The organism is Acinetobacter sp. V89_4 (assembly GCF_029967875.1).
GTDB classification, from domain to species: domain Bacteria; phylum Pseudomonadota; class Gammaproteobacteria; order Pseudomonadales; family Moraxellaceae; genus Acinetobacter; species Acinetobacter oleivorans.
The window spans coordinates 1-172,523 of sequence record NZ_JASCAI010000017.1 but is presented as its reverse complement, the minus strand read 5'-3'; the positions used below and the strand labels follow the sequence as shown (position 1 = coordinate 172,523).

Genomic DNA, 172,523 nt, shown 5'->3' with positions numbered 1-172,523 from the left:
CCCGGTTACCGCCGTGAAAGGGCGATGTCCTAGGCCTCTAGACGATAGGGACGTTTCAGAGGTGGGCGTATATTAGGTCGATTTAATAAAAGTGTCAAATAGTTTTCTGAAGAAATATTAAAAAAAACAGTCAACCGATTAAAAATAACTCTAATTGTAGAAAATATATACATTTATCCTTCATTTTTCTGAAAAGGCTCAATAATTGCCTTTATAACAGACGGATGTTGTAGATAACCTAAAATCTCATGCGGCTGGTTGGCAAAGGTATAAATCTTCTGATTAATAATTGGAGGATCAAAATTAAATGGCGCCTCACATAGTGGAAATGCAGTTAGAAAATCGTCTTGAGAGTAAAAATTAAACCAATCACCGTGAATACATGATGGCCTAACAATTGGAATCGGAAGCTTACTTTGAATTACGCGAAAAGATAAAGGAGAAGCTAACGTTATAAATCGTTTAATTGAGAACCGATATGCAGGATTTGAAAGAAGGTTAAAGGCAATAACCGAGCCGAGAGAGTGCGCAACGACAATATAATCTTCATTTTCTCGCATTTTCTTTAAAATCCGTTCATTTACTTCCTCCATAAATTCAGGATTAGATAAGTACATATAAGTCTCAATCAGAAACTGTTGTATCAAGCTCTCATGTAATTTAGGGAAGTTATTTAACAGAACAACCAACTCTTTGAGTAGGCGGTCTTTTACGAGCTGAGAGGTCAGATAGATTCGTTCTGAAAAGCTTTTTTCAGCGGAGTCAGTTGCTGGTAGCAATAAAGGAACAAATGGAGTGTGCTCTTTAGTAGGGGGATTATGGGGATGTAAATGAATGGGTAAATAATTATTTAAAAATGACTTAGGTAATAACGTGTTGAGGTCTAATTGATTGCTTAATCGATATTTAGTCATTAGGTCGCCATAAAATGGCATATGAATATGAAGATCGCGCACGTTAACTTTGCAAGGCATTTGTTTTAGGCCAAGCTTAAATACTTTTAGCCAATGCTCTTTTAAGCGATGAGCAGTGTAATTCTGTTGATTCATCCCGTGGATAAATATAATTTTCATTCTATACAAGGAATTGTTTTTAATATAAATTTTAATCTACAACGGTACGTTATATAAAGCCAGTATGTAGGCAAAAAAAAGTGTAGCTTTTTGCTACACTTTAATTCATTCAAAGCGAATTAGGCTTTATTGCGGTAAAAAATAAAATAGCTGACATAACATAAAGCTGTAAAAATAAGACAGCCCACAAAACCAGCACGCATTTCAGGGTCTGCAGCCATACTTAAGCAAGTAATAAAGCAGAAAATAAAACCTAAAATTGGAACGATAGGGAATAATGGAGCGGCATATTGTAAGTCTTTAACCGTTTGGCCAGATTTGTACCATTGGCGGCGGAAATTGAACTGACTTAAACAAATGCTCATCCAGACAATAACCATGGTAAAAGCAGCTACACCGAGTAGATTCTTAAAAATAGTCTCTGGTGCAAATTGCTCTGATAACAAACCAGGAATTGCTCCAAACATTGTTACAACTAGAGCAACAATAGGTGTTCCACTTCTTGAAAGTTTAGAAAATACGCTAGGTAATAATTTTTGTTCCGACAGTGACCACATCATACGTGAAGCAGCATAAAGTCCTGAGTTTGCTGCTGAAAGCAGAGCTGTAATAATTACAAATCGAATAATATCATCCGCATATGGAATGCCAATATAATTAAATACAGTAACAAATGGACTGCTACTTACGCTTTCACCGCCTAAACCTGCAAGCTGGAAGGGAAGCAAAGCGCTAATAACAATAATGGTACCGACAAAGAAAATAAGAAGACGCCAAATCGCGGCATTAATTGCTTTGGGTACATTCTGAGCTGGATCTTTGGTTTCACCTGCTGCTACGCCAATTAACTCTGTGCCTGAGAAAGCAAAGTTAACAATCAGCATGGTGGTGAAAATAGGAATTAAACCATGTGGGAACCAGCCTTGCGCTGTAAGGTTACTAAATAGCGGTGCAGTTTGGCTGCCATGAAAAGGAATTAAACCAAAAATTGCTAGCAGGCCAAGCACAATAAAAGCAATCACGGTAATGACTTTAACAAGAGCGAGCCAAAACTCAGACTCAGCAAAAATGCGAGTTGAACTAATATTTAAGCCAAAAATAGTGATTGCAAAAACAATTGTCCAGATCCACATTGAAATATGTGGGAACCATTCCTGCATGAGTAATGCCGCAGCTGTGAACTCAGTTCCAAGCGTTGCAGTCCAGGTCAGCCAGTACATCCAAGAAATCATATAGCCAGTACTAGGACTAATATATTTTTTGGCATAAGCACCAAAAGAGCCTGAAACAGGCATGTGTACAGCAAGCTCTCCTAGGCAAAGCATGACCATGTAAGCGATCGCGCCACCAAGTATATAGGCAATAATTGCGCCAATAGCTCCAGTTTGTGAAATGACTTCCCCTGAACCTAAAAAGAGACCAGTTCCGATAGCTCCGCCTAGTGATAACATCACAAGATGGCGAGTACTCATGGCTCTTTTTAAAGGTGCAGTACTGTTCTGATGCTGATGAGCATCTAGTTGATTGTCAGATGGCTGCATATTACACATTGAGAGAATTAAGAAAGACGCTATTTTAGATAAAATAGACAAATGTGCAATCTAGAAAGAGATAAAGAATAAACAGTAAGGTGACGATAGAGTCTTTTTATAATTTTTAAAGCAGAATATGGCGTCCCTACGGGGATTCGAACCCCGGTTACCGCCGTGAAAGGGCGATGTCCTAGGCCTCTAGACGATAGGGACTTGATGAGGCAAACACAAAGGAGCGTGGTGGAGTCAAGCGGGATCGAACCGCTGACCTCTACAATGCCATTGTAGCGCTCTACCAACTGAGCTATGACCCCAGTTTGTGTGAGCGCAATATTAGGGGGGATGCGCTCACACGTCAACAAAAAAATGAATTAAGCTTCGCTAGTTGCTTCATTTTTAGGCAATTTTAGGCTCTCATTGAGTTTTTCCCAATTTTTAACTTCTTTCTTGCTTGGTCCACCCACAACTTCTAAGGCACGGCGTAAACGAGCAAAAGTTAAATCAGGTCCAAGGGTCACCATCGACTGCATTACAGGTGTTGAACTAGTTGAACCTGCAATTGCGATAAAGAACGCTGGCATGAAATCGCGTAATTTAATCTCCATCTGGTTCGCAAGATCCATTAGGGTTTGGCTAACAGTGTCGTTATTCCAAGTAAACTGGCCTTCAAGACGCCAAATTGCAAATTGCAGACTTTGACGAACCTGTTCTTGAGTCAATTTTTTGCTTTCAAACATTTCAGCAGTAATTTGTGGCATATGGTTAAAATAGAAACCAGCCCAATTCACAGCTTCTGAAAGTAAATTAATACGTGGTTGAATGGCAGCTGCAATATCTTCTAAAGTGCTGCGATCACTTTTCCATGTTAATAAACGGTCTAATAATTGGCCAGGAGTTAAACCTTTGATCCATTGACCATTTAACCAATTCAGTTTTTCAACATCGAAAATTGGTCCACCTAGTGAAACACGTTGAATATCAAAGCTATCCATCATGTCTTGTAGCGTAAATACTTCACGCTCATCTGGCATTGACCAGCCCATACGGCCTAAATAGTTTAATAAGGCTTCTGGTAAAACGCCGATATCGCGGTAGTAGTTAATTGATGTCGGGTTCTTACGTTTAGATAATTTTGATTTATCTGGGTTACGCAACAATGGCATGTGACAAAGTGTCGGCATTTCCCAACCAAAATATTGGTAAAGCAACTGATGTTTCGGTGCAGATGGAAGCCATTCTTCACCACGTAATACATGAGTGATTTCCATTAAATGGTCATCTACAACATTCGCTAAATGATAAGTCGGTAACCCATCATTTTTAAGAAGAACTTGCATGTCGACTTGTGCCCAAGGAATTTCAACTTCCCCGCGTAATAAGTCATTAAATTTACAAATACCTTCTTCAGGTACTTTCATACGGATGACGTGGGGTTGACCAGCTTCTAAGCGACGCGTCACTTCTTCTTGAGAAAGTTTTAACCCGCGACCATCATATTTTGGTGTTTCACCGCGTGCTTGTTGTTCAGCACGCATCTGGTCTAGTTCTTCAGCAGTAGCGAAACAATAAAAAGCATGACCTTTTTCAACAAGTTCTAATGCGTATTGCTTATAAATTCCCATACGTTCAGATTGGCGATACGGTGCATGAGGACCACCTACATCTGGACCTTCAGACCAATTTAGACCTAACCAACGCAATGAATCCAAAATCATTTTTTCAGATTCTGGTGTAGAGCGAAGTTGGTCTGTATCTTCAATTCTTAAAATGAATTCTCCGCCATGTTGTTTCGCAAAACACATGTTAAATAAAGCGATGTAAGCGGTGCCGACATGAGGAAAACCGGTAGGAGAAGGTGCAATACGAGTACGAACTTTCATAGGTAATGGGTCAAAATAAAAATTGAAACTATTATAACGAAAAAGCCCAGTATTCTGACGTTTTATTTAACGTCAGTCTGGGCTAAAACTGAAACGAAGAGGGGGTATTTCAGATTTTAAGAAGCATGCGGCTGGAAGATTGCCTGAACAAAACGTGAAAAACGTTCGTGTTGTGCGGCAAGAAAATTTTGAGTCGGTGTAACGCGAATAGTATTAAGTACTTTAAGCTCATCATCTGAAGAAGGTAATACAATAGGATTACGTTTCTGTTGATCTAAAGCTTTTTCAATAAGCGAAGTCTGCTTATCTGACCCAGTCTTATTTGGGGTATCTTTAAGTACTGCTGCTGCAGAAAATTGTGATGCTAAACCCAGCACCAAACTTAAGCTTAACGCTTTTCCATAATGAATTTTCATTATTAATCATCCCCTCTGTTCATTACATTTCAACTATTTTTTGAGTTTAACGAAATGTAAAATTACGGTAATGCTACGATTTAAACATAAATCTTAATAAAAAAGTGGAACTGTGTCACACTTTTTACAAAAATTATCTATATTTTAATCTGGTCGACCCCAATGTAGGTCATATGTATCCTTTACGCTTCATTATTTAACAAATTAATGTGTAGATAAAGTGAAGGCCCTCATTAAGTTGTAAGAATAATTACAAAAAATTTCAAAAATGAAATGATTTAGGCATCTTAAGCTATATATTTTAAAGAGATTAATAAAAAATATATTAATATAAGTAATTGATTGTAAATTATAAAATTAAAAATATAGTAAAACTAAAACCAATGATGGATTTTGTAAATGAAAAAAATATCAATAATGGCTGTAGCAGTGTACTTGGGAATAGCAACAGCAGCTCAGGCAGCTACTTCTTTTTTAAATGTTTCTTATGATCCGACCCGAGAATTTTATCAAGAATATAATCAGGCTTTTGGGAAGTTCTGGAAACAGCGTACAGGTCAGGATGTTGAGTTTAAACAGTCGCATGGTGGGTCTGGTAAACAAGCTCGGGCAGTAGCTACGGGCCTTGAAGCCGACGTTGTAACGTTAGCGTTAGCGAATGATATTGATGAGATTGTGAAAGCAGGTTTTATCCAACCGAATTGGCAAAAAGAATTTCCGAATAATTCTGCACCTTATACTTCGACTGTTGTATTCCTCGTGCGAAAAGGTAATCCAAAAAATATACGTGACTGGAATGACTTAACAAAACCTGGTGTGGAAATTATCACTCCTAATCCTAAAACAGGGGGCGCACCGCGTTGGATTTATTTGTCGGCATGGGGGTATGCCTTAAAACAACCGGGCGGAAATGATGCCAAAGCTCGTGAATTAGTTAAAAAACTTTACCACAATGTAAAAGTACTTGATTCGGGAGCACGTGGTTCGCTAACAACATTTGCTGAGCGTGGAATTGGTGACGTTTTATTATCATGGGAAAACGAAGCTTTATTGGCGACGAAAGGACCTGATAAAGATAAATATGAGATCGTTTACCCATCAATTTCAATTTTGGCAGAGCCTTCCGTCGCAATTGTAGATAAAACCGTAGATAAAGATGGCAACCGAACATTAGCAAAAGGCTATTTGAACTTTTTATATTCACCGTTAGGGCAAGAGTTGGCGGCTAAACATTATTTCCGACCACGCAATGCGCAAGTGGCTGCTAAATATGCAGCACAATTCCCAAAAATTAAATTATTTACAATTAATGATGTTTTTGGTGGCTGGGCTAAAGCTCAAAAAACTCACTTTGCAAATGGGGCTATCTTCGATCAAATTTACGATGGGAAGCAATAATTAATTAAGTTTTTTTAGAGCCGCTTATTTAATAACTGAGCGGCTCTTTGTATTTTTTTAGATTAATTTAAAAATTACCTAATCTTTTTACTAAGGTATTGATAAAGATATTAATGTAGTGGTCTATATCATCTTTGAAAATCATATATTGTAAAGCTAGCCCATAACTTAATGATACGAGCTCTATAACAATAGAATCATAGTCATCAGGTTCAGTTATCTCCGTTAAAGAAAAGAATTGCTTCATAATCTTCGTTACTTCTTGTTGATGAGTTTTCCAAACCTTTTGATACTCCTCGGCGAAGGTAATATCACGTGCAGCAAATAGCTGTAATTCTATTGATATTTTAAGCCATTCATCGTTTGTAAAAAAAGCGGTCAGCCATTGACGTAATGAATCAATGAGTTGCTCCGTATTTGAAGGGGCATTGGTAAAGATTTCTTGTAGCTGTAAATTTTCTTTAGCGAATTGAAGCTGCATTAGCTCAAGTAAAAACTCTTCTTTATTGTTGAAATTCGAATAAAAGGCACCTTGAGTATAACCTGCCTGTTTAGAAAGATTCCTGATTGATACCGCGTTATAACCAAATTCAGAAATGAGAGCAAACCCAGCGTCAATGAGATGTTGTCGAGTTTGTATCTGTTTTTCATTGCGAGAAAGAGTCATAAGAGTCAGATAAATAATAATTGAGATATCACTTGATATCTTAATTTCTATAAGATATTTTTGCTACTCATTTATTTCAAATATCAACTGATATTTGACTGTGCGACAATAAAGGCGCTATATGTCTCAAGTCTCTAAACGTATTGTAGTTATCAATGGTCATCCATCCGATACTAGTTTTAATTATGCATTAGCTCACAACTATGTAGAGCAGGCAAAAACATTAGGTATTCATGTAGATCTGATAGAAATTGCCAAGTTGGGTTTTGAACCTAATTTAAAATATGGTTATGAGAAACGAATGGAATTGGAACCTGATTTAATGAATGCGCTGGAAAAAATTCAGGCTGCGGATCATTTGGTATGGTTCTTTCCAGTATGGTGGGGAGGACTTCCGGCTATCGCTAAAGGTTTTATTGACCGACTCTTTTTACCTAATCTTGTCTTTAGTTATCGAGAAAACAGCAATCGTGTTATTGGTCATTTACAGTCAAAAACAGCACGACTGATTACGACTTTAGATCAGCCGGGTTGGTTTTATCGTTGGTATTATGGTGAGCCAAGTACTCGACAACTAAAAAAAGCGACTTTGCAATTTTGTGGGGTTAGTAAAGTCAAAGTTAATTATGTTGGAACAGTGCGGGGCGCAAGTTTAGCCCAAAGGCAAAAATGGTTAAATCAAATCGGTAAATATGCCAAAAAAGATTGCCAACTCATCTCGTCCTAAGGTAAATCTGCGGGAGTTTTTAATAAAATAAGCGTAAAGGAAAAGAGAATTTTTTAAATAAAGAATTTAATAAAAAAGTTTTATTAATTCGTATTTAACTCTAGAAAATTATTCTTACTTTCTTATTTTGCTTAAAAAGTGCTAACAAAACGGTTTTATCTATGAAAAATTAATATTTTCCTACAAAAAGCCGTTTGGCGTTGGTCATAAACAAGGTGATAATGTGCAGTTACATTTTTACGCAATGATTTAACACCTATGTCGCATATTTCTGTCTTACTTTTTGAGACCGTTGAGAGCTTATTGGCAGATCGCACAACAGGGGTGTATATCGATGCAACCTTCGGAAGAGGTGGGCATACACGTTTATTGCTCTCTAAACTTGATGAAAATGCACGAGTGTATGCATTTGATAAAGACCCTCAAGCACTGGAAGTTGCTGCTGCTTTGGCACAAGAAGATCCAAGATTTACGATCATTCATGCGAGTTTTGCTGATATCAAAGAGAAGATGCAGGAAATTGGCGTGATGAGTGTTGATGGCATTATGGCTGATCTGGGAGTGTCATCTCCTCAACTTGATCAGGCAGAACGTGGTTTTAGTTTCATGCAAGATGGTCCGTTAGATATGCGAATGGATAATTCTAAGGGTTTAACTGCGGCCGAGTGGTTACTTGAAATTGAAGAAGAACAATTAGCAAATATTATTTATCAATATGGTGAAGAGCGTTATAGTCGACGTATTGCTAAAGCCATTAAAAATGCTGGAAAACTAGATACAACTGCTCAATTGGCGGAGCTTGTAAAAACAGCCCATCCAAAATGGGAAAAACATAAACATCCAGCGACACGTACATTTCAGGCTATTCGTATTGCTATTAATAAAGAGCTCGAAGATATTGAAGTGTTTTTGCCGCAAGCTGTAGACTTACTCAAACCGGAAGGACGTTTGTCTGTTATTAGTTTCCATTCTCTTGAAGACCGACTGATTAAGCAGTTTATTCAAAAAGAATCTACGTTAGCAGAAGATTTCGGTTGGGGAATGCCAGAGCAGCGGGTAGATACAAGAAGATTAAAGAAAATTTCACGGGTTCGTGCGAGTGAAGAAGAAGTAAAAGCGAACCCTCGATCACGTAGTGCATGGCTTCGGGTTGCTGAACGCTTGGAAGAAAAAGGCGCGTAATGAAAAGCAGTGATGAAATCGCAACCACAGAAAACAAAGTGGTGAAAAAAGTTGTGGTGTATACAGTCTTGGTGGCACTTGTTTTTATAAGTGCCATGATGGTGGTATTTCAAGTATTTGAATATCGTCATGATTATAGAGAGCTTAGCTCTTATATGCGTGAACGTGATGATCTCAATGCTGAATGGGGGCGTTTGCTCATTGAGCAACAAACCTTTGGTGCAACGGCACAGATTGGTACACGTGCTGTAACTCAGCTACGGATGTTTTCTCCACCGGCTGCAGAAACGGTGGTAATTTCTTTACCAATGACCTCAGAGCAAAATAAGTAAGGCCTTGCTGTATGGTAGATAAGCGAACAAAACAAACACGGAAAAAACAGCAGTCTATTTCGGAAAAACCAACTCTTGCCTTTGATATGTGGCGGTTTTATCTGCTCTGGGCAGTAGTGTTACTCTGTTTTGTTGTTTTAATTGCACGTGCATTTTATGTACAGGTAATTAATAAGGATTTTTTACAAAACAAGGCCAATGCCAATATTTTGCGTACTGAGCGTGTGGAAGCTATGCGTGGAGTGATTAGTGATCGCCATGGTGTGCCTTTGGCAATTAGTACACCGATCATGAAAATCGTAATGGATCCGCGTGATTATTTCGATACAAAGCATTTATATGACCAAATTACAGCGGAATTAAAGAAAGATCCGAACAATCGTAAATTAAAACGACAATTACCCGATAAAAACTTGAATCTTGATGAGTTGGCGGATGTCGTTGGTTTAGACCGTGCCGATCTTAAAAAGCAGATGAATGCACGACCGCGTTCTCGTTATCTGGTTTTGAAAAAAGAAATACCGCCGCAACAGGCAGACCTTATTACGAAAGGTAACTTTCAAGGCGTGTATGCCGAGAAAACCTATAAGCGTTATTATCCTCAACCACAGCCAAATGCCCAGATTATTGGTTTAACCAACAGTGAAGGCCAAGGGATTGAAGGCTTGGAAATGCAGCTCAATAAACAGCTGTCAGGTGTGGATGGTGAGCAAAAAATTATTCGTGATAAGCGCGGAAACCGCTTAAAGGTTTCAGAGGTTATCCGTGAGGGTGAACCAGGCGAAAATATCACTTTAAGTATCGACTCTCGTTTGCAATACATTATGTATAGAGAGCTGACCGCAGCTGGTGTTGCAAATAATGCCCGTTCGGCAACGGCAATTGCTGTAGATGTTAAGACTGGTGAAATTCTGGCAATGACCAGTTGGCCGTCATATAACCCGAATGATAAAAATGGTTTGTCTAATAAAGATGCCATGCGTAACCGCGGTGCAATTGATATGTTCGAACCGGGTTCAACCATGAAGCCATTTACAATTTCTTCTGCATTAGAAACTGGGCAATATACGCCTAACACGATTGTAAATACTTCTCCAGGTTCAATGCGTTTAGGTTGGCATACGATTCGTGATACCCATAACTATGGTGCTTTAACTGTTAGTGGCGTCATTATTAAATCTTCAAACGTGGGTTCTGCAAAAATTGCATTGTCACTTCCAAAAGAAACACTACCAAGCTTCTTTAATCGTGCCGGTTTTGGTAAACGCTCGGCTGTGAAGTTTCCGGGGGAAAGTTCAGGTTTAGTGCTTCCAGTGAGTAAATTGAACTCTTCTCAAATTGGTACTATGGCTTATGGTTATGGCCTAAACGCAACTATTCTTCAGTTGGCGCAAGGCTATGCAATGCTTGCAAATCATGGCGTAAAAATGCCTCTAAGTTTGCATAAGCTCGATCAAGCACCTAAAGGTGAGCAAGTTCTTGCTCCAAAAATTGCTGATCAGGTTTTGCTTATGCTAGAGCAGGTTACGATGCCTGGTGGTACGGCAAAGCAAGCTAATATTCCGGGTTATCGTGTTGGTGGTAAAACAGGTACGGCTCATAAACTTCGTGCAGACCGTAAAGGTTATTCAAATAACGAATACCGTGCTTTATTTGCGGGTGTTGCGCCAATTAGTGACCCACGTTTAGCTGTTATTGTCGTTGTTGAAAACCCACAAGGTCGCTATTACGGTGGTTTGGTTGCGGCCCCTGTTTTTGCACGCATTATGCAAGAATCATTACGTTTAATGAATGTACCGCTTGATAAGCCCCTTGATACTTCAGTAAATCCTATTCGCAGGTAAGCTATGTCTGTTTCTTTTCAAGAAATTAATCCAGTCGAGATTAATGCACAGTGGTCTCAGCAGCCTTTTCATGGCTTTAGTCTAGACAGCCGTAAGGTTGAGTCAGGCCAAATTTTTATTGCTTTGACCAGTTATAGCCAACCGGAAAAAACACGTGCTTTTGCAGAGTCGGCTTTAGCCAATGGCGCACTTGCGATCATTAGCGAGACTGAGCTGGGTGTGGCAAATGAATGGGTATGCCCTGATGTACGTCAGCGCATGGGCGAATGGCAAGAGCGTTATTTGCAACATATTGACCCTGTTACACCAGCGCGTATCGTTGCAGTAACAGGCACAAATGGTAAAACGACAATTTCACGTTTAGTTGCTGAATTAATTAGTTCACAACAACAGCGCTGTGCGGTGATGGGCACAACTGGTAATGGTATTTTGCCTGATCTGACGCCATCAACTCATACTACGCTCGATGCTTTACAACTACAAAATGCATTGCATGATTATGCTAAACAGGGTGCAACTTTCGCTTCTTTGGAAGCAAGTTCACATGGTTTAGAGCAAGGCCGTTTAAATGGTTGTGCGATTGAAATTGCTGTTTATAGTAATTTGAGTCGTGACCATCTGGATTATCATGGCACTTTAGAAGCCTATGCAGAAGCAAAGGCTCTCTTATTCCGTTTTAATTCTTTAAAAGTAGCTGTTATTAATCTTGATGATGAACATGCTGCTCTTATGATAAATGCAGCAAAACAAAATCCTGCTCAGCCAAAGATTCTGACGTATTCACTTACTCAAAATAAAGCTGATTATTATATTAGTGACTTAAGTTACTCTTTGGCAGGGGCGACTTTTAATTTAGTCAGCTCACAAGGTTCTTTTGCTGTTCAAAGTCCATTATTGGGGCATTTCAATGTTGAAAACCTGATTGCAGCGCTTATTGCTGCTGAGCAAGCAGGTTTTGATTTAGACGCTTTAGTCGCTTTTGTTCCCAAACTCATTGGTGCGCCGGGGCGAATGCAGGTCATTCGTGATGGCGAACGTTTATTTGTTGTGGATTATGCACACACACCTGATGCTTTAATTCAGGTGCTTAAAACTTTAAAACGTCATGTATCTAATCAGCTTTGGGCCGTATTTGGGTGTGGTGGAGATCGTGACCGCGGTAAACGTCCACTCATGACTCAAGCAGCTTTGGATGGAGCGAATCCGATTATTCTGACTTCGGATAATCCAAGAACTGAAGACCCTGAACAAATTTTTGCTGATATGAAGCAAGGAATTGATTTCTCTGGGCATCGTATGCAGGAAATTCATGATCGCCGTGAAGCAATTAAATTTGTTGCACAGCAAGCTCAAGCTGGTGATATTGTGGTTATTGCTGGTAAAGGTCATGAAAATTATCAAGAAATTAATGGTGTGCGCCACTGGTTTGATGATGTTGTCGAAGTACAATCAGCAATTGCTGCGCAACACCATACTGTAGACGCTGCTTACCCTGCACAATAGGATTATTTATGCATACTTCAACCACCAGTACCGTGCCTTTGGAACCGTGGACAGCTCAACAATTACAACAGGCAACGCAGGGCTATTGGCATAAAGACCAGATCCCTCAAACTGAAATTAAACGTATTTTGACGGACTCTCGTCATGCAGAAACTGGGGATGCCTTTTTAGCACTTAAAGGTGAGCGTTTTGATGCACACGACTTTGTAACTCAGGTTGCTGCGAATGGTTGTCAAATCGCGATTGTTGAACGTCCTTTAGATGTAGAAATTGCACAGTTAGTTGTTGCCGATACTCGCTTGGCTTTGGGGCAACTCGGCGCTTATCGCCGTGAGCAAAATACACAATTAAAAGTGATTGCTTTAACAGGCAGTAGCGGTAAAACCACAACTAAAGAAATGTTGGGAAGTATATTATCGCGCTTAGCTCCGACATTAATCACACGTGGTAATTTAAATAATGACCTTGGTGTACCCATGATGTTGCTAGAGCTTCGTAAGGAACATCAATATGCGGTGATGGAGTTGGGTGCAAGCCATCAAGGTGAAATTGACTACACTTCTAAATTAGTTCGGCCTCATGTTGCAGGCATTTTAAATATTGGTACAGCTCATCTGGGCGAATTTGGTGGGCGTGAAGGTATTTGCCGAGCTAAATCGGAAATTTATCGTCATATTTTACCAAATGGCGTTGCAATCGTACCGAAACAAGATGATTTCAGTGCTGAGATTCTTGAGGCAGCAAAAGCGCATCGTATTTCTACATTTGGTGTAGGTGGCGATGTTTATGCAACAGATATTGAATTATTACCTCAATCAACAAATTTTACGCTACATACGCCGCAAGGCGTCAGTGCCGTTAAACTCCCTTTTGCAGGTGAGCATAATGTTCAGAATGCGACCGCAGCTGTAGCCTTTGCTTTAGCAATTGGTATTGGACTAGAAGATATTGTCCAAGGCTTGGAGCAAGCTCAGGGAGCTAAAGGTCGTCTTAACTTTATTCAAAAGTCACCTTACTTATTTATTGATGATACCTATAATGCCAATCCGACTTCTATGCGCGCTGCTGCACAAGTGTTGTTGCAGCAACAAGGCATAAAAGTGATGGTCATGGGGGATATTGGTGAGTTAGGTGATAGCAGTTGGCAAGAACACCACGATTTAGGTCGTGATCTTGCTGAGCTTCATTTAGATCATATTATTGCAGTTGGGCAGTTTGCTCCAGCCGCTCTCGAGGGTGCACACTCTCATTCCAATAAAGTGAAAGCATTTCAGTCACAAGCTGAGGCGCTTCCATTTCTAATCAATCTAATCCAAACACATCAACCACAGTCCATGAGTTTCCTGTTTAAAGGTTCTCGCTTTACTCATATGGAAACGTTGATGGCTGATTTGATGGAGAAACTTTAAATGCTGTTATGGTTGTTTGAACAACTTGCGGGCTATCACAGTTCGTTTCAGGTCGTTCGTTATTTAACATTACGTTCTTTACTCAGTGTATTAACTTCACTGACCATTGGTTTGGTCCTCGGGCCGATCATGATTCGTAAATTACAAGCGTTAAAATACGGTCAGGCAGTAAGTTCATTTGCTCCTGAAAATCATGCTAAAAAGATGGGTACACCAACCATGGGCGGGATTTTAATTCTGCTTTCAATTGGTATTAGTACTTTACTCTGGGCTGATTTATCTAACCCTTATGTTTGGATTGTGCTTGGTGTAATGGTTGTGTTCGGTGCTGTGGGCTGGGCAGATGACTGGATTAAAATCCGCTATAAAGACAATGCTGGTTTACCTGCCCGTAAGAAGTTTTTCTGGACTTCTGTTGCATCGCTTGGGGCCGGTATTGCTTTATATTTAATTGCAACCCAACAGTCGAATGCTGAACATACTGCAAACATGCTGGATTTATTGATTCCATTCTTTAAGAATCTTTCAATTCCACTCTCTATGGTTCCTTTAGGCTTGGCATTTATTGTATTTACCTATCTGGTTATTAATGGTGCCTCTAACGCCGTTAACTTAACTGATGGTTTAGATGGTTTGGCAATCATGCCTGTTGTAATGGTAGCTACGGGCTTAGGCGTATTTGCTTACTTGTCAGGTGATATTCGTTTTGCTAACTATTTGCATATTCCATATGTGAAATATACATCTGAGCTTGTTGTAATCTGTTCTGCCATGATTGGTGCGGGTTTAGCATTTCTTTGGTATAACGCACACCCTGCTCAAATCTTTATGGGTGATGTTGGTGCTTTAGCTTTAGGCGCGATGCTTGGAACAATTGCTGTTATGGTGCGCCAAGAAATCGTATTTGCGATTATGGGTGGTGTATTTGTAATGGAGGCTGTATCTGTCTTCTTGCAAATTGGATCGCTGCGGATGCGTAATAAACGTGTGTTCTTAATGGCGCCGCTACATCATCACTATGAAAAGCAGGGCTGGAAAGAAACCCAAGTTGTGATTCGTTTTTGGATTATTACAATTATATTAGTAGTTTTAGGTCTAATGACTTTAAAATTGCGATAGATCTTATTTTAGTGTCAATATAAAGCCAGTTCTACTGGCTTTTTTTATTGGAGAGATGAATGACAAAAGTTGCTGGTCTAGACCAATTATCTGTAATTAATCAGAAAGTAGTTGGAGAGGGCGAAGTATTACCTCAAGTTGTGCTTAAAGATGGAAGTCAGGTGCAAACAGGAACTGTCGCTACAATGCTGCATAATATTGAATTATATAATGCAGGCCAAAGAGGCCAGATTGAGGAAGAATTAAAGATTGCTATTCCAACTTTAGTCAAAGTGGGTCTATTTGATTTATTTCAGGTAGATGAATGGATTAAGGGAACAAATGCAGGGCGTACATTTGTGGGAATGCATGCAAAGACTTATTTACAACATAAAGAACAAGAGAATAATTAAAAGTGACTAAGCAAATTTTAATGTGTCCTGTGTGTCGTCAGTCTCTCGATTTAAATGAAAAAACTTGGCGATGTGGACAAGGGCATAGTTATGATGTCGCTAAACAAGGTTATGTGAACTTACATGTTGTGCAGCATAAACATAGTAAGAACCCTGGAGATACACCAGAGTCAGTCGATGCACGAAGAGCTTTTTTACAAGGTGGTTATTATCAGCCTTTACAACATGCTGTAGTCGCTTTATTAAAACAATTAGGTGTAAAAACCGTACTTGATATTGGGTGTGGTGAAGGTTACTACACCAGTGCTATGCAGCAAGTGGTTGAGCAATGTGTTGGTGTTGATATTGCAAAAAATGCGGTACAGCGTGCAGCAAAGCTTAATACTGAGGTGACTTGGGTTGTGGGAACGGGTGCGACTTTGCCTGTGCTTGATCAAAGCATGGATGCATGTACCAGTTTGTTTAGCCCAATTCCACAAGTAGAAATTGCTCGAGTTTTAAAAGATGATGGGTATTTAATTGTTGTCACTCCTGCATCTGAGCATTTATATGCAATGCGTGAAGCTTTATTTGAACAGGTTAACCCTCATACACCAGAGAAGTTTGTGGAGCAGTTGCAAGATTTGTTTGAGCTCAAACAAGAGCAAATTATTAATGCCCCTTTTGTGCTTGACCAACAGGCTTTAAAAAATCTGATTGCTATGACGCCGTATGCATATAAAGCGTCTCCTGAGCGTCGTTTGCAGTTAGAGCAGCAGTCGCAATTAGAGGTAACGGCATCTTTTCAAATTTATGTCTTTCAGAAACGTAATAAAAACAGCTAGCTAACAGTCTATTTTTAAAAGTGTAAAAAAAGAAGCCATCTGATGATTTATTTTTAAGAGCGCAAAAAAAAGCCATCTGATGATGGCTTCTTTTTTGCTATTCAATCTGATTAATCAGATTTTCTAGTTCATCTTTCTCACGCTTCGGCGCTGCTCCCTGTGAAGGCTTCATAGCAGGAGGTGCCGCTTTTGATGGAATAACAATTTCCTCACCTGGTAAATCGGAAAAGTCATTGTCATTGCTTAGTTTTGGTTGTGGCGGTGCTGGGCGATATAGCGGGCGTGCTAATGGTGGAGCTGCACGATAAGTTTTCTTATCGCCTACTTCAGTAACAGTTTGTTGTTTGTCACGTGAAATAGGACCTTGAGCATCTTTATCTAAACGAACCCAAGATGCTGGCGTACCTTGCAATGCTTGACCCATAAAGTTAATCCAGATCGGTAATGCAGCAATACCACCATACTCACGTCGACCTAATGTTGTCGGTTGGTCAAATCCAACCCACGTTACAGTCACTAACTTGCCGTTAAAGCCTGCAAACCATGCATCTTTTGCATCGTTGGTTGTACCTGTTTTACCACCTAAATCACTACGGCCAATTTTAAGTGCAGCACGGCCTGTACCATGCTCAATTACATCACGTAAAATATTCGCCATATCGTAAGCAGAGCTTGATTTTAAAATACGTTGAGCTTGGCGATATTCACTATTCGCTTTATCAGTTTGTTTAAGATTAAGTTGCTTAGCTGCTTTTTCTTTCTGCTCTACGTCTTTGTTAGTAACCTCAATCACTTCATCATCTGTTGTCGTAGCTTTCTGCTCGTCATCAGTTGTGTCAGGCGCGTTAATACATGGAATACATGCATATTCTGGCTTAGCTTGATAAATCACTTTGCCGTATGCATCTTCAATACGCTGAATAAAGTGTGGTTGAACGCGATAACCACCATTTGCAAAAGTTGCATATCCAGTTGCCATTTGAATTGGTAATACTTGAGGTGTACCTAGAGCAATGGTGTAGTTACGTGGAATTTGATCTTCTTGTAAACCAAAATCCATGAATAACTGGCGAGTACGTTCAATTCCCACAGTTTGTAAAAGGCGTACTGACACGGTATTACGAGACAAATACAAAGCACGACGTAATGGAATCATTCCTAAATAACGACCGTCTGAGTTTCTCGGTGTCCACTTACCAATTGTGATAGGACTATCATTCACCATGCTGTATGGCGTCATACCGCGTTCAAGTGCTAATGCATAGACAAACGGTTTGATCGTTGAACCAGGTTGGCGCCAGCCTTGTAAGGCACGGTTAAATTTCGATTGATAGAAGTTATAACCACCTACAATTGCTTCAATTGAACCATCATTCGGGTTAATCGCAATAAGTTGACCTTGAACTTTTGGAACCTGAACTAAAGACCATGCCGTTTTTGCATCATTTGGACGTAAGCGAACAATATCTTTAACTTGAACAATTTGAGATGCACGTGAAGGAGCACCACCTACACTATTCGCATTGCGATAGGGGCGAGCCCATGACATACCTGACCACTGTACAGTAACAGTCGTGCCATCTTGCATGAGTGCGTCAAAAGAGCTGCTATTTATCTTGGTAACTTGTGCCGGGTAGGTATTGGCATATGCTCTAAATTCATTTAATGGTTTATCGTGTGCTTCCGCACCACGCCAGCCATGACGACGGTCGTAAGCTTCAAGACCATCTTGTACAGATTTCTCTGCAATCGCTTGGCGTTTAGCATTGATGGTTGTATAGACTTTATAGCCAGAATCAATTGCTTGTTCACCAAAATGCTTTACAAGCTCTGAACGAACCATTTCGCCTGCATACGGGTGAATATTATTTAAATCCCGATTGGGCATGTTTAAGTTGATCGGTTCAGCTACAGCTTTTTGATATTCTCCTTGAGAGATATAACCCAGCTGTAACATACGGCCTAAAATCCAGTTACGACGTTCAAGTGCACGTTCAGGATTAACTACAGGATTATATTTAGAAGGTGCTTTTGGCAAACCTGCAATCATTGCCATTTGAGCAATACTAAGCTCATTAATACTTTTGTTGTAATAAATTTTGGCTGCTGCTGCGATACCGTAGGCATTTTTTCCTAAGAAGATTTTATTCACATACAGACTGAGAATTTCTTCTTTAGATAAGTTTTGCTCAATTTTTCGAGCTAAAAAGATCTCGGTTATTTTACGTTTTAAGGTTCTTTCTGGACTTAAATAATAGTTCTTTGCAACCTGCATGGTAATAGTTGAACCACCGGTTTGCACATCAGAACCAGTTACACTTTCACTTAAAGCACGCCCTAAACCTTTAAAACTGATCCCACTATGTTCAAAGAAAGAAGAATCTTCTGCTGCTAAAAATGCATGAATAAAAGCAGGAGGAATTTGTTTGTATTCAACTGGAATAGAAAGCTTACCACCATACTCGGCAATCAGTTGATTATCTGAGGTATAGACCTGTAGCGGTTTTAAAAGCGGAGCTTTTTTTAGTGAACTCATTTCAGGGAGCGATGGGGCGATATAGAGATACATGCCATAAAAGCCCATCGGAAGTGAGACTAAGATAATAATAATGATCAAAAAAATTGGACGCACGAAGCCCAAACTGGATAGCTTTTTCATGATAAGTAAGCTTTAATAAGATCGAATACAAACTAATTGTGGTCAGTATAGCCTTTAGACATGCGGATTGTTAGATGAGATATTGTATCCGTGTAAAAATAAAGACCTAGATTATTGGTTTGTAATTTTTTTTGGGGATAAAAAAATAATAGGACAATAGTGTGCTCAGGTTATATCGTAAACCGAATAAGGGGTTAATGGGTGTCGATATTAGTTCGACTTCTGTTAAGTTGTTAGAGCTCTCTGTTAAGAACGGTAAATATTGGGTGGAAAGCTATGCTTTGATGCCTTTACCCGAGAACAGTGTAGTTGAAAAAAATATCTTGAATCCAGAGGCAGTTGCAGAAGCTTTGGAACGGGCGATGAATTTAGCAAATCCCCAAACCAGTAACGCTGCAATTGCTGTTCCAACATCGACGGTTATTCATAAAACCATCGAAATGGATGCAGATATGAATGATGATGAACGAGAAGTTCAGATTCGTTTAGATGCGGAGCAGTATATACCGTTCCCTTTGGATGAAGTGAGTCTTGATTTTGAGGTTCTACCGGATCGACTGCCTAATCCAAACCGTGTAAATGTACTTCTAGTTGCAACAAGAACAGAAAATGTTGAAACACGAGTAGAAGTGCTGGAGCTGGTGGATCTAACGCCTAAGCTTGCTGATGTCGAAAGTTATGCTGTCGAGCGTGCTTTTAGTGTATTCGCTGATAGTTTACCCATGGGTGCCAATACCATTGGTATTTTAGATATCGGCCATACCATGACTACATTATCGGTTATGCAAAGTGGCAAAATCATTTATACCCGTGAACAAGTCTTCGGCGGCAAGCAGCTTACTCTGGAAATTCAGAGCCGTTATGGTTTGTCATTGGAAGAAGCGGGACGAGCTAAAAAAGAACGCTCTTTACCAGATGACTATGACATCGAAGTTTTAGAGCCATTTTTAGATGCCGTTGTGCAGCAAGCAGCCAGATCTCTACAATTTTTCTTTTCTTCATCACAGTTCAATGAAATAGACCATATTTTACTAGCGGGTGGGAATGCCAACATTCCTGGGCTTGCCAAATTGTTGCAGCAAAAACTTGGTTACCGTGTAACCATTGCCAATCCGTTTTTACAAATGGGTTTTTCTCCTCAAGTCGATATTCAAAAACTTGAAAATGATGCTTCATCATTAATGGTGGCATGTGGTTTGGCTTTAAGGAGTTTTGATTAATGGCAACAATTAATTTACTTCCTTGGCGTGATGGGCTTAGGGAACAGCGCAAAAAACAATTTATTATTTTCTGTTTTGGGGTCGTTGTGCTGGGGATTACCACTGTATCTTCTGGGTGGTTTTATTTAAATCAAAAATTAGATGATCAAGAACAAGCTAATCAACTCATTACTAGTACAAACCAGAGTCTAGATCAACAGCTTAAAACCTTAAATGGCTTGCAAGAACAGCGTGATGCCATTATCGAACGTATGAAACTTATTCAGGGGTTGCAAAGTCAACGTCCTGTTGTTGTGCGTTTGGTGGATGAATTGGTACGGGTGACTCCGGCAGCGATGTATTTGACTAAATTTAGCAGAACTGGAGATAAATTTACCATTGAAGGTAAAGCAGAAAGTCCAAATACGGTCGCGGAGTTATTACGTAATCTCGAAGCATCACCATGGTATCGCAATGCTTTTATGAACTCTTTCTTGGCGACCGAAGAGAAAAAAGATAAGACGGCGAGTTCACTGCTTCCTAGAGTAGAAGATAGTTATGGCAGTTTTGTTGTGACTGTTGATTTAGGAGAAATGGGGGGGACTACAACAGATGATACCGCGAATACGTCTGTAAGTGCGGATAAGGGGGCGGTTAAATGAGTCCGGATGAACTTCATGAGTTGTCGTTAGAACAAGCTCCATCTAAGAAAAAGCAGATCACTTTAGAAAAATTTCTTCAGCAATTTAACACACTAGATATGAACAGTTACGGTAGCTGGCCATTATCTGTGAAAATTACGTGCTGGATTTTTATTTTCTTTGCTGTGTTGGCTTTAGGATACTTTGTTGTTATTCAGCCAAAGCTTCAAGCAATTGATAATGCGCAGGCACAAGAAAGTAATTTGTTGAATGAGTTTCACGAAAAGGATTCAAAATTACGTAACTTGCAGCAATATCAACTTCAACTTCAAGAGATGCAAGCAAACTTTAATCAGCAGTTAGAGCAACTCCCAAAAGAAACCGAGATTCCAAGCTTGGTTGAGGACATTAACTTAACTGGTGTGAGCTCTGGTCTGAAGTTTAAAAATATTCGTTTAGAAGATGAAGTGAAGCAGGAAATCTTTATTGAACAGCCTATTACGATGGAAGCAACTGGCGATTATCACGCTTTTGGTGCTTTTGTTAGTAGTATTGCGGCATTACCACGTATTGTGACGATGCATGACTTTGTTGTAGAAGCTGCACCTGTTAAAGATAGTAAGTCAGATATTCCTGTACTTAATTATTCTATTAAAGCAAAAACTTATCGCTATATGGGCGCCGTAGAAAATGCTGAAAATCCGGAAAACAACGTTTCGGCTTCAGTAGCACCTGTTTCCTCTACTGCTAATACACAGTCGAAATAGGAGCATTACAATGAAACTTAAACAAATTTCTTTTTCTATTTTGGCATGTTTGGTTTTAGTTGGATGTGATTCTAGAATCGATGCTGTAAATCAGCAAATGGCAAATATACGTAATCAGCCACCACAACCGATAGATCCAGCACCTGTTTTCACGCCTGTGCCACAATTTAACTATGCGGCTCATCAGCTAAAGAGTCCATTTTTACCAAGCTCACTTGCTGCTGAGCTCAAAATTATGGCAGGAAAACAGGTATATCCGAATTTCTCACGTGCACCTCAGCCTCTAGAAAGTTATGCATTAGAATCCTTAAACATGAAAGGAAGCATACGTAATAACCGTGGGCAAGTATTGGCTCTTATCCAATCACCCGATCAGCAAATTGAACGGGTACAGGTGGGGAACTATATCGGGATGAACCAAGGGCGTATTACTCATATTGGTCCAACCCAGATTGATCTGGTAGAGATTGTCCCTGATGGGCGCGAAGGCTATGTGGAGAGACCAAGAACCTTAGTGTTAATTGGACCCGCACCCTAAAAATTTAGGGAATAACAAAGAAAAAGTATTTTTAAAGATTATTTAATTGGGGATGGTCAGACAATGAATCACGTATTCCGTCAGTTTTCTATGGGGGCTGTAGCCATTGCACTTATGCAGGTTGCCTCTGCACAGGTCAGCATGACTAATATTGTACCAACGCAAATTGCAGGTCAGGGTACAGAAATTCGAGTTATGTTTAATGGTTTGCCACCACAACCACAGGCATATCAACTTGAAAATCCTTCACGTTTGATTTTGGATTTTAATAAAGCTCAGCAGACTTTAACACAGTCAAAAGTGGCAATTGGTACAAATGAAGCAAGCTCAGTTGATGTAAGTTCTGATGATCAGCGCTCACGTTTAACTGTAAATTTAAAAGAGGCAGGTGCGTTTACAACGCGCATTGAAGGCAATACTTTTATTCTAAAGATTAATTCAGCTCAAGCAGCTATTAAGCCTTTACCAACTACTACAGTACAGCCGCAAGGTGTCTCAAATATTGGCTTTCAGCGCGGTGGTCAAGGTGAAGGATTAATTGTTATTGATTTATTGGGAAGTAATACCCCTGTTGATGTTCAGCAACAAGGTAGCAAAGTCGTAGTGAGAACTCTGGGCTCTAAAATTCCTACCCATTTGGCTAAACGTTTAAATGTGAACGATTTTGCAACTCCTGTTTCTACCATTGAATCTTATAACGAAAAAGGCAATGGTGTTATTACGATCCAATCTACTGGTAGCTATGAATATATGGCTTATCAAGCGGAAAATAAACTCACCATTAGCTTAAAGCGTCCTCAGGATAAAAACGTAACTTCTTTATATAAGACACCTAATTACTCTGGTAATAAGCTTTCTCTTGATTTCCAAGATATTGAAGTCCGTCGTGTTTTACAATTACTTGCCGATTTTACTGGCATTAATATGGTAGCCGCCGATAGTGTTCAGGGTAATATTACTTTGCGCTTGAAAGATGTTCCGTGGGATCAGGCACTTGATATTATTTTAAAGACTAAAAATCTGGATAAACGCAGAAATGGTAACGTTATTTGGATTGCGCCTGTTGCAGAATTGATTAAGGCTGAAGAAGAAGAAGCAAAAGCTGTCGCACAGAGTGTCAAACTGGCTCCCTTGCAAACTGAGTATATTCAACTTAAATATGCACAAGCACATGATATTATGGGTTTAATTACTCAAGGTTCAAATAATGGCAATGGTTTGCAGCATACTTCAGGTGGAGGTACTTCAACTTCAACTAACTTAAATACGGGTGTTGATAGTTTAGGAAATAACGTAGGAAGTTTATTGAGTCCACGTGGAACAATTACTCAAGATGATCGCACCAATACTTTAATTATTAATGATACAGCTCAGTCGATTGATCAAATTCGTAAAATGATTGATTTACTGGATGTACAAGTTAAGCAGGTCATGGTTGAGGCACGTATTGTTAGAGCATCTACTTCTTTTACCAAAGAGCTTGGCGTTAAGTGGGGGATCCTATCTCAAGGAATTACCAATAATAATAACTTGCTGGTTGGTGGTAGTGAAACAACTTTATGGAATTTACGAGAACCCAAAAAAGATGAGACTACGGGAGGATATAAATACACGATTGAACGTCCAGATAACTTAAATGTCGATTTAGGGGTAACCAATCCGGCTGGAAGTATTGCCTTTGGTTTAATTAGTATGTCTGATTTTATGCTTGATCTTGAACTTTCAGCTTTACAAGCCGATGGCTATGGTGAGGTTATTTCTACGCCTAAAGTGATGACTGCAGATAAACAACCTGCAAAAGTTGCAACAGGTCAGCAGGTCCCTTATCAATCTACAACGAACTCTGCTGCAGGCTCAACTGCCACAACCTCATTTAAAGATGCGCTGTTAAGCTTAAACGTGACACCAAGTATTACACCTGACGGTAAGATCCAAATGAAATTAGATATTTCGAAAGATTCTGTTGCTGGCGCTGCTCCTAATGGTGAGTTAATTTTAAATAAAAATCAGATTAACACCAATGTGCTGGTTAATAACGGTGAAACAGTCATTTTAGGGGGGGTGTTTGAGCAGACTACAATTAACTCACAAACCAAGGTTCCTTTCTTTGGTGATATTCCCGTACTTGGGCATTTATTCAGAAAAGATGTGAAATCTGATGATAAACAAGAATTACTGATTTTCGTTACGCCACGAATTGTTAATGACACTTTGGTGAGAAATCATTAATATATTTTTTAATGAAAGCAATTGAAATAGGTGGCGCCTTGCCAAGCAAAGCGTTTGAAACCCTGCCAAATATTTATTTGGTGGGGCCCATGGGGGCAGGAAAAACAACCGTTGGACGTCATTTAGCCGAAATATTAGGGCGTGAATTTTTAGATAGTGATCATGAAATTGAACGCAAAACAGGGGCTACTATTCCTTGGATTTTTGAAAAAGAAGGGGAATTCGGATTTCGTGCTCGTGAAACCATAGTGTTGAATGAGTTAACTTCCCGTAAGGCTTTGGTTTTAGCAACAGGCGGTGGTGCGATTACTCAAGCACCCAATCGTGAGTTTCTTAAGCAGCGTGGTATAGTGGTTTATCTTTACACTCCTGTGGAATTACAATTACAACGAACTTATCGCGATAAAAACAGACCTCTATTACAAGTTGAAAACCCTGAACAAAAATTGCGAGATTTGTTAAAAATACGTGATCCTTTATATCGTGAAGTTGCTCATTACACGATTGAAACTAATCAGGGTGCTGCACGCGATCTTGCTCAAAAGATTCTGCAACTTATTTTGTCTAACACGCTAAAATAGCCAAACTTACTCGTGGTTTAATAAACTCATGCAAACTTTACATGTTGAATTAGGCGAACGCCGTTATCCTATTTTTATTGGCAGTCAACTTGATCCTAAACAGTTGCTTGAACCTTATATTCATGGTCAACAGGTCATGATTGTGAGTAACGAAACGGTCGCACCTTTATATTTATCTCACTATCAAGAAGCATTACAAAGTTTGGGTAAAACTGTAGCTACATGTATTTTGCCCGATGGTGAAAAATATAAAGATATTCAGCATTTAAATTTAATTTTTGATGCACTTCTTGAAGCTGGTTTTAACCGAGATTGTACGGTTTTAGCTTTGGGCGGTGGTGTTATTGGTGATATGGCTGGCTTTGCATCGGCGTGTTTTCAGCGCGGTGTTTATTTTGTTCAGGTTCCAACTACGCTTCTTTCACAAGTAGATTCAAGTGTGGGTGGTAAAACTGGTATTAATCACCCACTGGGTAAAAACATGCTTGGCGCATTTCAGCAACCTCAAGTTGTTTTGGCTGATATGGCTCAACTCAACACCTTACCAGATCGAGAATTGTCTGCTGGATTATCAGAAGTCATTAAATATGCCTTGTTAGGTGACGCTGATTTTCTTGTTTGGTTAGAGCAAAATATGAATGGGTTGATTGGGCGAGATGCTGTCCTTTTGGCAGAAGCTGTTTATCGTTCATGCGCTCATAAAGCCCGTATTGTTGCAAACGATGAAAAAGAGCAAGGCGAAAGAGCCTTACTCAACTTAGGTCATACGTTTGGTCATGCTATTGAATCTTATCTGGGTTATGGAACTTGGTTGCATGGCGAAGCAGTAGCTACTGGCATGGTTATGGCAGCTGATTTATCACAACGTTTAGGCTGGATTTCAAGTGATGATGTAGAGCGTACAAAAAAAATTATTCAACGCGCTAATTTGCCGATATCATGTCCAAAAATTCCATTGGATGAATTCCTTGGATATATGGCACATGATAAAAAAGTCCTCAATGGTCAATTACGTTTAGTGTTGTTAAAGCAACTTGGACAAGCGGTAATTACTAAAGACTTTGATGTTGAATTCATGAAACAAGCTATTTTGGCAAATCAACACGGATAATAAATTAAGGTAACACATGACTGTATCACGTACACTTTGGCAGAATGTTCAACAATATATCTGGTTGGTGGGTGGTATCGTCTGCTTGTTTCTGGCTTTTCTTTTCTGGGTAATGACGGATAGCAAGAAGCTTGTAGAAGTTGAAAAAGCTGCCGATTCAGAAGCACCTGTGCAAATTCAGCCAGAAAAAGTAGCAACAACGGCTAACTTAGGGGCTTTAGCTGATGAAGTTAGGCCTCTTGATTTAACGACTCGTACGGTTGCTTCTGGTCAGCATGAAGCAGAGTTTCGCGGTACAAAATTTATTAACGAAAACAAGAAACAGTGGACGCTTGAGCTATTCCGTGCATCTGATGAAGATATTATTAAAAACTTTTTAAAGAATCGTTCAGACCGAAATAAATTTATCTACTTCCGATTAAGTGGAGAGAAGCAATCTGAACAATATGTTTTGACATATGGTGTATTTAAGCGTTCTGAGGATGCAATTCATCAGTTAACGCAACTGAATCTTGATTTGCCTGAATCAGTTAAGCCACAACCACAACAATTTTCTACTTATGTGCCACTAGTTAATGACTTGGGCGCAGATGAAATGAAAGGTGGCATTAGCCAAACTTATGAAGTGCGTTTACGTCCAGCTGCATTGCCTAAAATTGATGAGTCTTTGCTCATGGGTGCAGGTGTAAACGGTGCGATAAGTACGCAGCCTAAAGTGGCTGCTCCAGCAACGAACTCTACAACTCGAACAACCATTATTCGCCGAGATGCTGAAGGAAATGTTGTGGATGTACACCAGTCGAATTCTGCAGATGCTTCTAAAAAGACTCAGCAAAATCGTGAAATTGAAGCTACTCCTAAAAATGCAACAAATGAGGGCACAAGAGGCAACTAAAGATAAGAATAATGTGCACAAATATAGTGCAATAACAAAATAGATATATAATTTTTGATCAAGTGTGGTGCATATTTGGTCATTTATTAAAATGATAGCCTGAATAAAACTGATCTATTTTTAATAAATATAAATACTTAAGCTCAAAAAATTATATTGGCATAGTTTTTGCTTTATTCTTGTGCTTATTAATGTACTGCTAACTATTTTGGCGCTCTAAAGAGTGAAGTCTATGCAGAGTCGTGGGGTCGAGCTGCTTTAAAAGAGTGCGAAATAAGTCAAAACATTTTTCTAGCAAAAACCAGTGTACGTAAAAATGGAACAGCGTATATTGGCTTATCAGCCCAAAATTTTTTTTTGCGAAACATTGAGCTAACTATCGTCCGTAGGCAATATCGCAGAAATAAGTTGTTTGTTTGACGCTCGAAAGAGCCTTATTGAAAGAAGGGTACGCTATGCACATGCCATCGCCTAATACTGTAGCTCCCGCTCAAGGTTTATATCAACCTGATGAGTTTAAGGATAACTGTGGTTTTGGACTGATTGCCCATATGAAGGGTGAATCAAGTCATCATCTTGTAGAAACCGCGATTCACAGTTTAAGTTGCATGACGCACCGTGGTGGTATTGCCGCAGATGGCAAGACGGGAGATGGTTGCGGCTTATTATTGGCGATGCCAAAGCAATTTTTCCGTGATGAAGCAAAAAAACTAAGCGATATTACACTTAGCGAAGTTTTTGCTGTAGGAACGGTATTTTTAAATGTCGATCCGGCATTAGCACAGCACTCTAAAAATATTTTAACTAAAGAAATTGAGGCTGATGGCTTACGCGTATTGGCTTGGCGTGTTGTCCCTACAAATAACGATGCACTAGGTGAAATTGCACTTCAGTCTTTACCTGCTTTTGAACAGGTCATTGTGAACTGTCCAATGGGTGTAACTGAAGTTGAGTTTAACCGTAAACTATTTTTGGCGCGTCGTCGTGCAGAACAACAATTACAAAATGATCCTTCATTCTATGTGACTACGCTTTGTTCGACAGTGATCAGCTATAAAGGCTTGATGATGCCGGCTGCAATTGCTGAGTTCTATACAGATTTGGCAGACGAACGTTTAAAATCACATATCGTGGTGTTCCACCAACGTTTCTCGACCAACACTTTACCGCGTTGGCCTTTGGCGCAGCCATTCCGTTACCTTGCGCATAATGGTGAAATCAACACTATTACAGCAAACCGTAACTGGGCATTGGCACGTACGCCTAAATTTGAAAACCCATTGTTACCAGGCCTAACTGAGCTTAACCCAATTGTGAACCGTACTGGTTCAGACTCTTCAAGCTTAGATAACATGCTTGAAATCTTGGTTGGTGGCGGTATGGATTTATTCCGTGCATTGCGTATGCTCGTGCCACCAGCGTGGCAGAACGTTGAAACTTTGGATGCAGACTTACGTGCATTCTATGAGTTCAACTCTAAGCATATGGAAGCTTGGGATGGTCCAGCAGGTTTAGTAATTCAAGATGGTCGTCATGCTATTTGTATGCTTGACCGTAATGGTTTACGCCCTGCACGTTGGGTTATTACCAAAAATGATTACATTACCTTGGCATCTGAAATTGGTGTGTGGGGTTATGAGCCTGAAGATGTTATTTCTAAAGGTCGCGTAGGCCCTGGTCAAATTTTAGTAGTTGATACTTTAACAGGTAAAGTACTTGATACTAAAGATGTTAGTACTCATTTGAAAAACATGCGTCCGTACCGTGAGTGGTTACGTGATCATGCAATTCGCCTCAATGCTAACCCTGAACTTGAAGAACAATTAGTTGATCAAGGTTTAACTGGTGATGCTTTAAAAGCAGCTCAAAAAATGTTTATGGTGACATTTGAAGAGCGCGACCAGTTGTTGCGTCCTATTGCTGAAAGTGGTCAGGAAGCTGTAGGTTCTATGGGTGATGATACGCCAATGGCTGTATTATCTCGTCAAGTACGCCATGTAACTGATTATTTCCGTCAACAATTTGCGCAAGTGACAAACCCGCCAATTGATCCGCTACGTGAATCGATTGTAATGTCGCTCGAAACTTGTTTAGGTCGTGAACAGAATGTCTTTGAGCAAGGTCCAGAGCACGCAGATCGAATCATTATTTCGAGCCCTGTTCTGTCTAACTCAAAAATGCAGCAAATCCGTAGTATCGATCGTACAGGCTATGCGTCTGTTGACATCAATTTGAACTATGCTGAAGAAGAAGGTTTGCAAGCTGCAATTACACGTATCTGTGAAGAAGCGGCGCAAGCGGTTCGTGATGGTAAAACTTTAATTGTTTTAACTGATAAAAATATTTGCCAAGGTTTCTTGCCTGCAAACGCAGCGCTTGCAACAGGTGCAGTACATCATTACCTCATTAAAACTGGTTTACGTACTGATGCAAACATCATGGTTGAAACTGGTTTTGCACGTGATCCGCATCAATTTGCGGTATTACTAGGTTTCGGTGCAACCGCTGTTTACCCATACCTTGCATATGACGTAATTAATGATTTGATTGCGAAAGGCGAGCTTTTAGGTGATCCAATCCATGCTCAAGCGAACTTCCGTAAAGGTATTGAGAAAGGCTTATTAAAAGTTCTTTCAAAAATGGGTATCTCTACCGTTGCTTCGTATCGTGGTGGTCAGCTATTTGAAGCAGTAGGTTTGTCATCTGAAGTTGTAGATCAGTGCTTCTTGGGTGTTCCAAGTCGTATTCAGGGTGCAACATTTGCTGATCTTGAAAAAGACCAGAAAAAATTAGCTGCTACAGCATGGTCAAATCGTAAACCAATTGATCAAGGTGGCCTGCTTAAATTCGTATTTGATAAAGAGTATCACGCGTTTAACCCAGATGTGATTAACTCATTACACAAAGCGGTTCGCTCTGGTAAATACGAACACTTTAAAGAATATGCTGAGCTGGTGAATAACCGTCCAGTAGCGACTATTCGTGACTTATTTAAGTTAAAAACGACGAACTCGATTCCAGTTGAGCAAGTTGAATCAGTTGAAGAGATCTTGCCTCGTTTTGACTCTGCAGGGATGTCTTTAGGTGCTCTTTCTCCAGAAGCGCATGAAGCAATTGCAATTGCGATGAACACGATTGGTGGTCGTTCAAACTCTGGTGAAGGTGGTGAAGATCCTGTTCGCTACGGCACAATTCGTAACTCGAAAATCAAACAGATCGCATCTGGTCGTTTTGGTGTAACGCCTGCGTATCTAACTTCTGCTGAAGTATTGCAAATTAAAGTTGCTCAAGGTGCAAAACCAGGTGAAGGCGGTCAGTTACCAGGCGGTAAAGTAAATGGTTTAATTGCACGTTTACGTTACTCAGTGCCGGGTGTAACACTGATTTCACCTCCACCGCACCACGATATTTACTCAATTGAAGATTTGTCTCAGTTAATTTTTGACTTGAAACAAGTTAACCCTCAAGCAATGGTTTCAGTAAAACTGGTATCTGAGCCGGGTGTAGGAACAATTGCAGCTGGTGTTGCGAAGGCATATGCAGACTTCATTACCATTTCTGGTTATGACGGTGGTACTGCTGCATCTCCACTTTCATCTATTCACCATGCGGGTTCTCCATGGGAGTTGGGTTTAAGTGAGGCGCATCAAGCTCTTCGTGTAAATGACTTACGTGGCAAAGTACGTGTACAAACTGATGGTGGCTTAAAAACTGGTCTTGATGTGATCAAGGCAGCAATTTTAGGTGCTGAGAGTTTTGGTTTCGGTTCAACACCAATGATTGCACTAGGTTGTAAATATCTACGTATTTGCCACCTAAACAACTGTGCGACTGGTGTTGCAACACAACAAGATCACTTACGTCAAGAGCACTACATTGGCGAACCAGAAATGCTCATCAATTTCTTCCACTTTATTGCGGAAGAAACACGTGAATGGTTGGCAGCATTAGGTGTGTCTTCATTGAAAGACTTAATCGGCCGTGTTGATTTACTCGAAGTATTACCGGGTGAAACTGAAAAACATGCTCATCTTGATTTAAGTGCATTGTTAACTTCTCATCCATCTGCTGACGGTAAAGCACAGTACTGTGAAGTACAGGGGAATGCACCATTTGATAAAGGTGTGTTAGCTGAGAAAATGGTTGCTGAAATGCTTCCTGCAATTGAATCAAGTGCAGGTGGTCAGTTCAACTTCAATGTTGTGAACTGTGACCGCTCGATCGGTGCTCGTGTGTCTGGTGAAATTGCTCGTCGCTATGGCAACCTAGGTATGGAAGTACATCCAGTAGTGATGAACTTAACTGGTACAGCTGGTCAGTCACTTGGTGTATGGAACGCGGGTGGTTTACACATCCGTCTTGAAGGTGATGCAAACGACTATGTGGGTAAAGGTATGGCAGGTGGTCGTATCTCAATTTTCCCACCAAAAGGTTCACCTTTCCAAACCCAAAACACAGCAATTATTGGTAATACCTGTTTGTATGGCGCAACTGGCGGTAAGCTTTTTGCAGCGGGTACAGCGGGTGAGCGTTTTGCAGTTCGTAACTCTGGTGCATTTGCTGTAATTGAAGGTGCTGGCGATCACTGCTGTGAATATATGACAGGTGGTGTTGTGACTGTACTTGGTAAAGTAGGCCATAACTTTGGCGCGGGCATGACTGGTGGTTTTGCTTATGTACTTGACCTGGACAATGACTTCGTAGATTACTACAACCACGAATTGATTGATTTAAATCGTATTTCAACAGAATCTATGGAAGATCATAAAGAGTTCTTGTTGCGTATTATCGATGAGCATATTAAAGAAACAGGTAGTGCCTGGGCTTATAAAATCCGCAATGAGTTCGATTTCTACAGCCGTAAATTCTGGCTTGTGAAACCAAAGGCTGCTAATTTACAAACGCTTTTGAAAACAACACAAGCTGATCCACAATAATTCCACGACTGCAACGACATAGGCAGGTGCGGACAACAGTGAAAACCGCGCCTACCCACGGAGAGAGACATGGCAGAACGCCTAAATAATGACTTTCAATTTCTGGATGTAGCACGCCAAGATCCAGAGAAAAAAGATATTACTGTCCGCAAAGCAGAATTTGTGGAAATTTATAAACCTTTTACATCGGAAACAGTTACTAATCAGACTCACCGTTGTTTAGGTTGTGGTAACCCATATTGCGAATGGAAATGTCCTGTACATAACTACATTCCAAATTGGTTAAAACTCATCGCTGAAGGCCAAATTTTCCAAGCTGCTGAGCTTTGTCATCAAACGAATACACTACCTGAGGTATGTGGTCGCGTATGCCCACAAGACCGTTTATGTGAAGGTGCTTGTACCTTAAATGATGGTTTTGGTGCAGTAACCATTGGTAATGCTGAAAAATATATCAACGATACAGCCTTTGCTTTGGGCTGGCGTCCAGATATGTCAGGCGTAAAATGGACTGACAAAAAAGTTGCTATTATTGGTGCGGGCCCTGCTGGTTTAGGCTGTGCAGATATTCTAGCTCGCGGTGGTGTTAAACCAGTTGTATTCGACAAGCGTCCTGAAATTGGTGGCTTACTTACATTTGGTATTCCAGAATTTAAAATGGAAAAAGATGTGATGAAACGCCGCCGTGAAATTTTCACAGGTATGGGCATCGAATTCCGTTTAAATACTGAAATTGGCACAGATGTAACCATTGATGAGTTACTTGCAGAATATGATGCGGTGTTCATGGGTATGGGAACTTATACCTACATGAAGGGTGGTTTCCCGGGTGAAGATCTTAATGGCGTTTATGATGCTCTTGATTTCCTAATCTCTAATGTGAACCGCTGCCAAGGTTGGGAAAAAGATCCAAGTGAGTACATCAGTTTAGATGGTAAAAAGGTGATTGTACTTGGTGGTGGTGATACAGCGATGGACTGTAACCGTACTTCATTACGTCAAGGCGCTCATGATGTAACGTGTGCATACCGTCGTGATGAAAGCAACATGCCGGGTTCTGCACGTGAAGTAAAAAATGCCTATGAAGAGGGTGTAAAATTCCTATTCAATCGTCAACCGATCGAAATCGTTGGTGAAAATGGCAAAGTGACAGGCGTAAAAGTAGTAACGACCCAAATGGGTGAACCAGATAGTCGTGGCCGTCGTAGTCCTGAACCTGTTCCAGGTTCTGAAGAAGTATTACCAGCTGATGCTGTTTTACTTGCATTTGGTTTCCGCCCAAGCCCAGCGGATTGGTTTGGTAACGCGAATATTAGTCTTGATGGTTCAGGTCGTGTTGTCGCAGCTGAAAAACAAGAATTCAAATTCCAGACATCAAACCCGAAAATCTTTGCTGGTGGTGATATGGTGCGTGGCTCAGACCTAGTTGTGACTGCGATTTGGGAAGGCCGTCAAGCTGCTGAAGGCATTTTGGATTACCTTGGTGTTTAATAAATTAATTTGTTAAAACACTCAATAAAAAAAAGCCTACTTCAAGTAGGCTTTTTTTTATTGTCTACCATTAGTCACTTTGATGTTTTTGGCAAATATAATAAGCTTTTTTGCCCTTTTTAGCTTTTTAAGCTCACGACATACTCAAAAGTTCCTTCTTCAATACAATAGGTGTTGAGTATGAACATCGCAGGTATGACGGCAGAAAAATCATATTTAAATCGTCGAAAAGCGTTGGGTATTACAGTGCGTCGTCTTGAATTTAATCCAAAGGCGATCAAGCGGCACTATTTTGCAAATTCACCCCTCATGTCTCATTTTTTAACTGCACTCTCATCAACGTTTCCGGTGGGTGAGCAATTTTTTGTAAATAGCGTACGTAATGTACGTGATAAAGTCTCAGACCCTCAATTACAAGCGCAAATTGCAGCTTTCATTGGACAGGAGGCTATGCATTCAAAAGCGCATGGCGAGTTTAATGAAGCTTGGCGCCGTGATGATTATAATCTGGACAGTTTTCAAAATTGGTTGAATGATCGGGATAAATATTTAAGAACGATTCCACCTAAGCTGCAATTAGCACTTACCTGTGCTTTTGAACATTTTACAGCTCTTCTTGGAGCATATGTTTTACAACATCCAGAGTTATTAAAAACATTAGATCAAGATGCGTTAAAACTTTGGGTATGGCATGCGATTGAAGAAATTGAACATCGCTCAGTCGCTTTCGATGTCTATCAACATGTATATGGAGATGACCGTATTCGTCGCTTACTCATGCGTAGCGTCACTACTGGGTTTGCGAGTCTGGCTTTTTATGGGACAACTCGTTTATTTTGGCAAGATAAATGGAATAGCTTACCTAAAATCGGAGGTAATTTGTTTGGGGCATATTTGCTGATAAAGATGCTTGTCCAATTGATGCCTGAATATTTCGCATATTACAAAAAAGATTTTCATCCTAGTCAAAAAGATTACGACAAGATGGTCGATTACTGGAAAAGTTCTTTAGCAGAAGAATATCAAATGGCAAGTTTTCAACAAGAAAAAGATCAAAGATTAAGTTAATAGAAAACCGGATTTAAAAATCCGGTTTTTAAAAATCAATAAAATAAAAGCAACACAATAATGCCAAATTCATCATACAATCGGGTAAAGAGGTCAAAAATATAAAGAAAAACTTGAGGATAATGTGACGATGAAAACGTTGAAACAATTAGCGATCGCAACAACACTTGCCAGCACCTTACTGTTTTCGGGATGTGGCTATAATACTCTACAAGTAAAAGATGAGGCTGTGACAGCAGCGTGGTCTGAAGTACAAAACCAATATCAACGTCGATCAGATTTGGTGCCAAACCTTGTCAATGTGGTAAAAGGTTATGCTAAACATGAAGAGCAAGTATTAACTGAAGTGACACAGGCTCGCTCGAATGTTGCGGGTTTAAAAGTTGATAAAGAAGTTTTAGAAGACCCAGCTTTACTTGAAAAATATCAACAGGCTCAAAGTCAATTAACAGGGGCATTATCTCGACTGATTGCTGTGTCTGAAAACTACCCGGATTTGAAAGCCAATACTCAATTCCAAGAATTACAAGTTCAGCTTGAGGGCACAGAAAACCGTATCGCAGTTGCACGTAATCGTTATATTACAACAGTGCAAGATTACAACGGATATGTACGCCAGTTCCCGCAAGCAGTGACCGCAAAAGTAATTGGTATGCATCCTAAAGCCAATTTCTCTGCAGAAGCTTCTGCACAACAGGCTCCAAAAGTTTCTTTTGATTAATTTAATAAATCAAAGGAGTGCTGTATGAGAAATATTATATTGCTTCAGTCTAAGCAAATTAAGGTCTTTATTGCGACCTTAATTTTGCTCTGTTGTGGTGTTCTTTTTCAGAATACGGCATGGAGTGAAAGTAATATTGCAACTGCTACTGATGAGACCGATGCAGTAGTAGTGGGCAAAATCATTCAAAAACAGCAAAATCAAGCCACTGCGTCTAAATCGAGTGAACAAGCTGCTTCAAGTGTTGCTGCCTCGCCTAAAGTCTCTAACGATATGGCAGACGGTGAGTCAATTCGTGGTTTGCCAACTTTAAATCAGCCTGTTATTGATCAAGCTAACATTTTAAGTGCGGCTGAGAAACAGCAGCTCGAGCAAAAAATTCTAAGTTTATACCAACAAGGCAAAGCGCAAATTGGTGTCGTTATTGTCCCAACTACGGGTCAAGAAGATATTTTTGATTATGCATTACGAGTGGGTGAGCAGTGGCAATTAGGATCATCTAAACGTGACAACGGATTACTCATTGCAGTTGCGGTAAATGATCGCCGTATACAAATTTTAACTGGATACGGCTTAGAAGGCGTATTGCCTGATATTGTGGCAAGTCGGATTATTCGAAACCAAATTACACCTTATTTTAAACAAGCCCAATATGCACAAGGTTTAAATGCAGGTCTTGATGAAATTGGAAGGATTCTAAATCTTGACCCAGAAGTCGCTCAGCAAGCTGCTCAAGATTTAAAAGAACGCCAACATCAAGCTGCGGAAGAGCAACAAGCCAAACAAACAACGCTGACAATGGCTTTATTTATTCTTGTTGCTGGAATTGTGGGTTCATTTATTGTAGGACGACCTCTTAGCGCATCTACTGCTGGTGTTGCTGCTGCGGTAGCAGGTTTTGTAAATGGCGCAGGTCTAGTGACTAGCTTATTACTTGGTTTTGGAATCTTCTTTTTACTCATTACTTCTATTGCCCAACTTATTTTACAGGCCATTCTGAGTGGTTCTGGCGGCGGTGGCCGTGGAGGAGGCTTCGGTGGTGGTGGCGGAGGCTATGGTGGTGGTGGAGGTCGTTTTGGCGGTGGAGGTGCTTCAGGCTCATGGTAACAACATCAGAAACAACACAAATTATTACTCAGCCCAAAATTGAGGAATCTGTAGAGCCAAGCCTAAAACGTTGGTTTAAACATTTATGTTATTTCCCAGCCAGTAGCCGTTACTTTTCAAAACAAGATAAGCAAATTATTGCCGATGCTGTACAGCGAGCAGAACATGGGCATGTTGGCGAGATACAGGTTGTAATTGAAGGCCATATTCCCTGTTCACAAGCTTATAGACAAAATACACGATTAAGAGCACAGCAGTTATTTGCAGAATTGGGCGTTTGGGATACTGCATTAAATAGCGGTGTATTGTTATACCTAAATTTATGTGAACGTACTGTAGAAGTTATATTTGACCGTGGTATTAGAAATGCGACTAGCGATCAGGTCTGGCAGCAGATTTGTGAGTCTATCGTTCAACAGCTTAAACAGAAAAAATATCAACAAGCTGTCGTGATGGGTGTGCAGCAAATTGGAGATGTATTGTCACATTTTTATGATGAAAACATGCCAGATCAATCCAATGAATTGGGAAATGCTCCAATTATTATTAATTAAGTTATTTTCTAAAAGTTCTATATCTCATAATTTTAAAATTTTATTTCTTAAGGGGATTGACAAAAAATGTCACCTATTTATTTATTTTTAAAGAGGATTTGTTCACAAAATAAATATAAAGTTTGATAAATTTTGTTTACTTTTTTTGATGTGTGATCTGTTATAACCAAAAGTTATGTGACGATTTTTGTCAGTTATTTACAGTGATTTTAGATTAAGTAAATTTTAAAATTAATATAAGTTTTTGTTTTATAAGTAAAATAAAAGTTGGCATGGTTGCTGCTATATAGTTGATAGCTGAAAAGGCTTATATAAAAACATACATACAATCTTTGGGGAAAAGGCTATGAATGCACAAAAAGGTTTTACATTAATTGAACTTATGATCGTGGTTGCGATTATTGGTATTTTGGCAGCGATTGCGATTCCTTCTTATCAAAATTATATTGCACGTTCACAAGTAACACGTGTTATGGGTGAAGCAGGTAACATGAAAACAGCAGTTGATAACTGTTTGTTGAATGGCAAGTTAACACTTGGTCAGGCTGGTAATCAGTGTCAATTGGATGCAACTGGTTCTAACCTTCAGACCGGTGATAAACAGGATGGTTCTACAGCAGTTGCTGCAGGTACAGGTGTAGCGCAGGTTACTTCACCATTAGTTACTGCAGCTGCTAACACAATTGTTGCTACATTTGGTAACGGTGCAGCGGGTGATTTACAGACAGCAGGCCAAAACACTCTAACTTGGACCCGTGCGGTTGATGGTACATGGTCTTGTGCTACAACTGTTTTATCAAAATATCGTCCAGCATCTTGTCCATAATTTGGAACTAGAAATAAACAAAACCAGCTATTAAGCTGGTTTTGTTTTTATAGCCTCAATTTTAAATCATGAAATATTTAAGGTTTATATGTCTAGTCGATTAAAATTTTTTTTGGTTCATTTTTCTTGTTCTTTGTTTAGTGCTCTATTATTACTTTTTTGGGTTTTTAAGGTATGGTATCCCTATCCATTAGCTCAGGCTTTAGGTGTTACTAATATTGTAATAATGATAGTGATAATAGATTTAATTATTGGGCCGATCTTATGTTTTATTATTTATAAAGTTGAAAAAAAAACATTGAGATTTGATTTATCAGTGATAATTTTTTTCCAAATTATCGCATTTTTATTTGGTTTTTATAACTTATCGCAAGGTAGACCTGTTTGGCTTGTATATAATCAAGGTAATATTGATTTGGTTCAAAGAGTTGAAATTATTAAGGATGATATGGGGAAGGCACTCCCTAAGTTTCAAAAAATACCTATGTTTGGACCTGAAATTGCTGCAGTCAAAACAATGAATCTTAATGAAATGAAGGTAAATAAAGAAAAGGCTAAAGCTATTTCATTTATTCAACAACCTGAAAAATATATTTTACTTAAAGATGAACATGTAAATATTAAAAAAAATATTCATAATATTAATGAATTATATAAAAAAAACCAAAAGAAAGAAATTAATGATTTACTTGTAAAATACCCCAACGTTCAAGGGTGGCTTCCTTTACGGGCTACAACACAGAATATGGTGGTATTAATGAATATTGATAAGGCTCAGATTATAGCAACAGTAGATTTAAAATTTTAGAAATGGCTCTAGATAATAATTAAATTTTAGTTAATGATTTTAGATTGGTTAACCATAACCAATCTAAAATCATATTCTTATGTGAAAACTGATTTTTTGTATTTTAAAGTTCTCTGGAAAATTCGGATGGAGGGCATTTAAGGCTTAATGCAATGTGACACTGGTAAATCAGGTATCAAAGGTAAAAAAGTTTAATTACACCATGCAGAAGATGGTACATGGACTTGTGAAACAACTGTTGATGGAAAATATGCTGCGAAGTCATATAGTGTTGTTACAACATTAAGTGCTGCGTCATAAATTGCTGTTCAAAAAATGCACTCAATTGACTGTGTTTTTATTGATTATTAGATATTTTCTTTTGTATCTTTTAGAACATAGGTGCTAATCCAAATTGGATGTATCGAAGTTTTATAAAATAAATACAATAGTAAAAAATTTTTAAGTTTATTGTGATATGAACAAGTTTCTAAATGGAACGGAAAGATATAAATGGAAGCAAATTCTTCCTACTCTCTTCCATGTATAATTCTTTCAAGTTTTAGCCTCTAACCTTTACTATGCAAGTATTCTTCCTATTCTTCGCTGCAATCCTGTTAGGTTTTGCATGGTTGTCTCCATTTCACTATAGCCCTTGGGTTATGTTTTCGAGTGAAGTGAGTACTTTTGGAGCTGGATTATGCGTATTAGCCGCTCTAATTCAGCAAAATATTAAAATTCCTAGAGCGCAACTATTGTTGCTGCCATTTACTTTAATTCCGGTAGTGCAGTGGGGTTTTGGTTTAGTTTTTGATCTGAGCACAGCCTTATTGAGTTCATTTTACTTGTTAGGTTTTTGGTTTATGATCTTGGCTGGTTATAACCTGTCTTTAGATCAACAAAAGCGAGATCAAATCTTTTCTGGTTTTAGCCTACTTGTAATTATTGTATCGCTTATTACTAGTTTCATTGCAATTTGCCAATGGTTGAATATCGAGTCTCATATTCCGTATGTACTTAAGTTGCTGGGTAATCGTCCTTACGGTAATTTTGGCCAACCTAATAATATGGCAACCTTTTTAATTATTGGATTATTAGGATGTTTGTATTTATATGAAAAGAATAAAGTAACAATCTGGTTGTTACTACCTTCAACACTCATTATTTTATTTACAGTTGCATTGAGTCAATCAAGAACTTCATGGATAGTTTTTCCATTTTTACTTATCTATTGGGCGATCAAGCAGTTTAGAAAGCAAAAAAGATTTGGATTTGTTCAAGGCTTCTTGTGGTGCTTAACATTTTTCTTAATTGCTGGATTCATCTTACCTTATATTACTCAATTCATTGAGTTCTCTACAAATACACAGATTACTGAAACAAGTACATTGGTTGCTCGTGCAGGTTCGGGGCATGAGCGTGTAGGCATGTGGATACAAATATTACATGCCATAGCACAGCAGCCATGGGCAGGGTATGGATGGAGTCAAACTAGTATTGCTGTAGTAGATAGTATTCAATATGGAACTGTACATGTATGGTTTAATAGTGCTCATAATGTACTGTTTGATTTAATTGTTTGGAATGGTATTCCATTAGCAGCTGTAATTATTGCTTACTTTGCGTGTTGGTTCCTTTGGTTAAATCAACAGGCTAAAGAAACCATCTCAATTATAGCGATTATGATGGTGTGTGCGGTGTTTATTCATGCCATGTTCGAGTTCCCACAGCGCTATGCTTATTTCTTGCTTACTTGTGGTTTCTTGCTCGGTATTGTTCAGGCGCAGATTCCAGTACTCAAGGGAGTTGTACTGAATAAGCAACTTTTTCGCTTAATATGGGTAGGCAGTTTACTGCTTATTATTGCGATTTTACGTGATTACAATGTGTATGTTCTAAATAGTAATTTACTGTATAAGAATAAAAAACCAAATGCAGAGTTCATGGGAAGCAGTAAAATTTTTGTTTTAACGCAGTTTGACGAGCGTTTAAAATGGATTGAACTTAATCCAAAAACTAAATTATCTGAAGCTGATCTAGTCCAGTGGGGAAACTCGGTAAAGAATAAAGCAACTCCATATAATTTACGTAAAAATGCAAAATTGCTGGCTTATAATGGAAAACCAGAGCAAGCAGAACAGCAATTATTAATTTTAAAGCATCTCTATAAGCAAAAAATAACGCTACCAGAGTTATTAAAAGAAAAGTAATAAAAAAATCCCCTTATATTCAAGGGGATTTTTTCATGAGAAATTACATCTGACTCTGGATGTAATTTTCAATACCAACGCTGCCAATAAGGTCAATTTGGGTATCTAACCAGTCCCAATATTCTTCTTCTTTTTCTAAAATTTCTTGAACAAGATCACGAGTCACATAGTCTTGTTCTGTTTCAGCGAGTGCAACTGCTTTTTGAATCGCTTCTATATTTTCTTTCACTTTACGAATGTCACATTGCAGAACTTCTTCTGTATGTTGACCAATATAAAGTTTGCCTAGGTGCTGAAGATTAGGTAGACCTTCCAAGAATAAAATACGTTCAATAATTTTGTCTGCATGCTTCATTTGACGAATGGATTCTTTATATTCAGCAGAGCCAAGCTGCTCAATTCCCCAATCATTAAACATGCGTGAATGCAAAAAGTATTGATTAATTGCAGTTAAATGATGATACAGCACTTGGTTGAGCTGATTAATGACATCACGATTGCCTTTCATTGTAGCTACTCCAAAACAATTTCTGCCTTAATTCAATTAAGGCAATCTATAAAACCATTCTAGTGAACAAACACTGATATGGCGAGTAATTTATAGAACAGCAAATGAAAATCGCAATCAAAAACAACACAATATTAGGAAAGGAGAGTTTCCAACCAAAAAAAACCGCTTGAATGAGGAACTATTAACGTTCCGCAAAAAGCGGTGGAGGAGCTAATAAATACTATTAAATTTTTATAAATCTTTTAGGCAGCTACAGAAATACGAGCAGCGATTTCTGCTAATTCTTCATTAATAATAGCACGTGCTTCTGGTGCACAGCGTCCACAGCAAGTACCAAGATCAAGCAAATCACGAATTTCGCGATAGCTTTCTGCGCCATTTTCAACAGCGTCTTTAATATCTTGATCGGTAATGCCACGACACAAGCAAACGTACATGGGAGTGATCCCCAAATATAAATGCGATAATTGATATTATTGATAATTATTATCGTTTGTCAATGAAATTCATTTAAAATCTCATTTATTATTATTGGGAATTTGGATAAAAAAAAGCCACCTGAGTGGAAATCTGAGTTATGGTCAGATTTTATACAAAGGTGGTTCATGATTTAGAGTTAAGAATTTAACAGAAAATATTCAATATATTTTTATATCTTATTGATTAATAACTACAATACCATCCATTTCAACTAAAGCACCTTTTGGTAAACTTGCTACACCAAGAGCTGCGCGTGCAGGATAGGGTTGCGCAAAATATTCACCCATAATTTGGTTTACAAGTTGGAAGTTTGATAAATCAGTTAGAAAAATATTGAGCTTGGCAATGTCTGCTAGAGAACCGCCGGCAGCTTCACAAACTGCTTTTAAATTATCAAATACACGGCGAATTTGAGCTTCAATACCTTCTACAAGTTCCATACTGTATGGGTCTAAACCAATTTGCCCTGAAAGATATAATGTATTATCTACTAAAATGGCTTGAGAGTATGTGCCGATAGCAGCAGGGGCATTTTCAGTATGAATTACTTGGCGGGACATTTGGTTCTCCTTGATTAAATCTCATTTCATCATAATCGATGATCGCTTTGGACAAAAGTATCATCGATTTAATTGATTAAGTGGATTTGGAAAGTTTGATTTTGTTAAAGAAACATAAATCTGACCAATAGCCCTTGTAAAGACTTAGCTTACTTTTGAAATTTCCATCTGTGGATTAGGCGCATCTAAACGTTCAATACGTGGAAAACCATAATGCATACGTAAGTCACGGATGACTTTTGCAATATGTTTACGGTTATTCACCACAATATTAACAAAAGTTCTTTGCTCATTTGAGTGAACCATTTCTACCCCTGCATTATTTTTACGACATTGATAGATCAGGTCAGATACCTGCTCATCATTCATTGCCATTTCTATAGCGAGGTAGGCTGTAAAACGAACATCGTCTACATCATCTGCTTTCCATTGAAGCGGCATGATATTTTCAGGATGTAGATGTTGTTCATGTAGCAAATTATGGCAACGGATACGATGCACAATTAACCCACGACGTGTTAAATGCCCTTGAATTGGGTCACCCAAAACTGGATTACAGCAATGCGCATATTTAACGTCGATACCTTCAGTACTTTGAATGAGTCGATCTGAATTTTCCACTTGTGGATGCTTGTCATGAGCAAATAAGTGATTAGCTACAAGTTGAGGTAGTAGGTCGCCAACTGCAATTTGTTCAAACAATGTATTTTTATTATCGATGTGGCGCCATTGAAGTAAATCTAACCAGTCGGCTTCAGAGAGATCGTTAATCGAACGGTTAAAGAGTTTTAGTGCTCGAGAAAGTGCTTGTGCACCGACTAAACGTTGTTCTTCAATGTCTTGATCTTTAAGGACGTGTTGTAATGCACGGCGAGCTTTTTGCGTATTAATAAAACTTAACCAGTCTGGATTTGGGGTTGCTAAAACATCCGTAATAACTTCAATAACCTGACCACTGATTAATGGTGTCGATAGTGGTTTAATCTCGCCATCTACTTTTGCACCAACGGCATGGTTACCTAAAAATAAACTGGCTGAATAAGCAAAATCAACTACGGTAGCACCTTGTGGTAATTCGTGGAGCTGACCATGTGGAGTGTAAACCCAAATTTTTTCTTGGTGTAAGTAATCTAATAAATCATTGAAGGTCGTTTTTGCACATTCTCCATCGATGAGCGTATTCAGATTTTGCATTGAAGCCTGAATAGCTGAACGACAAGTTTGCGGTGCATTTTCACCAAGCACTACCCCAAAACGGGCAGCTTTACGCATAAGCTCGGTTTGAATGGTAAGAGAGAGTGTAGTTTTTTCGCCTTTAAGTTTAATCAGTAAAGATTGGTTGCCACCCGGTAGCGGACGACGGATATGGTCCTGATATTGGATGACCTGAAAGTTTTCTCTTAAAGCATCAACTAGGCGGTCACAGTCGGCAATTGATTGTAAAACGATTTCAAAAGCATGGCTGTGGGTAAGCTCTTGTAAATCCATCTCATTTTTAACGAAATGGCGTAATAATTCGATATTGTTGTTTTTCTTTTTAATGCGGCCTTGAATATGATAATTATGAAGAAGTTCAGCGAGGTTTTGTTCCCAGATGCTTTGATATTTACATCGCTCTGGTTTGGTTAGACGTAGTGCGTTTTGCACGTTATCAAACATATCAAGATCAAGATTTTGATAACAAAGATTTTCTAGATTATCGCCCATTTCATTCATGCCGACTAATCTTGCCATTGGCACAAAGATATCAAGAGTTTCTTGAGCAATACGAGCGCGTTTATCTGGACGCAAAGCACCTAGAGTTGTCATATTATGATAGCGGTCAGCTAATTTAATAATAATGACACGTGGGTCCTGTAGGGTCGCTTGCAAGATTTTTCGGAATGAGGCGGCCTTATTATATTCTTTATCGCTTGACTGGCTAAGTTTGGTTACGCCGTCAACTAGCTCGGCAACTGTCAGGCCAAATTTTTCAGTAATATCTTCTTTTGTATATTGAGTATCTTCAATAACATCATGCAAAAGAGCTGCCATTAAGGTTTCAGCATCTAAACGCATGTTCGCAAGAATACAGCTCACAGCAATTGGATGCAGAATGTAGGGTTCACCACTTTTACGTGTGATGCCAGTATGCGCTAGATCGGCAAAATCACAGGCAGCAAGCACTTTCTCGACCTCACTTACCGATAAGTAAGGGTCGATAATCAATTTAAGCTGTTGCTTGGCTTGGCTGACCTCTTCGCCTGGCATAAATCACCCTTTTTCCTAATACTGAAAAACTAAATCTATCTACTTCTTAATGAAAAGCATATTGCGGAACTTGTCAATTTTTTCATTTGAAAAAGTGTATTTTTTTTTCAATGAAAATAATTGCTTTTTTCAATATCTTTAAATTCAAGACAAAGCCAAATAAAAAACCACCGCAGAAAAACGATGGTTTTTTTATGAAACAGAATTAATTAGAAAGAAAAACCTTCTAAATTCAAGCTGTTTGTAGAAAGAGCAAGATCAAGACTAGAAGTTTGATAATCTTGTTCACGTTGCTTAAGAATTTCTTTCGTAACGTGCCCTGCCGCGATTTCGCGCAAAGAAACTACAGTCGGTTTGTCGTTATCCCATTCTACAGTTGGCTCCATGCCTTGACGTGCCAATTGACGAGCACGTTTACTTGCAACGAGCACAAGCTCAAAACGGTTGTCTACATGATCTAAACAATCTTCAACGGTGACGCGTGCCATAAAAGTTCTCGTTTTGGAATGGTGAATTTGAACAGACTAAACAGTATAAAAGGCTTTCGATCTAGACTCAAGTTATTCCTGTTTTGGTTGAGGAGTAATCAAGTCTTGAATTAATGTTTGATAACGTTTCGCTTGCTGAGATAGCACTAGACGGTTTGCTGTAATCACAGCTTCAATCTCATGTAAGGCTTTATTAAAGTCATCATTAATAATGATGTAATCAAAGTTCGTATAATGCTGCATATCTTCAACTGCACAGCTTAAACGATGTTCAATGACTTCAACTGAGTCTGTACCGCGATTAGATAAACGCTGACGAAGGTCAAACTGTGTTGGTGGTAAAATAAATATTTGCTTGGATTCAGGAAAAAGTTTGCGTACTTGCTCTGCACCTTGCCAATCAATTTCAAGTAGAACATCGTGTCCTTGAGCTAACTGTTGTTTTACAGTTGCTTGAGAAGTGCCATAGTAATTACCAAATACTTCAGCGTATTCAATAAAACCGTCATGGTTGACTTGGTCTAGAAATTCATCTTTTGTAGTGAAGTGATAGTGAACACCATCTAATTCACCGGGACGTTGACCTCGGGTAGTATGTGAGACTGAAACATGTAAATTGCTCACACGGTCAAGCAGGGCTTTCACCAAAGATGTTTTGCCCGTTCCTGATGCAGCAGAAACGACAAACAATAGACCCGACATGATATTTTTCCTGATATGATAAAATATCTTCGCTATTGTAGTGTACCGTGCGTTTAAACTGAATAGTTTTAATTGCAAATATTCAAGAGAAATTCCCCTGTTTTATTAATTTTGAGGCTGTTATGGAAATTGTGTTAGCTAATCCGCGTGGTTTTTGTGCCGGTGTTGATCGAGCCATAGCAATCGTCAATCGGGCTTTAGAATGTTTTAACCCTCCTATTTATGTACGTCATGAGGTTGTACACAATAAATTTGTTGTTGATGACTTACGTCAAAGAGGGGCAGTTTTTGTTGATGAACTAGATCAGGTTCCGGATGACTCAATTGTAATTTTTAGTGCTCACGGTGTTTCAAAAGCTGTTCAACAAGAAGCAGAGCGTCGAGGTTTAAAAGTATTTGATGCAACTTGTCCTTTAGTTACCAAAGTTCATATTGAAGTGACTAAATATGCACGGGAAGGTACTGAAGCCATTTTAATTGGTCATGAAGGACACCCAGAAGTTGAAGGAACAATGGGTCAATATGATAAATTGAAAGGTGGTGACATTTATCTAGTTGAAGATGAAGCTGATGTTGCTGCGCTTGCTGTAAGACATCCTGAAAAACTTGCATTTGTAACTCAAACAACTTTATCTATTGATGATACGGCTAAAGTTATTGATGCTTTGCGTGCAAAATTCCCTCATATTCAGGGGCCGCGTAAAGATGATATTTGCTACGCTACTCAAAACAGACAAGATGCTGTACGTGACTTGGCGGAACAGTGTGATGTGGTTTTGGTTGTAGGCTCACCTAATTCATCAAATTCAAATCGTTTACGCGAGCTTGCAGAGCGTATGGGAAAGGCAGCTTATCTTGTAGATAATGCTGATCAGTTAGAACAGTCATGGTTCAATGAGACTTGCAAAATTGGTGTGACAGCGGGTGCTTCAGCACCAGAAATTCTAATTAAGCAAGTAATTCAACGTTTACAAGACTGGGGCGCGCAAGCACCTAAAGAATTAGATGGACGTGAAGAGAACATAACTTTTAGTCTTCCTAAAGAATTACGTATTCATGTGACTCAAGCATAAAGTGTGACTTGTTTAACATACTGATTTTAAAATAGTAAAACAGATAATTGTTGGTATGACAGTTATCTGTTTTTTTATACCCTTTATCTGCTTTGTATTTGTTTTGTAAATCTAAACCGTAAAATTTAAATAATAAATAAAAAATTCTTAAGTTTATTTGGGGTTCTGGGGATGAGGGGAATTATTCCGCAAGAAGGGTTCACCTTGGTTGAGCTTATGGTGACGATTATAGTAATGGCCATCATTGCGATGATGGCCGCACCGTCTATGTCGAATTTATTAGAAAGTAAACGACTAGATGAAAATCAACGAGACTTAATCAATACTTTGTCTGAATCAAAAAGCCAAGCAATACTTGGTCGACAAGATGTAATTATTAATCTGAATTCAACAGCTTCAAATACATCAACATCTTTTAATTGGAAAGCTGCAGCCAATAATGCTCTTGAGCTCAAAAATATTGCTGCTAATGGTACGCAGAGTTCACTAACAGCGACGACTTTAACTTTTAATGCGAATGGAGTTGTAAGTAATATCACCCAAGACACACTTTTATCTATTTGTAATTCAAAAATAAATACAAAGAAAATTCTTATTTTAACAAAGCTTGGCACATTAATTTTTAAAGCTGAGGAGACATGCTAATGCTGGGTGGCAAACAAAAAACTCAAGCCGGGGTGGGTTTATTAGAAGTGTTAGTCGCCTTAATTTTACTTGCAATAGGAGTTTTAGGATATGTTGCCTTGCAGGTTCGGGCTATAGACGCCTCTTCAGAAGCACTAAGTAAATCTCAAGCTATTATGATTATGAGAGGGTTAGCGGAAAATATTCGCGTAAATAGTTCTCAAGCTAGTCAATATCCTGCATTTGTTCGTAGTTATAGCAATTACTCCTCTACAACCATAACTCCCACGTTGTGTTTTAATGCCACTTGTACGCCTTCTCAACTTGCTCAATTTGATGCATATCAAGCAGCAAAAAATGCTGATCAACTTGGGATGAAAATCACAATGACAAATTGCCCTGGGGTTACAAGCACAATGACCCAGCAGAGGCAGTGTTTGTTTATTTTCTGGGGGAAAACTTCTCCAGTAATTACAACAAATGGGGGATTCACTACCGCGGATGTATCGAGTTGTATGAGTACCAATGGCGTTTATGCCAATAATTCAAATTGTTTAATGATGGAGGCATATTGATGGCTCACTCATTTTTTTCGGGGAAGCAACGAGGCTTTACATTAATTGAGCTTATGGTTGCATTGGTTTTAGGTCTGATTTTGGTGGCTGCAGCGACGCAATTATTTATTGGCGGACTTCTATCAAGTCACCTACAAAAAGCAAATGCTGAAATACAAGATAGCGGTATTTTCGGTCTGGAATATATTGCACGTGATATACGCCTTTTAAATTATGGAAATGTAATCAACCCGATATTAACTGATATCACCCCTTGGGGCGGTGTTGTATTAACTGGCTCAACAGCAACTAATAATGACAATGTCAATTTTGTACCTAATGTTGGAACAAATACTTATATTGCTGATGCCTTATTAAGTCGTGGTGCTGGGGATAGCGTAAGTACTGTTAGCAACTATTGGAAAGGCCTTTCAAATATACAGAATAGTTCAGACGCCGCTGTGCAGAGTGATCAGCTGACGATTCAATTTATTGCTCCTACCTCTATGACCAATTGTGAGGGTGTGAATGTACTTGCAGGAGATTTAATTGTAGAGCGTTATTTCTTACGTCTTGATAGTAATGGTGGTTCTCAACAAGATTATGCACTTGCATGTGATGCAAATACTCCCTCTGCTGCAGCCGCGGCTGCTCAACCTACCACTATTACTGGCTTGGGTGACGCCGGCCAAATCGTATTACCGCGTATTGATCATTTTCATGTGTTATTTGGTGCAAAAAATGCGGCTGGCAATTTTGCTTACTATACGATTCCCCAGTATCGAGCTGCTGCACAGGCTGCGCGAGATGCCACACCATCTGTGATGGCACCGCGAATTCTTTCAATACAAATATCTGTACTAGCCCGTTCCACGAATAATGCTCAAAACAGAGCAATAGATCCTGCTCAGTCTTTTCTTATGTTAGATCAAACAGTGCATGCTTCTGATAATACAACTCGATTCTTACGCCGTGTTTATAACGTAACAATTGCTCTACGTAATGCGATGGGGGAAAGTCTATGACCCATTTAATTCATCAAAGTAAATCTAAAGAAAAAGGGGCAACCCTTATAGTTGTGCTTATTATTTTGTTGGTTGTTATTTCTGTAGGTGTTTTAGCAATAAGAGTGGCTATTGTTTCTTTAAAAGTTGCTACGAATAGCCAAGTTAACCAATTAAATTTTCAATCATCTGATACGCCCTTGGAACTCATTGTGCAGATGAATCCTAATACACTGACTAATATTACTAATGTGATTGGTGCAGCGCTCAAAGAGCATGAAAGTAATCCGGGTGCAGAATACAACTTTTGTTACAAGCCTGTTTCTACATCTACAAATTTTGCTCAGACTCGAGGCGCAAGTTTACTTCGGGCAGGGAGTGCTAATAATGCAGTCGTCGAAGATGGCGGGGTAGCGGGTTTTTGTGATTTAACAAGTGACTATGGAAGTAATCGTCAAGCAGTCGTTACCCAAGTTGCTGTCAGTATTCCAACAGATGCTCTTAATGATATTCCAGGTTCAAATTTACCGCGGGGAACAAATACCTCCGAAGGTACGCAACTACCTAAAAGTATGCTGTCTACTCAACGTATTCGAGTGATTACAACTGCTTTTCTACCTGCCTATGCATCTACCTCAATAGAGACTTTACAAAGTGATTGTTTAAGTACGAGTTCAGCAAAAATTAGTGACAATTTTGATACTACATTAACAGCGAAGCAAACCTTAGCAGAGTGTTTGGCAAATCATAACGTACCTTTTAGCACTCAAGTTCAAGAATTTAACTATACCAATAAGCTCACTCAAATTGCGGCACCAGGTTCATAGCGGGGAATATCGTGAAACTAAAATTGAATAATTTTAAGCCAAATAATTTATGGTATGCCATCTGTTCGAGCTCGGTTGCTTTTACATGGCTAGTGACAAGTTCCGTTGCGCAGGCCAGTGATTTACAGATTTATGCTTCACCTACAGCTGGTAAAAAAACTATTGTAATGATGTTAGATACTTCAGGGAGTATGACATCTAATAGTTATAACGAAAATCGTTTGGCTATGCTTAAAAATGGTATGAATGCTTTTTTAGCCAGCAATAATCCTGTTTTAAATGATACTCGTGTGGGTTTAGGTAATTTCTCTGCAAATGGTGATAGTCGAAGTGGGCAAATTTTGGTGGCTGCTGCTCCTTTAGGAGATGCAAGTACTTTAAATACGGTAGGGTCTCAGCGTTATAAATTAAAACAGGCAGTTGCAAATTTATCTGCTGGTGGGTCAACACCTTCAGCACATGCTTATGCAGAAGCTGCTGCTTATTTGATGGGTACATCGACTTATTCAGAGACGAATTACCTTATTCGCAAAGATAGTTATATAAAACGTGTACGAAAATCTGATAATAGAACAGAATATACATATTGTACGAATTATCGCGATTCACAAATTGATACAGCAAATTTATGGCAACCTTGTCGCTCTAGTAGTTATTGGAGTAACTGGTCAACCTCTAATCCAGGTGTAGCCACGGCCACAGCCTATGATACTTCGTCTGATTCAAGCTATTCTTATACTTATTACTACACCACTTTTAATTATGCTATAGCAAACACTGATAGTGGTATTCCAAAATCAAAAACCAATGATACGACAAGCAATCCGAATATTGTTTTAGATAGAAATGCTTCTAACTTAAATGCCATTTACCAATCTCCTTTGCCGGCAGTGGCCAATCGTCAAAGTTGTGATGGGCAGGGCATTTACTTTTTATCAGATGGTGAGCCGAACAATACAACAGATACACGCTCGACAACAGTAATGTCGACGGCCCTAGGTAGCACTCTGGGAGCAAATTTCAGTTGCTCTGGGGGACTTTCTAATACTTCATCAGATTCTGGTTGGGCTTGTATGGGGGAGTTTGCTAAACGACTATTTGATAAAACAAAAAACCCTGCTGGAGTTTCTATTCAAACAGCATTTGTTGGTTTTGGTAGTGATTTTTCTAGCTTGAGTTCGGAAGATGTGAAAAATGCCTGTCGTCTAAGTTCAAGAACCCAATCTAACCGTAAAAGTGATGATAATTGTTCACCTAATCAACCAAACAATGCAGTTGCCTCTCCAGGATATGGAAACGGTGGTTTTTTTCCTACCCAAAGTGCTCAAGGGGTAACGAATAGCGTTATTGCGTTTATCAATAATTTAGATAAGGTCCCTTTAGAACCTTTAACAACAGGTGCAATTTCTGTTCCTTACGATGCTTTAAATCCTAAAAATTTACAAGAATATGGTTATTTACGTGCTTTGGAGCCTAACCCTGCCAATACGTATTTAACATGGAGAGGAAATCTAAAGAAATATCATGTTGTTTTATCAGGAACAAATGCTGGGGCTTTTGAAGCTAACACGGGTGGATTGGTTTACAACGCAAATGGTGCATTTAGAGCAGATACAAAAGATTACTGGAATAGCTCGAATTACAATGATGGCGGAAAAGTCTTTTTAGGTGGTTCGTATGCAAAAGTTCCTTTACCAATTGCTGGACAAAATGAAACACGTGATGAAGAAGGAAATATCACAAAATATTATTACGCAGTACAAACTAAAATCCGCAACTTATTTACTGATGTTTCCGCTGTTGCAGCGGATGGTAGCTTAACGAAAATATCGACTTCTGGAACTAATTTACTAAGAATTCCTGCTGCTCCTGCTACTGGAGCTAATCCTTTTGATAGCGCAAGTAATACAGCAAGTTATGTATTAGGAAAATTTGATGCCTCAACTGGACAAGATATTTTAAAAACTTTCCCTATTAGCTTGAAATTAAAAATATTAAATTATCTAGGTTACTCAACTGATATTAGCGCTACGACTTTACCTTCGTCATTAGTTACATCGAATGCACCATATTTATCGATGGGTGGTAGTATTCATTCTTTACCGGTACAGCTTACCTATAATGGAACATTAGATGAAAATGGGAATTTAACATCTGCGCGTGAACAATCCATTCTCTATGGAACGATGGAAGGTGGTCTGCATATTGTGGATGCCTCAACTGGTGTAGAACAAATGGCTTTCGTCCCTGCTGATATATTAAATGATCCAGTTGCATCAAGAGCTTTAGTTGTTGGGCAAAGTGATACTACAGCTCCTGCTCACGGTATGGATGGGGCTTGGGTATCTGATCCTGCATATAGTATTACTACAACGGGAAGCGGTAGTTCAGCAGTATCAAAAGTAACTGCAAAGCAAATGAATATTTATGGTGGCATGCGAATGGGGGGCAGCAGCTATTATGGCTTAAATGTCTTAAATCCTGCTTCACCTAAGCTTCTATTTAGAGTGGGAGCTGATCAAACTGATTATAGTCGTATGGGGCAGAGTTGGTCTAAACCTGTACTTGCAAATATACGTTATAACGGGGTTATTAAACGCGTCATGATTGTTGGTGGTGGCTATGACCAATGTTATGAAAACCCGAATATTACCTTGAGCAACTCTTGCTTTACGAATGGAAAAGCAAAAGGGAATGCTGTTTATATTATTGATGCTAAAACTGGGGAGCGCTTATGGTGGACTAGTGATACAGGCTCAAATATAGATAACTCTAATATGAAGCACAGTATTGTTAGTCGCATTAGTACTTTAGATCGAGATGCTGATGGTTTAGTCGACCATTTATATTTTGGCGATTTAGGTGGGCAAATTTTCCGTATCGATCTTAATAATAACCAGACAAAAACAAATTCAACTTATAGCAGTTTCGGTATTAGAGTTGTTCGATTAGCCAATTTAGCGACGAATGACTCAAATTATGATGCTTCGAACGATTATACAAATGGGAATGCACCACGGTTTTATGAACCGCCTACAGTCACTATACATGATTATGGTATCCGTACTTTTATTACTGTAGGTATTGCTTCAGGTGACCGCAGTACACCGTTAGATGTTTATCCACTTACGGGACGTGAGGGAATGTCACCTAGCTCGGCATTAAGCGGAAGACCTGTAAACAACGTCTATGGAATTATTGATAAAGACTTTATCAAAAAGAATTTGATGTCTTTAACTGATAGCCAACTTGAAACAAAAGATATTACTCGATCAGCTCTTAGAAAAAATCCACAAATTTTAAGATCTGGAGAAACACGAGTAGCCCAAATTTTCTTCCCAAACAGTGGGACGGGGCAAGGTGGTTGGTATCGCTCACTTTCTAGTATGAGCGATGGCACAGAGAAAGCTAATAATAGTTTCCGTATTAAAGGTGGACTAAAAGCTTTTGAAGAGCCTATGGCCGTTACGGGGACTTTAATTGTGCCTGTTTATGACCCGCAGGGAACAGGTATTGTAGCGGCAGACCCATGTTTACCACGGGTAGTAGGGGAAACGGACCAGCAGACTTACTGCCTACCATTTGGCGCCTGTCTTAACTCTGATGGATCAATTGATCAGAATAAAGAGAATGGCAATGGATTTAAAACACAAACGGGTAGTAACTGCCCAGCAGGGGCCTCTGAATGTAATATAAACGTCATAGGTGCAGGTATTCGTAGCGTAACATTTGTACCAACGGAGGATAACCCACCTGCGACAAATAGTTGTGGGAAATTAAAGCTGTCTGGTAATGAGCAAGGGACGGGACAGTGGCAATGTACGAGTCATTTAGTTCCTACGCGTTGGTATGAGCGTTATCGCTAGAAGGGATGACTTATGAATAAGTACTACATTTTACGGTTCAATCAGGGTTTTACCTTGATTGAGCTCATGGTTGTCATCGTGATTGTCGCTATTTTTGCTTCGATTGCTATCCCTTCATATCAAAGTTATAGCCGTAGAGCGACTGCTTCTGCTGCCAAAGGTGAAATTCTAAAATTGGCGGAACAATTGGAACAGCATAAATCCAAGAACTTTACCTATAGAGGATTTACGACCACATCTGTAACGTTGCCACAGGGTGGTTATACGATTGCAATTAGTGATGATACGACGACAGGAAATTTATTGACAAATGGTGCTGCAAATGGGCAAACATGGGTCATTAAAGCAACAACTACAGATCCAGGAAACATTAACTTTATTGCTAAAAATTCAGGTTTGCGTTGCCAAAGTTTAACAGCTACGGCTGTTGATAATGACTGTGGTGGGACAGTCACTTGCAATGTATGTGAAACAAATAGTGAGAATTGGCAATGAAGAATGGTTTTACTTTAATAGAAATCATGATTGTAGTAGCGATAATTGCAATTTTAGCAGCTATAGCGACACCTTCATATTTGGAATATTTACGTAAAGGGCATCGTACAGCTGTCCAATCTGAAATGATGAATATTGCCCAAACATTAGAATCAGAAAAAATGGTTCACAATCGTTACCCATCAAATGCGACCATTATTTCGATTTATGGCTCAAATGTAAGTCCTCAACAAGGCCAAGCCTTATATAACTTAGCTTTTGCCAACATAACTGATTCAAGCTGGGTGTTAACTGCTACGCCTATTGCTAATACTTCTCAAGCTGGTGATGGGATTATTTGTCTTAATGATCAAGGACAAAAATTTTGGGCAAAAGGTGCAGCGAATTGTGCGTTATCTGCCGCATCAAATTGGCTACAGTAATTTTGAATTCAAAACTGGGGACAACTCAAAAAATAATCTTTCTTTCAGGGCAAAAATCACGTAGAATGTCGCCCTCTATGAAAGGGGTTTGAAGTGTTGCCGGTGGTCGGCGCAGGGATAATCCGTAAGAATTATAAGGCTTTTATCATGGTTGTTATTCGTTTAGCACGTGGCGGCGCAAAAAAACGTCCATTCTATCAAATCGTTGTGACTGACAGCCGCAATGCACGTGATGGTCGTTTCATCGAGCGTATCGGTTTCTTTAACCCGACTGCACAAGGTCAAGCAGAAAAACTTCGTTTAGATGCAGACCGTTTTGCTCACTGGGTTTCTCAAGGTGCTCAACCTTCTGAACGTGTTGCTTCTTTAGCTGCTCAAGCTAAAAAAGCTACTGCATAATTTTTTGTAGTAGGTAGCCCATGACATCAACACAGAATGTTCCCGAAGATCGTATTCAGATTGGACAGTTACGTTCAGCTTATGGATTGAATGGGTGGCTCTGGGTGTATTCAAATACAGAACCTATGAGCAACATGTTTGACTACCTGCCTTGGTACATTGAGACCAAGGCCGGTTGGCAAACAATAGATGTAAAACGTTGGAAACCACATGGCAAAGGCCTAGTTGTTGCTTTGAAAGGTGTGAGTGATCGCACTGGAGCAGAAAACTTGGTTGGCGCTAATATCTGGATTGCTAAGTCTCAACTGCCAAAAGCAGATGTAGATGAGTACTACTGGTCAGATTTAAAAGGCTTAACAGTGTTTGGTCTTGATGATGAAGAGCAGGAAGTAAACTTAGGTAAAATTCATGAATTGTTTGAAACTGGAGCTAATGATGTGATGGTGGTACATGCTACCCCAGACAGCGTTGATTCAGAAGAGCGCATGATTCCTTGGCATAAAGATGTAGTACAACGTGTTGATCTTGAAGCTGGTCGTATTTACGTCAATTGGGGCGTAGATTATTAATCCTTTTAGGATTAATACAGCAGGAAAATAGAGGAGTCTGTGATGTTTTTTGCAGTCATTACGCTTTTTCCTGAAATGTTTGAAGCGATTACAGCCTACGGCATCAGCGGACGTGCGGCAAAACGAGATATCGTACAAGTTACTTGTATTAACCCTCGTGATTTTGCTGAGGGAAACTACAGAAGAGTGGATGAACGTCCATTTGGTGGTGGCCCTGGGATGGTGATGATGGCTGAGCCTTTGGCGAAAGCAATTGCGCATGCCAAACAGCTTGCCTCACAAGCAGGACATGTTCATGTTCCTGTGGTGTATATGTCTCCACAAGGCAAAACTTTAAATGAACAGGCAGTACAGCAGTTTGTTGATTACGACGGCTTAATTGTACTGTGTGGACGTTATGAGGGAGTGGATGAGCGTTTGATCCAGCATTATGTTGATCAGGAATGGTCAATTGGTGATTACGTTTTATCAGGTGGTGAACTGCCCGCTATGGTGTTACTTGACAGTATTATTCGCCGTTTGCCGAATGTAATGTCAGATGAACAATCAGCAGTACAAGATTCTTTTGTTGATGGTCTTTTAGATTGTCCACAATATACAAAGCCAGACCATTTTGAAGGGTTGGATGTACCGGAAGTTTTAAAATCTGGACATCACGGCAATATCGAAAAATGGCGCTTTTTGCAGCGTTATCAACGAACTTTAGAACGTCGACCAGAGTTGACCGAGAAAGTTGAGTTGAATAAGCAGCAGAAAAAATGGCTAAAAGATGCGCAAGAGAGCGGTGGTAATTCTTAACCATTATTCTCAGGAACGGAAGTTCTGCAAAAATACGAGAAGCAATGCTTCGAGTTAAAGCATGATTCTATTTAATGAATAGTTTTATGTATATTCTAAGGCTCTTTATAGACATTTTGTCGTAAAGGGAAAGATAAACGGGTTGATATGCGCTTTAGCCTCTATCCCCAGCGGAATTTCAGACCTCTTCTGACTCCGCACATATTGGAGATTCCCACAATGAGTGGTAAACATCCTTTAGTTCAAGCTGTTGAAAATGCACAGTTAAAATCTGATATCCCTGCTTTTGCTCCTGGTGACACTGTTATTGTCCAAGTTAAAGTAAAAGAAGGTGAGCGTGAACGTCTTCAGGCATTTGAAGGTGTTGTAATCGCTAAGAAAAACCGTGGTTTGAACTCTGCGTTCACAGTACGTAAAATTTCTAGCGGTGTTGGTGTTGAGCGTGTATTCCAAACTCACTCACCAGTTGTTGCTAAAATCGAAGTGAAACGTCGTGGTGACGTTCGTCGTGCTAAACTTTACTACCTCCGTGACTTGTCTGGTAAAGCTGCACGTATTCGTGAAAAATTACCAGCTCGTAAAGCGTAAGCTTATAGCGAGTAAAAAAATGCGCCTTTTGGCGCATTTTTTGTTTTAAAAAATTACAGTCCTTGAAGTTTCAAACGGTTTGCATGTTGACGGTAAACTGAGACCGGATCTGATGCAAAAATAGAACGTATTCCAAGTACTTGGTTCACTTCATCTAAATGATTCCAGTTGTAATCATCACGAATTGTTTTACCAAATTTGGCACTGCATCGAGAAACAAGTCCATCATTATCACCAAATGGATCGACCACTAAGCTACTGCCTGTAAGAGCAATATCAAATGGATCTAATGGATTGGTTAAGGCTTTATTTCCAGAGAAAGAATACATATAAATGCCTTTCTCTTGATATGCTCCCTCACCACAAGAAGTGGTTGGTATACCCATAGGGAATTGAGTATTAAACTGAGCTGAACCTTGAGTTGATAAGCTATGGGCGCCTGCTAAAGAGTCATGCGGATAGCTAGTCGGATCTAGACCTCCTGCCCAAGTAATCGCTGCTGAAAACCAATTTACTAACGTTGCCAGTCCAGACAGAGGAGTACCCTCAACGTTCAGAATGACATCTGCCATTGGTGATCCCTTATGAGGCGCACCAATCGTGGTAAGTGAGGCAACTTTTTCTGGCATGATACCGGCCACATAGCGAATTGTTGGACCCCCATGGCTATGACCGATTAAGTTGACTTTAGGTTTACCAGTAATGGCAATAATCTCTTCTACTTGCTGGGCAAGTTGTTCTCCACGAACTTCTGTTGAGTTAAATGGTGAGACCCTTGTAGCCCAGACATTTCCTCCATTGCGGGCAAGATCAGGAAGAATTTGGTACCAGTAATCGAGACCAAGCGTATCTGTTCCGATTCTGTTAAAACCCGCCATACCATGATTAAAAACCATTGGATATTTTGTTTGCGCGTAAGATGAATAAACGAACGAGCTTTTAACTTGTTCAGCATTTGTTGCATGGGCCGCTGAAATACTCAGTCCTGAGAGCATTGCAGCGCAGAAAAACATTAACTTCCTTTTCATTTTTTACTCACTATTTTTATTTTGTATGAAAAGCAGCTTCTTACTGCTAGTGAATGTTTAGCCAGTTCCCAAAAAGGAAAGGCTTAGTAATTAAATGGCAGCTCACCTCCCTGATCATGGACCGTTTCAAAAGTTCGAAGTCTTAGTTGTTCTTGTGATGAATTGAATTGTTGTTGGCGTAACTGTTGAATAGCTTGATTTTTGGCGCTATCACTCATGTTACTTTTAATAATTTCATCTCGACCATTGAGATAACTTGTGACCCTTTGTTGCCAAGCATTCCGCTCTGTATCTAAAGTTTCTAATCGTTGAGTCGCTTCGACTCCAACAAGTGCTGTACGCATCTGTCTAAGCTCTTCTGCTGAACCTTTACGAGCTTTAATTTGTTTGGTTAGGGTATGTAAATCATCAAGTTTAGAAAGTTCTTGCAGGTTTTGTTGCCAGTCTTCTGGAAGTTCTTCAAAACGTTCTTTAAGCTTTCGTGCTTTTTCAATTTCACTTAGAGAAGAATTTTCAAGTATCTGCATTCGATCTAGCGTATAGTTCTGATAGATATCTTCGCTCGAGAAAAGGCCTTCAATTTCAGAAGTCGAAAAGAAACGTTTTCTTATATCTTGAATTGAATTAAAGATCTTTTGAAAATAATTTTTATCTTGTTGTTTTGCAGAAGGTGTTTGGATTTGAGCAAGCTGTTCACGATATTTTAAATAGCGGGCCCATAAATCCATAATTTGTGAGCGGGCTGGCTCTAAATATTGTCCTTGAATGAATTTCCCAAAGTGATTTTTGATCTGTTCTAAATCGTTTTCGCCATATTGAGTAATAAAATATTCAAAGCAGTCGCGCGTTTGACTATTAACGACCAAATGTTGAGAACTATCAGTTTTTAACTGGCAGTTAACTTCGGTGTCTTGCTGACTTTTACTATGGTAAGCATCTTCATTTAACGATGAATGATCTGTGGGTTGAGCTGATGCTAAATTTTGAGCTGTATTTTCACTGACTTGGGCTGATGTGTTTTTTGAGTCAGGACTTAACCAATAGACACATGCAATGAGGCTCAAAATAAAAAATCCGAGCACGCACCACAATACCTTCTTCTGCATTCCGTGCATAAAGATATCTTCCTTAAGTTTTAATTTGTTGTTTTTTTACTCGATCATTAATGTGCCATAAAATAAGTGAAAAGGCACCTAAATATTGTGAAAATATCTTGTCGAATTTGCTAACATGTCGGCACTTTTTTCTAGCTTTGTGTTCCAGTAAAAATGACGACAAAAAATCAAAAAATTTCTCGTCGCCATATCAGTGGTGTATTTCTATTAAATAAACCATTAGGGCTCAGCTCAAATGCGGCTTTGCAAAAAGTGCGTTGGTTATATCGCGCCCAAAAAGCAGGTCATACTGGAGCTTTAGACCCATTGGCGACAGGTTTGCTCCCGATTTGTTTGGGAGAGGCTACCAAGTTCTCACATTATTTGCTGGACTCAACAAAGCGCTACCAAACTACTGTTCGCTTGGGGCAAACCACGACGACAGGTGATGTGGAAGGGGAGATTCTACAAGAACGCTCCGTTCCTGTTCTCAACCAAGAGCTTATTGAACAAACCTTAGAAAAATTTAGAGGTGATATTCAACAAGTTCCGCCGATGTATTCGGCTTTGAAAAAAGAAGGCAGACCATTATATGAGCTTGCCCGAAAAGGTATTGAAATTGAGCGTGAAGCCCGCCCAGTCACAATTTATGCTTTAGAGCTCATTGAATTTACCGAAAATAGTATCACTCTGGACGTCACTTGTTCTAAAGGAACATACATTCGTGTATTAGGTGAAGATATTGGTGAAGCACTTGGTTGTGGTGGGCATTTAACGATGCTAAACCGGACTCAAACAGGACATTTTGAGCTTATTCCGAGTTATACCATTGAATATCTGGAAAGCTTAACTGAAGAGCAAAGAGAAGCATTGTTACTACCAGTGTATGCGCCAATTGACCATTTCCTAAAAATTCAGGTGCCTGAAGGGCGTGAAAAATATTTTTGCAACGGTTTAGAAAGCAATATTGAGCATTCTGCAGAAGCAGAAGTTTTGGTTTTTTCGGGTGAGCGTTGTTTAGGCTTAGCTGAGATTACCGATAAAAAACGGTTGGTACCTAAGCGTATCTTAAATTTGTAGTAGATGTAGAGTATAGAGCATGGGCATGGAATGGGACGTTATCCTAAGTTTGATCTTTTTTGCGTTTACTGCGGGAGCAATTGATGCTGCTGTAGGTGGCGGTGGACTCATCCAGATTCCCGGGATCATGAGCACTTTTCCTAACATGTCGACTGCTACGGTAATTGGTACCAATAAAGTCTCATCCATTTTTGGTACTGCATCGGCTGCTTATACATTTGCTAAAAAAGTAAAATTGCAGTGGAAGCTTTTAGCAGTTATTGCCATTTGTGCTCTGATTAGCTCTTTTGCTGGGGCAGCTTGTCTATCGCTTATTCCTCAATCGGTATTACGTCCTTTCGTGTTCGTGATGTTGATTGTGATTGCCGTTTATACGCTAGTTAAAAAGAACTTCGGGCAGGTTCACACTGAGCAAAAAATTACCAATAAAATGCTGATTTTAGCTGCTATAGGTAGTTTGGCGATTGGTTTTTATGACGGTATTTTTGGGCCAGGTACAGGTAGTTTCTTTATTTTCTTCTTTATCCGTTTTTTACAAGTTGATTTCTTGCATGCTTCAGCTTTGTCAAAAATCGGTAACTTTATGACGAACTTAGCTGCTTTGAGTTTCCTCATTCCGACAGGTCACGCTATTTTGCATATCGGTTTAATGATGGCCGTTGCAAACGTGCTTGGTTCTGTTGTTGGGGTCCGTACCGCGCTTAAATACGGTAGTGGATTTGTCCGTATTATCTTTTTAATTTTGGTGAGTATCCTGATTTGCCGTTTGGGCTATCAAATGTTTGTTACGGGTTAAATAAGATTAAAAGTATGAGCTGTTCCTAAAATGCAGTTCATACTTTTATGTATCATTTAAAATTAGAAATATAAAAATCATTACAGAAGTTTACTAGAAAGAAAACTGTGTAAAAAATAGTCTCATTTTAAGCTACTTAAACATTATAAATTTCAACGTATGATAAACCTTGAAATAAAAAAGATTTTTTAGCTAAAAAATGAGGAAGAGAATGAATATTTTCGAAGCATTAAGAGAAAGCCATGAAAATCAACGTAACCTTTCTGAACAACTTATTCAGACACATGGTTTAACTGAAGAAAGAAAAGAACTATTTGATGCATTAAAAAATGAACTTTATGCCCATTCAGTTGCCGAAGACCGTTACCTCTATATTCCTTTAATGTTTGACGATGTCGGTTTAGATATTACGAGACATGCTTTATCTGAGCATCACGAAATGGATGAGTTGGTTGAGCAGCTCGAAAAAACCGATATGAGTAGCCCAAGCTGGTTAGCAACTGCCAAACAGTTGAGTGAAAAAGTTCATCATCATTTAAAAGAAGAAGAGCATAAATTTTTTCAACAGGCGGGAAAAATTCTTAAAGATAGTGAAAAAGAAACACTCGGTAATAAATATTTAAAGGAATATAAAAAGTATAAAAAGCAGCAATAGTATTTAACTATGCTACTTTTTTAGAACTTCTTAAAGTAACGCCGATTGATGCCAACATTACACAACCTAAAGCCACCCATTGCAGCATGCTGATTTCTTCGTGAAGTAATAAGAAACCCGTTAATGCTGCCAATGCTGGTGCTAAACTTGTTAGGGTGCCGTAAGTTAATTTAGTAAGTTGTTTGAGTGCCATTAAATCAAGTGCATATGGAATAGCCGTCGCTAAAATAGCAATAAGTAATGCTTTACCCCAATACTGTGTTTCAAGTAATGCAGGAGCATTATGCCAGATGCTAATCGGTAGTAAGGTTAGAGCAGATAATCCAATTCCAATGGTTAAAGCATGCATTCCTATATTTTGGGTCACAACTTTCTGACCAAAATAAATATAGAATGCCCAGCAAAGTCCAGCACCTAGCGCGCAGGCAGCACCGACATAGGAAAAGTGGTGCTGTGTTGGGTCTTGCCAAGGCACCATTAATGCAATACCTAACATCGCAAATGCCACCCAAATGTAGTCACTCTTTTGTTTAATGGAAAGTAGAGCTAGTCCTAATGGACCAATGAACTCTAAGCCAACTGCAATCCCTTGAGGTAACTTTCCAAGCGACGTATAGAATAAAATATTCATGAGACCCAAAGACGCGCAGTACATCAATAAATCACGCCATTTTAAATAGGGTAAGCGTGACCAGATTTTCCATGAGCGGAACATGATGGCGACAATAACCGTTGCAAAACTCAGCCTTAAAACTGTAACGGTAAGAGGGTCTAATATTGCAATGAGCTGTTTAGCAAATGAAGCACTGATTTGATATGAGACCATCGACAGAATCATATATAGCACAGCAATAATGGGAAGATTCTGCATGGAAATACCCTAGGGCCTCATCTAATATTATTTAAAACTAACAAGTATTAATTATAGCGAATGCCATGTTTTAACTCGTGGTTTTAGTCGATTTAACTTACTGTTTTTTCACGTTCCTGACGTGCTTTTTGAGTGGTTATGGTACAACCGACTGAAGCTGCAATAATTGTTGCAAGTGCCAACCATTGATTCCATAACAAATACTCACCTAAAAAGATAAAACCAGAAAGTGCAGCAACTGCGGGCTCTAGGCTCATCAATGTTCCGAAACTTAAAGGCGTTAAATTACGTAGGGCTAGCATTTCTAAAGAAAAGGGTAATGCACTGGCTAAAATTGCCAAACCAATAAAATAAAAAAGATAGGGGAGCTCTATAACTTGCCCTATTGAGCCTGAGAAAAAAGTAATGGGTAATAAGATGCATGCGCCCACACTCATTCCTAAACACACAGTGTGATTGCCTGATATACCTGACGGTTTCTGTCCAGCAATAATATAAAGTGCCCAACATGCGCCAGCACTAACCGCAAATAATACTCCGATCCAATCCAGACTATGAGCCTGATTGAAAGGGAATAGTAAAATGAGACCAACAATCGCTAAACTGACCCAGACAAAATCATATTTTTGGCGTGCATGGTATAAGGCCACACTTAAGGGGCCAATAAATTCAAAAGCAACTGCAATACCAATGGGTAGCCGTTCAATTGACAGATAAAAAAGTGCGTTCATTCCTGCAAGAGCAAAGCCATACGCTAAAATAGCTTTCCAGCGGACCTGACTAAAATTAATTCGCCAAATTCTAAAAATAAAGGCAAGAATAATTGCACCTAAGCATAAGCGCATTGCTGAAACGGTAAGGGTAGGAAAGCTCTGGAACAGAAATTTAGCTAAAGATGCACTGCTTTGTACGCTCAGCATAGCGAGAATAAGAAAACCCAACGCATGTAGCTGAGATTTCTGGTTCGAACTGGACATTTTATTATTTGATCGATTGGTATACTTTTCACATGATAATGTAAATGTCCATAAAAAAGCCACAGACAATGCTGTGGCTTTTAAATTTACAGTTCGTATTAGAACAATACGCGCACGCGAATTGTACCTTCAACTTCATGCAACATATCTAAAGCTTCGTGAGAAGCAGAAGCGTCAACGTCCATTACGAGGTAACCGATGTCACCTTTAGTCATGAGTGATTGACCAGAAATGTTGATGCCTTGCTCAGCAAACAAGTTGTTGATTTTAGACAATACGCCAGGTACGTTTTTGTGGATGTGCAATAAACGGTGTTGGCCAGCAGTCAATGGTAATGCGATTTCTGGGAAGTTTACTGCAGAAAGCGTCATACCTTTGTCAGAGTAAGCAACAAATTTCTCTGCAACTTCTAAACCGATGTTTGCTTGCGCTTCCATGGTTGAACCACCAACGTGAGGAGTCAAAATCACATTGTCTAAGCCACGAAGTGGAGAAACAAACTCTTCGCCATTTGCTTTTGGTTCTTTAGGGAATACATCAACCGCTGCACCAGCAATATGACCAGATTTGATGGCATCCGCTAAATCTTCAATCACTACACATGTACCACGTGCAGCATTTAGGAAGATTGCGCCTTCTTTCATTTTTGCAAATTGTGCTTTAGTGAAGAAGTTGCGTGTAGATGGAACATCAGGCACATGTAATGTAACTACATCAGCAGTCGCTAAAAGTTCGTCTAACGAACCAACTTGGCGAGCATTACCCATTGGTAATTTAGTTACAGCATCGTAATAAATCACATGCATACCTAAGCTTTCAGCAAGAACAGAAAGCTGAGAACCGATGGAACCGTAACCTACAATACCTAAAGTTTTGCCACGAGTTTCGAAAGAACCGACAGCAGACTTGTCCCAACCACCACGATGACAAGCCGCCGATTTTTCAGGAACACGGCGAAGAAGAAGAATTGTTTCAGCAAGTACAAGCTCTGCAACCGAACGCGTATTTGAATACGGTGCGTTGAATACAGGAATACCACGTGCCATTGCTGCTTTAAGATCAACTTGGTTGGTTCCGATACAGAAACAACCCACTGCGATCAATTTATTTGCAGCTTCGAAAACTTCTTCAGTCAATTGGGTACGCGAACGAATACCAATAAAGTGAGCATCTTTAACAGCTTCTTTTAGTGCTTCGCCTTCAAGAGCAGTTTTGCGATAGTCAATATTGGTGTAACCCGCAGCGTTTAGAGTATCGACTGCGTTTTGGTGAACGCCTTCTAACAAAAGGAAACGGATTTTATCTTTAGGTAGTGAAAGATGTTGGCTCATTACGGCTCCGCTACAAAGGCCAAATTTGGTGGCGCTATCATAACATAATGGTCGGTACTATAGATATTTCGTTTGCGCCATCGTCTTATGGCAATTTTATCTATGTCTAATCACTTCTATTTATGGCTTGTGATTAATTTAGAATAGGTTTGGTATGAGATTTTTCTCTGGAAGTCCCATAGAAAAGCATTTATTTACGTTAAACATGTTTTGTAGTGACAGTATCTCTATTCTGAACTTTATCGCTTGAGCTGTTGCATGTAGAATATAGGAGTTCCTTGAACATTATGGCTTTGCTCAGGTGAGAACCCTGAAAATATGAAGTCATATTCCCACCATAGTTTACTTCTTGCTAGGTCTGCAAACGATGAATGCTCCAGTCGCTTTAACACCTGAGTTACTCACCCAATTAACAGCAATCGTCGGTGAAAACCGTATTAAAACCGATGCTGATAGTCTCGAAAACTGGGGTAAAGATCATACCAAGCATTTTAATCCGAACCCATCGGTCATCGTTTTTCCATCGACCACTGAACAAGTTCAGGCAGTTGTAAAGCTTGCGAACCAGTTTAATATTGCGATTACACCGTCAGGCGGTCGTACTGGTCTCTCTGCTGGTGCTGTAGCAACCAATGGTGAAATTGTCATTAGCATGGACAAAATGAACCAGATTCTTGAGTTCTTCCCAGCAGATCGTATGGTACGAGTGCAAGCTGGTGTAGTGACTGAACAATTGCAAAACTATGCTGAAGAGCAAGGTATGTATTATCCGGTTGATTTCGCGTCAGCGGGTTCTAGTCAGATTGGCGGTAATATTGGTACCAATGCTGGTGGTATTAAAGTTATTAAATACGGCATGACACGTAATTGGGTGCTTGGTTTAACTGTTGTCACTGGTAAAGGCGATATTTTACGTTTAAACAAAGGCATGGTTAAAAATGCAACTGGTTATGCATTACAGCATTTGTTTATTGGTGGTGAAGGTACATTAGGTTTAGTCACTGAAGCGGAAATTAAACTTGAGCGCCAACCACAAAACTTACAAGTTTTAGTTTTAGGTGTTCCTGATTTTGATGCAGTAATGCCTGTATTACATGCGTTCCAAAAAGATATCGATTTAACTGCATTTGAGTTCTTTGGTGAACTTGCAATGCAAAAAGTTTTAGATCATGGACATGTACAACGTCCATTTGAAACTCAATGTCCGTTCTATGTATTGCTTGAGTTTGAAGCACCATATGAGCCAATTCTCGATAAAGCAATGGAAATTTTCGAGCATTGTATGGAGCAGGGTTGGGTACTTGATGGTGTAATGAGCCAGAGCCTTGACCAAGTAGAAAGTTTATGGCGTTTACGTGAAGATATCTCTGAATCAATCGCGCCGTTTATTCCATACAAAAATGATATTTCAGTATTAATTACTCACGTGCCTGCATTTATTCGTGAGATTGATGCAATTGTTCAAGAGAACTATCCTGATTTTGAAATTTGCTGGTTCGGTCATATCGGTGATGGTAACTTGCACTTAAATATTTTAAAACCTGAAAACTTAACCAAAGATGAGTTCTTTGCGAAGTGTCAGGTTGTGAATAAATATGTGTTCGATACCGTTAAAAAATACGATGGTTCAATCTCTGCCGAGCATGGTGTAGGTATGACGAAAAAGCCATATTTGGAATATTCACGTTCGCCTGAAGAAATTGAATATATGAAAGCTTTGAAGAAAGTATTTGATCCGAATGGTTTGATGAACCCAGGTAAATTATTTGATCTTTAAATTAGATCTATTTTGTAGGACTACATAGTTTCTACAGAGTAACCGACAAAGGCATAGCATCATAAAGCTATGCCTTTTGTTTTTGGTGATAAAAATGCAACGTTTATTTTTAATTTCAGCGCTCTGTGCTGGACTTTTCACTGGGTGTGCGACGACCAGTAAATTAATTCCTTTTGTGGGTTCCGAAACCCCAATGCAACAAGTACTTAAAGCTCAACCTGAGATTGTAAAAGAGCACAATAACACCTCAGTTCAGCAAGTGTTTAATAGAGTAGAATCTCCAACGGTTTCCCGTATTGTTGTCATTCAAACCGGTTTAATGGATGACTCCGTTTCTGCTATTCGAACAGAATATGCATTTAAATTAGTGGATGAAAAGTGGCATTTGCAGAATAAGCAAAAAAGCTATCAGTGTGCGAGAGGGAAAGGCTCTAGAGGTTTCCAAACACAGCTTTGCTCTTAAAAACAAAAAAAGACGATAAATATATCGTCTTTTTTTATGGGCTAAATTATACGCCGCTTTCTAAAATTTTAATTTTGACATCAATGACATCATCTTTAACTGCTTCATGATGTGCTTGCATATGAGGTGTAGTCAAATGTGCTTCAAGATGAGCAACACTTTCCCATTTTTCTAACATCACAATTGTGTCAGGCTCGTGGGTTTGGAAGCTCGCATTTGATTTGTGATCAATTAAAGGTTCATAACCATGACAACCATCTTCGGCTAAAACAGTTGGAATAATTTTTTGAAAAGCATCCAACACGTTTTGACGATGCTGCCCAGCTGATTTGGTGCGAATTTCTGCAATAATGGTTAGCATGGATTTCTCCTTATTAAGCTGCTGCAAATACACTATTTAAGTGTGCTTTATATTCTTTAACATAACTATCAACGTCAGGCATTTTAATCACGTCGTTTACAATAAAAGTCGGTAAGGTGCTCATGCCTAAGAACTGATTAGCTTTATGAAATGGTAAATAAACACCATCTACGCCTACACCGTGGAAGAACTGATCTGCATCGTCAAATGCTTCCATTGGCGCATTCCAAGTGAGTGACAGCATATATTTTTTGTCATGAATTAAACCACCTGAACCATATTTTTTTGATGTATCAGAACGGCTACGACCATCATTTGCGTAAAGTGAACCATGACCTACAGTAAATACATCATCAATATATTTTTTAACTGTCCATGGTGCACCCATCCACCAACCTGGCATTTGATAAATAACAACATCTGCCCATAAGAATTTTTCTACTTCAGCTTCTGCATTGTAGTCGCTATCTGCACGAGTCACTTGAACTTCATGGCCTAGTTCAGTGAGATGGTCGGTTGCCAATGTCGTGAGCGTGTCATTTAATTCACCATTTGAATGGGCAAATTGTTTGGCGCCATTAATCACTAAAATATTGCTCATGAGAGTTACTCTAATTAAATTCCTAAATTTGATGTGTACTTTAAGGAATTTACTCTTGTTGAAAAATGCATGAATAGGAAAAATATTATTGATTAAAAGTCACTAATATTGATTTGATGCATCATTTTATTTTCCACATTAAAGATGAACACTTTACAAAGTAGAACGGAAAAAATTATTTGTAGTCTTTAGCATTAAATTTGAGTAAATCTAAGAGATCACGTATGAGAAAAATGAGTTTGCTGATTGCTTTTAGCCTTGTAACGCTAACGGCGTGTACTCCAGCGAAAAATTCTTCTGCTCAACTTGCTGATAGCCCGATACAAGCGGTATTGCTTGATCAGCCCGATCTTTTAAATGATGCAAACAATTTGGATATTTCACAGCAAATGAATGCTGCCGATGATCCCTCTAATGCTCAAGTCACTATCTTACAGACAGATCCGAGCGAAGATGCGATAACAAAAGTCCGTACAGAATATTTATTAAAGCGAGACCAGCAAGTCTGGAAAATTGTAAATAAAAAGCAAAGCTATCAATGTACACAAGGACAAGATGCCCCAGACTTTCAAGTTAATCCTTGTCCTTAATGCTTAATTTTTTATCGAATATGTGGATAACTTTGAGTTTGTGCACAACAAGAATTTGTGGGTCTTTGAGTACAAAAAACTGAAATTTAAGCTTCTTGAAATTGCATGATTGCTGATCAATTTAAAAAGTGCTATTGTTGCGCTCGGCAATTGTGCCAATTGGTAAAAATTACCGAATCTCACGTCATACATTTTTTCTCGTTTTAGACACCTTGTGAATACGGTGTTTCACATTCTAAACATGCACTCTCACGGCATATAAAAACTTAACTAAAGATTGATAGACCATACTGTCATCGTCATGACTACATTATTTAATTCAATATGTAGTTGCTGAGACATTTTGGCCGCTATTTTGAAGTGTACAACTCATGAAGAATATTCAAATGACAACGTTGAACCGTACAACGTTGATGTTTCCTTTGGCCTTAGTGCTATTTGAATTTGCGGTTTATATTGGCAATGACCTTATTCAGCCAGCAATGTTGGCAATTACTGAAGATTTTGGTGTAAGTGCCACTTGGGCACCATCTTCAATGTCATTTTATTTATTAGGTGGCGCTACAGTTGCGTGGTTACTTGGACCATTGTCAGATCGTCTCGGACGTAAAAAAGTACTGCTAGCAGGGGTTTTGTTTTTTGCTCTATGCTGCTTTTTAATTTTACTAACGCGGCAAATAGAACAGTTTCTAGCATTAAGATTTTTGCAGGGAATTGGCTTAACTGTAATCTCCGCAGTCGGTTATGCCGCTATTCAAGAGAGTTTTGCTGAACGTGATGCAATTAAAGTTATGGCACTCATGGCAAATATCTCGTTGCTTGCACCATTGTTGGGGCCTGTACTTGGAGCCTTTTTAATTGATTATGTTTCTTGGCATTGGGGATTTGTCGCCATTGCTGTATTGGCATTACTCAGTTGGGTCGGTTTGAAAAAACAGATGCCAAGTCAGCAAGCCAGTGTAACTCGACAACCTTTTAGTTATCTTTTTGATGATTTTAAAAAGGTGTTTACTAACTGCCGTTTTTTAGGCTTAAGTCTTGCCTTACCGTTGGTGGGCATGCCTTTAATGCTTTGGATTGCTTTATCTCCAATCATTTTGGTAGATGAGTTAAAGCTCACTAGTGTGCAATATGGCTTGGCTCAATTTCCAGTATTTGTTGGTCTCATTGTAGGTAACATTGTCTTAATTAAAATTATTGACCGTCTAGCTTTAGGTAAAACTATTCTAATTGGCTTGCCGATTATGCTGATTGGGACACTCATCTTAATATTAGGTGTGGTGTGGCAAACCTATTTAATTCCTTGTTTGCTTACAGGTATGACGCTCATCTGTTTTGGTGAGGGAATTAGCTTTTCAGTCTTATATCGCTTTGCACTCATGTCATCTGAAGTATCAAAAGGAACTGTTGCAGCGGCTGTTTCGATGCTATTGATGATGAGCTTTTTTGCCATTATTGAACTGGTACGTTACCTCTATACACAATTTCATTTATGGGCCTTTGTATTATCTGCATTTACCTTTATTGCTCTTTGGTTTACTCAACCACGAAGTGCTTTAACGCAGGAAATGCAAGAAAGAAAGCTTGAAGGAAATGATTAAATTAAAAAAATACCGGAATTTATATTCCGGTATTTTTTAATATTAGGTAATTTCTTGCTCTAACAGCTTGTCTTTAAGCATCAGTAATTCTGGTAATGTTTCTAACAATAAACTGATTTGTTTCAAGACTAAGGTGTATTTCTCTGATAGCTGTTCTTGAGCTGTTAAGTCCTGAATTTCTATTAAAACTTGAGAAATGAGTGTGTGGTCGGGTAGGATTTGCCCAAGTACGCTCTGGCTCAAAATTTGCTGACAACGGAGTAATAATTGTAAAACCTGCTCTTCATCAATTTTCTGCCGTTGGCTACCTAACGCTGCCACATAGCTCAGCTGGCTGTGGCTATAAACCAAATAGCGAAAAGCGTAATGAATGAGTTGAGGATTTGGATTCGGTTCAGCACTTAAACTCGAGATCATGTTCGACAGCTCGATTTGAGCATTATGGGCAGCACGACGAATTCGACGGTATTCTATATCTTGATTTTTGCCATATTGATATTGCTCAACAATCACATTGAAATAATCTAAGGTCGCTTTGCTACTTTTCTTAATATTGTTAGGAATATTACGGAAGTTCCAATCAGGCCATATAAAGTTTACGGCAAGCCATGCAATAAAACAGCCTAATAGCGTATCTATCAGACGAGGCAAAATAATGCTGTAGCCAGCACCTTTTAAGTTAAAAATTAACAGCACCATGAGGGTGGCCATAAGCGTCGCCAATGCATATTTCTTTTGCCGTAAGTAGAAAAAACAGACTCCGCAAATAATCGTAATGATGAGCTGACCTTCAATACTCGGTACAAAATATAGAATAGGTATTCCTAATAAAACACCGAGTAAGGTGCCAATCGTTCTTAGTTTAAGACGGCTTTTAGTCGCAAAATAAGTGATCTGACAGACAAATAAACTAGTCAGTAAAATCCAATAGCCATGCTGAGCAAAGGGTAATAATGAAATGGCATAGCCTGCGGCGAAAACGACTGCAATTCGTATGGCATGTCTAAATAAGGCCGACTGTGGTGTAAGCTGTTGCCTAAGTTTTAAGATCAGATCTGAAAACCCTTGAATATCATCATCAAGTAAATTTAAGTGTTCTTGTCTTGTTTGAGTATTATTTTCAGGGAAGGGCTGTGCATATTGTAGTTGTTCAAACTGTTCATGCATTCCCTTTAAATTATCAAAAATAAGTCTTAAGTTTTTAACTTCAAAGTTTTGTGGATGCTGTTGTATCCAGTCCTTTAAAGAACTTTCCAAATGGTTCAATACCGTCCGGCTTTCTTGCGAAGGCTGAGATGGTCGATTATGCAAAATACATTGAGCCAGATCTTGGCACGCTTGTGCTTGTAGGCGCAGGTTTTTTTGGAAACGGAAAATAAGATCACTACGACTGAAGTTCTGTTGAATATGTTCGTAATGTAAATAATTAGAAGTTGCTTGCTCGTGAATGTCCCGCGCAAAAAAATACAGGTTTAGCCAATAGATACTTTTATTACTGACGCGCGAAGCCTTGAGTCGAGTGAGCAGGGAACTGCGTATTTGATTGAGACTTTGGGCAACTTGCGTATTTTGTAAAGACAGTTCATACAAGAGTTGTTCTACGTTTTCTTTATTGTCGGGATCAAACAAACGTGCTTTTGCTTGAAGTAGAACAGAAATTTCTTTAAAAATTTGTGAGAGCTTATCTTGTAAGGGAAGTGTCGGCTTAATAATAAAAAACAAAATAGATGTAAAGCCGTACCACAAAGCACCATAAACAAAGTAGGTAGGTTGTTGGTACCAGTGCGCATATTCTCCTAAACCGAACATGCTATAAATGGAAAGCAAAATAGTGCCAAACGAAATTGTGGCATAACGTTGCCCTAAAGCGCCTAATAAAATGAAAAAAGCACTAGAAAGAGAAAGATATAAAATAAAGAAAATTTTGTAGGGAGCTAAAAAGCCAAGAATACTACTGACTGTAAAAAAGAGGAGGCAGACGTAAACCAAGTTACGTAGCCGAATACTTAAGCGATCATCAAAGTCAGTTAACGCTGCTGCAATCGCGCCTAAAGTCACAGGAACAATGAGCTCGTTATGGCCTAGCCAAAGTAAACCCAAAGTTGTGCCTGTGAGTACAATCAAAATTTGCAGGCAATAAATTAAAATCGAGTTTGTCTTAAAACTATTAAATATTTGGGTCAGATAGTTCACGGCTTTTGTTCTAAATTAGAGAATACGTGAGAAAGCAGTATGTAACTTTAAATTTTTATTACTTCAAAAATATTATTCTTTTTATCTACAAAAGTCAGTCATTTTTTAAGATTTTATTAGGCTTACATCAAGTTGTAACGATCAATAAATTAACAAAATTGTGGATATCTTTTTAGATACCCACAATTTGAAAAGGGCATAAATTATTTAATCACACCACATGCAATTCGTGCTCCGCCACCGCCGAGAGGAAGAGGTGAGTCTGAGTAGTTATCACCACCCGCATGAATCATAATAGCTCGACCTTGAAGATCAGCAAGTTTCAATCGAGGTGCAATCACAGCAGTCGTTGCAACACCAGTATTATCGACTACTAAAGCAGGTAAATCACCTAAGTGGCCAGTTGTTGGGGTACCGTGATGAGGAGCTTGATTCGGGTTATAGTGACTACCAGCAGCTAAAGCAGCACCCGGTTTCCCATCTTTTACAGCTGGTTCGCAAGAGGCATTTTCATGAATATGGAAGCCGCGTGTACCACTTGGTAAGTCAGCTAGAGCAGGGGTGATGATTAAACCTTTGTCGCTATCTTGAAAGCTAATCGTACCTAATTTTTTACCAATACCAGCGGCAGTCACTTCATTTACATCGACTACTTTTTTCGTATGCATTGTCGTTAATGCTTGAGCTGTATCTGATACAGTTTTTGTGACTGAACTACAGCCAACCGTAAAAAAAGCTGTAAGCGCACAGACTGCGCCAATTTTATTAAACATCTGCATGATCGGATGTCCTTATAAATATATATGATTGTTTGATTCAAACAAACGCAGGTTTAACCTACAAGTTAATTTAAATAGTTAATTTGTATCTAGAAACATTTTTAAATTAAATAAATAAATCACTCTTTATCGTTAGAAGATTCATTTTCAGAATCATAAATCATAGTCGTTTTAGGCATAGGTTCAGGCTCAATGGTTTCATGTAACCATTCACGCCAAATTGCCAGTAAAATAGCCAGAATTACAGGTCCAATAAATAAACCTACTAATCCAAAACTAGCAATACCACCTAACACACCAAACATGATTAATAAGAATGGAATTTTTGTAGCACCAGAAATCACAAGTGGTCGAATCACATTATCTGAGCTACTAACAATCACTACACCCCAAACCACTACACCAATTGCTTCCATAGTTTGTCCCTGAGAGAACAACCATAGACCGACACCTAAATAGGAAATGGGTGTACCAAATGGAATTAAAGCCAATAAGAAAGTAGCAATGGTAAGCACCATTGGGTTAGGGACACCTGCTACGAAATAACTTAATCCAGCTAAAACAGCTTGAGCAATTGCAGTTAAACCCACGCCATAGACTACAGCACGAGTCGTTTCCGAAATCGTATCGAGATAATGGTGAATACGGGGGCCTATAACCATTTCTAAGGCTTTACTCACCTGAGACAAAATCATTTGACCATCACGGTAGAAGAAAAATAGGCTAAATACGGCAAAGCCAAGTTTGACAATATTTTTACTAATTTCACCGAGCAGTACACGGCCATAACTTAAATGGCTTTGTACCCAAGCTGCAACATTTTGAATTGTGCTATTAGGGTCGTTATTTAACTCATTGAGTGTACGAGAAATTTCTTTTCCAACAAAAGGAAGATCACGAATAAAATCAGGGACACTTAAATGACCTGAAAAAACTTGACGTTGTAAGTCAAAATATAAGTTGCGGCCTTCATGCTGCAAAATAAAAATAGCGCATGTAAAAGGGACGCCAACAACCAAAATGACCAGACTAATCATTAGAGTTGCATTTAAAGTATTACGGGTTTCTCCAAAAAAACGTTGAATTCTTAAATAAATAGGCCAAGTCATATAAGCAATGATGGCAGCCCAAAGTACAGGAACAATAAAGTATTTCAGGATATTAAATCCTAAAAAAATCAAAATAAAAAACAGCCCAAACAATAAAACGCGCTGTAAATTAGGAGCGTATGGATGCACGAACAATATTTCTCTAATTTTCTACATAGAATAAAGTCATATTAACTGAAAAATAACCTGAGGCAAATTTTAAGGCCGCAATGTAAAGAACCTTATACATGTCTTTTTAGAGACTAAAAGTTATTTAAAACCACTCAGCTTTATCTTCAACTAACTTGTTTAGAACAGGTTGCCATTGATTTTGAATCGTAATAAAGTTTTTTTGGGGCTTATCAAAAATGCTTAAGCCTTGCATTGCTAAGCTGCCATATGCAGTGCGTTCAGCAATCCATGCAACAGGTTCCTGTTCAATTTTTTCAAAAAACTGTTGAATATCTTTTGAGCTGGCACTGTTTGGTTTTACGCGATTTGCAAGAAGTAAAATCTGAACTTTGCCTTTACGAATACGCTTAATATCTTGTAAATGCTTCAAAAAGCGACGAGTACTGTCTATATCAAAAAATGAAGGCTGAAGTGGAGTAATAATGGCATGAGCTTCACTAATGAGTTGCTCAGCATGTTCACCTGAAAGTGCACCAGGCGCATCAATAATTAAATAATCCAGATTTTTAGGTGCGTCACCAATTGATTTTTCGTGACGCCAGTCGAGGCTTTGAATTTTTGCGACGCCATCGGGGCGCTGTTTTAACCACTGTAAAGCCGATTTTTGATTGTCCGAATCTGCTAATGCTACTTTATATCCTTTTTGTGCCAATGCTGTTGCCAACGTAATGGCCGTCATGGTTTTTCCGCATCCGCCCTTTTGATTTGCAATAAGTATCGTTTTCATAAATCCAATTATTTTCAGCAGCACATTTGTTTATGTTTTATACCTTAGCATCTTTTTATGTGAAGGAGATGACCACATTTGACAAAAGTTTAAGCTGTTTCGTTATTTTAGATATGATTAGATCTGTAATCTTAATTCGCGCTTTTTAAGGAAAATTTATGTCTGTATGGCTTGCCATGCTTATTGGTGCTGGAATTGGCATCATTATCACTACTCTTATTTTATCAAACACTCGGAATGGCCGAATTAAGGCTGAATATGAACAATATATTGCTGAACTTGAATTAGAGCATCAACAAGCTCTTACTCAAGCACAAAAGAGAAGTGTAAATACAAGCCGTGCGGTGTTGAAAGGAAAAATGGCAGAACAATTTGCTCCAGTTTTGCCTGAATTTCAGTATTTACCCAGCGATGCAAAATTCATGGGCGATCCGGTGGACTATATTATTTTTGATGGATATACCGATTTCCGTGATGGTGATGGTACGGCAGAAGACATTAATATTATTCTACTTGATGTAAAAAGTGGCGGTGCAAGGCTCACTAAAGGTCAGCAAGCGATTGCACAAGCGGTCCAACAAGGCAAGGTTCGTTTTGAAACTTTGAGAATAGATTTTGAAGATTAACAAGCTGTTTAATTCAGCACAAAAATAGACGAAATTGATCTGTATTGTTACTAAATTCCGATATTTTTTTCATCACTTAAGGCTACTATAAATTGAAGATCTATTCACTTTGATCTAGCAATATTTGAGGTGTAACGCGATGAAAAAACAATGTTTGATGATGGGCTTGCTGACTGCTATTGGCATGAGTTCAGCATTTGCATCGACCTCAAGTGAATATAATATTGCCAATGGTTTGAACCCGATAGAAAAAGATCAATCTATTTCTGTGTTACAGCCTTTTCAAGGAAATTTCAGAATCTTGGGTTCAAAAGTTTATCAAAATGATGAACAAGCTAAATTTTCTCCTATCGACTATGCGGTAAGTTGGGGATTGTTTGCACAGCCTGAAATTGCACGTCACATTTCAGTGAAACAATATGACCGTTATTTAAACTGGAAAATTCCTAAATTACCTGTTCCAGCAGAGCAAGCAATGCAAATGGTGTCTAACATGCACATCATTCCTGCAAACCCTGAAATTGCTCAGCAGATTAAACAAGTTAAACGTGGTGATCTCGTTTATCTAAAAGGGGATCTTGTCGAGATTAAAGACAAAAACTTAGTCTGGAAATCTTCACTTACGCCAACCGACACGGGTGATGGTGCATGTGAATTATTCCGTGTTCAGGCAATTCATTGGGTTGAAAAGCAAAATATATAATTTGAAAAAAGCCTTCATAAATATGAAGGCTTTTTTATAAGTAATGTAATACTTATTTCTGTTGTGATGCTTTCCAGTATTTTAATTGATTTTGAGCTTGTAAATAGTCTGCAAGATCATTGATCTGTTCATCTTTAGTCGCGTGCTTATCACTATAGTGTTTTTCTTGGTTTTCCCAATATTGATAAAGTAGTCCCTGAATGTAACGACCTTGCTCAGTTTTTAAATCTAAATCTTTTAACATGGTCAGAGCAGAGCGCACATTATCGAGTGTACGTTGTTGTTCAAAATCTGTTGTGAGTGTTCCAGCTTCATGCATTTTTGCTAACTCATTTTCCATCTCGTCGCTCATTTCGGTAAAGCGGCGGTCATAGTCCTCTAAAAGCGCAATATCGTGTGCATCATCAGCAGTAGCAGGGAACGTCTTAACCGGTCTTTCATTTAGTTTTTCTAAAACCTGATCTGTAGATGAGGTGGCAGAGGGTTGCTCCGTCTTAGCAGGCTCATCCGCTTTTTTACAAGCAGTAAGTAATAGGCTAGAGCAAAGCAAAGACATTAATATGACTTGAGGTGTTTTCTTCTTCATAACTTTCAACCAAACCTATTCACTAATTATTTAACGGGTAACGTACTTTTCTGAAAGTGATATGCATATGTGACATATGGAAAATCAATCTGATCTTGAGGACCTAATCCCGTAAAATCATAAACAATTTTTTCAAACTGTGCTTTGAGTTGTAACTGATCTTTTTCAGTCATTGCAGCAATAAAACTCGTAGAGAGCAAACGTTTACTCACGACTTGTTCGACAGGACCGCATTGCGACTGTGTAAATGTTTGTATGCTATCAAATACGAATAAATCTTGTTGTTCAAACACACGTTTCCACTTTTCACTATGATAACGCGGCGTGTCTCCCTCAAGAGGAAGTAGAAAATCAGCTAAGGCTTTCACCCAATCCGTACGCTCGTCGCGTTGATTCCAAACGAGTCCTAAATGTCCTTGTGGTTTTAATACTCTATACATTTCTGTTAGGGTATCAAGGTTGTCAAACCAGTGGAAAGATTGCGCACAAATAATGGCATCAATTTCATGGTCTGCTACAGGAATTGAATGGCTAAAAGCCTGTAATGTTTTGATATCAGGATAAACTTGTTGAAGCTGCTGTAACATCTCGCCAATTGGCTCAACTGCAATAACATCTGCATGTGTTTGTTTTAAGTAGGGTAAGAATTTGCCAGTACCCGATCCAAGATCGATAACAGTAGAGTTTTCCTGTATTTGTAGGCAATTTTGCAGCCAACTTACTATTTCTGCGGGATAATTAGGTCTAACTTGCTGATAAAGTTCAGCAGCTGAGCTGAAGCCTTTTTGAGCGGCAGGATGTAAGGATTGTGTCATATTTTGCGCTTTTTAATCTGACTGGCATCTATAAAATAAGATACTCCGCAATCATAAATTGGCAAAACACCTATTTTGTTTCATTTTTGACGTTGTATGTGGGAGTAAATTTTCTTTCGGTGTGAGCATGGATAAGCAAATTATTTTTGAAGACGAACACATTAGAGCCATTTTTTTACCAGGCGATTCTAATACATTGGTTCTCTCTTTTGGCGATTTGATTACCCGAGCGAGTGGCTTATCTATCAATGCTGAAAAGTCCCTAATTAAATACCAATATAATATTATTGGGGTAATGCCAAAACAAAAATCATGGTTTCCTCAAGCGAGCATGATTGAGCTGGCAAGAGCGATTTCGCCTATTCTAGAAGGCTTTAAAAATATTGTGGGTTATGGCGGTTCGATGGGCGGCTATGCAGCAATCAAATATTCTAATTTATTGAATATGAATCGTGTGATTGCATTTGTGCCTCAATATTCAATTGATCCTGACCAAGTTGAAGATCGACGCTATGCCGAGTTTTTCGATGCTGTGGCAAATAAAGACATGCAGATCCAGTCGCAAGATGTCGATGCAGCACGTGAATACGTCATTGTTTATGACCCTTATTTTTCAACTGATCGTGAACATTATCTAAAAATAAAAGAGCTCTTACCAAACTTACATACGATTCATTTACCATTTACTGGTCATGAAGCATTGTCTGTATTGGCAAGCTCAAGTTTATTGCATGATTTTATTGAACATGATTTCGATGAGATCTATTTTTATCAGCAGGTTCGCAAGGTCAAAAAACAAAGTAAGTTTTACTTCCGTAATGTACTTGCACATGTTCTTACCCAACATGATGACATGCTGTTAAAAATATTACGCCAAAATGATTTTCAGCTTGATGAGCGTTATTTTGATAACCCGCTTAAACAGGCTATTACTCGTAGCCTGATAAAGACACAGCAAGCAACTGAGCTAGACTTTCAAAAGTTAGGTATTAAAGTACAGCGAATTCAGGACGCTGCAAATTATAAAGAAGGATTGCAGACCAGCTTTGGCTCAATTTTGGTATTCAACCTCATTAATTCAAAGTTTGAAAGTTATGCTCTAGATGTTCTGCTGGCGAATAAGTTTTATTTGATTCCAATTGTGGCTGAACACACTGGTGTAGTGCATATTAAATTAAATAATGAAACTTATTTGTTGGGAATGAATGATCGCAAAGTCATTAAATTGTTCAAGCATGACGAGCCTTTATCATCGGATATGAGTCCGTTTGTAGTCAAAAAATATTCCGACTGTTTTGCAATCAGCTATAAGCAATTAAATTTATCTTGTGATGAACATGGGATGTGTGAATTTATAGAAGGTTCAATTCGGCCGACTGAACAACTAGCCTCGATCAGCTTTTAAAACTTTATAGTGGTTAAATAAAGCTCAGACCTTTAGGTTTGAGCTTTATTTTTTGCTTAAAAAATATTTTTTCATAAACTTATTTGTATATTAATTTGAAATTCATTATTTAAATAAATAGTGTGTTTGTTCTGCGAATATTTATTGTATTAAAAGTAGATATAGCCAGTAGTGAATATAAATACTATATTTTAAAATAAATGGGTTTTATTAATATATAAATTATAGAAATAGTATCGGGTTAATTAAAATACATAAATAACGATGTTTTTTTTATAAGATTATGTTTTTGTTATTTATTTTATTTAAATAAAATGGAGCTGCTTAAAATAACTCCACTATTCAAAGATAATTGCATATTTATTTTTTTCTCCTAAAATGATTTTTTACTAAATTGTCGTTACAGTTTTTTATATGCAATCATTAAATTATCGGAATAATGATGCATCGCAACATGGAAGTTCTGCACCTTTGAAACGAGCAATGAGTACTCGACATTTGGTGATGATCTCCCTTGGCGGTGCCATAGGTACAGGTCTTTTTTTAGGGTCGGGTGATGTAATTTCCCAAGCTGGCCCAATTGGCGCAATTATTTCTTATTTTTTAGGCGGTTTAATTGCCTATACCGTGATGTTATGTCTTGGTGAGCTTGCGGTACATGTACCAGAATCAGGATCATTCGGTGAGTACGCTCGTCGCTATATTGGTCCGGGTACAGGCTATATGATCACTTGGTTATATTGGTTAACTTGGACTGCGACTTTAGGAACAGAATTTACCGCAGCAGCTTTGCTGGTTCGTGAGTGGTTTCCCTCTACTTCTGTTTGGGCTTGGACATTGTGTTTTGGTGCCTTAGTCTTTTTCATTAATATTAGTTCAACGCGATTATTTGCCGAGTCAGAGTTTTGGCTGGCACTTGTGAAAGTTGTCACAATTATCTTTTTTATTGGCTTGGGTTTGCTGGCGATTTTTGGCTTTATTCCTTATCACGGACACGAAACTGCGCCGTTGTTTAGCAATTTAACTGCCCAAGGCTGGTTCCCACATGGGTTATTTCCAATTTTTACAACGATGCTGATTGTTAATTTTGCTTTTTCGGGTACAGAATTAATTGGTGTGGCAGCTGGGGAGGCAGAGAATCCAGCACAGACAGTTCCTAAAGCAATCAATGCTGCTATTTGGCGACTACTGATTTTCTTTGTCGGCACAATTGTTGTAATTAGTTCATTGTTACCATTCCAGCTTGCTGGTTTAAGTGGTAATGAGGTGAGTAATAGTCCATTTGTGACTGTGTTTAATTATATTGGTATCCCATATGCCGAAGATATTATTCGCTTTGTGATTATTACGGCTTTACTCTCTGCTGCAAATTCTGGTTTATTTGCTGCTTCACGTATGATGTGGTCGCTTTCTGCAAAGAACCAATTACCAAAAATCTTTTCTAAACTTACACCTTCAGGAACACCTATTGTAGCTATTGTGGTCACAATGCTGGGTGCTATACCAGGGTTACTTTCAGAACAATTTGCACCTGAAACTATTTTTAAGAATTTATTGGGTGTTGCTGCTTTCACCATGGTTGTAGTGTGGATTGCAATTTGCGTATCTCAATTTAACTTCCGTAGACAGTGGTATAAATCGGGTAAAACTGCAAAAGATTTGCGTTTTGCTGCTCCTTTATTTCCTTTAACTCCAATCGTGGGTGGTCTGTTCTGTGCTATTACTTGTATTAGCATGGTATTTGATCCTTCGATGCAGGTTGGCTTCATCTGTTGTATTGTTTTCATTCTTGTGTGTTATGCGAGCTACTTCTTTTTTTATCACAAGAAAGATGCGGTGTAGAGCTAAGCAAAGATATGCTTTCTGAAGCATAGTCTAAAGGCCCCATTTGGGGCTTTTTTATTGCCTATAGGAAATTAGAAAAGGGAGGGATTTTATATATTTTTTTTAAAAATGAATTTTTATTTTTGATCATAAAAACAAATATTGTTTTATAAATTTACCACTGATCGGATTTTTATTAATATTTATTTATTATAAATATTTGATTAAGTCTATGTTTAGTCTTGTTATTTAATGGAGAGCTGTTTTTAGTTTTTTGGAATATAAGGGTTGAATGAACGCAATATGGATTTAATGTGAAGAATAGATAATTTTTTGATAGTTTTTTAAAAAATGAAAGTTATTAAGTTGTTGTTATATATTAATAAAAATATTTACATTTTTTGTATTTATGGTTGTTTGTTTTCTATAATATTTTTTTATTAAAGTTAAGGGTTTTTTAATATTTGTTGTTTTTTTATTATAAATGTCAGTTCGATTTGATTATTTTTTCTCTTCTTATTTATTTTAAAATGTTCTAAATGAGCTTGCTCTATGCTATATTTATTGGAAGATTTTATATCTATGTTGCGGCTTAATTTTAAGCAGTATGTGTGGAAATAATTAATCTGTAGGATTATTGAACAAAGTTTATTTTAAAAAGACTAATGGAGGGATCTATCGATTAGTCAAAAAAATTTTATGGACTCGTGGTTTTTGTAAATCATAGTTCTTTTTAACTCCCAAACGGTTATGTCACTTCTTTTGTATTTATATTTCAGCCGGCTGGTTTTAGTGGGTTGTGGCTAGTTTTTTGCTTTTATAAAACTCTCTTTATAAATAGCAATTTAGACAAAAGAAAACTTGTAAAAGATATCGGTATATAAAAGTAGATCGTACTTTTAGTACCAACAAATGGAATTTAAAAAATCTGATGCTTTAGAAGAGCAAAAGATTTAGTAAATAAACTAAGAAACTGTTATTTCAGGGTTTTAGTTGCTAAATAATAAAGATTACAGATTTATCAAATCTGAGTCTATGAAGGTATATAGGAAAAAAGATGTCAGATCTTTCATACGTAAACGAACACAGCGATGCATGGCAAACTTACTTGGCACAAATTGACCGTGTTGCTCCGTACTTAGACCACTTAGCTGAGTTTATCGACACTTTAAAACGTCCAAAACGTGCACTTATTGTAGACGTGCCAATTGTAATGGATGACGGTTCTATTCAGCACTTTGAAGGCTACCGTGTACAACACAACTTGTCTCGTGGTCCTGGTAAAGGTGGTGTTCGTTACCATCCGAATGTTGATTTGAACGAAGTTATGGCGTTATCTGCATGGATGACAATTAAAACTGCTGTTTTGAATTTGCCATTTGGCGGTGCAAAAGGTGGTATCCGTGTTGATCCACGTAAATTATCTAATCGTGAATTAGAGCGTTTAACTCGTCGTTATACGACTGAAATTGGTCACATTATCGGGCCTCAAAAAGATATCCCAGCTCCAGACGTTGGTACAAATGCCAATATCATGGGTTGGATGATGGATACTTACTCTACAAGCCAAGGTTATACAGTAACTGGTGTTGTAACTGGTAAGCCAGTTCACTTAGGTGGCTCTTTAGGTCGTGTTAAAGCGACTGGTCGCGGTGTATTCGTTACAGGTCGCGAAGTAGCTGCAAAAATCAATTTACCAATTGAAGGCGCGAAAATCGCTGTTCAAGGTTTTGGTAACGTAGGTAGTGAAGCTGCTTTCTTATTTGTTGAATCAAAAGCAAAAATCACTCACGTTCAAGATCACACTGGCACAATTTTCAATGCTGATGGTATTGATCTTGTTGCATTACGTGAACACGTAAATGCAAACCAAGGTGGTGTTGGTGGTTTCGCTGGCGCGCAAGCAATTGCTGATGAAGATTTCTGGACTGCAGATGTAGACATCATTATTCCTGCTGCGTTAGAAGGTCAAATCACAGTTGAACGTGCTGAAAAACTTAAAGCTAAGTTGATTTTAGAAGGTGCGAACGGCCCGACTTATCCTAAAGCTGAAGACGTATTAGTTGAGCGTGGCATTGTTGTAGTACCTGACGTTGTATGTAACGCCGGCGGTGTAACTGTAAGTTACTTCGAATGGGTTCAAGACATGGCGAGCTACTTCTGGACTGAAGAAGAAATCAATGAGCGTTTAGACAAATTGATGGTTCAAGCTATGGATGACGTTTGGAACACAGCGAACAGCAACGCTTGTACTTTACGTACAGCAGCTTACATCTTGGCATGTGAGCGTATTTTAAAAGCTCGTAAAGAGCGTGGTATTTTCCCAGGCTAATCTGCGGAAATTACTTTTAGGAAAAGTGGTCTGAGCAAATATTAAGGATGTTATAGGGTTATTTGTTCAGCCCCTTTTTCTGAATTATTCAAAATTAAGTGTTATCGAATATATTAAATAAATACTGAGGTAAGCATGGAACAGCCAATTTCTGTAACTCGAAGCAACTTTAACGACTGGATGGTTCCAGTTTTTGCACCGGCAAATTTCATTCCGGTACGTGGCGAAGGTTCACGTATTTGGGATCAAGAAAATAAAGAATATATTGATTTTGCAGGCGGGATTGCAGTAAACGCATTAGGTCATGCGCATCCAGTGGCAGTAAATGCTTTAACAGAACAAGCAACAAAACTTTGGCATGTAGGCAATGGTTATACAAATGAACCCGTTCTACGTCTTGCAAAACAACTTACCGAAAATACATTTGCAGACAAGGTTTTCTTCTGTAACTCAGGTGCAGAAGCCAACGAAGCTGCTTTAAAACTGGCTCGTAAAGTTGGTTTAGACAGCGGCGTTGCTGGCAAAAGTGGCATTGTGGCATTTAATAATGCTTTCCATGGCCGTACTTTATTTACCGTTTCAGCGGGTGGTCAACCTAAATATTCACAAGACTTTGCACCACTTCCAAACGGAATTAACCACGTTGCCTTTAATGATTTAGAAGCTGCAAAAGCGGTGATTAATGAGCAAACATGTGCAGTCATTGTTGAACCGATCCAAGGTGAAGGCGGCGTTATTCCTGCTGACATCGAATTTTTAAAAGGTTTACGTGCACTGTGTGATGAATTTGGTGCGTTACTTATTTTTGATGAAGTGCAAACGGGTGTAGGCCGTACAGGCGCACTGTATGCCTACATGAACTCTGGTGTTATTCCAGATGTGTTAACAACTGCAAAAGCATTAGGCGGTGGCTTCCCAGTCGGTGCAATGTTAACAACAGATAAGTTTGCTCCACATTTTTCAGTGGGTACACATGGTACGACTTATGGCGGTAACCCGTTAGCAAGTGCAGTTGCAGGTGCAGTATTTGAGTTTATTAATACGCCTGAAGTACTCGAAGGTGTGAAGCATCGTCATCAATATTTCCTCGATGCACTAAATGCATTAAACGCTGAACATCAGATTTTTGAAGAAATTCGTGGTCAAGGTTTATTGATTGGCTGTGAATTAAAAGCTGAGTATGCAGGGAAAGCTAAAGATATTACGACTTGGGCGGGTGAAGAAGGTTTACTTGCTTTAATTGCAGGCCCGAATGTGGTTCGTTTTACTCCGTCGCTTATCATTCCTGAACAAGATATTGATGAAGGGATTGCTCGTTTAAAAAGAGCGTTGGCTAAATTGGCTAAATAAAAAAAAGGAAAGCTAGCCATGATGATTGTCCGTCATGCCGAGTTTCGAGACCTTGAAGATATTTATAAATTAGCGGGTAAGTCGGGTGTAGGCCTGACTTCCTTGCCACAAAATATGGATACACTTTCGGCTCGAATTTCACGTACTCGCAATACTTTAAATGGCAATGTCCATAAAAGTGAACAAGGCTATCTGTTTGTTCTTGAAGATACAGAAGCTCAACGTGTTATTGGTTTAAGCGCAATTGAAGTTGCTGTAGGACTCATTGAGCCTTGGTACAACTTTCATGTTGGTACTCAAGTACACGCTTCAAAAGCATTAAACGTTTATAAGTCACTACCTACCTTATTTTTGAGTAATGACAGAACGGGTAGTAGCGAACTCTGTACATTATTTTTAGATCCAGAGCGTCGTGAAAACCAAAACGGTAAATTCTTATCGAAAATCCGTTTTATGTTTATTGCTGCCTTTAAGCAATATTTCGAGAAAAAGTTAATTGCTGAAATGCGTGGTTTCTCAGACGAAAATGGATGTTCTCCATTTTGGGATGCGATTGGTCACCATTTCTTTAATATGGATTTTTCAACAGCAGATTATTTGAGTGGAATTGGGCAAAAAGTATTTATTGCAGAGCTTATGCCACGTTTTCCAGTCTATGTAGATCTCTTGCCAAAAGATGCGCAAGAGGTGATTGGAAAAATGCACCCACAAACTTTGCCTGCTTACCATGTGCTTGAGTCAGAAGGCTTACGCTATCAAGGATATGTCGATATTTTTGATGCGGGTCCAACCATTGAAGCCAATATTGATGAATTGCGGGCAGTAAAAGAAAGTCAGTTCTTAAACGTCAAAATTACAAGTGAAGCTGCGGTCGGTAAGACCCAATATCTCGTTGCCAATGATAATTATCATGACTATAAGGCAATGTTGATGAAGCTTGATCTTGTTGATAACACTATAAATTTAACACATGAACAAGCTGAAAAACTCGGTGTACAAGAAGGTCACGTTGTTCGTGTGTTATCACTAAATCCAATGGAAGTTTCCTGATGTCAAACTCTTTATTTATAAACGGTGTCTGGTTACAAGGCAGCGGCACAACATTTGAAAAAACAAATCCAGTCGATAACCGAACTGTATGGTCAGGTGCTGAAGCAACTGCTGCTGATGTAGAGCAAGCTTGTCAGGCAGCGCGTACTGCATTTCCAGCATGGGCACGTTTACCACTTGCAGAACGTGTAGCTATTGTTGAGAAATTCGCGGGTTTGCTTGAAGAAAATAAAAAACATTTAGCAGAAGTGATTAGCCAAGAAACCAGTAAGCCATTTTGGGAAACGTTAACTGAAGTTCAATCAATGATTGGCAAAGTTGCAATTTCAATCCGTGCTTATCATCAGCGTACAGGTGAAAGCTCAACTGAAATGGCCGATGGTGTAGCATCTTTACGTCACCGTCCACATGGTGTGCTTGCAGTTTTCGGTCCATATAACTTCCCGGGCCATTTACCAAATGGGCATATTGTTCCTGCATTATTGGCAGGCAATACCGTGGTATTTAAACCAAGTGAATTAACACCTTGGACTGCTGAAGAAACTGTAAAACTTTGGCAGCAAGCTGGTTTGCCAAATGGTGTTATGAACTTGGTGCAAGGTGGTCGTACCACTGGTGAAGCGCTAGCTGCCTCACATGAAATTGATGGTTTATTGTTTACTGGAAGTGCAAACACTGGTTATCACTTGCATAAGCAAATGGCGGGTGCACCTGAGAAAATCCTTGCGCTTGAAATGGGTGGCAATAATGCATTGATTATTGATGAAATTATTGATGTCGATGCAGTAGTTAATCTCACTATTCAATCTGCATTTGTTTCGGCGGGTCAGCGTTGTACATGTGCACGCCGTATCTTGGTAAAAAATGGCGCAGAAGGTGATGCATTTATTCAACGTTTCGTTGAAGTTGCTAAAAATCTAAAAGTTGGTCGTTGGAATGATGAGCAACAACCATTTATGGGTGGTGTTATCTCGTCAGTTGCCGCATCAAATATGATGCTTGCTCAACAAAAATTGCTTGAGCTTGGCGCAAAAAGCTTGTTGCCAATGACGCGTCCACAAGAAGATAGTTCGTTACTTACTCCAGGCATTGTTGATGTAACAGGCATCACAGATATTCCAGATGAAGAATATTTTGGTCCGCTTACGACGATTCAACGTTATGACAACTTTGAAGAAGCATTAAAAATTGCGAATGCAACTCGCTTTGGTTTGTCTGTTGGTCTGGTTTCACCAAAACGTGAACTGTTTGATCAAGTACTTATTGAAGCGCGTGCCGGTATTGTGAACTGGAATAAGCCATTAACAGGTGCTTCAAGTGCTGCACCATTTGGTGGTGTGGGGGCATCCGGTAACCACCGCGCAAGTGCCTTTTATGCAGCTGATTATTGTGCTTGGCCAATGGCTTCACTTGAAAGTGACAGCTTAACCTTACCAGAAAAATTATCTCCAGGGATTGTGTTGCCTTAAACACTAGGGAAAGAAAAATGAAAGGATATGAAGTAAATTTCGATGGTTTGGTGGGACCAACACATCACTACGCGGGCTTGTCGTTTGGTAATGAAGCATCGACAAAAAACCGTAATAACGCCTCGAATCCAAAATTAGCAGCTAAACAGGGCTTGCTAAAGATGAAGGCCTTGGCTGACATGGGAATGAAACAAGGTGTGCTTGTTCCGCATGAGCGTCCACATGTTCCAATGTTACGCCGTTTAGGTTTTACAGGAGATGACATTAGCGTAGTTGCTCAAGCAATGCGTCATTCACCTGAACTATTATCATCGCTAAGTTCAGCTTCACCAATGTGGACTGCAAATGCGGCAACTGTTTCACCTTCGGCAGATAGCCAAGATGAACGCGTGCATTTTACCGCAGCGAACTTGAATAATAAGTTTCACCGTTCAATTGAAGCTGAAACTACAAGTCAGGTCCTACAAGCGATCTTTAAAAATGAACGTCACTTTGTACACCATGAAGCTTTACCACAAGTGGCCTTATTTGGTGATGAAGGTGCAGCAAATCACAATCGCTTAGGTGGTGATTATGCTAAACGTGGAGTTCAAGTTTTTGTTTATGGTCAACAACATTTAAATAATGGTTTACCTGGACCAAAACGTTATCCTGCTCGTCAGACGCGCGAGGCAAGTGAAGCAATTGCACGTTTGCATCGTTTAGATGATGCACATACTGTTTTTGTTCAGCAAAATCCGGATGTAATTGATCAGGGCGTATTCCATAACGATGTTATCGCGGTAAGTAACCAGCAGGTTTTATTCCATCATCAACATGCATTCTTAAATCAAGATCAAGCTTTTGCTGAAATTCGTCAGAAAATGGCAAGCATCGGTGAAGATTTTATCTCGATTGAAGTTCCTGAAAACCGCGTTACTGTTGATGATGCCGTAGCAACTTATTTATTTAATAGCCAGATTTTGACTCGCCCAGATGGTGGAATGACCATTGTTGTGCCAGAAGAGTCTCGCCAGAATAAGGCAGTTTGGGGTTATCTGAACGATATGGTTCAGATGGGTACACCAATTGATGCTATTCAGGTATATGACTTACGTGAAAGTATGCGTAATGGTGGTGGTCCGGCATGTTTACGTTTACGCGTAGCTTTAAACGAAACTGAGTTAAATGCTGTAAATCCAAAAGTTCTCATGAACGATCAATTGTTTGGCACACTCAATCAATGGGTCGATAAACACTATCGTGATCGTTTAGCACAAGAAGATTTGGCTGATCCGCATTTACTCATGGAAAGCCGTATGGCACTCGATGAACTGACCAAAATTTTAGGTTTAGGTTCGGTTTATCCTTTCCAAAAATAATGAGGAGGTGACATGCAAGATTTTCTAGCATTAACCTTACAAGGTGAGCAACCTAAAACCCGCGAAGGAAAACAAGATAATTTTTCTTGGCGTTGGTTAGGTGAAGGACTTCTTGAATGTACGCCAAATGCACAGTACGACAAAGCTGTCGTACTGTCAGCTGGAGTACATGGTAATGAAACAGCACCAATTGAATTGTTATCTCATCTATGCACAGATTTGTTTGCAGGACGTTTAAACCTTGCTGTGAGATTACTGTTTGTACTGGGTAATCCTTATGCAATGCGTCAAGGTAAACGTTATGTGTATGACGATGTAAACCGAATGTTTTGTGGTGGGTATAAAACTCTACCTGTGACTGAAGAATCAAAACGTGCTGAAGTTTTAGAGCAAGTGGTTACGACTTTTTTTCAGGAAAGTTCAAGCCAAGCAAAACGTTATCACTATGATTTGCACACCGCAATTCGTGCTTCTTTGTTGCCAACGTTTGCTTTATTTCCCTATCAAACACATGCTTATGATGCAGATTTGACAGCGAGCCTTGAATCAGCTGATTTGGACGCTTTGGTTTACCACAATGCGGTCGGTAAAACCTTTACGCATTTTACCAGTGAAAATTTTAAAGCTGCGAGCGCAACTTTAGAGTTAGGCAAAGCCTTACCATTTGGACAAAATGACTTAAGCCAGTTTGCTGCAATTGATGAAGTGATTCGTCATGTGGTTTCTGAGCAAGCCTTGCCACCACGTAATAAAACAAAAATTCGGGTCTTTAAAGTATCGGATTCTTTAATTAAAAAAGACGAAGATTTTGAGATGAATTTATCGGCTGAGGCACCAAATTTCTCGACTTTTACCAAAGGTGAAATCATTGCGACTCAACCTTCTGGCAATTATGTTGTTGAGCAAGATCAAGTCTGGATTTTATTTCCAAATCCAAATGTGAAACTTGGTTTACGTGCAGGTTTGGTTTTAACTGAAACCAGCTGAACATTTGATTTTTAAGAAATAAAAAAAGGGCAATTGATTGCCCTTTTTTTATGTATAAGATATTAGTTCGTACCGAAAAGACCTTTAACCCAAGATTTCTTTTCAGCTTTTTGTGTAGACGTTTGAGCACCAGCGTTTATATTTGCGTTTGTGTTAACTCCAACAGGGCCAACGTTAACACCAACATTTACACCAGTTTGAGCATTAATTGCATGTGCTGGTTGAGCTGCATTCAACTGTGCTTGGGCATCAGCTTTAGTATCAGCTACAAATTCTTTTTGCTCAGCTTGATTTTGAGCTACACGAGTTTTTACTGCATCTACATGCGCTTGAGCATTAGCTTGTTTTTCAGCAGTAAATTCTTTTTGGTCTGCTTGTTTTTCTGTAACTTTAGTCTTTACAGCATTAAAACCTGCTTTTGTATCGGCTTTAGCCTCAACTGCTAGGTTTTTAGTGCCGTTTGCAGCTTTAGTCGCTACATTTTTAGTACCTGTTACTGCTTCGGTAGCAAAATGTTTAGTACCAGTTGCAGCTTTAGTCGCTACATTTTTAGTACCTGTTACTGCTTCGGTAGCAAAGTGTTTGGTACCCGTTGCAGCTTCAGTTGCTATGTGTTTTGTACCATTTGCAGCTTTAGAAGAAAGTTCAGTCACTTTTCCTGTTGTTTTTTTAGTTGCTTTAACTGTAGTGTCAGCAGCGACATGACCAGCATGCTTTGCTGTGCTACCTACAGTGTGTGCAGTATTTTTGACTGTATTGGCTACGCCACTAACAAGACCACCCGGTTGTACATTTACTTGAGCAGAAGCATCTGCATTAACGCCCGCACTTTGTGCAAAAATAGAAGCAGAAGCAAGAACACTTGCAGTAACGATAGCTGTTTTCATCATTTTCATTGCGATATCCTTCAAAGAATATACCCTTTTAGTGAGGTATTTCATAAACGCAAACGAATCATAGCCAAGGGAATATGGGCTTGGGAACTGACTTCATCAAAACGTTACAACAGTGTTACGTTGAGTAAACAGACTAGGGAGGAATTGTGGAGATTAATAAAAATTAATAATAAAGTGAAAAAGAACATTTATTTATTAGAAAATCTAATTAAGTAAAATGAGTTCTTATTATTTAGATTTTAAAAAAATATATTTTAATTTTTTCATTTCGTTTTTTCGAGTTTGTTCTCTATATCTTCAAATGTGATGTAAATCTCACTATTTATTGGAGTAAACGGCATAGTTATTGCTTATTATGAGAATAAGGCGCTTTTTAGCACTTTTTTGAACCATCTTCTGCCAGAAATATAAACGTACAGGGCAGAACTGTATTTTTGCTTATTCGGGATAAAGTTATTTTAACTTTTTAGTGGTTATGTATTTCATTAAATAGATTTTTCACATGAAAAATATATTAAGAAATGCTGCTTTATTTCAAATAATCAAAAATAAAAATAGATATCTATAAACAAAAAAACAGAGATATGACAGATGAAAATTATTGCTTCCCTTCTTGTAATAGTTGGCTTGATCGCCGTTGTTCTCTATTTAAAGCCCACAAGTGGTGCATCTGATGTGTTTAATTCTGCTTTACATGAGTCGAATTCGCCACAACCAGACACATCGTCTTTTCTTTCTAAACTTAAGGAGCCTACTCAACCTAGAAATCTATCTCAACATTCAACTCATTCACAATCGGTATCAGCTGATACTGTTCCTTTTTATGACACAAAAAGTGATCCTTCAATTCAACCGATTGATCCAGAAAAAGATCCAGCAAATGAAATAAAAGCGAAATAAGTAAATTGTTAGTTGAAAAACTACGGAGAAAAATAATGCAAAGTAAAACGTTATTTCTATTAGGTCTATGTACGATTTTAAGTACAACTGCATCAGCTCTTCCTTTAGATTCTAAAGGTGCTAAACAGCGATTAAATCAGGCAGCAAAACAAAAAGTATTTCAGGGCAAAATCGATTTAGATGCCTTGGTTAATAATGATTCGAATGATTTAATTGTTGAATACAATATTGCTTCGGTGAGCGTGCCTTCCGGGTTAGAACGGCGAAGTTATATTGCAACAAATAAGAAAAATTTACAGGCAAGGTTTAACCGTGCTGGTGGTGTTCAAGTACTTCGAGACTACAATAATTTGCCTTTAGCTTTTTATCGGATTAGTAACCGCGAAGCTTTGGTCTCTTTACTCAATGATCCGAATGTTAAAGCGGTTTATCCAAATCGTATTAATCAAACCACGACCAATGAAAGTTTACCTTTAATTAATCAACCACAAGCAAATACCAATGGTTTCACTGGTGAAGGCTCGAGTGTTGCAGTGATTGATACAGGGGTGAATTATCTTCATTCTGATTTTGGTTGTACGGCAGTAAATACACCGTCAAATACTTGTCGCGTAGTTTACTCATTTGATAGTGCACCAGATGATGGTGCTTTAGATGATGATGGGCATGGTAGTAATGTTTCAGGCATTGTGTCTAAGGTTGCCACCAAGACCAAAATTATAGGAATTGATGTGTTTAGAAAGGTCAGATCCCAAGGTAAATGGGTAAGCACAGCTTATGATAGTGATATCCTCGCAGGGATTAACTGGGCTGTAAATAATGCACAAACCTATAATATTAAAGCAGTTAATTTAAGCCTTGGCGTGCCGGGTGTTAAATATACCTCGGAGTGTAGCGACAGCAGTTATGGAACGGCATTTGCTAATGCACGAGCTGCTGGTGTGGTACCTGTAGTCGCTTCAGGCAATGATGCATTTTCAGATGGAATTTCATCTCCTGCCTGTGTTGCTGGTGCAGTAAGAGTTGGTGCTGTTTATGACAGTAATATTGGTGGTGTGTCATGGGGGAATCCAGTGAAATGTTCTGACCCAACAACAGCAGCAGACAAAGTGGCGTGTTTCAGTAATGGTGGTAGCCTTGTGACTTTATTGGCACCGGGGGCAATGATTACCGCGGGTGGCTACACTATGGGAGGTACATCTCAAGCGACACCACATGTGGCCGGTGCAATTGCTTTGTTGCGAGCGAATAGTGTGAGTCCAACAGAAAGTATTGATCAAACCATCAGCCGTTTAAAAACGACAGGTAAACCAATTACTGACTCAAGAACGGGCTTGGTTTTCCCGCGTATTGATTTACTGGCAGCAACAAATGGTTTGACTATTAACTAAATAGCTTATTTATAATTTTTAAATTAGGTCCAAGAAATTTATAAATGGCTATAACCCGTTGCAAAGGATAACTTCTGCAACGGGCTTTTTATGTAAAAGTATTAATTACACTTTGCTAGATTTGCTGGATTAAAGTTATTTTGGAGTTTTTTGAAATTATTCTGAATTTCTGGATCTTGAATATTAAAAGTCGTTGAGCTTTTGGTTGTAGAGTTAGTTGCCTGATTTAATATGCCTGATTCATCAGGGTATTGTTGGGTAAATGATGTGGCTGAAATCAGACCTTTATCATTAAATACCCAGTGTTCAGTAACGTGCCCGCCCCCTAAATATCCCGTAAATTCAATTATACAAGCTTGCTTATCTTGTTTAATGAGTTTGGCTACATTACCTGTAGTTGATGGATAAGCTTCGATATTGGTATCTTGCTCTAAAACTTGTGCCTGAGAATAAGATGAAGAAGGAGGTGCAGAGGTTGCACATGCAGTTAATGCTAAGCAGCATAGCGTTGAAAAGAGAAGTTTTTGACTATTCATAAGGCAGATTCCTAGCTCTTTATAGTTGATGATCAATAGTTCTAAATGAATATCTGTATTTATAAAAGCGCGAATTTATCGCGCTGTCTTAGCAAATTAGTTAGTTGTTGTGCTCGATTTACTTAGCTCACCTTGTTCAATTGGGATATTTTCACCGTTTCGACTACTGGTAATATTTTGCTTCGCTTGATCTATTTTATTTTCTGTAAAAGCTTTGGCTGTATCTGCTTTCTGCTGAACAACTTCTGCTTTTTCAGCTGTAAATTCTTTGGTGTTTTTCCACTTTTCGCTAATTTTATTTGAGGTTTTTTCAGAAGCTCCTTGAATAGAGTCTCCTAAATTTTGTATGCCTTTACCAGTTTTATACAACAATACACGACCTAAACTTGGGTTATCACCATAAGGTTGTGCTTTAGAGGTTGTTTCACCTACTTGTTGTGGTTGCGTTGTTTCTGCAAATAAGGTCGATGAAGCCAACATAGAGGTCGCAATACATAAAATGTGTATGGTTTTCATTTTGGATAAATCTCCCCAACCAGAATCAAAAGATGAAGTGGTGATCTTACTGTTAAAAATAAAGCTTGTACTGCAATGAGATAAAACCCATACGATTTGATTACGATAAATCATCATTTCAAATATAATTAAATACCGTATCTAAATTTCTAGAATGATCTGGAGCCTTAAGTGATACAAAACATTGAATTAAAATGGTTATATGACCTGATTGTTCTAGAAAAATACCGAAATTTTACAGTCGCTTCTGATATTAGAAATATTTCTCAGTCTTCGCTGAGTCGTCGCATTCAAGCCTTGGAAAATAGTCTTGGTTTTGAAGTGTTTGATCGAGAAACTTCTCCTTTACAGTTAACGGAGCAGGGTAAGCTTTTTATATTGCATGCTAGAAATTTACTGGATGATTTTGAGTTTAATATAGATCAAATTAAAGGTGATAATCATGTGCGAAGCAAAGTCACGATTGCTTCTGCACATTCTTTGGCGGGATATATTTTTCCTAAAATTTTAGGAAATTTAAAAAATTACCAAGAAAAGATTTTTCATGTTGAAGCAATCAATGTGAATGAAACTGTAGATTCTCTTAAAAATGGTCAATGTGACTTTATTGCATCTTTTTATGATGATGACTTAATGAATCCACAATTTTTGTGCCATAAGTTGTTTTCAGCAAAGCTTTATCTAGTCACGGCTCCAAATCATTTAGGTCGACCTAAATTTTCACTCGAAGATACTTCAATTCCGCTCATGAACTATACCGATGACAGTTACATGGGGAAAAAGGTAAATAAATTTCTACAAGATCATCATTCGGACAAGTTTGAGACAAATTTTGTGTCTTCAATGAGTCTATTACTTAAGGACATGATCAAAGGTGGCTATGGCGTAGGGTGGTTACCCGATTACAGCATTCAAGATGAATTAAAACAAAATCAGTTGATGATCGTACCAATGAAAGAGTCGGTACTGTCTGTCGATATTTATTTATATCGCAGTAGTGCAAGGCTTAATGCAACTTCTGAAGGATTATGGAATTTTGTGAAGGCAATTGATTGGACCATTGCCTAAATTAATTATGCATAATTTGCATTAAATTTCATTTAATCATGCGGCTGATGCTGTTAATGATTTCTGATACCACGCAATCGCATTTTTAATGAGTAAATCGGTCGCATCAACAAACAGTTCAGGATGGTCTTGGATATTGTCTTGTAAGATGAGCGGAATTTCAGTACATGCCAATAAGAATTTTATGCTTTTGTTTTGTCTATAAAAATGAATAACCTCGCTCATAAGTTGTTTTGATTTTTCGATATTTCCTGCTTTGTATTGATAAATACTTTGCATCACTTTGTGTTGCATCTCAACAGATGGGGTAGAGAAACGAATATTGTTTTGGATGAATTGGTTTTGGTAAAGCTGAGTGCTTATGGTGGCAGACGTCGCAAGAATACAAACTTCAGCAATTTGGCTGTCTTGAATAAAATGAACCGCAGATTCAATAATACTAATCATTTTGGTTTGGGTACGTTGCTGTAACTGGTTAAACCAAAAGTGGGCAGTATTGCAGGGAATAATGATACAGCCGACCTGCGCTGCTTCTAAAATTTTAAGATATTCAGCCATTTTTTCGAGTGGTTTATCATCATGATTGATAATTGATTGTGTTCTATCTGGGATGTCTGGAATAGAAACCGTGATGACAGGAATATGTTCTTGATCACAATGTGCTGGCGTATTTTTAATAATTTTATCCATGGCATCAATCGTGGCTTGTGGACCCATACCACCTAAAATTCCAATTGCTTTATTCATGTTGAATGACTCAAAAAATATGTTATGTATTTAGCATCTGCTTCTTTTGAGTAAGGTCGTTGCAAAAAACGGATGGGTCATGCAGTTTATGTTTTTATAATTGATTTTTAAATGATATTAAGATTTTGTTTTATATCAATAAAATTAAAATATTTAAAATATCGCGATGTGTTTTATGCATCATTATTTTATGTAAAGCATAGGGTTTTACATGGAAGATTTTATTTGAATGCAAAGCTAAGCTATAAATTCAGATTTAATCAATTCTAAAAACATATCTCTCGCTTTGTGGTTACTCACATTTTTGTGCCAGAAAAACTGGTTCTGCATAAATGCAAGATGTTCAAATTTATAGCCTCGAATACTGGTTAAATTTTTATATTGCTCAAAAAGACTCTTTGGTACTAAAGACACACCGGAGCCTGCACTCACACAACCAATAATAGTGGCGTAACTGGTAATGCTGGTAATTGGAAGCGAGATATTTTTGAGCTTAAGCCATTCTTCAAGAGCAGCGCGGTAAGGGCAACCTTCAGTCCACATAAAAATTTCTTTACCAATCAGGTCTTCTTGACAGTGGATTTCACCGAAAGATTCGGGGGCAATTAAAATAATTTCTTCTTGATAAATACCGAGTTTATTTAGCATTGGAAACTCAATATTACCAGCGACAATCGCACCATCGAGTTTATGCTGAGAAATATCAACTAATAGCTGTTTCCATGTGCCAGTAATAATTTGAATGGAAACTTCTGGATAGCGTTGATGATATTTCGCGAGTAGGTTAGGTAAACGGGTTGTGGCAGAAGATTCAATAGCACCAATTTTTAGTGGGCCAGACGGTGGTGCATCAGGATGAATGCTTCGTTTTGCTTCATCACAAAGCGCTAAAATTTTTTGGCAGTAATTAAGAAAGATTTCTCCAGATGGGGTGAGCTTTAAACTTTTCCCTTCCCGATAAAACAGAGGTGCGCCGAGTTCTTCTTCAAGTTGTTTAATGCGTGCCGTGATGTTAGATGGAACGCAATGCAACTGCAAAGACGCCTTGGTCATCGTGCCGCATTCAACCACGGTTTGGAACATTTTTAACTGAGCGATATCCATGTTTTATCATTCACTTTTAATGAATATTAGACTCAATATAAGTTAATTTTATTCAACTATCCATGCGCATATGATGAAAGAGTTCCATTTCATTAGTGCAGATTTAACATGGCAATTTCACTTGCTGTCGAAACACAGCCTCCGGCATTTAAGCTTTATTTGTGTATTGCTATTACCGTCTTTTGTTGGGGTTATTCACCTATTGGCGTACACAGTGCTTTGTATTCATATACACCGCAGCATATTGCCTTGCTTCGCTTTTTGATTGCATCTGTTTTCTTACTACTTTTGGTCATGAAAAAAGGCATTCAGCCGTTAAAGTGGAAAGATGTTCCGGCACTTGGTGTGTTAGGATTTTTCTCTGTGACCTTGCATCACTTACTTATAAATACGGGGCAGCAATATGTTAGTGCGGTTGCATCTAGCATTTTAAGTCAATCTATTCCGCTATTTACCTTTATTATTTCAGCTTTGCTTTTTAAAGAACAAATCAGTTTCAAACAGTGGCTATGTATTTTACTTGGTCTTTGCGGCGCCGTTTTGGTAGTCAGTGGTGACCGAGGCTTTGGTGTGCCGAGCCCTTACAGTTTGTTGATTGTTTTGGCAGCAATTGCATGGGCGATTTACTTTAATTTATATAAAAAATTTGCCTTAAATTATGATGCTTTGAGCATGATGTGCTACATCATTTGGTTCGGAACCATTCCTTTACTGTTCTATAGCGCGCAGTTGTCTGCTGAAATTTTACATGCCACTTGGCAGGCCAATATGTCGATTCTGTTGTTGGGTATTTTTCCCAGTGCGATGGCTTATGTACTTTGGGGCTATGTACTTAAAAATATGCCATTAACGATTGCATCGAATTTTTTATATTGCTCGCCGATTGTCGCAATGAGTTTGGCAGTTGTTTTCTTAAATGAAAAACCGTCAATGATTGTGCTGTTAGGTGGAGTGATTATTGTGGGGAGTTTAGTGTGGATGAATTGGGGGAATCGGCGTACTATCGAATAAACTATAGATAAGCTATCAGTAGTTTAACTCTTCTATGTCATGCACTATTTCCTTTAAGAGAATGAAATGATTGTTGTTACCTTAACCTATAAAAAATCATTAGCCGAAGTTGATGCTGTACTGAAAGAGCATATTGCATTTTTAGACCATTACTATGAGCAGAAGAAATTTTTGGCATCGGGGCGTCGAGAAAATAGGGTAGGTGGAGTGATTTTAATTTTAAGCTCTTCGATTCAGGAGGCCGAAGAAATCATGAAAAATGATCCGTTTTATATTCATGATGTGGCTGATTATGATTTTATGTGGTTTGAGCCATCGAAAAGTTTAGAAGAAATAGAAATGCTTATTAATTAGGTTTGAGATTTACTTGAAATATGCAAATCACTGTAGTATATCCAAATAATTAGATTATATTGTCACTATTCTATAATGTTGAAGTAATTCTAGTTTTATATAAAATTATCTGTCTATGATTCATTTCTTGTGCTAAAGATATCTTTTTTATAGTCTAACTACCTATATATTTTTTATTTGCTTTATAAGTTGTTAATTTTGTAATCTATGATAGTTATGTTTTCCTAATTTAGGACTGAAAAATTATATTTTATGCTTAGAATCATGGGTGGAGTGTGGTTGATACAAAATTGATGGAGTATTAGAAATATATAAATATTTCTAAATATAAAGTAACATATGTGTTTTAAGTCTTTGTATAAATAAGTTATTACTTAAATGAGAGTTTTTAATGTACTTTGGGTTTACTGGGAAAAGTTTGGGAATAATTGATTGGATTGTAGCTTTATTAAATATATCTAGAAAAGCTTTTTATTTAATTTTAGATGTAATAGGTACAGCCTTTATTGGTATCGGTGCAGCATGGCTTACATCAAAAGGAGTAGATCAATATTCAATTTACTGGGATTTTTCCTTTCTTGGTCTAAAGGCTTTTTTTTTAAGTCCAATCTTTCTAATTTTAATTGGCTTTGTTTCATATTCTATAGCTAAAAGTTTTCAATGGATTGATAGTAATAAATTATTTGTAGAAAACAATAGTATTGAAAATAAGAATAACTCTCTTGAACAGCAAATGAGAGGTATAACTGAAGATAAAGAAGTTTTAAATAAGAAGTTAGAATTGGCTTATCGTGAGCTGGTTATAACTTGGCTTAGTACTACAATGAAAAAATTAAATATTAATGATTCTGATACTCGTGCTACGGTATATTATTTTAAAGATAATCAGTTTTATTATGTTGGGAGATATTCAACAAATCCTCAGATTGGTAAAGCAAATACGAACCGTGTGATTTTGAATGGTGGAGTTATTAGTAAGGCTTGGACAAATAGAGAACATATTGACTTGAATGATTGTCCTATTTTTGAAGACGACCAAGAAGCCTATTATGCTTACCAAAATCATAACTATGGTTTCTCTCGAGAAAAAGTTACAACTTTAGGTATGAAACCTTGCCAGTATTATGCTAAAAGAATTGATAATAGATTAGAACCTATAGGAATTATTGTTTTTGAATGCAATGGTCGAAAATTTAATGATAGTAGAGTTAGAAATATTGGTAAGCATTGTACAGAGTATGAAAGTAACCTTATAGGGTATATTGAGAAAGTATGTGAAAAAGAGAGTGGCAAATCTACTAAAGATTTTGGAGATGTAGAAAAAGAGTTTTTAGATAGTCTTGAGGGAGAGAGTCATGGACAATAAACTAGAAAAAATAATGGCTTATATTTGTCAGAATTATCCTTTTAAAGATGAGTTATCTGATGCGCGTTTAACAAAAATGATATATTTGACGGACTGGTTTTCTTCAGTTTTAGTAGGCCATCAAGCTACAGATATCGAATGGGTTTTTAACCATTATGGACCATATGTCAGAGATATCTCTGAACTAGCTAATAGAAGTGAAAATTTTATTATTAAAAATAAAATGAATCCGTATGGGAACAATAAAGCTGTGATAGCTTATGTTGGAGAAGATATGAATGTTGATATTGATTCAACTTCAAAAAAGATTATAAACAAAGTTATAGATAAAACTAAATCAATGTATTTTAATGATTTTATTGATTATGTTTATTCAACGTATCCTATAAAAAATAATGATAGGTATACAATTTTGAATTTACCTGAACTTGCTCAGCAATATAAAGCTTTATAAATAAAAAACCCGCTCTAAAGCGGGTTTTTTTAAAAGACTAAATCAACCCTGTAACACACTCACATCAGCCACAGCAGTAAACAAGTTACGCAACTGAGCCAATAAACGTAAACGGTTTGCCTTCAGGTCAGCATCATCTGCCATTACCATTACGCCATCAAAGAATGCATCAATCGGCGCGCGAAGCGCTGCAAGCTTAGAAAGGGCAGCGGTGTAATCTTTTGCTGCAAGTAATGGTTCAACAGCAGGAGTAACTGCTTGAAGTTCAGCGAATAATGCTTTTTCAGCATCTTCAACCAAGTTTGCTTCAACTACAGAACCTTCTGGTGCCGCTTCTTTTGCAAGAATATTAGCAACACGTTTGTTTGCAGCAGCAAGTGCAGCAGCTTCAGGTAATGTACGGAAGTGGTTAACAGCATTTACGCGCTTGTCAAAATCAAGTGGAGACTTCGGTGCGAGTGCTTGAACAGCTTGAAGTACGTCAACAGCAACACCTTGGTCTTCATACTTAGCACGGTAACGACCTTCCAAGAATGCAACCGCATCTGCAAGAGTCTTGTCGTGGTCTTTAACGATGTCGCCATAACCTTGAAGTGCAAGATTAACTAGCTCTTCAATTGTTATATCTAATTCATTTTCAATGATTAAACGTAAGATACCAATTGCTGAACGGCGAAGAGCAAACGGATCTTTAGAACCTGTCGGCGCTTGTCCAATACCGAAAATACCAACTAGGGTATCTAAGCGGTCAGCAAGAGCAATCGTTGTACCTGTTTTGGTTTTTGGTAAAACATCACCAGCAAATTTTGGTAAATATTGCTCACCTAAAGCTTCAGAAACTTCAGTGTTTTCGCCTTCAATACGCGCGTAGTAAGTACCTGCAATACCTTGAAGCTCTGGGAACTCACCTACAAGCTCAGAGGTTAAGTCGCATTTAGCAAGTAATGCAGCCTTTTCAGCATCGGCTGGGTTTGCACCAGTGATTGAAGATAATGCAATTGCAAGTTTTGCAATACGTGTTGATTTGTCCCAAAGCGTACCAAGTTGTGCTTGGAATACCATGTTTGCTAGTTTTTCTTTACGAGATGCAAGTGGTTGCTTTTGATCTTGTAAGAAGAAGAACTCAGCATCAGACAAACGAGGACGAACAACTTTTTCATTACCTTCAATAATTTGAGTCGGATCTTTAGACTCAATATTTGAAACAGTAATAAAGTAAGGCTGTAATTTACCTTCCGCATTGATCAAACAGAAATACTTCTGGTTGTCTTGCATCGTCGTAATAAGTGCTTCTTGAGGAACAGCAAGGAAGCGCTCTTCAAAGTTTGCACGAAGAGCAACTGGCCATTCAACGAGGCTTGTTACTTCATCAAGTAAGTCAGCTGGAACAATCGCAGTTGCGTTAACTTCATCAGCCAATTTCTTTACTTGTTCTTGAATGGTTGCTTGACGTTTTTCAAAGTTTGCAACAACGTAAGCTTTTTCTAAAGCAGCTAAATAGTCATTTGCATGCGCTAACGTCACAGCTTCAGGTGCATGGAAACGATGACCATAAGTCACATTACCAGCTTTGTGATCTTGAATCGTTGCGTCAACAATTTGGTCATCTTTGAGTAAAAGAACCCATTTCACTGGACGCACAAATTCGGTACGGCTTGCAGCAGAACGCATACGCTTAGCAATTGGCAAATTGTCTAATGCAGTTTGTAAAATCTGTGGAAGTAAAGCATCAAGGCTTTGACCTTTCACATCTTTTAAATAGCAAACTTTTTCAACTTTACCTGCTTGGAAAGTAGAAAGCTGATCAACTGTAATGCCTTGGCCACGCATAAAGCCTTCAAGTGCTTTAGTCGGTTTGCCTTCTGCATCATAAGCCGCTTGGACAGCAGGGCCGTCAAAACGTTTTTGTGTATCAGCTTGAGCAGCATCGATATCAACAATTTTAAGCGCTAAACGACGTGGAGCTGCATAAGCTTCAATTGATGCGAAGTTTAAGCCCGCATCTTTTAAGCCTTTTACCGTTTCTGCCTGTAAAGCATCACGTAAAGTTTTCAAGCTTTTTGGTGGAAGCTCTTCACAGCCAAGTTCGAATAAAACAGTATGTTTGCTCATTAGTTTTTCTCCGCCTTTGCTGCTTCACTTTCAGCTTGTGCTTTTAACTGTGCCAATACTTCATCACGTAAGTGTGGTTCTGCCATTGGGAAGCCAAGCTCTGCACGTGCTTGTACATAACTTTGTGCAATAGCACGAGCCAAAGTACGTACACGTAAAATGTAACGCTGACGCTCAGTCACAGAAATTGCGCCACGTGCATCAAGCAAGTTAAAGGTATGAGACGCTTTAACAACTTGCTCATAAGCAGGAAGAGAAAGTTTTGCTTCAATTAAACGGTTTGCTTCTGATTCGTAAAAATCAAACAGTTCAAATAATTTTTCAACTGGAGCGTATTCAAAGTTATAAGTCGATTGCTCAACTTCATTTTGATGGAATACGTCGCCGTAAGTTACCGTACCGAATTGGCCTTTCGTCCAAACAAGGTCATAAACCGAGTCTACACCTTGAAGGTACATTGCAAGACGTTCTAAACCGTAAGTGATTTCACCTGTTACTGGGTAACATTCAACACCACCGACTTGTTGGAAGTAAGTGAACTGAGTCACTTCCATACCGTTAAGCCAAACTTCCCAACCTAAGCCCCAAGCACCTAGCGTCGGAGATTCCCAGTTGTCTTCTACGAAGCGAATATCATGAGTAAGCGTATCAATCCCGATTGCTTTTAAAGAATCAAGATAGAGCTGTTGGATGTTATCTGGGTTTGGCTTAAGCACCACTTGGAACTGGTAGTAGTGTTGCAAACGGTTCGGGTTTTCACCATAGCGGCCATCTTTTGGACGACGTGAAGGTTGAACGTATGCAGCATTCCAAGTTTCAGGGCCTAAAGCACGTAAGAATGTTGCGGTGTGGAATGTTCCAGCGCCCATTTCCATGTCGTAAGGTTGTAGTACGACGCAGCCTTGTTCGGCCCAATAGTTTTGTAGGGCAAGAATTAAGCCCTGAAATGTATCAATGTGCGAGATGGCGCGACTCATGTAGCATCCACGAATTTATGAGAAAAATTGCCCCTAAGTATAAGGATTTTGTGGGGGAGTGGCAAAGGCTAGTTTGGGAATTTCAGATTTGATGGTTTAGCTGCTTTTTTTATACTTTTGAGTAGTAATATCCAATATGTAATAGCGAAAATTAAAGAAAAACAACTGAAGAAAAATAAGCCCTCTAATGGCATTAGTTCCCATGAGTCTCGAAAAAAAATTATTAAGATATTAGGTATTAAAAAGGTGAGAATAATTGCACTTGCAAGGATAGAGAAGAAATTAAGGAAATTGAATTTCAACAAGAATAATTGTAAAAAATATGCAGGTATAAAAACTAATACGTAATAAATTACTGTCATGAAAAGCAAAATTATAGGAATATCTCCTATAGTTCCAAAAGCAAATCTTCCGTAGATAGTTATGTGGCCTAATAATAGGAATAAACCAATAATATATAGGTGGATCGGTGTCATGATTAGACAATGCCAAATTTGATCTTTATCTGGATCTAAATTTTGAATGAAGATTTTTAAATTATTAAAGATAGCGTTCTTCATATAAATCAATGTAAATTTGATTTTTATAACTATATAACATGAATGCAAATTAATGTATTTAAGAATGCGATCAAATCAAAATGTTTAATTAATATAGTTCTGCTTATAAGGATTTTATATTCAATTAGCTGAGCGTTCATTCAATGTTGATGTTCTGTGAATTTAGACTGATAAGCAACCGTTATAGAATTTTTGTTATATTGCAGCATATTAAAAATTATAGAATCGAGAATTAGTTATGCTGAAATTTTGCTGCAAACTCATTGTTTTATCCAGTCTTTTCTGTAGTCCGTGGCTATATGCACAAACCGAAACTGATGAGCAAGATGAATATAGTCAATGTGTAGACCAGACTATTAAAGAAATGGAGCTTGAGAGTATTAATAACATGGTCGTGCATAGCTGTTCTGAAAAAGCTAAAAAGACTTATGAGGAAAAAATTGTTGCTCTCATTGATCAAATTGGTATACAAAGCGAAGAATACAAACAGCCAGAGCGTTACCAAGATATTTTAAAATCTCAGCGACTTTGGAAAGCTTATGTAGATCAGGAATGTAGTAATGCAGGCTCATACATTGGCTCACCGATGTATTCATATTGCCCAATGCAAGAGTATGCCGAGCGTGTAAAGCAGCTAGAAGAATACGTTAATTAAGACGAATTATTTTAAACGTCACCTCGTGACGCTTAGCGTACTTCACTGGATTAAATTTAAGAATGCAAAATGATATTTTTTAAACGATGCCATAAATGAGTCGTTTGATATGTCTGATCGCATTCGAGAAAAACTACAGATTCTTGCCGATGCTGCTAAATATGATGTGTCTTGTTCATCAAGTGGCAGTGACCGTAAAAACAAAGATAAAGGCCTAGGTGATGCCAGTCATTCAGGAATTTGCCATAGCTATACTGAAGATGGCCGCTGTGTATCTCTCTTAAAAATTCTATTTAGTAATGTGTGTATTTTTGACTGCGCCTATTGCGTTTCACGTCGTTCTAATGATGTCCAGCGTGCAGCATTTACGGTACAAGAGGTTGTAGATTTAACTATTAATTTTTACCGCCGTAATTATATCGAAGGGTTATTTTTAAGCTCAGGTATTTTTAAATCGGCCGATCACACGATGGAGCGTATGCTTCAAGTCGTGAAAAAGTTGCGTCTTGAAGAAAACTTTAATGGCTATATTCATCTAAAAACCATTCCGGGAGCATCGCCTGAACTGATTCATGAAGCAGGTTTATATGCTGACCGTATGAGTATTAATTTAGAGATGCCTACCGAGGTTGGCCTAAAAACTTTTGCACCAGAAAAATCACATCAGGAAGTGCAAAAAGATTTAGGTTTGGTCCGTGACAGGCTCATTCAGCTTAAAGATGAACGCCAAATCATTAAGCATGTGCCGAAATATGTGCCAGCAGGACAGACCACCCAAATGGTAGTAGGTGCTCATCAAGAGTCAGACCAAGATGTCTTGTTGATGGCAGACAAGCACTACAAAGAATTTAAACTCAAACGTGTCTATTTCTCTGGCTATATTCCAATTAATACCGAAAATAATTACTTGCCAGCAGTTGGTTCTGCACCGCCGTTGCTTCGTGAAAATCGACTCTATCAAAGCGATTGGCTGATGCGTTTTTATGGTTTTCAGGTCAATGAAATCGTCAATGAAAAACACCCGAATTTAGATTTGGATGTAGACCCGAAATTAAGCTGGGCTTTGAGGCATCCTGAACAGTTTCCAGTAGACTTAAATCGTGCCGATTATCAAATGATTTTGCGTGTGCCGGGTATTGGAGTGAAATCGGCGAAGAAAATTGTTCAGGCTCGCCGTTTTGGAAAAATCCATATCGATTTACTTAAAAAACTTGGCGTAGCTTATCAGCGTGCAAAATTCTTTATTCGCTGTGAAGACAGTCCAAAGTTCCAAAAAGAGTTATCTTCAAGTTTTATTCGACAGCAGATTTTAACGCAGGGATCTTCGAAATATGTGCAGCAACTCTCGCCACAATTAAGCCTTGGGTTTTAATCATGTTTAATGAGGAAGTGGCTTACTATTTTGATGGTTCAATGGTGGGACTACTGAGCTGTGTTTTTCGTGCATTTCAATTTAAAGAATTGCAGGTCAAACTCTGTCTGAATGATGCGGCTCAACATGGTTTATTTGCCGATAAAATTGAGATTTCAAATAACGAGGAACATGCCGAGCGTGTTTGGTCAGCGCTACAAAAAAAGCTTTCATCTTCTTCGTTAAAACAATTTTATTTTGCTTATTTATCTGAATCTTTAGATGCTTATCAGCATTTATTTAATTACTGTATTTATGTGTTTAGTAGTCATTTTTCCATAGAAAAAGATTATTCAAATCTTAGTGTTTTGGCGATTGCGCAGTGGACGAAAAAGGTCGGGCGAGAGAAGCATCGCATGGAAGCTTTTATTCGTTTTAAGAAAACTAAAGATGAGCTTTTTTTAAGTTTAGTTCGTCCAGATTTTAATGTTTTACCGCTTATTCAGCCCCATTTTAAAAGACGCTATCAAGATCAACGTTGGCTTATTTATGACGAGCAACGCAAGTTTGGAATTTACTATGATTTACGTGAAATACATGAAGTTTCACTTGAAGCTTCTGAAGTCGACCGTAATTTAAAAAATGGAATGAGTCAAAGCTTTCAGCTTGAGCTGGATGAACAAGAAGGTTTATATGACCAGCTTTGGAAAGATTATTTTAATAGCGTTAATATTACTGAACGCCAAAATATAAAACTTCATGTGCAATATTTGCCGAAGCGCTATTGGCGTTATTTAAATGAAAAATTGATGGAATATTAAAGTTTTAAAATCATAAAAAATAGTTCCGCCAGTTTTCTCATTGTTGAAAGGTATAATTTAAATGCATTTTATGTGGCTTTGGGCGTATACTTTTGCCCGTTATAAATAACGGCATATCCCCAAAGGTGTACTGTGAGTGTTATACAGCCAGAATGGTTACAGATTTTAAAGCCAAATTTTAAGGTTTTACCTTTAAAGGAACGATTACTTTGCGGTATTGGAGCGTTGTGTGGTTTAGCAATTTCTTCCTTAATTAGCTGGTATATTCTAGGTGGAATTAATGCTTGGTACATCGCCCCAATGGGCGCCTCATCTGTTCTATTGTTTGCTGTGCCGACTAGTCCCTTAGCTCAACCATGGAATGTGATTGTTGGTAATACCTTAGCTGGAATTATTGGTGTTGCCTGTGCGCAGTGGATTCCTGATTTAACTACAGCTTTTAGTGTCGCAGTAGGTTTTGCCATATTTTTAATGATGACCACCGACTCTTTGCATCCACCAAGTGGCGCAGTCGCAATTACGGCTGTGTTGGGCGGTGCTGCAATTCATAAATTAGGCTTTTATTTTATTTTTTATCCAGTTTTACTCAACTCGTTACTTTTACTCGGTTTCGCCATCTTTTTTAATAGATTAATTGGGCGGCATTATCCAGTTACTGCTCATCTTAATGACCGTAGTAAAGACCCTACACCGACTCAAAAAGTATCAATTCAACCCAAAGATATTGAGTATGCATTAGGGCATCACACAGAATTACTAGATATTAGTCAATACGACTTAGAAAAAATCATTTTAGAAGCTCAGGAACATGCCAATGAGCGTATGGTAAATCAATATATCTGTCAGGATATTATGAGTCGTGATGTCATCAAACTACATGAAGATGACGACATTCATCAGGCGCTCGATAAATTTAAACAAGTGAACTTGATGAGCCTACCTGTAGTAAATGCAGAAAACCATTTGGTGGGAACTTTAGCGTTATATGAAGTTGTAGAGTGGTTTAAAGGTGCAGCAGATCCAAGAAACTCTTGGCAGCACTATGTGAAACAAATTATGAGTCGTCGAGTGGTCACGGTACTGCCAACGCAGCCTATTCAAGATTTGGTGCCATACTTTGTAGAAAAATCGTTTAACTATATTCCTGTGGTTGAAGAGCGTAAGCTCGTAGGAATGATCAGCCGTGCAGATATGATTGCTGCATTACAGCAACAGTTAAATCAAAAGCTATAATTTTTTAGAATAAAAAAAAGCTACGGTTGATTAGGGGATGCAACCGTAGCGACCAAAATTATTAATTAACGTACTTGTTCTTCATTTACTGTTCGAACGGAATGTCGATAGCCTTCAATATGCTCTGGCTGTTTTTTCGGAATGACTAACCATAAAACCAGATAAACTAAAATTCCTGGAAAGGCCGCACTCATAACTGAGATCAAAACAAAAATGACACGTAGTAAAGTTACGTTCCAACCAAAACGTTCAGCAATACCACCCATTACACCGGCGATCATGCTGTGTCGGTTCGAGCGATATAAACCAGAACTGGCCATCTAATTCTCCTTAAAGATAAATAATTACAAGAAGCTATTGTGCTCTTGCTTAATAAAAATATGGAGGCGAAATAACGGGTTTAAAGTCCTCTCAAAAGTAAATTGGTTAAAATATGTAAAGGATTGGGATGAAGGAAACCAACATCAACTAAAATGCACCTTTTCAGGGCTTAAGGGTTTATTGCAGCAATTGGTTAATGCCTGAAATGAATATAAACATGGCGGTTGCTGTTATCTGTGAATAATGTATATGTCTTTGATGCGGTCTAGTTTTTTAGTTAAGTATTTAGTTATAGGGGCTATGATGTGCCTGACACTGAGTGCTTGCGATATAAACCATGCCAACTCAAAAGATCACTCTAGTGCGAGCTCTAATTCTACGCATGAAGAAAATCTAATAAAAAATAGTACATCTACAAAAACATTAGATTATGTGGCAGGGCGTACTTTTTTACCCGAAGAAAACTTAGATCAAGCTAAAAAATTAAGTGGAACCTTATTGCAATATGTAGGGCGATATCACACCCGAATTTCATGTGAGGATGCTTTTGCTGATTGTGAGTCGGGTGAAGCAGAATACATTTTAAATTTATTACCCAATGGATCGGCTTATTGGAATGTTATTCATTTTGGTCGCGTGGGAAGTAAAGATGGAGCTAAAAGTGCCGCTGTAAATGAATTATGTCCTTCTTTAAATTGGAAGGTGGATGAAAAAGAGCATGAGTTAACCATTCAATGTCCTTTATCTAAAGTTAATTTTTATTTTAATTTTGATTCAAACAAAAGATTGGTCATGAATCTAGAAAAACTGTTTTATAGCGATTATGGTAAAAATCGTGAATTTTTAGAGCAAAACTATTTTGTTCCAAATCAGGCTTATGTATTAACTAAAGAATAAATATGACTTGAATAAAAAAGAGCGCAATATAAATTGCGCTCTTTTCGTTTCTCAATTTAAAGAATCATTAATAGTCGAAGCTAAAGTGTTCAACTGGTAATGATGTTAATGTGCGAGAGCTTGTCACCATCGACTCAGCATGACCTTGGGTACGTGGCAGCATACGGTCAAAGTAGAAGTCTGCAACTTTGATTTTAGCTTTATAGAATTCAGGCGTTTCTGCACCGTCACCTGCTTCAAGTTTTTCAGAAGCAATGACTGCTTGTTGCGCCCAGAAGTAAGCCATCATTACGTAACCTGAGAACATTAAAAAGTCTACAGAAGCAGAAGATACGATGTCACGGTCTTTACGTGCAGCAAGCATGATACGAACAGTTAATGTATTCCATTGAGCACAAAGCTTAGTTAAGTCCCAAGCAAAACGACGTAAGTATTTATTACGTGCGTGCGCAGCACAGAATTTTAAGATTTCAGCAGTGTAGTCACGAACCACTTTGCCTTTTGAGCTAAGCAATACTTTACGGCCAATCAAGTCAAGTGCTTGAATACCTGTTGTACCTTCATATAACGTTGAAATACGAGCATCACGAGCGATTTGTTCCATGCCCCATTCTTTGATGTAGCCGTGGCCGCCGTAAACTTGCATACCGTTATTTGCAGCTTCTAAACCAAGTTCAGTCAAGAAACCTTTTAAAATCGGGGTATAGAAACCAAGTTTGTCATCATAGTCTTCATAAGCAGCTTGGTCGCCACGTGTTAATGCATCTGTCATTTTGTCTGCAAGTTTTGCAGCATGATAGATCATTGAACGACCACCTTCAGCAATTGCTTTTTGAGTCAACAATAAGCGGCGTACGTCAGCATGATGAATGATTGCGTCAGCAACTTTATCTGGATCTTTCTTACCAGAAAGCGCACGCATAGACATACGGTCTTTCGCATAAGGTAACGCACCTTGATAAGATAACTCAGCATGTGCAATACCTTGAACAGCAGTACCGATACGTGCTGTGTTCATGAAGGTAAACATTGCATGTAAGCCTTTGTTCACTTCACCTATTAAATAACCAGTTGCATTATCAAAGTTCAGCACCGCGGTAGCAGAGGCACGAATCCCCATTTTGTGTTCGATTGAACCACAAGCGACTGTATTACGCTCACCAACACCGCCATCAGCAGTAGGGATGAATTTAGGTACGATAAATAATGAAATACCACGAGTACCAGCAGGAGCATCTGGAAGACGTGCAAGTACGATGTGAATAATATTTTCAGTTAAGTCATGTTCACCGGCAGAAATGAAGATTTTTGTACCAGAGATTTTATAAGTGCCATCTGCTTGAGGTTCAGCTTTAGTTTTAACTTGTCCTAAGTCTGTACCACATTGAGGTTCGGTTAAGCACATTGTGCCGCTCCAAGTTCCTTCAACAAGTTTAGGCATATAGGTTTGTTTTTGCTCATCAGTACCGAATTGCAAGATAGTATTCATACAACCCGAACTTAAGCCAGGGTACATCGTAAATGACCAGTTTGCAGTACCCATCATTTCTGATTTAATCAGATTTAATGACATTGGTAGGCCTTGACCACCAAATTCTTCAGGATAAGAAAGACCTTGCCAACCGCCCATTACGAATTGGTCATAAGCTTCTTTAAAGCCTTTAGGTGTTCTCACTTCACCATTGTCAAAATGGCAACCTTCTTCATCACCAGGTTGGTTAAGTGGCGACAATACGTTTTCACAATAATCTGCCGCACCTTCAAGAATCATATCAACTGTATCTGGATCTGCATTTTCACCATTTGATAAAGTTTTATAGTGAGCAGGGTAATCTAATACTTCATTCATTAAGAAACGAATATCATGTAGCGGGGCTTTATATGCTGGCATGGCTTTAATCCTAATTTTGAATCATTGTGGGATTATCTGAATCGATGATTTGATTATTCACTCACCTGATAAAAATACAATGATAATCACATCCGAAAGAAATGTCAGAAAAGCGAATTTTGTCGAAAATAAATACACCCGAAAATACATTTTCTGCTACATTCAGGACTTATACTTTTATGTGAAAAAACAACTATTTTTTATTTTTAGCAAGTTTTGCTAAAAAGATAAAGCTATAAGGTTTTAAAAAAGGTTATGCATTTAAAATATCTCAGTTTATGTTTATTTAGTTTGGGTTTGACCGCATGTGCGCAGCATAACCTACGTCCATCAGTGGCATCTGCCAACTTAGATCAAAAAGTCATTCAGGGTATGAATGCGATGTATGAATACCCAAGCTATGACTACCGCGGGCATTTTAAAGTTAATGTTGATCCAAATCAGCCTAAGAAAGTCAGTACTGTAGAGAAAACGGCTCAGCTTGATGCTGGAGTGCAAAAAAAAGTAGATCAATATTTACGTGAACAAAAAACTAATTTGAATAAAAAACAGAAGCAGGCGCTTTATGCTGCAATTGCAAATGAGCAATCTGTTTCAGGTATATCTGACGAATCACGTTCAGAAAAAGTAAATGCCGTATTAATAAATTTATTAAATGACCTCCAATTTAGTTACGATGGCTCAGTTCATTACCGTCAAAAAATGGGGTCGTTAAATCTCACTGCAAGATATGAGAAACCGACCTTACTGGTACAGGCAAAATTGCCAATGGTACTTGATCTGAAAGACTATAAATTTTACGTTAATTATTTTGGATTAATGCCTTATCTAGTAAATAAAGACAATCAAAATAACTTGGCGTATGTCGATTTTTCAAAGTATAAAAATCTGTTTACAAACGTCGATATGAAGAAGTTTGTTGAATATGCAAAAGCTTCTAGCGCGGTATCTTATCGTTTGGCTGAACCACAAAATTTACAGCGTTTACCCATTACCGATGCTGACCGTAAAGCCGGAATTGTAGAAAAAATTCGTTTAAAAGATACGGTCGAAGAGTTATTGCTGCAATCGGAACTCTATGGTCAAGTCAATGAAAAATATTTGCAAAAAAATGTTTTAGGGTTTGATGACCAAAAGGTTGCCGAATCTATAGCAACTGAACTTGTTGCTTCTGAAGCTAAGAAAAAGGTGACTGGTGCTGAGGGGCAGAAGGTTTCTTCTGAAGATGCAGCGGCTGTCAGTCAGCAACTCTATTCACTTATTAATGCTCATTTTGGCAATACATTGGCTTCTGAGGAAGGTGATGAAGACCAAGCAAGCGCAGCTCAAGATGTGGCAGCAGCAGAAGCAGCCTCTGATTCAGCTCAAGCCGAAGACGTTGCTGTGACAAATGCTGAACCAACTGCACAAGATGAAGAAGTGGCTACACTTACAGAAGAGCAGTGTGTTGAATTACAGTCTCTTAAGAAACCAGTTGCCTTAGGTGATATTAATTACTGTCAAATTTACGGTATTAATGTGCTTGATCAGAGCGCTGTAAATACCGAAAAAACTCAGTTGAAAGCTCGTCAAGCTGCACTAAAACAAACTTTTGCTGCTTATGATCAAAACCAGTTTGTGAATGATGATGCATTTAAAGCTTTATGGTTAAAACATAAAGCCGAGATTGAGCAAGCTTTACCAAAACAAAGAAATCCAATTACGATTGATGTTGGACTTGATGAAAAAGGCCGTTTAGTTAACGCAGATTATGATGTTGCCTATACACCAGCCGAGTTTAATCATCGCTTTAATATTAAAATGGACATGCAAATTTTAAATTATGGTAAAGCCACTTCAATTGACCAGCAGCAGCTTAAACAAGCTAAATCAGTTGCTGAAGCAAGCAAAGGTTCGCTATTTGAAAACTTTGTAAAAGGCTTTAGTGAAAAACTTGGGCAGAGTGATGTTTCTGAACATCCAGTTGGCTTACATAGCGATGTACAAGATTTAGATTCTAGTCTGGCGCTGTTGGCTAACCAAACTTATGATGCAACACGTGCCTATGACAAAACGTATAAGGCTGTGTTTATTGCAAAATTGACTGCCGAAAAACCGTCATATATTAATTATTATTCAGTTCAACAGTTGCAAGAAATTGCTGAAGTTTATGCTTATTGGTTCTCTGAAGAAGAAACTTATAATCCTCAAGGTAAGGCTTTAGAGCGTATAGAAGCATTGCAGAAAAAGCATCATCTTGAGCAAGAAGAGCAATTTGATAATGATTTAGGTCGTGCTGTGGACCATATTGTGATTACGACGATACAAGGTGAGGCAGGGCGTGAAGCATGGCAAAAATTACAGAAACAATATAAGCAGCCTGAGCAGCTTTTCTCAAAGCAATATCAGTTAAAATTTGAACAACAAAATGGTGCTTCTGCTGAGGAAAAACAATTGTTGTCGCAAACAGCTGATATTTTAGGGAAGGCTTATGCTGCTGCGCGTAAACAGCAACTTACGGAAAAAACAATTCAGAATTTAAAACCTGAACATAATGAATTTATTGATTATGAGATTTTCCGCGATGTTTACCAGCAAATGGTTACAACTAAAAAGTAATAAATAATACAGTCAAAAAAAGAACCTACTTAAAGTAGGTTCTTTTTGCTTTATAGAAAATCTTTTAATTCAGGTCTCACACCATTCCATATATAGAAGGCTTCAATAGCCTGACCCACTAACATCCCAAAACCTTCCGCATAAGGCACATTGCGTTGTTTAGCTTGCTCAAGGAAACTAGACGGCTTGCCATAAGCCATTTCATAGGCATATTTGAGCTCTAAATTTTCAGGTAATTGTAATGCATCACCTGAAAGGCTTGCAGAAGTTGCATTAATTACAATATCAAATTTCCCTTCTAACTCACTTAGAGAAATTGCTTGTAATTGAGCTTGGGGAACTGCTGCTTTTAAGTCATCTACCAGCTGTTCAGCACGCACTAGAGTGCGGTTTGCAATCACAATTTTTTTAGCACCAGCCTGTACCAGTGGGTAAATAACACCACGAGTTGCACCGCCAGCCCCTAAAATTAAAATAGCTGTATTTTCTAGGTTCCAGTCTAAGGCTTGAATCGCGGCTACTAAGCCTTGGCCATCAGTATTATCGCCGTGCAATTTGCCATTCTGCATCCATAATGTATTCACCGCTTTCGCAATTTGAGCGCGTTCGGTTAGCACATCACACAAAGCAAAAGCTTGTTCTTTAAATGGTACGGTAACGTTCATACCACTTCCACCATTTGCAAAGAAACTACGCATACTCGGTTCAAAACCATCAAGAGGGGCAAGACGTTTTTGATAGTCGAGATCGACACCTGTTTTTTGAGCGAAAGCATGATGCAATTCAGGAGAGCGTGATTGTTCGATTGGGTTGCCAATTACTGCAAACTGTTTGGTCATTCTTATATCCAAAATTTTAAAATGGCATGAAGCAGTTAAAAACGTGTGCTGAATATTCAGCAGGCCTCACTATAAGCCAAATTGGAATAAGAAAAAATATTTGAATGAGGTTCAGAAAAGTGAAAATAAAAAAGGAGATTCTCTAGGGTGGAAGCCAAAGAATCTCCAAAAAGCAAAAAATTAAGCAACTTTTTCTTTTAGATTTAACCAGTCACGTGGTTTTAGGTAATAGTCAGTTAAACGTTTCTCTGGGGAATCTTCATCCCATTCTGGACGATACGACCAACCTGCAAGGTTCGGTAGGCTGACTAAAATAGATTCGATACGTCCACCTGTTTGTAAGCCAAACAATGTTCCGCGGTCATATACTAAGTTATATTCGACATATCTACCGCGACGGTAAATTTGGAACTCACGTTGAGCTTCGGTATAAGGCTGTTCACGATGTTTTTCAAAAATTGGCAGAATAGCATTTAAATAACCATTACCTACAGCTTGAATATATTTAAAGCAAGTTTCGAAATCCCAACCATTCAGATCATCAAAAAATAAACCACCGACACCGCGCTGTTCGTCGCGATGTTTTAAATAGAAATAATCATCACACCATTTTTTATGTTCAGCGTAGACATGGTCACCAAAAGGCTGGCATAGGTCATGTGCAGCTTGATGCCAATCGATAACATCTTGCTCATCTGGATAAAAAGGAGTTAAGTCAAAACCACCGCCAAACCACCAAATCGGATCTTGTCCTTCAGGTTGTGCAACGAATAAACGTACATTGGCATGAGAAGTTGGAATATTCGGGTTTTTAGGGTGAATCACTAACGAAACGCCAAGCGCTTGAGCTTTAGCGCCAGCAATTTGAGGGTGTCTTTCTGTAGCGGAAGCGGGCAGTTTACTAATGTTGATGTGAGAGAACATCACACCACCTTTTTCAATCACTGTACCATTTTGCAGTACGCGTGAACGTCCACCGCCACCTTCAGGACGTTCCCAATCATCAATAATAAATTCACTCGTACCGCCACCAGCTTTTTCTTGTTGTTCTAAACCAGCACATATACGGGCTTGTAAATCGAGGAGAAATTCGCGGACACGTTGAATATCTGTGGAAGTCGGATGTTGCATAATGACCCTCAAAGATGATTGAGATAGGAGATAGATACATCAAAACACAAAACCATAAAAAAAGTAAGGGATTTTTAAGAAATGTCTCAAAAATCCCTTGTGATTGCTTTTTTAATATTTATTTTTTTAAAAAATCATCTTTTTGGTAAAGGTGATCCATACGTTCACGTTTAGTTTTTAAATACTGTTCATTAAAAGGGTTACGTCCAACTGTTAATGGAACACGGTCAACAACATTAATTCCTTGATCTTTGAGTGCCTGAATTTTCAAAGGATTATTGGTAATTAATTTAACTTCTTTTACTTCTAAATGATCTAGCATGATGCTACACATGTCGTAACGACGTGCATCGGCAGGTAAATTTAAAAGTAAATTAGCATCTACGGTGTCATGACCTTGATCTTGTAAAGCATAGGCGCGAATTTTATTTGTAAGCCCAATACCACGACCTTCTTGACGTAAATATAAAATAACGCCTTGGCCTGCCTCGTTGATGAGCTTTTGAGTTGCCTGCAATTGAGGACCACAGTCGCATTTTAATGATGCAAAGGCATCACCTGTTAAACATTCTGAATGTACACGAACCAAAACAGGGCCTGTAGGGGGATTTTCTAACCCTTTAGAAAGTGCCACATGTTCTTCACCTGATACTGGATCTTGAAACACAGAAATATTGAATTCACCAAAAGCGGTCGGGAGTTTTGATGTTGCAATGAACTCTATAGGCACAGATTAACTCATCTTTTAACCGAAAACGGTTTAAAGTATAGCGTAATGCTGGGAGATTGGTCGAATTGTCATAATCATTTTGCACACTAAGGTTTTCTTTTTTGTATAAAGATGACGATAATAGTTGATAAATAGTCAGATTATTCAGGATAATCTGCCAACCATACCCATGATGTATGAGAGACTGCTTTGCATGACCTCGTTCGCAAATGTGGCTGATTGAAGGTGACTTCATTCGATTGTATGATCGACCCATTTTGACCCAGCTTAGGATTTGCCAGGCTTATAAAGGCTTTGCCACATATGTTGTATACCGAAATTCCAACTCAACGCCCTGTTACGCCATTGTTAGATGCAATTGATCATCCTCAACAATTACGTCAGCTCGAGCATAGCCAATTGGTTCAAGTGGCTGATGAGTTGCGTCAATATATTTTATATGCAGCAGGCCAGAGTGGTGGCCATTTCGGTGCTAATCTCGGCGTGGTTGAGCTGACGGTTGCGCTGCATTATTGCTTTAATACACCAAATGACCGATTAGTTTGGGATGTGGGACATCAGGCGTATCCGCATAAAGTCCTGACAGGTCGTCGTGAGCAAATGACCACGATTCGTTCTAAAAATGGTTTAGCAGCATTTCCAGCCAGAGAAGAATCAGTTTTTGATACATTCGGCGTAGGGCATTCATCAACAGCAATTTCAGCTGGTTTAGGAATGTCGTTAGCACGTCGCTATCAAAATGATCCATGTGAAGTCGTTTGTATTGTTGGTGATGGTGCAATGACAGCAGGTATGGCGTTTGAAGCCATGAACGACGCTGTTGCACATGATGCTGATTTAATTGTTGTGCTGAATGACAATGACATGTCAATTTCTTGTAGCACAGGCGGTTTTGCTAAACATTTAGCTGCAATTTGGGAAAAAGGCCATTTAGTAAATGTAGATGAACATGGTGAGGCTTACATTCAGCCACATCCAAAATGGACCTATAACTCTCGTTTACATCAATCGGCAACAGATGCGGCAGACAATTTATTTAAAGCGATTGGTTTTGATTATTTTGGCCCATTCGATGGCCATGACGTAAATCAACTGGCCCAAGTATTTAATGCTCTCAAGAAGCGTAAAGGCCCACGTTTAGTCCACGTCTATACTAAAAAAGGTAAAGGTTTCACTCCGGCAGAAGCGGATCCGATTACCTACCATGCAATTAGCAAAATTAATGCAGTCTCGGCAGGTAAAACACCACCTAAATATTCTGATGTATTTGGTCAGTGGTTATGTGATGAAGCGGCACAAGATGAGCGTCTACTTGCGATCACACCAGCAATGTGTGAAGGCTCAGGTATGGTTCAGTTTGCTAAAGAATTTCCGCAGAGATTTTTTGATGTTGCAATTGCTGAACAGCATGCGGTAACACTTGCAGCAGGAATGGCTTGTGAAGGCTTAAAACCTGTTGTTGCAATCTATTCAACGTTTTTACAGCGTGGTTACGATCAGCTTATTCACGATGTTGCATTGCAAAACCTTGATGTGACTTTCGGAATTGACCGTGCAGGTTTGGTTGGTGAAGATGGTCCAACTCATGCAGGTGCATATGATTATGCATACATGCGTACAGTGCCAAACATGGTCATCATGGCACCAAAAGATGAAAATGAATGCCGTCAGATGCTTCATACAGCCTATGTCTATAATGGACCAGCGGCAGTACGTTACCCACGTGGCGCAGGTGTAGGTGTTGAAATTCAGCAAGAGTTGACTGCTATTGAGTTAGGAAAAGCTGAAATCGTTGCAGAAATTAAATCTGCTTGTGATGAACAGATTACAATTTTGGCATTTGGTAGCCGCGTTATGGTTGCCATAGAAGCTGCTGAACAATTTGCACAAAAACATGATGTGGGTGTGCGTGTTGTAAATATGCGTTTTGTGAAACCACTTGATGAAAAAATTATTCGTGATTTGGCTGAGCACACACATTTATTTGTCACTGTTGAAGAGCATGCCATTATGGGTGGTGCCGGAAGTGCGGTAAATGAGTTCATGGCGCAAGAACAAATTGTGAAACCTATCATTAATTTAGGCTTACCAGATTTGTTCTTACAACAGGCTTCACACGGACAAATGTTGCAAGACTGTGGTCTAGATGCAAAGGGTATTTTGAGCTCAATTGAGAAAGTTTGGATCAAGTTAAACCAGGTCGTTTAACCCTCAATAAAATTTTTGAAACATTTTCCCCCTAAAAGCGCATATATTTGCTAAAATATTTGCGCTTTTATGCATTATTCTTTGTCAAAATCTTCAAATTTGTCTAGTGGGTGTTCAATGGAACCTATGGTGGTTATGGCTGCGCGTGCGGCTCAAACAGTTGGTCAAGAGCTTTTAAAAGCGCATCAAAATCGTCATAAACTCGATTTACAAGTTGAAGAGAAAGGCATTGATGGCCCAGTAACACGTGTAGATCGTTATTTAGAACAGTTAGCGATTGATACGTTACGTAAAAGTTATAAAAACCATAGCTTCTTAGGTGAAGAGTTTGGTTTACAAGAAGGCAAAGGCCATGATGCAGAGTGGTGCTGGGTAATTGACCCGCTTGATGGCACACAAAACTTTATTAATGGTTTCCCTCATTTCTGTATTTCTATTGCAGTTCAGCATAAAGGTGTTACTCAACACGGCGTAATCTACGATCCAGTACGTGATGAGTTATTCTCTGCTAGTCGTGGTCGCGGTGCAGTTATGAATCAACGCCGTATTCGTGTAAATGTAAAAGATAGTTTAGAAAATACATTCTTAGCAGTAGGCCATCCTTACCGCGCTAAACGTGCTGGTGAAATCGTATCTTATGCAGAGCAGCATTTCGCATCATTATTAGCTGTTACTGAAGCTGGTGCACAAATCCGTCGTGGTGGTTCAGCTGCTCTAGATTTAGCGTATGTGGCTGCAGGTCGTTTTGATGGTTTCTTTGAGCTTGGTTTAAAGCCATGGGATATCGCTGCTGGTGAACTTATTCTTAAAGAAGCGGGCGGTGTAGTTGTTGACGCACGTGGTGGTAATAACTCACTTGAAAATGGTCAAGTACTCGCATGTTCGCTTAAACTGCTAAAACCTTTAATGCAAACAGTTGTTCCAGCTTGGGATAAAGCTGCAAAATAATTTGGTTCATTATTAATAAAACCCTCTGTAATCAGAGGGTTTTATGTTTTAAATAAAGATTAAAATTAAGTTAATTCAAGAAATATGCATAAAGTTGATTAAAAAAGGTGACTTTTAAATTATTTCTGCTATAATCCGCCAACGCACTTAAATTTCCGTTCATTACCTGAACATTCTGTTCTATTCATTGTAAGCGCACGCTGTCCATAGAGAGGACCATTACTTGCGCCCCAATCGCTCAGCGATTCTTCAGGTTCGGCCGTAATCAAGCGTGCGTTTAGTCCACATCGTCGTTACTCGGATTGCTGCTGAAAAAACGTTTCAGCTAATTTTGCTTTGCCGCTTTTTGCCGATGTCTATTTTTTTGTATTTATTAAAAATGGAGCACCCACAAGGGTGAAACTCTCTATGAGCAAAACTTTTGCCGAATTTTCTTTGCATGAAACCTTACAACAAGCGCTTGAAGGTTTAGGTTTTACTGCCCCGACTCCTGTGCAAGAACAAGCAATTCCTGCTGCTTTAGAAGGTAAAGACCTTCTTGTATCAAGCCAAACTGGCTCTGGTAAAACTGCTGCATTCTTACTCCCAACATTAAATGCTTTAGCTGGTCAAGAGACTGTTGTACCGTTCAAAGACCGTATGAAAGCAGTAACTCAACCGAATATCTTGGTAATTTCACCAACTCGTGAATTGGCTCAGCAAGTAAGTCAAGATGCAATTGCATTTGTACGTCACATGAAAGGTGTTCGTATTGCTGCCATTATGGGCGGTATGCCATTTGCAAAACAAATTCAACAATTAAAAGGCGCGCAAGTTGTTGTTGCAACACCTGGTCGTTTACTTGACTTGGTAAATCGTCGTCAAATTAAATTAGATCAAGTAGATGCTTTAATCGTTGATGAAGCGGACCGTATGCTTGACCTAGGTTTCTCTGAAGACTTAGAAGCAATTAGCGAATTAGCGGCTAACCGTAAACAAACATTAATGTTCTCTGCAACATTTGCTGACCGTATTATTCGTCTTGCATCATGCATGATGAAAGATCCTATGCGTATCGCAATTGAAACAGGTCATTCAACCAATACTGATATTACACAAACATTGCATTGGACTGATGGCTTCGAACATAAGAAAAAATTACTTACCCATTGGTTAAGTGATGAAAACTTAGATCAAGCTGTTGTTTTTGCTAGTACGCAAGAAGATACAGATATGTTGGCAGAAGAACTTGCTGAAGCAGGTCATTCTGTAGTTGCACTTCATGGTGCAATGCCACAAACAGTTCGTAACCGTCGTTTACGTAGTATTCGTGAAGGTCGTGCAAAAATCTTAGTTGCAACTGACGTTGCTGCTCGTGGTCTTGACGTTCCGACAATCTCTCACGTAATTAACTTCGGTCTTCCGATGAAGCATGAAGATTATGTACACCGTATTGGTCGTACTGGTCGTGCTGGTCGTACTGGTCAAGCAATTACTTTAGCGACTTATCGTGAACGCGGTAAGATTCGTGCACTTGAAGAATATTTAGAAGCGCGTTTAAGTGTTTCTGAAATTGAAGGCTTAGAGCCATCTCCACCTCCTGCTCGTTCAGGTCGTGATGGCGGTGGTCGTGGTCGTGGCGGTAATGGCGGTAGCCGTGATGGTCGTCGTGGTGGCGGCGGTTTCGGTGGCGGTCGTCGTTTTGAAGGCGAAAGCAACTTCAAACGCCGTGAAGGTGGTCGTGATGACCGTCCACGTCGTAGCTTCGATGATAAACCACGTGGTGAGCGTCCAGCATTTGGTGGTGAAGATCGTCCACGTCGCGAGTTCAATTCAGACCGTCCACGTCGTGAAGGTGGTTTTGAAGATCGTCCACGTCGTGAGTTCGGTTCAGATCGTCCACGTCGCGAAGGTGGTTTCAATGATAAACCGCGTTTTGACTCGAATGATGACAACCGTGGTAATCGCGTAGATTATAAACCACGTCGCGAAAGTGGTTTTGGTGACCGTCCAAAACGTAGCTTCGGGGGTGAAGATCGTCCACGTCGTAGTTTTGATGACAAACCACGTGGTGAGCGTCCAGCGTTTGGTGGTGAAGATCGTCCACGTCGTAGTTTTGATGACAAACCACGTGGTGAACGTCCAGCGTTCGGTGGTGAAGATCGTCCGCGTCGCGAGTTCAACTCAGATCGTCCACGTCGTGAAGGCGGTTTCAGCGATAAGCCACGTCGTAGCTTCGATGACAAACCACGTGGTGAACGTCCAGCGTTTGGTGAAGATCGTCCAAAACGTAGCTTTGGTGGTGAAGATCGTCCGCGTCGTAGTTTTGATGACAAACCGCCGCGTCGTAAATTCGACCGCTAATCAAAATTTAGTTTGAAAAAAAGGCCAGTAAAAATACTGGCCTTTTTTATTTTTCAGTTTTGTTATAAACTAAAAAAATGTGAATTGGTTCAATTTTTTATTAAATAATGCGTAAAAGTAAGCGAAAAGAGACGATAATGGCACAGTTGAAGAACCTTCTGGTTCAGCATGGGTTGCCTTATCTGTTTATTGCACTCGTTTTGTGTAATGGGGTTTACTTCGCCTACGCTTTTATAAATGGAAGTTCTGTTGAGCAATTCCAAGCTTCTGAATTGACCTCTTTTTACGAACATACTTCTTCGACTTCTCTCAAGTAAGTTAGCTTTGCTTTTGTCAAAATTACAACAAGTTTGCTAATTTTCAGTGTTATAGTATGCGTGCATAAAAGTGCAGGAACGATTGCCATTATGAATAATAAAACTCCTCTCTCGACTCAACCGCTTATTGAAGTAAAGAACTTGAGTTTTAATCGAGGGGAACGCGTCATTTATGACAATATTAGTTTAAATATACGTCGAGGCCAGATTACGGCCATTATGGGACCTTCTGGTACAGGTAAAACAACTTTATTACGTCTGATTGGTGGACAATTAGTTCCAGATCAGGGGGAAGTTTTACTCGACGCTAAAGATATTGCCAAAATGTCTCGTCAGGAACTTTTTTCCGCTCGTGCACGTATGGGAATGTTATTTCAGAGTGGAGCTCTATTTACGGATATGTCCGTTTATGAAAATGTGGCGTTTCCAATCCGAGCGCACACAAAGCTTCCTGAAAATCTCATTGCTGAACTGGTTGCATTAAAACTTGAATCGGTGGGTCTACGTGGTTCTGAACAATTAATGCCGACAGAACTTTCAGGTGGTATGAATCGTCGTGTAGCATTGGCTCGCGCGATTGCACTTGATCCCGATTTAATCATGTACGATGAACCTTTTGCTGGTCAAGACCCAATTGTGAAAGGAGTTTTGACACGTTTAATTCGTTCACTACGTGAAGCATTAGATTTAACAACAATTATTGTTTCGCATGATGTTGCAGAAACATTATCGATTGCTGACTACATCTATGTGGTAGCTGAAGGAAAAATTCAGGGAGAGGGTACACCTGAAGAGTTGCAAAAACATGCTTCTCCATTTGTACACCAATTCTTAACAGGTTCGGCAGAAGGACCAGTTGAATACCAGTTTAGTCATCTAGCTTATTTAAATAACGAGGTTCGTCCATGAATACGATTGCCTGGTTAGGTAGACTCGTTATTGAGCGGATTCGAGGCATTGGTGCTGCGGCACATATGCTCTTGCAGATTATTTTTTCACTTCCTAGCAAGGGTGGTTTTGGTCGTTTTGGTTACCAAATGCACCGCGTAGGTGTGATGTCCTTACTTATTATTACCGTTTCTGGTTTGTTTATTGGTGCGGTTCTTGGCTTGCAGATGTATAGCATTTTGGTCACTTTCGGTGCTGAGTCAATGTTGGGTACAGCGATTTCGTTAACCCTACTCCGTGAGCTTGCTTCTGTGGTTGCTGCATTGCTATTTGCAGGACGAGCAGGTTCTGCATTGACTGCCGAAATTGGTTCAATGAAGCAAAGCGAACAGCTTGCCAGTATGGAAATGATCGGGGTTGACCCTTTAAAGCAAATCGTATCACCACGTCTTTGGGCTGGTATTGTCAGTTTGCCAATGTTAACTGTGATATTTGCCGCCATTGGGATTATTGGTGGCAAGATGGTCGGTGTTGACTTTTTAGGTGCTGATGAAGGCTCCTTCTGGAGTGGCATGCAAAATACAGTGCGTTTCGGGCATGACATTATCAATGGCACGATTATTAAAAGTATTGTTTTTGCTTTGATTTGTACATGGGTCGCTGTTTATCAAGGCTATGCTTGTGATCCGACACCAGAAGGCATTGCAACGGCAATGACCCGGACGGTTGTGTATTCTTCATTATGTGTTTTAGGTTTTGATTTCGTGTTGACTGCGGTCATGTTCGGAGGGATTTAATGAAATCACGTAGTAGTGAACTGGCCGTTGGTATCTTTGTTATTATCTTCGGTATTGCATTGTTTTTCTTAGCAATGAAAGTTAGTGGGCTTGTTGGTACTAACTTAAGTGATAGTTATACCATGAAGGCTCAATTTGATAACGTCAATGGGCTAAAGCCACGTGCTAAAGTAACAATGAGTGGGGTTACAATTGGTCGTGTTGATTCAATTACGCTTGATCCGGTTACGCGTTTGGCTACCGTAACATTTGGTTTAGATGGAAAATTGACAAGTTTCAATCCTGAACAATTAAAAGAAGTTCAGAAGAATGCGCTGGAAGAGTTGCGTTATAGCTCAGATTATACTCAGGCTTCTCCAGAGCAACAAAAAGCAATGGAACAGCAACTGACCAGTAACATGACCTCCATCACAAGTATTGATGAAGATGCTTATATAATGGTAGCAACCAATGGTTTGTTGGGTGAAAAATATTTGAAAGTTGTACCTGGTGGTGGTGTGAACTACTTGAAACGAGGTGACACGATTTCAAACACTCAAGGAACTATGGATTTAGAAGATTTAATTAGTAAATTTATTACTGGTGGTGGGGCTGGTAAAGTTGCTGCCGGTTCAGGCTCAACAGAAGCGAGTGCTCCTGCAAGCACTGATAAAGATAGTGCACAAGCCTCATTTGTTGAGTAAAAGATTATTTGAAGGAGTGGTTCCTGGTGAATACGTTGTTTAAACAAACCCTGACAGCAAGTCTTTTGTCTACCATGATTGCAGGTACAGCATTTGCTGCACCTTCAGAAGCACCACCTGATTTTATCAAGCGTGTTGCTGATGGTTTGATTACTCGTTTGAAAGCTGATCATGCAAAATTGCAAAATAATCCAGCATTAGTGAAGAGTATCGTACGTCAGAATTTAGACCCGTATGTTGATTCACAAGCATTTACTCGTATTGTAATGGGTACTTATGCAACAAATCAGTATAGTACAGCGGCACAGCGTGCTCAGTTCGAAACTAACTTCCGTAATACTTTAATTGAAAATTACGGTAGTGCATTTGCTAAATATACGAACCAAAGCTATACCATGCGCCCTTACAAGGCAACTGCGGGTAAAAACCCAGTAGTAACATTGGACTTCAGTCATAACGGCGACAAAATTCCAGTATCTTTCCAGTTAGCTGATAAAGGTACTCAATGGAAAATCCGTAATATCAATGTTTCTGGCATTGATTTGGGATTACAGTTCCGTAATCAGTTTGCTGCAACCGTGAAACGTAATGGTGGCGATTTGAATAAAGCAATTGCAACCTTCCAACCGGATGCAGACGCTGCTGTTAATCAGAACAAACAAAAATAGTAGGTGAAGAGTGGTTCAGTATCTCAACCAACAATTGGTTGTTTCGGGAAAAATTGATTTTGAAAATGCGGAACAACAGTATCAAGCAGGTTTAGCTATCATCAAGAAGCAGCAAAGCTTTCCTCTGGTGGTAGATTTAACAGAGCTTGAGCATGGCAGTACCTTGGCATTGGCTGTTTTAGTTCAATGGTTGCGAGTGACTCCACAAAAGACTGGTTTGCATTTTAAAAATGTACCCGAAAAAATGCTGAAGATCATTCAAGCCTGCCATTTGCAGGAAGATCTACATTTGATCTGATGTTCTAGATGTAAAAAAGCACCTATATTTAGGTGCTTTTTTATGCTTTGGACTAGCATTTTATTACAAAGCTTAAATCCATTTTTTCCAGCGGAAATAAATAATAGGGCCAATAAAGAAACCGATAATAATCAGTAAAACGATGATGAAACTAGTCGTACCATGTGCAAAAGGCAATACATCTGTGTTCATCCCATAGATGCTGGCAATAAGCATTGGAGGAGCTAACATACTTGGTAAGATCGAGAATCGACGGATCGTGTCATTCTGTTCGGTATTAATGAATCCAGACGTTGTATCAAGCAAGAATCGTACTTTTTGGAATAAGAAAGCATCATGTTCTACAAGTGAGCGGACATCTTCACTCAATTCTCGAATATCAGCATCGTAAATATGACTGCCTAATGCTCGAGGACGTGATAAAAAAGTAAGTACACGTCGTAAATCAATTAAACAGAGCTGAGCTTTTCCTAGCATGTCTTCTTGTTGAGCTAGGCGCGTAATCATGTCATCTAGATCTAGAATTTGTTCACGTTGGTGATTGTTAAGAACCTCTGTCGAGTATTTTTCTAAATCTTTGTGGATATCTTCTAAGATATCCGCAAGCTCATCGAGTTTTGCTTCAAGAAGACCTAATAAAATCCACGTTGGATCTTTATAGTCCATATCGTAGTCATTTCGGCGAGCACGCGCACGAAAGGCACGAAAGGCAACTAACTTTTCTCCCCGCATCGTAAAGAGACGGTCTTTATGTAAAATAAATGCAACCGTTTGCACCATCGCTAAAATATGTGAGGAATCTTCTGCGTCACCATCCACTTGATAGTTTTTATTTTTCGTTAAAAAATAAGTACTGATATGCAAAATACCATCATCATCACGGTAGAATCGTGCTGAGGATGAAATATCTTCAAGCGATTTTAGTGTAGGTAAATTTTGGTCATAGGCATCTAGTACCCATTGTTGCTCTTCTTGCGAGGGTGCAATAAGATCAAGCCAGACTAATTCGGGATGTAGATCAAATCCACCATTGATGGTGGCATCTTCCAGACTTCCGCGTTCTGTGGCATAAAAGGCTTCAAGCATGTGTCTTTTTTCCTCACGCAGTCTGATGGAAATGGATGGGTGTATTTTAGACAAGGATTTGCCGAAAAACACTTGCCAATACGCTATTTTGCAAAAAAAAACTCTATCGATAGTTTAGTTTGTCAGCATGACAGTTCAATAAAACGGTTTTTTACACTATGAATTCAATTTGTATTTTCTGTGGGTCATCTCTTGGTTCAAACCCAATTTTCCAACAAATTGCCAAAATTACTGGTGAGGCTATTGCAAAACAAGGTAAGACCTTGGTTTATGGCGGCGGTCGCTCAGGCTTAATGGGCGTTGTTGCCGATAGTGCCTTGCAGGCAGGTGGGCAAGTCATTGGCGTCATTCCTCGTGCTTTGGTCGATCGTGAGTTAGCTCATCCAGGCTTAACCAAATTATATGTGGTCGAAAATATGCATGAGCGCAAAACCAAAATGGCGGATCTCTCCGATGGTTTTATTGCTTTACCTGGTGGTGCGGGTACATTGGAAGAAATCTTTGAACAATGGACGTGGGCGCAATTAGGTATTCATCAAAAGCCATGTGCTTTCTTAAATGTAGCTGGCTTTTATGAAGATTTACTTAAAATGATTCAAGGAACGGTAGATAATGGATTTAGCCAAGCACGGTTCGTTGATAAATTGATCGCATCAGACAAAATTGAAGATATTCTTCAACAATTTGAGCAATATCAGGCTCCTGCTCCAAAATGGACAAATGCAGATGTTCAACCATAAACGAGGTTAAATAAGTGAAAACAATTACGGTCGCTGCTGCAGTGATCTTGAATGAGCAAAATCAGTTGTTGCTCGTGAGGAAGCGTAATACTCATGCTTTTATGCAAGTGGGTGGTAAGCTGGAACCCAATGAGGCGCCAGAGATTACAATGCAGCGAGAAATTTTAGAAGAAGTTGGAAGTTCTTGTGTAATTGAACAATTTCTTGGTCGTTTCGAAACAGCAGCTGCCAATGAGCCAGACCATATTCTGGTCAGTCATTTATATCTTGTTCAGCTTGATCAGGCGCCTAAAATCGCAGCCGAAATTGCAGAAATGAAATGGGTTGATTTAAATGATTCAGAAACGCACCTTGCACCATTAACCAGTGAAATTGTTATTCCTTGGTGTGAGCAGCATTTATCTGTAGTTTAATCGTTTTAACTGGTCAAAGTTGCCGCTAAACAAGCGGCATGGATAGATGTGCAGCCTAATTGTTTAAGTGCTTGACTGAGCGCATGAATAGAGCTTCCAGTGGTTATCACGTCATCAATAATAAGAACGCGGCGATAACGTCGTTTTTCTTGAGTAAGCGCAATAAACTGTTGTTCAATGTTCTCAAAGCGTTCCAGTCGAGAAAGCCCTTTTTGCGAATGTTCAGCAAGACGTTGTACGGGCTGCCAAACAGGTATTTTTAATTGTTTGCTTAATATGTTTGCAAGTAACAATGACTGATTAAAACCACGTTCGATTAAACGTTGATTAGAAATAGGCATAGGCACAATAGCCTGTACCTTGGGAAATTTGAGTTGTTTTAAAATTTCACCTAACAAAATTTCATAATGTAATTTCTGTTCATATTTAAACTGCTGAATGATCCGGCTAACTGGATAAGCATACTCACAGGCCACAAGAACTGATTGATCATTGCGTTGAATTGTTTGTTTAAGCCAAGGTAACTGCTTCCAACAGTCCTTACAGAGCGAATGTTTTTCTCGTACATCTGACTCACATAACAAGCAAGGCGAGAGCAATTGAATAAGATGCTGTGGGTTTAAGAAACTAAACATACGCGTAGCGAGGCGCTTCCGGAAGCCAACGTTTTAATAATGCATCTGCTTGTTCTGGATAATCTTTTAAGACTTGCTGAGCTACATAATGAGCTTGATTGAGTAAGTGATCATCTCGCTCTAAACGAGCAACTCTAAATCCCATATCGCCAGTTTGTTTCGTACCTAGTAATTCACCAGGCCCGCGTAACTCAAGATCTTTTTCTGCGATCACAAAGCCATCATTGCTTTCTCTTAAAATAGAAAGTCTCTCTTGCCCATTTTGAGAAAGAGGCGTTTTATATAAAAGTACACAAAAGCTGGCTTGAGCACCTCGACCTACGCGACCGCGTAACTGATGTAACTGAGAAAGTCCTAAACGTTCAGCATTTTCAATGACCATAATAGAAGAGTTAGGAACATCTACCCCAACTTCAATGACCGTGGTTGCGATAAGAAGCTGTAACTCATTATTTTTGAACGCTTGCATGACCGACTGTTTTTCGTCAGCTTTCATTTTGCCATGCACTAAGCCAATATTAAGCTCAGGGAAGCGTTCTTTCATTTCTTGGTAGGTGGCTTCGGCGGCTTGAGCATCTAAAGTCTCAGACTGCTCAACCAGTGTACACACCCAATATGCCTGTTTCCCATCTCTACAATTCGAAGCAATTCGTTGAAGTACTTCTTCGCGACGATCAAGTGGAATCGTAACGGTTTGAATTGGAGTACGGCCCGGTGGTAACTCATCAATAATTGATGTGTCTAAGTCGCCATACGCACTCATTGCCAATGTTCTTGGAATAGGAGTGGCTGTCATGACGAGTTGGTGAGGGGTGAATTGCTCAGCACCTTTATTACGTAAAGCTAAGCGTTGATCTACACCAAAACGATGTTGTTCATCAATAATTACTAGCCCTAATTTAGCGAAGCCAACATTATCTTGGAATAAGGCATGTGTACCAACAATAAGTTCCGCGTGGCCTTCTTTAATCTGTTGTTCTGCTTGGGCACGGGCTTTGCCTTTTTGTTTGCCAGATAGCCACGCAACTGTAATACCTAATGGTTCAAACCAACGTTTAAAATTCAAATAGTGCTGTTCTGCAAGAATCTCAGTCGGGGCCATTAATGCAACTTGCCAATCGGCTTCTAAAGCATGACAAGCCGCTACAGCAGCAACTAAAGTCTTTCCAGCCCCAACGTCACCTTGTACTAGGCGCAACATAGGTTGGTGTTGTTTTAAATCATTTAGAATTTCTTTAGATACACGTTTTTGTGCATTGGTCATTTGAAAAGGTAAAGCTTCTAAAAGCTTTTTAGCTAATATTTTACTGCTTGAAAAAGCTGGAGATGCAATTTGACGAATATAAGCACGGCGATTAAGTAAACTAATTTGGTGTGCAACTAGCTCTTCAAAAATAAGTCGTTGTTGGGCTGGGTGTGAACCTTGGGCCAACTGGAGCATATTGGCATCAACAGGAGGCTCATGAATGTAATACAAAGCCTCTTTAAGCGCATAGCCATTAGTATATTTTTTGGGGAGCAGCTCTGGTAAGGCATCACTATGATGCTTTAAAGCTTGTTTTACATATTCACGCAGTTTAGGCTGAGTTAGCCCATCCGTACTTGGGTAAATTGCTGTAAGCTGAGTTTTTGGTAGAGGTGTATGTTCATGAATAAGCTGAATTTCAGGATGATACATCTCAAGCCCGCGGGCACCGACGCGAACTTCACCAAAAATACGTAAGCGATGACCCGGTTTTATTTTGTCAGTCAGATTTTTATAAATATGATAAAAGCGTAAGGTGACTTTACCGAATTCATCTTGAACCAAGGCCGCCATAGATTTTCTTTTTCCCGGAGGAAAATCAATTGATCTGACTTCACCTTCAAGTAAATAGCTACGTCCAACCACAAGTTGATTCATTGCAATAATCGTACTGCGGTCTTCATAATCACGTGGCAGATGAAACAGTAAATCATCTGTGGTAAAAATATTTAGTTTTTCGAGTAGGGCTGCTGAAGCCGATCCAACGCCTTGTAACTGATGGACTGAAGTCATGTCCCCTCAACGAGTTTTCTATGCATATATTATTTATCGGTTATGGTAAAACATCTCAGCGTGTTGCTAAACAACTATTTGAGAAAGAACATCAAATTACCACAATCAGTCGTAGTGTAAAAACGGATAGTTACGCAACACATCTTGTTCAAGATATCTTTAAACTTGATTTAAGTAAAATTGAACCAGTGGATGTCGTATATATTTTACTTTCTCCAAACGAGAGTACGGTTGAGGGGTATCAGCATACTTATGTAGATAGTATTGAACCGATTCGAGATGCATTAAAAATACATCCAGTAAAAAAAATAATCGTCGTGTCATCTACGCGGGTATATGGCGAAAATAGAGGGGAGGTCATTGATGATTTTAGTGAAATTCAGCCAAATGATGCACAAGGCCATGTATTGCGTAATATGGAACTCCTTTGGCAAAAACATTATCCAGCACAATGTGTAATTATTCGCCCAACTGGTATTTACGGAACTTCCATAGCCCGTTTGAAGAAAATGGCTGAAAATAGTCAAAGTTATCCAAATATACATTATAGCAATCGAATACATATTGATGATTTAGCAAAGTTTTTGGCTTTTATGGCGGACTATGAAAATCATCAAGCCAGCTATATTGTGACTAATAATCAACCATTTCCTTTGCATGAAGTTATCGTGTGGTTCCAAAAACAATTGGGTTTACCAGAGTTAACGTTAGAATCAAACCAAATCTCAGGTAAACGAATTTATGCGAAACATTTGCCTGAAACGGGTTTTCGATTAGAGCATCCAATTTGCTTTAATGACTATTTATTATGTTTAAATGTTCATAGCACTAAACAAAATTTTGATTAAACTTTAAATAAGAACAGAAATACCTGATGAGGCAGTCAAATTGCCGATAAAGATAAAAAGTTTGAAAGTGAAAAGAATTTGTTTAGCTCTTATTTTGAGCGTAACAGCTGTTGCGAGTTGGGCCGAGGATCAGGTGTGGTGTGCATATGATCCGATTGGTTCCCAAGGGGATATTACACGTCGTTTAAATGACATTCGGTTATATGCTCAGCAATACCAAGTCAAATTTAAAGTGGTGACCTATCAAAAAGAACAACAGGCCATACAAGCTTTTGATGATGGTAAATGTTCAGGTTTAGCGGCATCTAATTTTAATACTTATCGCTATAACCAGTTTATGGGAAGTACCGCAGGGATTGGGCTTATTCCTAATAATCGTACTGCTAAAAGCTTATTACAGCTTTTGAATCATCCAACAGTCGAAAAAAGATTAATTTCTAAGGATTATGAGGCAGTAGGAATGATTCCTGTTGGCACGGCCTATATGGTCCTAAAAAATAAAAAAATCTCTAGAGTTGCTCAATTAAGAAATCAACGTATTGGTGTGTTACCCAATAATCCACCACAACAAGCATTGGTACGAAGTGTAGGTGCTCAGCCAGTTTACGTTGATTTATCTAATGCGATTGTGCAGTTTAAGCAAGATAAAATCGATATTGTTCCAGCTCCCATATATGGACTATTACCATATAACTTACAAAAGGAGTTTGGACCAGATGTTCAAGTCATTAACTTTCCTTTAGCATATTTTGGCGTTAATTTAATTATTAAGCCGCAAGCTTATCCTGCTAATTTTGGTCGAAAAATACGAGGATGGTTTGTTCAAAATAGCCAATTGCTGACTAACCGTGCAACTCAGTGGGAAAATCATTTACCTGCCTATTACTGGGTAGACGTTTCTTTTTATGAAAGGCAGAGCTACGACGTGATGGTTGCCAAAATACGTAATCAGTACGTGCTTTCAGGTTATTACGATGCTTATTTTGTTCAACTTATGAAGCGTTTACGTTGTATGGATGATCCACGCTATTTTGAATGCCCAATTCGCTAATAAAATAAAAGGCAACCGAAGTTGCCTTTTATTTTGACTCAAAATTTTAAGATTTTTTACGTTTTAAACGTCGTTTTGCTTGTTGAGATGCCATCGCTTCAAGCGCATCTTTTAATTCTTCGTCAGTAAAGGTCGTGATGTGCTGCAACATTTGTAAGGTTACTTCATCAAGAACCAACTGTGCGCCAGCAGCCATTTGACGGAAATTGTCATCAAACTCGATTTGGCCTTGGTCGTTTGTACGAATGTAATTTTGCTGTGTAAGTACTTTTAAGAAGCTTTGGAATAAAGCTTTGTCGAAGAACTCTGGCGAATTAAATTCATATAGAACTGACAAACGTTGTCCGAGTAAATGACTTAATTCTTCAACCTGTTTAGCAGAAATATTACCCGAACCACGTTGAGTAATGAGCGCAAGCGTCATGTAGTAACGCTCAAGACTTTGCTTAACAGGCGTAGCTAAAACAACAAGCTGATTATGCTCTTCAGTGTTTGGTGCAGAGCTAATTAAATTACCTTCATCATCTTGCTGAATAAGGTTTGATTGAACCAATGCATTTGCATATTGCTCAATTTGTTCTTTAAGTTCGCTACTCTTCCATTTAAGGAATAACTCTGCTTTCAAGAATGGATACAGGGTGTAGATCACATTGGTTAAATCTGAACGGCTGATTTTTCCATTGTGTTCAACAAGTGATGCAACCAATGAAGGTAAAACAAAGGCATGCAAAATGTTATTACGGAAATAGGTCAGAAGTACCGCTTGGTTATCTTCAATCGCAATAATATCGCCGAGCGCATGCTGAACTCGTTTAATGAGCTTAAGCTTTAAACCATACGCAATAATTTCTTTGCCTGAAAGTGGTGTCACTTCCATACGTTGGTCATATGGGAAGTTCGATGCCAAATTACGGTAAGCTTCAAGCTGCTTAATACAAATTTCTTCATCAAGCGTATGCTTTGGAGTTGCAAGCAAAATAATAGAAAGTAAAGAGACAGGGTTAATCACTACAGCTCGGTTAATATTTTCTAAAATTGCATGTGCAGAGCTATTTACAGCATCTGAAACCGCTTGAGGAATTGGGTCGTCATTTTTCTCGATAAAAACATTTTCTGCATTATGTTGTTTAAGCAAATCATCAAGGAAAACAGGTTCACCAAAGTTCACATGGACTTTACCGAAAATACGTTCAATTTTTCGTAAGGTTTTCACAATACCAAAAATTGATTCAGCTTCTTTCGGTTTACCTTGCATTTCGCCTACGTAGGTCGAGCCTTCCATCAGGCGTTCATAACCAATGTAAGTTGGTACAAATACAATTGGCTTTGTACGGCCACGTAAATGACTATGAACCGTCATAGCAAGCATGCCAGTCTTAGGCGGTAATAGGCGTCCTGTACGCGAACGTCCACCTTCAATAAAGTACTCAAGTGGCGTGTTACGTGATAAAATACTATATAAATATTCTTTAAATACCGTTGTATAAAGCCCATTACCACGGAAAGAACGGCGAATAAAGAATGCACCACCACCACGTAAAAGCTGACCAACAAAAGGCAAGTTTAGGTTATCACCCGCAGCAATATACGGAACCATAAGACCACGTCTATAAATCACATAAGACAATAATAAATAGTCGATGTGACTGCGGTGGCAAGGTGTATAAACCACTTCATAATCTTTTGCCAGTTCACGAACGGTACTGAAGTTATGCACATCTACGCCGTCATAAAGCTGGGTCCATAAGCGTGTTAAAGCAAGATCGGCAAAGCGGACTGCTGAGTGTGAATAATCCGATACGATTTCATTTACATAACCAATCGCACGGCGTTCAGCTTCGAGCATACTGACTTTCCCGCGAATACTTTCACGGCGGATTGCTTCTTGAACATCACGAGATTTCACAACTGACTGCATGACATTACGGCGATCCGATAAATCGGGACCTAAGACCACTTCACGCTGACGATCTAAGTAATCATTTAACGTACTTACAATATAAGTGGCTGGTGAAAGGTTCGGATAATGCTGTTGAGCATATTCAACCAATTCACGTAGCGATTGTGGTTCATGAAACTCTAAATAAGATTGGCGACCATGTAAGCCAATGTTGACCAATTGCTTAACGGTGCTTGGTGTGGCCCATGTATCTGAAAATAAAAGCTTAAACCAAGAATCTTCTTTATCTGGTGAGCGTCCCCATAAAACGGTAACTGGAACAAGCTCTATATCAAGTTCAGGATTTTCTTGTAAGACTTCAATCAGTTTTAGTAAGCGTGGTGGAAAAGCATGAGGAGGAGGATTCAGTAAATTATTTTCATCATTGTGCTGTAAAAATAAAACTGATGCTTTTTCCTGATGAGTGCCAACAACTAATGGGTCTAACGCAGGTTTTAAATTTAAACGACGCGTTTCTCCATCAACCACCAAAGCATTGCTTCGAGAGTGGTTTTGTAAGACATAGCACACCACTTTTTGGCGGTCAGTCTTTGCTTCTGTTTCTGTTGTTTCTGATACTGGTTCAGTAGGAACTTCCCCAAGAACATGTGGTGTTACCACGAGGTCAAGTAGTTTACTCGAAAGCCGACGATACATTTGACCAAACCCACTCTTGGACATAAGAACTCCTACTTCTTAAAGACAAATCCCAGCACCAAATGCGGAGGGTAATTATTTTGAGGCATTTATTAAAAAAACAATATGCTACTTTCTTATAAATTATAATGCTTTTGGCATATTTTATCGTTAAAAATCGTATTTTTAGCTGTTATATGAGCAATGTTCATCAGAAGTTGACTGATTGTTCCATGTTCAAATAGTTTTTTATGGCACAATAGATTCTACACATCTGTCCTTTAATACGATTTTTTACCTGAAATATGAAGGTATCTCTCATGAATGCGTTAACCCAAGAACTAGTCGAGCTTCTCACTTTAGAAAAGCTAGAAGAAAATATTTACCGTGGCATAAGCCGTAATCTTGTCGGTAAACGTGTCTTTGGTGGACAGGTTTTGGGTCAGGCTTTACGTGCAGCATCTTATACAACGGATCGCCCAGCGCATTCTTTACATGCATATTTTTTGTATGGTGGCGATATTAATGCCCCAATCATCTACGAAGTAGATCGTTTACGGGATGGAAAAAGCTTTGTAAGTCGTCAAGTTCGTGCGATTCAGCATGGGCGAGTTATATTTTCAGCGATGGTCTCTTTTGCCAATCCAGAAGAAGGTTTGAACTATCAACATCAAGAACCTGAGTACCCTGCACCGGAAACGCTTAAATCTGAAAATGAGTTGAAACAAGGTATTCTAAACTTTGTACCTGAAAATGTACGTGCTAGTTTCATGCGTGAGCGTCATGTAGAAATTCGCCCAATTGATCCGGTAAACCCGTTTCAGCCGCAACCAGAAGCTCCCTATAATGCGCACTATATCCGCACCCATGACCGTATTCCAAAACAATTAGATGATATTGCCTTGCATCAGGCAATTGTTGCGTTTTATTCAGACTTTACCTTAATGACAACAGCTTTAAGACCGCATGGCTTGAGTTATATTTCTCCAAGTTTGCAATGTGCAAGTATTGATCATGCAATTTATTTCCACCGTCCACTTCGTGCTGATGAGTGGATGCTTTATGACATGGAAGCCACAGTGAGTGCGGCTTCAAGAGGTCTTAATTTTGGTCGTATGTGGCAAAATGGCCAACTTGTATGCAGTACCGTACAAGAGGGTTTAATTCGTTTGCGGGAAATTGAAACTCAATAGTCCTATTGAAGAGCCATCTAACCAGATGGCTTTTTTATTTTTAATGGGAACGATGTGACAAAAAATTGCTCGAATGAAAAGCAACCTCATGTCATATTGTAAACAGGTATGCCAACTGAAAAAAATAATGCTGATATGAACTTAAATACACAAATTCTGATTGCCGCCATTTTAGGTTTAGCCTTTGGTTTCTTACTCACCATGTATCCAGACACAGCTTTTGTAAAACATAGTTTATATGGGCTTGGAATATTAAGTAGTGTTTTTATCGGGCTTCTTAAAATGCTTTTGGTGCCCTTAATTTTCAGTTCGATTGTTGTAGGGGTATCAAACTTACAAGCGGGCGGACAGTTAGGGCCAGTCTGGAAAATCACATTTTTATGCTGTTTAACTACAACGACTTTAGCCCTAATTTTAGGTATTAGTTGTGCTCATTTATTTGAGGTGGGGCGTGGCATAGATATTTCTATTTTCCAAACATCTATGCAAAATTATCAAGCACCAGATAGTTTAAACCCGGCAAGTTTTTTCACTAATTTTATTCAAAATACTTTAATCAATCCATTTAAAGCATTTAGTGATGGTAATGTTTTAGCCGTTGTGGTCTTCGCTTTATTTGTCGGTGTTGCTTTGGTACAGGGTGGGGAACGTTTCAAAAGTATTCGTGTATTGAGCCACCAGTTCTTTGAAATGATGATGCTGCTCGTTGGCTGGGTCATGAAATTAGCGCCTTTGGGTATTTTTGCTTTATTAGCAAAGTTAATGGCAACCGAAGATATTTCGGTATTAAGTCGTTTGGCTGAGTTTGCAGTCGTTGTAACAGGCACAACCATTTTCCATGGTGCAGTTGTTTTACCATTACTACTTTGGATTTTTGGCCGCATGAGCCCTTGGACTTTTTTCAAAGGGACACGTACAGCATTAATTACAGCATTTGCAACGAGTTCTAGCTCTGCCACGATGCCGCTTAGCATGAAGTGTGCACAAGAAAACTTAGGGGTGCGCCCTCAAACAGCGGGATTTGTTATCCCACTCGGTACTCAGCTTAATATGGATGGTACTGCTCTATATGAGGCGGCAGCTGCACTGTTTGTGGCAAATTTAGTGGGACTAGATTTAAACCTGACACAGCAAATTATCGTGTGTTTAACAGCAATGATCGCATCACTTGGTGCACCTGGAATCCCGAGTGCTGGCATGGTGACTATGATTATGGTTTTACAATCGGTAGGTTTACCAGCTGAAGCAATTGCCATTTTACTGCCAATTGACCGCTTACTAGATACGGTGAGAACGGTGGTAAATGTACAGGGCGATATGATGATTAGTGTGGTTGTGGATCGTTATACCAAAGATAAAGATATCAGTATCTAATATCTCGAAATAAAAAAGCAGGATTTAAAATCCTGCTTTTTTTATTTTTAAGCAGCTTGAAGTTCTGCTCTTTTTGCTGCTGGAGATTGCGATAAATAACTAACCGCATCTTCAGTGCTACCTTCTTTTACTGGATCATACCAAGGCATGAGGTAATCAATTTGTTGAGCAATAAGCCAAAATGGATTTGGTAATACTTGGTTATCTTTACGACTAATCTTAAGCCATTCTATAGCAACCCATACTGGGAAAAATCTCGTCTTGGCCGCATCAGCAAAACGAGGGTCTTGTTTCATAATATGTGCAGCACCGTCTACCCATAAACCCAGTACCAGTACAATCACTGCGAGGCTTAAATAGTAGCGTGGAATATATCCACCACCAAGATGACGATATAAATCAAAGGCTACGGTACGGTGTTCAATTTCTTCTGAACCATGCCATTTAACCAGATCGACCATTTCAGGGTCAGCGCCTAATTCTTCCCAGCGTTTGTTATAGAGAGCATATTTGCCTAATACACAGGTCATATGTTCAACAGTGGCAATAACGCCTAAACGGAAAAGGTCCCATTGCTCTTGTAGAACTTGAGGGACTTCTTTATCGAAAGGCTTATCTGCTAAGGCTTTGGTAAATAGATAATTCATAATGTCCAGATTTCTCTGGATATCAATATTGCGCGCACTTAAATATTCTTTATTGGCAGAAGTATGTGCATTGGCATGCATAGCTTCCTGACGTATAAATGCTTGTACATCCTGCTTGAGTTTTTCATCTGTGATTTGCGGTAAAACCTTGTTATACAAACGGCAAAACCAGAACTCTCCAGCAGGCAAGATGTTATTAATTTCATTAATAAAATAACTTGCGAAAGGCTGATTAGGAATCCAGTCGACAGGGGTATCTTTCCAGTCAAATTTCACTTTACGTGGAAGAATTTTATAATCAATAGAAGAACCTAAAGCCTTGTTCTTCAAAAAAGATAACAATTTCATCATTTAGTCCTGATTTTTAACTCGATGAAGTTATAACGAGTATAAAAAAAGCCCCTACATTTGTGTTTAGCAATAGGGGACAATTGAGTATAAATTTAATGAAAAAATTGTATCTGTTATGACAATTTAGCTTTCAGCATCTTCATCTGTCGCTTCAGGGATTGAATCGACATCAAATTCTGGCTGTTGATCTAGCGTAAAATGCAGACGTCCACCCATGACACTTGCAAGCTCTTCCAAACCTAATTTGTTAAGTGAAGAGAAAAGCTGAATGGAAAAATCAAGCTTCATTTTTTTAAGTTGTTGTTTAACTTCAAGCAATACTTTATTTGCAGGACCACGATTAAGTTTGTCTGCTTTCGTTAAGAGTATATGAACAAATAGATGACGCGAATAAGCCCACTCTAGCATCATCATGTCAAAATGCTGTAGAGGATGGCGAATATCCATAAGTAAGACTAAGCCTTGTAAGCTTTTACGGTGAATTAGATAGTTTTCTAATTCCTTTTGCCATACCTTTTTCATATCTTCAGGTACAGCTGCATAACCGTAACCTGGAAGATCGACTAAACGCTGATCAGGATTACCTAGACTAAAGAAGTTAATCATCTGAGTACGACCAGGCTTTTTAGAAGCACGGGCAAGTTGTTTCTGATTAGTTAATGCATTAATAGCACTAGACTTACCAGCATTTGAGCGTCCTGCAAAAGCAATTTCGTAGCCACTATCTTCAACACAAAGTGCCAATTTAGGTGCACTCATTAGAAACTCAGCTTGGCGTAACCAGTTTAGAGATTGCACAGCATAGGCTGTGATCGCCGGATCTGGTGCTTTTTCATAGCTGATCTTTTGCTTGGGTGCGAGTCTGGCTTTGGTGTCTTTCGATTTTTCACTACGACGCATAAAAAATAACTTTTTAAATGAGAGGGCTCGCGCCTAGTATAAAGGAGCTTGGGTATTCTTGCTAATTTTCAATAAATCAACTTATGAAAATCAATAGAAGTTAGATTTCTAAAAAGGCAATAGGGGAGTTAGCAGGAGCAGATTTTGATTGCTGCAAAACTTCTCCGAGTGTGTATTGGTCTAGGCTTTGATAAAAGCTCTCTAAAGCTTGATCTAAAATACCTTTTAAACCACAGTGACTGCGTAATACACAAGGTGGTGTATTGCATTCAACGATTTGATTATCACCTTGTAATATTCGAACAATTGAACCCAAATTGGAGTTAAGTGCATCTGGGTTTAAGCGAATTCCACCGCCTTTTCCACGAATGGTAATAATCCATTCTTGTTTGCCCATAAAGTGAACAACTTTAACCAGGTGGTTTTGTGAAACATGCAAATCTTTCGCGATTTCTGCAATCGTGTAGGGTGCATCACTTGGGCGTGCAACATACATTAATATTCGTAATGCATAATCGGTAAATTTATTAAGCTGCATGATCACCAAAAATGGAAGAGAAAAAGGATGATCATCTTAGCCTGAAAGTTTAAATAAGAAAACTTTCAGGCAAGAGGTTTTTACATTACAGCGTTAAAGGAGCTGAAACCTGTACTTGATCACCAACTCTATAATGCTCAAGCAAGATGTTCGAAACTGAAAATTCAGTATGGTTTTCTTCAGGCTGAACTTCAAAGTGATATGAGTTATTTTCTTGAGCTTCTGTAAATTTAAAAGCTTTCGGCTGTTCAAGCTGTTGCTCTGGGACTTGTACTTTTACCGAAATAAAAGCATTTGCAGGACTGGTTAGTACGTCCTCATGATCAGTTGCTTTTAAAGTGAAACGTTTGCCAGATTCAAGAGGATCAATTTGTGTAATTTCAAATGGACGCCAGCCAGCCCATCCACCTTTTAAGCTCTCAAGTTGTTCATATTTTTGTTTTTCAACGCCAATCAAGATATCTGCCAATTGTAGATAAGCTTGCTTCCACGCTTCGATAAGTTCTGATTCAAATGGCACGTTAAGTACTTCACTAATTGAATGAAGTAGGTTGTCACCAACAATTGCATATTGATCAGGCTGGATATCTAAGCTCACATGTTTAGTGGTGATACGTTCAACAGCTTTAGCTAGAACAGTAGGGTTCTCAATATTTTCTGCATAAGCAAGAACGGCAGCTGCAAGCGCACGTGGCTGACGTAAGCTAGTTTGGTCATCTAAGTTAAAAACATTTTTTAATTCGGGATTGTTATTAAGCATACGCTTATAAAAGTATGTAGTCAGCGTAACGCCGTGTTCACGTAAAACCGGTACAGTAGATTTAACAAGTTCAATTTGTTGTGGAGTCATGGCTAGACCTTATTTATCTGGCTATATAAGATGTATTTAAAATACATCTTTAAAAAAGTAATGGCAATAGCTTTTCGAGAAAAACCATAAAAAAATTAGGGGATATAAAATCCCCTTAAATTAACATTATGTTATTAAATGTTTTTATTTACCAAATAAAGAACCAAGTAGGCCTCGAACAAGTTTTTGACCTGTACTTCCTCCTAAACTGCGCGCAGCACTTTTTGCAAAAGTTCCAACAATATCTTGGGTGAGTTTGGCTCTTTCACGCGCTGCTCGTTCTTCCTCTTTTAATTGATCACGTGCCAATCTTTCCTGCTCTTTCGCCTGCTGTTTTGCTAGGGTTTCTTGCTCTTTCGCTTGTTGTTTTGCAAGCTCGGCATTTTGTTGCTGCTGTTCGCGTTCAGCCACTTTATTTTGTAGCATTTCATAGGCGCTATCACGATCTACAACCTGCTCATAAACTCCAGCAATAATACTTTGTGAGATTAAAGCTTGACGCTCTTCTGGAGTGATTGGTGTAAATGCAGAGTAAGGAGGCATGACCCAACCACGCTCAACAATTTGTGGAGTACCTTGCTCATCTAGGCAGCTAATGAGTGCCTCACCAACACCAAGTTCAGTGATCGCTTCATCAACTTTAAAGTTTGGATTGGCTCGGAAAGTATCTGCTGCGGTTTTTACCGCTTTCTGATCTTTAGGGGTAAATGCGCGTAGGGCATGTTGAACGCGATTACCAAGTTGACCTAGAACACTTTCAGGTAAATCGAGTGGATTTTGGGTAATGAAATAGATACCGACTCCTTTAGAACGAATTAAACGTACAACTTGTTCAATTTTGTCTTGGAGTGCTTGGCTGGCATTGTCAAATAATAAGTGAGCTTCATCAAAGAAAAACACGAGTTTAGGTTTATCCATATCACCGACTTCTGGAAGCTGTTCAAATAGTTCTGAAAGCATCCATAAAAGGAAAGTGGCATATAGCTTAGGTGTATTCATGAGCTTGTCAGCCGCAAGAATATTAATGTAGCCATGACCATTTGCATCGGTTTGAATAAAATCTAAAATATTTAAAGCAGGTTCACCAAAAAATTGCTCTCCACCTTGGTCGGCAAGGGCGAGTAAATTACGCTGAATAGCGCCTAGGCTTGCTGGAGATAAATTGCCATATTCTGCTTTAAACTCGGCTGCATGTTCACTCACAAAAGTGATCATGGCTTTTAAATCTTTAAAATCTACTAATAGTAGACCTTGGTCATCTGCAATACGGAATACAGCAGATAGCACACCCTCTTGAGTATCATTTAAATTGAGCATACGAGCCAATAAAATTGGCCCAATTTCAGAAATGGTAGTGCGAATAGGGTGGCCTTGTTGGCCAAATAAATCCCAAAAAACAACTGGATTAGCTGCGAAAGGAACGCTATCAATCTGCAAAAGCTTTAGTCGCTCATTAAATTTATCTGAAGCTTCTCCCGCTTTGGCGAGACTCGAAACATCACCTTTAGCATCGGCAAGAAATACCGGTACACCAATTCGAGAAAAACTCTCTGCTAGAACTTTTAACGTAACTGTTTTACCTGTACCCGTGGCGCCCGCAATAAGTCCATGGCGGTTAGCAAACTGGGAAAGTAAAACAATTTCTTTGGATGTGTCATTAATATTTTTAGCAATAACAATCGGTGTACCCATATATTTTTATCCTGTGGTTCGAGTCACTATGATCTTGTCGTTTTACAGTTGTTTCAGTGCATTTTCGATATCTTGTATTAAATCTTGTGGATCTTCTAGTCCTATACAGAAGCGAACCAATAATCCTTGTTGTAAATGTGTATTCTCAAGTTTTCTCATCATTTTTAAATCATAAAGCATAATCAGACTAACGGGTCCTCCCCAGCTAAAACCAAGCTTAAATAACGCTAAGGCATCGCAAAAACGACGTACTGCTGTAATGTCATATTCAGGTTTGAAAATAACACTGACTAGACCAGCACTTTGATTATCTATGCAGATTTCTTGCCAATATTGATGGCCTGGGGCGGCCTCATCACTTGGATGTAGAACTTGTGCAAATTGAGATTGGTTTTTTAGCCATTTAAGTAAAGTTTGAGCATTGGCTGATTGTTGTTCATAACGTAAAGACATATGAGCAAGACTGCGTTGGACTTGAGCTGCATCATCTCCTGAAACTGCAATACCTAAAATGGCATGTGTACGGAACAGGCGGTGATGAAGTTTCTCATCACGAGTTACAATGCTGCCCATTAAGATGTCACCACCACCACTCGGATATTTGGTGAGTGCATGCACGGTTAAATCGACTGATAGATGTTCATCAGAAAAATTAAAAGCATTAAACGCAAGCCCAGCTCCCCAAGTGTTATCTAGAGCAGTTAATACACCGTGCTTTTTAGCTTTTTTGACTAGATTCTTAAGATCAGGAAATTCTAGAGTAACTGAGCCTGCTGCCTCTAACCACAACAGTTTGCTTCTTTCGGTTGGTTGAAAGCTTGAGGCGTCAATAGGGTTGTACACTTTGACAATAACGCCATATTGATTTTGCAGATGATTTAAATGCTCAAGGTTTGGTCCATAAATGTTGTCTGGTACCCATACTTCATCATTAGTGCTTAAGAATGCTGAGTTCACAACATTAATTGCTGATAAGCCACTTGGTGCAAGTAAACAATGCAATCCACCTTCAATTTGCGCAATATTGTCGCCTAAGGTGAAGGTGGTGGGGGTGCCGTGTGTCCCATAGCTATAATCGTAATCATCCGTCCAGTGGCGATCAAAAAGGTGCGAAGTTGATTTAAAAATAATAGTAGATGCACGAAATAAGGGTGGTTGTACTGTTTCAATAAATTGTGGAGCCTTTCTTTGTGCATGAATGAGGCGAGTCTGGAAGTCGTTATGCTTTTTCATAGTGCTTTGCATTTCAAATAATAAAGTTAGATTAAGAGAAATTTAGATTCTTCGCTAGATTTACGAAGTTTTATAAGACGTTTCGTTACAGTAGACTCATAAAATAAAAACTTGGCTTTATTTTTGCAAAGACCACTACAACATTCTAACAACAATAGGTTTAAGCGCATGAAGTCGCATTTACGTGTTCACTATTTTCAACATATCGCGGGTGAGGGATTTGGAAGTTGTTATTCATTTTTAAAAGCCCATCACGCGACAATTAGCTCTACAGAGTTTTTTGCACTTCCGGTTGATCGGTCACTTGAAATAGAAGCTTTACCTCGAATTGATGAGGTTGACTTATTATTGGTCATGGGTGGTACCATGAGTGTAAATGATGAGGCAAACTTCCCATGGCTAAAGATAGAAAAAAGATGGTTGCGCCGTTATTTGGCAGCAGGAAAGCCAGCTATTGGTCTTTGTTTAGGGGGGCAGTTAATTGCTAATGCGTTAGGGGCTGCGGTAAGCCGTAATCGCTATCAGGAACTTGGGTGGTCAACAGTTCAGAGAGTTGCGAATCTACCTCAAGAAAGCTTCCCATTACCAGAGAAAATAAAGGTGATGCAGTGGCATAGCGAGACATTTGAAATACCTAAAGGTGCTATACATTTGGCTGAAAATCAGGCCTGTCGCAATCAGATGTATCAGATTGGAAAAAATGTACTGGGTTTTCAGTTCCATCCAGAGATGACACCAGCAGCTCTAGCGCTTTTACTTGAAGATGAAGAAGAGCTTTCTATTTTTGATGGAGAATATGTTCAATCTACGCGTGAATTATATTCTTCCGAAGCACAAAAATTTGAACAAGGTAATCAACTTCTAAATAAAGCGATTGAATTTGTAATAAGTGCTTAGTTTAGTTCGCAATACTCGATTAAAGCAGGTTTTGTGGAGAAAATAGAAAAAGAGAATTGCATAAGACTTAAACAATCGTTATAATGAGCGACCCTCAATAGGAGGGGCATTTACTGCGAAGAAAGTGGTAAATGTGCATTACAGTCGTGGCATCGATCATGACCTTAGTGATTTTCACTGCCTTTGACACTTACCAATGGGTGAGATGCGTCAAAGGTGATTCTTTATATGTTTGGCTTGGAGTTTACTGGTATGTCTAACCAGAGAATTCGTATCCGTTTGAAGTCTTTTGATCATCGTCTGATTGATCAATCTGCTCAAGAGATCGTAGAAACCGCTAAGCGTACTGGCGCACAAGTTTGTGGTCCAATTCCGATGCCTACTCGCATCGAACGCTTCAACGTTCTTACTTCACCGCACGTTAACAAAGATGCGCGTGACCAGTACGAAATCCGCACCTACAAACGTTTGATCGACATCGTTCAACCTACAGATAAAACTGTTGATGCATTGATGAAATTAGATCTTGCGGCTGGTGTTGATGTTCAGATCGCTTTGGGTTAAGGCTTTCGGTTGATTAACTTTTAAGTTAATTAGGCCGCTTTTTTAGAGGTTTATGCACATGGCTATTGGTTTAGTCGGTCGCAAATGTGGTATGACTCGCATCTTTACAGATGCAGGTGTTTCTGTACCTGTTACAGTCATCGAAGTCGATCCAAACCGCATTACGCAAATCAAAACACTTGAAACTGATGGTTATCAAGCTGTTCAAGTAACTACTGGTGAACGTCGCGAATCTCGCGTAACTAACGCTCAGAAAGGTCACTTCGCGAAAGCTGGTGTTGCTGCTGGTCGTTTAGTTAAAGAGTTCCGTGTTACTGAAGCTGAGCTTGAAGGTCGTGAAGTTGGCGGTACTATTGGTGTTGATTTGTTCACAGTTGGTCAAGTAGTTGACGTAACTGGTCAATCAAAAGGTAAAGGTTTCCAAGGTGGTGTTAAACGTTGGAACTTCCGTACCCAAGACGCTACTCACGGTAACTCAGTTTCTCACCGTGTATTAGGTTCTACAGGTCAAAACCAAACTCCTGGTCGCGTGTTCAAAGGCAAAAAAATGGCTGGTCACTTAGGTGATGAACGCGTAACAGTACAAGGTCTTGAAATCGTATCTATTGACGCTGAACGTTCTGTTTTAGTTGTTAAAGGTGCAATTCCTGGTTCAACTGGCGGTGACGTGATTGTACGTCCTACCATCAAGGCCTGAGGGGAAATACCGTGAATTTGAAAACTGTTTCCGGCTCTGCTGTTGAATTGTCTGAAGTTGCTTTCGGACGTGAATTTAACGAAGCTCTTGTACACCAAGTTGTTACTGCTTACTTAGCAGGTGGTCGTCAAGGTACTCGTGCTCAGAAGTCACGTGCAGACGTTTCTGGCGGTGGTAAAAAACCATTCCGTCAAAAAGGTACTGGTCGTGCTCGTGCGGGTTCTACTCGTAGCCCAATCTGGGTTGGTGGTGGTAAAACTTTTGCTGCTCGTCCACAAGATTGGTCTCAAAAAGTAAACCGTAAAATGTATCGCGGTGCAATGCAATGTATCTTAGCTGAACTTGTTCGCCAAGATCGTCTTGTACTAGTTGAAGAGTTTGCTATTGCAGCTCCAAAAACTAAAGAATTGCTTGCAAAGCTTGGCGATTTAAATGCCGCTCGTGCATTGATCGTTACTGAAGCTGTAGATGAGAACTTATATCTTGCAGCACGCAACCTTCCGCATGTAGATGTGGTGGATGCTACTGCAATCGATCCTGTAAGCTTGATCGCGTTTGATAAAGTTGTGATGTCTGTAGCTGCTGCTAAGAAAATTGAGGTAGAACTCGGATGAACAACGAACGTATCTATCAAGTCCTTAAAGGACCAGTCTTCTCAGAAAAGGCACAAGTTTTAGGTGATACTGTTGGCGTTCAAGTATTTAAAGTAGATATTAATGCTACTAAACTTGAAGTTAAAAAAGCAGTTGAAAAACTTTTTGGTGTAGAAGTTGTTAAAGTTAACACTACTATTACTAAAGGTAAAACTAAGCGCTTTGGTAAAACATTAGGACGTCGTTCTGATGTTAAAAAAGCATACGTCACCCTGAAAGCTGGCCAAGATGTTGAAATGGCTGACTTGGGCGATACCGCTGAAAGCGCAGCGGAATAAGGACGAAAATTATGCCGATTCAAAAATGTAAGCCAACGTCTCCAGGACGTCGCTTTGTAGAGAAAGTGGTTCATGACCACCTTCACAAAGGCGCGCCTTACTCACCGTTGGTTGAAGCAAAAAAACGTACTGGTGGTCGTAATAATAACGGTCACATTACAACTCGTCACGTTGGTGGTGGTCATAAGCAACACTATCGTATCGTTGACTTTAAGCGTAATAAAGACAGCATCCCAGCTGTTGTAGAGCGCATTGAATACGATCCTAACCGTACAGCACATATTGCTTTGTTGAAATATGCTGATGGTGAGCGTCGTTATATCATTGCTCCTAAAGGCTTACGTGCTGGTGATAAAGTACAATCTGGTAACGATGCTCCAATTCGTCCAGGTAACTGCTTGCCACTTCGTAACATGCCTATCGGTTCTACACTTCATAACGTTGAACTTAAAATTGGTAAGGGTGCGCAATTAGCGCGTTCTGCTGGTGCTTCTGTTCAGTTGTTGGGTCGTGATGGTTCTTACGCGATTGTTCGTCTTCGTTCAGGCGAAATGCGTAAAATTCATGTTGAATGCCGCGCTGTAATTGGTGAAGTTTCTAACCAAGAAAACAACCTTCGTTCATTGGGTAAAGCTGGTGCTGCGCGCTGGCGTGGTGTTCGTCCTACCGTACGTGGTATGGCGATGAACCCAGTTGATCACCCGCACGGTGGTGGTGAAGGGCGTAACAAAGGTATTCAACCTGTAAGCCCGTGGGGTCAAAAAGCTAAAGGGTACAAGACACGTACCAATAAGCGTACGACTAAGATGATTATTCGCGACCGTCGCGTCAAGTAAAGGAATCTGACTAATGCCTCGTTCTCTGAAAAAAGGCCCATTCGTCGATGCGCACTTGTTCGCTAAGGTTGAAGCGGCTGTTGCTAGTAACTCTCGCAAGCCGATTAAAACTTGGTCTCGTCGTTCGATGATCCTTCCAGATTTTGTTGGTTTAACAATTTCTGTTCATAATGGTCGTAATCACGTTCCAGTAATTGTTACTGAGCATATGGTTGGTCATAAACTCGGTGAATTCGCGCCAACTCGTACCTATCGTGGTCACGGTGTTGACAAGAAGTCTAAACGTTAATAGGTGTCATGATGGAAGTAACTGCTAAATTACGCGGTGCCGCTATCTCGGCACAAAAGGCACGTTTGGTTGCAGATCTTATTCGCGGCAAATCTGTTGCGCATGCTTTAAACATCTTAAACTTCAGCAATAAAAAAGCTGCTGTTTTAGTAAAAAAAGCATTGGAATCTGCGATTGCAAACGCTGAACACAATAACAGTTTAGATGTTGACGATCTTAAAGTTTCTACGATTTACGTTGATGAAGGTGTTAGCCTTAAACGTATTATGCCACGTGCTAAAGGCCGTGCAGATCGTATTACGAAGCGTACTTGTCACATCACCGTTAAGGTAGGGGTTTGATATGGGTCAGAAGGTTCATCCAATCGGTATCCGCCTAGGTGTTGTGAAACGTCATAACGCTAACTGGTATGCGAGTCCGAAACAATACGCTGAATACTTGCTTAAAGATCTTCAAGTTCGTGAGTTTTTAACTAAAAAACTTAAGAATGCGATGATTAGCAACATTCTTATCGAACGTCCATCAGGCGCTGCTAAAGTAACAATTAGCACAGCTCGTCCTGGTATCGTAATCGGTAAAAAAGGCGAAGATATTGAGAAATTACAGCGCGAACTTACCAGCATTATGGGTGTTCCTGCGCAAGTAAGTATCAATGAAATTGATCGCCCAGACTTAGATGCGCGTTTAGTTGCTGAAGCAATTGCTTCTCAATTAGAAAAGCGTGTAATGTTCCGTCGTGCTATGAAGCGTGCGGTTCAAAACACTATGCGTGCTGGTGCTAAAGGTATCAAAGTTGAAGTGTCTGGCCGTTTAGGTGGTGCAGAGATTGCTCGTACTGAATGGTATCGTGAAGGTCGTGTACCTTTGCATACATTACGTGCAGACATTGATTATGCAACTATGCGTGCAGAAACAACTTACGGTACGATTGGTGTTAAAGTTTGGATTTTCCGTGGCGAGATTTTAGGTGGCATGAAACAAGTCATGAACCCTGCTCCTGCTGAAGATCGTCCAGCTAAACGTGGTCGTGGTCGTGGTGAAGGTCAAGAGCGTCGTGGTCGTCGCGGTGACCGTGCTGCTGACAAGGGAGAATAATCCATGTTGCAACCTAAACGTACCAAATTCCGTAAGGTGCACAAAGGCCGTAATACTGGTCTAGCGCATCGTGGTAGTACAGTATCATTTGGTTCGATTGCAATCAAAGCAACTGAACGTGGTCGTATGACTGCGCGTCAGATTGAAGCTGCACGTCGTACTATTAGCCGCCGTATTAAGCGTGGTGGTAAAATCTTTATTCGCGTATTCCCGGATAAACCAATTACTCAAAAGCCTCTTGAAGTGCGTATGGGTAAAGGTAAGGGTAGCGTGGAATACTGGGTTTGCCAGATCCAACCAGGTAAGATCCTGTACGAAATTGAAGGTGTGAACGAAGAATTAGCGCGTGAAGCATTTGCTTTAGCTGCTGCTAAACTTCCGTTTAAAACCACTATCGTGACTCGGACGGTAATGTAATGAAAACTAAAGATTTACGTGAAAAGTCGGTAGAAGAGTTGAAAGCTTTGCTTGATGAGCAACAGCTTAACCAATTCCGTCTTCGTATGGCGAAAGCAACTGGTCAGTTGGGTAAATCGCACGAAGTGCAAGTTGCTCGTAAGACAATTGCTCGTATTAAGACACTCCTTACCGAAAAACAGGGGAACGGACAATGAGTGAAAAAACAGTCCGCACGTTAACCGGCAAAGTCGTAAGTGACAAAATGGATAAATCTATTGTTGTTCTTATTGAACGCCGCGTTCAACACCCGTTGTATGGCAAGTCAATTCGCCGTTCAACTAAGTTACACGCTCATGATGAGAACAATGTCGCTAAAATTGGTGATGTTGTGACAATCAAAGAAAGCCGCCCAATTTCTAAAACTAAAGCTTGGACTTTAGTGGAAGTAGTTGAAGCAGCTGCTGAGTAATTCGACGTTCTTGTTGCATCATCGGTCAATTTCGAGTACTCTTTGAGCCTTTCGAAATTGTGACCGGTGATGCTCGGTTTTGGAGTAGGGCAATGATTCAAACCGAAACTATGCTCGACGTAGCAGACAACAGTGGTGCTCGCCGCGTACAATGTATTAAAGTACTTGGTGGTTCACATCGTCGTTATGCTTCTGTTGGCGACATTATTAAAGTTACTGTAAAAGAAGCAATCCCACGCGCACGTGTTAAAAAAGGTGACGTGATGAATGCGGTTGTAGTTCGTACTAAATTCGGCATTCGTCGTCCAGATGGTTCTGTGATCCGTTTTGATGATAATGCTGCAGTTATCCTGAACAACAACAAAGCTCCGATTGCTACTCGTATCTTCGGACCAGTGACTCGTGAACTTCGTACTGAACAGTTCATGAAAATCATTTCATTGGCTCCTGAAGTTCTATAAGAGGCAATCATGGCTAAGATTAAAAAAGGCGATCAAGTTATCGTGATCGCAGGTAAAGAAAAAGGCAAACAGGGTACTGTATTGTCTGTTTCTGAAGACCGCGTTAAGGTTGAAGGCCTTAACTTAGTGAAGAAGCATCAAAAGCCGAATCGTGTAACTGGCGCTGAAGGCGGTATCGTTACTCAAGAAGCTTCGCTTCATATTTCAAACGTGGCAATTTTAAATGCTACAACCCAGAAGGCTGACCGTGTTGGTTACCAAGTGATTGATGGCGTGAAAACTCGCGTTTATAAATCAAATGGTGAATCAGTGGCGGTAGCGAAGTAATAGGTTGAAAAGGCAATGGCCAGACTTAAAGCACGTTACAATGATGAACTTAAAGCAAAGTTAAAAGAAGAACTTAGCATTAAGAACGTGATGGAAATTCCACGCATCACAAAAATTACCCTAAACATGGGTGTAGGCGCAGCTGCAACTGATAAGAAATTATTAGATGGCGCTGTAGTCGACATGCAATTAATTGCTGGTCAAAAACCAGTAATTACACTTGCTCGCAAATCTATCGCTGGTTTTAAAATCCGTGACGGTTGGCCGATTGGTTGTAAAGTTACTTTACGTGGCGACCAAATGTACGAATTCTTGGACCGTTTGATCTCAATCGCAATCCCTCGTATCCGTGACTTCCGTGGTTTCTCTTCGAAATCATTTGATGGTCGTGGTAACTACTCAATGGGTTTGAAAGAGCAAATCGTTTTCCCTGAAATCGATTTCGATAAGATTGATCGTATTCGTGGTATGGATATTACTATTACTACGACTGCTCGCACCGATGACGAAGGCCGTGCGCTTATGCGTGCATTCGGCTTCCCGTTCAAATAAGAGGTCGATATGGCTAAGAAAGGTATGGTTAATCGCGAATTGAAACGCGAAAAAACAGTTGCTAAATACGCTGCAAAACGTGCTGAATTAAAAGCTACGATTGCAAACGTAAATGCAAGTGAAGAAGAACGTTTCGAAGCGATGTTAAAGTTACAAGCGTTGCCACGTAATGCATCTCCGGTACGTCTTCGTAACCGTTGTGGTTTAACTGGTCGTCCTCATGGTTACTTCCGTAAGTTCGGTTTAAGCCGTAACAAATTACGTGACACAGTAATGCAGGGTGATGTACCAGGCGTTGTTAAGGCAAGCTGGTAAGGAGCGACTAAATGAGTATGCAAGATACCGTTGCCGACATGCTAACACGTGTTCGTAACGCACAAATGGCTAAGAAACAAACTGTTTCTATGCCTTCTTCTAAGTTGAAAGTTGCAATTGCAAACGTACTTCAACAAGAAGGTTATGTTTCAAACGTAGAAGTTGCTCAAGATGAGACAAAATCTACTTTGACAATTACTTTAAAATATTTCGAAGGCAAACCAGTTATCGAAATGGTTAAGCGCGTAAGCCGTCCAGGTCTTCGCCAATACCGTGGTAAAGATAAACTTCCTAGCGTTAAGCAAGGTTTAGGTATTGCAATTGTTTCTACAAGCAAAGGCATCATGACTGATCGCGCTGCACGTGCTGCGGGCGTTGGTGGTGAAGTTATTGCTTTTGTTTCTTAATAGGTGATTCCTCATGTCTCGTGTGGCTAAAGCCCCAGTAACTGTACCGAATGGTGTAACAGTTACTCAGAACGGCCGGCAGGTCGAAGTGAAAGGCAGCAAAGGTACGTTGTCTTTCAACCTGCATGCGCTGGTCGAGCTAAAACAGGAAGAAGGTAAACTTCAACTTGCTCCAGTTAAAGAATCGAAAGATGCTTGGATGCAAGCTGGTACTGCTCGCGCTGTATTGAATAACCTTGTAAAAGGGGTTAGTGAAGGCTTCGAACGTAAGTTGCAGCTAGTTGGTGTTGGTTATAAAGCTGCGGTTAAGGGTACTGTTGTAAACCTTAACCTTGGTTACTCACACCCAATTGACTACGCTTTACCTGAAAGTGTAACAGCGGAAACTCCAACTGCAACTGAAATCATTTTGAAATCAGCAAACAAGCAGTTGTTAGGTCAAGTAGCGGCAGAAATCCGTGCGTATCGTGCTCCTGAACCATATAAAGGTAAAGGTGTTCGCTATTCGGATGAAGTCATTCTTCGTAAAGAAGCTAAGAAGAAATAAGGCGCGAGGTTCTTATGAACGAAAAGAAACAAACCCGTTTGCGTCGTGCGAAAAGCACACGCTTGCACATCCGTGCATTGGGTGCGACTCGTTTGTGTGTAAACCGCACTCCGCGTCACATCTATGCTCAAGTTATTTCAGCAGATGGTGGCAAAGTTTTAGCGCAAGCTTCAACTTTGGATGCATCTTTACGTAGCGGTACTACAGGTAATGTAGACGCGGCTACTAAAGTAGGTGCTTTAATCGCAGAACGCGCGAAAGCAGCTGGTGTAACTAAAGTTGCATTTGACCGTTCTGGTTTTAAATATCATGGTCGTATCAAAGCCTTGGCTGATGCTGCTCGTGAAAACGGCTTGGAGTTCTAATCATGGCTAAAGTTGAACAAAACGAAGGTCTTGTTGAAAAGCTGGTTGCCGTTGATCGTGTAGCCAAAGTTGTTAAGGGCGGTCGTATCTTCTCTTTCACAGCATTAACTGTTGTGGGTGATGGTAATGGTCGTGTTGGTTTTGGTCGTGGTAAAGCACGTGAAGTTCCAGCTGCTATTTCTAAAGCACTTGAAGCTGCACGTCGCAACATGATTACTGTAGACCTTGCAGGTACTACTTTACAACACCCTGTGAATGCTCGTCATGGCGCAAGCCGTGTATACATGCAACCTGCTTCTGAAGGTACTGGCGTAATCGCTGGTGGCGCAATGCGTGCCGTTCTAGAAGCTGCGGGCGTGCATAACGTACTTGCTAAATGTTATGGTTCTACTAATGCTGCAAACGTAGTAAACGCAACTTTCAAAGGTTTGCGTGATATGACTTCTCCTGAGAAAGTCGCTGCGAAACGTGGTAAATCAGTAGCAGAAATTCAAGGGTAATCAATCATGAAAACGATTAAAGTTACCCAGACTAAATCTTCTTCACATCGCTTGAAAAATCACAAGCTTTGCTTACAAGGTTTAGGTCTGCGTCGTATTGGTCATACTGTAGAAGTGCAAGATACGCCTTCTAACCGCGGTATGATCAACAAAGTCTACTATATGGTTAGTGTAGAGGAATAAGCCATGACTCTGCGTTTAAATGAGCTTGCGCCTGCGGAAGGTGCAAAACGTGAAAACCGTCGTTTAGGCCGTGGTATCGGTTCTGGCGTTGGTAAGACTGGTGGCCGTGGTGTCAAAGGTCAAAAATCACGTAAAAGTGGTGGCGTTCGTCCAGGCTTTGAAGGCGGTCAAACAGCGATTTATCGTCGTTTACCTAAATTCGGTTTCACTAGCCAAATCGCTTTAAAAACTGCTGAAGTACGTTTATCTGAGTTAAGCAAAGTTGAAGGCGACATCGTTAGCCTAGAAACTTTGAAAGCTGCGAATGTTGTTCGTCGTGACCAAGTTCGTGCTCGTATCGTACTTTCTGGTGAAATCACTCGTGCATTCACTGTTCAAGGTGTTGCATTGACTAAAGGCGCTAAAGCTGCAATTGAAGCAGCTGGCGGCAAAGTCGAGGAGTAATCTCGAGTGTCTATGTCTCCTAGTTCTTCAGGTCATGTCAACATGATGAAAGGTCAGCCATTTCACGTGAAATATCGTGAAATTATTCGCCGGATGAGTTTTCTAATCGGTGCATTGCTGGTCTTTCGACTAGGAGCGCATATTCCAGTACCAGGCATTAATAATGCTGCGTTAGAAAATTTATTTCATGCGAACCAAGGAACTATTCTTGGGCTATTCAATATGTTTTCTGGCGGTGCTTTAGAGCGAATGTCTATTCTTGCTTTAGGAATTATGCCTTACATTTCTGCATCAATTATTGTGCAGTTAATGTCTACGGTAATTCCTTCACTAGAAGCCTTGAAAAAGGAAGGTGAGCAAGGTAAGCGTAAAATTAATCAATATACGCGTCAGGGTACGTTGTTGCTTGCAGTGGTTCAGGCAGTTGGTATGTGCGCAGGTTTGATTGGTCAGGGTATTACTCTGTCAGTTGGTCTTGAGTTTTATATACCAGCGGTTACTTCACTTGTCGCTGGAACTATGTTCTTAATGTGGCTAGGTGAACAAATCACTGAAAGAGGTATTGGTAACGGTATCTCAATGATTATTTTTGCTGGTATTGTTTCTGGTTTGCCTAAATTAATTATGCAATCAGTTTCATCAGTAGATAATGGTCAGACAAGCTTAATTGGTCTTGTGATCTTTGGTCTTTTGTCTGTAGGTGTGCTGGCTGCCATTGTGTTTATTGAAAAAGCACAACGTCGTATTCCAGTGAATTATGCACAAAAGCAACAAGGTCGTCGTATATTTACAGCACAGCAGACACATTTACCATTAAAAATTAATATGGCTGGTGTGATTCCTGCGATTTTTGCAAGTTCTTTACTATTGTTCCCAGCGAGTCTTGGTCAATGGGTGGGAAGTGCAGATGCAAATGCTGGATTAATTAAGCGTAGCTTACAAGATTTAGCTTTAGTATTGTCGCCTGGACAGCCTTTGTATTTGGTGCTCTTTGGTGCGTTAATTATCTTTTTCTGTTACTTTTATACGGCTTTAGTATTTAGCCCTAAGGAAGTATCAGAAAATCTAAAACGCAGCGGAGCTTATGTGCCTGGTATTCGCCCAGGTGAGCAAACTGCTCGTTACTTAGATCATATTCTTAATCGTTTGACGTTTATTGGTGCGATTTATATTACGGTCATTTGTTTAATGCCAATGATTCTACAAAGTTCTTTTGGTATCCCATTCTCTTTGGGTGGTACATCATTACTAATCGTAGTTGTCGTTGTTATGGACTTTATGGCTCAGCTACAAGCGCACTTAACATCTCATCAATATGATAATCAAACATTAATGAGAAAAACGACTGCTCATCCTAAGGGATAAGCGCACTTAGAGGTTTCATCATGAAAGTACAAGCTTCTGTAAAGAAAATTTGTGGTAGCTGTAAAGTTATCCGTCGTAATGGGGTTATTCGCGTAATTTGTAGCGCAGAACCTCGTCATAAGCAGCGTCAAGGTTAATCTAATCAAGACCTGTTGATTTCAGTAGGCGAATTGGGTTAATATCCGCCCCTCAAGATTTTGTGGGGCGGTTGATTATCTCTACTGCCTTTTTGGAGAAAGTGAATGGCTCGTATTGCCGGTGTAAACATTCCGGATAACAAGCATGCTGTTATCTCCCTCACTTACATCTTTGGTGTCGGTCGCCATACTGCTAAGAATATCTTAGCTACAGTTGGTATTACTGAAACTACTAAGATCCGTGAGTTGGATGATGCTCAGCTTGATGCGATTCGTGCAGAAGTTGCTAAGGTTCCTACCGAAGGTGACTTACGTCGCGAAATTTCCATGAACATTAAACGTTTAATGGATTTGGGTTGCTATCGCGGCCTTCGCCATCGTCGCAGCTTGCCTGTCCGTGGTCAACGCACCAAAACTAACGCACGTACCCGTAAAGGTCCGCGCAAACCGATTAAAAAGTAAGATTTCTGGAAGCTAAAAGATGGCTAAAGATACTCGCACACGCAAGAAGGTCACTCGTACCGTCTCTGAAGGTGTTGCACACATTCACGCGTCTTTTAATAACACCATTGTTACGATTACTGATCGTCAAGGTAATGCATTGGCTTGGGCCACCTCTGGTGGACAAGGCTTCCGTGGTTCACGTAAATCAACTCCGTTTGCTGCTCAGGTAGCTGCTGAAGTTGCTGGTAAAGCAGCTTTAGATTACGGTTTGAAAAATCTGGATGTCCTTGTAAAAGGTCCTGGTCCAGGTCGTGAGTCTGCGGTTCGTGCATTAGGCGCAGTGGGTTATAAAATTAACAGCATTACCGATGTGACGCCAATTCCTCACAACGGTTGCCGTCCACCTAAAAAACGTCGCGTGTAAGGAGAAACATTCATGGCTCGTTATATTGGTCCAAAATGCAAACTCTCTCGCCGCGAAGGGACAGACCTGCAACTTAAATCTGGCGTTAAACCTTTTGACGTCAAAACTAAAAAAGCTAACAAAGCACCTGGTCAACATGGTCAGGCACGCGGTGGTAAGCAATCTGAGTATTCACTACAATTACGTGAAAAACAAAAAGTCCGTCGTATTTACGGTGTGTTAGAACGTCAATTTAGTAACTACTATAAAGAAGCAGCTCGTGTTAAAGGCGCAACAGGTGAGAACTTGTTGAAATTGCTTGAAAGCCGTCTTGATAACGTTGTTTATCGCATGGGTTTTGGTTCTACACGTGCAGAAGCTCGTCAGTTAGTAAGTCACCGTAGCATTACTTTGAATGGTCGTCGTGTAAACATCGCATCTATTCAAGTTAAAGCTGGTGATGTAATTGCGGTTCACGAAGGTGCTAAACAACAATTGCGTATTAAAAACGCGATTGAGTTAGCTGCACAACGTGGTATTCCAGCTTGGATCGATGTTGATCATTCTAAGCTTGAAGGTACGTTTAAAGCTGCACCAGATCGTGCTGATTTACCTGCTGAAATCAATGAAAGCTTGATTGTAGAATTGTATTCTAAATAATCCTTGAGGTAGCAATAATGACGCGTACTGCAAACGAGTTTCTAACTCCGCAAGCGATCAAGGTCGAAGCGGTTAGCGGGACCTCGGCAAAAGTGATTCTAGAACCTTTAGAGCGTGGTTTTGGCCATACTCTAGGTAATGCTTTACGTCGCATTCTATTGTCTTCTTTACCTGGCGCTGCTGTGGTTGAAGTAGAGATAGAAGGTGTCGAGCACGAGTACAGTACTTTAGAAGGCTTGCAGCAGGACATCGTCGAGCTCTTGCTGAACCTAAAAGGATTGTCTATTAAGCTGTTCGATCAAAATGAAGCATATTTAACATTAGAGAAACAAGGTCCTGGCGAAATTACTGCTGCTGACCTTCGTTTACCTCATAATGTTGAAGTGGTTAACCCAGAACATTTGATCGGTACTTTGAGTGCTTCAGGCTCATTAAAAATGCGCTTGAAGGTTGCTCAAGGCCGTGGTTATGAAACATCTGATTCTCGTTTCCCTGAAGGTGAAACACGTCCTGTTGGTCGTTTGCAATTAGATGCTTCTTATAGCCCGATTAAGCGTGTTTCTTACACCGTTGAAAATGCGCGTGTAGAACAACGTACCGATTTAGATAAACTGGTAATCGACCTCGAGACAAATGGTACGGTTGATCCTGAAGAAGCAATCCGCAAAGCGGCAACAATCTTGCAACAACAAATTGCAATTTTTGTTGATCTTCAGAAAGACCAAACTCCAGTTGCTCAAGAGCCTCGTGAAGAAGTTGACCCAATCTTGCTTCGCCCAGTAGATGATCTAGAGCTTACTGTTCGTTCTGCTAACTGTTTGAAAGCAGAAAATATTTACTACATTGGTGATCTTGTTCAACGTACTGAAGTTGAGTTGTTAAAAACTCCTAACCTTGGTAAAAAATCGTTAACAGAGATCAAAGATGTTTTGGCATCGAAAGGCTTACAACTCGGTATGCGTCTTGAAAACTGGCCACCAGCTAGTCTTCGTATGGACGACCGTTTTGCCTATCGTAGCCGTTAATTAAGTAGGACTATCACCATGCGTCATCGTAATAGTGGTGTGAAATTAGGCCGTACAAGCAGCCATCGTAAAGCGATGTTCCAAAACTTGGCTAATTCTTTATTTGAACACGAGTTGATCAAAACAACTGTTCCTAAAGCTAAAGAATTACGTCGTGTTGCTGAGCCTTTAATCACTCTAGCAAAAAACGATACTGTAGCAAATCGTCGTTTAGCATTTGCTCGTACTCGTAATGCTGCAACTGTAGGTAAATTATTTACCGTACTCGGCCCTCGTTACAAAGAACGTAACGGCGGTTATCTACGTGTTCTTAAAGCGGGCTTCCGTGCTGGTGATGCAGCACCGATGGCTTACGTTGAGCTAGTAGATCGTGAAGTGAATACTTCAGCTGAATAATTGATTTTATTCAAAAAAGACCGGTTTTATACCGGTCTTTTTTATTTTTGATAATTACTAAAATTATAAAAATGTCCTCAAGTGACATAAAAAAACGGATAAACGGTCAAACTTGACATTGTGTATTGTCAAAATTGTGCTTTAATAAACTTATATTCTCAACAATGGGTATAAAAATAAAATGGAAAAGCAAGTTGATATTTTAATCATTGGCGCAGGTATCTCAGGAATTGGAGTTGCTGCCCATTTATCAAAAAATTCTCCACAACGCCAATTTGAAATTTTAGAGCGTCGTGAATCTTTTGGTGGAACATGGGATCTTTTCCGTTATCCAGGTATTCGCTCAGACTCAGATATGTCCACATTTGGTTTTAATTTTAAGCCGTGGTGTAAAGCGAATGTATTAGCTGATGGTGCTTCTATTAAAGGATATCTAGGCGAAGTTATTGATGAATATAAATTAAAAGAAAAAATTCACTTTGGTCATCGTGTACTTTCTGCTAATTATGATTCTGAATCAAAGAAATGGCAGGTTGTAATTGAAGATGGCAAGAAAAAACAACAGACTTGGATTGCTAATTTTGTTGTAGGGTGTACTGGTTACTATAACTATGATCAAGGATATGCGCCTTCTTTCCCAAATCAAGAAGCATTTAAAGGGCAACTCATTCACCCGCAGCATTGGCCTGAAAATTTAGATTACACAGGTAAAAAGGTCGTTATTATTGGTAGTGGTGCAACAGCGATTACTTTAGTACCGGCAATGGCGAAAGGTGGGGCTGGTCACGTAACGATGTTGCAGCGTTCACCAACGTATATTGCTAGTGTACCGTCTATCGACTTTATTTATGAAAAAACGCGTAAATTTATGTCTGAAGAAGCGGCGTATAAATTTACCCGTGCACGTAATATTGGTATGCAGCGCGCTATTTATGCATTGTCTCAGAAGCATCCAAAGACTGTACGTCGTTTACTCTTAAAAGCAATTGAAGTGCAGTTAAAGGGTAAAGTTGATATGAAGCATTTTACACCGTCATACAATCCTTGGGATCAACGTCTATGTGTGGTACCAGATGGTGACTTATTTAAGATTTTGCGTGAAGGTAAAGCGAGTGTAGAAACAGATCAAGTTGAGAAATTTACTGAAAAAGGTATTTTACTTAAATCTGGTAAACATCTTGATGCGGATATTGTGATTTCTGCAACCGGTTTGCAAGTACAAATTATGGGTGGGGTTCAGGCTACTATTGATGGCAAAGCTCTTAATTCATCTGAACATATGCTTTATAACGGCGTGATGTTGAGTGATGTACCAAATATGGCCATGATTATTGGCTATGTAAATGCATCATGGACGCTTAAGGTCGATATCGCTGCGGAATATATTTGTCGCTTGTTAAACTATATGGACAAAAATAGTTATGATGAAGTAGTCCCGTCTGGTGATAAGACTGAAATGGAAGAAGATACTGTAATGGGTAAATTATCTTCAGGTTATATCAGTCGTGCGGCACATGAACTTCCAAAACAAGGTAAGCATGCTCCATGGCAAGTTACTAATAACTATTTAGAAGATAGAAAGTCGCTTAAAAATTCAAAATTTGAAGATGGTATTCTACATTTTCATAAACGTTCAGAAACGAATGAGCGTAAGCCAAAACTAGTATCTTAATAGATATTAGATAAATAAAAGGGGCGTAATGCCCCTTTTATATAGAATTTATTAAAGTGTTCTAGAGATTAATTCTTTCATAATTTCATTGGTACCTGCATAAATTCGATTTGCTCGGTGATCTATGTAGGCACGAGCAATTGGATATTCAAGCATGTAACCATAACCACCATGTAATTGAAGACAATCATCAACAACTTTTGAAAACATATCTGAAATTTTATATTTAGCAGCTGCGGCAGCTTCTACACTCAATTTTTCTTCAAGTTGTAATTCCATACAACGATCTAGATAGGTACGGCAGAAATCTATTTCTGTTCTCAGTTCAGCAAGTTTAAAACGCGTATTTTGAAATGCACTAACAGGTTTGCCAAATGCTTTACGGTCTTTTGTATATTGGACAGTATGCGCAAATGCAGCTTCAGCGCCTGCCTGACAAATAATAGCGACTAGCATTCGTTCCCAAGCCAATTCTTTCATGAGCATGATAAAGCCCATGCCTTCCATACCTAAGAGATTTTCTTTAGGAACACGAACATTATCAAAAAATAATTCGCACGTATCTTGGCCTTTCATTCCAATTTTATTAAGAGGCTTACCTTTGCTAAAACCAGCTCTGTCTGCTTCAACAATGATGAGTGATAAGTTCGCTGAACCTTTGTCGTTATTACCCGTTTTACAAACGACTACGACCATGTCACATAAGTAGCCATTGGTAATGAAAATTTTAGAACCATTAATGACATACTCATCGCCATCAAGTACAGCTGTGGTTCTCACTGCTTGTAAATCAGAGCCAGTACCAGGCTCAGTCATGGCAATAGCCGTGACCACTTCTCCTGTTGCCATTTTTGGTAACCACTTTTGTTTTTGTTCTTCATTACCAAAGTTATTTACGTAATTGGCAACAATATCTGAATGCAAAGAAAAGCCCGTACTAGAATCCATAGCATAAGCTTGCTCTTCAATTAAGATCATACTGTACAAACGGTCTACTCCAGACCCACCATATTGCTCTGGCATTGTGGTGCAAAGAAGACCTAATTCTCCAGCCTTATTCCAAAGATCTCGATCAACATGTTGCTGTTTTTCATATTTTTCAATATTGGGAACAACTTCCTTTTCATAGAATTTACGTACTGTCTCGCGAAAAGCTTCATGCTCTTCGTTAAATAGTTTTCTCGGTAACATATTTGGAATAGGACGGATGGCACCAGATTGCATTTGTATTTCTTCCTTGGTTCAGGTGTGATGTTATTTCCTTAAACATACGGAAGCATTTCATGGCGAACAATGTGATGAATGCTCAATTATGAGTACAAGATGATAAATTTGGTCAATTTGATATTTTTAGCGATCTTTGGAATGTGATCAGGTAAACTAGGCGCACTATCAACGCAGATGGGGAAATAAATGTCTGACGAAATGACCTTGGAAGAACGTAAAGTAATTTATCGAGCACGCCGCGGCTTAAAAGAAATTGACGTCTATTTTGACCCTTATGTAAAAAACTATTATCTAAATGCGGATCCGGCAGAGAAGGCCTTATTTGCAGAATTAGTGGAACAAGAAGATCCAGATTTGCTAGATTGGTTCATGGAAGTTTCTGAACCTCCACGCACAGAGTTACGTGAATTTATTTATAAATTAAAACAGTACGTACATGGCTAAACTGTTTTGATAAAAGAATTGAATTTTGAGCTGAAATATAGTCGTTTCTCGATAATATTTCAGCTTTTTATTGGCTTGTTTTTAGCAATCCTACTTTATCAATTGTTACCACCTATGTGGTGGCTATTTAGTCTGATCCTTTTATCTATTGCTTTCCTATTGTTTTTAAAACAATCACGAATTTCTCAAATTGCGTATTTAGATCAAAAATCTTGGTCAGTTGTTTATCTTCCTAAAAAAGTGATTCACCGTGTAGAAATTAATAAAATAATTGATTATCAGCTATTTATGATTGTTTATTTTGAGGGAGCACCTGTGAAAGTAGCCATAATCTGGTTTGATCAACTTCCTTTACAGTATTGGAAAAAGTTAAAAGTCCTACAGAAACTTCATTAATTGTTAGACAATTCTACATTTGTATATTTATTTAAAAATTATAAAAAACAATAATTTAATCTTTATTTTTTTGCTTGTGCTCAGGATTGTCTAATTAAAATATAGAAAAAAGCTAAGGAAATACAATTGTCTGACAATTTCACCTATGGGTATCTATTTGATCGGTTAAAGTACAAACACCAACGTAAAGTGTGTCGGAGGTCTCAAAATGGAGATGCCAACATGGTCGTTCTTGGTCATTGCCATCATTCTGGCAGTGGTGATAGGAAGAGCAGGAACTTTACTCAGGGAACATCTTAACAGAGTTAATTTTAACAAAGTTAAGAGACAGAGGATGCAAGGTCGTCGATCAGTCAATTATTAAATTGGTTAGTCGATTAATTTCATCAAGTGTCCAGTTTATAACTGGGTGCGATTGTAGTAAGGAGGTCTCTCATGGAGATTTCAATGTGGATGTTTCTGTTAATTGCAGTAGTTATGGCTGTGGTAGTAGGAAGAGCAGGAACTTTACTTAAGGATTATATAGAACAAAAATAATATAAGCCGTTAAAAGCTTATCTCAGTTAATAAGTAGCATGTGCTGAACCGTCGCAATGCTACTTTTTTTTGCCTAAAATTTCTGTTTCCCTGAAAAACTGTCAATTTTATCTGCTGTGAAGTGTGTCAAAGTATAAGCGCTACAATTAGAGTAATTACTCTTTTATTCAAGATATGCATCTGCTAATGTACATCTGAAAAGGAAAAAACAAATTACATAGAGGACAGGAAGATGTCTAAAGTCCAAAAAATAAGCCAAGGTTTGGCGATGAGTTTTCTTGCAGCTTCAGTTTTATCAGGTTGTTCATACGTCGTGAAAACCGGAGCAAATGTTGCTTTAGGTTTTACGGAAAAGCACGTCGTTCCGCCTATTCTAGCAATGCAAGATGCTGAAATGGTTTGTAATACTGGTAGTGCCTTAACACCAGCAATCATGTCTACTAAAGGTATGGGTGCAGATCCAACGCGTGTTGCGGTATTAATGTATGCAGCTTCAGGTGTATGTGCTGAGAATCAAGCATTAGAACAGGAATTACGTTATTTGCGTGCATCAAAGGCAGGGCAAGTAACTGAAGCTCAAGATGCACGTATTGCACAAAAGCGTTGGGCAGCAATTGCTGCTGAGCGTCAATATACAGGCTATAAGTTGTTCGCTGATCGTTGGGAATCTAAATATAAATATCATTTAGGTGATTCTTGTCCAACGATGCGTAGTGATACGGATCAAACAGTTTATTTACTTGGAATGATTAGTGGCCTTCAGGCTGTGACCAATGATATTAACTCTGGTGGCGCAGTCAATGTTCCAAAAGATATCGCTGCTATTGTAGAGCGTGGCATGGTCTGTCTTGATAATGAAAAATTCTGGGGAGCACCTAACGCAACGCGTGCTGTTATCTGGACTTTATTACCGGGGGCAGATGAAGGGAAACCTGATCCATATCAGACATTAAAGCAATCAGTGCAAATTGGTGAACAAAAGGGTGTTCGCTTATCTCATGCGTTATATGCGGTAGCTGCTCAAGCAAGTGGTGATGATGCAAAAATCCGTGATGCATTAAGATTATATGCTGCTTCTCAAGCTGATGATAAGCCTGTTAATCCGAACTTTAAGTTAATCGATAGTATGGCAGGTCTGATTGTACGCGGTATTTCTGACCGTTACTGGACTGAGCATACAGGTGTGCGTACTGGAGATGATGGTATGTCACATTTCTGGGATGATAAGAACGAAGGTGCAGCAGAGCTAGATGAGTTATTTGATGGCGGAGCCGCATCTGAAGCTCCCGCTGATTCATCTGCGCAACCAGCAGCACAGTAAACATATTTGAAAGACTAACTTCTTGCGAGTCTATTGTTAAGTTCTACAATAATTGTAAGAAGTTTAATTTCAAGGAGTGTGCCATGAAAGATCATGTACTGAATAATAAAGTGCTTTTGGTCGCAGTGTGCATTTCCATATCTGCATGTCTACAAGTATTTCCTGATACTTTTATTTATTGGCGGGAAAGTTTACTTGGTGAATTCTGGCGTTTATGGACTGCACATTGGGTACACGTAGGGTGGATTCATTTCCTTTTAAACATGATGGCATTCGCCTGTTTACCGTTTATCTTTCCGCACACCAAAGCGTGGCATCTTTTAAGTCTACTTTTACTGTTGCCACCGTTCATTAGCTTGGTCTTCTATTTTTATTTACCTTATATCGAGGCATATGCTGGTTTGTCAGGTGTTTTACATGGGCTATATACAGCAGTTGCTTTAGTTTATTTGCAATATCGTAAAGAACGGAATTTTGCTTTTCTGGTCTTAGGATTAATTATTGCAAAACTGATATGGGAAAATACTTTTGGACAAACAGGAACTGCCCAGTTAATAGGGAGCCCAGTCTTAACTGAAGCTCACTTATATGGAGCAATTGGTGGAGCAATCTTTGGGGGCTGCTATTGGCTTGCTCAAAGATTAAAAAAGAAATATTGACAATACAAACTGTTAAAAAAGTGATTTTAGTCATTCTTTATTAACAAAGTTTGATGCAAATTTGATCGTTGAATAAAGGGATTGGTAGAAGGGGGAAGGAATTAACCCCTGACCAAGAAAATTGCATGACTCAAGCTCCTGTTTCTAGGTTTTTGAGAGAACAAAATTGGAATATTTATGCAAGAACATCAGGAAAAAAGATCTGGATTAGGTCTGTTGGGTTATATCTGGAACGAATGGATCTCAACATTCGTCATCCTCATTCTACTATTAATGACACTAATCATTGGTACCGGGGAGATGATCCACGGGCAATTATTACGTATCGGGGAACGTCTTTATGGTGATCCTGCGATAGGCATGCAATATTCATTTTTGCGTGCTGAACCTGAAAAGCCAACTTGTGATCGACATCCAAATATCGATGCACAAGTAAAAGAACAAATGAAAGCGAATGCATCTGATGATTTTTCGAGTTTCTTTGGTGCAGCATCGGAAAGTGATGTCCGTGCATCGCTTCTTGCAGCGAAGCAACAATGTGATGAGAAATATCAGGCATATGACAAGACAATTAAATATATCGAAGCTAACCCTGGTGTGCGTACTTACCGTGCTATCGAGACAGGTTTCTTTGGTATTTTTAAATTTGGTACAGAAAACCGTGCAATTTTACTGATTTTCATGGTTCTAATTTCTGCGATTACCGCATCGTTAAAATTTCACCATATTGGCTTACGTAATCCAGCAACAAAAATAGATTACAAAGTCTATTCAATCTTTATGGTGATTGGTAATGCGCTACTCAGTTTCTCTGTAATTAGTCAGTATCGCTCAGTCATTAACTCTGGTGTGACACCTACCTATGAAACAGTAACTATTTACTGGATTTGGATGATTCTATTCGTTGTTCTGACTTTAATTAGTCTTTATCAACTATTTTTTTCACCACCAGCAAAACGTGAAGGCGGTAATATTGGTTTAGCCTTATTAAGTGTACCTTTATATGCTTACATGGCTTTGATTACGGGCATAGTATTCACATTCTTTATGGATTATCCAATGGGGCAAGGGATTTACCTTGGCTTGTTGGTTGAGTTCTCAGGTATTTTCTTAAACCTTGCCTTGTTTATTTGGGCTGGTATGCTTTTAACTCAAACACGTGTTATGGACTTGTTCCTTAATGTGCTTCGTCCATGGAATTTGGCCCCAGAAACCTTAACATGGTTAATTCTAATTGCAGCTGCGGTACCGACGGCTTATACAGGCGCGTCAGGTATTTTCGTTATTGCAGCAGGTGCAATTATTTATAAAGAAGTCTGGAATGCGGGTGCTCGCCGTCAATATGCATTGGCTGTATCTGCAATGTCAGGTTCTTTAGGTGTGGTGGTACGTCCATGTCTACTGGTTGTTTTAATTGCAATGTTGGACAGTCGTCATGTAACGTCCGATGAGTTGTTTGGCCATGGTGTTTATGTATTTTGGTTAACAGCATTTATTTTCTTGGGTGTTTCATTACTCTTGGCTGAAGAGAAGTTCCGTGTAAATTCGCCAAAAGTTGCGATTCCGGGCATGATGCGTGCCTTTGTACCTGTAATTCCATACATTCTGATCACTGCTGTTGTTCTTGCTATTTATAAATATGCGCTAGACACAGGAATGAATGAATTTACTGCCCCAGTAATTTTGCCATTAGTTCTGATCGCAATGATTTTGTATGACAAATTGGTCGCTACAAAAGAAACTCCTGCGATTAATATTCATGAGGCGATTGTTCGTGAACACGAACAGAAATCACCATTCCTTCGTGCACATGATCCGCATAGTTCTCAATTCCGTCTTGGTTTTGGTGGAGCACTTCGTTTTGCAACTTCAGAAACTGTAGGCCATATTGGCGCACTAATTATTCTGATGGCATTGTCTGCAAGTGTTGGTGGTTTAATTGAACGTTCTGAAGTGGTTGAATTATTGCCGACTCATTTAGGCAGTATCTATATATCACTGGCATGTATTGCACTGTTACTTGCCATTATTGGTATGTGTACAGATCCATTTGGTGCTGTAATTTTAGTTGCTGCAACCATTGCACCTGTAGCATACGAAAATGGTATTCATCCAATTCACTTCTGGATGATTGTGTTGGTTGCATTCGAATTTGGTTATGTAACTCCACCAGTTGCCTTGAACCATCTACTCACGCGGTTGTCTGTCGGAGATGATGAAGTGAACGCTGCTGATGCTGAAGCGAAAGAGAAATATACAAGTTTCTACTTCCGTTATGAGCGCTGGTTGCTACCAATTATTGTCTTGTTCTCATCACTAGTATTGGTTACTTATGTGCCATATGTATTTAAGTTATTTGGTTGGTATCATTAACTTAAATTAAAATATCGGTTATACAAAAAAGCCTTCCTAAATGGAGGGCTTTTTTTATTAAGAGGGTTCAATAAATTTAGGAAAAAAGAATGGCTAGAGTTATGAATTAAAATAAAAAAAGCTAAAGTTATCTATCTTTAGCTTTTGTATTTCCCATTGAAAAACTATTGCTGTTTGAGCTGAGCTTCAAGCAATTTAACTTGTTCTTCTTTGAGTTTAGTTAATTGATCAGCATCAGCATGCTGAGCTTTTAAAGTTGCTTCCTGATCTTTTAGCTGGCGATGGATGTCATCGAGTTTAGACACTTCTTCTTTTGCTAAAGACTCTTGAGCTGGTACAGGCTGTTTGAGTACATCTTCATTCACAAGCTGTTGTGAACTTGCAGCTTCTGCTACAGGTTCTGAACTTGATGATGGATCCGTGGTTTTAGCAGGAGCGGGTGTCGAAACAGGTTGAGGATCAACCATTGGTGCGGATGACTCGGTTTTTTTGAAAAACCATTGTGCAGCTAAAAAAAGCACTACAAGAATGCTTAAGCCCCCAATTAAAATCCACAATAGTTTTGAGTTTTGTTTTCTTTGTAGTGGCATCTCTAAGACCTTTAGTCAGGACGACGAGGCTTGAACTGTATTACTCCAACTTCATCAGGTACAGCGGGTGCTTCAGGCTCATCAATATGAGTCGGACGATTTTCACTATAACCGCATTCGATACATTCAATCCATTCGTCTTCAGCGGTGGTTAGCATGACAATCCGATCTGTTGCTTCACATTTTGGACATTTAGCCCCAGCAATGAAACGTTTTTTCATCTTTATCACCCTAACCACACGATCAATTTAGGCCCATAGTTTAAGCGGTTTTACTGTCATTCGTCCAACCTTGATGACGTAACAGTGCATCAATTTTAGGTTCACGTCCACGGAAACTCACAAATGCTTCAAGTGCAGTATCTTTACCACCCACTGCTAAAATTGCTTGACGGAATTCTTTGCCAGTTTGAGTGTTGAAAATACCTTCGTGTTCAAAGCGGTCAAATGCATCACTCGCTAAAACTTCTGCCCATTTGTAAGAGTAATAACCCGCCGCATAACCACCAGCAAAAATATGACTGAAGCTATGCTGGAAGCGGTTGTAGTCCACAGCTGGAACTACGGCGTACTGCTTGCGAATGTCATTTAAGGTCTGCTGAATTTGCTCACTATTCAAAGCAGGTGTTTTAGTGTGAATAGTCAAATCAAACAATGCAAATTCAAGCTGACGTAAAGTTTGCATACCAGACTGGAAGAATCGCGCATTTAATAAAGCATCGAGTAATTCTTGTGGCAAAGTTTGTTTGCTATCGATGTGTTCACTTAATACATCTAGGCTTTCTTTATCCCATGACCAGAATTCCATGAACTGGCTTGGTAGCTCTACTGCATCCCAAGCAACACCATGAGTTCCTGCAACTGAAATATTATCTACTTCGGTTAGCATGTGATGTAAACCATGTCCAAACTCATGGAATAATGTGATCACTTCATCATGGGTGAGTAAAGCAGGCTGATCACCTACTGGAGGCGTGAAGTTACACACCATGTAGCAAATTGGTTTTTGTAAACCATGAACAGTTTGCATGCGTGAACGGAAACCATTCATCCACGCACCGCCACGTTTACCCGTACGTGCATAGATGTCAAAGAAGAATCCACCAATCACTTGACCTTGGTCTTCTAATTCAAAATAACGTGCATCTGGATGCCAGACTGGTGCTTGTCTTTCGATAATGCTAATACCATATAAGCGCTGCACGATCTGGAATAAACCCTGAATGACTTTAGGTGCAGGAAAATAAGGTTTTAGTGCTTCTTGCGATAAGTTGAATTGTTGCTGTTTTAGCTTTTCAGAATAGTAAGTACTATCCCAAGGTTTAAGTTCGTCAACACCATCTTGCTTGGCAATCTCTTGAAGTTCAGCAACTTCTTGAAGAGCAGGGGCACGAGCATGCTCAGCGAGATCAACTAAAAAGTCATGTACCGTTTTTACATCTGGTGCCATTTTGCTTGCAAGAGAATATTCAGCGTAGTTATTGAAACCAAGTAGCTTCGCCATTTCCTGACGAAGACTTAAAATTTCTTCCATAATTTTGCTGTTATCAAACTCAGTTTGTTCAGACTGATCAGATGCACGAGTGACATAAGCTCTGTAAAGCTCTTCACGCAAAGCGCGGTCATCTGCATAAGTCATGATTGCAAAATAAGCTGGGAAATCTAGAGTTGCTACAGCTTGATCGAGTTCACGTTGTTTACCGTATTGTTTTAATAACTCAACATTACTTTCAGGAAGACCTTTTAGCTCAGTTTCTGTAAGCGGTTTAAAGTACGCTTGTGTTGCATCAAGTACATGGTTAGAAAAATCAGAAGAAAGCTGGGAAAGGCGAGCAGAAATATCTGCATAGCGTTTTTTCTCTTCACCCTCTAAAGCCACACCAGAAAGTTTAAAATCACGTAAAGCGAGTCGAATAGCACTTTGTTGGGCTGGACTAAGAGAGGTATAACCCTGACCATCATGGATATGCTGATAAGTTTGATAGAGCGCCTTATGTTGACCAAGTTGAGTGTAATATTCACTCAAGGCAGGTAATAACGATTGATAGACTTCTCTGGTTTCAGCATTGTTCATCACCGCATTTAAATGTGATAAAACACCCCATGATTCACTGAGGTTATTTTCAAGTGTATCGACTTGTTCAAGTACGGCAAGTTGTTGAGCGGTATCGGTAGGTACAGCGGTAAGAGTATTTAAAAATTCTTGGCCTGCTTGAATCGCTTGTTGGATGTCTTGTTTTAAATTTTCTAATTCAATTTGATCAAAACGCGGGGTTGGTAAGGTCGCTTGCTGTAAAGTCATTGCTGTTAGCCACATTATTTTTTAAACATGTTATTAGATGTAGGTCCTCTCAAGCCAGAAATCAAGTTTAATGTGCAAAATAAGCTTTCTAAAAAGAAATAAGTCCCAAATCGGGACTTATTTCTAGGCTGGCAACATCTATTGTTTAATTATTCAGCCTTTGATTTTGCATTGGCCTTTTTCTTTTTAGGCTTAGACTTTTTCTTTACTTTTTCTGGTTTACTTTCGGCTTTTGCAGAAGGCTTTTTACCAGACTTTTTAGTATAAGAACTCGCCTTAGCTTTTTCTTTCTTTTTATGAACAGGTCTTTCGCCATCACTACTTGTTAGTTTACTGAAAACTTCTTCAGTTGCCTGTGAAGATGTTTTAGTTGTGCGTGGAGCTCGGCTACGAACGACTCTTCCTGCATGCGTGACTTGTTGAAGAAGCTGGAAGTCAATTTTACGTTCTTCAAGATTTACGCCAGCAACCTGAATTTTAACTTCATCGCCTAAACCAAAGACTTGACCACGATTTTGACCTACCAGATTTTGGCTCGCTTGGTCATAAATAAAGAAGTCATCGCCGAGTTGGCTAATATGAATCATGCCATCGACGTATAGATCTTTAAGTGTGATAAATAAACCAAATTCGGTTACTGCACTTACGATACCAATAAACTCATCACCCAAATGCTGTTGCATGTAGTGACACTTCAACCAAGTTGTTACGCTACGAGAAGCTTCATCTGCACGGCGTTCAGTTTGAGAAAAATGTTCACCAGCATCATCTAGCGCAGCACCAGAGAGAGGATAAGGCTTTTGTTTCAAGTGTGCCTTAATAGCACGGTGTAACAATAAATCTGGGTAACGACGGATTGGCGAAGTGAAATGAGTATAGGCTTCATAAGCCAAACCATAGTGTCCCGCATTTTTTGCGCCATAATAAGCTTGCATCATTGAGCGTAATAAAACGGCATGAATACTTGGTGCATCAATACGGTCTTTGGTCGCTTCAATAACTTTTTGATAGTCTGCTTGAGTTGGTTGATCAGGGAAGGGTAGACCAAGCAATTTCACAAAGTCTTTTACTTTCTGAATACGTGAAAACTCTGGAGCTTCATGCACACGATATAACATTGGAACATCATGTTCTAATGCATATTCAGCTGCAGCAACGTTAGCAAGCAACATACATTCTTCAATGAGCTTATGTGCTTCATTACGTGTACGTGGCAAAATTTCTTTAATCCCGCCCAGCTCATCAAAAGTCATGTACGTTTCAATGGTTTCAAATTCCATTGCATGGCGGTCGGCACGCAAGTTTTTCAAAATTTGATAAAGCTGGAAAAGTGTATTTAAAGATTTATGAACATCACGATCTTTTGGAATCGCATCTGTTGCGCCTTCAAAGTATTGCGCTACCTGTGTATAGGTCAAACGTGCTTTTGAGTGCATAACCGACGGATAAAAATCGTAACCAGTTACACGGCCTGAACGAGAGAGCTTAAGGTCACAGACCATACATAAGCGGTCTACATGAGGGTTCAGAGAACACAAGCCGTTTGACAGGGCCTCTGGTAGCATTGGTAATACAAAGTGTGGGAAATATACCGAAGTGCCTCGTTCCTCAGCTTCTTCGTTAAGGGCTGAGTCTAAGCGTACATAATGGCTGACATCTGCAATTGCGACGACAACGCGGTAACCACCACCCGGACGTTTTTCTGCATAAACTGCATCGTCAAAATCTCGAGCGTCTTCACCATCAATTGTAACTAATGCTAAATCTCTTAAATCAATACGACCTTCACGGTCTTGAGCTGATGGTTCTTTAAAACTTTCTGCTTCTTTTAATACCTGATCTGGAAATTCATATGGCAAACCAAATTCAAGAATGGTTTGTGGAATGATAATTTCTGTATCAGCTTTGTCTGCCATAGACTGAATAATATGTGCTGTTGAAAACTCTTCACGGGTCGGATAGCTATCAATTGCAACACGTAGCATATCGCCAACATTCGCCCCAGCATGTTTTACGAGTTCTTTTTCTAAAGGAATAGGCTGATGCTGATTGGGATTGTTGGGTTGAATAAAATATTCACCCTCATGAACTGATAATTTACCAATTAATTGTTTAACACGATGCTGTAAAACTTCTGTGATAAAACCCCAAGGTTTACCTTTACGGTCTACTGAAGTCTGGCGCACTCTAACTCGGTCACCATTAAATACTAAACGTAATTCACGTTCAGGAAGTAAAAGATCGGTTTGACCATCAATATGTGCTGTACCTAAACCTTTACTATTAATATAAACAGTTGCTTCATATGTTGGTTGATCTGCCACCAACTGAAATTTAAAACCGTCTTTCATGATTTGACCATCACGAACCATAGCACTTAAACGATGACTTAATGCTTCGATACTTTTTTGGTCATGAATATTAAAATGATCGACAAGCTCTGCATGAGATTGTGGTGTTTGCAACTGTTCCAACGTATCTAAAATCAGAGTACGGCTTGGAATAGGATTGTCATAACGTTCAGCTTCAGCTTTCGCTTCAGGGTCAGCCCAGTTTTTTGTCATGTCGTTTTGTTTCACGCTTGGCAGATAAGTTTAGCATAAGCCATGCAGACCCGAACTGCACGTTCAGGTTTGCAATAATGTGTTATGCACTACAGTATTTTGATGAAGAAATAATATCTATCTTAACAAGCGTTTGATCGAAAAAGACGAAAATAATGAGGAAATTGCTTAAAAAATAATTCATTGAACTAAAAAATAAGAAAATTTCAGTATGATGACTTGAACAATGTGGTTTTAGTTTGTATTATGGCGGCTCGTTCCGGTGAGGTGGATGAGTGGCTGAAATCACTTCCCTGCTAAGGAAGCATACCTATTACTGGTATCGAGGGTTCGAATCCCTCTCTCACCGCCATTTACTTAATGCGCTCATAGCTCAGCTGGATAGAGCACTTGGCTACGAACTAAGGGGTCGGGAGT

170 protein-coding genes, 3 tRNA genes and 3 pseudogenes are annotated in these 172,523 nt (G+C 39.1%); 120 read left to right on the top strand and 56 right to left on the bottom strand.

What is annotated here, in order from left to right:
• Positions 1-173 precede the first annotated feature (173 nt).
• The 6 genes from QLG01_RS06295 to QLG01_RS06270 form a co-directional block, all read right to left on the bottom strand.
• The gene (locus QLG01_RS06295; protein WP_151827028.1) at positions 174-1,073 is read right to left on the bottom strand and encodes a hypothetical protein; all 900 of its coding nucleotides are present in this window, start codon (positions 1,071-1,073) and stop codon (positions 174-176) included.
• Positions 1,074-1,192: 119 nt separating this feature from the next.
• On the bottom strand, positions 1,193-2,614 hold the full coding sequence (locus QLG01_RS06290; protein ID WP_282496041.1) for an amino acid permease: 1,422 nt from the start codon (positions 2,612-2,614) through the stop codon (positions 1,193-1,195).
• Positions 2,615-2,742: 128 nt separating this feature from the next.
• A tRNA-Glu gene (locus QLG01_RS06285) sits at positions 2,743-2,818 on the bottom strand.
• A 25-nt stretch (positions 2,819-2,843) separates the two neighbouring features.
• Positions 2,844-2,919: transfer RNA gene (locus tag QLG01_RS06280), tRNA-Ala, on the bottom strand.
• 57 nt (positions 2,920-2,976) lie between these two features.
• Positions 2,977-4,485, bottom strand: coding sequence for a glutamate--tRNA ligase (gene gltX, locus QLG01_RS06275; RefSeq protein ID WP_282496040.1), 1,509 nt, complete (start codon positions 4,483-4,485; stop codon positions 2,977-2,979).
• Between the two features lie 116 nt (positions 4,486-4,601).
• On the bottom strand, positions 4,602-4,901 hold the full coding sequence (locus QLG01_RS06270; RefSeq protein WP_005300933.1) for a hypothetical protein: 300 nt from the start codon (positions 4,899-4,901) through the stop codon (positions 4,602-4,604).
• A 399-nt stretch (positions 4,902-5,300) separates the two neighbouring features.
• Between QLG01_RS06270 and QLG01_RS06265 the strand changes: the two genes are divergently transcribed.
• A complete protein-coding gene (locus QLG01_RS06265; protein WP_282496039.1) occupies positions 5,301-6,299 on the top strand; it encodes a sulfate ABC transporter substrate-binding protein in 999 nt (332 codons plus the stop codon).
• Positions 6,300-6,366: 67 nt separating this feature from the next.
• Here QLG01_RS06265 and QLG01_RS06260 read toward each other — a convergent pair whose 3' ends face one another.
• On the bottom strand, positions 6,367-6,966 hold the full coding sequence (locus QLG01_RS06260) for a TetR/AcrR family transcriptional regulator (RefSeq protein WP_192834134.1): 600 nt from the start codon (positions 6,964-6,966) through the stop codon (positions 6,367-6,369).
• A gap of 121 nt (positions 6,967-7,087) precedes the next feature.
• On the opposite strand from QLG01_RS06260, the gene QLG01_RS06255 reads away from it, so the two are divergent.
• From QLG01_RS06255 to QLG01_RS06215, 9 genes are all read left to right on the top strand, one after another.
• On the top strand, positions 7,088-7,693 hold the full coding sequence (locus QLG01_RS06255; protein WP_282496038.1) for an NAD(P)H-dependent oxidoreductase: 606 nt from the start codon (positions 7,088-7,090) through the stop codon (positions 7,691-7,693).
• Positions 7,694-7,951: 258 nt separating this feature from the next.
• Positions 7,952-8,875, top strand: coding sequence for a 16S rRNA (cytosine(1402)-N(4))-methyltransferase RsmH (rsmH, locus tag QLG01_RS06250; protein ID WP_005300940.1), 924 nt, complete (start codon positions 7,952-7,954; stop codon positions 8,873-8,875).
• Positions 8,875-9,207: a cell division protein FtsL gene (gene ftsL, locus QLG01_RS06245; RefSeq protein WP_004789835.1), complete on the top strand. Its 333-nt coding sequence runs from the start codon at positions 8,875-8,877 to the stop codon at positions 9,205-9,207. The genes rsmH and ftsL overlap by 1 nt, the downstream gene beginning before the upstream one ends.
• Before the next feature lie 11 nt (positions 9,208-9,218).
• A complete protein-coding gene (gene ftsI / locus QLG01_RS06240; protein ID WP_005300944.1) occupies positions 9,219-11,051 on the top strand; it encodes a penicillin-binding protein PBP3 in 1,833 nt (610 codons plus the stop codon).
• A gap of 3 nt (positions 11,052-11,054) precedes the next feature.
• Positions 11,055-12,554, top strand: coding sequence for a UDP-N-acetylmuramoyl-L-alanyl-D-glutamate--2,6-diaminopimelate ligase (locus QLG01_RS06235; protein ID WP_282496037.1), 1,500 nt, complete (start codon positions 11,055-11,057; stop codon positions 12,552-12,554).
• Positions 12,555-12,562: 8 nt separating this feature from the next.
• Positions 12,563-13,963 carry a UDP-N-acetylmuramoyl-tripeptide--D-alanyl-D-alanine ligase gene (murF, locus tag QLG01_RS06230; RefSeq protein WP_282496036.1) on the top strand — a complete coding sequence of 467 codons (1,401 nt, stop codon included), beginning with the start codon at positions 12,563-12,565 and terminating at the stop codon, positions 13,961-13,963.
• Positions 13,964-15,082 (top strand): phospho-N-acetylmuramoyl-pentapeptide-transferase, encoded by a 1,119-nt coding sequence (mraY, locus tag QLG01_RS06225; RefSeq protein ID WP_004789827.1) that lies wholly within the window; start codon positions 13,964-13,966, stop codon positions 15,080-15,082.
• Between the two features lie 59 nt (positions 15,083-15,141).
• A complete protein-coding gene (locus QLG01_RS06220; protein ID WP_192454579.1) occupies positions 15,142-15,474 on the top strand; it encodes a hypothetical protein in 333 nt (110 codons plus the stop codon).
• A 2-nt stretch (positions 15,475-15,476) separates the two neighbouring features.
• Positions 15,477-16,298 carry a putative RNA methyltransferase gene (locus tag QLG01_RS06215; RefSeq protein WP_282496035.1) on the top strand — a complete coding sequence of 274 codons (822 nt, stop codon included), beginning with the start codon at positions 15,477-15,479 and terminating at the stop codon, positions 16,296-16,298.
• A 97-nt stretch (positions 16,299-16,395) separates the two neighbouring features.
• Here QLG01_RS06215 and ponA read toward each other — a convergent pair whose 3' ends face one another.
• On the bottom strand, positions 16,396-18,957 hold the full coding sequence (gene ponA / locus QLG01_RS06210; RefSeq protein ID WP_282496034.1) for a penicillin-binding protein PBP1a: 2,562 nt from the start codon (positions 18,955-18,957) through the stop codon (positions 16,396-16,398).
• A gap of 161 nt (positions 18,958-19,118) precedes the next feature.
• On the opposite strand from ponA, the gene QLG01_RS06205 reads away from it, so the two are divergent.
• The 17 genes from QLG01_RS06205 to QLG01_RS06125 all read left to right on the top strand — a co-directional run bounded on the left by QLG01_RS06205 (position 19,119) and on the right by QLG01_RS06125 (position 40,619).
• Entirely contained in the window at positions 19,119-20,177 is a 1,059-nt protein-coding gene (locus QLG01_RS06205; RefSeq protein WP_005300961.1) for a pilus assembly protein PilM, read from the top strand.
• Positions 20,177-20,818 (top strand): PilN domain-containing protein, encoded by a 642-nt coding sequence (locus QLG01_RS06200; protein WP_005300964.1) that lies wholly within the window; start codon positions 20,177-20,179, stop codon positions 20,816-20,818. The genes QLG01_RS06205 and QLG01_RS06200 overlap by 1 nt, the downstream gene beginning before the upstream one ends.
• Positions 20,815-21,564: a type 4a pilus biogenesis protein PilO gene (gene pilO / locus QLG01_RS06195; protein ID WP_005300968.1), complete on the top strand. Its 750-nt coding sequence runs from the start codon at positions 20,815-20,817 to the stop codon at positions 21,562-21,564. Before QLG01_RS06200 ends, pilO begins: the two co-directional genes overlap by 4 nt.
• Positions 21,565-21,574: 10 nt before the next feature.
• A complete protein-coding gene (locus QLG01_RS06190) occupies positions 21,575-22,102 on the top strand; it encodes a pilus assembly protein PilP (RefSeq protein WP_005300971.1) in 528 nt (175 codons plus the stop codon).
• A gap of 63 nt (positions 22,103-22,165) precedes the next feature.
• Positions 22,166-24,331: a type IV pilus secretin PilQ family protein gene (locus QLG01_RS06185; protein WP_282496033.1), complete on the top strand. Its 2,166-nt coding sequence runs from the start codon at positions 22,166-22,168 to the stop codon at positions 24,329-24,331.
• An 11-nt stretch (positions 24,332-24,342) separates the two neighbouring features.
• Positions 24,343-24,912, top strand: coding sequence for a shikimate kinase AroK (aroK, locus tag QLG01_RS06180; RefSeq protein ID WP_004789808.1), 570 nt, complete (start codon positions 24,343-24,345; stop codon positions 24,910-24,912).
• 28 nt (positions 24,913-24,940) lie between these two features.
• Positions 24,941-26,023 carry a 3-dehydroquinate synthase gene (gene aroB, locus QLG01_RS06175; RefSeq protein WP_282496032.1) on the top strand — a complete coding sequence of 361 codons (1,083 nt, stop codon included), beginning with the start codon at positions 24,941-24,943 and terminating at the stop codon, positions 26,021-26,023.
• A 16-nt stretch (positions 26,024-26,039) separates the two neighbouring features.
• Complete coding sequence (locus tag QLG01_RS06170) at positions 26,040-26,918, top strand: hypothetical protein (RefSeq protein WP_282496031.1); 879 nt, start codon at positions 26,040-26,042, stop codon at positions 26,916-26,918.
• Between the two features lie 461 nt (positions 26,919-27,379).
• Complete coding sequence (gene gltB / locus QLG01_RS06165; RefSeq protein WP_282496030.1) at positions 27,380-31,855, top strand: glutamate synthase large subunit; 4,476 nt, start codon at positions 27,380-27,382, stop codon at positions 31,853-31,855.
• A 69-nt stretch (positions 31,856-31,924) separates the two neighbouring features.
• Positions 31,925-33,346: an FAD-dependent oxidoreductase gene (locus tag QLG01_RS06160; RefSeq protein WP_013196701.1), complete on the top strand. Its 1,422-nt coding sequence runs from the start codon at positions 31,925-31,927 to the stop codon at positions 33,344-33,346.
• Positions 33,347-33,526: 180 nt separating this feature from the next.
• On the top strand, positions 33,527-34,414 hold the full coding sequence (locus tag QLG01_RS06155; protein ID WP_282496029.1) for a metal-dependent hydrolase: 888 nt from the start codon (positions 33,527-33,529) through the stop codon (positions 34,412-34,414).
• A 130-nt stretch (positions 34,415-34,544) separates the two neighbouring features.
• Positions 34,545-35,135 (top strand): LemA family protein, encoded by a 591-nt coding sequence (locus tag QLG01_RS06150; protein ID WP_003653797.1) that lies wholly within the window; start codon positions 34,545-34,547, stop codon positions 35,133-35,135.
• 24 nt (positions 35,136-35,159) lie between these two features.
• Positions 35,160-36,242: a TPM domain-containing protein gene (locus tag QLG01_RS06145; protein ID WP_282496028.1), complete on the top strand. Its 1,083-nt coding sequence runs from the start codon at positions 35,160-35,162 to the stop codon at positions 36,240-36,242.
• Positions 36,236-36,796 carry a TPM domain-containing protein gene (locus tag QLG01_RS06140; RefSeq protein ID WP_282496027.1) on the top strand — a complete coding sequence of 187 codons (561 nt, stop codon included), beginning with the start codon at positions 36,236-36,238 and terminating at the stop codon, positions 36,794-36,796. The genes QLG01_RS06145 and QLG01_RS06140 overlap by 7 nt, the downstream gene beginning before the upstream one ends.
• 346 nt (positions 36,797-37,142) lie before the next feature.
• Positions 37,143-37,622 carry a pilin gene (locus QLG01_RS06135; protein ID WP_282496026.1) on the top strand — a complete coding sequence of 160 codons (480 nt, stop codon included), beginning with the start codon at positions 37,143-37,145 and terminating at the stop codon, positions 37,620-37,622.
• An 88-nt stretch (positions 37,623-37,710) separates the two neighbouring features.
• Entirely contained in the window at positions 37,711-38,430 is a 720-nt protein-coding gene (gene tfpZ / locus QLG01_RS06130; RefSeq protein ID WP_282496025.1) for a TfpX/TfpZ family type IV pilin accessory protein, read from the top strand.
• Between the two features lie 560 nt (positions 38,431-38,990).
• The gene (locus QLG01_RS06125) at positions 38,991-40,619 is read left to right on the top strand and encodes an O-antigen ligase family protein (RefSeq protein ID WP_282496024.1); all 1,629 of its coding nucleotides are present in this window, start codon (positions 38,991-38,993) and stop codon (positions 40,617-40,619) included.
• 43 nt (positions 40,620-40,662) lie between these two features.
• Here QLG01_RS06125 and bfr read toward each other — a convergent pair whose 3' ends face one another.
• The 7 genes and pseudogenes from bfr to gmk all read right to left on the bottom strand — a co-directional run bounded on the left by bfr (position 40,663) and on the right by gmk (position 45,610).
• Positions 40,663-41,127 carry a bacterioferritin gene (bfr, locus tag QLG01_RS06120; RefSeq protein WP_000678123.1) on the bottom strand — a complete coding sequence of 155 codons (465 nt, stop codon included), beginning with the start codon at positions 41,125-41,127 and terminating at the stop codon, positions 40,663-40,665.
• Positions 41,128-41,372: 245 nt separating this feature from the next.
• Complete coding sequence (locus tag QLG01_RS06115) at positions 41,373-41,567, bottom strand: bacterioferritin-associated ferredoxin (protein ID WP_004789790.1); 195 nt, start codon at positions 41,565-41,567, stop codon at positions 41,373-41,375.
• 219 nt (positions 41,568-41,786) lie between these two features.
• On the bottom strand, positions 41,787-42,170 hold the full coding sequence (locus QLG01_RS06110) for a RidA family protein (RefSeq protein ID WP_004789789.1): 384 nt from the start codon (positions 42,168-42,170) through the stop codon (positions 41,787-41,789).
• 144 nt (positions 42,171-42,314) lie between these two features.
• Positions 42,315-44,420 (bottom strand): HD domain-containing protein, encoded by a 2,106-nt coding sequence (locus QLG01_RS06105; protein ID WP_005301002.1) that lies wholly within the window; start codon positions 44,418-44,420, stop codon positions 42,315-42,317.
• 39 nt (positions 44,421-44,459) lie between these two features.
• Positions 44,460-44,564, bottom strand: a pseudogene (locus QLG01_RS06100) (hypothetical protein).
• 65 nt (positions 44,565-44,629) lie between these two features.
• Positions 44,630-44,908 carry a DNA-directed RNA polymerase subunit omega gene (gene rpoZ, locus QLG01_RS06095; protein ID WP_002116990.1) on the bottom strand — a complete coding sequence of 93 codons (279 nt, stop codon included), beginning with the start codon at positions 44,906-44,908 and terminating at the stop codon, positions 44,630-44,632.
• A gap of 72 nt (positions 44,909-44,980) precedes the next feature.
• Positions 44,981-45,610 (bottom strand): guanylate kinase, encoded by a 630-nt coding sequence (gmk, locus tag QLG01_RS06090; RefSeq protein WP_004789787.1) that lies wholly within the window; start codon positions 45,608-45,610, stop codon positions 44,981-44,983.
• Between the two features lie 122 nt (positions 45,611-45,732).
• On the opposite strand from gmk, the gene ispH reads away from it, so the two are divergent.
• The 12 genes from ispH to rplS all read left to right on the top strand — a co-directional run bounded on the left by ispH (position 45,733) and on the right by rplS (position 56,829).
• Entirely contained in the window at positions 45,733-46,683 is a 951-nt protein-coding gene (gene ispH, locus QLG01_RS06085; RefSeq protein ID WP_004789786.1) for a 4-hydroxy-3-methylbut-2-enyl diphosphate reductase, read from the top strand.
• A gap of 171 nt (positions 46,684-46,854) precedes the next feature.
• Entirely contained in the window at positions 46,855-47,328 is a 474-nt protein-coding gene (locus tag QLG01_RS06080; RefSeq protein WP_282496023.1) for a prepilin-type N-terminal cleavage/methylation domain-containing protein, read from the top strand.
• Complete coding sequence (pilV, locus tag QLG01_RS06075) at positions 47,322-47,882, top strand: type IV pilus modification protein PilV (protein WP_282496022.1); 561 nt, start codon at positions 47,322-47,324, stop codon at positions 47,880-47,882. Before QLG01_RS06080 ends, pilV begins: the two co-directional genes overlap by 7 nt.
• Entirely contained in the window at positions 47,882-48,886 is a 1,005-nt protein-coding gene (locus tag QLG01_RS06070) for a PilW family protein (protein ID WP_282496021.1), read from the top strand. Before pilV ends, QLG01_RS06070 begins: the two co-directional genes overlap by 1 nt.
• Positions 48,883-49,692, top strand: coding sequence for a PilX N-terminal domain-containing pilus assembly protein (locus QLG01_RS06065; protein WP_005301018.1), 810 nt, complete (start codon positions 48,883-48,885; stop codon positions 49,690-49,692). The genes QLG01_RS06070 and QLG01_RS06065 overlap by 4 nt, the downstream gene beginning before the upstream one ends.
• An 11-nt stretch (positions 49,693-49,703) precedes the next feature.
• Positions 49,704-53,558, top strand: a complete 3,855-nt coding sequence (locus QLG01_RS06060) for a PilC/PilY family type IV pilus protein (protein ID WP_282496020.1) — start codon at positions 49,704-49,706, stop codon at positions 53,556-53,558.
• A 12-nt stretch (positions 53,559-53,570) separates the two neighbouring features.
• Complete coding sequence (locus QLG01_RS06055; protein ID WP_111855056.1) at positions 53,571-54,053, top strand: prepilin-type N-terminal cleavage/methylation domain-containing protein; 483 nt, start codon at positions 53,571-53,573, stop codon at positions 54,051-54,053.
• Positions 54,050-54,475: a type IV pilin protein gene (locus tag QLG01_RS06050; RefSeq protein ID WP_151822177.1), complete on the top strand. Its 426-nt coding sequence runs from the start codon at positions 54,050-54,052 to the stop codon at positions 54,473-54,475. Before QLG01_RS06055 ends, QLG01_RS06050 begins: the two co-directional genes overlap by 4 nt.
• Positions 54,476-54,622: 147 nt before the next feature.
• Positions 54,623-54,874, top strand: a complete 252-nt coding sequence (rpsP, locus tag QLG01_RS06045; RefSeq protein WP_000260334.1) for a 30S ribosomal protein S16 — start codon at positions 54,623-54,625, stop codon at positions 54,872-54,874.
• Positions 54,875-54,894: 20 nt separating this feature from the next.
• On the top strand, positions 54,895-55,443 hold the full coding sequence (rimM, locus tag QLG01_RS06040; RefSeq protein ID WP_004789777.1) for a ribosome maturation factor RimM: 549 nt from the start codon (positions 54,895-54,897) through the stop codon (positions 55,441-55,443).
• A gap of 42 nt (positions 55,444-55,485) precedes the next feature.
• Positions 55,486-56,241 (top strand): tRNA (guanosine(37)-N1)-methyltransferase TrmD, encoded by a 756-nt coding sequence (trmD, locus tag QLG01_RS06035; protein ID WP_005301033.1) that lies wholly within the window; start codon positions 55,486-55,488, stop codon positions 56,239-56,241.
• A 219-nt stretch (positions 56,242-56,460) separates the two neighbouring features.
• Complete coding sequence (gene rplS, locus QLG01_RS06030; RefSeq protein ID WP_004789772.1) at positions 56,461-56,829, top strand: 50S ribosomal protein L19; 369 nt, start codon at positions 56,461-56,463, stop codon at positions 56,827-56,829.
• A gap of 53 nt (positions 56,830-56,882) precedes the next feature.
• Here rplS and QLG01_RS06025 read toward each other — a convergent pair whose 3' ends face one another.
• Positions 56,883-57,824 (bottom strand): triacylglycerol lipase, encoded by a 942-nt coding sequence (locus tag QLG01_RS06025; RefSeq protein WP_111855345.1) that lies wholly within the window; start codon positions 57,822-57,824, stop codon positions 56,883-56,885.
• A 116-nt stretch (positions 57,825-57,940) separates the two neighbouring features.
• The gene (locus QLG01_RS06020) at positions 57,941-58,972 is read right to left on the bottom strand and encodes a lipase secretion chaperone (RefSeq protein WP_013196720.1); all 1,032 of its coding nucleotides are present in this window, start codon (positions 58,970-58,972) and stop codon (positions 57,941-57,943) included.
• 153 nt (positions 58,973-59,125) lie between these two features.
• On the opposite strand from QLG01_RS06020, the gene truB reads away from it, so the two are divergent.
• The 3 genes from truB (at position 59,126) to QLG01_RS06005 (ending at position 61,482) form a co-directional block, all read left to right on the top strand.
• The gene (gene truB / locus QLG01_RS06015) at positions 59,126-60,031 is read left to right on the top strand and encodes a tRNA pseudouridine(55) synthase TruB (protein WP_013196721.1); all 906 of its coding nucleotides are present in this window, start codon (positions 59,126-59,128) and stop codon (positions 60,029-60,031) included.
• Between the two features lie 19 nt (positions 60,032-60,050).
• Positions 60,051-60,827: a TSUP family transporter gene (locus tag QLG01_RS06010; protein ID WP_005301047.1), complete on the top strand. Its 777-nt coding sequence runs from the start codon at positions 60,051-60,053 to the stop codon at positions 60,825-60,827.
• A 211-nt stretch (positions 60,828-61,038) separates the two neighbouring features.
• Complete coding sequence (locus QLG01_RS06005) at positions 61,039-61,482, top strand: hemerythrin domain-containing protein (RefSeq protein WP_001019905.1); 444 nt, start codon at positions 61,039-61,041, stop codon at positions 61,480-61,482.
• Between the two features lie 7 nt (positions 61,483-61,489).
• Here QLG01_RS06005 and QLG01_RS06000 read toward each other — a convergent pair whose 3' ends face one another.
• From QLG01_RS06000 to serA, 3 genes are all read right to left on the bottom strand, one after another.
• Entirely contained in the window at positions 61,490-62,353 is an 864-nt protein-coding gene (locus QLG01_RS06000) for an EamA family transporter (RefSeq protein ID WP_151768236.1), read from the bottom strand.
• Between the two features lie 92 nt (positions 62,354-62,445).
• Positions 62,446-63,330: an EamA family transporter gene (locus tag QLG01_RS05995; protein ID WP_151768235.1), complete on the bottom strand. Its 885-nt coding sequence runs from the start codon at positions 63,328-63,330 to the stop codon at positions 62,446-62,448.
• 98 nt (positions 63,331-63,428) lie between these two features.
• The gene (gene serA, locus QLG01_RS05990; RefSeq protein ID WP_004789759.1) at positions 63,429-64,661 is read right to left on the bottom strand and encodes a phosphoglycerate dehydrogenase; all 1,233 of its coding nucleotides are present in this window, start codon (positions 64,659-64,661) and stop codon (positions 63,429-63,431) included.
• A 367-nt stretch (positions 64,662-65,028) separates the two neighbouring features.
• Here serA and QLG01_RS05985 point away from each other — a divergent pair, with 367 nt between their 5' ends.
• Together QLG01_RS05985 and QLG01_RS05980 are read left to right on the top strand one after the other, a co-directional pair.
• A complete protein-coding gene (locus QLG01_RS05985) occupies positions 65,029-66,438 on the top strand; it encodes an FAD-binding oxidoreductase (protein ID WP_144732849.1) in 1,410 nt (469 codons plus the stop codon).
• Positions 66,439-66,532: 94 nt separating this feature from the next.
• On the top strand, positions 66,533-66,901 hold the full coding sequence (locus QLG01_RS05980; RefSeq protein WP_005301060.1) for a hypothetical protein: 369 nt from the start codon (positions 66,533-66,535) through the stop codon (positions 66,899-66,901).
• A gap of 46 nt (positions 66,902-66,947) precedes the next feature.
• On the opposite strand, the gene QLG01_RS05975 is transcribed toward QLG01_RS05980, so the two are convergent.
• Both QLG01_RS05975 and QLG01_RS05970 read right to left on the bottom strand, forming a co-directional pair.
• Positions 66,948-67,262: a putative quinol monooxygenase gene (locus QLG01_RS05975; protein ID WP_005301062.1), complete on the bottom strand. Its 315-nt coding sequence runs from the start codon at positions 67,260-67,262 to the stop codon at positions 66,948-66,950.
• 13 nt (positions 67,263-67,275) lie between these two features.
• Positions 67,276-67,863, bottom strand: coding sequence for an NAD(P)H-dependent oxidoreductase (locus QLG01_RS05970; RefSeq protein WP_199943414.1), 588 nt, complete (start codon positions 67,861-67,863; stop codon positions 67,276-67,278).
• A 224-nt stretch (positions 67,864-68,087) separates the two neighbouring features.
• Here QLG01_RS05970 and QLG01_RS05965 point away from each other — a divergent pair, with 224 nt between their 5' ends.
• Both QLG01_RS05965 and QLG01_RS05960 read left to right on the top strand, forming a co-directional pair.
• Complete coding sequence (locus QLG01_RS05965) at positions 68,088-68,453, top strand: hypothetical protein (RefSeq protein ID WP_005301067.1); 366 nt, start codon at positions 68,088-68,090, stop codon at positions 68,451-68,453.
• Positions 68,454-68,824: 371 nt separating this feature from the next.
• On the top strand, positions 68,825-70,054 hold the full coding sequence (locus QLG01_RS05960; RefSeq protein WP_282496019.1) for an MFS transporter: 1,230 nt from the start codon (positions 68,825-68,827) through the stop codon (positions 70,052-70,054).
• 42 nt (positions 70,055-70,096) lie between these two features.
• Here the strand turns inward: QLG01_RS05960 and yccS are convergent, their stop codons facing one another.
• The 4 genes from yccS to QLG01_RS05940 form a co-directional block, all read right to left on the bottom strand.
• A complete protein-coding gene (gene yccS, locus QLG01_RS05955; RefSeq protein WP_282496018.1) occupies positions 70,097-72,247 on the bottom strand; it encodes a YccS family putative transporter in 2,151 nt (716 codons plus the stop codon).
• Positions 72,248-72,450: 203 nt separating this feature from the next.
• The gene (gene sodC, locus QLG01_RS05950) at positions 72,451-73,020 is read right to left on the bottom strand and encodes a superoxide dismutase family protein (protein ID WP_081402079.1); all 570 of its coding nucleotides are present in this window, start codon (positions 73,018-73,020) and stop codon (positions 72,451-72,453) included.
• Positions 73,021-73,145: 125 nt separating this feature from the next.
• Positions 73,146-74,264 carry an AI-2E family transporter gene (locus QLG01_RS05945; protein WP_005301078.1) on the bottom strand — a complete coding sequence of 373 codons (1,119 nt, stop codon included), beginning with the start codon at positions 74,262-74,264 and terminating at the stop codon, positions 73,146-73,148.
• 124 nt (positions 74,265-74,388) lie between these two features.
• On the bottom strand, positions 74,389-75,033 hold the full coding sequence (locus QLG01_RS05940; RefSeq protein ID WP_013196737.1) for a ParA family protein: 645 nt from the start codon (positions 75,031-75,033) through the stop codon (positions 74,389-74,391).
• A 158-nt stretch (positions 75,034-75,191) separates the two neighbouring features.
• Here QLG01_RS05940 and QLG01_RS05935 point away from each other — a divergent pair, with 158 nt between their 5' ends.
• On the top strand, positions 75,192-75,659 hold the full coding sequence (locus tag QLG01_RS05935; RefSeq protein ID WP_002116954.1) for a Holliday junction resolvase-like protein: 468 nt from the start codon (positions 75,192-75,194) through the stop codon (positions 75,657-75,659).
• 139 nt (positions 75,660-75,798) lie between these two features.
• Positions 75,799-76,362, top strand: coding sequence for a hypothetical protein (locus QLG01_RS05930; protein ID WP_013196738.1), 564 nt, complete (start codon positions 75,799-75,801; stop codon positions 76,360-76,362).
• A 52-nt stretch (positions 76,363-76,414) separates the two neighbouring features.
• On the opposite strand, the gene QLG01_RS05925 is transcribed toward QLG01_RS05930, so the two are convergent.
• Positions 76,415-76,948 carry a hypothetical protein gene (locus tag QLG01_RS05925; protein ID WP_004789733.1) on the bottom strand — a complete coding sequence of 178 codons (534 nt, stop codon included), beginning with the start codon at positions 76,946-76,948 and terminating at the stop codon, positions 76,415-76,417.
• A 26-nt stretch (positions 76,949-76,974) separates the two neighbouring features.
• Positions 76,975-77,763, bottom strand: a complete 789-nt coding sequence (locus tag QLG01_RS05920; protein WP_282496017.1) for a class I SAM-dependent methyltransferase — start codon at positions 77,761-77,763, stop codon at positions 76,975-76,977.
• A gap of 127 nt (positions 77,764-77,890) precedes the next feature.
• On the opposite strand from QLG01_RS05920, the gene QLG01_RS05915 reads away from it, so the two are divergent.
• From QLG01_RS05915 to astE, 8 genes are all read left to right on the top strand, one after another.
• Positions 77,891-79,168, top strand: coding sequence for a hypothetical protein (locus QLG01_RS05915; RefSeq protein WP_282496016.1), 1,278 nt, complete (start codon positions 77,891-77,893; stop codon positions 79,166-79,168).
• Between the two features lie 414 nt (positions 79,169-79,582).
• Positions 79,583-81,010, top strand: a complete 1,428-nt coding sequence (locus tag QLG01_RS05910; RefSeq protein WP_282496015.1) for an amino acid permease — start codon at positions 79,583-79,585, stop codon at positions 81,008-81,010.
• Between the two features lie 1,039 nt (positions 81,011-82,049).
• The gene (locus QLG01_RS05905) at positions 82,050-83,324 is read left to right on the top strand and encodes a Glu/Leu/Phe/Val dehydrogenase (RefSeq protein WP_013196743.1); all 1,275 of its coding nucleotides are present in this window, start codon (positions 82,050-82,052) and stop codon (positions 83,322-83,324) included.
• 135 nt (positions 83,325-83,459) lie between these two features.
• A complete protein-coding gene (locus QLG01_RS05900) occupies positions 83,460-84,674 on the top strand; it encodes an aspartate aminotransferase family protein (RefSeq protein ID WP_005301100.1) in 1,215 nt (404 codons plus the stop codon).
• Between the two features lie 18 nt (positions 84,675-84,692).
• Positions 84,693-85,724: an arginine N-succinyltransferase gene (astA, locus tag QLG01_RS05895; RefSeq protein WP_005301103.1), complete on the top strand. Its 1,032-nt coding sequence runs from the start codon at positions 84,693-84,695 to the stop codon at positions 85,722-85,724.
• Positions 85,724-87,193: a succinylglutamate-semialdehyde dehydrogenase gene (astD, locus tag QLG01_RS05890; RefSeq protein WP_282496014.1), complete on the top strand. Its 1,470-nt coding sequence runs from the start codon at positions 85,724-85,726 to the stop codon at positions 87,191-87,193. Before astA ends, astD begins: the two co-directional genes overlap by 1 nt.
• A gap of 17 nt (positions 87,194-87,210) precedes the next feature.
• Positions 87,211-88,554, top strand: coding sequence for an N-succinylarginine dihydrolase (astB, locus tag QLG01_RS05885; RefSeq protein ID WP_004789725.1), 1,344 nt, complete (start codon positions 87,211-87,213; stop codon positions 88,552-88,554).
• A gap of 12 nt (positions 88,555-88,566) precedes the next feature.
• Positions 88,567-89,541 carry a succinylglutamate desuccinylase gene (gene astE, locus QLG01_RS05880; protein ID WP_282496013.1) on the top strand — a complete coding sequence of 325 codons (975 nt, stop codon included), beginning with the start codon at positions 88,567-88,569 and terminating at the stop codon, positions 89,539-89,541.
• Positions 89,542-89,603: 62 nt separating this feature from the next.
• On the opposite strand, the gene QLG01_RS05875 is transcribed toward astE, so the two are convergent.
• Positions 89,604-90,437: a hypothetical protein gene (locus QLG01_RS05875; RefSeq protein WP_282496012.1), complete on the bottom strand. Its 834-nt coding sequence runs from the start codon at positions 90,435-90,437 to the stop codon at positions 89,604-89,606.
• Positions 90,438-91,028: 591 nt separating this feature from the next.
• On the opposite strand from QLG01_RS05875, the gene QLG01_RS05870 reads away from it, so the two are divergent.
• Positions 91,029-91,337 carry a hypothetical protein gene (locus QLG01_RS05870; RefSeq protein ID WP_013196747.1) on the top strand — a complete coding sequence of 103 codons (309 nt, stop codon included), beginning with the start codon at positions 91,029-91,031 and terminating at the stop codon, positions 91,335-91,337.
• A gap of 35 nt (positions 91,338-91,372) precedes the next feature.
• On the top strand, positions 91,373-92,728 hold the full coding sequence (locus tag QLG01_RS05865; RefSeq protein WP_013196748.1) for a S8 family serine peptidase: 1,356 nt from the start codon (positions 91,373-91,375) through the stop codon (positions 92,726-92,728).
• 101 nt (positions 92,729-92,829) lie between these two features.
• Here QLG01_RS05865 and QLG01_RS05860 read toward each other — a convergent pair whose 3' ends face one another.
• Positions 92,830-93,264 (bottom strand): hypothetical protein, encoded by a 435-nt coding sequence (locus QLG01_RS05860; protein ID WP_282496011.1) that lies wholly within the window; start codon positions 93,262-93,264, stop codon positions 92,830-92,832.
• A gap of 96 nt (positions 93,265-93,360) precedes the next feature.
• Positions 93,361-93,780, bottom strand: coding sequence for a hypothetical protein (locus tag QLG01_RS05855; protein ID WP_013196750.1), 420 nt, complete (start codon positions 93,778-93,780; stop codon positions 93,361-93,363).
• Between the two features lie 171 nt (positions 93,781-93,951).
• Between QLG01_RS05855 and QLG01_RS05850 the strand changes: the two genes are divergently transcribed.
• On the top strand, positions 93,952-94,848 hold the full coding sequence (locus QLG01_RS05850) for a LysR substrate-binding domain-containing protein (protein ID WP_270903376.1): 897 nt from the start codon (positions 93,952-93,954) through the stop codon (positions 94,846-94,848).
• Positions 94,849-94,884: 36 nt separating this feature from the next.
• On the opposite strand, the gene QLG01_RS05845 is transcribed toward QLG01_RS05850, so the two are convergent.
• The gene (locus tag QLG01_RS05845; RefSeq protein WP_282496010.1) at positions 94,885-95,595 is read right to left on the bottom strand and encodes an amino acid racemase; all 711 of its coding nucleotides are present in this window, start codon (positions 95,593-95,595) and stop codon (positions 94,885-94,887) included.
• A 237-nt stretch (positions 95,596-95,832) separates the two neighbouring features.
• Positions 95,833-96,699, bottom strand: a complete 867-nt coding sequence (locus QLG01_RS05840) for a LysR family transcriptional regulator (RefSeq protein WP_282496009.1) — start codon at positions 96,697-96,699, stop codon at positions 95,833-95,835.
• 108 nt (positions 96,700-96,807) lie between these two features.
• Here QLG01_RS05840 and QLG01_RS05835 point away from each other — a divergent pair, with 108 nt between their 5' ends.
• The 4 genes from QLG01_RS05835 to QLG01_RS05820 all read left to right on the top strand — a co-directional run bounded on the left by QLG01_RS05835 (position 96,808) and on the right by QLG01_RS05820 (position 99,884).
• Positions 96,808-97,710, top strand: coding sequence for a DMT family transporter (locus QLG01_RS05835; RefSeq protein ID WP_282496008.1), 903 nt, complete (start codon positions 96,808-96,810; stop codon positions 97,708-97,710).
• Between the two features lie 66 nt (positions 97,711-97,776).
• Complete coding sequence (locus QLG01_RS05830) at positions 97,777-98,064, top strand: YciI family protein (RefSeq protein WP_282496007.1); 288 nt, start codon at positions 97,777-97,779, stop codon at positions 98,062-98,064.
• 391 nt (positions 98,065-98,455) lie between these two features.
• Positions 98,456-99,430, top strand: a complete 975-nt coding sequence (locus tag QLG01_RS05825) for a hypothetical protein (RefSeq protein ID WP_282496006.1) — start codon at positions 98,456-98,458, stop codon at positions 99,428-99,430.
• Positions 99,420-99,884, top strand: a complete 465-nt coding sequence (locus QLG01_RS05820; protein ID WP_282496005.1) for a Panacea domain-containing protein — start codon at positions 99,420-99,422, stop codon at positions 99,882-99,884. Before QLG01_RS05825 ends, QLG01_RS05820 begins: the two co-directional genes overlap by 11 nt.
• Before the next feature lie 42 nt (positions 99,885-99,926).
• Here QLG01_RS05820 and glyS read toward each other — a convergent pair whose 3' ends face one another.
• Both glyS and glyQ read right to left on the bottom strand, forming a co-directional pair.
• Positions 99,927-101,996: a glycine--tRNA ligase subunit beta gene (gene glyS / locus QLG01_RS05815; RefSeq protein ID WP_282496004.1), complete on the bottom strand. Its 2,070-nt coding sequence runs from the start codon at positions 101,994-101,996 to the stop codon at positions 99,927-99,929.
• Positions 101,996-102,973, bottom strand: a complete 978-nt coding sequence (glyQ, locus tag QLG01_RS05810; protein ID WP_002044989.1) for a glycine--tRNA ligase subunit alpha — start codon at positions 102,971-102,973, stop codon at positions 101,996-101,998. The genes glyS and glyQ overlap by 1 nt, the downstream gene beginning before the upstream one ends.
• Before the next feature lie 798 nt (positions 102,974-103,771).
• Here glyQ and QLG01_RS05805 point away from each other — a divergent pair.
• From QLG01_RS05805 to QLG01_RS05790, 4 genes are all read left to right on the top strand, one after another.
• The gene (locus QLG01_RS05805; protein ID WP_282496003.1) at positions 103,772-104,188 is read left to right on the top strand and encodes a lysozyme inhibitor LprI family protein; all 417 of its coding nucleotides are present in this window, start codon (positions 103,772-103,774) and stop codon (positions 104,186-104,188) included.
• Positions 104,189-104,297: 109 nt separating this feature from the next.
• Positions 104,298-105,560 carry a putative DNA modification/repair radical SAM protein gene (locus QLG01_RS05800; protein ID WP_282496002.1) on the top strand — a complete coding sequence of 421 codons (1,263 nt, stop codon included), beginning with the start codon at positions 104,298-104,300 and terminating at the stop codon, positions 105,558-105,560.
• Between the two features lie 2 nt (positions 105,561-105,562).
• Positions 105,563-106,360 (top strand): TIGR03915 family putative DNA repair protein, encoded by a 798-nt coding sequence (locus QLG01_RS05795; RefSeq protein WP_282496001.1) that lies wholly within the window; start codon positions 105,563-105,565, stop codon positions 106,358-106,360.
• A 132-nt stretch (positions 106,361-106,492) separates the two neighbouring features.
• The gene (locus tag QLG01_RS05790) at positions 106,493-107,593 is read left to right on the top strand and encodes an HPP family protein (protein ID WP_282496000.1); all 1,101 of its coding nucleotides are present in this window, start codon (positions 106,493-106,495) and stop codon (positions 107,591-107,593) included.
• Between the two features lie 65 nt (positions 107,594-107,658).
• Here QLG01_RS05790 and QLG01_RS05785 read toward each other — a convergent pair whose 3' ends face one another.
• A complete protein-coding gene (locus tag QLG01_RS05785; RefSeq protein WP_174746616.1) occupies positions 107,659-107,913 on the bottom strand; it encodes a PspC domain-containing protein in 255 nt (84 codons plus the stop codon).
• Positions 107,914-108,163: 250 nt separating this feature from the next.
• Between QLG01_RS05785 and QLG01_RS05780 the strand changes: the two genes are divergently transcribed.
• Positions 108,164-108,811, top strand: a complete 648-nt coding sequence (locus QLG01_RS05780) for a hypothetical protein (protein WP_282495999.1) — start codon at positions 108,164-108,166, stop codon at positions 108,809-108,811.
• 67 nt (positions 108,812-108,878) lie between these two features.
• Here QLG01_RS05780 and QLG01_RS05775 read toward each other — a convergent pair whose 3' ends face one another.
• A complete protein-coding gene (locus QLG01_RS05775) occupies positions 108,879-110,702 on the bottom strand; it encodes an acyl-CoA dehydrogenase C-terminal domain-containing protein (RefSeq protein ID WP_005301163.1) in 1,824 nt (607 codons plus the stop codon).
• 255 nt (positions 110,703-110,957) lie between these two features.
• On the opposite strand from QLG01_RS05775, the gene QLG01_RS05770 reads away from it, so the two are divergent.
• Positions 110,958-113,300 carry a hypothetical protein gene (locus QLG01_RS05770; protein WP_282495998.1) on the top strand — a complete coding sequence of 781 codons (2,343 nt, stop codon included), beginning with the start codon at positions 110,958-110,960 and terminating at the stop codon, positions 113,298-113,300.
• Between the two features lie 50 nt (positions 113,301-113,350).
• Here the strand turns inward: QLG01_RS05770 and aroE are convergent, their stop codons facing one another.
• The 3 genes from aroE to ribA form a co-directional block, all read right to left on the bottom strand.
• Positions 113,351-114,139, bottom strand: coding sequence for a shikimate dehydrogenase (aroE, locus tag QLG01_RS05765; protein ID WP_282495997.1), 789 nt, complete (start codon positions 114,137-114,139; stop codon positions 113,351-113,353).
• 180 nt (positions 114,140-114,319) lie between these two features.
• Positions 114,320-115,270, bottom strand: a complete 951-nt coding sequence (hemF, locus tag QLG01_RS05760) for an oxygen-dependent coproporphyrinogen oxidase (RefSeq protein ID WP_199943434.1) — start codon at positions 115,268-115,270, stop codon at positions 114,320-114,322.
• A 118-nt stretch (positions 115,271-115,388) separates the two neighbouring features.
• Positions 115,389-116,000: a GTP cyclohydrolase II gene (ribA, locus tag QLG01_RS05755; protein WP_005301174.1), complete on the bottom strand. Its 612-nt coding sequence runs from the start codon at positions 115,998-116,000 to the stop codon at positions 115,389-115,391.
• Between the two features lie 303 nt (positions 116,001-116,303).
• Here ribA and dxs point away from each other — a divergent pair, with 303 nt between their 5' ends.
• The 9 genes from dxs to QLG01_RS05710 all read left to right on the top strand — a co-directional run bounded on the left by dxs (position 116,304) and on the right by QLG01_RS05710 (position 125,150).
• Complete coding sequence (dxs, locus tag QLG01_RS05750) at positions 116,304-118,208, top strand: 1-deoxy-D-xylulose-5-phosphate synthase (RefSeq protein ID WP_005301177.1); 1,905 nt, start codon at positions 116,304-116,306, stop codon at positions 118,206-118,208.
• 117 nt (positions 118,209-118,325) lie between these two features.
• Positions 118,326-119,156, top strand: coding sequence for an inositol monophosphatase family protein (locus QLG01_RS05745; protein WP_004789677.1), 831 nt, complete (start codon positions 118,326-118,328; stop codon positions 119,154-119,156).
• A gap of 408 nt (positions 119,157-119,564) precedes the next feature.
• On the top strand, positions 119,565-121,499 hold the full coding sequence (locus QLG01_RS05740) for a DEAD/DEAH box helicase (protein WP_013196768.1): 1,935 nt from the start codon (positions 119,565-119,567) through the stop codon (positions 121,497-121,499).
• Positions 121,500-121,606: 107 nt separating this feature from the next.
• The gene (locus QLG01_RS05735) at positions 121,607-121,816 is read left to right on the top strand and encodes a hypothetical protein (RefSeq protein ID WP_081402062.1); all 210 of its coding nucleotides are present in this window, start codon (positions 121,607-121,609) and stop codon (positions 121,814-121,816) included.
• A 90-nt stretch (positions 121,817-121,906) separates the two neighbouring features.
• Positions 121,907-122,725, top strand: coding sequence for an ABC transporter ATP-binding protein (locus QLG01_RS05730; RefSeq protein ID WP_005301184.1), 819 nt, complete (start codon positions 121,907-121,909; stop codon positions 122,723-122,725).
• Positions 122,722-123,501 carry a lipid asymmetry maintenance ABC transporter permease subunit MlaE gene (gene mlaE / locus QLG01_RS05725; protein WP_005301186.1) on the top strand — a complete coding sequence of 260 codons (780 nt, stop codon included), beginning with the start codon at positions 122,722-122,724 and terminating at the stop codon, positions 123,499-123,501. The genes QLG01_RS05730 and mlaE overlap by 4 nt, the downstream gene beginning before the upstream one ends.
• Positions 123,501-124,184 carry an outer membrane lipid asymmetry maintenance protein MlaD gene (locus QLG01_RS05720; RefSeq protein ID WP_005301188.1) on the top strand — a complete coding sequence of 228 codons (684 nt, stop codon included), beginning with the start codon at positions 123,501-123,503 and terminating at the stop codon, positions 124,182-124,184. The genes mlaE and QLG01_RS05720 overlap by 1 nt, the downstream gene beginning before the upstream one ends.
• Before the next feature lie 26 nt (positions 124,185-124,210).
• Positions 124,211-124,852, top strand: coding sequence for an ABC transporter substrate-binding protein (locus tag QLG01_RS05715; protein WP_013196769.1), 642 nt, complete (start codon positions 124,211-124,213; stop codon positions 124,850-124,852).
• A gap of 10 nt (positions 124,853-124,862) precedes the next feature.
• Positions 124,863-125,150, top strand: a complete 288-nt coding sequence (locus tag QLG01_RS05710) for an STAS domain-containing protein (RefSeq protein ID WP_263031880.1) — start codon at positions 124,863-124,865, stop codon at positions 125,148-125,150.
• Positions 125,151-125,222: 72 nt separating this feature from the next.
• Here the strand turns inward: QLG01_RS05710 and QLG01_RS05705 are convergent, their stop codons facing one another.
• Entirely contained in the window at positions 125,223-126,236 is a 1,014-nt protein-coding gene (locus QLG01_RS05705) for a CorA family divalent cation transporter (RefSeq protein WP_004789661.1), read from the bottom strand.
• Between the two features lie 158 nt (positions 126,237-126,394).
• Between QLG01_RS05705 and QLG01_RS05700 the strand changes: the two genes are divergently transcribed.
• On the top strand, positions 126,395-126,976 hold the full coding sequence (locus tag QLG01_RS05700) for a TIGR00730 family Rossman fold protein (protein ID WP_004789659.1): 582 nt from the start codon (positions 126,395-126,397) through the stop codon (positions 126,974-126,976).
• Between the two features lie 14 nt (positions 126,977-126,990).
• A complete protein-coding gene (locus QLG01_RS05695) occupies positions 126,991-127,389 on the top strand; it encodes an NUDIX domain-containing protein (RefSeq protein ID WP_282495996.1) in 399 nt (132 codons plus the stop codon).
• Positions 127,390-127,394: 5 nt separating this feature from the next.
• Here QLG01_RS05695 and QLG01_RS05690 read toward each other — a convergent pair whose 3' ends face one another.
• Complete coding sequence (locus QLG01_RS05690) at positions 127,395-128,024, bottom strand: phosphoribosyltransferase family protein (RefSeq protein ID WP_282495995.1); 630 nt, start codon at positions 128,022-128,024, stop codon at positions 127,395-127,397.
• Complete coding sequence (gene recG / locus QLG01_RS05685) at positions 128,017-130,062, bottom strand: ATP-dependent DNA helicase RecG (RefSeq protein ID WP_282495994.1); 2,046 nt, start codon at positions 130,060-130,062, stop codon at positions 128,017-128,019. Before recG ends, QLG01_RS05690 begins: the two co-directional genes overlap by 8 nt.
• A gap of 20 nt (positions 130,063-130,082) precedes the next feature.
• Here recG and QLG01_RS05680 point away from each other — a divergent pair, with 20 nt between their 5' ends.
• Together QLG01_RS05680 and QLG01_RS05675 are read left to right on the top strand one after the other, a co-directional pair.
• On the top strand, positions 130,083-130,910 hold the full coding sequence (locus QLG01_RS05680; protein ID WP_282495993.1) for an NAD(P)H-binding protein: 828 nt from the start codon (positions 130,083-130,085) through the stop codon (positions 130,908-130,910).
• A gap of 67 nt (positions 130,911-130,977) precedes the next feature.
• Entirely contained in the window at positions 130,978-131,961 is a 984-nt protein-coding gene (locus tag QLG01_RS05675) for a putative solute-binding protein (RefSeq protein ID WP_151826563.1), read from the top strand.
• A gap of 46 nt (positions 131,962-132,007) precedes the next feature.
• On the opposite strand, the gene plsB is transcribed toward QLG01_RS05675, so the two are convergent.
• Positions 132,008-134,581 carry a glycerol-3-phosphate 1-O-acyltransferase PlsB gene (plsB, locus tag QLG01_RS05670; protein WP_199986917.1) on the bottom strand — a complete coding sequence of 858 codons (2,574 nt, stop codon included), beginning with the start codon at positions 134,579-134,581 and terminating at the stop codon, positions 132,008-132,010.
• A gap of 275 nt (positions 134,582-134,856) precedes the next feature.
• Between plsB and QLG01_RS05665 the strand changes: the two genes are divergently transcribed.
• Positions 134,857-135,729 (top strand): acyl-CoA thioesterase II, encoded by an 873-nt coding sequence (locus QLG01_RS05665; protein ID WP_092710363.1) that lies wholly within the window; start codon positions 134,857-134,859, stop codon positions 135,727-135,729.
• A gap of 108 nt (positions 135,730-135,837) precedes the next feature.
• A complete protein-coding gene (locus QLG01_RS05660) occupies positions 135,838-137,103 on the top strand; it encodes a dicarboxylate/amino acid:cation symporter (protein WP_199986919.1) in 1,266 nt (421 codons plus the stop codon).
• 47 nt (positions 137,104-137,150) lie between these two features.
• Here QLG01_RS05660 and QLG01_RS05655 read toward each other — a convergent pair whose 3' ends face one another.
• The 7 genes and pseudogenes from QLG01_RS05655 to QLG01_RS05625 all read right to left on the bottom strand — a co-directional run bounded on the left by QLG01_RS05655 (position 137,151) and on the right by QLG01_RS05625 (position 143,314).
• Positions 137,151-138,101, bottom strand: a complete 951-nt coding sequence (locus tag QLG01_RS05655) for a metal-dependent hydrolase (protein WP_199986920.1) — start codon at positions 138,099-138,101, stop codon at positions 137,151-137,153.
• 123 nt (positions 138,102-138,224) lie between these two features.
• Complete coding sequence (gene yihA, locus QLG01_RS05650) at positions 138,225-139,001, bottom strand: ribosome biogenesis GTP-binding protein YihA/YsxC (RefSeq protein WP_004789642.1); 777 nt, start codon at positions 138,999-139,001, stop codon at positions 138,225-138,227.
• A 100-nt stretch (positions 139,002-139,101) separates the two neighbouring features.
• Positions 139,102-139,539 carry an Rrf2 family transcriptional regulator gene (locus QLG01_RS05645; RefSeq protein WP_005301222.1) on the bottom strand — a complete coding sequence of 146 codons (438 nt, stop codon included), beginning with the start codon at positions 139,537-139,539 and terminating at the stop codon, positions 139,102-139,104.
• 85 nt (positions 139,540-139,624) lie between these two features.
• Positions 139,625-140,389 carry a globin domain-containing protein gene (locus QLG01_RS05640; RefSeq protein WP_111855010.1) on the bottom strand — a complete coding sequence of 255 codons (765 nt, stop codon included), beginning with the start codon at positions 140,387-140,389 and terminating at the stop codon, positions 139,625-139,627.
• Between the two features lie 2 nt (positions 140,390-140,391).
• Positions 140,392-140,516: pseudogene (locus QLG01_RS05635) on the bottom strand (hypothetical protein).
• Positions 140,517-140,533: 17 nt separating this feature from the next.
• Positions 140,534-142,081: a helicase HerA-like domain-containing protein gene (locus QLG01_RS05630; protein WP_144732986.1), complete on the bottom strand. Its 1,548-nt coding sequence runs from the start codon at positions 142,079-142,081 to the stop codon at positions 140,534-140,536.
• Positions 142,082-142,123: 42 nt separating this feature from the next.
• Positions 142,124-143,314 (bottom strand): PLP-dependent transferase, encoded by a 1,191-nt coding sequence (locus QLG01_RS05625; protein WP_198308150.1) that lies wholly within the window; start codon positions 143,312-143,314, stop codon positions 142,124-142,126.
• Positions 143,315-143,482: 168 nt separating this feature from the next.
• On the opposite strand from QLG01_RS05625, the gene QLG01_RS05620 reads away from it, so the two are divergent.
• The 30 genes and pseudogenes from QLG01_RS05620 (at position 143,483) to QLG01_RS05475 (ending at position 159,694) form a co-directional block, all read left to right on the top strand.
• A complete protein-coding gene (locus QLG01_RS05620) occupies positions 143,483-144,211 on the top strand; it encodes a type 1 glutamine amidotransferase (RefSeq protein ID WP_004789634.1) in 729 nt (242 codons plus the stop codon).
• A gap of 252 nt (positions 144,212-144,463) precedes the next feature.
• Positions 144,464-144,775, top strand: a complete 312-nt coding sequence (rpsJ, locus tag QLG01_RS05615) for a 30S ribosomal protein S10 (protein WP_000070912.1) — start codon at positions 144,464-144,466, stop codon at positions 144,773-144,775.
• Positions 144,776-144,833: 58 nt separating this feature from the next.
• Positions 144,834-145,472 carry a 50S ribosomal protein L3 gene (rplC, locus tag QLG01_RS05610; RefSeq protein WP_004639526.1) on the top strand — a complete coding sequence of 213 codons (639 nt, stop codon included), beginning with the start codon at positions 144,834-144,836 and terminating at the stop codon, positions 145,470-145,472.
• Between the two features lie 11 nt (positions 145,473-145,483).
• Entirely contained in the window at positions 145,484-146,086 is a 603-nt protein-coding gene (gene rplD, locus QLG01_RS05605) for a 50S ribosomal protein L4 (RefSeq protein ID WP_003653663.1), read from the top strand.
• The gene (rplW, locus tag QLG01_RS05600; RefSeq protein ID WP_003653662.1) at positions 146,083-146,403 is read left to right on the top strand and encodes a 50S ribosomal protein L23; all 321 of its coding nucleotides are present in this window, start codon (positions 146,083-146,085) and stop codon (positions 146,401-146,403) included. Before rplD ends, rplW begins: the two co-directional genes overlap by 4 nt.
• Positions 146,404-146,414: 11 nt before the next feature.
• Positions 146,415-147,239: a 50S ribosomal protein L2 gene (gene rplB, locus QLG01_RS05595; RefSeq protein ID WP_004789629.1), complete on the top strand. Its 825-nt coding sequence runs from the start codon at positions 146,415-146,417 to the stop codon at positions 147,237-147,239.
• Between the two features lie 13 nt (positions 147,240-147,252).
• A complete protein-coding gene (gene rpsS / locus QLG01_RS05590; RefSeq protein WP_001138119.1) occupies positions 147,253-147,528 on the top strand; it encodes a 30S ribosomal protein S19 in 276 nt (91 codons plus the stop codon).
• 11 nt (positions 147,529-147,539) lie between these two features.
• Positions 147,540-147,869 carry a 50S ribosomal protein L22 gene (gene rplV / locus QLG01_RS05585; RefSeq protein ID WP_004639524.1) on the top strand — a complete coding sequence of 110 codons (330 nt, stop codon included), beginning with the start codon at positions 147,540-147,542 and terminating at the stop codon, positions 147,867-147,869.
• A gap of 1 nt (position 147,870) precedes the next feature.
• Positions 147,871-148,687 (top strand): annotated as a pseudogene (rpsC, locus tag QLG01_RS05580) (30S ribosomal protein S3).
• Entirely contained in the window at positions 148,627-149,040 is a 414-nt protein-coding gene (rplP, locus tag QLG01_RS05575) for a 50S ribosomal protein L16 (protein WP_002049688.1), read from the top strand. Before rpsC ends, rplP begins: the two are co-directional and overlap by 61 nt.
• Entirely contained in the window at positions 149,040-149,237 is a 198-nt protein-coding gene (gene rpmC, locus QLG01_RS05570; protein WP_000849928.1) for a 50S ribosomal protein L29, read from the top strand. The genes rplP and rpmC overlap by 1 nt, the downstream gene beginning before the upstream one ends.
• Entirely contained in the window at positions 149,234-149,491 is a 258-nt protein-coding gene (gene rpsQ, locus QLG01_RS05565; protein WP_001291845.1) for a 30S ribosomal protein S17, read from the top strand. The genes rpmC and rpsQ overlap by 4 nt, the downstream gene beginning before the upstream one ends.
• Positions 149,492-149,583: 92 nt before the next feature.
• Positions 149,584-149,952 (top strand): 50S ribosomal protein L14, encoded by a 369-nt coding sequence (gene rplN, locus QLG01_RS05560; protein WP_001982634.1) that lies wholly within the window; start codon positions 149,584-149,586, stop codon positions 149,950-149,952.
• A 9-nt stretch (positions 149,953-149,961) separates the two neighbouring features.
• Positions 149,962-150,279, top strand: a complete 318-nt coding sequence (gene rplX / locus QLG01_RS05555; RefSeq protein WP_002116820.1) for a 50S ribosomal protein L24 — start codon at positions 149,962-149,964, stop codon at positions 150,277-150,279.
• A 15-nt stretch (positions 150,280-150,294) separates the two neighbouring features.
• Positions 150,295-150,831, top strand: a complete 537-nt coding sequence (gene rplE / locus QLG01_RS05550) for a 50S ribosomal protein L5 (protein WP_004789621.1) — start codon at positions 150,295-150,297, stop codon at positions 150,829-150,831.
• A 9-nt stretch (positions 150,832-150,840) separates the two neighbouring features.
• Complete coding sequence (gene rpsN, locus QLG01_RS05545) at positions 150,841-151,146, top strand: 30S ribosomal protein S14 (RefSeq protein WP_004789619.1); 306 nt, start codon at positions 150,841-150,843, stop codon at positions 151,144-151,146.
• Between the two features lie 11 nt (positions 151,147-151,157).
• Positions 151,158-151,553 (top strand): 30S ribosomal protein S8, encoded by a 396-nt coding sequence (gene rpsH, locus QLG01_RS05540; RefSeq protein WP_282495992.1) that lies wholly within the window; start codon positions 151,158-151,160, stop codon positions 151,551-151,553.
• 13 nt (positions 151,554-151,566) lie between these two features.
• Positions 151,567-152,100: a 50S ribosomal protein L6 gene (gene rplF, locus QLG01_RS05535; protein WP_005301272.1), complete on the top strand. Its 534-nt coding sequence runs from the start codon at positions 151,567-151,569 to the stop codon at positions 152,098-152,100.
• 14 nt (positions 152,101-152,114) lie between these two features.
• Entirely contained in the window at positions 152,115-152,465 is a 351-nt protein-coding gene (gene rplR, locus QLG01_RS05530; protein ID WP_003653654.1) for a 50S ribosomal protein L18, read from the top strand.
• 2 nt (positions 152,466-152,467) lie between these two features.
• Positions 152,468-152,965 (top strand): 30S ribosomal protein S5, encoded by a 498-nt coding sequence (rpsE, locus tag QLG01_RS05525; RefSeq protein WP_003653653.1) that lies wholly within the window; start codon positions 152,468-152,470, stop codon positions 152,963-152,965.
• Between the two features lie 6 nt (positions 152,966-152,971).
• Positions 152,972-153,148, top strand: coding sequence for a 50S ribosomal protein L30 (gene rpmD, locus QLG01_RS05520; RefSeq protein WP_000849088.1), 177 nt, complete (start codon positions 152,972-152,974; stop codon positions 153,146-153,148).
• A gap of 3 nt (positions 153,149-153,151) precedes the next feature.
• Complete coding sequence (gene rplO / locus QLG01_RS05515; protein WP_004789613.1) at positions 153,152-153,592, top strand: 50S ribosomal protein L15; 441 nt, start codon at positions 153,152-153,154, stop codon at positions 153,590-153,592.
• Positions 153,593-153,637: 45 nt separating this feature from the next.
• On the top strand, positions 153,638-154,957 hold the full coding sequence (gene secY / locus QLG01_RS05510; RefSeq protein WP_171056864.1) for a preprotein translocase subunit SecY: 1,320 nt from the start codon (positions 153,638-153,640) through the stop codon (positions 154,955-154,957).
• Between the two features lie 20 nt (positions 154,958-154,977).
• Positions 154,978-155,094 (top strand): 50S ribosomal protein L36, encoded by a 117-nt coding sequence (gene rpmJ / locus QLG01_RS05505; protein ID WP_000867907.1) that lies wholly within the window; start codon positions 154,978-154,980, stop codon positions 155,092-155,094.
• A 105-nt stretch (positions 155,095-155,199) separates the two neighbouring features.
• A complete protein-coding gene (gene rpsM / locus QLG01_RS05500) occupies positions 155,200-155,556 on the top strand; it encodes a 30S ribosomal protein S13 (RefSeq protein ID WP_004789609.1) in 357 nt (118 codons plus the stop codon).
• 19 nt (positions 155,557-155,575) lie between these two features.
• Positions 155,576-155,962 (top strand): 30S ribosomal protein S11, encoded by a 387-nt coding sequence (gene rpsK, locus QLG01_RS05495; protein ID WP_001040166.1) that lies wholly within the window; start codon positions 155,576-155,578, stop codon positions 155,960-155,962.
• 12 nt (positions 155,963-155,974) lie between these two features.
• The gene (gene rpsD / locus QLG01_RS05490) at positions 155,975-156,601 is read left to right on the top strand and encodes a 30S ribosomal protein S4 (protein ID WP_005301294.1); all 627 of its coding nucleotides are present in this window, start codon (positions 155,975-155,977) and stop codon (positions 156,599-156,601) included.
• A gap of 17 nt (positions 156,602-156,618) precedes the next feature.
• Positions 156,619-157,626, top strand: coding sequence for a DNA-directed RNA polymerase subunit alpha (rpoA, locus tag QLG01_RS05485; RefSeq protein WP_003653641.1), 1,008 nt, complete (start codon positions 156,619-156,621; stop codon positions 157,624-157,626).
• 18 nt (positions 157,627-157,644) lie between these two features.
• Positions 157,645-158,022, top strand: coding sequence for a 50S ribosomal protein L17 (rplQ, locus tag QLG01_RS05480; protein ID WP_002049717.1), 378 nt, complete (start codon positions 157,645-157,647; stop codon positions 158,020-158,022).
• A 181-nt stretch (positions 158,023-158,203) separates the two neighbouring features.
• The gene (locus QLG01_RS05475; protein ID WP_282495991.1) at positions 158,204-159,694 is read left to right on the top strand and encodes an NAD(P)/FAD-dependent oxidoreductase; all 1,491 of its coding nucleotides are present in this window, start codon (positions 158,204-158,206) and stop codon (positions 159,692-159,694) included.
• A 51-nt stretch (positions 159,695-159,745) separates the two neighbouring features.
• Here QLG01_RS05475 and QLG01_RS05470 read toward each other — a convergent pair whose 3' ends face one another.
• A complete protein-coding gene (locus QLG01_RS05470) occupies positions 159,746-160,918 on the bottom strand; it encodes an acyl-CoA dehydrogenase family protein (RefSeq protein WP_282495990.1) in 1,173 nt (390 codons plus the stop codon).
• 189 nt (positions 160,919-161,107) lie between these two features.
• Here QLG01_RS05470 and QLG01_RS05465 point away from each other — a divergent pair, with 189 nt between their 5' ends.
• The 5 genes from QLG01_RS05465 (at position 161,108) to QLG01_RS05445 (ending at position 166,651) form a co-directional block, all read left to right on the top strand.
• Entirely contained in the window at positions 161,108-161,365 is a 258-nt protein-coding gene (locus QLG01_RS05465; protein WP_004789602.1) for a succinate dehydrogenase assembly factor 2, read from the top strand.
• Between the two features lie 6 nt (positions 161,366-161,371).
• Positions 161,372-161,761, top strand: a complete 390-nt coding sequence (locus tag QLG01_RS05460; protein ID WP_282495989.1) for a hypothetical protein — start codon at positions 161,372-161,374, stop codon at positions 161,759-161,761.
• A 769-nt stretch (positions 161,762-162,530) separates the two neighbouring features.
• Positions 162,531-163,619 carry a hypothetical protein gene (locus QLG01_RS05455; protein WP_151768513.1) on the top strand — a complete coding sequence of 363 codons (1,089 nt, stop codon included), beginning with the start codon at positions 162,531-162,533 and terminating at the stop codon, positions 163,617-163,619.
• Positions 163,620-163,702: 83 nt separating this feature from the next.
• Complete coding sequence (rrtA, locus tag QLG01_RS05450) at positions 163,703-164,278, top strand: rhombosortase (RefSeq protein ID WP_004789598.1); 576 nt, start codon at positions 163,703-163,705, stop codon at positions 164,276-164,278.
• 177 nt (positions 164,279-164,455) lie between these two features.
• Entirely contained in the window at positions 164,456-166,651 is a 2,196-nt protein-coding gene (locus QLG01_RS05445; protein ID WP_282495988.1) for a TRAP transporter large permease subunit, read from the top strand.
• A 164-nt stretch (positions 166,652-166,815) separates the two neighbouring features.
• Here QLG01_RS05445 and QLG01_RS05440 read toward each other — a convergent pair whose 3' ends face one another.
• The 4 genes from QLG01_RS05440 to rnr all read right to left on the bottom strand — a co-directional run bounded on the left by QLG01_RS05440 (position 166,816) and on the right by rnr (position 172,106).
• The gene (locus QLG01_RS05440; RefSeq protein WP_013196786.1) at positions 166,816-167,241 is read right to left on the bottom strand and encodes a hypothetical protein; all 426 of its coding nucleotides are present in this window, start codon (positions 167,239-167,241) and stop codon (positions 166,816-166,818) included.
• A gap of 11 nt (positions 167,242-167,252) precedes the next feature.
• Positions 167,253-167,462: a YheV family putative zinc ribbon protein gene (locus QLG01_RS05435; protein ID WP_004639498.1), complete on the bottom strand. Its 210-nt coding sequence runs from the start codon at positions 167,460-167,462 to the stop codon at positions 167,253-167,255.
• 40 nt (positions 167,463-167,502) lie between these two features.
• Positions 167,503-169,557: a M3 family metallopeptidase gene (locus QLG01_RS05430; RefSeq protein WP_282495987.1), complete on the bottom strand. Its 2,055-nt coding sequence runs from the start codon at positions 169,555-169,557 to the stop codon at positions 167,503-167,505.
• Positions 169,558-169,691: 134 nt separating this feature from the next.
• Positions 169,692-172,106 (bottom strand): ribonuclease R, encoded by a 2,415-nt coding sequence (gene rnr / locus QLG01_RS05425; protein ID WP_216070964.1) that lies wholly within the window; start codon positions 172,104-172,106, stop codon positions 169,692-169,694.
• A gap of 261 nt (positions 172,107-172,367) precedes the next feature.
• Between rnr and QLG01_RS05420 the strand changes: the two genes are divergently transcribed.
• Positions 172,368-172,458 (top strand) — tRNA-Ser (locus tag QLG01_RS05420).
• Positions 172,459-172,523 lie beyond the last annotated feature (65 nt).

Bases quoted from the DNA above. Each gene is read 5' to 3' on its own strand.
- QLG01_RS06295 (WP_151827028.1), bottom strand. From the start codon at position 1,073: ATGAAAATTATATTTATCCACGGGATGAATCAACAGAATTACACTGCT.
- QLG01_RS06290 (WP_282496041.1), bottom strand. From the start codon at position 2,614: ATGCAGCCATCTGACAATCAACTAGATGCTCATCAGCATCAGAACAGT.
- gltX (WP_282496040.1), bottom strand. From the start codon at position 4,485: ATGAAAGTTCGTACTCGTATTGCACCTTCTCCTACCGGTTTTCCTCAT.
- QLG01_RS06270 (WP_005300933.1), bottom strand. From the start codon at position 4,901: ATGAAAATTCATTATGGAAAAGCGTTAAGCTTAAGTTTGGTGCTGGGT.
- QLG01_RS06265 (WP_282496039.1), top strand. From the start codon at position 5,301: ATGAAAAAAATATCAATAATGGCTGTAGCAGTGTACTTGGGAATAGCA.
- QLG01_RS06260 (WP_192834134.1), bottom strand. From the start codon at position 6,966: ATGACTCTTTCTCGCAATGAAAAACAGATACAAACTCGACAACATCTC.
- QLG01_RS06255 (WP_282496038.1), top strand. From the start codon at position 7,088: ATGTCTCAAGTCTCTAAACGTATTGTAGTTATCAATGGTCATCCATCC.
- rsmH (WP_005300940.1), top strand. From the start codon at position 7,952: ATGTCGCATATTTCTGTCTTACTTTTTGAGACCGTTGAGAGCTTATTG.
- ftsL (WP_004789835.1), top strand. From the start codon at position 8,875: ATGAAAAGCAGTGATGAAATCGCAACCACAGAAAACAAAGTGGTGAAA.
- ftsI (WP_005300944.1), top strand. From the start codon at position 9,219: ATGGTAGATAAGCGAACAAAACAAACACGGAAAAAACAGCAGTCTATT.
- QLG01_RS06235 (WP_282496037.1), top strand. From the start codon at position 11,055: ATGTCTGTTTCTTTTCAAGAAATTAATCCAGTCGAGATTAATGCACAG.
- murF (WP_282496036.1), top strand. From the start codon at position 12,563: ATGCATACTTCAACCACCAGTACCGTGCCTTTGGAACCGTGGACAGCT.
- mraY (WP_004789827.1), top strand. From the start codon at position 13,964: ATGCTGTTATGGTTGTTTGAACAACTTGCGGGCTATCACAGTTCGTTT.
- QLG01_RS06220 (WP_192454579.1), top strand. From the start codon at position 15,142: ATGACAAAAGTTGCTGGTCTAGACCAATTATCTGTAATTAATCAGAAA.
- ponA (WP_282496034.1), bottom strand. From the start codon at position 18,957: ATGAAAAAGCTATCCAGTTTGGGCTTCGTGCGTCCAATTTTTTTGATC.
- QLG01_RS06200 (WP_005300964.1), top strand. From the start codon at position 20,177: ATGGCAACAATTAATTTACTTCCTTGGCGTGATGGGCTTAGGGAACAG.
- pilO (WP_005300968.1), top strand. From the start codon at position 20,815: ATGAGTCCGGATGAACTTCATGAGTTGTCGTTAGAACAAGCTCCATCT.
- QLG01_RS06190 (WP_005300971.1), top strand. From the start codon at position 21,575: ATGAAACTTAAACAAATTTCTTTTTCTATTTTGGCATGTTTGGTTTTA.
- QLG01_RS06185 (WP_282496033.1), top strand. From the start codon at position 22,166: ATGAATCACGTATTCCGTCAGTTTTCTATGGGGGCTGTAGCCATTGCA.
- aroK (WP_004789808.1), top strand. From the start codon at position 24,343: ATGAAAGCAATTGAAATAGGTGGCGCCTTGCCAAGCAAAGCGTTTGAA.
- aroB (WP_282496032.1), top strand. From the start codon at position 24,941: ATGCAAACTTTACATGTTGAATTAGGCGAACGCCGTTATCCTATTTTT.
- QLG01_RS06170 (WP_282496031.1), top strand. From the start codon at position 26,040: ATGACTGTATCACGTACACTTTGGCAGAATGTTCAACAATATATCTGG.
- gltB (WP_282496030.1), top strand. From the start codon at position 27,380: ATGCCATCGCCTAATACTGTAGCTCCCGCTCAAGGTTTATATCAACCT.
- QLG01_RS06160 (WP_013196701.1), top strand. From the start codon at position 31,925: ATGGCAGAACGCCTAAATAATGACTTTCAATTTCTGGATGTAGCACGC.
- QLG01_RS06155 (WP_282496029.1), top strand. From the start codon at position 33,527: ATGAACATCGCAGGTATGACGGCAGAAAAATCATATTTAAATCGTCGA.
- QLG01_RS06150 (WP_003653797.1), top strand. From the start codon at position 34,545: ATGAAAACGTTGAAACAATTAGCGATCGCAACAACACTTGCCAGCACC.
- QLG01_RS06145 (WP_282496028.1), top strand. From the start codon at position 35,160: ATGAGAAATATTATATTGCTTCAGTCTAAGCAAATTAAGGTCTTTATT.
- QLG01_RS06140 (WP_282496027.1), top strand. From the start codon at position 36,236: ATGGTAACAACATCAGAAACAACACAAATTATTACTCAGCCCAAAATT.
- QLG01_RS06135 (WP_282496026.1), top strand. From the start codon at position 37,143: ATGAATGCACAAAAAGGTTTTACATTAATTGAACTTATGATCGTGGTT.
- tfpZ (WP_282496025.1), top strand. From the start codon at position 37,711: ATGTCTAGTCGATTAAAATTTTTTTTGGTTCATTTTTCTTGTTCTTTG.
- QLG01_RS06125 (WP_282496024.1), top strand. From the start codon at position 38,991: ATGCAAGTATTCTTCCTATTCTTCGCTGCAATCCTGTTAGGTTTTGCA.
- bfr (WP_000678123.1), bottom strand. From the start codon at position 41,127: ATGAAAGGCAATCGTGATGTCATTAATCAGCTCAACCAAGTGCTGTAT.
- QLG01_RS06115 (WP_004789790.1), bottom strand. From the start codon at position 41,567: ATGTACGTTTGCTTGTGTCGTGGCATTACCGATCAAGATATTAAAGAC.
- QLG01_RS06110 (WP_004789789.1), bottom strand. From the start codon at position 42,170: ATGTCCCGCCAAGTAATTCATACTGAAAATGCCCCTGCTGCTATCGGC.
- QLG01_RS06105 (WP_005301002.1), bottom strand. From the start codon at position 44,420: ATGCCAGGCGAAGAGGTCAGCCAAGCCAAGCAACAGCTTAAATTGATT.
- rpoZ (WP_002116990.1), bottom strand. From the start codon at position 44,908: ATGGCACGCGTCACCGTTGAAGATTGTTTAGATCATGTAGACAACCGT.
- gmk (WP_004789787.1), bottom strand. From the start codon at position 45,610: ATGTCGGGTCTATTGTTTGTCGTTTCTGCTGCATCAGGAACGGGCAAA.
- ispH (WP_004789786.1), top strand. From the start codon at position 45,733: ATGGAAATTGTGTTAGCTAATCCGCGTGGTTTTTGTGCCGGTGTTGAT.
- QLG01_RS06080 (WP_282496023.1), top strand. From the start codon at position 46,855: ATGAGGGGAATTATTCCGCAAGAAGGGTTCACCTTGGTTGAGCTTATG.
- pilV (WP_282496022.1), top strand. From the start codon at position 47,322: ATGCTAATGCTGGGTGGCAAACAAAAAACTCAAGCCGGGGTGGGTTTA.
- QLG01_RS06070 (WP_282496021.1), top strand. From the start codon at position 47,882: ATGGCTCACTCATTTTTTTCGGGGAAGCAACGAGGCTTTACATTAATT.
- QLG01_RS06065 (WP_005301018.1), top strand. From the start codon at position 48,883: ATGACCCATTTAATTCATCAAAGTAAATCTAAAGAAAAAGGGGCAACC.
- QLG01_RS06055 (WP_111855056.1), top strand. From the start codon at position 53,571: ATGAATAAGTACTACATTTTACGGTTCAATCAGGGTTTTACCTTGATT.
- QLG01_RS06050 (WP_151822177.1), top strand. From the start codon at position 54,050: ATGAAGAATGGTTTTACTTTAATAGAAATCATGATTGTAGTAGCGATA.
- rpsP (WP_000260334.1), top strand. From the start codon at position 54,623: ATGGTTGTTATTCGTTTAGCACGTGGCGGCGCAAAAAAACGTCCATTC.
- rimM (WP_004789777.1), top strand. From the start codon at position 54,895: ATGACATCAACACAGAATGTTCCCGAAGATCGTATTCAGATTGGACAG.
- trmD (WP_005301033.1), top strand. From the start codon at position 55,486: ATGTTTTTTGCAGTCATTACGCTTTTTCCTGAAATGTTTGAAGCGATT.
- rplS (WP_004789772.1), top strand. From the start codon at position 56,461: ATGAGTGGTAAACATCCTTTAGTTCAAGCTGTTGAAAATGCACAGTTA.
- QLG01_RS06025 (WP_111855345.1), bottom strand. From the start codon at position 57,824: ATGCTCTCAGGACTGAGTATTTCAGCGGCCCATGCAACAAATGCTGAA.
- QLG01_RS06020 (WP_013196720.1), bottom strand. From the start codon at position 58,972: ATGCACGGAATGCAGAAGAAGGTATTGTGGTGCGTGCTCGGATTTTTT.
- truB (WP_013196721.1), top strand. From the start codon at position 59,126: ATGACGACAAAAAATCAAAAAATTTCTCGTCGCCATATCAGTGGTGTA.
- QLG01_RS06010 (WP_005301047.1), top strand. From the start codon at position 60,051: ATGGGCATGGAATGGGACGTTATCCTAAGTTTGATCTTTTTTGCGTTT.
- QLG01_RS06005 (WP_001019905.1), top strand. From the start codon at position 61,039: ATGAATATTTTCGAAGCATTAAGAGAAAGCCATGAAAATCAACGTAAC.
- QLG01_RS06000 (WP_151768236.1), bottom strand. From the start codon at position 62,353: ATGCAGAATCTTCCCATTATTGCTGTGCTATATATGATTCTGTCGATG.
- QLG01_RS05995 (WP_151768235.1), bottom strand. From the start codon at position 63,330: ATGTCCAGTTCGAACCAGAAATCTCAGCTACATGCGTTGGGTTTTCTT.
- serA (WP_004789759.1), bottom strand. From the start codon at position 64,661: ATGAGCCAACATCTTTCACTACCTAAAGATAAAATCCGTTTCCTTTTG.
- QLG01_RS05985 (WP_144732849.1), top strand. From the start codon at position 65,029: ATGAATGCTCCAGTCGCTTTAACACCTGAGTTACTCACCCAATTAACA.
- QLG01_RS05980 (WP_005301060.1), top strand. From the start codon at position 66,533: ATGCAACGTTTATTTTTAATTTCAGCGCTCTGTGCTGGACTTTTCACT.
- QLG01_RS05975 (WP_005301062.1), bottom strand. From the start codon at position 67,262: ATGCTAACCATTATTGCAGAAATTCGCACCAAATCAGCTGGGCAGCAT.
- QLG01_RS05970 (WP_199943414.1), bottom strand. From the start codon at position 67,863: ATGAGCAATATTTTAGTGATTAATGGCGCCAAACAATTTGCCCATTCA.
- QLG01_RS05965 (WP_005301067.1), top strand. From the start codon at position 68,088: ATGAGAAAAATGAGTTTGCTGATTGCTTTTAGCCTTGTAACGCTAACG.
- QLG01_RS05960 (WP_282496019.1), top strand. From the start codon at position 68,825: ATGAAGAATATTCAAATGACAACGTTGAACCGTACAACGTTGATGTTT.
- sodC (WP_081402079.1), bottom strand. From the start codon at position 73,020: ATGTTTAATAAAATTGGCGCAGTCTGTGCGCTTACAGCTTTTTTTACG.
- QLG01_RS05940 (WP_013196737.1), bottom strand. From the start codon at position 75,033: ATGAAAACGATACTTATTGCAAATCAAAAGGGCGGATGCGGAAAAACC.
- QLG01_RS05935 (WP_002116954.1), top strand. From the start codon at position 75,192: ATGTCTGTATGGCTTGCCATGCTTATTGGTGCTGGAATTGGCATCATT.
- QLG01_RS05930 (WP_013196738.1), top strand. From the start codon at position 75,799: ATGAAAAAACAATGTTTGATGATGGGCTTGCTGACTGCTATTGGCATG.
- QLG01_RS05925 (WP_004789733.1), bottom strand. From the start codon at position 76,948: ATGAAGAAGAAAACACCTCAAGTCATATTAATGTCTTTGCTTTGCTCT.
- QLG01_RS05920 (WP_282496017.1), bottom strand. From the start codon at position 77,763: ATGACACAATCCTTACATCCTGCCGCTCAAAAAGGCTTCAGCTCAGCT.
- QLG01_RS05915 (WP_282496016.1), top strand. From the start codon at position 77,891: ATGGATAAGCAAATTATTTTTGAAGACGAACACATTAGAGCCATTTTT.
- QLG01_RS05910 (WP_282496015.1), top strand. From the start codon at position 79,583: ATGCAATCATTAAATTATCGGAATAATGATGCATCGCAACATGGAAGT.
- QLG01_RS05905 (WP_013196743.1), top strand. From the start codon at position 82,050: ATGTCAGATCTTTCATACGTAAACGAACACAGCGATGCATGGCAAACT.
- QLG01_RS05900 (WP_005301100.1), top strand. From the start codon at position 83,460: ATGGAACAGCCAATTTCTGTAACTCGAAGCAACTTTAACGACTGGATG.
- astA (WP_005301103.1), top strand. From the start codon at position 84,693: ATGATGATTGTCCGTCATGCCGAGTTTCGAGACCTTGAAGATATTTAT.
- astD (WP_282496014.1), top strand. From the start codon at position 85,724: ATGTCAAACTCTTTATTTATAAACGGTGTCTGGTTACAAGGCAGCGGC.
- astB (WP_004789725.1), top strand. From the start codon at position 87,211: ATGAAAGGATATGAAGTAAATTTCGATGGTTTGGTGGGACCAACACAT.
- astE (WP_282496013.1), top strand. From the start codon at position 88,567: ATGCAAGATTTTCTAGCATTAACCTTACAAGGTGAGCAACCTAAAACC.
- QLG01_RS05875 (WP_282496012.1), bottom strand. From the start codon at position 90,437: ATGAAAATGATGAAAACAGCTATCGTTACTGCAAGTGTTCTTGCTTCT.
- QLG01_RS05870 (WP_013196747.1), top strand. From the start codon at position 91,029: ATGAAAATTATTGCTTCCCTTCTTGTAATAGTTGGCTTGATCGCCGTT.
- QLG01_RS05865 (WP_013196748.1), top strand. From the start codon at position 91,373: ATGCAAAGTAAAACGTTATTTCTATTAGGTCTATGTACGATTTTAAGT.
- QLG01_RS05860 (WP_282496011.1), bottom strand. From the start codon at position 93,264: ATGAATAGTCAAAAACTTCTCTTTTCAACGCTATGCTGCTTAGCATTA.
- QLG01_RS05855 (WP_013196750.1), bottom strand. From the start codon at position 93,780: ATGAAAACCATACACATTTTATGTATTGCGACCTCTATGTTGGCTTCA.
- QLG01_RS05845 (WP_282496010.1), bottom strand. From the start codon at position 95,595: ATGAATAAAGCAATTGGAATTTTAGGTGGTATGGGTCCACAAGCCACG.
- QLG01_RS05840 (WP_282496009.1), bottom strand. From the start codon at position 96,699: ATGGATATCGCTCAGTTAAAAATGTTCCAAACCGTGGTTGAATGCGGC.
- QLG01_RS05835 (WP_282496008.1), top strand. From the start codon at position 96,808: ATGGCAATTTCACTTGCTGTCGAAACACAGCCTCCGGCATTTAAGCTT.
- QLG01_RS05830 (WP_282496007.1), top strand. From the start codon at position 97,777: ATGATTGTTGTTACCTTAACCTATAAAAAATCATTAGCCGAAGTTGAT.
- QLG01_RS05825 (WP_282496006.1), top strand. From the start codon at position 98,456: ATGTACTTTGGGTTTACTGGGAAAAGTTTGGGAATAATTGATTGGATT.
- QLG01_RS05820 (WP_282496005.1), top strand. From the start codon at position 99,420: ATGGACAATAAACTAGAAAAAATAATGGCTTATATTTGTCAGAATTAT.
- glyS (WP_282496004.1), bottom strand. From the start codon at position 101,996: ATGAGCAAACATACTGTTTTATTCGAACTTGGCTGTGAAGAGCTTCCA.
- glyQ (WP_002044989.1), bottom strand. From the start codon at position 102,973: ATGAGTCGCGCCATCTCGCACATTGATACATTTCAGGGCTTAATTCTT.
- QLG01_RS05805 (WP_282496003.1), top strand. From the start codon at position 103,772: ATGCTGAAATTTTGCTGCAAACTCATTGTTTTATCCAGTCTTTTCTGT.
- QLG01_RS05800 (WP_282496002.1), top strand. From the start codon at position 104,298: ATGTCTGATCGCATTCGAGAAAAACTACAGATTCTTGCCGATGCTGCT.
- QLG01_RS05795 (WP_282496001.1), top strand. From the start codon at position 105,563: ATGTTTAATGAGGAAGTGGCTTACTATTTTGATGGTTCAATGGTGGGA.
- QLG01_RS05785 (WP_174746616.1), bottom strand. From the start codon at position 107,913: ATGGCCAGTTCTGGTTTATATCGCTCGAACCGACACAGCATGATCGCC.
- QLG01_RS05780 (WP_282495999.1), top strand. From the start codon at position 108,164: ATGTCTTTGATGCGGTCTAGTTTTTTAGTTAAGTATTTAGTTATAGGG.
- QLG01_RS05775 (WP_005301163.1), bottom strand. From the start codon at position 110,702: ATGCCAGCATATAAAGCCCCGCTACATGATATTCGTTTCTTAATGAAT.
- QLG01_RS05770 (WP_282495998.1), top strand. From the start codon at position 110,958: ATGCATTTAAAATATCTCAGTTTATGTTTATTTAGTTTGGGTTTGACC.
- aroE (WP_282495997.1), bottom strand. From the start codon at position 114,139: ATGACCAAACAGTTTGCAGTAATTGGCAACCCAATCGAACAATCACGC.
- hemF (WP_199943434.1), bottom strand. From the start codon at position 115,270: ATGCAACATCCGACTTCCACAGATATTCAACGTGTCCGCGAATTTCTC.
- dxs (WP_005301177.1), top strand. From the start codon at position 116,304: ATGTTGTATACCGAAATTCCAACTCAACGCCCTGTTACGCCATTGTTA.
- QLG01_RS05745 (WP_004789677.1), top strand. From the start codon at position 118,326: ATGGAACCTATGGTGGTTATGGCTGCGCGTGCGGCTCAAACAGTTGGT.
- QLG01_RS05740 (WP_013196768.1), top strand. From the start codon at position 119,565: ATGAGCAAAACTTTTGCCGAATTTTCTTTGCATGAAACCTTACAACAA.
- QLG01_RS05735 (WP_081402062.1), top strand. From the start codon at position 121,607: ATGCGTAAAAGTAAGCGAAAAGAGACGATAATGGCACAGTTGAAGAAC.
- QLG01_RS05730 (WP_005301184.1), top strand. From the start codon at position 121,907: ATGAATAATAAAACTCCTCTCTCGACTCAACCGCTTATTGAAGTAAAG.
- mlaE (WP_005301186.1), top strand. From the start codon at position 122,722: ATGAATACGATTGCCTGGTTAGGTAGACTCGTTATTGAGCGGATTCGA.
- QLG01_RS05720 (WP_005301188.1), top strand. From the start codon at position 123,501: ATGAAATCACGTAGTAGTGAACTGGCCGTTGGTATCTTTGTTATTATC.
- QLG01_RS05705 (WP_004789661.1), bottom strand. From the start codon at position 126,236: ATGCTTGAAGCCTTTTATGCCACAGAACGCGGAAGTCTGGAAGATGCC.
- QLG01_RS05700 (WP_004789659.1), top strand. From the start codon at position 126,395: ATGAATTCAATTTGTATTTTCTGTGGGTCATCTCTTGGTTCAAACCCA.
- QLG01_RS05690 (WP_282495995.1), bottom strand. From the start codon at position 128,024: ATGTTTAGTTTCTTAAACCCACAGCATCTTATTCAATTGCTCTCGCCT.
- recG (WP_282495994.1), bottom strand. From the start codon at position 130,062: ATGACTTCAGTCCATCAGTTACAAGGCGTTGGATCGGCTTCAGCAGCC.
- QLG01_RS05680 (WP_282495993.1), top strand. From the start codon at position 130,083: ATGCATATATTATTTATCGGTTATGGTAAAACATCTCAGCGTGTTGCT.
- plsB (WP_199986917.1), bottom strand. From the start codon at position 134,581: ATGTCCAAGAGTGGGTTTGGTCAAATGTATCGTCGGCTTTCGAGTAAA.
- QLG01_RS05665 (WP_092710363.1), top strand. From the start codon at position 134,857: ATGAATGCGTTAACCCAAGAACTAGTCGAGCTTCTCACTTTAGAAAAG.
- QLG01_RS05660 (WP_199986919.1), top strand. From the start codon at position 135,838: ATGCCAACTGAAAAAAATAATGCTGATATGAACTTAAATACACAAATT.
- QLG01_RS05655 (WP_199986920.1), bottom strand. From the start codon at position 138,101: ATGATGAAATTGTTATCTTTTTTGAAGAACAAGGCTTTAGGTTCTTCT.
- yihA (WP_004789642.1), bottom strand. From the start codon at position 139,001: ATGCGTCGTAGTGAAAAATCGAAAGACACCAAAGCCAGACTCGCACCC.
- QLG01_RS05645 (WP_005301222.1), bottom strand. From the start codon at position 139,539: ATGCAGCTTAATAAATTTACCGATTATGCATTACGAATATTAATGTAT.
- QLG01_RS05640 (WP_111855010.1), bottom strand. From the start codon at position 140,389: ATGACTCCACAACAAATTGAACTTGTTAAATCTACTGTACCGGTTTTA.
- QLG01_RS05630 (WP_144732986.1), bottom strand. From the start codon at position 142,081: ATGGGTACACCGATTGTTATTGCTAAAAATATTAATGACACATCCAAA.
- QLG01_RS05625 (WP_198308150.1), bottom strand. From the start codon at position 143,314: ATGAAAAAGCATAACGACTTCCAGACTCGCCTCATTCATGCACAAAGA.
- QLG01_RS05620 (WP_004789634.1), top strand. From the start codon at position 143,483: ATGAAGTCGCATTTACGTGTTCACTATTTTCAACATATCGCGGGTGAG.
- rpsJ (WP_000070912.1), top strand. From the start codon at position 144,464: ATGTCTAACCAGAGAATTCGTATCCGTTTGAAGTCTTTTGATCATCGT.
- rplC (WP_004639526.1), top strand. From the start codon at position 144,834: ATGGCTATTGGTTTAGTCGGTCGCAAATGTGGTATGACTCGCATCTTT.
- rplW (WP_003653662.1), top strand. From the start codon at position 146,083: ATGAACAACGAACGTATCTATCAAGTCCTTAAAGGACCAGTCTTCTCA.
- rplB (WP_004789629.1), top strand. From the start codon at position 146,415: ATGCCGATTCAAAAATGTAAGCCAACGTCTCCAGGACGTCGCTTTGTA.
- rpsS (WP_001138119.1), top strand. From the start codon at position 147,253: ATGCCTCGTTCTCTGAAAAAAGGCCCATTCGTCGATGCGCACTTGTTC.
- rplV (WP_004639524.1), top strand. From the start codon at position 147,540: ATGGAAGTAACTGCTAAATTACGCGGTGCCGCTATCTCGGCACAAAAG.
- rplP (WP_002049688.1), top strand. From the start codon at position 148,627: ATGTTGCAACCTAAACGTACCAAATTCCGTAAGGTGCACAAAGGCCGT.
- rpmC (WP_000849928.1), top strand. From the start codon at position 149,040: ATGAAAACTAAAGATTTACGTGAAAAGTCGGTAGAAGAGTTGAAAGCT.
- rpsQ (WP_001291845.1), top strand. From the start codon at position 149,234: ATGAGTGAAAAAACAGTCCGCACGTTAACCGGCAAAGTCGTAAGTGAC.
- rplN (WP_001982634.1), top strand. From the start codon at position 149,584: ATGATTCAAACCGAAACTATGCTCGACGTAGCAGACAACAGTGGTGCT.
- rplX (WP_002116820.1), top strand. From the start codon at position 149,962: ATGGCTAAGATTAAAAAAGGCGATCAAGTTATCGTGATCGCAGGTAAA.
- rplE (WP_004789621.1), top strand. From the start codon at position 150,295: ATGGCCAGACTTAAAGCACGTTACAATGATGAACTTAAAGCAAAGTTA.
- rpsN (WP_004789619.1), top strand. From the start codon at position 150,841: ATGGCTAAGAAAGGTATGGTTAATCGCGAATTGAAACGCGAAAAAACA.
- rpsH (WP_282495992.1), top strand. From the start codon at position 151,158: ATGAGTATGCAAGATACCGTTGCCGACATGCTAACACGTGTTCGTAAC.
- rplF (WP_005301272.1), top strand. From the start codon at position 151,567: ATGTCTCGTGTGGCTAAAGCCCCAGTAACTGTACCGAATGGTGTAACA.
- rplR (WP_003653654.1), top strand. From the start codon at position 152,115: ATGAACGAAAAGAAACAAACCCGTTTGCGTCGTGCGAAAAGCACACGC.
- rpsE (WP_003653653.1), top strand. From the start codon at position 152,468: ATGGCTAAAGTTGAACAAAACGAAGGTCTTGTTGAAAAGCTGGTTGCC.
- rpmD (WP_000849088.1), top strand. From the start codon at position 152,972: ATGAAAACGATTAAAGTTACCCAGACTAAATCTTCTTCACATCGCTTG.
- rplO (WP_004789613.1), top strand. From the start codon at position 153,152: ATGACTCTGCGTTTAAATGAGCTTGCGCCTGCGGAAGGTGCAAAACGT.
- secY (WP_171056864.1), top strand. From the start codon at position 153,638: ATGAAAGGTCAGCCATTTCACGTGAAATATCGTGAAATTATTCGCCGG.
- rpmJ (WP_000867907.1), top strand. From the start codon at position 154,978: ATGAAAGTACAAGCTTCTGTAAAGAAAATTTGTGGTAGCTGTAAAGTT.
- rpsM (WP_004789609.1), top strand. From the start codon at position 155,200: ATGGCTCGTATTGCCGGTGTAAACATTCCGGATAACAAGCATGCTGTT.
- rpsK (WP_001040166.1), top strand. From the start codon at position 155,576: ATGGCTAAAGATACTCGCACACGCAAGAAGGTCACTCGTACCGTCTCT.
- rpsD (WP_005301294.1), top strand. From the start codon at position 155,975: ATGGCTCGTTATATTGGTCCAAAATGCAAACTCTCTCGCCGCGAAGGG.
- rpoA (WP_003653641.1), top strand. From the start codon at position 156,619: ATGACGCGTACTGCAAACGAGTTTCTAACTCCGCAAGCGATCAAGGTC.
- rplQ (WP_002049717.1), top strand. From the start codon at position 157,645: ATGCGTCATCGTAATAGTGGTGTGAAATTAGGCCGTACAAGCAGCCAT.
- QLG01_RS05475 (WP_282495991.1), top strand. From the start codon at position 158,204: ATGGAAAAGCAAGTTGATATTTTAATCATTGGCGCAGGTATCTCAGGA.
- QLG01_RS05470 (WP_282495990.1), bottom strand. From the start codon at position 160,918: ATGCAATCTGGTGCCATCCGTCCTATTCCAAATATGTTACCGAGAAAA.
- QLG01_RS05465 (WP_004789602.1), top strand. From the start codon at position 161,108: ATGTCTGACGAAATGACCTTGGAAGAACGTAAAGTAATTTATCGAGCA.
- QLG01_RS05455 (WP_151768513.1), top strand. From the start codon at position 162,531: ATGTCTAAAGTCCAAAAAATAAGCCAAGGTTTGGCGATGAGTTTTCTT.
- rrtA (WP_004789598.1), top strand. From the start codon at position 163,703: ATGAAAGATCATGTACTGAATAATAAAGTGCTTTTGGTCGCAGTGTGC.
- QLG01_RS05445 (WP_282495988.1), top strand. From the start codon at position 164,456: ATGCAAGAACATCAGGAAAAAAGATCTGGATTAGGTCTGTTGGGTTAT.
- QLG01_RS05440 (WP_013196786.1), bottom strand. From the start codon at position 167,241: ATGCCACTACAAAGAAAACAAAACTCAAAACTATTGTGGATTTTAATT.
- QLG01_RS05435 (WP_004639498.1), bottom strand. From the start codon at position 167,462: ATGAAAAAACGTTTCATTGCTGGGGCTAAATGTCCAAAATGTGAAGCA.
- QLG01_RS05430 (WP_282495987.1), bottom strand. From the start codon at position 169,557: ATGTGGCTAACAGCAATGACTTTACAGCAAGCGACCTTACCAACCCCG.
- rnr (WP_216070964.1), bottom strand. From the start codon at position 172,106: ATGACAAAAAACTGGGCTGACCCTGAAGCGAAAGCTGAAGCTGAACGT.